This window comes from Kiloniella laminariae (assembly GCF_027214005.1).
Taxonomy (GTDB): Bacteria; Pseudomonadota; Alphaproteobacteria; order Kiloniellales; family Kiloniellaceae; genus Kiloniella; species Kiloniella laminariae_A.
In genome coordinates, this window is the sequence record NZ_JAPWGY010000003.1 from 228,001 (window position 1) to 458,686 (window position 230,686).

219 protein-coding genes, 1 tRNA gene, 1 pseudogene and 1 riboswitch (1 of these 222 cut by a window edge) are annotated in these 230,686 nt (G+C 51.2%); of the genes and pseudogenes, 122 read left to right on the top strand and 99 right to left on the bottom strand.

The genetic code is table 11. The annotated features are described in order from the left end of the window. The first annotated feature begins 156 nt into the window (after positions 1-156). The 4 genes from amt (at position 157) to O4H49_RS10130 (ending at position 6,417) form a co-directional block, all read left to right on the top strand. Entirely contained in the window at positions 157-1,542 is a 1,386-nt protein-coding gene (gene amt / locus O4H49_RS10115) for an ammonium transporter (RefSeq protein ID WP_269423314.1), read from the top strand. A 325-nt stretch (positions 1,543-1,867) separates the two neighbouring features. Then, complete coding sequence (locus O4H49_RS10120) at positions 1,868-3,190, top strand: aminotransferase class I/II-fold pyridoxal phosphate-dependent enzyme (protein ID WP_269423315.1); 1,323 nt, start codon at positions 1,868-1,870, stop codon at positions 3,188-3,190. Then, entirely contained in the window at positions 3,190-5,571 is a 2,382-nt protein-coding gene (locus O4H49_RS10125; RefSeq protein WP_269423316.1) for a DNA translocase FtsK, read from the top strand. The genes O4H49_RS10120 and O4H49_RS10125 overlap by 1 nt, the downstream gene beginning before the upstream one ends. Before the next feature lie 102 nt (positions 5,572-5,673). Next, the gene (locus tag O4H49_RS10130) at positions 5,674-6,417 is read left to right on the top strand and encodes a LolA family protein (protein ID WP_269423317.1); all 744 of its coding nucleotides are present in this window, start codon (positions 5,674-5,676) and stop codon (positions 6,415-6,417) included. Between the two features lie 48 nt (positions 6,418-6,465). Here the strand turns inward: O4H49_RS10130 and O4H49_RS10135 are convergent, their stop codons facing one another. After that, entirely contained in the window at positions 6,466-7,293 is an 828-nt protein-coding gene (locus O4H49_RS10135) for a sterol desaturase family protein (RefSeq protein ID WP_269423318.1), read from the bottom strand. A 166-nt stretch (positions 7,294-7,459) separates the two neighbouring features. Between O4H49_RS10135 and O4H49_RS10140 the strand changes: the two genes are divergently transcribed. Together O4H49_RS10140 and xth are read left to right on the top strand one after the other, a co-directional pair. After that, positions 7,460-8,236: a gamma-glutamyl-gamma-aminobutyrate hydrolase family protein gene (locus tag O4H49_RS10140; RefSeq protein ID WP_269423319.1), complete on the top strand. Its 777-nt coding sequence runs from the start codon at positions 7,460-7,462 to the stop codon at positions 8,234-8,236. 482 nt (positions 8,237-8,718) lie between these two features. Beyond that, positions 8,719-9,516: an exodeoxyribonuclease III gene (xth, locus tag O4H49_RS10145; RefSeq protein ID WP_269423320.1), complete on the top strand. Its 798-nt coding sequence runs from the start codon at positions 8,719-8,721 to the stop codon at positions 9,514-9,516. A gap of 47 nt (positions 9,517-9,563) precedes the next feature. On the opposite strand, the gene O4H49_RS10150 is transcribed toward xth, so the two are convergent. Next, entirely contained in the window at positions 9,564-10,031 is a 468-nt protein-coding gene (locus O4H49_RS10150) for a cyclic nucleotide-binding domain-containing protein (protein ID WP_269423321.1), read from the bottom strand. 21 nt (positions 10,032-10,052) lie between these two features. Continuing rightward, positions 10,053-12,770, bottom strand: a complete 2,718-nt coding sequence (locus tag O4H49_RS10155) for an ATP-binding cassette domain-containing protein (protein WP_269423322.1) — start codon at positions 12,768-12,770, stop codon at positions 10,053-10,055. Between the two features lie 626 nt (positions 12,771-13,396). Between O4H49_RS10155 and O4H49_RS10160 the strand changes: the two genes are divergently transcribed. The 10 genes from O4H49_RS10160 (at position 13,397) to O4H49_RS10205 (ending at position 24,827) form a co-directional block, all read left to right on the top strand. Next, positions 13,397-14,524, top strand: coding sequence for a glycosyltransferase family protein (locus O4H49_RS10160; protein ID WP_269423323.1), 1,128 nt, complete (start codon positions 13,397-13,399; stop codon positions 14,522-14,524). A 117-nt stretch (positions 14,525-14,641) separates the two neighbouring features. Beyond that, a complete protein-coding gene (locus O4H49_RS10165; RefSeq protein ID WP_269423324.1) occupies positions 14,642-15,868 on the top strand; it encodes a glycosyltransferase family 4 protein in 1,227 nt (408 codons plus the stop codon). Positions 15,869-15,880: 12 nt separating this feature from the next. Then, a complete protein-coding gene (locus tag O4H49_RS10170) occupies positions 15,881-17,089 on the top strand; it encodes a glycosyltransferase family 4 protein (protein ID WP_269423325.1) in 1,209 nt (402 codons plus the stop codon). After that, positions 17,086-18,252: a glycosyltransferase family protein gene (locus tag O4H49_RS10175; protein ID WP_269423326.1), complete on the top strand. Its 1,167-nt coding sequence runs from the start codon at positions 17,086-17,088 to the stop codon at positions 18,250-18,252. Before O4H49_RS10170 ends, O4H49_RS10175 begins: the two co-directional genes overlap by 4 nt. 15 nt (positions 18,253-18,267) lie before the next feature. Next, a complete protein-coding gene (locus O4H49_RS10180) occupies positions 18,268-18,906 on the top strand; it encodes a histidine phosphatase family protein (RefSeq protein ID WP_269423327.1) in 639 nt (212 codons plus the stop codon). A 6-nt stretch (positions 18,907-18,912) separates the two neighbouring features. Then, positions 18,913-20,076: a glycosyltransferase family protein gene (locus O4H49_RS10185; protein WP_269423328.1), complete on the top strand. Its 1,164-nt coding sequence runs from the start codon at positions 18,913-18,915 to the stop codon at positions 20,074-20,076. A gap of 2 nt (positions 20,077-20,078) precedes the next feature. Then, positions 20,079-20,684, top strand: coding sequence for a hypothetical protein (locus tag O4H49_RS10190; protein WP_269423329.1), 606 nt, complete (start codon positions 20,079-20,081; stop codon positions 20,682-20,684). A gap of 65 nt (positions 20,685-20,749) precedes the next feature. Continuing rightward, positions 20,750-22,663: an ABC transporter ATP-binding protein gene (locus tag O4H49_RS10195; protein ID WP_269423330.1), complete on the top strand. Its 1,914-nt coding sequence runs from the start codon at positions 20,750-20,752 to the stop codon at positions 22,661-22,663. Continuing rightward, positions 22,663-23,661: an ABC transporter permease gene (locus tag O4H49_RS10200; protein ID WP_269423331.1), complete on the top strand. Its 999-nt coding sequence runs from the start codon at positions 22,663-22,665 to the stop codon at positions 23,659-23,661. Before O4H49_RS10195 ends, O4H49_RS10200 begins: the two co-directional genes overlap by 1 nt. Further along, on the top strand, positions 23,658-24,827 hold the full coding sequence (locus O4H49_RS10205; protein WP_269423332.1) for an ABC transporter permease: 1,170 nt from the start codon (positions 23,658-23,660) through the stop codon (positions 24,825-24,827). Before O4H49_RS10200 ends, O4H49_RS10205 begins: the two co-directional genes overlap by 4 nt. A gap of 19 nt (positions 24,828-24,846) precedes the next feature. On the opposite strand, the gene O4H49_RS10210 is transcribed toward O4H49_RS10205, so the two are convergent. The 4 genes from O4H49_RS10210 to O4H49_RS10225 form a co-directional block, all read right to left on the bottom strand. Further along, positions 24,847-26,169, bottom strand: a complete 1,323-nt coding sequence (locus O4H49_RS10210; RefSeq protein WP_269423333.1) for an adenylate/guanylate cyclase domain-containing protein — start codon at positions 26,167-26,169, stop codon at positions 24,847-24,849. A gap of 151 nt (positions 26,170-26,320) precedes the next feature. Then, entirely contained in the window at positions 26,321-27,160 is an 840-nt protein-coding gene (locus O4H49_RS10215) for an MBL fold metallo-hydrolase (RefSeq protein ID WP_269423334.1), read from the bottom strand. Positions 27,161-27,250: 90 nt separating this feature from the next. Continuing rightward, complete coding sequence (locus O4H49_RS10220; protein WP_269423335.1) at positions 27,251-27,946, bottom strand: response regulator transcription factor; 696 nt, start codon at positions 27,944-27,946, stop codon at positions 27,251-27,253. Positions 27,947-28,095: 149 nt separating this feature from the next. After that, entirely contained in the window at positions 28,096-28,911 is an 816-nt protein-coding gene (locus O4H49_RS10225) for an alpha/beta hydrolase (RefSeq protein ID WP_269423336.1), read from the bottom strand. A gap of 383 nt (positions 28,912-29,294) precedes the next feature. Between O4H49_RS10225 and ribA the strand changes: the two genes are divergently transcribed. The 4 genes from ribA (at position 29,295) to O4H49_RS10245 (ending at position 33,040) form a co-directional block, all read left to right on the top strand. Further along, positions 29,295-30,428, top strand: a complete 1,134-nt coding sequence (gene ribA, locus O4H49_RS10230) for a GTP cyclohydrolase II (protein ID WP_269423337.1) — start codon at positions 29,295-29,297, stop codon at positions 30,426-30,428. 277 nt (positions 30,429-30,705) lie between these two features. After that, positions 30,706-31,782 (top strand): hypothetical protein, encoded by a 1,077-nt coding sequence (locus O4H49_RS10235; RefSeq protein WP_269423338.1) that lies wholly within the window; start codon positions 30,706-30,708, stop codon positions 31,780-31,782. A 117-nt stretch (positions 31,783-31,899) separates the two neighbouring features. Then, positions 31,900-32,448, top strand: a complete 549-nt coding sequence (locus O4H49_RS10240; RefSeq protein WP_269423339.1) for a L,D-transpeptidase family protein — start codon at positions 31,900-31,902, stop codon at positions 32,446-32,448. A 4-nt stretch (positions 32,449-32,452) separates the two neighbouring features. Next, entirely contained in the window at positions 32,453-33,040 is a 588-nt protein-coding gene (locus O4H49_RS10245) for a hypothetical protein (RefSeq protein ID WP_269423340.1), read from the top strand. A gap of 70 nt (positions 33,041-33,110) precedes the next feature. Here O4H49_RS10245 and O4H49_RS10250 read toward each other — a convergent pair whose 3' ends face one another. After that, a complete protein-coding gene (locus O4H49_RS10250) occupies positions 33,111-33,788 on the bottom strand; it encodes a YggS family pyridoxal phosphate-dependent enzyme (protein ID WP_269423341.1) in 678 nt (225 codons plus the stop codon). Between the two features lie 42 nt (positions 33,789-33,830). Beyond that, the gene (locus tag O4H49_RS10255; protein WP_269423342.1) at positions 33,831-34,646 is read right to left on the bottom strand and encodes a sulfotransferase domain-containing protein; all 816 of its coding nucleotides are present in this window, start codon (positions 34,644-34,646) and stop codon (positions 33,831-33,833) included. Between the two features lie 310 nt (positions 34,647-34,956). Here O4H49_RS10255 and O4H49_RS10260 point away from each other — a divergent pair, with 310 nt between their 5' ends. The 5 genes from O4H49_RS10260 (at position 34,957) to holA (ending at position 41,005) form a co-directional block, all read left to right on the top strand. After that, positions 34,957-36,015, top strand: a complete 1,059-nt coding sequence (locus O4H49_RS10260) for a porin (RefSeq protein ID WP_269423343.1) — start codon at positions 34,957-34,959, stop codon at positions 36,013-36,015. A 129-nt stretch (positions 36,016-36,144) separates the two neighbouring features. Beyond that, on the top strand, positions 36,145-36,675 hold the full coding sequence (locus O4H49_RS10265) for a DUF3576 domain-containing protein (protein WP_269423344.1): 531 nt from the start codon (positions 36,145-36,147) through the stop codon (positions 36,673-36,675). A gap of 140 nt (positions 36,676-36,815) precedes the next feature. Beyond that, positions 36,816-39,383 (top strand): leucine--tRNA ligase, encoded by a 2,568-nt coding sequence (gene leuS, locus O4H49_RS10270; protein ID WP_269423725.1) that lies wholly within the window; start codon positions 36,816-36,818, stop codon positions 39,381-39,383. Positions 39,384-39,531: 148 nt separating this feature from the next. Then, positions 39,532-39,924 carry an LPS assembly lipoprotein LptE gene (lptE, locus tag O4H49_RS10275; protein ID WP_269423345.1) on the top strand — a complete coding sequence of 131 codons (393 nt, stop codon included), beginning with the start codon at positions 39,532-39,534 and terminating at the stop codon, positions 39,922-39,924. 55 nt (positions 39,925-39,979) lie between these two features. Beyond that, positions 39,980-41,005 carry a DNA polymerase III subunit delta gene (holA, locus tag O4H49_RS10280; RefSeq protein WP_269423726.1) on the top strand — a complete coding sequence of 342 codons (1,026 nt, stop codon included), beginning with the start codon at positions 39,980-39,982 and terminating at the stop codon, positions 41,003-41,005. 267 nt (positions 41,006-41,272) lie between these two features. Here holA and O4H49_RS10285 read toward each other — a convergent pair whose 3' ends face one another. From O4H49_RS10285 to O4H49_RS10315, 7 genes are all read right to left on the bottom strand, one after another. Further along, a complete protein-coding gene (locus O4H49_RS10285) occupies positions 41,273-42,208 on the bottom strand; it encodes a ParB/RepB/Spo0J family partition protein (RefSeq protein WP_269423346.1) in 936 nt (311 codons plus the stop codon). 89 nt (positions 42,209-42,297) lie between these two features. Beyond that, the gene (locus tag O4H49_RS10290) at positions 42,298-43,113 is read right to left on the bottom strand and encodes a ParA family protein (RefSeq protein WP_269423727.1); all 816 of its coding nucleotides are present in this window, start codon (positions 43,111-43,113) and stop codon (positions 42,298-42,300) included. A gap of 31 nt (positions 43,114-43,144) precedes the next feature. Next, on the bottom strand, positions 43,145-43,792 hold the full coding sequence (gene rsmG / locus O4H49_RS10295) for a 16S rRNA (guanine(527)-N(7))-methyltransferase RsmG (protein WP_269423347.1): 648 nt from the start codon (positions 43,790-43,792) through the stop codon (positions 43,145-43,147). Continuing rightward, the gene (mnmG, locus tag O4H49_RS10300) at positions 43,782-45,650 is read right to left on the bottom strand and encodes a tRNA uridine-5-carboxymethylaminomethyl(34) synthesis enzyme MnmG (protein WP_269423348.1); all 1,869 of its coding nucleotides are present in this window, start codon (positions 45,648-45,650) and stop codon (positions 43,782-43,784) included. Before mnmG ends, rsmG begins: the two co-directional genes overlap by 11 nt. A gap of 207 nt (positions 45,651-45,857) precedes the next feature. After that, on the bottom strand, positions 45,858-47,216 hold the full coding sequence (gene mnmE, locus O4H49_RS10305; protein ID WP_269423349.1) for a tRNA uridine-5-carboxymethylaminomethyl(34) synthesis GTPase MnmE: 1,359 nt from the start codon (positions 47,214-47,216) through the stop codon (positions 45,858-45,860). A gap of 153 nt (positions 47,217-47,369) precedes the next feature. Next, on the bottom strand, positions 47,370-47,663 hold the full coding sequence (locus O4H49_RS10310) for a DUF6489 family protein (protein ID WP_269423350.1): 294 nt from the start codon (positions 47,661-47,663) through the stop codon (positions 47,370-47,372). Between the two features lie 192 nt (positions 47,664-47,855). After that, the gene (locus O4H49_RS10315; RefSeq protein ID WP_269423351.1) at positions 47,856-48,602 is read right to left on the bottom strand and encodes a phosphatase PAP2 family protein; all 747 of its coding nucleotides are present in this window, start codon (positions 48,600-48,602) and stop codon (positions 47,856-47,858) included. A 155-nt stretch (positions 48,603-48,757) separates the two neighbouring features. Between O4H49_RS10315 and O4H49_RS10320 the strand changes: the two genes are divergently transcribed. Then, the gene (locus O4H49_RS10320) at positions 48,758-49,252 is read left to right on the top strand and encodes a methylated-DNA--[protein]-cysteine S-methyltransferase (RefSeq protein ID WP_269423352.1); all 495 of its coding nucleotides are present in this window, start codon (positions 48,758-48,760) and stop codon (positions 49,250-49,252) included. Positions 49,253-49,311: 59 nt separating this feature from the next. Next, positions 49,312-50,295 (top strand): quinone oxidoreductase family protein, encoded by a 984-nt coding sequence (locus O4H49_RS10325; RefSeq protein ID WP_269423353.1) that lies wholly within the window; start codon positions 49,312-49,314, stop codon positions 50,293-50,295. A 98-nt stretch (positions 50,296-50,393) separates the two neighbouring features. Here O4H49_RS10325 and rho read toward each other — a convergent pair whose 3' ends face one another. The 3 genes from rho to hemE form a co-directional block, all read right to left on the bottom strand. Then, complete coding sequence (rho, locus tag O4H49_RS10330; RefSeq protein WP_020590424.1) at positions 50,394-51,650, bottom strand: transcription termination factor Rho; 1,257 nt, start codon at positions 51,648-51,650, stop codon at positions 50,394-50,396. Between the two features lie 378 nt (positions 51,651-52,028). Continuing rightward, on the bottom strand, positions 52,029-52,472 hold the full coding sequence (hemJ, locus tag O4H49_RS10335; protein ID WP_269423354.1) for a protoporphyrinogen oxidase HemJ: 444 nt from the start codon (positions 52,470-52,472) through the stop codon (positions 52,029-52,031). A 28-nt stretch (positions 52,473-52,500) separates the two neighbouring features. Continuing rightward, entirely contained in the window at positions 52,501-53,532 is a 1,032-nt protein-coding gene (hemE, locus tag O4H49_RS10340; RefSeq protein WP_269423355.1) for a uroporphyrinogen decarboxylase, read from the bottom strand. 600 nt (positions 53,533-54,132) lie between these two features. On the opposite strand from hemE, the gene O4H49_RS10345 reads away from it, so the two are divergent. The 5 genes from O4H49_RS10345 to dnaQ all read left to right on the top strand — a co-directional run bounded on the left by O4H49_RS10345 (position 54,133) and on the right by dnaQ (position 58,084). Then, positions 54,133-54,954, top strand: a complete 822-nt coding sequence (locus O4H49_RS10345; RefSeq protein WP_033405471.1) for a pyruvate, water dikinase regulatory protein — start codon at positions 54,133-54,135, stop codon at positions 54,952-54,954. Further along, positions 54,947-55,744 (top strand): Maf family protein, encoded by a 798-nt coding sequence (locus O4H49_RS10350; RefSeq protein WP_331283755.1) that lies wholly within the window; start codon positions 54,947-54,949, stop codon positions 55,742-55,744. Before O4H49_RS10345 ends, O4H49_RS10350 begins: the two co-directional genes overlap by 8 nt. Further along, complete coding sequence (locus tag O4H49_RS10355; protein ID WP_269423356.1) at positions 55,744-56,628, top strand: shikimate dehydrogenase; 885 nt, start codon at positions 55,744-55,746, stop codon at positions 56,626-56,628. The genes O4H49_RS10350 and O4H49_RS10355 overlap by 1 nt, the downstream gene beginning before the upstream one ends. 61 nt (positions 56,629-56,689) lie before the next feature. Beyond that, entirely contained in the window at positions 56,690-57,373 is a 684-nt protein-coding gene (gene coaE / locus O4H49_RS10360) for a dephospho-CoA kinase (protein ID WP_269423357.1), read from the top strand. 15 nt (positions 57,374-57,388) lie between these two features. Beyond that, positions 57,389-58,084, top strand: coding sequence for a DNA polymerase III subunit epsilon (dnaQ, locus tag O4H49_RS10365; RefSeq protein WP_269423358.1), 696 nt, complete (start codon positions 57,389-57,391; stop codon positions 58,082-58,084). 25 nt (positions 58,085-58,109) lie between these two features. On the opposite strand, the gene O4H49_RS10370 is transcribed toward dnaQ, so the two are convergent. From O4H49_RS10370 to O4H49_RS10395, 6 genes and pseudogenes are all read right to left on the bottom strand, one after another. Further along, positions 58,110-58,439, bottom strand: a complete 330-nt coding sequence (locus O4H49_RS10370) for a hypothetical protein (protein ID WP_269423359.1) — start codon at positions 58,437-58,439, stop codon at positions 58,110-58,112. 106 nt (positions 58,440-58,545) lie between these two features. Then, positions 58,546-59,079, bottom strand: coding sequence for a type II toxin-antitoxin system VapC family toxin (locus tag O4H49_RS10375; protein ID WP_269423360.1), 534 nt, complete (start codon positions 59,077-59,079; stop codon positions 58,546-58,548). Further along, positions 59,072-59,932: a hypothetical protein gene (locus O4H49_RS10380; RefSeq protein ID WP_269423361.1), complete on the bottom strand. Its 861-nt coding sequence runs from the start codon at positions 59,930-59,932 to the stop codon at positions 59,072-59,074. The genes O4H49_RS10375 and O4H49_RS10380 overlap by 8 nt, the downstream gene beginning before the upstream one ends. Positions 59,933-60,074: 142 nt before the next feature. Then, positions 60,075-60,438 (bottom strand): annotated as a pseudogene (locus O4H49_RS10385) (transposase); the annotation flags it as partial. Positions 60,439-60,587: 149 nt separating this feature from the next. Next, the gene (gene secB, locus O4H49_RS10390) at positions 60,588-61,088 is read right to left on the bottom strand and encodes a protein-export chaperone SecB (RefSeq protein WP_269423362.1); all 501 of its coding nucleotides are present in this window, start codon (positions 61,086-61,088) and stop codon (positions 60,588-60,590) included. A 129-nt stretch (positions 61,089-61,217) separates the two neighbouring features. Then, positions 61,218-61,766 carry a histidine phosphatase family protein gene (locus O4H49_RS10395; protein ID WP_269423363.1) on the bottom strand — a complete coding sequence of 183 codons (549 nt, stop codon included), beginning with the start codon at positions 61,764-61,766 and terminating at the stop codon, positions 61,218-61,220. A gap of 197 nt (positions 61,767-61,963) precedes the next feature. On the opposite strand from O4H49_RS10395, the gene O4H49_RS10400 reads away from it, so the two are divergent. Then, complete coding sequence (locus O4H49_RS10400; RefSeq protein WP_331283756.1) at positions 61,964-62,512, top strand: thioredoxin family protein; 549 nt, start codon at positions 61,964-61,966, stop codon at positions 62,510-62,512. A gap of 28 nt (positions 62,513-62,540) precedes the next feature. Here the strand turns inward: O4H49_RS10400 and O4H49_RS10405 are convergent, their stop codons facing one another. The 4 genes from O4H49_RS10405 to O4H49_RS10420 all read right to left on the bottom strand — a co-directional run bounded on the left by O4H49_RS10405 (position 62,541) and on the right by O4H49_RS10420 (position 66,986). Continuing rightward, on the bottom strand, positions 62,541-63,428 hold the full coding sequence (locus O4H49_RS10405; protein WP_269423364.1) for an endonuclease/exonuclease/phosphatase family protein: 888 nt from the start codon (positions 63,426-63,428) through the stop codon (positions 62,541-62,543). Between the two features lie 94 nt (positions 63,429-63,522). Continuing rightward, positions 63,523-65,088, bottom strand: coding sequence for an ABC transporter substrate-binding protein (locus O4H49_RS10410; protein ID WP_269423365.1), 1,566 nt, complete (start codon positions 65,086-65,088; stop codon positions 63,523-63,525). 310 nt (positions 65,089-65,398) lie between these two features. Continuing rightward, positions 65,399-66,241, bottom strand: a complete 843-nt coding sequence (locus O4H49_RS10415) for a hypothetical protein (RefSeq protein ID WP_269423366.1) — start codon at positions 66,239-66,241, stop codon at positions 65,399-65,401. Positions 66,242-66,464: 223 nt separating this feature from the next. Then, positions 66,465-66,986, bottom strand: a complete 522-nt coding sequence (locus tag O4H49_RS10420) for an FxsA family protein (protein ID WP_269423367.1) — start codon at positions 66,984-66,986, stop codon at positions 66,465-66,467. A gap of 115 nt (positions 66,987-67,101) precedes the next feature. Between O4H49_RS10420 and O4H49_RS10425 the strand changes: the two genes are divergently transcribed. The 4 genes from O4H49_RS10425 to O4H49_RS10440 all read left to right on the top strand — a co-directional run bounded on the left by O4H49_RS10425 (position 67,102) and on the right by O4H49_RS10440 (position 70,601). Next, positions 67,102-67,854, top strand: coding sequence for a Tim44/TimA family putative adaptor protein (locus O4H49_RS10425; protein WP_269423368.1), 753 nt, complete (start codon positions 67,102-67,104; stop codon positions 67,852-67,854). A gap of 51 nt (positions 67,855-67,905) precedes the next feature. Further along, a complete protein-coding gene (locus O4H49_RS10430) occupies positions 67,906-69,180 on the top strand; it encodes a murein transglycosylase A (protein WP_269423369.1) in 1,275 nt (424 codons plus the stop codon). A 256-nt stretch (positions 69,181-69,436) separates the two neighbouring features. After that, positions 69,437-70,159, top strand: a complete 723-nt coding sequence (locus O4H49_RS10435; RefSeq protein WP_269423370.1) for a Smr/MutS family protein — start codon at positions 69,437-69,439, stop codon at positions 70,157-70,159. 58 nt (positions 70,160-70,217) lie between these two features. Then, complete coding sequence (locus tag O4H49_RS10440) at positions 70,218-70,601, top strand: helix-turn-helix domain-containing protein (RefSeq protein WP_269423371.1); 384 nt, start codon at positions 70,218-70,220, stop codon at positions 70,599-70,601. Between the two features lie 52 nt (positions 70,602-70,653). On the opposite strand, the gene O4H49_RS10445 is transcribed toward O4H49_RS10440, so the two are convergent. Further along, the gene (locus O4H49_RS10445) at positions 70,654-71,547 is read right to left on the bottom strand and encodes a LysR family transcriptional regulator (RefSeq protein ID WP_269423372.1); all 894 of its coding nucleotides are present in this window, start codon (positions 71,545-71,547) and stop codon (positions 70,654-70,656) included. A gap of 121 nt (positions 71,548-71,668) precedes the next feature. On the opposite strand from O4H49_RS10445, the gene O4H49_RS10450 reads away from it, so the two are divergent. Then, positions 71,669-72,532, top strand: coding sequence for a phytanoyl-CoA dioxygenase family protein (locus O4H49_RS10450; protein ID WP_269423373.1), 864 nt, complete (start codon positions 71,669-71,671; stop codon positions 72,530-72,532). 142 nt (positions 72,533-72,674) lie between these two features. Here O4H49_RS10450 and O4H49_RS10455 read toward each other — a convergent pair whose 3' ends face one another. The 3 genes from O4H49_RS10455 to hslV are packed head-to-tail and all read right to left on the bottom strand — an operon-like array spanning position 72,675 to position 74,825. Continuing rightward, the gene (locus O4H49_RS10455; RefSeq protein ID WP_269423374.1) at positions 72,675-72,866 is read right to left on the bottom strand and encodes a DUF1737 domain-containing protein; all 192 of its coding nucleotides are present in this window, start codon (positions 72,864-72,866) and stop codon (positions 72,675-72,677) included. Between the two features lie 17 nt (positions 72,867-72,883). Next, positions 72,884-74,218 carry an ATP-dependent protease ATPase subunit HslU gene (gene hslU, locus O4H49_RS10460; protein ID WP_269423375.1) on the bottom strand — a complete coding sequence of 445 codons (1,335 nt, stop codon included), beginning with the start codon at positions 74,216-74,218 and terminating at the stop codon, positions 72,884-72,886. A gap of 43 nt (positions 74,219-74,261) precedes the next feature. Beyond that, positions 74,262-74,825 carry an ATP-dependent protease subunit HslV gene (gene hslV, locus O4H49_RS10465; RefSeq protein ID WP_269423730.1) on the bottom strand — a complete coding sequence of 188 codons (564 nt, stop codon included), beginning with the start codon at positions 74,823-74,825 and terminating at the stop codon, positions 74,262-74,264. A 372-nt stretch (positions 74,826-75,197) separates the two neighbouring features. Between hslV and hisB the strand changes: the two genes are divergently transcribed. From hisB to O4H49_RS10500, 7 genes are all read left to right on the top strand, one after another. Further along, positions 75,198-75,785 (top strand): imidazoleglycerol-phosphate dehydratase HisB, encoded by a 588-nt coding sequence (gene hisB / locus O4H49_RS10470; RefSeq protein ID WP_020590450.1) that lies wholly within the window; start codon positions 75,198-75,200, stop codon positions 75,783-75,785. Positions 75,786-75,857: 72 nt separating this feature from the next. Continuing rightward, entirely contained in the window at positions 75,858-76,499 is a 642-nt protein-coding gene (gene hisH / locus O4H49_RS10475; RefSeq protein WP_269423376.1) for an imidazole glycerol phosphate synthase subunit HisH, read from the top strand. Positions 76,500-76,501: 2 nt separating this feature from the next. Further along, positions 76,502-77,050, top strand: coding sequence for a GNAT family N-acetyltransferase (locus tag O4H49_RS10480; RefSeq protein WP_211212083.1), 549 nt, complete (start codon positions 76,502-76,504; stop codon positions 77,048-77,050). A gap of 12 nt (positions 77,051-77,062) precedes the next feature. Next, complete coding sequence (hisA, locus tag O4H49_RS10485) at positions 77,063-77,812, top strand: 1-(5-phosphoribosyl)-5-[(5-phosphoribosylamino)methylideneamino]imidazole-4-carboxamide isomerase (protein WP_269423377.1); 750 nt, start codon at positions 77,063-77,065, stop codon at positions 77,810-77,812. 15 nt (positions 77,813-77,827) lie between these two features. Continuing rightward, a complete protein-coding gene (gene hisF / locus O4H49_RS10490; RefSeq protein WP_269423378.1) occupies positions 77,828-78,607 on the top strand; it encodes an imidazole glycerol phosphate synthase subunit HisF in 780 nt (259 codons plus the stop codon). Further along, complete coding sequence (locus tag O4H49_RS10495) at positions 78,600-78,947, top strand: phosphoribosyl-ATP diphosphatase (RefSeq protein ID WP_269423379.1); 348 nt, start codon at positions 78,600-78,602, stop codon at positions 78,945-78,947. Before hisF ends, O4H49_RS10495 begins: the two co-directional genes overlap by 8 nt. A gap of 113 nt (positions 78,948-79,060) precedes the next feature. Further along, the gene (locus O4H49_RS10500; protein ID WP_269423380.1) at positions 79,061-79,414 is read left to right on the top strand and encodes a histidine triad nucleotide-binding protein; all 354 of its coding nucleotides are present in this window, start codon (positions 79,061-79,063) and stop codon (positions 79,412-79,414) included. A gap of 42 nt (positions 79,415-79,456) precedes the next feature. On the opposite strand, the gene O4H49_RS10505 is transcribed toward O4H49_RS10500, so the two are convergent. The 4 genes from O4H49_RS10505 to O4H49_RS10520 all read right to left on the bottom strand — a co-directional run bounded on the left by O4H49_RS10505 (position 79,457) and on the right by O4H49_RS10520 (position 83,884). Continuing rightward, complete coding sequence (locus tag O4H49_RS10505; protein ID WP_269423381.1) at positions 79,457-81,025, bottom strand: PAS domain-containing sensor histidine kinase; 1,569 nt, start codon at positions 81,023-81,025, stop codon at positions 79,457-79,459. 222 nt (positions 81,026-81,247) lie between these two features. Continuing rightward, on the bottom strand, positions 81,248-82,774 hold the full coding sequence (locus O4H49_RS10510; RefSeq protein ID WP_269423382.1) for a YifB family Mg chelatase-like AAA ATPase: 1,527 nt from the start codon (positions 82,772-82,774) through the stop codon (positions 81,248-81,250). Between the two features lie 153 nt (positions 82,775-82,927). Further along, complete coding sequence (locus O4H49_RS10515; RefSeq protein ID WP_269423383.1) at positions 82,928-83,419, bottom strand: DUF523 domain-containing protein; 492 nt, start codon at positions 83,417-83,419, stop codon at positions 82,928-82,930. A gap of 27 nt (positions 83,420-83,446) precedes the next feature. After that, positions 83,447-83,884 (bottom strand): GNAT family N-acetyltransferase, encoded by a 438-nt coding sequence (locus tag O4H49_RS10520; RefSeq protein WP_269423384.1) that lies wholly within the window; start codon positions 83,882-83,884, stop codon positions 83,447-83,449. Between the two features lie 216 nt (positions 83,885-84,100). On the opposite strand from O4H49_RS10520, the gene O4H49_RS10525 reads away from it, so the two are divergent. After that, the gene (locus tag O4H49_RS10525; protein WP_269423386.1) at positions 84,101-84,514 is read left to right on the top strand and encodes a hypothetical protein; all 414 of its coding nucleotides are present in this window, start codon (positions 84,101-84,103) and stop codon (positions 84,512-84,514) included. Beyond that, entirely contained in the window at positions 84,511-85,059 is a 549-nt protein-coding gene (locus O4H49_RS10530; protein WP_269423387.1) for a hypothetical protein, read from the top strand. The genes O4H49_RS10525 and O4H49_RS10530 overlap by 4 nt, the downstream gene beginning before the upstream one ends. Positions 85,060-85,115: 56 nt before the next feature. Here O4H49_RS10530 and O4H49_RS10535 read toward each other — a convergent pair whose 3' ends face one another. The 3 genes from O4H49_RS10535 to O4H49_RS10545 form a co-directional block, all read right to left on the bottom strand. Next, entirely contained in the window at positions 85,116-85,541 is a 426-nt protein-coding gene (locus O4H49_RS10535; RefSeq protein WP_269423388.1) for a GFA family protein, read from the bottom strand. Positions 85,542-85,781: 240 nt separating this feature from the next. Then, positions 85,782-87,362, bottom strand: coding sequence for a SulP family inorganic anion transporter (locus O4H49_RS10540; RefSeq protein ID WP_269423389.1), 1,581 nt, complete (start codon positions 87,360-87,362; stop codon positions 85,782-85,784). A gap of 266 nt (positions 87,363-87,628) precedes the next feature. Continuing rightward, positions 87,629-88,570, bottom strand: a complete 942-nt coding sequence (locus O4H49_RS10545) for a nitrilase-related carbon-nitrogen hydrolase (protein ID WP_269423390.1) — start codon at positions 88,568-88,570, stop codon at positions 87,629-87,631. A gap of 176 nt (positions 88,571-88,746) precedes the next feature. On the opposite strand from O4H49_RS10545, the gene O4H49_RS10550 reads away from it, so the two are divergent. Continuing rightward, complete coding sequence (locus O4H49_RS10550) at positions 88,747-88,953, top strand: glycosyltransferase (protein ID WP_269423391.1); 207 nt, start codon at positions 88,747-88,749, stop codon at positions 88,951-88,953. 35 nt (positions 88,954-88,988) lie between these two features. Next, positions 88,989-89,987, top strand: coding sequence for a glycosyltransferase family 9 protein (locus O4H49_RS10555; RefSeq protein WP_269423392.1), 999 nt, complete (start codon positions 88,989-88,991; stop codon positions 89,985-89,987). Between the two features lie 63 nt (positions 89,988-90,050). On the opposite strand, the gene gshB is transcribed toward O4H49_RS10555, so the two are convergent. From gshB to rsmI, 5 genes are all read right to left on the bottom strand, one after another. Beyond that, the gene (gshB, locus tag O4H49_RS10560; RefSeq protein ID WP_269423393.1) at positions 90,051-90,995 is read right to left on the bottom strand and encodes a glutathione synthase; all 945 of its coding nucleotides are present in this window, start codon (positions 90,993-90,995) and stop codon (positions 90,051-90,053) included. A 22-nt stretch (positions 90,996-91,017) separates the two neighbouring features. Further along, complete coding sequence (locus O4H49_RS10565; RefSeq protein WP_269423394.1) at positions 91,018-91,881, bottom strand: SirB1 family protein; 864 nt, start codon at positions 91,879-91,881, stop codon at positions 91,018-91,020. Positions 91,882-91,972: 91 nt separating this feature from the next. Next, positions 91,973-92,626 (bottom strand): BON domain-containing protein, encoded by a 654-nt coding sequence (locus tag O4H49_RS10570; protein WP_269423395.1) that lies wholly within the window; start codon positions 92,624-92,626, stop codon positions 91,973-91,975. Positions 92,627-92,676: 50 nt separating this feature from the next. After that, on the bottom strand, positions 92,677-93,051 hold the full coding sequence (locus tag O4H49_RS10575; RefSeq protein WP_269423396.1) for a YraN family protein: 375 nt from the start codon (positions 93,049-93,051) through the stop codon (positions 92,677-92,679). 10 nt (positions 93,052-93,061) lie between these two features. After that, positions 93,062-94,030, bottom strand: a complete 969-nt coding sequence (gene rsmI / locus O4H49_RS10580; RefSeq protein WP_269423397.1) for a 16S rRNA (cytidine(1402)-2'-O)-methyltransferase — start codon at positions 94,028-94,030, stop codon at positions 93,062-93,064. Here rsmI and O4H49_RS10585 point away from each other — a divergent pair. The 5 genes from O4H49_RS10585 (at position 94,021) to O4H49_RS10605 (ending at position 101,124) form a co-directional block, all read left to right on the top strand. Beyond that, complete coding sequence (locus O4H49_RS10585; protein WP_269423398.1) at positions 94,021-95,457, top strand: penicillin-binding protein activator; 1,437 nt, start codon at positions 94,021-94,023, stop codon at positions 95,455-95,457. The genes rsmI and O4H49_RS10585 overlap by 10 nt on opposite strands. A gap of 9 nt (positions 95,458-95,466) precedes the next feature. After that, positions 95,467-95,850, top strand: a complete 384-nt coding sequence (locus tag O4H49_RS10590) for an ArsR/SmtB family transcription factor (RefSeq protein ID WP_269423399.1) — start codon at positions 95,467-95,469, stop codon at positions 95,848-95,850. Positions 95,851-96,006: 156 nt separating this feature from the next. Beyond that, positions 96,007-96,579 carry a LemA family protein gene (locus tag O4H49_RS10595; RefSeq protein WP_269423400.1) on the top strand — a complete coding sequence of 191 codons (573 nt, stop codon included), beginning with the start codon at positions 96,007-96,009 and terminating at the stop codon, positions 96,577-96,579. After that, on the top strand, positions 96,576-98,600 hold the full coding sequence (locus O4H49_RS10600; protein WP_269423401.1) for a DUF2207 domain-containing protein: 2,025 nt from the start codon (positions 96,576-96,578) through the stop codon (positions 98,598-98,600). Before O4H49_RS10595 ends, O4H49_RS10600 begins: the two co-directional genes overlap by 4 nt. A 70-nt stretch (positions 98,601-98,670) precedes the next feature. Next, positions 98,671-101,124 (top strand): heavy metal translocating P-type ATPase, encoded by a 2,454-nt coding sequence (locus O4H49_RS10605; RefSeq protein ID WP_269423402.1) that lies wholly within the window; start codon positions 98,671-98,673, stop codon positions 101,122-101,124. 5 nt (positions 101,125-101,129) lie between these two features. Here O4H49_RS10605 and O4H49_RS10610 read toward each other — a convergent pair whose 3' ends face one another. From O4H49_RS10610 to O4H49_RS10645, 8 genes are all read right to left on the bottom strand, one after another. Then, positions 101,130-102,068: a glycerophosphodiester phosphodiesterase family protein gene (locus O4H49_RS10610; protein WP_269423403.1), complete on the bottom strand. Its 939-nt coding sequence runs from the start codon at positions 102,066-102,068 to the stop codon at positions 101,130-101,132. 96 nt (positions 102,069-102,164) lie between these two features. Further along, on the bottom strand, positions 102,165-102,995 hold the full coding sequence (locus O4H49_RS10615; RefSeq protein ID WP_269423404.1) for a phytanoyl-CoA dioxygenase family protein: 831 nt from the start codon (positions 102,993-102,995) through the stop codon (positions 102,165-102,167). Between the two features lie 12 nt (positions 102,996-103,007). Then, complete coding sequence (locus O4H49_RS10620) at positions 103,008-103,364, bottom strand: hypothetical protein (RefSeq protein ID WP_269423405.1); 357 nt, start codon at positions 103,362-103,364, stop codon at positions 103,008-103,010. A 126-nt stretch (positions 103,365-103,490) separates the two neighbouring features. Beyond that, a complete protein-coding gene (locus O4H49_RS10625) occupies positions 103,491-104,015 on the bottom strand; it encodes a PAS domain-containing protein (RefSeq protein ID WP_269423406.1) in 525 nt (174 codons plus the stop codon). A 181-nt stretch (positions 104,016-104,196) separates the two neighbouring features. Further along, the gene (gene hemW / locus O4H49_RS10630) at positions 104,197-105,432 is read right to left on the bottom strand and encodes a radical SAM family heme chaperone HemW (RefSeq protein WP_269423407.1); all 1,236 of its coding nucleotides are present in this window, start codon (positions 105,430-105,432) and stop codon (positions 104,197-104,199) included. Between the two features lie 292 nt (positions 105,433-105,724). Further along, the gene (rdgB, locus tag O4H49_RS10635; RefSeq protein ID WP_269423408.1) at positions 105,725-106,348 is read right to left on the bottom strand and encodes an RdgB/HAM1 family non-canonical purine NTP pyrophosphatase; all 624 of its coding nucleotides are present in this window, start codon (positions 106,346-106,348) and stop codon (positions 105,725-105,727) included. A 71-nt stretch (positions 106,349-106,419) separates the two neighbouring features. Continuing rightward, positions 106,420-107,139, bottom strand: coding sequence for a ribonuclease PH (gene rph, locus O4H49_RS10640; protein WP_269423409.1), 720 nt, complete (start codon positions 107,137-107,139; stop codon positions 106,420-106,422). Between the two features lie 104 nt (positions 107,140-107,243). Then, positions 107,244-108,794, bottom strand: coding sequence for an MFS transporter (locus tag O4H49_RS10645; RefSeq protein ID WP_269423410.1), 1,551 nt, complete (start codon positions 108,792-108,794; stop codon positions 107,244-107,246). Between the two features lie 112 nt (positions 108,795-108,906). Between O4H49_RS10645 and O4H49_RS10650 the strand changes: the two genes are divergently transcribed. Continuing rightward, the gene (locus tag O4H49_RS10650) at positions 108,907-109,632 is read left to right on the top strand and encodes a helix-turn-helix transcriptional regulator (protein ID WP_269423411.1); all 726 of its coding nucleotides are present in this window, start codon (positions 108,907-108,909) and stop codon (positions 109,630-109,632) included. 77 nt (positions 109,633-109,709) lie between these two features. Here the strand turns inward: O4H49_RS10650 and O4H49_RS10655 are convergent, their stop codons facing one another. Continuing rightward, complete coding sequence (locus O4H49_RS10655; RefSeq protein WP_419715225.1) at positions 109,710-110,846, bottom strand: type III PLP-dependent enzyme; 1,137 nt, start codon at positions 110,844-110,846, stop codon at positions 109,710-109,712. Between the two features lie 798 nt (positions 110,847-111,644). Here O4H49_RS10655 and hrcA point away from each other — a divergent pair. Then, complete coding sequence (hrcA, locus tag O4H49_RS10660) at positions 111,645-112,676, top strand: heat-inducible transcriptional repressor HrcA (protein ID WP_269423731.1); 1,032 nt, start codon at positions 111,645-111,647, stop codon at positions 112,674-112,676. 124 nt (positions 112,677-112,800) lie between these two features. Next, positions 112,801-113,448, top strand: coding sequence for a nucleotide exchange factor GrpE (grpE, locus tag O4H49_RS10665; RefSeq protein WP_269423413.1), 648 nt, complete (start codon positions 112,801-112,803; stop codon positions 113,446-113,448). A gap of 104 nt (positions 113,449-113,552) precedes the next feature. Here grpE and O4H49_RS10670 read toward each other — a convergent pair whose 3' ends face one another. Continuing rightward, entirely contained in the window at positions 113,553-114,197 is a 645-nt protein-coding gene (locus O4H49_RS10670; RefSeq protein WP_269423414.1) for an alpha-ketoglutarate-dependent dioxygenase AlkB family protein, read from the bottom strand. Between the two features lie 51 nt (positions 114,198-114,248). Then, positions 114,249-114,452, bottom strand: coding sequence for a hypothetical protein (locus O4H49_RS10675; protein ID WP_269423415.1), 204 nt, complete (start codon positions 114,450-114,452; stop codon positions 114,249-114,251). Positions 114,453-114,771: 319 nt separating this feature from the next. On the opposite strand from O4H49_RS10675, the gene dnaK reads away from it, so the two are divergent. From dnaK to dapB, 3 genes are all read left to right on the top strand, one after another. Beyond that, positions 114,772-116,691 carry a molecular chaperone DnaK gene (dnaK, locus tag O4H49_RS10680; protein ID WP_269423416.1) on the top strand — a complete coding sequence of 640 codons (1,920 nt, stop codon included), beginning with the start codon at positions 114,772-114,774 and terminating at the stop codon, positions 116,689-116,691. A 73-nt stretch (positions 116,692-116,764) separates the two neighbouring features. Continuing rightward, positions 116,765-117,892 (top strand): molecular chaperone DnaJ, encoded by a 1,128-nt coding sequence (gene dnaJ, locus O4H49_RS10685; protein ID WP_269423417.1) that lies wholly within the window; start codon positions 116,765-116,767, stop codon positions 117,890-117,892. Positions 117,893-118,061: 169 nt separating this feature from the next. Further along, the gene (dapB, locus tag O4H49_RS10690; RefSeq protein ID WP_269423418.1) at positions 118,062-118,871 is read left to right on the top strand and encodes a 4-hydroxy-tetrahydrodipicolinate reductase; all 810 of its coding nucleotides are present in this window, start codon (positions 118,062-118,064) and stop codon (positions 118,869-118,871) included. A 79-nt stretch (positions 118,872-118,950) separates the two neighbouring features. On the opposite strand, the gene O4H49_RS10695 is transcribed toward dapB, so the two are convergent. The 3 genes from O4H49_RS10695 to O4H49_RS10705 form a co-directional block, all read right to left on the bottom strand. Then, entirely contained in the window at positions 118,951-120,873 is a 1,923-nt protein-coding gene (locus O4H49_RS10695; RefSeq protein WP_269423419.1) for a methyl-accepting chemotaxis protein, read from the bottom strand. 294 nt (positions 120,874-121,167) lie between these two features. Further along, entirely contained in the window at positions 121,168-122,073 is a 906-nt protein-coding gene (locus tag O4H49_RS10700; RefSeq protein WP_269423420.1) for a DMT family transporter, read from the bottom strand. Positions 122,074-122,171: 98 nt separating this feature from the next. Beyond that, positions 122,172-123,128, bottom strand: coding sequence for a DMT family transporter (locus O4H49_RS10705; protein WP_269423421.1), 957 nt, complete (start codon positions 123,126-123,128; stop codon positions 122,172-122,174). 132 nt (positions 123,129-123,260) lie between these two features. Between O4H49_RS10705 and O4H49_RS10710 the strand changes: the two genes are divergently transcribed. Then, positions 123,261-124,274, top strand: coding sequence for an adenosine kinase (locus O4H49_RS10710; RefSeq protein ID WP_269423422.1), 1,014 nt, complete (start codon positions 123,261-123,263; stop codon positions 124,272-124,274). A 167-nt stretch (positions 124,275-124,441) separates the two neighbouring features. Continuing rightward, the gene (typA, locus tag O4H49_RS10715) at positions 124,442-126,271 is read left to right on the top strand and encodes a translational GTPase TypA (RefSeq protein ID WP_269423423.1); all 1,830 of its coding nucleotides are present in this window, start codon (positions 124,442-124,444) and stop codon (positions 126,269-126,271) included. Positions 126,272-126,342: 71 nt separating this feature from the next. Here the strand turns inward: typA and O4H49_RS10720 are convergent, their stop codons facing one another. From O4H49_RS10720 to O4H49_RS10730, 3 genes are all read right to left on the bottom strand, one after another. Beyond that, a complete protein-coding gene (locus tag O4H49_RS10720) occupies positions 126,343-129,216 on the bottom strand; it encodes a DUF2339 domain-containing protein (RefSeq protein ID WP_269423424.1) in 2,874 nt (957 codons plus the stop codon). A 113-nt stretch (positions 129,217-129,329) separates the two neighbouring features. Continuing rightward, on the bottom strand, positions 129,330-129,863 hold the full coding sequence (locus O4H49_RS10725) for a DUF4269 domain-containing protein (protein ID WP_269423425.1): 534 nt from the start codon (positions 129,861-129,863) through the stop codon (positions 129,330-129,332). After that, a complete protein-coding gene (locus O4H49_RS10730) occupies positions 129,841-130,773 on the bottom strand; it encodes a phytanoyl-CoA dioxygenase family protein (protein ID WP_269423426.1) in 933 nt (310 codons plus the stop codon). The genes O4H49_RS10725 and O4H49_RS10730 overlap by 23 nt, the downstream gene beginning before the upstream one ends. 130 nt (positions 130,774-130,903) lie before the next feature. Between O4H49_RS10730 and O4H49_RS10735 the strand changes: the two genes are divergently transcribed. Next, positions 130,904-132,433, top strand: coding sequence for an AmpG family muropeptide MFS transporter (locus O4H49_RS10735; RefSeq protein ID WP_269423427.1), 1,530 nt, complete (start codon positions 130,904-130,906; stop codon positions 132,431-132,433). A 33-nt stretch (positions 132,434-132,466) separates the two neighbouring features. Here O4H49_RS10735 and O4H49_RS10740 read toward each other — a convergent pair whose 3' ends face one another. The 10 genes from O4H49_RS10740 to O4H49_RS10785 form a co-directional block, all read right to left on the bottom strand. Next, the gene (locus O4H49_RS10740; protein ID WP_269423428.1) at positions 132,467-133,444 is read right to left on the bottom strand and encodes a tRNA dihydrouridine synthase; all 978 of its coding nucleotides are present in this window, start codon (positions 133,442-133,444) and stop codon (positions 132,467-132,469) included. 178 nt (positions 133,445-133,622) lie between these two features. After that, on the bottom strand, positions 133,623-134,633 hold the full coding sequence (locus tag O4H49_RS10745) for a trypsin-like serine peptidase (protein ID WP_269423429.1): 1,011 nt from the start codon (positions 134,631-134,633) through the stop codon (positions 133,623-133,625). A 211-nt stretch (positions 134,634-134,844) separates the two neighbouring features. Continuing rightward, positions 134,845-135,543, bottom strand: coding sequence for a phosphate regulon transcriptional regulator PhoB (phoB, locus tag O4H49_RS10750; protein WP_033405503.1), 699 nt, complete (start codon positions 135,541-135,543; stop codon positions 134,845-134,847). A 25-nt stretch (positions 135,544-135,568) separates the two neighbouring features. Next, positions 135,569-136,309 carry a phosphate signaling complex protein PhoU gene (gene phoU, locus O4H49_RS10755; protein ID WP_269423430.1) on the bottom strand — a complete coding sequence of 247 codons (741 nt, stop codon included), beginning with the start codon at positions 136,307-136,309 and terminating at the stop codon, positions 135,569-135,571. 10 nt (positions 136,310-136,319) lie between these two features. Then, positions 136,320-137,081: a phosphate ABC transporter ATP-binding protein PstB gene (gene pstB / locus O4H49_RS10760; protein WP_269423431.1), complete on the bottom strand. Its 762-nt coding sequence runs from the start codon at positions 137,079-137,081 to the stop codon at positions 136,320-136,322. Positions 137,082-137,143: 62 nt separating this feature from the next. Next, positions 137,144-138,448: a phosphate ABC transporter permease PstA gene (pstA, locus tag O4H49_RS10765; RefSeq protein ID WP_269423432.1), complete on the bottom strand. Its 1,305-nt coding sequence runs from the start codon at positions 138,446-138,448 to the stop codon at positions 137,144-137,146. Beyond that, positions 138,441-139,823, bottom strand: coding sequence for a phosphate ABC transporter permease subunit PstC (pstC, locus tag O4H49_RS10770; RefSeq protein WP_269423433.1), 1,383 nt, complete (start codon positions 139,821-139,823; stop codon positions 138,441-138,443). The genes pstA and pstC overlap by 8 nt, the downstream gene beginning before the upstream one ends. Before the next feature lie 115 nt (positions 139,824-139,938). Beyond that, positions 139,939-140,976 (bottom strand): PstS family phosphate ABC transporter substrate-binding protein, encoded by a 1,038-nt coding sequence (locus tag O4H49_RS10775; protein WP_269423434.1) that lies wholly within the window; start codon positions 140,974-140,976, stop codon positions 139,939-139,941. A 439-nt stretch (positions 140,977-141,415) separates the two neighbouring features. Next, positions 141,416-142,879 carry an ATP-binding protein gene (locus O4H49_RS10780; protein WP_269423435.1) on the bottom strand — a complete coding sequence of 488 codons (1,464 nt, stop codon included), beginning with the start codon at positions 142,877-142,879 and terminating at the stop codon, positions 141,416-141,418. Between the two features lie 196 nt (positions 142,880-143,075). Continuing rightward, on the bottom strand, positions 143,076-145,367 hold the full coding sequence (locus O4H49_RS10785) for an NADP-dependent malic enzyme (protein WP_269423436.1): 2,292 nt from the start codon (positions 145,365-145,367) through the stop codon (positions 143,076-143,078). 511 nt (positions 145,368-145,878) lie between these two features. Between O4H49_RS10785 and O4H49_RS10790 the strand changes: the two genes are divergently transcribed. From O4H49_RS10790 to O4H49_RS10805, 4 genes are all read left to right on the top strand, one after another. Then, on the top strand, positions 145,879-147,303 hold the full coding sequence (locus O4H49_RS10790) for a sensor histidine kinase (RefSeq protein ID WP_269423437.1): 1,425 nt from the start codon (positions 145,879-145,881) through the stop codon (positions 147,301-147,303). A gap of 313 nt (positions 147,304-147,616) precedes the next feature. Continuing rightward, complete coding sequence (mutS, locus tag O4H49_RS10795; RefSeq protein WP_269423732.1) at positions 147,617-150,265, top strand: DNA mismatch repair protein MutS; 2,649 nt, start codon at positions 147,617-147,619, stop codon at positions 150,263-150,265. A gap of 116 nt (positions 150,266-150,381) precedes the next feature. Then, positions 150,382-153,150: a [protein-PII] uridylyltransferase gene (locus tag O4H49_RS10800; RefSeq protein WP_269423438.1), complete on the top strand. Its 2,769-nt coding sequence runs from the start codon at positions 150,382-150,384 to the stop codon at positions 153,148-153,150. A 206-nt stretch (positions 153,151-153,356) separates the two neighbouring features. Next, positions 153,357-153,917, top strand: a complete 561-nt coding sequence (locus tag O4H49_RS10805; RefSeq protein WP_269423439.1) for a PAS domain-containing protein — start codon at positions 153,357-153,359, stop codon at positions 153,915-153,917. A gap of 9 nt (positions 153,918-153,926) precedes the next feature. On the opposite strand, the gene O4H49_RS10810 is transcribed toward O4H49_RS10805, so the two are convergent. Then, on the bottom strand, positions 153,927-154,559 hold the full coding sequence (locus tag O4H49_RS10810) for a LysE family translocator (protein ID WP_269423440.1): 633 nt from the start codon (positions 154,557-154,559) through the stop codon (positions 153,927-153,929). Between the two features lie 383 nt (positions 154,560-154,942). On the opposite strand from O4H49_RS10810, the gene murJ reads away from it, so the two are divergent. Next, complete coding sequence (gene murJ, locus O4H49_RS10815; RefSeq protein ID WP_269423441.1) at positions 154,943-156,574, top strand: murein biosynthesis integral membrane protein MurJ; 1,632 nt, start codon at positions 154,943-154,945, stop codon at positions 156,572-156,574. Between the two features lie 99 nt (positions 156,575-156,673). Here murJ and O4H49_RS10820 read toward each other — a convergent pair whose 3' ends face one another. Beyond that, a complete protein-coding gene (locus tag O4H49_RS10820; RefSeq protein WP_269423442.1) occupies positions 156,674-157,282 on the bottom strand; it encodes a 2-hydroxychromene-2-carboxylate isomerase in 609 nt (202 codons plus the stop codon). 317 nt (positions 157,283-157,599) lie between these two features. Here O4H49_RS10820 and O4H49_RS10825 point away from each other — a divergent pair, with 317 nt between their 5' ends. The 8 genes from O4H49_RS10825 to O4H49_RS10860 all read left to right on the top strand — a co-directional run bounded on the left by O4H49_RS10825 (position 157,600) and on the right by O4H49_RS10860 (position 166,028). Beyond that, positions 157,600-158,370, top strand: a complete 771-nt coding sequence (locus O4H49_RS10825) for a DeoR/GlpR family DNA-binding transcription regulator (RefSeq protein WP_269423443.1) — start codon at positions 157,600-157,602, stop codon at positions 158,368-158,370. 156 nt (positions 158,371-158,526) lie between these two features. Further along, complete coding sequence (glpD, locus tag O4H49_RS10830; RefSeq protein WP_269423444.1) at positions 158,527-160,035, top strand: glycerol-3-phosphate dehydrogenase; 1,509 nt, start codon at positions 158,527-158,529, stop codon at positions 160,033-160,035. Positions 160,036-160,106: 71 nt separating this feature from the next. After that, positions 160,107-161,198 (top strand): ABC transporter ATP-binding protein, encoded by a 1,092-nt coding sequence (locus tag O4H49_RS10835; RefSeq protein WP_269423445.1) that lies wholly within the window; start codon positions 160,107-160,109, stop codon positions 161,196-161,198. 1 nt (position 161,199) lies between these two features. Continuing rightward, positions 161,200-162,279 (top strand): ABC transporter ATP-binding protein, encoded by a 1,080-nt coding sequence (locus O4H49_RS10840; protein ID WP_269423446.1) that lies wholly within the window; start codon positions 161,200-161,202, stop codon positions 162,277-162,279. A gap of 2 nt (positions 162,280-162,281) precedes the next feature. Continuing rightward, the gene (locus tag O4H49_RS10845; protein ID WP_269423447.1) at positions 162,282-163,151 is read left to right on the top strand and encodes a carbohydrate ABC transporter permease; all 870 of its coding nucleotides are present in this window, start codon (positions 162,282-162,284) and stop codon (positions 163,149-163,151) included. 3 nt (positions 163,152-163,154) lie between these two features. Beyond that, complete coding sequence (locus O4H49_RS10850; RefSeq protein WP_269423448.1) at positions 163,155-163,952, top strand: carbohydrate ABC transporter permease; 798 nt, start codon at positions 163,155-163,157, stop codon at positions 163,950-163,952. 17 nt (positions 163,953-163,969) lie between these two features. Continuing rightward, positions 163,970-164,248, top strand: a complete 279-nt coding sequence (locus tag O4H49_RS10855; RefSeq protein WP_020590527.1) for a DUF2160 domain-containing protein — start codon at positions 163,970-163,972, stop codon at positions 164,246-164,248. Positions 164,249-164,318: 70 nt separating this feature from the next. Next, positions 164,319-166,028 (top strand): ABC transporter substrate-binding protein, encoded by a 1,710-nt coding sequence (locus O4H49_RS10860; protein ID WP_269423449.1) that lies wholly within the window; start codon positions 164,319-164,321, stop codon positions 166,026-166,028. 86 nt (positions 166,029-166,114) lie between these two features. Here O4H49_RS10860 and O4H49_RS10865 read toward each other — a convergent pair whose 3' ends face one another. Then, positions 166,115-168,052, bottom strand: coding sequence for a bifunctional alpha/beta hydrolase/class I SAM-dependent methyltransferase (locus O4H49_RS10865; protein WP_269423450.1), 1,938 nt, complete (start codon positions 168,050-168,052; stop codon positions 166,115-166,117). Positions 168,053-168,224: 172 nt separating this feature from the next. Here O4H49_RS10865 and O4H49_RS10870 point away from each other — a divergent pair, with 172 nt between their 5' ends. Continuing rightward, positions 168,225-169,637: a dual specificity protein phosphatase family protein gene (locus O4H49_RS10870; protein WP_269423451.1), complete on the top strand. Its 1,413-nt coding sequence runs from the start codon at positions 168,225-168,227 to the stop codon at positions 169,635-169,637. A 68-nt stretch (positions 169,638-169,705) separates the two neighbouring features. Here O4H49_RS10870 and O4H49_RS10875 read toward each other — a convergent pair whose 3' ends face one another. After that, positions 169,706-170,014 carry a hypothetical protein gene (locus tag O4H49_RS10875; protein WP_269423452.1) on the bottom strand — a complete coding sequence of 103 codons (309 nt, stop codon included), beginning with the start codon at positions 170,012-170,014 and terminating at the stop codon, positions 169,706-169,708. A 226-nt stretch (positions 170,015-170,240) separates the two neighbouring features. Between O4H49_RS10875 and O4H49_RS10880 the strand changes: the two genes are divergently transcribed. The 9 genes from O4H49_RS10880 to O4H49_RS10920 all read left to right on the top strand — a co-directional run bounded on the left by O4H49_RS10880 (position 170,241) and on the right by O4H49_RS10920 (position 178,434). Next, entirely contained in the window at positions 170,241-170,765 is a 525-nt protein-coding gene (locus O4H49_RS10880; RefSeq protein WP_269423453.1) for a GbsR/MarR family transcriptional regulator, read from the top strand. 83 nt (positions 170,766-170,848) lie between these two features. After that, positions 170,849-171,622: a DUF4166 domain-containing protein gene (locus O4H49_RS10885; protein WP_269423454.1), complete on the top strand. Its 774-nt coding sequence runs from the start codon at positions 170,849-170,851 to the stop codon at positions 171,620-171,622. Next, positions 171,570-173,078, top strand: coding sequence for a TIGR01777 family oxidoreductase (locus tag O4H49_RS10890; RefSeq protein ID WP_269423455.1), 1,509 nt, complete (start codon positions 171,570-171,572; stop codon positions 173,076-173,078). The genes O4H49_RS10885 and O4H49_RS10890 overlap by 53 nt, the downstream gene beginning before the upstream one ends. Before the next feature lie 72 nt (positions 173,079-173,150). After that, positions 173,151-174,179, top strand: coding sequence for a tryptophan--tRNA ligase (gene trpS, locus O4H49_RS10895; RefSeq protein WP_269423456.1), 1,029 nt, complete (start codon positions 173,151-173,153; stop codon positions 174,177-174,179). Positions 174,180-174,466: 287 nt separating this feature from the next. Next, the gene (locus O4H49_RS10900) at positions 174,467-175,384 is read left to right on the top strand and encodes a sulfite exporter TauE/SafE family protein (protein ID WP_269423457.1); all 918 of its coding nucleotides are present in this window, start codon (positions 174,467-174,469) and stop codon (positions 175,382-175,384) included. Further along, the gene (locus O4H49_RS10905) at positions 175,381-176,148 is read left to right on the top strand and encodes a TIGR02186 family protein (protein ID WP_269423458.1); all 768 of its coding nucleotides are present in this window, start codon (positions 175,381-175,383) and stop codon (positions 176,146-176,148) included. Before O4H49_RS10900 ends, O4H49_RS10905 begins: the two co-directional genes overlap by 4 nt. Before the next feature lie 3 nt (positions 176,149-176,151). Next, complete coding sequence (locus O4H49_RS10910; RefSeq protein ID WP_269423459.1) at positions 176,152-176,676, top strand: universal stress protein; 525 nt, start codon at positions 176,152-176,154, stop codon at positions 176,674-176,676. Between the two features lie 131 nt (positions 176,677-176,807). Further along, the gene (locus tag O4H49_RS10915) at positions 176,808-177,371 is read left to right on the top strand and encodes a NifU family protein (protein WP_269423460.1); all 564 of its coding nucleotides are present in this window, start codon (positions 176,808-176,810) and stop codon (positions 177,369-177,371) included. A gap of 49 nt (positions 177,372-177,420) precedes the next feature. Continuing rightward, positions 177,421-178,434: a glucosaminidase domain-containing protein gene (locus O4H49_RS10920; protein WP_269423461.1), complete on the top strand. Its 1,014-nt coding sequence runs from the start codon at positions 177,421-177,423 to the stop codon at positions 178,432-178,434. Positions 178,435-178,526: 92 nt separating this feature from the next. On the opposite strand, the gene O4H49_RS10925 is transcribed toward O4H49_RS10920, so the two are convergent. Beyond that, a complete protein-coding gene (locus O4H49_RS10925) occupies positions 178,527-179,594 on the bottom strand; it encodes a polysaccharide deacetylase family protein (protein WP_269423462.1) in 1,068 nt (355 codons plus the stop codon). Between the two features lie 214 nt (positions 179,595-179,808). Here O4H49_RS10925 and tsaB point away from each other — a divergent pair, with 214 nt between their 5' ends. From tsaB to O4H49_RS11055, 26 genes are all read left to right on the top strand, one after another. Beyond that, the gene (tsaB, locus tag O4H49_RS10930; protein ID WP_269423463.1) at positions 179,809-180,513 is read left to right on the top strand and encodes a tRNA (adenosine(37)-N6)-threonylcarbamoyltransferase complex dimerization subunit type 1 TsaB; all 705 of its coding nucleotides are present in this window, start codon (positions 179,809-179,811) and stop codon (positions 180,511-180,513) included. Between the two features lie 2 nt (positions 180,514-180,515). Continuing rightward, positions 180,516-181,007, top strand: a complete 492-nt coding sequence (locus tag O4H49_RS10935; RefSeq protein ID WP_269423464.1) for a GNAT family N-acetyltransferase — start codon at positions 180,516-180,518, stop codon at positions 181,005-181,007. Between the two features lie 167 nt (positions 181,008-181,174). Further along, complete coding sequence (locus tag O4H49_RS10940; protein ID WP_020590544.1) at positions 181,175-181,594, top strand: MucR family transcriptional regulator; 420 nt, start codon at positions 181,175-181,177, stop codon at positions 181,592-181,594. 108 nt (positions 181,595-181,702) lie between these two features. Continuing rightward, positions 181,703-182,125 (top strand): Fur family transcriptional regulator, encoded by a 423-nt coding sequence (locus tag O4H49_RS10945; protein ID WP_020590545.1) that lies wholly within the window; start codon positions 181,703-181,705, stop codon positions 182,123-182,125. A gap of 59 nt (positions 182,126-182,184) precedes the next feature. Further along, entirely contained in the window at positions 182,185-183,003 is an 819-nt protein-coding gene (locus O4H49_RS10950) for a GNAT family N-acetyltransferase (RefSeq protein WP_269423465.1), read from the top strand. A 1-nt stretch (position 183,004) separates the two neighbouring features. Then, the gene (locus O4H49_RS10955; protein WP_269423466.1) at positions 183,005-183,841 is read left to right on the top strand and encodes a lysophospholipid acyltransferase family protein; all 837 of its coding nucleotides are present in this window, start codon (positions 183,005-183,007) and stop codon (positions 183,839-183,841) included. 58 nt (positions 183,842-183,899) lie between these two features. After that, a complete protein-coding gene (gene miaB / locus O4H49_RS10960; RefSeq protein ID WP_269423467.1) occupies positions 183,900-185,318 on the top strand; it encodes a tRNA (N6-isopentenyl adenosine(37)-C2)-methylthiotransferase MiaB in 1,419 nt (472 codons plus the stop codon). Next, positions 185,315-186,358, top strand: a complete 1,044-nt coding sequence (locus O4H49_RS10965) for a PhoH family protein (protein ID WP_419715221.1) — start codon at positions 185,315-185,317, stop codon at positions 186,356-186,358. The genes miaB and O4H49_RS10965 overlap by 4 nt, the downstream gene beginning before the upstream one ends. A gap of 38 nt (positions 186,359-186,396) precedes the next feature. Next, positions 186,397-187,008: an rRNA maturation RNase YbeY gene (ybeY, locus tag O4H49_RS10970; RefSeq protein WP_331283757.1), complete on the top strand. Its 612-nt coding sequence runs from the start codon at positions 186,397-186,399 to the stop codon at positions 187,006-187,008. Further along, positions 187,001-187,942, top strand: a complete 942-nt coding sequence (locus O4H49_RS10975) for a hemolysin family protein (protein ID WP_269423468.1) — start codon at positions 187,001-187,003, stop codon at positions 187,940-187,942. The genes ybeY and O4H49_RS10975 overlap by 8 nt, the downstream gene beginning before the upstream one ends. Positions 187,943-187,949: 7 nt before the next feature. Further along, positions 187,950-189,566 (top strand): apolipoprotein N-acyltransferase, encoded by a 1,617-nt coding sequence (gene lnt, locus O4H49_RS10980; protein WP_269423469.1) that lies wholly within the window; start codon positions 187,950-187,952, stop codon positions 189,564-189,566. Between the two features lie 102 nt (positions 189,567-189,668). Next, complete coding sequence (locus O4H49_RS10985; protein ID WP_020590553.1) at positions 189,669-190,151, top strand: helix-turn-helix domain-containing protein; 483 nt, start codon at positions 189,669-189,671, stop codon at positions 190,149-190,151. A 187-nt stretch (positions 190,152-190,338) separates the two neighbouring features. Next, a complete protein-coding gene (metK, locus tag O4H49_RS10990) occupies positions 190,339-191,511 on the top strand; it encodes a methionine adenosyltransferase (RefSeq protein ID WP_269423470.1) in 1,173 nt (390 codons plus the stop codon). 22 nt (positions 191,512-191,533) lie between these two features. Then, complete coding sequence (trmB, locus tag O4H49_RS10995) at positions 191,534-192,241, top strand: tRNA (guanosine(46)-N7)-methyltransferase TrmB (protein WP_269423471.1); 708 nt, start codon at positions 191,534-191,536, stop codon at positions 192,239-192,241. A gap of 284 nt (positions 192,242-192,525) precedes the next feature. Continuing rightward, on the top strand, positions 192,526-193,047 hold the full coding sequence (gene rimP / locus O4H49_RS11000; RefSeq protein WP_269423472.1) for a ribosome maturation factor RimP: 522 nt from the start codon (positions 192,526-192,528) through the stop codon (positions 193,045-193,047). Between the two features lie 105 nt (positions 193,048-193,152). Then, a complete protein-coding gene (gene nusA, locus O4H49_RS11005; protein WP_269423473.1) occupies positions 193,153-194,700 on the top strand; it encodes a transcription termination factor NusA in 1,548 nt (515 codons plus the stop codon). Between the two features lie 17 nt (positions 194,701-194,717). Continuing rightward, positions 194,718-195,371, top strand: coding sequence for an RNA-binding protein (locus O4H49_RS11010; protein ID WP_269423474.1), 654 nt, complete (start codon positions 194,718-194,720; stop codon positions 195,369-195,371). A gap of 17 nt (positions 195,372-195,388) precedes the next feature. After that, positions 195,389-198,058 carry a translation initiation factor IF-2 gene (gene infB / locus O4H49_RS11015; protein WP_269423475.1) on the top strand — a complete coding sequence of 890 codons (2,670 nt, stop codon included), beginning with the start codon at positions 195,389-195,391 and terminating at the stop codon, positions 198,056-198,058. Between the two features lie 36 nt (positions 198,059-198,094). Then, on the top strand, positions 198,095-198,547 hold the full coding sequence (gene rbfA / locus O4H49_RS11020) for a 30S ribosome-binding factor RbfA (RefSeq protein WP_269423476.1): 453 nt from the start codon (positions 198,095-198,097) through the stop codon (positions 198,545-198,547). Further along, positions 198,547-199,476: a tRNA pseudouridine(55) synthase TruB gene (truB, locus tag O4H49_RS11025; RefSeq protein ID WP_269423477.1), complete on the top strand. Its 930-nt coding sequence runs from the start codon at positions 198,547-198,549 to the stop codon at positions 199,474-199,476. Before rbfA ends, truB begins: the two co-directional genes overlap by 1 nt. 36 nt (positions 199,477-199,512) lie before the next feature. Continuing rightward, positions 199,513-199,782, top strand: coding sequence for a 30S ribosomal protein S15 (gene rpsO, locus O4H49_RS11030; RefSeq protein ID WP_269423478.1), 270 nt, complete (start codon positions 199,513-199,515; stop codon positions 199,780-199,782). Positions 199,783-200,018: 236 nt separating this feature from the next. Next, positions 200,019-202,139: a polyribonucleotide nucleotidyltransferase gene (gene pnp / locus O4H49_RS11035; protein WP_269423479.1), complete on the top strand. Its 2,121-nt coding sequence runs from the start codon at positions 200,019-200,021 to the stop codon at positions 202,137-202,139. A 189-nt stretch (positions 202,140-202,328) separates the two neighbouring features. After that, positions 202,329-203,081, top strand: coding sequence for a glycerophosphodiester phosphodiesterase family protein (locus O4H49_RS11040; protein ID WP_269423480.1), 753 nt, complete (start codon positions 202,329-202,331; stop codon positions 203,079-203,081). A gap of 139 nt (positions 203,082-203,220) precedes the next feature. Further along, on the top strand, positions 203,221-203,574 hold the full coding sequence (locus tag O4H49_RS11045; RefSeq protein WP_269423481.1) for a DUF1272 domain-containing protein: 354 nt from the start codon (positions 203,221-203,223) through the stop codon (positions 203,572-203,574). 158 nt (positions 203,575-203,732) lie between these two features. Next, a complete protein-coding gene (locus tag O4H49_RS11050) occupies positions 203,733-204,350 on the top strand; it encodes a pyridoxamine 5'-phosphate oxidase family protein (RefSeq protein ID WP_269423482.1) in 618 nt (205 codons plus the stop codon). A 31-nt stretch (positions 204,351-204,381) separates the two neighbouring features. Beyond that, entirely contained in the window at positions 204,382-204,792 is a 411-nt protein-coding gene (locus tag O4H49_RS11055) for a GFA family protein (RefSeq protein ID WP_269423483.1), read from the top strand. Positions 204,793-204,887: 95 nt separating this feature from the next. Here the strand turns inward: O4H49_RS11055 and O4H49_RS11060 are convergent, their stop codons facing one another. The 3 genes from O4H49_RS11060 to fabA all read right to left on the bottom strand — a co-directional run bounded on the left by O4H49_RS11060 (position 204,888) and on the right by fabA (position 207,566). Further along, entirely contained in the window at positions 204,888-205,670 is a 783-nt protein-coding gene (locus O4H49_RS11060; RefSeq protein ID WP_269423735.1) for an enoyl-ACP reductase FabI, read from the bottom strand. A gap of 84 nt (positions 205,671-205,754) precedes the next feature. After that, complete coding sequence (fabB, locus tag O4H49_RS11065) at positions 205,755-206,978, bottom strand: beta-ketoacyl-ACP synthase I (protein WP_269423484.1); 1,224 nt, start codon at positions 206,976-206,978, stop codon at positions 205,755-205,757. A gap of 75 nt (positions 206,979-207,053) precedes the next feature. Continuing rightward, complete coding sequence (fabA, locus tag O4H49_RS11070; protein WP_269423485.1) at positions 207,054-207,566, bottom strand: 3-hydroxyacyl-[acyl-carrier-protein] dehydratase FabA; 513 nt, start codon at positions 207,564-207,566, stop codon at positions 207,054-207,056. A gap of 459 nt (positions 207,567-208,025) precedes the next feature. Here fabA and irrA point away from each other — a divergent pair, with 459 nt between their 5' ends. Continuing rightward, the gene (gene irrA / locus O4H49_RS11075; protein WP_269423486.1) at positions 208,026-208,472 is read left to right on the top strand and encodes an iron response transcriptional regulator IrrA; all 447 of its coding nucleotides are present in this window, start codon (positions 208,026-208,028) and stop codon (positions 208,470-208,472) included. A gap of 292 nt (positions 208,473-208,764) precedes the next feature. Here irrA and O4H49_RS11080 read toward each other — a convergent pair whose 3' ends face one another. Further along, positions 208,765-209,307 carry an SH3 domain-containing protein gene (locus tag O4H49_RS11080; RefSeq protein WP_269423487.1) on the bottom strand — a complete coding sequence of 181 codons (543 nt, stop codon included), beginning with the start codon at positions 209,305-209,307 and terminating at the stop codon, positions 208,765-208,767. Positions 209,308-209,640: 333 nt separating this feature from the next. On the opposite strand from O4H49_RS11080, the gene O4H49_RS11085 reads away from it, so the two are divergent. Beyond that, positions 209,641-210,627 carry a 2-hydroxyacid dehydrogenase gene (locus O4H49_RS11085; RefSeq protein WP_269423488.1) on the top strand — a complete coding sequence of 329 codons (987 nt, stop codon included), beginning with the start codon at positions 209,641-209,643 and terminating at the stop codon, positions 210,625-210,627. A 505-nt stretch (positions 210,628-211,132) separates the two neighbouring features. On the opposite strand, the gene O4H49_RS11090 is transcribed toward O4H49_RS11085, so the two are convergent. From O4H49_RS11090 to nhaA, 6 genes are all read right to left on the bottom strand, one after another. Next, positions 211,133-211,780, bottom strand: coding sequence for a glutathione S-transferase family protein (locus O4H49_RS11090; protein WP_269423489.1), 648 nt, complete (start codon positions 211,778-211,780; stop codon positions 211,133-211,135). A gap of 117 nt (positions 211,781-211,897) precedes the next feature. Then, on the bottom strand, positions 211,898-212,686 hold the full coding sequence (locus O4H49_RS11095; RefSeq protein WP_269423490.1) for a transporter substrate-binding domain-containing protein: 789 nt from the start codon (positions 212,684-212,686) through the stop codon (positions 211,898-211,900). A gap of 170 nt (positions 212,687-212,856) precedes the next feature. After that, complete coding sequence (gene thiQ / locus O4H49_RS11100) at positions 212,857-213,522, bottom strand: thiamine ABC transporter ATP-binding protein (RefSeq protein WP_269423491.1); 666 nt, start codon at positions 213,520-213,522, stop codon at positions 212,857-212,859. Next, positions 213,512-215,209, bottom strand: a complete 1,698-nt coding sequence (thiP, locus tag O4H49_RS11105; protein WP_269423492.1) for a thiamine/thiamine pyrophosphate ABC transporter permease — start codon at positions 215,207-215,209, stop codon at positions 213,512-213,514. Before thiP ends, thiQ begins: the two co-directional genes overlap by 11 nt. A 15-nt stretch (positions 215,210-215,224) precedes the next feature. Continuing rightward, complete coding sequence (gene thiB, locus O4H49_RS11110) at positions 215,225-216,241, bottom strand: thiamine ABC transporter substrate binding subunit (RefSeq protein ID WP_269423493.1); 1,017 nt, start codon at positions 216,239-216,241, stop codon at positions 215,225-215,227. Positions 216,242-216,323: 82 nt separating this feature from the next. After that, positions 216,324-216,436, bottom strand: a riboswitch (TPP riboswitch). A 286-nt stretch (positions 216,437-216,722) separates the two neighbouring features. Continuing rightward, positions 216,723-217,904, bottom strand: a complete 1,182-nt coding sequence (gene nhaA / locus O4H49_RS11115; RefSeq protein ID WP_269423494.1) for a Na+/H+ antiporter NhaA — start codon at positions 217,902-217,904, stop codon at positions 216,723-216,725. 135 nt (positions 217,905-218,039) lie between these two features. On the opposite strand from nhaA, the gene O4H49_RS11120 reads away from it, so the two are divergent. From O4H49_RS11120 to O4H49_RS11130, 3 genes are all read left to right on the top strand, one after another. Further along, positions 218,040-218,966, top strand: coding sequence for a hydrogen peroxide-inducible genes activator (locus O4H49_RS11120; protein ID WP_269423495.1), 927 nt, complete (start codon positions 218,040-218,042; stop codon positions 218,964-218,966). Between the two features lie 411 nt (positions 218,967-219,377). After that, complete coding sequence (locus tag O4H49_RS11125; protein WP_269423496.1) at positions 219,378-219,983, top strand: carboxymuconolactone decarboxylase family protein; 606 nt, start codon at positions 219,378-219,380, stop codon at positions 219,981-219,983. Between the two features lie 212 nt (positions 219,984-220,195). Then, complete coding sequence (locus O4H49_RS11130) at positions 220,196-221,374, top strand: cupin domain-containing protein (protein WP_269423497.1); 1,179 nt, start codon at positions 220,196-220,198, stop codon at positions 221,372-221,374. A gap of 89 nt (positions 221,375-221,463) precedes the next feature. On the opposite strand, the gene O4H49_RS11135 is transcribed toward O4H49_RS11130, so the two are convergent. Further along, complete coding sequence (locus O4H49_RS11135) at positions 221,464-222,315, bottom strand: ABC transporter six-transmembrane domain-containing protein (RefSeq protein WP_269423498.1); 852 nt, start codon at positions 222,313-222,315, stop codon at positions 221,464-221,466. Positions 222,316-222,551: 236 nt separating this feature from the next. Between O4H49_RS11135 and O4H49_RS11140 the strand changes: the two genes are divergently transcribed. Continuing rightward, on the top strand, positions 222,552-222,860 hold the full coding sequence (locus tag O4H49_RS11140; RefSeq protein ID WP_269423499.1) for an EthD family reductase: 309 nt from the start codon (positions 222,552-222,554) through the stop codon (positions 222,858-222,860). A gap of 95 nt (positions 222,861-222,955) precedes the next feature. On the opposite strand, the gene O4H49_RS11145 is transcribed toward O4H49_RS11140, so the two are convergent. Next, a complete protein-coding gene (locus O4H49_RS11145) occupies positions 222,956-223,351 on the bottom strand; it encodes a MarR family winged helix-turn-helix transcriptional regulator (RefSeq protein WP_269423500.1) in 396 nt (131 codons plus the stop codon). Positions 223,352-223,355: 4 nt separating this feature from the next. Here O4H49_RS11145 and O4H49_RS11150 point away from each other — a divergent pair, with 4 nt between their 5' ends. Next, positions 223,356-223,952 (top strand): hypothetical protein, encoded by a 597-nt coding sequence (locus tag O4H49_RS11150; protein ID WP_269423501.1) that lies wholly within the window; start codon positions 223,356-223,358, stop codon positions 223,950-223,952. An 18-nt stretch (positions 223,953-223,970) separates the two neighbouring features. On the opposite strand, the gene O4H49_RS11155 is transcribed toward O4H49_RS11150, so the two are convergent. The 6 genes from O4H49_RS11155 to O4H49_RS11175 form a co-directional block, all read right to left on the bottom strand. Further along, positions 223,971-224,639: an adenylate/guanylate cyclase domain-containing protein gene (locus tag O4H49_RS11155; RefSeq protein ID WP_269423502.1), complete on the bottom strand. Its 669-nt coding sequence runs from the start codon at positions 224,637-224,639 to the stop codon at positions 223,971-223,973. Between the two features lie 108 nt (positions 224,640-224,747). Further along, entirely contained in the window at positions 224,748-225,116 is a 369-nt protein-coding gene (locus O4H49_RS11160; protein ID WP_269423503.1) for a DUF1428 domain-containing protein, read from the bottom strand. Between the two features lie 71 nt (positions 225,117-225,187). Continuing rightward, on the bottom strand, positions 225,188-225,673 hold the full coding sequence (locus O4H49_RS11165; RefSeq protein WP_269423504.1) for an SRPBCC family protein: 486 nt from the start codon (positions 225,671-225,673) through the stop codon (positions 225,188-225,190). 21 nt (positions 225,674-225,694) lie between these two features. Next, on the bottom strand, positions 225,695-225,877 hold the full coding sequence (locus O4H49_RS20615; protein WP_331283758.1) for a hypothetical protein: 183 nt from the start codon (positions 225,875-225,877) through the stop codon (positions 225,695-225,697). 12 nt (positions 225,878-225,889) lie between these two features. After that, the gene (locus O4H49_RS11170; RefSeq protein ID WP_269423505.1) at positions 225,890-226,105 is read right to left on the bottom strand and encodes a VOC family protein; all 216 of its coding nucleotides are present in this window, start codon (positions 226,103-226,105) and stop codon (positions 225,890-225,892) included. Positions 226,106-226,121: 16 nt separating this feature from the next. After that, complete coding sequence (locus O4H49_RS11175) at positions 226,122-226,742, bottom strand: TetR/AcrR family transcriptional regulator (protein ID WP_269423506.1); 621 nt, start codon at positions 226,740-226,742, stop codon at positions 226,122-226,124. A 143-nt stretch (positions 226,743-226,885) separates the two neighbouring features. Here O4H49_RS11175 and O4H49_RS11180 point away from each other — a divergent pair, with 143 nt between their 5' ends. Beyond that, positions 226,886-227,800: an HNH endonuclease gene (locus O4H49_RS11180; RefSeq protein WP_269423507.1), complete on the top strand. Its 915-nt coding sequence runs from the start codon at positions 226,886-226,888 to the stop codon at positions 227,798-227,800. Between the two features lie 24 nt (positions 227,801-227,824). Here O4H49_RS11180 and O4H49_RS11185 read toward each other — a convergent pair. Further along, positions 227,825-227,901, bottom strand: a tRNA-Arg gene (locus O4H49_RS11185). 74 nt (positions 227,902-227,975) lie between these two features. On the opposite strand from O4H49_RS11185, the gene O4H49_RS11190 reads away from it, so the two are divergent. Both O4H49_RS11190 and O4H49_RS11195 read left to right on the top strand, forming a co-directional pair. Then, positions 227,976-228,110 carry a hypothetical protein gene (locus O4H49_RS11190; protein WP_269423508.1) on the top strand — a complete coding sequence of 45 codons (135 nt, stop codon included), beginning with the start codon at positions 227,976-227,978 and terminating at the stop codon, positions 228,108-228,110. A 181-nt stretch (positions 228,111-228,291) separates the two neighbouring features. Beyond that, positions 228,292-228,903, top strand: coding sequence for a septation protein A (locus tag O4H49_RS11195; protein ID WP_269423509.1), 612 nt, complete (start codon positions 228,292-228,294; stop codon positions 228,901-228,903). A gap of 124 nt (positions 228,904-229,027) precedes the next feature. On the opposite strand, the gene msrA is transcribed toward O4H49_RS11195, so the two are convergent. The 3 genes from msrA to O4H49_RS11210 all read right to left on the bottom strand — a co-directional run. Beyond that, the gene (gene msrA, locus O4H49_RS11200) at positions 229,028-229,534 is read right to left on the bottom strand and encodes a peptide-methionine (S)-S-oxide reductase MsrA (RefSeq protein WP_269423510.1); all 507 of its coding nucleotides are present in this window, start codon (positions 229,532-229,534) and stop codon (positions 229,028-229,030) included. A gap of 1 nt (position 229,535) precedes the next feature. After that, positions 229,536-230,000 (bottom strand): peptide-methionine (R)-S-oxide reductase MsrB, encoded by a 465-nt coding sequence (gene msrB, locus O4H49_RS11205; RefSeq protein ID WP_269423511.1) that lies wholly within the window; start codon positions 229,998-230,000, stop codon positions 229,536-229,538. 104 nt (positions 230,001-230,104) lie between these two features. Continuing rightward, a protein-coding gene (locus O4H49_RS11210; RefSeq protein WP_269423512.1) for an alpha/beta hydrolase crosses the window boundary here: on the bottom strand, positions 230,105-230,686 show its 3' portion. Its footprint extends 552 nt past the window's final position; the window shows 582 of its 1,134 coding nt (coding positions 553-1,134); the start codon falls outside the window, past its right edge; the stop codon is at positions 230,105-230,107.

Consider the following 230,686-nt stretch of genomic DNA (forward strand, 5'->3'; position numbering starts at 1 on the left):
GGCATTTTGTGCAACGCACAAAACCGATGCAGAGGCCAAGAAGGATAAATTCAACTAACATACTGATATATAACAATTATAATCGATTATAAAAAGTTGGCACGTTTCTTGGTTATAGAGTCTCAAAGCCCAGAACGCTTAAGGATGAAAAAACCAATGACCAGCAAAATAAATCCCTGCAAAAAAAACTGTAAAAAAATGGCCGCTTACACGCTCCCCCTGGCGGCATTCCTGTTGACCAGCATGCCCGCCCAGGCTGCCATAAGCGAAGAAACTTCCTTTGTATTCAACACTTTCTCCTTTTTGGTAAACGGCGCTCTCGTCATGTGGATGGCTGCCGGTTTCGCCATGCTGGAAGCCGGGCTGGTCCGCAGTAAAAACACGGCGGCAATCTGCCTTAAGAATATTGCCCTCTATTCCGTTGCCGGGCTGATGTTTTATCTTATCGGCTACAATCTGCTTTATGTCGGTGTCGGAGAAAATGGTCTTCTCGGAACCTTCTCGTTTTTCTATGATTCCAGTGCCGAAGAATTCGCCCTGCTTTCAGCCGAGGAAACAACAGAGGAAATGATCGCAGCCGTAACTACCAACGGCTACTCGGTCATGTCTGACTGGTTTTTCCAGATGGTATTTGTAGCCGCAACCGCCTCGATCGTTTCCGGCACCCTGGCAGAGCGCATCAAATTCTGGCCCTTCATGACATTTATCGCCCTGCTCACTGCGGTTATCTATCCGATCCAGGCTTCCTGGAGCTGGGGGGGCGGCTGGTTATCCGCGCTTGGTTTCAGTGATTTTGCCGGTTCTAGCATTGTTCACTCCGTTGGTGGCTGGGCAGCACTCACAGGGGCGGTTATCCTGGGCGCCCGTACAGGAAAATTCTCTCTCGAAGGTCGCGTCAAACCAATCCCTGGTTCAAACCTGCCCCTTGCAACACTGGGTACCTTTATCCTCTGGATGGGCTGGTTCGGCTTTAACGGTGGTTCACAACTGGCCCTTGGATCAGCAAGTGATGCCGTTGCCATGGCCATTGTATTCGTCAACACCAATATGGCGGCGGCCGCTGGTGTGGTGGTTGCCATGGCCCTGACTCAGCTGCTTTATAAAAAAATTGACCTGACCATGGCCCTCAACGGCGCTCTCGCCGGATTGGTATCGATCACTGCCGGCCCCGACGTTGCCCATGCCTATACCGCAATCATCATCGGTGGTGTCGGTGGCGCGATTGTTGTCTTTACCGTACCACTGCTAGACGCCCTGAAAATTGATGACGTTGTCGGAGCCATCCCCGTTCATCTCTTTGGCGGCATCTGGGGCACACTTGCAGTCGGCATCTTTGGGTCAGGCACCGTTATCGCCCAGATCACCGGTATTATTGCCATTGGCGGCTTCACAATTGTCTGCAGCTCAGCCGTATGGCTCATCCTGAAACACACCGTCGGTATTCGTGTCACCGAAGAAGAAGAATACAACGGTCTTGATCTAAGCGAACTCGGACTGGAAGCCTATCCCGAGTTTGGCCGCGGGTCACAGAAGTTACTCTAGATATTTACTTCTTTGGTGGCGGCTCCGCTTGCGGAAAGGCCACCAGAGACACCGGTCAGTTATTTCCATCGGGTTTCTTGCCCCGGATTTAACCCAAGGTGTTTCTCCCCACAGGCCCTGCTGACCGCAATCCGAAGCTCTTTCCCCGCAGGGTCTTTACTTGCCGCCTGTTGCTCTGTGCAACAGGCGGTCTTTTTATGCGCGATCTGTTTGTAGATTATTTCTGTTCAATCAGCAGAAAGATTTCTTTTCACTAGCCACGTTCCAGCCCGAATTGTTATCTAGATAGACCACAAGGCTGCTGCCCTCCGCTTCAGCCGGCCAAATGACAAGAATCCACCAGCCAGAGGTTACTGCTGCCGTGATTACCCAGCACTTTGTTGATCGCCAGAAACTCCAGGAATTTCATCCCTTCACCCGGTTGCGCGCACTTCTTGATAAATACCCCGCGGGGCAATCCCCTTTGGCAAACGGCAAGCCGATCAACCTCTCAATTGGCGAACCCCAGACACAGCCCCCGGCTTTTGTCGCTGAAGAAATCGCCAAGGCTTCTGCTGGCTGGTCGCGCTATCCACTGTCAAAAGGCAGCGAGGATTATCTTGGTGCTTCAAAGAAATGGCTCGAAAAACGGTACCACTTGCCTGAGACTATGATCGACTCTGCGCGTCACCTGTTGGCGGTTCCAGGAACCCGCGAAGGGTTGTTCTTTACAGCCTTGACCGTTCTCCCAATGGCTGAACCCGGCAAGCCTGCCCCGGTGTTTCTCATGCCCAACCCCTGTTACCATGTCTATACTGGTGCCGCCGCAGCCGCGGGCGCAGAGGTAGTAACCTCTGTTGCAACAAAGGCCAGCGGTTATCTGCCGGACTACACCAGCCTCCCGGCAGAAATCCTTGCACGCACAGCACTTTGTGTTCTGTGCAGTCCGTCAAATCCTGAGGGAGCGGTTGCCAGCCCCGAAAAAATCAAAGAACTGATTCTTCTCGCCCGTAAATATGACTTTGTCGTCGCCTTTGATGAGTGTTACGCCGAAATCTACAGTGAGACCCCTCCCCCTTCAGCGCTTGAAATCCTCGCAGAAATGGGTGGCGATCTATCCAATGTTCTGGTCTTCCACTCCCTGTCCAAACGCTCCAGCGCTGCTGGCTTGCGTTGCGGGTTTATCGCTGGTGATGAGAAATGGATCTCCATGATTAATACCACCTGCCAGGTGGGGGGAGCCGGTGTTCCCCTCCCTGTCCAGGCTGCAGGAACCAGACTCTGGCAAGACGAAGAGCATGTGGAGAAAAACCGCGCGCTCTACCAGAAAAACTTCAGCCTGGCCCAGAAAATACTGGGACCGGTTTTTCCGGTTGAGATTCCGTCTGGCGGCTTTTGCCTGTGGCTGGACGTTGGCAATGGCGTAGCTGCTGCGGAAACGCTCTGGCGTGAAGCGGGTATCCGGGTTCTGCCCGGAGCTTTTATGGGTCATCGGGGCGAAAACGGCTTCAATCCCGGTGACCGTTATATCCGATTGGCTCTGGTATATGACCCTGAATTGACAGCAGTGGCATTAGAGACAATCCGGAATGTGCTCGCACCAGATCAGACGGCAACAAAAGAAAAGACTGAAAAGGCCCCAACAGACAAGATAGCGGGGGCTCTTTAATGAACCGCTCCAGCAAAACCGGCCGAGTACAACTGTTACCGGATGGCACAGGGCTGTTTTTCCGCCATCGTCTGATTGAACTGACAGGCTTGGCTTTTCTGCTTCTCGCAATTTCCCTGACACTTGCCTTTCTATCCTATGATGCAAACGATCCCGGTTTTAACCGGGCCTCTGATGGGCCCGTTTCCAACCTGCTTGGATTAGCCGGAGCAAATACTGCCAGTTTTCTGCTGCCCTTTCTCGGCCTTTCGGTCTATGTCTTGCCTCTGATTCTGGCCGCATGGTGCTGGCGCTGCTTCAAGGATCACAGCCTGAAAAAAGTCTGGTTGCGTATTCTGCTCATCCCCCTGTTGCTGGCCTGCCTCTCTCTCAGTTGTGCAGCCTTGCCCGGTGCAGTTGGTTGGCTGGGCCAAGGCCAGACGAGCAGTCTCGGCGGAACACTTGGTGTCATTATCCTGAAAGAGATTACCGCCTTTAGCAAACTTCCCTCAGGAATCATTGCCCTTATCGCACTTGCTCCCGCCTTGCCCTGTTTTGCCTATGCTGCCGCCTTGAAAGGTGGTGAGTGGAAACAGATTTTCCGCAGTTTCGGCCGGGGACTGCTCTCTCTTGTCAAAATCCGGGATCTGGTACAACGCCAGGACGAAGATGACTCTGCCACCGAAAATGACCAGCAGCTGACCATCCGCAGGAAACGGGACAAGGCGATCAGAAAGCGTGCACAGCAAGACCGGCTTGAACCTGTTCTTGAAGGGAAAACCCCGACACCCTCACGGGTGGAGACCCCGCTGAAAACGCCGCAACCCAGCAAACGTGTTAAGGCTGAAGAACAGGGCCGCCTTAATCTTGGAAAAAATGACGGCGAATATGAACTCCCGCCAATCTCGATGCTCAACCTGCCCCCCGAGAACATCGGTAAAGACCGTCTGGGCAAGGATGCTCTGGAAAAAAACGCCCGCCTCCTGGAAACAGTGCTTGAGGATTTTGGCGTGCGCGGCGAGATCGTCACCATCCGGCCCGGTCCTGTCGTCACGCTTTATGAACTTGAACCAGCACCGGGAACCAAAACCAGCCGCGTTGTCGGCCTGGCCGATGACATCGCCAGATCAATGTCAGCTCTGTCAGTCAGGGTCGCTGTTGTTCCCGGCTCCAGCACAATTGGAATCGAGCTGCCCAACAGCAAAAGGGAAACCGTGTACCTGCAAGAGTTGATGGGCTCTAAGGATTTTGAACAGGACAAGAGCAAACTGCCGATTATTCTCGGCAAGGATATTGGCGGAAATCCCTCGATTGTTGATCTGGCCCGCATGCCCCATCTGCTGATCGCCGGAACCACAGGATCGGGTAAATCTGTGGCTGTGAACGCCATGATTTTGTCCCTGCTCTATCGGTTTACGCCCGATGAATGCAAGTTCATCATGATTGATCCGAAAATGCTGGAACTGTCAGTCTACGACAACATTCCCCACCTGCTGGCGCCCGTTGTAACAGAACCCAAAAAAGCAGTTGTTGCCTTGAAATGGACAGTTCGGGAAATGGAGGATCGCTATCGTGCCATGTCCCGCCTCGGGGTCAGGAACATTGATGGATACAATGCCCGTATGGCAGAGGCCCGTAAGAACGGCGAGGTTCTGACCCGGAAAGTCCAGACCGGATTTGATCCGGAAACCGGGCAGCCGATTCACGAAGAGCAACCCTTTGATATGAACCCCCTACCCTATATCGTTGTTGTTGTTGACGAAATGGCAGACCTCATGCTGGTCGCGGGTAAGGATATCGAAGGGGCTATTCAGCGATTGGCCCAGATGGCCCGTGCCGCTGGCATTCATATCATGATGGCAACACAACGGCCTTCGGTTGACGTTATCACGGGGACAATCAAGGCCAACTTCCCGACCCGGGTGAGTTTCCATGTGACCTCTAAAATTGACAGCCGTACCATTCTTGGCGAACAGGGTGCGGAACAGCTGCTTGGCCAGGGTGATATGCTCTATATGGGCCAAGGTGGCAGGATCCAGCGTGTCCACGGCCCTCTGGTCACAGACGAAGAAGTCGAAGAGGTCGTCGGCTGGCTTAAAAAACAGGCCCGCCCAAGCTATATTGAATCCGTCACCGCAGAAGAAGGAGAAGCCGGTGATTTCGATGGAGATACCGGATCCTATAGCGGGGGGAACGGCAACAAGGGTGACGAACTTTATGACAGCGCAGTTGCCGTGGTGATAAAAAGCCGCAAAGCCTCAACCAGTTTTGTCCAGCGACAACTTCAGATCGGTTACAACCGTGCTGCGACCATTATAGAACGCATGGAAGACGAGGGACTGATTTCCTCGGCTAACCATGTCGGAAAGCGTGAAGTTCTTGTCCCTGACCGCGATGAGTAGTATTGCAAACCACCAGACAATAGCAGAAACACTGTTGTCTGCCTTTATCATGCCCCAAAGGGCCGTATGATGAAAAAGTCGACAAAAATTAAGGAAGAGACTTTGTTTACTTCACCAGAAGGCTTGGCCTCGCGAGCCGAATTAATGTCACCGCAAGGTTTCCTTGGAAGTACGCTTCGCAAGGGCTTGGCCATTCTATCCCTGGCATTACCACTGGTGCTGTTCAACGGGGCCAATGTCCAGGCAGAGACAACAGACACTCCCCAGGAGGAAAAGACCAACCTGAGCGGATTGTCTCCGGATGAGGTTGCCATTGTCCGTCGGGTTGAAGCCTATCTGAACGAACTTAAATCGGTTTCCTCCCGCTTCCTCCAGGTTTCCAGCACGGGAAGCCTTGCTGAAGGACAGCTGTTTCTGGAGCGTCCGGGACGCATGCGGTTTGAATATGATGATCCCGTGCCGATTGTGATGATAGCCAATGGCGTGACTCTTCTTTACTTTGATAAAAAGCTGAAGCAGGCAACCTACCTGCCACTTTGGAAAACGCCCCTGTGGTTTCTCATCCGGGAAAAAGTTGAACTTCACAAGGATATCCAGATTCTCCGGGCACAGGAATCCAGCAGTACCGTTCAGCTGGAACTGCGCGCAGAAGGCGAGTCTGACGGAGCACAGATGACTCTGCTATTCAGCGACAATCCTCTGTCTCTGCGCAAATGGGAAGTTGTTGACGCCCAAGGCATCACAACGCAGGTTTCCTTGATTGACCCGCTCTATGACAACCCGATTGACGAAACCGTCTTCAAAACTGACGACCTTGATATGAAGCGTAAAAATACTGCGAAATAAACAGGTTACCCTGTTCCTTTTTCCTCTCAAGATACCAAAGGCGGATAATTATTTATCCGCCTTTTCTTTCATCCGGAAGGGACGAATTAACAACGCAGGCAGGTTTTTATCGTTTGCTCCCTCGACACCAATTGGCATGTCAGGAAAGCGTGGTTGTGCGCTTCTGGAATTGAAGACCCTGTCCCAGATACTCAATACAGTGCTGTAATTACTGTCCGTATCTGACCTGAGGGCATGGTGGTGAACCCAGTGGATCGAGGGCGTGACAACAATCGACGAAAGAATTCGCTCAAAAGTCGCGGGAATCTGCAAGTTTGAATGATGAAAAATTGTCCCAAACAAAAGCAGGATTTCAAACACAAAAACTGAAAAGAGCGGGATATCCAACAAGACGATAAAACCAACCCGCATCAGCGCCGAGAGCAGGACCTCGCCAAAATGAAAGCGAAGTGCCGAGGTGCTATCGAGGTGATTATCAAGATGATGGATTTCGTGAAAACGCCACAAAAACGGCAACTCATGATTAAGGCGATGCCACCAGTAAATCAGGAAATCCAGAAACACCAGATCAAAGATCAAACCACCTGCCCCACCAAAGACACCTTCGCGCCAGCTCCAAGGTAAAGCTGTTGCCCAGTAGGTAAGAGGCAAAACGATCAGTGGAGAAAGAAGTGTATTACAAAGCCACAAACCCAGATTTCGCCTAATCCTCGGGGTTAATATCTGTTCCCACAGAGCTTTCCCGACAGACCGGACAGCTTGTATCCTCTTTCTTGAGGCATAGGGCCACCGGCGTTCTGCCCAAAAAATCAGAAACAACCAGCCAAAGACAAGTCCCGCCCTGATAAAGAGCTCTGATTCTGTTATGTTTTCCATTTCTTGCCTAACTGTGGGGTTCATCCGAGATTAACGCGAAGTGTCAGAAAACAGGCAAGTAAATTTCATTAAATTATCTGTGTCTATCAAGAAGGCTTGCGTCCAGAAAAAGAAGCTCTAACATCCTTCTCCAGTTTATTCAGTAATCGATACTCACAAGGCAAACATGTCGCGACGCTCCCTCCCTCTGGCCCTTCCTCTGGTTGGTGTTTCTTCCTGTGTACATAAAAGTGACACTCCCAAACCATTCCATGCCGTGGACGACAAGTATCTGAGGGCCGTTTCCCTGTCCGTTGAAGCAATGCCCCTGGTCATTCCCGCGCTGGGAGAGCTTCTCGACATACCAGGCCTGGTTTCCACGCTTGATGGCATTATGCTGACGGGCAGCGCCAGTAACGTTTTCCCCAAGCGTTATAACAAAGCCCCAAGCAAAGACGCTGAACCTTACGATCTGCAGAGGGATGAAACCACACTGCTTCTAATCCAGGAAGCCCTGCGCCAGGAAGTTCCCCTTCTGGCGATCTGTCGCGGCTTTCAGGAGCTTAATGTCGCTCTGGGCGGAAGCCTGCATCCACAAATCAATAAGATTGAGGGACGGATGGACCACAGCAGTCCAAACACCAACGAAATGGAAGTGGACTACGGCCCGAGCCATCCTATCGATATCCAGGATGGCTGCCTGTTAAGTGATATTCTCAAGGCGAGTGAAGCCCAGGTCAATTCCTTGCACTATCAGGCAATTGATCAGTTGGGAGATGGCCTTGTGGTTGATGCACAGGCGGCTGATGGAACCGTCGAAGCGATTTCTCTTCCACGGCAGCGTTCTTTCGTCCTGGGTGTCCAGTGGCATCCAGAATATAAATCGGTTGAAAATGCTGTCTCTGCCAAAATCTTCAAAGCCTTTGGCGATGCAGTAAGAGCCCGTGCTGGCCAACGTGGTTAGACTTGATATAAAACTGCTTTTCTGGAAAAGCCATATTTTCTCTGGAGTCTCGAAGAATTTATGACAAAAAACAAGGTAATGATGTAATTACCAACACCATTATTTCCTATTTTACATACAATTATGAGATAATAATCCTAACACGTAAATTTTATCCACAGCTCCGTTGAAATCCCCACTAGATAGCTTATCTTAGAATAACGTCGCCTCCTACCTCACTCTTGGCGACGTATTCGGGAACTGGAATCCCCCCTCTGGTTCCTTGAAACTCTGCGAAGAAGCGGGAACACCTGGTTACCCCCCCAATCAGGTGTTCCTTTCTTTGCATTCGGGTCAGTTTTTGGTATATTTGATTATCAAACTGATTCACGATAGTAAATTGACGTGATCTGTCATAAAAACCCAGTCATTTCCCATCCGAAACGAATAATTCAAAACCATTTCGAATATGGAATGATATAATTTCGCATCCGGAACATTTTATGCCCACACGTATTGCCACATGGAATGTCAACTCTCTCCGCCAGCGACTTGAGCATCTCAAAGCCTTTACTGACAGCCATCAACCCGATGTACTCTGTCTGCAGGAAACCAAGGTTCAAGACAGCGAATTCCCGGAAGATGATATTAAATCAATGGGATATGAGACTGTTCTCTTTCACGGACAGAAAAGCTACAACGGTGTTGCAATTCTCTGCCGGAACAGCATTTCCTCGAGCAACCGTAAAGTCTGGTGCGACAAGGATGACCGACGACACCTCATGGTAACCCTGCCCAATGGCATACAGGTTCACAATTTTTATGTTCCTTCCGGTGGACCCGTTCCGGATCCGGAACAAAATGACAAATTCGCACACAAGCTTTCTTTTCTTGAGGAAATGATTGCCTGGGCTGCAGAACCTTCAATCCGCAAGGAAAAAGTCATTCTGGTTGGCGACCTGAATGTTGCACCTCTGGAAACAGATGTCTGGAATCACAAGAAACTTTTGAAATCCGTCGGGCACACGCCACAAGAGAGTGGGCTGATGGCCCGCTTAAAGGCTGCTGGTGACTTTACCGATGTCGGACGGCATTTCGTTCCTCCCGAACAGCCTCTCTACAGCTGGTGGGGTTACCGATACAAGCTTTCCTTTGCCAAGGACTATGGCTGGCGACTGGATCATATTCTTGCGACCGAAGCTCTCCGTCCTCACCTCAAGCACTTTGAAGTTGTCAAGGATACCCGGAGCTGGGAGAAACCATCTGACCATGTGCCCAATCTGGTCGATCTCGACCTTTAGGTACAGAAAGGCTGTTTCCTCCGATCAGGATCCCGCAAACAGGCTCATCAGGCAGAGCCTTTCTCACGCAAGGCATTCCGGGCTTCGGTCAGACGGCTGGTCGTATGTTCCAGTCGCTGCGCCAGAACACGCATGACCTCGACTCCCATCTCGGGAAAGTCCATCACCATATTGAAAAACAGTTCTTTGGTAATCTTGAGGGTAATCAGCTCTGACTTGGCTGTAATAGTGGCTGTACGAGGCACATCACAGAGGATCGCGATCTCGCCGACAAAATCGTTTTTCCCAAAACTGGCAACAACCAGCGCACCGGCATCCGTATCAACACTGACATCAGCATCGCCGTCAATCAGGATATAGGCGGCATCCCCGGCATCTCCCTGATGGAACAGCTCCTGTCCCTGCTTGAATACCAGACGCTCGCTGGCAAAGGCCATCAGCTTGAGACGCGAAGGCTCTATGTTGGCAAAAAGCGGGATACTCTTGAGTGCTTCGACTTCTTGTTCAATCGACATCTGAAAACAATCTTTCCTTTATCATTCCGCAGCTATGAGGCTTTTCAGCACTTTGCCCTTGGTGCTCAATTCGCTGTAGGCGCCACTTTCGACAATTCTGCCATTCTGCATCACAAAGACCTGATCGAAATGCACCGCAAGTTCGGCCCGTTGCAGGGTCCAGACCAGGCCACGATCTCCCTGTGACTGGATAATGGCTGGTATCAACTTGTTCTGGCTTTGAGAATCCAGCACAGCAGCAGCTTCGTTGAGAATCAACAAATCGGGATTCTTGATCAGGCTTCGGGCCATGGCCAGTTTCTGGCGCTGTACACCGCTTAATCTTTTGCCCCCGACACCGACATTGTAATCCAGCCCCACCTCAATGACATCGGAACGCAGTCCCAGTTCATCCAGCAGTTCTGTAATCACCCTCCCGATCGTCTCTGCAGCTTCCGCTCGCCCATAGGCCAGGCGGCCAAAGAGGATATTATCCTGCAAGCTGGCAGCAGAGTTAAAGCGATCGGGGTCATAGAACTCGACGGCATCCGGATCTTTAGCCGCCAGTTTCTCTGCAAGAATGGCCCGCGCAGCCAGGGTTTTTCTCTCGACTTCTTCCGTCACAAGTCCAAGACGATGACGGGCCTCGACATAGTCAAAAGGCAGATACATCAAAGACTGTCTGTCCGCTTCTGTCAGATCGGAAAGTCCTGATTTATCAACACGCTTCACGATCTTGTCGAAATCAGGAAGATCATCTGCAGAAATAAAGCTGAATTGTTCAAAAAATGGATGTGTCGGTGGAAGCCCGGTAAAAAGTTCGACCATGGTTCGGGCGATCGAGACACCCATATTGAGAATAGGTTCGCGTAATTCCGCCTTTTGTACGGCTTCTCTCAGAATCGGCATGGAGAGAAGGCTATCCCCGGCATAATCACTTTTGCGCGGCGTTCCAAAAAGCAGATTTTCCCGAAGGGTGGCGTTCTTATTGTAGCTTTCGGGATCAAAGGCAATAACCAGATCTTCTGCCCCGATCACCTTGAGGTGTTCTTTCAAGGCGACCCGCGCCCCCAGGATACTTTCGGCAATTTCCGGCCTAAACTCAGCGTCCACTGTCCCACTCAGGCCAAACCGATAAACATCTTCCTCCAGGTCAACCTTCTGGAGCACATCAACCACACGGTTTATCAATTTGGTCTGGTCTTCGATCCCGGCAATCTTGTAGTCAATCCATTCTCCATCTGGTGTGAGAATGGTATTTCCTGTCCGAAGTGCTTCTGCCCGCTCACGTTCAACTTCTTTGGGATCCAATGGCTCTGTGATGTTGTCATTCAACATCCAGTTGCGCAGACCATAAAAAAGGTTATCCCGAACCGAAAGCGGGAAAAGATAGGCATCCTGGCCGACATAGGAAAGACGCCGTCCCGTAATCGCAGATGGTAAATTCACCAGGGGCTTACCACCAATCTTGATCGACCCGTTACTTGGCTGGACCAGATTGGCCAGCATAAGTCCCAGATATTCCTTGCCACTGCCGGCATTACCAACAATGGCAACATTCTGACCGACCCCGAACGAAACATTGATTGTGTCAAGGAGTCGGTTTTCGTTTTCATCAACCAGCCCCAGATTACTGATTTCAACCTTGCCCGTCAGGGGTTCACCCCGCTCTTTTTCTGCCTGTTGCATCTCGGAAAGTATCAAACCATGGGGCTGGAACTGTTCGGCCACCTGTTCATATTTGATCTGGACATCATTGCGTTGCTGATCCCAGTTGATCAGGTCTTTCACAGGAGGAGGCAGATCCTTGTAAGCAGCCAGAACGGCCACAAGGGTACCAATTTCAAACTGCCCGGTAATGACCAGATATCCGCCACCGAGATAAAAGATAAAGGGCGTTATCTGGGCCAGAAGGTTGTTTAGAAACTTCACAAAAAACTTGCGCTGATAGATCTCGTACCGGATCGAGAAAATCTTGCCCAAGCGGCTGGAAATTTCGGCCCGCTCGTAGTTGGTCGTATCGTGGGACTGAATCTCTATCGCCCCTTCAACCAGTTCTGCAACCCGCCCGGCCAGAGCCCGCGCTGTCATCTGGCGCTGACGACCCAGAGTAAGAATACGTTTACGCAAACGGGGAATCAGAAAAGCCTGTACCAGCACAATCGACATGGCCACCAGACCGAGCCACCAGCTTTGCACCATAATAAAGATCATTGCTGTCAGAGCCTGACCGCCCAGAAAAACCGGGGTAACAAAAGCATCGCCGATAAACCCGCCAAGCGGTTCGACTTCGTCCTTGATCATCGTCGCGATCTCGGCCTGCTTTATTTTTCGGCTGTGCAGAACGGGAAAGCGAAGAATGCGATCCGTCAACTCATAGCGCAAACGGCGTAACATCCGTTCACCCAGACGGCCTTTAAGCGTATTGATGACAAATTTGAAGACGCCATTGATCAGAACAAGAGACAGAAAGGACAGGCATAGAGCAAGCAACAGGGGAAGTTGCGTCAGCATAAAGCCTTCGAAGAGTGTAACCGGATGACCGAAAAGTGCTTCCCCATAAGGCAGCTCAAATTGCATAAACGGCAAGGTCGCGGATGGGTCCGAGAAAACTTCAGAACTGACCGCCTTGTTGATAATGCTTTTAGGCAGATCCAGGGACAGGAAATAAAATGGCATGGAAACCAGTACAAGAACCAGGATACTGATCTGGTCTTTCCGGCTGTGTTTCCAGATATATTTAAAAAGTTCCGGTTCCATTAAAGCTCAATATCCCCCAGCTAAGCCTTTATTAACACTAAAATATAGTACGTTTGATATTATAGTATCCGAGTACAGGTTTATGTTCTTTCTGGTCCAGATCGCTTGTTTTTTGACCGCTCCTGTCAAGCTTAATGGATGTCACTATACAGGTAAACCAAAGTCGATAAACTCTTTGTCAGCACTTGTGTAAAGCCTTAGGCCTTGCCCCATGTTAGCTTGAAGACAGACATGACAATAGTTCATCAGGCCGTTTACAAGCCGACAGTCGAACAGGTTGCCCAGAATCGAATTCCCTGGCAACAACCTATTATCAGCAGGCAATGTTATATTTCTCCCAAGAGCAGAGCAGATAAAAATGGCGGCAGGAAAGCATCCGGAAAAACACCCTGAAAAGAAATGTTCACAGCATTCTTTCTTGGGTCTTTCAGATAATTTGTGGCATAGTCGCCACGATTACCTGGGGGAGTAGAGCAATCCTAAAAGACCGCGAACAGATAACCGATTGCCGGAACAACAAAGGCAAACGTGTTCTTATCTACAGTCACGACAGCTTCGGCCTTGGCCACCTGAGGCGCTGTCGCGAGATCGCACATACGCTGGTTGAGGAAAACAGCAACCTCTCGGTGCTGATCCTTTCGGGTTCTCCAATCATTGGGTCTTTCGGATTCAGGTCCAGAGTCGATTTTGTCCGTATCCCCGGCGTTATCAAGCTGCGTAATGGCGACTACACCTCTCTTAATCTCCATATTGATATTGAGCAGACCTTGAGCATCCGCTCTTCGATCATCATGCATACAGCAGAGTTTTACGACCCGGATCTCTTTATCGTCGACAAAGAACCTCTCGGGTTGCGGGGCGAAGTCGAAGACACCCTGCGCCTGCTGAAAGAGCGCGGCACGCCCTGCGTTCTCGGCCTGCGGGATGTCATGGATGATCCGGCCCTGCTTGCTTCAGAATGGAAAAGAAAGAACACAGCTCCCGCTCTGGCAGAATATTACGATGATATCTGGGTTTACGGTCTGCCACAGATCTGTGACCCGCTCGCAGGCATAGATATCAGCCCATCAGTTCGTCGCAAGATGACCTACACTGGTTATCTCCGTCGCTCTGGTGAAACCGGTATTCCTCTGCCCGTCCTGGAAAAAATTGATGAGAACACCCCCTATTTGCTGGTCACCGTAGGCGGCGGAGGCGATGGCGAGGAAATCATTGACTGGGTCCTCTCTGCTTACGAAGCCGATCCGGACATGCCTCACCCGGCGTTGATCGTGCTGGGCCCCTTTATGAATAGTGATCTGCAACACGATTTTCAGCTGCGCGCCAGCAAACTGGATAACGTCGAGGCAATCACCTTCAACGCCCAGCTGGAAAGCCTGGTCAACGGTGCCATTGGTATTGTTGGTATGGGCGGATACAACACCTTCTGCGAGATTCTCTCGTTCAACAAACGTGCCCTGATCATTCCCCGGACCATCCCTCGCATGGAGCAGTACATTCGTGCTAGCCGTGCCCAGGAGCTCGGTTTTGTGCAGATGTTGGAAAACGATGGACAACGGGATCCGGTCAAGATGGCGACTGCCCTGCGTAATCTCCCTCAACAAAAACTGCCTGCTGATGTCATCGTCCCAGGCCTTCTGGATGGGCAGCAGAATGTTATCAAGCTTGCAGACAAGTGGTTCCGCAGCAAGCTTGATCATATCAAAACCGTTGAAACACTAGATAAAAAACGGGTAAACGAAACTCCCTCCTGAACTCCAGGAGAGCCTCAGAGAAACAACAACAGAGCCACAACAACGTACTGATTGTTTCAGTCTCTCAAGCGTTTCCTGATGAAGTACATACCTGTTTCTACTGGATAATAAGGCGGAATGAGTAAAAAAGTAACTGTCATCCTCAAAGGATACCCCCGACTTTCCGAAACTTTCATTGCCCAGGAACTTCTGGCTCTGGAACAAAGAGGGCTTGAGCTTTCTCTCGTGTCTCTACGTCATCCAACTGATAAATCCATTCATCCCATTCATCGGGAGATAAAGGCCCCTGTCCGTTATTTGCCCGAATATGTCTATCAGGAACCTCTAAGGGTTCTGAAATCATGGTGGAAGGCTCGCAAACTTCCTGGCTATGAAACGGCAAGGGCAACTTTTTTTAGAGACCTGAAACGGGATATTTCACCCAACAGAGTCCGGCGATTTGCCCAGGCCTGTGTCCTGGCAGCAGAATTACCTGATCAGGTTGACTGGCTTTATGCTCACTTTCTTCACACACCTTCCTCTGTGACACGCTATACGGCCTTTATGCGCCAGCTGCCCTGGTGTGGATCGGCCCATGCCAAGGACATCTGGACCTCACCCGAATGGGAATTGCGTGAAAAACTTTCTGATATCAAATGGTTAGCCACATGTACCAATGTGAACGCCGACTACCTCCGGAGCCTTTCTCCCGATAATGACCGGGTGGATCTGGTCTACCACGGGCTCGATTTTACCCGCTTTAACACCAAAGATCACCAGAGCCAGCTCAGAGACGGTACCCGGTCAGACCAACCCGTAATGCTTGTTTCAGTTGGCAGAGCGGTTGCCAAAAAGGGTTATGATGATCTGCTCACAGCTCTGTCTCTCTTGCCTGAAGAACTGAACTGGCGTTTCATCCACATTGGTGGCGGCAACCTGAGCAAGGACCTGAAGTCTCTTGCACAGAAGCTGGGCATCGCAGAGAATATCAACTGGATGGGCGCACAACCGCAGGAAGTTGTTCTGGAACAGTATCGCCAGGCGGATCTTTTTGTTCTTGCCAGCCGGATTACCGAGGATGGAGATCGTGATGGCATGCCAAACGTTCTGATGGAAGCACAAAGCCAGTCCCTCGCCTGTCTCTCGACCCGCGTTTCCGCCATACCTGAGCTGATTATCGACCAGGAAACCGGCCTTTTGGTTCCCCCGCAGGCACCTAAAGAACTCAGTCAGGCCTTGCAACACCTGATTTCCAACCCACAATTGCGACAGCAACTTGGCAAGGCTGGCGAAAAACGGGTTCGGGAGAAATTCTCAATGAAACGGGGGATTGACCAGCTCATGACCCGCTTTATGGCTGGTTAAGGAACCACCGGGATGAGGGTTGCTTTCTACGCTCCATTAAAATCGCCCCGGCATCCCACCCCGTCCGGTGATCGTCATATTGCAAGACTATTGATCAAGGCTCTTGAATCCCGGGGATGTGACGTCGAGATCGCCTCTCATCTGCGCAGTCGTGATGGTCTGGGCGATCCCGAGCGGCAGCGACGTCTGCAACAGGTCGGGGACAAACTCGCTCAAAGATATATCCGTAAAACCCTGGCCCTTCCCCCAGCACAAAGGCCTGACCTCTGGTTAACCTATCATCTCTATTACAAGGCGGCAGACTGGATCGGACCAAAAGTCTGTAAAGCCCTCAAAATCCCCTATGTCGTTGTTGAGGCTTCTGTCGCCAACAAGCGGGCAGGCGGACCCTGGGATCTGGGACACCGTGCTGTTTTATCCGCCCTTTCCCAGGCAGAATGTGTAATCAGCCTGAATCCTCACGACACCCACTGTTTGCCCCAGTCCATCAGAAGCTGGAGCTTGCCTCCCTTTATTGAAAGTGACCAGATCAGTGCGGCTTTGACAAACAAAACTGCCTGTCGCCAGGAGCTGGCAAAACAGTACGCTCTGGATCCCGGCAAACAGTGGCTGTTATCTATCGCCATGATGCGCCCCGGGGACAAGCTGACATCCTATCAGGTTCTTGCCCGTGCTCTGCGTGGTTTGCCTGATCTCTCCTGGCAGTTACTGATTGTCGGAGACGGCCGGGCCCGTGAACAGGTACAGGCCGCCTTTAGCTGGGCAGCAGAACAGAAGGTTATCTTTGCTGGTGAATTGACCGGTGAACAGCTGGGCCGAGTGATTCCCGGCTGTGACATCTATGTCTGGCCAGCCGTGAATGAGGCTTTCGGTCTATCCCTGCTTGAAGCCCAGGCTGGTGGACTGCCCGTGATTGCAGGAAACACCGGCGGCGTCCCTGCCGTGGTCGCCAATGGCGAAACGGGTATCCTGACCACCCCAGGTGATCCTGTTGCCTTTGCTGCAGCGCTCAGATGCCTGATGACCGCCCCGGTTCGTCGACGATCCATGGGACAGGCGGCTGCTGAAAAAGTTGAAGGAATGCATAGTCTTGCCATTGCTGGAGAACGGCTTGAAGCGATCCTCAAAACCTGTCAGAAAGGCTATATCCAGCCAGGCTTGCCCTTGTTTGACTTCTGTCATGAACAAAAAAGTGAAACAGGAAACACCGAAGAATCATGAGCGACAATAAACGCATTGATATCCTGTTTTATGTTCAACATCTGCTTGGAATCGGACACCAGCGTCGGGCAGCAACGCTTACACGTGCCCTTGAACGGGCGGGCTTGACTGTCGCCTTTGTCTCCGGTGGTATGGAGGTGCCGGGACTGGATACTGGCACAGCCGATTTTTATCAGCTTGATCCGGTCAAGGCTGACGGTATTTACTTCACAGAGTTACAGGACCAGCAAGGCAAGGCCATTACCGCCGACTTCAGAAAGCAACGCTGTGAACAGCTTCTTGGTATACTCGACAAAACCTGTCCTCGGCTGATTCTTCTGGAAATGTTCCCCTTTGGACGGCGACAGATGCGCTTTGAGCTCCTTCCCCTGCTCAAAGCTGCAACAGCGATGACCGGGCAGCCCAAAATTGTGTCTTCCGTTCGTGATATTCTGGTCAAGGCTCCAAAAAAAGAGCGTATCAGCGAGATGCTTGATTGGGTAAAGCTGTACTTTGATCAGGTGATTATTCACGGCGACCCCGCTCTTATCCCTTTTGACAGAACCTTTGCCCCCGCCAGATCAATCATCGACAAGATTCGATACAGCGGCTATGTGGTTGATGAGCAGGTTGATGGCCCGCCACACCCTGTGGATGGCAAAGACGAGATTCTTGTCTCTACCGGCGGCGGGGCAGTCAGTGAGCGTCTGCTTGATGCTGCTCTTGCCGCAAGGGCACTCAGCCCCTTGAAAAACAAGGTCTGGCGCCTCTTGATCGGGCACAGCCTGCCGGAAGAAAAATTCGCCCGTTATTCCGCACAGGCTGAAGACAAGCTGATTATCCAGCGCTCCCGACCTGACTTTACTTCCCTGCTGCCCAACTGCATGCTTTCCATAAGTCAGGGGGGCTACAATACTGTGATGGAGGTCCTCCGTGCCGGTTGCCCCCGGGTCATCGTTCCCTATTCAGGGGGGTTGGAGACCGAACAGACACTCCGGGCCCAGCTTCTGTCAGAGAAAAATGCCCTGACCGTTGTCGATGAAACAAACCTGACAGGAGAAATCCTTGCCCGGGCCATGGAAAGCACTCTCAGACAAAAACAGTTATCCCCCTCTCAACTGAATACGGCCGGGGCAGAAAATACCGTGAATCTGTTGAAAAACCTGCTTGAGAAAACACCCTGATGCTGGCCTTCTTGCATGAGTGAAATTCTGGTTCTGCGCCATGGCCCCACCCACTGGAATAGTGAGAAACGTCTCCAGGGACGATCGGATATTGTCCTTTCACCAACTGGCAGGGATCTCGTATCCAGCTGGCGGCTGCCCGCTGACTGGCTGACCGCCAACTGGCTGGTCAGCCCGCTCAAGCGTGCCCAAGAAACTGCCGAACTGCTCGGGCAACAGAAAATCATCACCGATCCCCTGCTGATTGAAATGTCCTGGGGAGACTGGGAAGGCAAGCGCCTGCCTGACCTCAGAGCTGATCCCGATAGCCAGATTTTCGAGCAGGAACAAAGAGGACTCGACCTTCTGCCCCCGGGCGGAGAGAGTCCGCGACAGGTCCAGAACCGCCTTAAACCGTTATTGCAAAGACTGGCCAGCCAGAATAACCCCCATGTCTGCGTGGCACATAAGGGGGTATTGCGGGCTCTTTATGCCATGGCCAGCGGCTGGAATATGATTGACAAGCCCGAGATAAAACTTCGAGACAGCTGTGCGCACCTTTTTCATTTATCCGAAACCGGTATTCCCTGCATTGTCGCCATGAATCTCTCCCTATTGGATCCCGATCCGGCTTTCCCGCTCCCCCAGCACATCTCAAACCAGAGAAAGGGCTGATTCTCCATGAGCTGTGATGTTTTCCTCTATGTTCAGCACCTGCTGGGTATCGGGCATCTGCGGAGAGCATCAGTTCTCGCCCGAAGTTTTCACCAGGCGGGGCTGGAGGTTACGTTTGTTTCCGGCGGGCGCCCTGTACCGCACCTGAATGTGACAGGCGCCAGATTCATTCAGCTACCCTCCCTTCACGCCGCTGATAACAGTTTCAAAATTCTGGAAGATGAATCCGGGCAAATTGTTGATGAGAAATGGAAAAGTGCCCGATCAGAAATACTATTAAGAGCATTTCGTGAGGCAAAGCCCAAGGTCCTGCTGTTGGAAATGTTTCCTTTTGGCCGGCGACAGATGCGTTTTGAACTTGATCCACTTATCGCTCTTGCCAAGGAAATGTCTGTCCCCGTCCTTACGTCCGTCCGGGATATCCTGACGACCCACAAAACCCCGGGGAAAAGCGAATGGATAATTAAACGCGTAAAAACCGATATTGACCACGTACTGGTGCATGGTGACCCCCGGTTTATTCCGCTAGAAGACAGCTTCCCCTTGGCAAACCAGATCACAGATAAAATTATCTACACAGGCTATGTTCTTGATTCTCTTTCTGTCAGTACCCCGAAAAGCAAAAGAAATTCAGATAACAGCAGCCATCGGAAAGGCGTGCTGGTTTCTGCAGGCGGCGGTGCTGTCGCCCTGCCACTGGCAGAAACTGTCCTGGCTGCAAAAGCTCTCTGTAGCCTGAACAACGTTCCCTGGTTGCTGCTCCTTGGTGACAACCTGCCGGAAAGCGATTTTCACGACCTGGTCAGTCGCGCACCAAAGGGACTGATTATCGAGCGGAACCGCCCGGATTTCCCAACCCTTCTGACCCAGGCCCAGCTATCAATCAGCCAGGCTGGCTATAACACCATCCTCGAGACCCTTGCCGCGGAAACTCCGGCTATTGTTGTTCCTTTTGCTGCCGAAGGACAAAGCGAGCAGACCACCCGTGCCGAATTACTCGCCGCACGCGGTGTCTTGCAGATATTGATGGAGCGCGATTTGACTCCTTCAGCACTGGCCACCGCTATTGACCAGTGTCTCGCCGGTATCAGAGGGGACATCGCTCTGGATATGAAGGGTGCGGAAAAATCCACTTCCTTCATCAAAGAACTGATTCAGAAACAAGGCTGATTATGGAAACCGTTACCCCACAGACCCTCCGCTATCCTCTTTTTGATATTATCTGGGATTATCTGAAAGCCCTTACAGGTGTGCTGATCGGTATAACGGGCCTGTTTTATGGAGCGGAAAACCTGTTTTCCCAAATTCTTTTTGGCAGTATTTTTCTGCTGTTCGGATTTTACGGGATTCAGAACTACAAACAACAGATCACCAGAATCCTGATCGATCAAGAGGGTGTGGAAATACGCGCTTTCTCTCGCCACAAGCTTCGCTGGAATGACATTGAAGAAATTGATCTGCGGTATTATGGACGCCCTTCAAAGAAAACGGAAGCAACCGCAGAAACAGAGCGGGAAAAGCATCTAAGTTCATCCCGGAAAGAAAAAGGAATACTCCGCCTTGTTTTAAAAGGGAAAAATGGGAAAATTTCCTGTGACTCAGGGCTTTATGGATTTCGATATCTGGTTTGGTGCAGTACTCAGATTGTGAAACATCACAAACCCCTGCTTGACCCCCACACCGTTGGTAATATGCTAGATATGGGATTTGATCCGGAAGGACAGAGCCGAAAACCGGATACGCTTGAATCCGGCTTTTTAAAACCCGGGCAAAAATGAAATAAACCAAAAGCAGATAAAGCTCGGGGATACGGGGAATTAACAGTGGGGCCAGGTTTCAAACCGTGAATGATTTGCTGAGAATCAAGAACCTTCGGGTTTCTTTCAGGTTGCCCGAAGGCGAACTGAATGCTGTCAGGGGGGTGTCCTTTCGCATCCCAAAGGGAAAAACTGTAGCACTGGTAGGTGAATCGGGTTCTGGTAAATCTGTTGTCAGCCAGGCCATCATGGGGATTCTCCCCCGGGCAGCGCGAATCTCAGACGGCGAAATCCTTTTTGCCGACCCACAAACGCCAGGCACAATCATCGACCTTGCCAAACTTGATCCTGACGGTACCCAGATGCGACAAATCCGGGGGGGGCGGATATCCATGGTTTTCCAGGAACCCATGACTTCGCTTTCCCCTGTCCATACTGTTGGTAACCAGATCTGTGAAGCTCTGGAACTTCACCGTGCCGTCAACAGAACCCAAGGGATGGCACTTACTACTGATATCTTAAAACTGGTAGGTTTTCCCAATCCCGAACGGGCTGCCAAAACCTTTCCCTTTGAACTTTCTGGTGGCCTGCGACAGCGTGCTGTCATCGCGATGGCTCTCGTTTGCCATCCGGTTCTCTTGATTGCCGATGAACCGACCACTGCCCTGGATGTCACAATACAGGCACAGATACTAAAGCTGATCAAGGACCTGCAGATTGAGCTTGAAATGTCTGTCCTGATGATCACGCACGATCTGGGTGTCGTTGCCAATATGGCTGATGAAGTTGTGGTGATGTATCACGGCGAGATCATGGAAAGCGGTACTGCAGAAGATATCTTCCGAAACCCGAAACACCCCTATCTCAAAGCATTACTGGAAGCTGTCCCCCGTTTTGATATGAAACCGGATGAGCGACTGAAACCCATCCGCGAAATTAAACACCATCCGGATAACCCGATTCTCACGGCAAAGCGGGACCGGAGAGTAATCTGTGATGACGATCCGCCGCTGCTTGAGGTGAAAAATATCAGCAAGGCTTTTTCGATTAAAAAGGGAGGCATGTTTTCCCGAAGTACAGAAGAAAAAGTTCTTGCTGTTGATGATATCAGTTTTTTTGTCCGTCGCGGCGAATGTCTGGGACTGGTTGGGGAAAGTGGTTGTGGCAAAACGACCTTGTCAAAAATCATCATGCGGGCACTTAAACCTGATACAGGGTCGATCACCTTCAGGGAACAGGATAACAGTCTGACCGATGTTTTGGCGCTCGAAAAAGATGCGCTTTTCAAATTCCGGGAACGGGTCCAATTCATGTTTCAGGACCCTTACAGCTCGCTCAACCCCAGAATGACAGTTCAGGAACTTATTGGCGAACCTCTCTTTATCCACGGCATGAAAGACAAGGCTCAACGCCGGGACATGGTAGAAAAATTGATGGATGTCGTCGGCTTGGCTCCGATGCACATCAACAGATACCCCCATTCCTTCTCTGGCGGGCAACGACAGAGAATTGGTATTGCGCGGGCCTTGGCGCTGCAGCCTGACCTGCTGATCTGCGACGAGCCCGTATCCGCACTCGACGTTTCAATTCAGGCCCAGGTCCTCAATCTTCTCAAGGATTTGAAGGAAGCCCTGGGCCTGACCTACATCTTTATCAGCCATAATCTGGCTGTGATTGATTATGTGGCCGACCGGATCATGGTCATGTGTCAGGGCAGACTGGTTGAAACTGCTCCCAAGCAACTGCTGTTTAAAAATCCTGTCCATCCCTATACCCGCGCCCTGCTGTCTGCAGTACCCGAGCCCGACCTTGATCATCCCCTGGATCTGCGGGATCTGATGGAGGGCAAAGCTTCCAACCCCGCAGACTGGCCTGAACCCTATACCGAAAATCGCGATAACCAGATGGCGATGATCCATCTCGGTCAGGGGCACTATGTCAGGGCGTTCAAAGGGGCTGAAACCCTGCTGCAATCCCATAAAGAAACGGAGATGGTGTAATGCTAGGTTATATCATCAATCGTCTTCTCGCGATGATTCCGACCCTGCTTGTGATCTCTGTGATTATCTTTACTCTGATCCAGCTTCCTCCTGGGGATTTTCTGGAAACCCAGATTGCTGAAATGCAGGCACAGGGAGAGAATGTCGATCAGGCAAAAATCGAATATCTGCGTCAGGAATATGGACTGGATAAGCCAGTATACCTCCAGTATCTGAGCTGGGTTACCGGGTTATTACAAGGCGATCTGGGGTACTCTTTCGAGCATGAATTACCCGTAACCGAAGTCATCGGGGACCGGATAACCCTGACCATTATTCTCGCCTTTGCCGCAACCCTCTTTACCTACGTCATGTCTTTTCCGATAGGGATCTATACCGCCGTAAAACAGTACTCTCTCGGTGACTATGTATTCAGTTTTGTCGGCTTTATCGGCCTTGCCACTCCAAACTTTCTTCTGGCTTTGATTCTGCTCTATTTCGCCAACGTCTGGTTCGGCACCTCTATCGGGGGATTGATGGATCCCCAGTACATAGGTCAGCCCTGGAGTCTCGACAAACTCCTCTCAGTATTGGAACACCTCTGGGTACCGGTTGTGGTCATTGGAACTTCGGGGACGGCCGGAATGATCCGCCGGCTTAGAGCCAACATGCTTGATGAGCTCCAGAAGCAATATGTTATTACTGCCAAAGCCAAAGGGCTTTCTCCCTTGAAAATCCTGATTAAGTATCCGCTCAGACTGGCAATAAATCCCTTTATTGCTGATATCGGCTCCATTCTGCCGGATCTGTTATCCGGCTCGGTTCTCGTTGCAGTCGTTATGGGGCTGGAGACAACAGGACCTATGTTGGTCAATGCCCTGCTCAGTCAGGATATGTATCTTGCTGGATCTTTTCTGATCATAGAATCCAGCCTGGTCGTTCTTGGTGTCTTCCTGTCTGATCTGATACTCGCCGCCATTGATCCCAGGATCAGACTTGGAGGAGGAGCTGTAAAATGACCAGTAATCCAAACAAATCCCTGGAGCATTTTGTCAGCTCGGCAGATTTTGATCCGCAGACAGTGAGCAAGCTCACTCCACAGCAAGAGCGTTATTACACAGCATCACAGTGGCAAATCATGTGGTGGAAATTCCGCAAACATAAACTGGCGCTCTATTCCGGTATCATTCTGGTCTGCATGTATATCGTGGCTCTTCTGGCTGAGCTGGTTGCCCCCTATAGCTTGCATAACAGGGAAATTGATCACATCTATGCTCCGCCACAGGTGGTTCACCTGTTTCACGAAGGCGATTTTATTGGACCCTTTGTCTACGGCTTCGATTACCAGCTCAATATGGAAAATCTGAAGCGGGAGTACACACCCAACCCGGCTAAAATCCAAAAATTACAGTTCTTTTGCCAGAGCGAGCAGGATTATGAATTCTGGGGTCTGATTGAGGGAAATTTCCATTTTATTTGTCCAGATGAAGGCGGCACTCTGTTTCTCTGGGGCACGGATCGGCTGGGACGCGATGTTTTCAGCCGGATTATTTATGGCTCAAGAATTTCCCTGACCATCGGTTTGATCGGTGTGACGATTTCTTTTGTACTTGGTACTTTTTTTGGTGGTCTGGCCGGTTATTTCGGCGGGATAGTGGACAATCTTGTTTTGCGGGCTGTCGAAATCCTGAAATCCTTCCCCAGTCTGCCCCTCTTCATGACGCTTTCGGCTTTACTGCCAGTGACCTGGAGCCCACTGGGTGTTTTCTTTGGTATCTCGATCATTCAGGGGTTCCTTGACTGGCCCGGATTGGCGCGTGCAGTTCGCTCAAAACTCCTCAGCCTCCGTGAAGAGGACTTCACTACTGCTGCACAGCTGATGGGAGCCTCTCATGCGCGGGTAATCGGTCGCCACCTTCTTCCCTCGTTCAGCAGTCACCTGATTGCCTCGGCCACACTCGCGGTTCCCATGATGATCCTGGGCGAAACCAGTCTTTCCTTCCTTGGGCTGGGACTGCGAGCGCCAATTACCTCCTGGGGTGTTCTGCTAAACGAAGCCCAGAACATTAACTCGGTCGTTCTCTATCCCTGGCTGTTACTTCCGGTTCAACCCGTCATACTGGTCGTACTTTGTTATAACTTTCTGGGGGATGGTCTGCGCGACGCTGCGGATCCGTATAAATAAGACAGTTCAGGACAAGAATTTAATCAGCAAGCACAACGAGAGACAGGTTTTGTGAAAGGCCTTCAACCTCGTTGTGCCTGATCTGCCGTCGCTGCAGAGGAGGCTGATATCCCTGTGCCAAGGCACGGTCAAAAGCCCCTTGATCTGCCAGCGCCCTGACACCTATCTCCTTGTTGTGCTTTTCAAGCTTCGCAGAAATATTCACAGCATCACCAATCACAGTGTATTCAAGCCGGGTATCGTCGCCGACAGCGCCAAAAAGAACAGTGCCAACCGCAACAGAACCATTGACCAGCGGAACGTCCTTTTTTCCGGACTGACGCCATTGCAAAGTCGTCTCCATCACTTCATCCATCGCTCTCAGGGCATCGGCAGCATATGTTTCTGAAACTTCAGAAGCACCGAAAGTCGCCATAATGCCGTCTCCCATGAACTTGTCGATACTGCCGCCATGTTTTTGAATAATCGGTACACAAAGTTGTTGGTATTCCGCCAGGGTACTCATAACAACTTCCGGGGTTTCTTTCCCGGCAAGGCGGGTAAAGCCCCGCATATCCAGATTCAGAATTGCTGCTTCACGACGTTCGGCACTTCCAACCACGATCTTGTCAGCCGAGTGGGTAATCCGGGCAGCAACTTCGGGAGAAAAAAACCGTGAAAGCTCAGCTGCGGCCTGTTTTTCAGCAACAGAGTTTATCAACAGACGACGGGCTCTCGTTAACGCCAGAGCAAGAATAAAAGTCACAATCAAGATGGAAATGATTTTGTCAAACTCTGCCCCCAGCAAGATGGAATTCGACGTCATGTAGTGAACGTAATCCCGTGTGATCATTGAATCCATAGAATCAATCATGGTGACATAGAGGATCATGATCCCCCAGCCAACAGCCGCCAGAATCCCGGCAATAATTACAAATTTCGCCTCAAACCGTAACGCCCGGATCGCAATAAAAATAAAGACATAAAGCAGGGTCGGTGCCTTGAGATAGAAACTTGGGGGTTGAGCATACTGGATGTGAAAACTCCAGATCAGCACCATCAGCAATGTCATGTCAAAAAAAGCTGAAATAGTCAGAGACCAGTCAGGAAGATGATACTTATAGGCCCAGACAATACGGATAAGCGTCAATCCAAGGTATATTCCCAGAGCCCAGGGTACTGGCGCAAAAGTAACATCTGCATTAAAGGTTTTCGGAGAAACCAGATAAAGACTGCCAAAAATCGATACAATCACCAGCTGGATCCAGCCGATCAGTCGTTCGGTCTGATCTTCCTGCTCATGAATTGCCGCAAGGACACGTTCTGGCAAGGCTGTTTCATTGACGGAACTGAACCATTTCATCTATTCGGAACCTCTGACACCATTCTCTGTACCTCAGCTAGAGGTTTTGCCAGTTCAAGTCTATACCTCTGACGCGTAAGGGACTGTCAGTTTTCCGTGATCAGGATTTGAACGGGGTAAAATAACAAACCCGCCCCAGCAATGGGAGCAGTCAAAGATTTAGGACCAGTCCCTCATGCGCAAATACAGTTCCTGGGCGCATTGACTCGGCTTTTTCTGCCTGCGCATCCAGAAAAGAATCGTCATGGCAAGGATCATGATGGAAGGCAACCAGCTGTTTCACCCCGGCCAGGTCACATAAACGAACACCTTCCTGCCAGGTCGAATGTCCCCAGTCCTTGAAGCGGGGGAATTCCTCATCGGTGTAGCTGCTGTCGTAAATCATGCAATCGGCCCCGGCAATCAGCTCCAGTATCTGGCGATCCGGCCGCCCCGGAACATGTTCAGTATCCGTCACATAACAAAGTGAACGACCATCATAATCCAGGCGATAGGCGGTGGCGCCATTAGGGTGATTCAAAGGAGTCGTTCTGATCTTCAACCCGGGATAAGGTTCAAGTATTTCCCCTGCATGGAAATCATGGAACGTCACATTTGCCGAAAATATCTTGGGTGGAACAGGAAATAACGGCTCCGCCATATAGCGACAGAGGATTTCATGAAGATTACTTCCCTGATCCAGCAAATGCCCGGCCCAGAGCCTCACTTTGTTTTTGGGAAAAAAATTCGGTCCAAAAAACGGCATCCCCATAATGTGATCGTGGTGTGTATGGGAAAAGAACACATCTACCTGCTGATGGTCCCCGCCGCAGCAGATATTATGCCCCAGTGAACGGATGCCTGTACCTGCATCAAAGATAAAGTGGCGGTCTCCGCATTTTACCTCAACGCAGGAAGTATTACCTCCATACCGGCTATGGCTGCTCTCGGGGCAGGGTATAGATCCTCTGACACCCCAGAAGCGCACTGAAAAATCGTTCTTTTCACTCAAGCCGTGTCATCTCCTGCCCCACAACTCTATTCCCAGGGTCACCGGATCCAAAGCATCTGGCTGTTTCCAGAAGGCTTAGCATCAGATGAGCTAGGGAACCAACCGATAGCCACCTGTTTCGGTTACTAATAATTGAGCATTCGATGGATCAATTTCAATCTTTTGCCGCAATCTATAGACATGAGTCTCAAGTGTATGGGTGGTAACGCCAGCATTATAGCCCCAAACTTCATTTAAAAGCATATCTCTGCCAACAACTTGAGATCCTTTTCTATAGAGGAACTTTAGAATCGAGGTTTCTTTTTCTGTAAGACGAATCTTTTTCTGACTCTCGCCCTCGATCAGGACCTTTCCACTCGGCTGAAAGGTATAAGGCCCGATAGTGAAGACCGCGTCTTCGCTCTGTTCGTGTTGACGCAGTTGTGCCCGCAGACGGGCCAGCAGGACACCTAGACGAAAAGGCTTGGTAATGTAATCGTTGGCTCCAGCATCAAGCCCAAGGATCGTATCCGCATCGGATTCAGCCGCGGTCAACATGATGATGGGGCTTTTTACCGCGGCACGGCGCATAAGGCGACACACTTCCCGGCCATCCATGTCCGGCAGCCCGACATCAAGCAAGATGGCATCATAGTAGTCATCCTTGGCTTTCTGAAGGCCTTCCATACCATTGATCGCTTCTGTCGTTTCAAACTCTTCATGCAAACGCAGCTGTTCACTCAACGATGAGCGAAGCGCATCATCATCATCCACAAGCAGAATTTTACGACCTGTTACTGCTGTCATCCGATAGGCCCCTTGATTGTTCTTCTGGTAGATCATCACCAATAACAGTAGCTTTTCCAGCTTTGCGCATTTCCGGCGTCTTCTCTTTTAAATAACATTCGATATGCCCTCATTCAAGATAAGCTGCCTCAAGTCTTGACGAAGTTAAATTATAACTGCGAGATCAAGCCCTGTAACTGGGGTGAAGACAGTTCCTTGAACAAATCAAGAATGGTGAAATGGTTATGGCCCTCGACCTGCTGAAACACACCGCTGTTGCCCAGACCAGCCCAGGCTGCAGCCAGTTCTTGCTGCTGAAGTTTGAACTCTTGAGGCTCTCCTTCTCCAACCAAACAAAACAGGGGTGTCGCATTAGGTTGAAGTTGTCGGAGCGGACTGCAGCTCTCAACTATTTCAGCCGTAATACAGAGAATATCCCGATGCAGACAAAGACGCGCTGCTTCCAGATCATAAAGGCCGGATAGGGACAAAACCGATTTAAAAGGTATCGCGGAATATCCATGCGAAGACCAGTCGTGCAACAGGGTCATCAAAGCCAGGTGTCCACCCGCAGAATGTCCTGATAGCAACAGCCTGTCTGGATCAAGTTGCCAGTTTTTTGCATGATCAAGAAAACAGGCCAGTGCCTTACGTACCTGCGCAACAATCACATCAATCGACACATTCGGTGCCAGATCATAATCAATTGAAACAAAGGCAATTCCCTGTTTCAGGAATGCTTCCGCCAAAAAGGAAAAATCTGCTTTCTCAAAAGACTTCCAGTAGCCTCCATGAATAAAAACAACCGCAGGAAACGCTTCGCCTCGCTTTTGTTTCTTCGGGAGATAAAGATCAAAGGACTGACGTTCACTGGAACCATAACTGAAAGAAATAGATGGGGGGTTTTGGGAAGAATACTCCTTTCCTTTTACAATCCACCCTTCAGTAATAATCATGCTGTCAGGCGTATAACTTCGCAGATCCATCTGAAAATCCAAACTCTCCTGATCCAGATGACGGTATATTATTTTCGATGTTTCTGGTTCTGACTGTGGATTTTTCAAAAAACTTCCAATCCTTCAAGACTCTTCGGGCTGTCGACAAGACATGATAAAGTGATTTGAAGAGTACTGGATTACAATAAATATCCTTAGCCCAAAAAGCAGGCTGCCATCGTCGCAAAATCAGGCTCTTGCTTCGCAATTTCACTCTTTCCAACCCAAAGGCTTTGCTATAAGGACCAGAAAGTATTTAGATATCTGACCAGTTCCGACTGGAATGTTCGAGAGATCTTACCTAAATACATCAGGCGATATCCATATTGATACCTGCAAACCGGAATAAACGAGCCCGACAAGAGAGTAAGGCAGTGCCAGCATTAGAAACCAATGCCGCAAGGATACTACCCGCTGTTGAGCGTGCAATTGCAGAGTTGCGCCGGGGAGCAGCTGTTATTATCCAGCGTGGTGGAGGTCATGCCGCTTTGATACAGGCTTCAGAGACTGCCTCTCCGCAAGCTCTTGGCAATCTGCGGCTCATCGGCAATGCAGAACCCTGTTTGCTCCTGACTGCCAGACGGGCTGCCGCAATCGGAATCAAGGAAGCTACGCCTCTTATTGATACAACCGAAGTAATTGCTTTTGCACTTGATGACATGTCTCCGGATGCTGTGAGCTATCTGGCTGACCCTGTCCACGATCCCTTGGGCATAAATCTGCGCCACGACAATTTCCTCACAACAGATGTTCCAGAGGTTCTTGCCAGAAATGCGGTGGCTTTGACCAAGCTTTCCAGCCTTCTTCCTGCAGCACTTTTTGTGAACCTGCCTGACGACAGCTGTGATCAAATAGCAAAAGAGCACAATCTTCTGATCGTTTCTGCCGAAGATATTGCCAGCTATCGCAGTACAGCAGCCTATAGCCTGAAAAAAGTTGCCTCGGCCCGGATCCCGCTTGAAGTTGCAGAAAAAACCACTGTTGTCGCCTTTCGACCCCGCGAAGGGGGCGTCGAGCATCTCGCGCTTGTCATCGGTGATCCGGAAGCAGGAAAGCCCGTGCTGGTCCGCCTGCATTCAGAATGTTTTACCGGGGATTTATTGGGAAGCCTGCGCTGTGATTGTGGAGACCAGTTACGAGGCGCGATCAAACTCATGGACGAAACGGGTGGCGGCATTCTTCTGTACCTGTCACAGGAAGGTCGCGGTATCGGACTTATGAACAAGCTGCGGGCCTATGAACTGCAGGACAGGGGTGCAGATACTTCCGACGCCAACGAACTGGTTGGATTTGATCCGGACGAGCGGATCTATACCCCTGCGGCAGAAATGTTGCGCCAGCTCGGGTTTGGTGAAGTCAGGCTTCTTACAAATAACCCGGAAAAGGTAACTGCTTTGATCGAAAGTGGCATTGAAGTTATAGAAACAGTGCCACACCATTTTCCATCAAATGGTCATAACGATTTTTATCTGAAAACCAAGGCCCGGCGCTTTGGTCACACTCTTTAGGCCCCAGCAATCACATTTTCCAGGAACTCTGGTCAGTAACTTTGATCTAAGGCAATTGGTCGGTCGACAAGATTGATAGGCAGAGAGTTTCTCCCTGATACCAAACTCCGGCAATTATTGCCTTCTTTTTACTGTGACTAATTACAAAAACAGAAAACATATACTTAACACATTGAAATATATTAATTTTAATCACGAAAGAGTAAAAACAATTTCTGGCCTGAATATTGCTTAATTAACAACGCTTCCGTTTGTTGTTCATGAAAGTGCCAGTACCATGATGGATCAGCTCTATGCCCAGCAGGGGATAAAATCAGTTCGGGAAATCCCGACTGCTGCGCAAGCTGTTACCGCATCAACGAACAGAAACCCTCTTCCGGACAAATTCACACAAAATCCAGCTTCCGATCATAACTTCGCAAACCAGCTCTCAGCTTTCAGTTCCCCCCAGGAAGATGCCTTGCTCCCGCTCAATGAGCAGCAGGCTATCGAAGGTGTTACAGAAGAAAAACCCGAGTTCGGGTTTCTAGATTTCCTGGATATCATAAACCCGCTACAACATATTCCTGTGATTTCAAGCATATACCGCGAAATTACAGGCGACGAAATTCAGGCTCCTGCCCGTATATTTGGTGGCATGATGTATGGCGGTCCCCTGGGATTTGTCTCGGCCATCGCCAATGTCATGACGGAAGAGACAACAGGCAAAGACATTGGAGAGAATATCATCGCCTCCCTGATCGGCGATGATACTCAAACACCTTCCCCCCAAGTCGCTTCTGCCCAAACAACGTCGCTTGCAGCTGATCCCTCTCTTCCTGAAACCAGACTCACAGGTGCTGAAGCCCTGATATTCACTCAACTGGCCGCGGTTGTCCCTCCGCCACCGGTTCCTCTGACAGGTACAAACCCCGCAAACCCGAAAATACCTGGATCAAACAACAGCGAGAAACTGGAAGGGAAAGCAGCGCTTTCTGCACTCTTCCATGATCTCAGCGGACAGTCTCCTTCACCAGAAACAGAAGATTCAGTCGCGCCGCAAATTGCCCTCAACACAACACCTCCTCTCCAAAATTCTGTCGGAAAACCCGGAAAATGGTTTTCACTGACTTCTGGTAATGTCGTCGTCGCCCCACAGATCCAGCCCTATTCCTGGAAATCCTCAGGCGCGGGAAGTGCACCACCTCCTCCGACCAAACCTGTTGCGAATGAAACGGACATGACACAATTCCTGCCGCAGCCAAAGAAGCCTACTGTTGCGGAAACAGCCAGGATCAGTACAGAAGCACAGTCCGATATAGCCCAATCCATCCTGCAGGGGCTGGATAAATATCAGGAAATGAAATCCCAATAGAGACTCTGCAAAGAGATCCTCATGAAATCCTGCTCGACAAGTTCACCTGGATCTGTATCTTTCCGCAATATTCCTCGGAATAATTCTGGACGATAACCAGGTTCTTAAAGAGTAAAAATGGACATCACTGTAAAACAGACCGCCAAGTCGTGGTCTCTTCATTGCGGCAACCGTTCCTGGCCTTGTGCTATTGGTAAAAATGGCACTGTTCATCCCGACCAAAAAGTTGAGGGTGATGGAAAAACACCTGTCGGAAGCTGGAAAGTCAGATCTCTGCTCTTTCGTGCCGATCGTATCACCCAGGAAGAACGCAGCAGTTTTATTGATAATCTCGTCTGTTCCCCCTTAAATCAGCGAGATGGCTGGTGTGATGACCCACAAGACGCCTATTATAACAGACCCGTCATTATTCCCTACGATGCCGGTCATGAATTACTCTGGCGGGACCAGGAAAACGTTTATGATCTCATCATCATTCTTGGATATAATGATGACCCCGTGGTCAAGGGCAAAGGTTCGGCAATCTTTCTTCATATAGCAAAGCCGGGGCTTACCCCGACCGAAGGCTGTATTGCCCTGGCCCGCGATCATCTGCTTGAGCTATTGCCCCTGATCACTGACAATTCATCCCTTCACGTTGTTATTGACGGGGTACAACAGGATTAAAGGCATGATTATCCGATTAAATATCGCGCTTGTTCTTTTATTGATGGTGTCATCCTGCAGTTCTGTTGCCGGTTTCACCCATATAAGAACCGCAGAATATGCCGCTTATATGCCCGGTGACGCCCTTCTTGCTGCCAATAATTCACCAATAAAAATCGTCGTGTTGCCGCAGGCATCATCAGGGGGAGATACAGATCAGCAGGTAGCGGCCTCTGCTGCCGCAATTGTCGCCGGACTCGAGCAATATGGTCCGCGGTGGTTTGTTGCCCGCTACAGTGCAGCACCTGATTTTGTCGCAAACGAGGATTATGAGCTTCGTTGGGTACTCAACGCGCCGGAAAACAAAAACGAAGACAGACTCTGTGATCAAGATTACGCCCGGGAAATAACTTTGGCAGAACAGCACACAGGTGTCGTTATCGCCGCTTTCTGCAGAGGAAATACCCGGCTTTCCAGTATTCGGGCCCGTATATGGGAAAAGCCTGACAGTGAAAAATTCAGGGAAACAGTCGGCCTGATGGGGCGTTACCTGATGCCTGTTCGCAACCCGAACAGGATTGAAAATTGCCGTAACCTGGAAGACTGCCTTTAGGAGAAAGAAGAGCGGAGTAATGATAATTTCCGCTCTATTCTTAACCGGTCAGAGAAAAATCATCAGAAATTCAGGCCTGTTCCGAGTAATCCCGTTCGCCAAAGATTCCGGATCCGACCCGGACATCCGTCGCCCCGAAACGAATTGCCGTTTCAAAATCCCCAGTCATGCCCATAGACAACCGGGGCAAGCCATATTCTTCAGCCAGTTTATAGAGAAAAGAAAAGTGCAGGGCAGCTTCCTGATCGACTGGCGGAATACACATCAATCCGATAACCGGAAGCTTCACAGATCGGCAATGATCCAGCAATGCCTTTAAATCAGCAGGCATTACCCCGGCTTTCTGACTCTCCTCACCTGTATTGACCTGGATATAACAGGGGATAAACCGATCCTGCTTTGACATCTCCTTGACCAGAGAATCCGCAAGCTTGATCCGGTCTACTGTTTGAATCACATCAAAGAGACCAACAGCCTCGCTGCATTTGTTCGTTTGCAGCGGGCCGATAAGGTGCAAGACAATATCAGGCTTCTCTACTTTCAAGGGCTTGAATTTAGCCAGAGCTTCCTGAACCCTGTTCTCTCCAAAAACCCTCTGTCCAGCCTCATAGGCCTCCAGCACGGCTTCGGCAGGGTTGGCCTTGCTCACAGCAACAAGAGAAACAGGCCCCTTATTCATCAGGGATACCTCTTGAGCTGCTTTAACCTGTTTTCCAATCTTATCCAGGTTTTCTTTGATAGACACCATGACCTGCTCACTATCCCGATTTAATAATCATGTCGATTGCCCTTAGAGGTAACCGAATTTCTTCATCTGATGTCCATGGTCTTTTTCAATCTGCTTGACCTGTTTATCTGTCAGAACCGATTGCCATTGACCTGATTTTCCGGCACGGAAAAATCGCTCACTGTTTTTAGATTTTTCCGTAAAACCTTCTTCTTCTTCAATTGTTTGTAGAACTTTAAAAGACGAATGAGTAATCGCGCGCTGGATTCGTGCCTCATCCTTAGTAATACCAAGCTTGCGAGAAATCGCCCCGAAGGTTTCTTCCGGTTTCTCCAGCATATCTTCATAGCGATAAACCATCAGCGTTTTATGGGGAATCTGCGTCCAGGATTTCACATGATTGGACCAGCTGTTATAGACCTCGTAGATTGGGCGGTCTGATTTCGTTGATTCTTTGGCCAGGATCTTGATTGCTTTGTCAATTGTCACACCAAAATGGTCAGCAGCAGAAATGGCAACGTCTCTTGGATCTCTTACTATATAGACTGCGGCACCGGTTGCATCCATCGCAACCAAAGGCTTACCCAGATATTCACCCAGAAAATTATGGGTCTTCAAAATAAGGACGTTTTTACTTAATCGGGATATCGCCCTTTGTACATCAACCCGAATATCAGCAATTTCCTGTCTACTGAGTTCTTCCAATGGCTTGTTAAAGACACCATTATACCATCGTGTGTTCGCTTCACCTGAACAGATTTCACTGACTTTATTGACAGGCAAGGGTTCTTTGGAATCCGCGATAAGATTGGCCAAAAATGTCCTCATCCAGGTGTTACCTGATTTTGGATAAGACGCTAACCACAAGATTCCAGGCATAAGGGATATAACTCCGCAAGGTTATTTTCGTATTTTCAAGGTAAAGCAACCCGGCAGATTTATACGGGTTTCCAAACCAAATTCTGTTATGAAGCATTCTTATCAGTTTATCCTCTGTTGAGGCAACAGCTGAACTTTCCGCAGGAATCCAGTATTTCACAATAAAATTGTTGCATAAGTGACACAGTGATACTCCAAAACAACAAACCTTGATCAAGAGCGCTTGAAATAGATAAAAAAAGGGTGTTATCTGGGCACACTAAATTTGAGGGGGGAATTCCTCTCCTTAGTTAATCTTTTGGAGATCGAAATGAAAAAAATTCTACTCGCTAGCTCTGCCATCGTTGCAGCTGCTGCAGTATCCGCTCCAGCTTTTGCTGAAGACGGCGCAATCAACTTCAACGTGTTCACGCAGTTCCATGCTTCTTCTACAGATAGCGATAATAATTCTGTAGCCACGAACAACGGTCACGATTTCAACACAAACTCTGAAATCAAGGTTTCTGCTTCCAATACCGCAGATAACGGCCTGAAGTATGGTCTGGTTATCGAACTGGAAACAGACCAGAGTGCTACAAACAATGTTGATGAAAACTACATCTGGCTCGAAAGCGATTTTGGTCGCGTAGAACTTGGTGACCAGGATGGTGCAGCAAACAACCTTTTCGTAGGTGGTGCTGATGTTGGCCTGACTTACGGCATGATCGATAACCCGACTGGTTCTTCTGTAACCGGCGCTGGTGCTGATACTGCAGCTGATGTTTCTGATACAGGTGATTCAACAAAAATCACTTATTACACACCATCTTTCAACGGCTTCAAAGCTGCAGTTTCTTACGCTCCTGATTCCTCAGAAGGTAACGGTGTAGCTGTTTCCGTTACAGATCTTCGTATGGAACAGGCTGTTGAAGCAGGTTTGAACTATTCTGGTACCTTCAACGACTTCACTCTTGACGTTGGTGCTGCTGGTGTATTTGCAGACTCCAATGGATCTGCTCTCGGCGCTGGTGTTGACAGTGACGACAACCAATTCTGGGGTGCTGGCGTTGGTTTCAATGTTGGTTATGCTGGCTTTAAAGTTGGTGCTGGTTACACTTACGAAGACGGTGACAAAGTATTCGACAACCAGAATTCTGTAGATGCAGGTATCAGCTACACAACTGGCCCATGGTTGTTCGCAGTTGCTGGTGTTTGGTCTGAAACAGAATTGAATGGTTCAAGCGAAATTGAAAACCAGGCTATCTCTGCTGGTGTTCAGTACGAAGTTGCTCCTGGTCTTGCTGTATACGGTTCTGCGATCACTGGTGACTACGAAGGTGGTTCTGGCGATTTCACATCCGCACAGACTGGTGTTCTCGTAAGCTTCTAATTTTTAGAAACTCTACAAGAATATTTAAAAAGATGCTGCCGGAGCTAATTTTAGCTTCGGCAGTATTTTTTTGCCTGTTTTTTTGTGTTAGCTATAGTGCCTGTTGAAATCGCTTCGGAAGAAACGTTCATGTCATCCAAGAGTTTTGCTTCTCGATATCTTGCCATTTTTCCTGTACTTTTTGCTATTTCCGCCTGTGGCTTACAGGGGCAGGATAAAAAAATTGAACATGAATCAGACAAATATTATAAACAGACAGGGGGGTCGCTCCTTGGTGGTGAAGGTGGCCTGAATATTCTTGGAGGTGATGATAGTAAACCTCAAGACAGCGGTGCCGGAATCGGGGTGAACTCGTTCCTCTGGCGCGCATCCCTTGATACTATTGCTTTTATGCCCCTGGCCTCCGCAGATCCTTTTGGAGGTGTGATCATCACAGACTGGTATAGCCCCGATGAATCCCAGATAGAACGATTCAAAGTCAATGTTTTCATCCTTGGCCAGGAACTGCGCGCTGATGGCGTTCGTGCCTCTGTGTTCAAACAGCGCCGGGATGTTACAGGTGGCTGGATTGATGCCAAGGTTGACCCCAAAACCGGTAGCGAACTCGAAGATGCTATTCTGACCAGAGCTCGACAGCTGCGTATCGCTTCTAGCGAATAAATTAGTCCTGCCTTCCTGCAAGGCCCAGAGGCTCCAAGCTTGAAAGGCCACAGTACTGGTTTGATCGTTATCACCAACTGTGGCCTTCTTTAATTCACGATTCCCTTTTACAGGGCTCTTTAAAGAAATATTTGAGAATGATGACCCGTTACAACGCCAAGGAAACCGAAACGAAGTGGCAAAAAATCTGGACCGACAAAAACTGTTTTGCCGTACAGGCGGATAAAAAAAAGCCAAAGTACTACGTACTTGAAATGTTTCCCTATCCTTCTGGGCGAATCCACATGGGACACGTCCGGAACTATACAATTGGTGACGTCATCGCCCGCTATAAAAGAGCAAAGGGTTTCAACGTTCTCCACCCTATGGGCTGGGATGCTTTTGGTCTGCCGGCAGAAAATGCGGCCATGGCCCGAGGTGTCCATCCGGGAAAGTGGACCTACGAAAATATCGCGGTGATGCGTGAACAGTTGAAATCCATGGGCCTGTCTATCGATTGGGACCGTGAAATTGCGACCTGCCATCCGCAATACTACAAACATGAACAGAAGATGTTTCTCGATTTTCTCAAGGCTGGTCTGGTTGAACGCAAGGAATCCTGGGTCAACTGGGACCCCGTTGACCAGACGGTTCTCGCCAATGAACAGGTTATTGACGGTAAAGGCTGGCGTTCAGGTGCAGAGGTTGAAAAACGCAAACTAAGTCAGTGGTTCTTCAAGATTACCGACTTTGCTGACGATCTGCTGGAGGGACTTGAAACCCTTGATCGCTGGCCGGAAAAAGTCCGGACAATGCAGCATAACTGGATTGGTCGTTCCGAAGGGGCCAGAGTTTTTTTCAAGCTTAAAGATAATACTCCAGCAGAGTCTATCGAGGTTTATACAACCCGCCCGGATACCCTTTTTGGTGCTTCTTTCTGTGCGCTGTCGCCAAACCATCCCCTTGCCGATCAGCTGACCGCAACAAATCCTGAACTGAAACAGTTTATTGCCGAGTGCAATAAGATGGGAACCAGTGAAGAAGCTGTTGAGAAGGCTGAAAAGAAAGGTTTTGATAGTGGCCTGAGGGTCCTTCACCCCTTCGATTCAACAATCGAACTTCCTGTTTATATCGCAAACTTCGTCTTGATGGACTATGGCACCGGGGCAATCTTTGGCTGTCCAGCTCACGATCAACGAGATCTTGATTTCGCTCACAAATACAACCTGTCCGTCACACCGGTTGTCTTGCCTGACAACCAGTTAATCGACCAATTCAAAATTGTTGATGAAGCCTATACTGGCAATGGCACGATCATCAATTCCCGTTTTCTTGATGGCAAAGACATTGATTCTGCCAAAAAATCAGCCATCCAGGAGCTAGAGAAAACTGAACAGGGTAAAGGTACCGTTCAATTCCGACTCAGGGACTGGGGTGTATCAAGACAGCGCTATTGGGGCTGTCCGATCCCGATCATCTACTGTCAGGACTGTGGTGCGGTTCCAGTACCCGAGGAAAGCCTCCCGATCGAGCTGCCAGAGGATGTCTCTTTTGATAAACCCGGCAACCCCATCGCCCATCACCCAACTTGGAAACACACCACTTGTCCTTCCTGTGGAAAAGCAGCAGAGCGGGAAACCGATACCTTTGATACCTTCATGGAATCTTCGTGGTATTTCGCCCGTTTCTGTTCCCCCCGTGACGAAGATGCTTTTACCCGGGAAGAAGTGGATTACTGGCTACCTGTAGACCAGTATATTGGCGGAATTGAACATGCCGTTCTTCACCTGCTTTACTCCCGTTTTTTCACCCGTGGCCTGAACAAATGCGGTTACCTTGGTGTCAAAGAACCCTTCAAGGGCCTCTTTACCCAAGGAATGATTTGTCATGAAACCTATCAGAATTCTGAAGGGAAATGGCTGTCACCAGAAGAAATAGAAAAAAACGATCAGGGTGAATTTGAAACACTTGATGGAAAACCTGTAATCGTCGGGCCATCGATCAAAATGAGTAAATCCAAGAAAAACACGATTGATCCTGCAGATATACTAAGCAGTTATGGCTCAGATACCGCAAGATTTTTCATGCTTTCTGACAGTCCACCTGACCGGGATATGGAATGGACAGAATCTGGAATTGAGGGATCCTGGCGCTTCACCCAAAGGTTATGGCGTCTGGTTATCGGACAGATAGAACAGCTCCCCACGGTAGGTTCCCCCCAGCCAGAGAAGTTTTCAGATACTGCTCTAGAGTTACATCGGACGTTACATAAAGCTATCGCTGCGATCAGTGAAAATATCGAATCTTTCCGCTTTAACGCAGCTGTTGCAAAGATCTATGAACTTACCAATACCATCAGTCAGTTCAAAACAGCGGATCTGTCTGACAAATGGGTGATGCGGGATGCCCTGGAGACTCTGGTAAGCCTGGTTTCACCAATGATGCCACATCTGGCAGAAGAACTGTGGCAACAGTTAGGGCACACAGGAATGATCGTTGACAAAGCCTGGCCTGAATTTGATCCGGCCTTGATCCAGGACCAGAGCATCAAACTTCCGGTACAGGTGAACGGCAAGCTCAGGGCAACGATTAACATTGCAACTGATGCCAATGATGACACAATAAAAGAAATTGCACTGGCTGAAGACGCCGTCATCAGATCAATTGGTGACAAGCAGGTTCGCAAGGTCATTATTGTAAAAAATCGGATTGTTAATATTGTCGTATAAACAGATATTTTCCAACAGCCAAAGGTCATTCTGGCGAAGAGGCCTGATCTCTTTCGGGCTGATAAATCTTCTGCTCTGGTTATCCGCCTGCGGTTTTCAGCCAATATATCGCAAGGATAATACAACAGGCGATTCTGCTTATCAGCAGTTGCAGACTGTTCGTATTGATCCCCTGCCGGACCGGCCCGGACAAATCCTACATAACCTGCTGCGGGATCGTATGAACCCGCTAGGACAACCAAGAGAGCCACTGTACAGCCTTAAGGCAATAATTACTGAATCAGAGAAAGATCTAGCTGTACGGCTGGATAATACCGCTTCCAGAACAAATCTCGCGATTACCGTCCAGTACTATCTGGTTGAAATCTCCAGCGGCAAGACTGTTCTCAGTGCAAAAGCCCGATCAACCGGAAGCTATGACAAACTCAATGACCCCTATGCGACACTGGTTGCTGAAGATACAACACGCAAGCGTGTCTTGCGGCAGATCTCGAATGATATGGCCTTGCAGATCGGTGCCTATTTAAACAAGGCACAATAAACCCCGCAGTTTCATAACAACTTCCACCACGCGAAGCAGGACAAAAAGATTGAAGGTGACGGCAAACAGGGCTGATGCTTTTTCCAGATCTCCGGACCCTGTCTGCCAGGCAGTTCTGGTCTATGGTCCGGATGAAGGACTAGTTCAGGAACGCTGCCTCAATCTTCTCAAAAGTGTCGTGGAAGATCCAAGAGATCCCTTTCGGGTTGTTGATCTGGAAAATGACCAGCTCAAAAAAGATCCGGCTCTGCTAAGCGATGAAGCTGCAGCGCTCTCGATGATGGGCGGCAGGAAAGTGATCCGAGTAAAATCCGCCGGCGACCTCTTGGCCAATCTTTTCAAGGACTATTTTCAGAACCCGGTGGGCGATGCGTTAATTGTTGTGGAGGGCGGGGATTTGCCTGGCCGCTCCAGGCTCCGGAAAGTTTTTGAGGACAGCAAACAGGGAGCTGCCCTGCCCTGCTACAAGGACGATGAAAAAAGCCTGCCTGGACTGATTCGTCAAATCATTGAAAAAGAAGGATTATTTATTGAAAATGACGCTCTCGCCTTCCTCGTGGGAAATCTTGGTACTGATCGACGTTTAACGCGACGAGAAGTCGAAAAATTATGCCTCTATAAAGGAATAAATTCCGGGAAAATTTCACTGCAAGATGTTGTTGTTTGTGTGGGGGATACTGCCAGTCTTACACTGGATGATCTTGCCGCGGCAGTTGCAGCGGGAAAAACAGACGAGCTTGAAAAACAGCTGTTGCGTGCCCAGCAGGAACATCAGAACCCAATCACGATTCTCAGAGCGGTCTCAAGATATTTTCAACGACTTCATCTCGTCTCCGGCCTGACCGCGCAATCTGTTCCCCTGGATAAGGCCCTTGGCACCCTCCGCCCGCCTCTCTTCTGGAAAGCGGCCGACGCATTTAAACTGCAGGTCCGGAAATGGTCTCCCCTGGCCCTGACAAAAGCCTTGTCCCAGCTGATGGAAACAGAAGCTGCCTGTAAAAAAACCGGGGCTCCCTCGGAAACACTCTGCGCCCGCACCCTGCTGGAACTTACTGCCAAATCACCAGCCCGCGCCCGTTAAACGAACGCCCTTGGACCAAAATGATGACTTGATGTCATCAACATTCCAACACCAGTTCCAAAAAAGAACGCGCTAAAAAACAAAAGCACCCACTTTTTAAATCCAGCGAGTACCAGATTTAATCAGGGCCTCTTTACAATCTGACAGGCAAAACCGGATTCGACGTTCCGGCAAAAATTCCACCCAGCCCCTGATTTTTATAATCTGGGCAAGAAAGCCAAGCGCTTAAAAAGACACAAAAAAGCAGATCCGCACAAAACCGGAGAATTATTTCCCAGCAGAAGCCTGGGTCAGGCGGTGCAGGACATCATCAAGCTGTTCCAAGGTGTCATAGGCGATCTTGAGAGACCCACCCTGCCCGTGGAAATCAATCGAGACTGTCAGCCCCAGCATATTGGAGAGATCCCTCTCCAGAGCCAGCGTATCAGCATCCTTGTCGCTTCCCGAACTTGTCCTTGGCTTCAGGGAACCAGCAATGCTTTTCTGCGCCGGGGCAGCTGTGGGACCGGAAAGCTCTTTTTTCATAGCCTTGGCCAGGCGCTCGGTTTCACGGACAGAAAGCTCGCGCGAGGTGATCTGTTCTGCAAGATGAGTTGGATCTTCAGCGCCAACAAGAGCTCTGGCATGGCCCGCGCTCAAATCCCCCTTCTCGAGCAAGTCCTGTACATCCTCGGGAAGCGTGAGCAAACGAAGCATATTGGCTATATGGCTCCGGCTTTTACCAATGATCTTGGCCACATCATCCTGTTTGTGACCAAATTCATCCATAAGACGGCGGTAACTGGTCGCCTCTTCTATGGGGGTAAGATCCTGACGCTGAACGTTCTCGATAATCGCAACCTGGAGAACTTCCGCATCGTTGAAGTCCCGGATAACCACCGGCACTTCATGCAGTTTGGCCTGTTGAGAAGCCCGCCAGCGGCGTTCACCGGCAACAATCTCATATTCGGCATTATGAACAGGATGGCGACGCACCAGAATCGGCTGCAACAAACCGGATTGGGAAATGGAGTCAGCCAGAGACGTCAGTGCCTCCGCGTCAAAATGTCGGCGCGGCTGCTTGGTGTTGGGGTGAATATGCTCGATCGGCACCTGTTTAGTTGAACGAACCTTATCCAAAGATGCGTAATCTTCTGTCTCATCACCAAAAAGAGCAGCAAGTCCGCGGCCAAGATTAGTCCGTTTTTCCTGTTGATCAACCAAGACTCTACCCTCTCATAACCACCGTCATTTTTACCTGTTTCCAGGCCCCTGATAAAAAGGGAAACAACGGCTGAATACCATAAAATTTATCAGGCAACAGCAGCTTCAGCTGCCCGTTCCTTTTTGAGAATTTCACCAGCCAGCTTGATATAGGCCTGAGAACCTGCACAGGCAACATCATACAACAAGACCGGTTTGCCATGTGATGGAGCTTCGGAAACCCGGACGTTCCGGGGAATCACTGTTGTAAAAACCTTTTCACCAAGAAAAGCCCGAACGTCAGCAGCAACCATTTCACACAAGTTGTTGCGGCGATCATACATTGTCAATACAACCCCTTGAATTTCCAAACGACGATTCAAGCCCCGCTTCACCCGGTCAATTGTCCGGAGAAGATGGGAAAGTCCTTCAAGCGCATAGAACTCGGTCTGCAAAGGCACCAATACCGCATCAGAAGCCACCAGAGCATTCAGGGTCAACAACCCGAGAGCTGGGGGACAGTCGATCAGAATATAGTCGAATATATCCAGTAGCGGGCCAATCGCGTTGGCCAAGCGGAATTCCCGTTCAGAAGCATTGACCAGTTCCAGCTCGGCACCTGACAGTTCTACGCCAGAGGTAATCACATGCATCCGCGGTACATCCGTTGAATGTATCGCTTGTTGAATCGGCAAACCTTCAATCATGACCTGGTAGATGCTCTGTTTCCTGGCATCAACCTTTACACCAAGTCCTGTGCTGGCATTTCCCTGTGGATCGAGATCAATGATCAAGACCTTCTTCTTGCAGGCAGCCAAAGCCGTAGCAAGATTGACAGTCGTCGTGGTTTTCCCGACACCACCCTTCTGGTTTGCAATGGCCCAAATTTTGGCTTTGGTATTTTTCTGTACTGAAATTGAGTCCATATCTAGTACTGACACGGTCAATCCCCCCAATTTATAGAAGTTTGAGGCGTAATATCGTTGCTTCTGAATCAGACAAAGATGTGTACCTCGACAAATTCATACTCCACTTTTTCTCCGCTTCGGTCAATTCCTGATCCACTGACCGGCCCTTCAAAAGCAGGAACTCTGGGGGGGTGTCCCGCGAAGAAACTTCGATAAAGGGTTGAGCAAATTCGATAATCTTATCAAGGGATGCAAAAGCCCGAGCTGTAAAATAATTTGCTGCAAATGGGGTGATTTTTTCTATTCGCTGATTATGGACTGTTAAAGGCGTATTTGTTTCACGTGAAACTTCACGGAGGAAGGTAGATTTTTTGATATCAGATTCCATCGCATGAACCTCACCCACCCCAAGAATTGCCAATATTATTGCAGGAAATCCAGCACCACTGCCGAAATCAATAATAACTGGTTTTGAGTTATTCTGTTCTCCCGAGAATTCCGGGATGTATTTTACTAATTGAGCTGAATCTAAAAAATGGCGTCGCCAAAGATCTGGTATCGTATCACGGCCAACCAGATTTATCGCCTTGTTCCACTTTACCAACAGCTCGGCATAACATTTCAACTTGTCCTCTGTTTCACGTGAAACAGGAATAAACTTTTTAAAATCTTCAAAATCAAATTTTTCACGCGACATCTGAATTATCCATACGTCTCACATATTTCAGGAGGGCAACAATTGCAGCTGGAGTGACACCCGAAATTCTTGCCGCCGCCCCTAATGTCTCAGGACGAGACTGGGTCAGCTTCTGAATAATTTCTGTCGAGAGGCTTGGAACCGAGGCATAATTAAAATCACGGGGCAGTTTCAAAGCTTCATCTTTGCGAAAAGCCCTGATGTCAGCATCCTGTCTTTCAATATAGCCGGCATAACTGGCATCAATTTCCAATTGCTCGATCACAGCCGGGTCGTACCCAGAAAGTTCAGGCCAAATCACTGACAAGCGAGCAAGTGTCACATCGGGATAGCGAAGCAGATCAAAAACGCTGCGACGTTGACCATCCATATTTACTGTAATGCCATAAGACTTGAGTTCATTTGGCGTAGCCGCATGTGTCTCGGCAAAAAGGCGAGCCTCCATCAATTTCTTGTTCTTTTCAGCGAAAGCTTCCTGTCTTTCCGGACCAATACAACCGATAGAGTTACCAATATCTGTCAAACGTTGATCTGCATTATCCGCCCGGAGTTTCAGACGATATTCTGCCCTGCTGGTAAACATACGGTAAGGCTCTGTCACTCCCAGACTAACCAGATCGTCAATCATCACTCCCATATAGGCGTCAGCACGATCAAGAACAAATTCCCGTTCTGATCCAGATGATCTAAGAGCAGCGTTAATCCCGGCAAGTAGTCCCTGTGCCCCCGCCTCTTCATAACCAGTGGTTCCATTAATCTGTCCGGCAAAAAACAGACCCGGAATTTTCAGGGTTTCCAAAGTGGGCCTCAGTTCACGGGGATCAACATAATCATATTCGATGGCATAACCTGGCTGAAGAATAACCGCCTTCTCCAGACCTGGAATGGTTTTTAGAAAAGCCGCCTGTACATCCTCGGGCAGAGAGGTCGAGATCCCGTTTGGATAAACATTGATATCATCCAGACCTTCGGGTTCGAGGAAAATTTGATGCCGCTCTCGTTCCTCAAATCGTACCACCTTGTCTTCGATGGAAGGACAATAGCGTGGACCCTTGCTTGCAATCTGCCCGGAATACATTGGAGACTGAAGTATATTTTCTTTGATCACCGCATGAGTTTGCGGATTTGTATAGGTGATATGGCAGGGTATTTGTGACTGGCTGATTGACTTGGTCAAATAGGAAAAAGGTTCTGGCGGCGTATCCCCTGCCTGTATTTCCAAAGATGAATAATCAATTGTTCTGGTATCAAGTCTGGCTGGTGTGCCTGTTTTCAAACGTCCCAGCGTAAAACCGAACCTTTCCAGCGTAGCTGAAAGACCAAGAGCAGGTTCATCCCCTACCCGTCCTGCTGGAATCTGTTTCTTCCCGAGATGAATAAGACCACGTAAAAAAGTGCCTGTTGTCAGAACAACTGAGCCAGAGTGATAAACTGTTCCATCCGCTGTAATCACACCACAGCAGTGGTTATTCTTATCCAATTGCAGATCTTCAACTGCAGCCTCGATAATCGTTAAACCGGATTGTTCGGCGAGAAGATCCTGTATCGCAAGTTTATAGAGCTTTCTGTCAGCCTGCGCTCTTGGCCCGCGAACAGCAGGACCTTTACTGCGATTCAAAACCCTAAACTGGATTCCGCCCCGATCAATTGCCTTCCCCATCAATCCGTCCAGAGCATCAATCTCGCGAACAAGATGCCCTTTGCCCAATCCACCAATGGCAGGGTTACAAGACATAACACCGATTGTCGATTTTTTATGAGTGAGGAGCAGTGTTCTTGCACCAGTCCGTGCCGCAGAGGCTGCGGCCTCTGTACCGGCATGACCACCACCAACAACAATCACATCGTAGTTCTGCATAACAGATCACTTTTCATAGGGCAGTTATTACGGGGTAAACCATATAAAGAGATAAGGTTATCATCGGAACTGATCGACAATTCCAGATTAACTTCAGGTCTATCTCTTAAGTGCCTGACTCGCCGAATATTTATTTCGTTGCTCATGTTTCACGTGAAACATAGAAGGCCGAGTCAGATAATACCCCAGCTTTTAAGCCATTCTGACTTATTTTCCAATACAAAAATCACGGAAAATGACATCAAGAAGATCCTCAACATCAACTTTTCCTGTAATTCTTCCGAGATATCGGGTTGCCAGTCTTAAATCCTCAGCAGCCAATTCCGGTAAAGGGGCAAGAAGACTGCGTGAAAGAGCATCCAGCGTATCTATTAATGCCTTGCGATGACGCTCTCTCGTTATTCCCACAGAAGAGCCCGTCGTTCCAAGTTTTGAGACTACTTCATCGGTTAGACGCTTAATCAGAGCATCAATACCAGTTCCTGTTTTGGCAGATATTTTCTGAATTTCAAATTCAGATAACTCCGATGCCAAAGTTGATATGGCTTGATCTGATTTGTCGGCCTTGTTCAACACTACCAGGCTGTCTCCCCGTTTCAGGAGATCGAGTGTTTCCAAATCTGGTTTTTGACTAGCGGCAAGATCAAAAACAGCCAGTTTGAAATCAGCTGCCTCGGCCTTTGTTCTTGCCCGGCGCATTCCTTCCAGCTCAACATTATTATCATTGGCCTCCTCAAGTTCCCTTAGCCCTGCTGTATCTGCCAAGGTAACCGGATAGCCCGCAAGATCGAGATGCACCTCTATGATGTCTCTGGTGGTCCCAGCAATATCAGAAACAATGGCAACTTCCCGACGGGCCAGAGCATTTAACAATGAAGATTTTCCGGCATTTGGTGGGCCAATAATAGCTATAGAAAATCCATCTCGTAATCGTTCAAAACGATGACCATCATCCAAATGTTGATTTATTTCTGACTGTAATACCAAAATATTGTTTTTAACCTGATCAGAAATGCCTTCATCCAGTTCCTCATCCGGAAAGTCTATTTCAGCTTCCAGATAAGCAAGTGTCCGGATCAACTTCTCTCGCCAGTTTCCTATCAAACGGGAAAGTTCACCATCCATCTGCCGGATGGCCTGTTTTCGCTGGGCTTCAGTTTCTGCAGCAATAAGATCAGAAAGTCCTTCGACCTCGGTAAGATCAAGTTTATCATTGGCAAAGGCACGCCGGGTAAATTCTCCAGCTTCTGCCGGGCGAAATTCTGGAAGTTTCGCTAGCGCAGAAATGGCACCATTGACCACTGCCCTGCCCCCATGAAGATGAAGTTCCACGACATCCTCACCTGTAAAACTGGCAGGGGCTGGAAACCATAAAGCGAGACAGCGATCAATTTCAGAACCATCTGTTGGATCTGACAGCTTTAACAAAGTGGCAATGCGCGGTTCCGGCTGTCGGGCGGTCATTTTTCCCCAAAGGGTTCCTGCATTCCTGCCTGAAATCCTGATAACAGCAACCCCAGCCTGGCCCGGTGCTGTTGAAAGGGCATAAATCGTATCTGATGCCATAATGATTAGAATTCCCATAATCCTGAGGGGGCAACATAGGCAAAGAGATTTAAGCCGTCAAAGCCCTTTCCCAGTTATAGACCAGGTATCGAGAAGTCTTAACCAGCCAATCCATGCTGGCATAGGATTCAATAACTTTCCCTCACTGTAAGGTTATGTTTTGTCCTTGGAAGTCTTGCTATCCTTAGCCTGGGTAAACTGGGACCAGAACATTTTCTGCATCTGGTCAAGACCCGGAATCGTTCCTGTTGCATCTGATATCGAGCCAGGCATCGTCAGAGGCATCCAGGCTTTCATGAGACTTTCCGGATCGGATTTTTGGATTGCATCAAGCATACGTTTGCGAATTTCGTTTATCGCTTCTTCCTGGAGTGCGGTCACATCCGGCAGTCCCAAAAATCTGCGTGCTTCTTCCGGAGTACAGTCAACATCTACTGTGAATTTCACCAGAATTCTCCCCGTTTTATTCAGACAAAATCCAGATGGAAATAACCAGATGGATTGTTCACTGGAATGATACATGAGCAGTCCCGGAACAACGACCTAAAAGCTTCAACAAGGATAAAATTCATTACAAGATCTGTTCAGAATAAGAAAATTGTTTCCCGTGAAACATCAAGTTCTCTTATAAAAAAGCTGTCATTGCCAGTTTTGCGTCAGCCGCAAGAATATTTTCAACTTTAGCAGTCGTGATACTAATCTGCGGATAGCAGCCAACAAAGGCGTGTAAACAGCCCATGAATAAACCATGAGAGATAACAAAACCCCGCCAATCCAGACATCTCCGAACCAGTGACCACCGCCAACCATCCGCGGCGTGGCATTTACAAGACAGAACAGCAACAGCACCAATCCATAGCGGCGACCAAAGAGATGTCCCATCAATAAAAAACAGATAAAAGAAACAGCTGCATGATCACTGGGAAAAGACTTTCTTGTACCGGTTTTCACTTCAATCCAGCTTACGAGCTCGTTTATATTAATAAAGGGTTCCACGAGTTGTGAGGGACTGGGATGATGATAATCATTAAATCCCCGGGCAATAACCAGCATGACCAAAGCGACAGAGATAACGATCAGAATGACTCTGGATAGCCTTTCTTCGAAGCTGTTTTTCCGGTTTTTAACAAGGTAAAACAAGCAACACCCACCGAGAAAAACAGCGCTGAGGCTATCAAATATCCGGCTATTGGTAAAAGCCCAGTAATTATTCCATATGACCCTTCCCTCTTGAAGCGAGCCATTCAGAAGCAGAAAAGCTGCTTCATCCCATGGTGTTTTAAAATCATGATTTACCAGAAGAAAAAACGCTGTAACAACCACAAGATTACAGAACAGAAACCAGCCAGGATTCCACCCGGTAATATTACAGTCTTTTTTTCTCACAGAAATATTCCTTCACGGAAAAGCACGTTCTCACCAGAGAAACAATAATGGGCCCATCTAAATTGTGATACCTTCAGGTTCTGCTTGATTCAACGGCTAAGCGTGCAAAACTGTAAGAAAAGTGGAAATCGGATTAATTCAGTCGGGATGTGCCTATGCATCAATTGTCGTTTTCTTCACCTCAGGGCTATCTGGATATTGCAGAAGAAGACGGGAAGATTGTCTCTCTTACCTGGTTGAACGAGTCAGATGAGCTGCACAGAGATGAAACAGCATTATTGCTTGAATGTGAAAAACAAATTCTCGAATACTTTCACGGTAAAAGGCAGGGTTTTGACGATATTCCTCTCAATCCAAAAGGAACATCTTTTCAAAAAAATGTCTGGGATGCCCTTTACCGTATCCCTTATGCGAGCCTCAAAACCTATGGTGACATTGCCAGGGAAGTAGGTTCTGTTGCCAGAGCAGTCGGGGGCGCCTGTGGAGCAAACCCCATTCCCATCATAATTCCCTGCCACCGGATTATTGCCGGAAACAAAGGTTTGGGAGGTTTTTCTGGTGGTAAAGGAACCAGCTCAAAACTGGAACTTCTTGCTCTGGAGGGCGTCAAGATTTTCGAGGAAAACCAGCCGGCCCTTCCCGGATTATGATAAAGTAAATCAGATCAGAATCATCAATTTAGCCAGAGAAATTAAGGAACAGTCAGAAAATGACGAAGGCAATTCGCTTCCACGAATACGGTGGACCAGAAGTTCTTAAATACGAAACTGTTGAAGTTGGCCAGCCAGGTCCAGGAGAAATCCGGCTGAAGCAAACCGCCATTGGCCTTAACTTTATTGATGTCTATCACCGGACAGGTCTTTATCCACAGGCCAATCTTCCATCCGGTATTGGCCTTGAAGCGGCAGGGGTCATTGAAGCAGTTGGGGCTGGTGTAAAGGATCTTCATGTTGGAGACCGGGTTGCCTACGGCACCGGGCCAATAGGATCCTATGCTGAACACCGGTTAATTCCTGCAAGCAAAGTTATCCTTATTCCGGAAAGGATTAGTGATAACCAGGCCGCATCCATGATGTTACAGGGCATGACGACAGAGTATCTTATCCGCCGGACCTACTGTGTACAGCCAGGAGATACAGTGCTGTTACACGCTGCAGCTGGAGGGGTGGGATCCATTGCCAGTCAGTGGTTAAACCATTTGGGAGCAACGGTTATAGGTACTGTTGGTTCTGAAGAAAAAGCCGAAATTGCCCGTTCTAAAGGATGTCATCATACAATCAATTACAAGACTGAAAATTTTGTTGAAAGAGTAAAAGAGCTTACTGATGGCAAGGGCGTAAACGTTGTCTATGATTCCGTTGGTAAGGATACCTTCATGGGATCCCTCGATTGTCTGAAAGTCCGTGGTACCATGGTAACCTTTGGCAATGCTTCCGGTCCTGTTCCACCAATAGAGCCGCTCCTTCTCAATCAGAAAGGCGGGCTGTATCTGACCAGACCAAGCCTGGCACATTATACAGGAACCCACAGTGATCTGGTCGCTTCTGCCAAGTCACTTTTTTCGGTTGTATCATCCGGAGTAGTCAAGATTGATATCAACCAGAGCTATCCGCTATCCGAAGCAAGCAAGGCTCATCAGGATCTTGAAGCCAGAAAGACGACAGGCTCAACAATTATGATCCCTCACCACTAAAAGAATTCCGGGGTTGAAATAAAAAAGGGGACCGTAAAGCACTTTTACGGTCCCCTTTTTTAACATAGCCAGAAACTTACGGGAACGCCCCGGTGATCCTACTGGTTCATTGCATCAAAGAAATCAGCATTATTTTTTGAAGTCTTGAGCTTGTCGACCAGGAATTCAACTGAATCAGTAACACCCATTGGCATGAGAATACGGCGCAGAACCCACATTTTGGAAAGGGTTCCCTTGTCCACAAGCAGTTCTTCCTTACGCGTACCGGATTTACCGATATCAATCGCAGGGAATGTCCGTTTGTCAGCCAGTTTACGATCGAGAACGATTTCCGAGTTCCCAGTACCTTTGAACTCTTCAAAGATAACCTCGTCCATACGGCTTCCTGTATCGATCAGAGCCGTAGAGATGATCGTCAGGCTGCCACCTTCTTCGATGTTACGTGCAGCCCCAAAGAAGCGCTTTGGACGCTGTAGCGCGTTCGCATCCACACCACCGGTCAGAACCTTGCCAGAGCTTGGAACAACGGTGTTGTAGGCACGCGCGAGACGGGTAATGGAATCAAGAAGGATAACAACATCCTTTTTGTGTTCCACAAGACGTTTTGCTTTTTCAAGCACCATCTCGGTGACCTGGACATGGCGGTGTGCCGGTTCATCAAAGGTCGAGCTGACAACCTCTCCCTTTACCGAGCGGGCCATATCCGTAACTTCCTCTGGACGCTCGTCAATCAGAAGAACAATCAGGAATACTTCAGGATGATTTGTAGCAATCGAATGGGCAATATTCTGCATGAGAACCGTTTTACCGGTCCGTGGAGGCGCAACAATAAGTGCGCGCTGACCTTTGCCCAAAGGTGCAACCAGGTCAATAACCCGGGTTGTCATGTCTTTTTTGGTGGGATCATCAATTTCCAGATTGATTTTTTCATCTGGGTAGAGCGGGGTCAGGTTATCAAAGTTGATCCGGTGACGGGAGCTTTCCGGCTGGTCAAAGTTGATCTGGTTAACTTTCAAAAGAGCAAAATAACGCTCTCCGTCCTTAGGTGCCCGTATCTGGCCTTCAACCGTATCTCCTGTGCGCAATCCGAAACGTCTGACCTGGCTGGGGCTGACATAAATATCATCCGGGCCTGGTAAATAATTTGATTCCGGTGCGCGGAGGAAACCAAAACCGTCCTGCAAGATTTCAAGAACACCTGAGCCAAAGATAGGCACATCGTTCTCGGCCATTTGCTTGAGGATAGCGAACATCATGTCCTGCTTGCGCAGGGTACTGGCGTTCTCGATTTCAAGTTCTTCTGCGAGTTTCAATAGCTCGGCAGGACTTTTAATTTTGAGATCTTGTAGGTTCATGTGACAGAAAAGGTTGGTTCAGTCGTAAAAAAGAACGGGATGATGGGACGTAACAAACAAGTTGAATAGCGTAAGGAAACCGCCGCATTTGCAGGGGACCTCAACGATCTAATACCATGTCACGTGTAAGGACGGGATAGCGGGCCAAAGAACTTGCCCGTATTCGTTATGCGGCGTGGATTATAGTACCTCAAAAAAGAAGTCAAGTAAAAGAATTCCAGTTATTTTCCGTTTTTCACTTTGCTTCTGGGACTTTTTCTCGGGAATTAAACCTGGAACATCAAAAAACTTGTGAATTCATCTGGAAAAATATTTCCAAGAGAAAACTATAAGTTCCTTTGATAAAGGACATTATGGAAAACAACCATTATTTATTACTTAAAACGGTTTTACCACAGCAAGTATGACAATGGCAATCATCAAGAGAGTCGGGACTTCGTTGGCTAGCCTGAAAAACTTCTCGCTTTTAACGTTTATATCAGACTGGAAATTTTTCATCCATTTAGATGACATGCCATGAAATGCCTGCATGCCAAGCAGACAAACCAGCTTGCCGTGGAACCAGCCTTCCCGATAGGCCTCTATATTCAGAACCAGTAAAATACCGAAGATCCAGGTTGCTGCCATGGCGGGCGTCATGATGAAACGAAAGAGTTTCCGTTCCATCACTTTGAAGATCTCTGAACGTTCTGATCCTGTGGGCACCTGTGTATGGTAGACAAACAGTCTGGGAAGATAGAACAGGCCTGCCATCCAGGAGATGACAGCCATAATATGTATTGCTTTGACCCAGAGATAGAAATCTCCCAAAAAGCCGCCCATTTCGATCTTGCCCTGACGTGATTGTTGATTATCCGCGAATACGTTTGAGCATCTGTTCAACATGCCCGATTGGTGTTTGAGGCAAGATGCCATGCCCAAGGTTGAAAATAAAGGGACCATCAGAGAATGTTGCAAGAATACTGTCGATCGATTGGTCAAGCATGCTGCCGCCTGCAACAAGCAAAAGCGGATCGAGATTTCCCTGAACTGTGACATGTGACTGGATGTTGTCTCTGGCCCAGACAGGTGACAGCGTCGTATCGAGACCCAAAGCATCTGCTCCGCTTTCTTTGGCGAAAAGCGGATAGCTGTCGCCTACGCCCCTTGGAAAGAGAATGACGGGAACTTCGGGGTGAACGGCTTTAATCCCGGCAATAATCTTTTTACAAGGTTCAAGACACCAGCGCTTGAGAGCAAATTCCGGCCATACACCAGCCCAGGAATCAAAGATCTGTACTGTTTCGGCACCACTTTCGATCTGCCGGATCAGATAGCGCGTTGTTGCTTCTGCAACAAGATCAATAATGCGATCGAACTCTTCCGGTTTTGAATAGGCCCAGGTCTTTGCCCTGGCATAATCCTTGGAGGATCCACCTTCGATCATATAGCTGACCACTGTCCAGGGGGCACCGGCAAAGCCGATCAATGTGGTCTCTTTTGGCAGATCTTCGCGCAAGCGACCGATGGTTTCATATACCGGGGAAAGATGGCTGTGCAGTTTGTCAAAATTCAGATTTTCGAGATCAGCTATGGACTGTAGCGGTTCAAGCTTTGGCCCAACACCTTCCTCAAACCAGACTTTCTGGCCCAGGGCATGGGGGATGACCAGGATATCACTGAAAACAATCGAGGCATCGAAGCCGAAACGGCGGATGGGCTGCAGAGTTACTTCAACCGCAAGGTCGGGGCTGTAACAGAGATCCAGAAAACCGTCAGCGCTGGCGCGTGTCTTGCGATATTCGGGAAGAAACCGTCCTGCCTGACGCATAAGCCATACGGGTGTGCGTTCGGTTTTCTCGCCTTTCAGGGCACGGATCATGAGCTTGTTTTCGGTTTTCACGGTCTTATTGAACCTCGTGTCTTGGGTTATCTCATAACTATACTTAGTAATAGTAATTATTTGTTGTTGTTGTAGATCCCTGTGAGTCGTGGGGATTAGTCACTTATTCATAACTTGTCCGCAAGCTTCAAGACATCGTTTGATCAATTTCATTTTTCTGTGAGTCTCTTTCGGGATGTTTTCGAGCGACTCGTCAGGACTCACCGAGTCATATTCATCCACAAGATTGGGTGAATCATGGGGATAACTTTTTTCCTGCCGGAGTCCTTTTACAGGTTTTGCACAGCTGTGGGTATTGCTGCGAATTGTCGCATAAAGCAAGGTATCATCAGGGGCACAGCGTGTGTAGAAAAGACGGCCGGGGATAAATCGGGATAGTTATCCACAAAGTTTTCACCTTCGTCCGCAGCTTTATGCACATAAGATATTGATCCTCCTGCGGATCCGGCTGTTGTTTCGACAGTTCAGGCCAGAGTTCAGGCCAGAGAACACTCCCAGTGAACACCCCTGCCCGAGCTTCTTGGGTTTCCCGATTCCGTCAGAATGTGTATGTATGATCCTGAGACGCGAAACCTTCAGGTAAACAGCCGGGACCGGATAATGACACAGACCCACCTGCACCTTGTTTCTGATTCGACAGGTGAAACCATCAACTCTGTCGCGCGTGCCTGTATGGTACAGTTCAAGGTCGAGGAACCGGTCGAACATGTCTGGAGCCTGATCCGGACCAAGGGACAGATGGAAAAGGTGCTGGTCCAGATTCGCGAGAAACCAGGTCCGGTTCTGTTTACCGTTATAAATCAGGAACTTCGCGATATTCTGATCCGCGAGTGCCGCCGCCTTGGCCTGCCGTCGATCCCGGTACTCGACCCGGTGATTCATGCGCTGGCGAGTTATTTCAATCTGGAAATGTCGGGCAAACCCGGGCTGCAGCACGCGCTCGATTCCGAATATTTCAACCGGATCGAGGCGATGAACTTTGCCCTGAACCACGACGACGGACAGCTGCCGCAGAACCTCAACGAGGCCGAGATTGTTATTCTCGGGGTGTCGCGCACCTCGAAAACCCCGACCTGTATCTATCTGGCCAATCGCGGTTTCAAGGCGGCCAACGTGCCGGTGGTGCCGGGCTGCCCGCTGCCGGTTGAGCTTAACAGCCTGACCAAACCCTTTGTCGTCGGTCTGACCAAGGACCCGGCCAGCCTGGTGCAGATCCGCCGCACCCGTCTGAAGATGATCTCGAACGAGGAAGAAACCGACTATGTCCACCTTGAATCGATCAAGGAAGAGGTCAAGATCGCGCGCAAACTCTGTAACGAAAACCGCTGGCCGATCATCGATGTGACCCGGCGGTCGATCGAGGAAACCGCCGCGACCATTATCAAATATTACCACCGCCATATCGGGATCGGCGATGAGTAAAAGCATACCTGAAACCGATAGTTCGCCCCGTATTTTATCCAAAACCCTGTCTGGAACCCCAGGGGGGCGTGCTGACGGCCCCGCTGCTGGAACTTTGCCGGAAAATCCAGGGGAAAATCCAGGGGAAAATCTAAGGCGTAGCCCACAGGAAAACCCACAGAAAAAACCGGGGCAAAGCCTGCAGGGGAAAACCCGGACCGGAGTGATTCTGGCCTCGGCCAGCAAGGCGCGACAACAGCTGCTGGAAAATGCGGGTGTCCCGCTGGCCGGGCTGCTGCCTGCCTTCATCGATGAGGAAGCGGTCAAGGACTCGCTCAGACACGAAGGCGCAAGCGCGCTTCAGGTTGCGGAAACCCTGGCGGAACTGAAGGCGCGCAAGGTCTCGCTGTCCCATCCCGGCTGTTTTGTCATCGGGGCTGATCAGATGCTGGACTGTAATGGCATCTGGTTCGACAAACCGGTGGACCGGGATCACGCCGCCGCCCATCTTCAGGCGCTGGCGGGCAAGACCCATCAGCTGCAGTGTTCGGTTTGTGTGGTGAAGGACGGCGAACGGCTGTGGCATCACAATGAAACCGCTGCTCTGACAATGCGCGACCTCGACCCCGATTTTATCGCGCGTTATCTTGATGCTGCAGGGGATGAGGTGCTGGCTTCGGTCGGGGCCTATCAGCTGGAAGGGCTCGGGGCTCAGCTTTTCCACAAGGTCCAGGGCGACTATTTCACCATTCTGGGTCTGCCGCTGCTGCCGCTTCTGACTTTCCTGCGACATAACGAGGTACTGGCCTGATGATTCTTTCTGGTAAAGCCCGGCTGGCCGGGGTGGTTGGCTGGCCGATATCCCATTCAAAATCCCCGCGGCTGCATGGCTATTGGCTGGAACAGCTTGCCATCGACGGGGCCTACCTGCCGCTGGCGATTGCGCCGGAATCTTTTGATCTGGCGCTCAGGGGCCTGATGGCGGCAGGATTTCAGGGCGTGAATGTCACCGTGCCGCACAAGGAAGCGGCGCTACGGTTCTGCGATGAAATCGATCCCCTCGCCCGGCGCATTGGTGCGGTCAATACCCTTGTCTTTAAAGACGACAAGGCCTGGGGCAGCAATACGGATGCCTTCGGTTTTATTGAAAACCTGCGCCAGAATACCGAAAAGCTCGACTTCAGCCGTTCAAGCTGTGTGGTTCTCGGCGCTGGCGGGGCCGCACGCGGCGTGATCGCCGCGTTGCAGGATGCGGGAGTGCCGGAAATTTTCCTGCTGAACCGCACCCGGAGCCGGGCCGAAGCGCTGGCTGAAGATCTTTCCCCGGATAACAGCAAAGATGTCACAGGAAAGATCACAGATAATATCACGGGGAAAATAACTGTGCTCCCCTGGGAGGAGCGCAGCCGATCCCTTGACCGCGCTGATCTTCTGGTCAATACCACCAGCCTTGGCATGGCCGGACAGGCCCCGCTGGAACTGGATCTGGCCGCCCTGCCCCGCGACGCTGTGGTCACGGACATCGTCTATGCCCCCTTGATCACGCCCCTGCTGGCGCTGGCCGAAAAAAACGGCAACCCTATTGTTGACGGTCTGGGCATGCTGCTGCATCAGGCGCGCCCCGGATTTGAGGCCTGGTTTGGCCAAAGGCCCGCTGTCACAGAAGAATTGAGGAAATTTGTCCTTGCCAGCTAGACTCTCTTTTTCTGATTTGGACCACCGGATTTTCTCTCTTGCCCGGCAAAGGGAAAGCTGAATGTTTATCCTGGGGCTGACCGGATCCATCGGCATGGGCAAAAGCACCGCAGCGGCGATGTTTCGCCGCCTCGGCGTGCCGCTGCACGACGCAGATGCAGCCGTTCACAGACTGATGGATCATAACGGTGCAGCGGTTGCGGCCATTGCCGCCCTTTTCCCCAAGGCTGTCCAGTCGGGCCGGGTCAACCGCAAAGAGCTGGGTGACGAGGTGCTGGGCAAGCCGGAAAAACTCAGACAGCTGGAACAGATCCTTCACCCGCTGGTCCGGCGCGAGATGCAGGCTTTTCTGGCCCGACAGGCACTTTTGCGGCGCAAACTGGTGGTGCTGGATATTCCGCTGCTTTATGAAACCGGCGGAGATGGATTTTGTGATGCCGTTCTGGTGGTCAGTTGTCCCGGCTTTTTGCAACAGCAGCGGGTTCTGAAGCGACCGGGAATGACCCGGGAAAAGTTCAACTCTATCCGCAATAAACAGATTTCCGATCTGGAAAAACGGGCAAGGGCTGATTTTGTTGTGCCGACCGGCCTGGGCAAAAGGCTGACACTGCGTTCTATCCGCAATCTGGTTGCTCTGTCGTATAACGGGGCACAGACCGGGTCCAAAATTCCCGAAGGATTACCGGAACAAAAACAACGTAAGTTCCTGCCCTATCTGTCAAAATCCATTCGTCTGCAGCGTTAAAACGGAAGTTGAGTCATGCGTGAAATTATTCTCGATACCGAAACCACCGGATTCAAACCCGAAGAAGGCCACCGGATTGTCGAGATCGGCTGTCTGGAAGTTTATCAGAACCTGCCGACGGGAAAATCCCTGCAGCTTTATATCAATCCCGAGCGCGACATGCCGGAAGGCGCCTTCAAGGTCCACGGGATCAGCAGCGAGTTTCTGGCCGACAAGCCGCTGTTTGCCGATGTGGTGGATGAGTTTCTCGAATTTATCGGTGAAGACCCGCTGGTGATCCACAACGCGCCTTTTGATATGAAGTTCCTCAACAGCGAACTGCGCTGGGCTGGCAAACCCGCCCTGAAAAACAAGCCGATTGATACGGTTGTAATCGCCCGCGAACTTTTCCCGGGTTCTCCGGTCAACCTCGATGCACTCTGCCGCCGTTTCGAGATTGATAACTCCAGCCGTACCTACCACGGGGCCTTGCTGGACTGTGAACTGCTGGCAGAAGTCTATCTGGAACTGCGCGGCGGACGCCAACACGGGTTTGATCTCGGCGCAAAAAGCCGCAAGGGCCAAAACGTCGGGGCGGGGGGCAGTGCGTCCCTCACCCTGCCCTCAGGCAAAAAAATCCGCGAAGCCCGCCCGCACCCGATCTCCGAAGAAGAACTGGCAGCCCATGCCGCGATGCTGGAAAAACTGAGCGATCCCCTATGGAAAAAATAAGGCGATTGTATATTTGAAAAACCGCTTATTCGGTGGGCTGCACGTCATTTGACCAAGGCGCGCGCGACAGCAGCGCCCACATAAGCGGATTTTGAAGTGACGCTCTTGCATCAATCTCAATCAGAAGTTCCATCGTTGCTGATTCACTTGCCCCGACTGATGCAGAGAGTTGGCTTAGGCTTCTCCACTTGAATTTTCCGTCGCTTAACATCCGGAGAAGTCGCGTCTTTCGCTTTTTGGCGAGCAACCGCGCTCGATGGCCAGACACCCAATCAATCCCTGCACTACCAGCCACGGTAATCAGAGAGCCAACGGCTGCCCCAATGATCGCAGCCCAAGCAGCATCAAGTACCATCTTTTTCGCCTTTCGGTTTGTCTTTCACCGGCTTATGCAGCCTTTTCATTGAATCGTTCTTCATCCTCGACCGCCTTGATCTCGCGGGCGGCTTCTTTAGAAGCGGTCAATCTGGGCGTTCTTCTGTGTCATCTTCTTCTCCGTCAAACAATGGTCCTAACGGCAGCCCTTCGGATGGTTTGCAAATCTTGAGTGGCTTTCCGTCAAACCCCGGCACCACTCCGTCAAGCTTAAGGATACCACTATCAAATGTGTGCAACTCTGTCACCTTGGCTCTTATGGCCGATGCAAGATGAATTGAATCGGCAGGCTTCAACGAAACTAGTCCGCTAGCTTGCATATGTTGTGCCCTTCGCCCAATCGACATATCTACTGGAACAATGACGATGTAGGATTTTTCAAAGAAACCCGTTAGATTCTCTAACGGGCTGTCTCGTATCTCAGGCTTTTTACATACCTCGGCCAAAGTGAACGCAGACGTAACGATTTCAAGCTTCTTGTTGTTAGCTCGGTCTAAGACTTCCAGGCATTTTGAGAAGCGATTTTCAACCGTGCCGTCTTTCAACGCGATCTCTTTTTCCTGATTAATGTACGCAATCCAGGTGCATGCATCCCAATAAACCCAAGGCAGTTTAGCCATCGCTATGCAGCCTTCTCAAATACTCGCTGGCCTCAACGCCATCAGTAAAGTTGGGAGCTATGATTTCATCGTGATTGGGGAGCTTATTATCGGGTTCAAATACATGAACACCCTCCACTTCTATAGATGCGATCTGCTCTAGGTCTTTGTAGTGTAGCAAGCCGTGTACACGAACACGTAATCCCTTGAGGACTTCGGAAACCTCAAAGTGGCCAATTCTATCCAGGCCTTTCGCGTCGGAAATACATTTCACCAATTGACCGTCCATTCTGGATTTTAACCATACAAGTGGACGCCCAAAACCATCTAGCTCCACTTTGGATATGAAGCCTTCTAAAGAACCTAACTCCCGGTGCGCTATCGCTGCTGGGCGCTTAGCTACATCCAGTTTACGTGCTACTTCACGAGCCTTGTCAGGACTGGCCTCAAAGATTGGCGCATCGTCGTAGCCGCAAAAGTCGACAATAGTTGTTGACAGCCCGTTCGTGACTCTCTCGTAAACCTTTGCAGCACGATCCACTACTTGATCAGTGAAATATGCAGGGCGCTCCCCTGTCTCATAGAGTTGCCGAAATCCCTTGGCAGTGGCCTGCACAACCTTTTCGGCCCGCCGATCTACGTTCATCGCATGTTTTCTTGGAGTAGGTGTAACTTCAAACGTAAGCGGAGAATTCTTGGTTGCATTGGTCACACGCCAAACAATTTCATTGGGTTCCCCGTCAGAAACTGCGTCTTCAACCCCATGCAAGACAAATACGAAATCTTGAATTTGCGCCAAAAGGTCTTCGACCGTCGGTGCGTCTCCGCCACGGTGGTCTGTCCCGCTAACTGTGATCTTTATCGGTTTGCTCATTTTCTGCGCCTCTTGCTAAGATTCTACGCGCCGAATGAGTCCCGGTAAAGGACTCGTTTTCCTTCAGCTTTGCACAGTGCCAGAGAAGCCCTTTCCGAAATGCCAACTTAACGTACCGTCACGCATACGCTCGTGGATGTGGGCGGATGTGGTGGGTCAGGAACCATGCGCTTTTGTAGGTGATACCAGAACACGGTGAAGCTGGTGACTGCTAATGTCCTTCTTGGTGGACACCATCAGGTGAATGGCTTGCAACCATAAGTGCATTAGCAGGTGGCTTTCCTCAAAAAGCGGACAGTGAACTACTTGCGGCATTTGCGACACTTCCACAAACCATGGCGCTCTTTTCCTTCTGGGTTTTTTGGTACGGATGCCTTCCGGTTTGTACGAGTTATCGACCACACCACAATGCGGGCAGACCGGGCCATTAGCCTAAAACATCGCTTCGACATATGGGTGAAGGCTGCTGCTTCGTCGGGCATGTATGGGGCGGAAAGAACGGACATGGCGAAAATCTCTAACTTGTTGAATTAGAGATTAGCTTTTCCCGTGGATTTATTAAGTCTCCAATATGTAAACTTATTTCAGGACGGGACAGATTAATGAAAAAGGGCGACCCGCAGGACCGCCCTTATACTATAAGTAAACAGTGACTTTATGCAGTTTCAGTTGTTTTGTCTGCTGCCATGGCTCCGTTAGCCTGCTGCGCGGCTTCTTCGTTGCGGCGCTGCAGGAACATCTGGTGAAAGTCGATCGGATTCATGATCAATGGCGGGAAGCCACCATCCCGGGTAATGTCAGCAACGATGTTTCTGGCGAAGGGGAAGAGATAGCGCGGTGTTTCGACCATCAGCAACAGATCGACGATCTGTGGTTCCAGACCTTCGGCCAGGGTAACAATCCCGCCGTAATCAAGCTCAACCATAAAGGCCGTCTTGTCTTCGACCTTGGCCGAACCGCGCACATTGAGAACAACCTCATAGGCGGTATCTGAAAGCTGGGTCGGGCTGACATCGACCTGGATATCAAGCTGGGGTGCCTTGCCGGACATCATCGGATAGATCATTGGCGCGTTCGGGTTCTCGAAGGACATGTCCTTGATGAACTGCATTTTAATCGCCAAAGGCTGCTGCTGGGCTGTCGTTTCTTCAGCCATAAAGTAATTCTCCCTATATGTTTGCCTGTTTGGCTAGCATGGATTTAGCGCCTAAACAACCGCAGAATCCAGCGTTTTCCGGTTCTTTTTGTGAAGCTCTTGCTGGTCTGCCGCCTGTCCGGGCTGCTGTCAGGCATCAACAGGAATAACAAGACCAGGCAAATCGATGGCAATCAGACCGCCGTTTTCGATTTCATGACCCGTCAAGCCCCGGATAAAGGCCCAATGGCTGACAACAAGCGTCTTTGACCAGTCTTCAAGCTCGATCATCTTCTGTTGAAAGAGGTGGCAGCGTTGTTTGACCTGTTGTTCGGTTTCGTCCAGATCAGGCCACCAGCGTTCATTCAGGTGGGCAAAGTCAAGCTGGGGCCACTGTTGCGAGAGCTTCGAGGCAGGTGAGCCAATATCACAGGAGAAAAAGGCGTGTTCACGCACCAGGGGTTCGACTTCTATGGGCAAGCTCAGCATATCGGCGACGATCTGCGCTGTTTGCAAGGCCCTGGTATAGGGGCTGGCAATGATTCTGGTGATGATCTGCTTCCCGGCAAGTTCCTGGCCAGCGATCCGGGCCTGTTCCCTGCCCTCATCCGTTAATTCCGGATCCGGAATGTTTGGGTCGATCCTGGTTGTGCTATAGCTGGCATTAAACTGGGACTGCCCATGTCTGAGAAGATACATACGGGTTCCTTGGTTCTTACGGCAATAATGATCCGGTTGACCCGTCGTCTTCTGGGCAGTGATATCACCGGTTTGTCTTAAGTCAGAATAAGAATATACTTTTGTCTTTCCGGGGAAAACAATCACTTCGATAATATTTTTGGTCCATAATATTTTTGGTCGTTACGATTTCCGGATATGACGGATACAAAGGCGGGATGATGCTGTTACAAACACCGATTTGCGATTTTGGCTGGAAAGCGCCTGATTTTGTTCTCAAGGACCCGGATGGTCAGGTGATGAGCCTTGAACAGATCAGGGGAGACAAGGGCACCCTGATTGCCTTTATCTGTAATCACTGTCCCTATGTAAAAGCCGTGATTGCCCAACTGGTCGGGGATGTGAAAATACTTCAGGAAGCCGGAATTGGTGTGGCAGCTGTCATGTCCAATGATTTCCACAGCTATCCGGAAGATTCGCCGCAAAATATGAAGATTTTTGCTGCAGAAAACGGGTTTACCTTTCCCTATCTTCTGGACGAAGACCAGTCCGTTGCCCGGCAATATGATGCTGTTTGTACCCCGGATTTTTTCGGTTTTGATGCCGAACTGGGATTGCAATACCGCGGCCGGCTGGATGCTTCCACTGCCAGAGTGGTCCCCGGCGCCCGTCGAGAACTGCGTGAAGCCATGCTGGCTGTTGCCAAAACCGGCAAGGGTCCTGAAGCACAAACGGCGTCTATGGGCTGTTCAATCAAGTGGAAATAGGCCAAGTGGAAATAGGCCGTAAAATTTTCTATAGATCCATGGTCACAAAAAGCGGCTGGTGATCAGAAGCGATCGCCTGGAGGTCGACAAAGGTATCTCTTACCCTTTGTCCAAGATTGCTGGTGACAAAGCAGTAATCCAGTCGCATGTCCCGGTCGCATTCAGCATTTTTGGGGTAGGTCGTGCCAGCGTTGTCACGTCCGTGAATCAGTTCCCAGCAGTCAATCAGGCTGTCTTCGTAGACAACCCGGCCATAAAAAGGGTCTAGCGGCCCTGCCAGCATTTCGTATTCAGGGCCAGCAGGTTCAAGGTTGAAATCACCCAAATATACTGCGGCAGTGCTTTGCCCCATCGGGATCTCTCCATTGGACCAGTCGGTTGTGTTGCGGACCATGGGCGGACCGGTCCAGACGCTGCCGTGCTGGTGTCGGCGTTGGTGAAAATCGAGCAAGGAGCGAATTTGCAGCAGCCGTTCTCTGGTCGAGAGGGAACTCAGTTGCAGGGAACAGAAGGCGACTGGACCGATATCTGTTTCAACCAGAACCTCAAGTATACCAGTTTCGCTGTTGTAATGGCTAAGCGAGGCGATCTTGGGCAGCAGATGCATTCTGCTCGACAGGATCGGACGTTTGGAGAGGATCATGCAGCCGAACTGCCTGCGGTTATGGTGCAGTATTCCGTTCTGATCTCCATAGTTTGCGCCGACATCAAAGGCAGGATGATAGCTCCAGTAATAGCCTGGCAGCAGTCTTGAAATCTCTTCCGGTTGATTGACCAGTCCGCTGCGTTTCCAGTTTACCTCGACTTCCTGAAGCGCAATCAGATCCATGTCCCTGATCTGGTCGACGACACGGGAGAGATCAAAAGCTCCATCCCGGCCTTTTCCGTATTGAATATTGTAACTTACCAGCTGCATGGAAATCCCGGTTTATCAATAAAATCAATTGTTTTTAAAAAATGTCCCCACGGTAAAACCCCGTGGGGACCAGGCTTGCTGAGGGAGCTGGAGGTTAGCTGTCCAGCCATACGCGTTCCCCTGCACGGTCACCACTGAGATGACCATCGGGAGAGCCGGCGTAACCTTTGACATGATCGCGTCCTGCATCAAGGAAATCGGCAAATACCGGAATGATAGCCCCGCCATCGTCATGAATCATTTTTTGCAGATCGTGGTACATTTCGCGCCGCCGCTGTGTGTCCAGCTCGGCTCGGGCATCGATCAGCAGCTGGTCAAAATCGGCTCTTTTCCAGAAGGTGTCATTCCAGGCAGCATCGGATTTGTAAGCGACAGACAGCATACTGTCGGCAGTCGGCCGGCCTGACCAGTAAGAGGTACAGAAGGGTTTTTGCATCCAGACACTGGACCAGTAGCCATCAGCAGGCTCGCGCTGGACATTGACACTGATCCCTGCTCTTGAGGCGCTTTCCTTGAACAGAACAGCAGAATCAATGGCGCCTTCAAAGGCCGCATCAGAGGTGTGAATGGTGATTTCCTGACCCTCCATTCCGGCTTTCTTGAAGTGAAAGGCCGCTTTATCCGGATCGTATGAACGCTGCGGCAGGTCCCCGGCGTGGAAGGGGTCCGTGATCGGGATCGGGTGGTCATTGCCAATCTGTCCATAGCCACGAAGGATCGTCTGGAGCATCTGTTCGCGGTCAATGGCGTACTTTAAGGCCAGGCGCAGGTCGTTGTTTGTATAGGGATCGGTATCGGTACGCATCAGAAACGGCAGGTGGCGCCCGCCCTTGGCGGCAAGAATCCTGACTCCTTTGGCTCTTTTCAACAGGCCAAGAGTTTTGGGATCAACCTTGTTGATCAGATCAACCTGGCCGGTTTGCAAAGCGGAAGTTCTGGCCGCAACATCTGCGATTCCCAGCGTTTCAATTGCCTCGACATGGGCGCGACCCTCTTTCCAGTAATTCGGATTTCGGGTGGTCAAGCCGCGAACACCGGGCTCAAATGATTGAAGCTGATAGCCGCCTGTGCCCTGCCCGTCACTGAAATCAGTGGTGCCGGCCGGGACGATCTGCAGGTGATAGTCGGACAGCAGCGAGGGAAGGTCCGCATTGCCACTTTCCAGTTCGATCACAACCTGGTTTGTGCCGTCGGCCTTGATATCCACAATCGAGGTCACCAGTCCCTTGGCCCCGGAGCTGGAGTTTTCCCCCCGATGGTAGTTCAGGGAGTAGACAACGTCTTCAGCAACAAGCGATTTGCCATTGTGAAATTCTACGCCCTTGCGAAGGTTGAACACCCAGGTCCGGGCCCCGGCTTTGGCATCCCAGCTTTCAGCCAGTTCCGGAACAGCTTCGCCATCGGGGCTGATTTCGACCAGATTGTTGCGCAGTTGCCAGGTGATATTTGTCGGCATGTGCGAGGTCAGGGTTGCAGGGTCCAGTGAATCCGTCGTGGCACCTCCTGCCATCCCCAGGCGCAAGGTACCGCCCTTTTTGGGCGCTTCTGCCCGAACCTGTTTTGAGCCCAGTGTGGAGAGAGCCAGGCCTGCTGCGGCTGTGACAGCACCGGATACGAGCAGATCGCGCCGGGATAGAGTATCATTTCTGTTATCTGACATGTGCATTTCCCATTTATCCCTTGATGCCCCGGGTAGCGAACGCAACGGGGCGATAGCCGTGGGGTCTTTTCCGAGTGGTGACCGGTATAATCAATGAACCGTCACGTCTTTATTTCTTATGGGATTATCATCGCTGGAAGTCGGTAAAGTTCTCAATGTTCGAAAATCGAAACAGGAAATTCAATGTTCGAAACTCGAAAGAGAGACAGGTTTTTTTCTCAAACTGCCCCGGTGTAGCAATTGGTGAACCAATTATGGAACATCTACGGAACAAGGCCGGAACGAAGATCAAATTCGAAGAAGCTCAAATTCAGAGGGTCGGTAACAGGATAAGGTCCGGAGAAATGAGTTTTGCCAGCTTTCGGCTGGTCTGTATTGCATGATCGGGATCGGCCACCATGACAGCGCCACAGGATTGCAGGGCCTTGATCAATTCTGGTTCTGTGGCATCTGGATCAAGGACATAAAGTAGGTTCAGAGTGGATTTTTGCAGTTCAAGCAGGGCGATGTCTGCGAGATTTCCTCGCCCGACCAGAAGAATTTTCCCCCATTTTTTTGCTTCGGCCTGTTTGACCAGTTCTGCGTACTCCAACCTGATTTCATCAAAGAGGGAAAGACCATTCTGGAGCAGTGCCTGGATCAACTGGTCCATGTGGCGAGACCCGGTTTCGGTGAGAAAATAGATATAGCCAAAAGTCTTGTGTTGATGCGAGGTCACTTTTTTGATCCAGCCGCTTTCTGTGGCCAGGGTGAAGTAGCTGTTGATCACACCAATGGAAACCTGGAGCTGGTCTGATATGGCGCGTTGGGAGATGGCATGGTTGCTGTCGATCAGTTGCAGGACTCTCAGCATGATTTCCTGCTGCACCTTGTGTTTTGCGTTCCTGATCCGGGGTTTGAATTTCTGTATCAACAGCTGTTTTTCGGCCAGGTCAGCCTGTATCTGACGCTCACGGTCTCCGACAATGACGGGGTAGACCTTCAAGGCCCAGATTTTGGCGGCTTCGAGATCATGTTGCCGGGTGCTTTTGACAATTGGTCGGCTGCGCCAGGGAATTTTGAACTCGGCCTGCCAGAAGGCCGAAGTCCGGTCCTGTCGCTTGAAAAGCCTGATTTCCCGATTTTCCAAAAAACAGCTGTTTGTTGATGCCATGATGTGTGTGTAGTGTGTGTGAAAAAGAAGATGTCAGCAACATCCTATCACAAAAAAACGAAGTGTGTGTGTAAAGTGTGTGTGATAGCTGGTGAATCAGTTTGAAGATGTGATCCGGCTTCAGGTCGGTAAGCGTTTTGAGGGCAAAGCAAAACGCGGTATCAAAAATATTGACACCGCGTGACCTGTTTTGACTATTCCGGGTTGCTGGGCTGAAGGCCTGTTATTTAAGGCGATCAAGATCCTGTTTTGTATCGTCTTCAGTCACGTCCTGGAAGTCACCGTCAATCACGGTGTCATCATTCTTGTTCCAGCTGCCGGCCGGATGGCCTGGTTGCGGACCTGGTCGCGGGCCTTGTCCCTGACGGTAAAAGCTCTGCTGTTGAATACCGGCAAAAATTCTTTGCCCCAGGGTGTTGCGCAGCAGTTCCCGTACCGGAGGAAGCAACAGGCTGAAACCAATGCTGTCGGTAACAAATCCGGGGGTGAGCAGCAGGGCACCCGCAGCGAGCAGGCACAGCCCGTCAAACAGTTCCTGTGCAGGTATAGCGCCCTGATTCAATTGTGTTTGCGCCCGTGCAAGTGTGGCAAGTCCCTGTCGTTTCAGCATCCAGGTCCCGATAACAGCCGTCAGAATGATGAGTCCGATCGTACTCCAGAGACCGATCTGGTCCCCGACCTGGATCAGGACGGCAATTTCCAACAGCGGAATCCCGATAAAAAGAAAAAGGAAAACAATTCCCATACTTGCTCTTTCTTAAGCAGTTGCTTATTTAAAGTAGGTAAGATGACTGTGAATATAGGGGCTGTACGGGCCTCTAGCCAGTAGTTGGTCAATATTTATTGGAACATAATCACCTATGGGTAACGGTTTCCCGGTTCTTGAAATAATTCTCCTCGCAGCTGTCGCCGTTTTTCTGGCTTTGCGTCTTCGCAGTACCCTGGGAAAACGCACAGGATTTGAAAAGAGACCTGGTCAGGACTCTTTTGTCGATGACAAGTCATCCAAAGACAACGTGGTCAACCTGCCTCCCCGTGACCGTCACCAGGGCAAAGACAGTCCGTTTGCAGATGATTCCCGAGCAGAACCGGTGAAAGAAGTCCACGCCAGCTCTTTGCATGCGGGCAAAATGGCAGACGATATCCTGCCTGCAGACTCTGCCCTGGCTGCCGGTTTGTCGGAAATAGAAAAACAGGATCGTGATTTTGATTCAAAAGAGTTCGTCCAGGGCGCGGGTATCGCTTTTGAAATGATCGTCGCGGCCTATGCATCGGGTGACAAGAATACCCTTCGGGATCTGCTGGCTGATGAGGTCTATCGGGACTTTCAGACGGCGATTGATGACCGGGAAGCGGCAAACCAGACCCATGAGACCGTGCTGGTGGGTGTTTCAGATGTGGATATTGTCGATGCCGAAATGCGCGGGCGCTATGCGGTTGTTACCGTGAAGTTTGTATCCCAGCAGGTCAACGTGACCCGGGATGCCGAAGGCCAGGTTGTTGACGGGGATTCCAATCACACAGCAAAGGTCACAGATATCTGGAGCTTCGCCCGGGATACCCGAAGCAAAAACCCAAATTGGCTACTGGTGGAAACCCGCAGCCCCAACTAGACTTCCCTGAACTGCTTTTCCAATCGAAACACGAGCACCGGGGGATTTCTGTTGTCGGCTACTGATCATTCTTCTTTGTCACAATCTGCTATTTCAAAGAAATCCGTCTCCTTGTCCAGCCGTGGATGGCGGATCGGTATGTTGTGTCTTGTTCTGGGCCTTGCTGCCTGCGAGGGGAAAGACCAGGCAACGCCGCCCCCTTCAGGAACGGCACAGGAAGACAGCCTCTCTCTTTTCCGGGTTGACTATGCCGCCCTGCCCGGTTGGCAGAGCGATCAGATGCAAGAAGCCTATCCGGCCCTTGTTCGAAGCTGTGGCAGGTTTCAGAGCTGGCCAGATAGCAAGACTGTTGGGCCAGATGCCGTAGCAGGCACCGCCGCAGACTGGAAGCCGCTTTGCCATTCCCTGAATGACTTTATGTCCACGGCTGAAAGCCCCCGGGATATTTCGCTCTGGATGGAAGAAAATCTTGTTCCCTATCAGGTTTATAATAACGACAGCAGAGAAGGTACCTTCACCGGGTATTACGAAGCCGAGCTGAAAGGGTCGCTGGTTCAGGACGCTACTTATAAATACCCGCTTTATGGCGTGCCCCAGGATCTGGTTTCGATCAAGCTGAGCGATTTTGATGAAGAACTCAAAGGAACCGTTCTGGCCGGGCGCGTCGAAGGCAACCGGTTGATCCCTTATCATGACCGGAACGAGATTGAGAAAGGTGTCCTGGATAACAAGGCCGTAGAAGTTCTCTGGGCGGATGATCCGGTTGATGTCTTCTTTCTGCACATTCAGGGGTCGGGTATGGTGACCCTGCCCGATGGGCAGATCATCCGGGTCGGGTATGCGGGCAATAACGGGCACAAGTTTTATGCGATTGGACGGGCTCTGATTGATGAAAAAGTGCTGCCTAAAGATCAGGTTTCGATGCAGTCGATCCGGGACTGGCTGAGGGCCAACCCGGACAAGGCCCGCGAGATTATGAACCGGAACAAACGCTTTATCTTTTTCCGCAAGATCGAGGGGGATGGACCGATTGGTGCCATGGGTGTTCCCCTGACCCCTGCCCGTTCTCTGGCGGTGGATCCGCGGTTTATGCCGCTTGGCGTGCCCCTGTGGCTCGATACGACCTGGCCCGGCTCTGACAGGCCGTTGCAACGGCTGATGGTCGCACAGGATACCGGCAGCGCCATTCGCGGACCGATCCGGGGTGATTTCTTCTGGGGGCCGGGCGAAGCTGCCCTGGCACAAGCTGGTGGCATGAAGCAAAAAGGCAGCTATTACCTGTTGTTGCCAAAATCCGTTGCCGCAAAAAGAGATGCAAGCAGCTAAGAACGCGCACAAGAGTTTAAGGGGCTTGCCAGCTTTGTGATGATGCGTTGCCGATAAGTTTCTTGCCAAAACAGGTCAAGTTCAGTACCTCGACAACCAAGATAGAGCGCCGTGTCTGTGGATTTGTTTGAAGAGACGAGTTTCAGGATCGGCCTTTTGTTATGACGATGGAGTGGGAAAAGGCTCTCGGTGCGTAGAGGATTGGTTCGGTAACGAACAACGATGTTCTTGCTGAGAAAGCCTTTCGGTAGAACTTGTGGCGAGAAAACAGAAATCCAGATCCATAAAGGCAAAGAGCAGCCAGGGGGAATCCCCGGCCTGGGCGAAGCCTTCTTCGGAACCGGATGGTTTTGTAAAAGTGCCGACAAAAAAACCAGTAAAAAATTCTGTAAAAATTTCAGGGAAACCAGCTGAGGAAACCAGCCTTTGGCGCATGGTGTCAAAAACAGTCAAGCCTTTGGAGCAGAGGGATTATTTTGTTTTTGGTCGCACGTTGCCCCAGCCGTGGGTTGATCCGGATACAGGTGATGACGATCCGGAAAACAAGGCTGAAGGTATTCCTTTCAAGGCCTATCGTTCTGCGCCAAATCAGACACGACCCAGCAAATTTCCCAAACAGGCATCGGCTCTGTCACATGGTCAGGTTCATGATATGGACCGCCGACAGGCCGAACGTTTTACCAAGGGGAAACTGCCGCTGGAGGCCGTGCTGGATCTCCATGGACAGACCCAGGCGCAGGCGCAGGCTTCGCTCCAGCGCTTTGTTGCCAGCTGTCGGGCACGTGATCTGCGTAATGTTCTGGTGATTACAGGCAAGGGATCCGGCCCGCATTCCGAGGGAGTCCTGAAAGCCATGGTGCCGCGCTGGCTGAACGAAGAACCCAACCGCAGCGCGATTCTTGCCTTCAGTCATGCCAAACATCACCATGGCGGCAGCGGGGCTTTATATGTTCTCTTGAAAAGAACGCGAGAAAGTTAGAGACTGTCCCTCACCCAAGCTATGGCCTAGCTCGCTGATAATATTATGTAATGTTGATATGACACCCTTTGGACAGAAACTTCGCGAGATTCGTGCACAACGCCAGCTCACCATGAAGGAAATGGCGAAGGGCCTGGGTGTGTCTTCGGCCTATCTGTCATCGGTCGAGCATGGACATCGCGGGCAACCAAGCAGACGTTTTGTCCACCGGGTTTGCCAGTACCTCAATATTATCTGGGATGATGCCGAAGAACTGGAAGAGCTGGCGATACGCTCAGACCCCAAGGTTTCGGTCAATACAGCTGGTTTGACCCCCAAGGCGACTTATCTGGCCAATTGTCTTGCCGAAAAAATAGCCGGGCTTTCGGATGAACAGATCGAAGCCATGATGAAGATCATGGGGGTAGACGATGACTTTTTACCGGAAGATAACGGGAAGTGAGTCTGGTTATGGTCGGATCATCTTTTGATCATTTTCTTCTTAAGTAATTGTCCTACTTATCATTTTGTTCTATCCGGATGCGATTTTTCAACCACTGTCGAAATATGCGTCCCGTTTCACTTTGTATGGCGGCAGGCTGTAACAGCAGATGAAATCGTTCCGGGCCCGGAATTTTGATATCAAAAGGGGAAACAAGCCCGAATTGGGTCAAGGCGAGGTCGGTCAGGGGAGCGCGGGCCAATGCTATGCCACAGCCCGCAGCAGCCATGGAAAAACCCAGAACTGTGTTATCGGCGACAATACGTTCGATATCGATACTGTCCTCAACCCCAGTTGCACTGAGATAGTGGCTCCAGCCAACCTTGTGCCCTGAAATCTCGATCAAAGGAAAGGTACCAAGGTCTCTCGGGTCCTGCAGGCATCCGGCAATGGCGGGAGTGCAGACAGGAAAGATGACCTCGCCAAAGAGTTCTTCGGTACGTTCCGGCGGGTGACTGCCACCAAAGATGATCCGAATGTCCGAGCGCTCTTCTACCGAAATTTCGGTGGTATCACTGCACAGCAGCTGGAGTTGAATTTCAGGATAAAGTTCCCGAAAGTCAGACAGTCTGGGGGAAAGCCAGAAGCAGGCAAAAGCCAAAGAGCAGCGGATTACTAGAGGTTTTTGTCTGTTCTTGCCAAAGACTGCTCCGGTCCCGGCATTGAGGATCTGCAAGGCTTGCTGCACCACAGGCAAATAATCCCGCCCACTTTTATTGAGTTGGACACCGTGGGCACTGCGGGTAAAGAGTTGCCAGCCCAGGCGGGATTCGAGCGCCTTGATTTGCTGGCTGATTGCTGAAGGTGTCATGGCCAGCTCGCGGGCCGCCCCGGCAAAGTTCTGCTGCCGGGCTGCTGCTTCAAAAACACGTAGCCACTGTAGTGGAGGAAGATGGTCAAACTGCATTTTTATCCAGCAATAGTTAAACTTGCTCTGAGGCTATAATAATATCATTTTGCTAATGCTTGGAACAGGCCAATGCTATTCCCTGGACACAGTGTTCATGGGGAATGAAATGAAACATCAGATGGCAGACAAAGATCTGCGCGAGAACTTTGAACGGGACGGTTATGTTTTTCCGCTGGAAATCATGACTGCAGAAGAGGCAAGGGCCTGTCGAAAACGGCTGGAAGATCTGGAAGCGGGGGCACATCCTCCGCTGAAGCGCCCTCTGAATGAGTATCTTCGGGGCACTGCACATTATCTCAGTATGCTGGCGGCAGACTTGTCACAAGATTCAAGAATATTGGGCGCTGTGGAACAGCTGCTTGGACCAGATCTTCTGGTCTGGAGTTGCGAGTTTTTTATCAAGGAAGCGGGATCGACCCGGATGATTTCCTGGCATCAGGATCTGACCTACTGGGGTCTTGGGGAGGAAGCGGAAGAAGTCACAGCGTGGCTGGCTCTTTCCCGTTCAGACCAGGCCAGCGGCTGTATGAAATTTGTTCCGGGCTCTCACCAAAACATGATCGTGCCACACAGGGATACGTTCAATGCCAACAATCTGCTTTCACGTGGGCAGGAAATTGCGGTTGAGGTTCATGAGGAAGAAGCTGTTGCCGTGGAGCTGGAGCCCGGGCAGCTGTCGCTCCATCACGGGCGGATCTTTCATGGATCAGGTGCGAATGCTTCTGGTGACAGACGCATTGGGGTGGCTATCCGTTATATCACGCCAAGGGTTCGCCAGCAGGTCGGCGAAAAGGATTATGCGATGCTGGTACGCGGGGTTGATGAATATGGTCATTTTCACCTGATCGCCCCTCCGGCTCGTGACTTTGGTGTCTATGAGCAAGAACTGTTCGAGCGGGTTTATGCTTCGCAGCTCAATGTTTTTGCCCAAGGGGTTGATCCGAAAATCCCGCTTTATGCGAGCAATCGTGCCGATAGCTGAACCGGTAATCAGATGCAGGTAAAGAACAGCGTTAGTTCTGTAAAAACAGGCGGGTCGAAATGATCCCGCCTGTTTACGCTGTTGGTGCCGACTCGTTGCACAGAGTGTCAGATCCCTGGACGATGAGCCTTGATGAACAAGACTATGCTGTTTTGGTATCCGAATTCTTGTCACCAGTGGGCCAGACGACGGCCTGACCACAGATAACCTCTGTTCCGTTGAAGGTCAGCGAAGGCGAACCATAGAGATGATATCCGTCGTTCAGGGCCTGTGATACCCTTTTGCAAAACTGGTCATCATCCTTGCCGGTGATAAAGCGATAGCGTTGCTTCATGTATTGCCCCTCCGGACCTAGAGAATGAATTTTGACAGATCGGTATCCTTGGCCAGGCCAGAGACCCGTTCAGCAACCAGATCTGCGGTAATGACCACAGTTTCTCCCCCTCTGTCCGTCGCGGTGAAGGAGATTTCCTCGAGCAGTTTTTCCAGGACAGTATGAAGACGACGGGCGCCGATATTCTCTACCGAGCTGTTGATCTCGGCGGCAAGATCCGCCAGGGCATCGATCGATGCGTCCTCGAAGGAAAGTGTCAGATCTTCTGTACCCATCAGGGCAACATATTGTTTGATCAGACTGTTTTCCGGCTCGGTCAGAATCCGTTTCATGTCATCGCGCGTCAGGGCATTGAGTTCAACCCGGATGGGCAGACGTCCCTGCAGTTCAGGCAGCATGTCCGAGGGCTTGGAGAGATGGAAAGCGCCAGAGGCAATGAAGAGAATATGGTCGGTTTTGACCGCGCCATGTTTGGTGCTGACCGTGGTGCCTTCGATCAAAGGCAAGAGGTCGCGTTGAACCCCTTCCCGGCTGACATCGCCGCCACTGCGTTCCGAGCGAATGGTGATCTTGTCGATCTCGTCGAGGAAGACAATACCGTTCTGTTCAACATTGCGAATGGCTTCGCCAACAATACTTTCTTCATCGAGCAGCTTGTCGCTTTCTTCGGCCATGAGCAGATCGTAAGATTCCTCGACCTTGACCCGGCGTTTTTTGGTTTTTTGGCCAAAGCTCTTGCCAAAAATATCACCAAGATTGAGCATGCCCATGCTTGCTCCGGGCATACCCGGTATATCCATGGTCGGCATCTGCATGCCGCTGTGATCGATGACCTCGATCTCGATTTCCTTGTCTTTCAGCTGGCCTTCACGCAGCATCTTGCGGAATTTCTGGCGGGTTTCCTCGCTAGCTCCTTCACCAACCAGGGCATCCAGAACACGATTTTCTGCGTTCAGTTCGGCCTTGGCCACAACAGACTTGCGCTGGTTTTCCCGCGCGAGCAGGATCGAGGTATCTACCAGGTCCCGGATGATCTGTTCAACATCGCGTCCGACATAGCCGACTTCAGTGAATTTGGTGGCTTCTACCTTGAGGAAAGGTGCGTTCGCCAACTTGGCAAGACGGCGGGCGATTTCAGTTTTCCCCACGCCAGTGGGGCCGATCATCAGGATGTTTTTTGGCAGAACTTCCTCGCGCATTTCTTCGGGAAGTTGCTGACGGCGCCAGCGGTTGCGCAGGGCAATTGCCACGGCGCGTTTGGCCTCATTCTGGCCGACAATATAACGATCCAGCTCCGAAACGATTTCGCGTGGGCTGAAGGCACTGGCGTGCTGTGGGGCGAGTTCTGTCATAATTTACCGCTCGAATTCTTTGAGGTCGTGGCTTTTAATGGGTTTATTTTTCTTTGGTGTCGATGCTTTCAACCGTCAGGTTGCTGTTGGTATAGACACAGATATCAGCTGCAATACCCAAGGATTTTCTGGCAATTTCTTCGGCTTCAAGGCCATCAATATCAATCAGGGCTCGTGCGGCAGAGAGGGCGAAAGAGCCGCCGGATCCGATACCCATCAGCCCGTCTTCCGGCTCCAGCACATCGCCGTTACCAGTCAGAATCAACGAGGTATCGGCATCAGCAACGACCATCATGGCTTCGAGGCGACGAAGATAGCGATCGGTACGCCAATCCTTGGCCAGTTCAACACAGGCCCGGGTCAGTTGGCCCGGATAGGTTTCAAGCTTGGCTTCGAGGCGTTCGAAAAGGGTGAAAGCATCAGCTGTAGCACCAGCAAAACCAGCGATGACATCGCCTTTTCCCAGTCGTCGGACCTTGCGGGCATTTGCCTTGATAACGGTGTTGCCAAGGCTTACCTGGCCGTCACCGGCAATAACCACCTTGTTACCTTTGCGGACGGAGAGAATTGTCGTGCCGCGCCATTTGATTGGATCGTGTTCAGACATGGTTTTGAAATGGTCCGTTCGTTGTGTCACTTCAAGAGAGGATGCCTTAAAATAGGAATTCTTTTCCGGATTGCGATGAAGTTTTTTTCCTTCTCGCTTTCCCTCCTCTGGCATGCTCTTCAATTTCAGTTTCATGTCATACAGATTTGCCCAAGGGATGACAACGGGCGGAAGGAAGGCTGCTGTTGGGGAAGCATCGGCAAGTTAGTGTGTTCAGGATCAGTATTATTGAATCATCTCTGGAATCGGGGCCGCTGACCTGCTACAAAAGCCGCGGCTTTTCTGACAAAACAGAAGGTCAGTCGTCTATACAATTCCCGTTTGCGCCCCGGAAAGTGGTGCTTTCGGTCCAGTTATTGGGAAGGACAGCCCGTGCGGCAGGCAAGCATAGAGCGCAACACCAACGAAACGCAGATTACAGCGACCATTAACCTGGATGGCAGCGGCAAGTACGATGTCGAAACCGGTGTTGGATTCCTCGATCATATGATCGAGCAGCTTTCCCGTCATTCCCTGATGGATATTACCCTGCGGGCCAAGGGTGACCTGCACATCGACTTTCATCACACAACAGAAGATTCAGGGATTGCGCTGGGTCAGGCCTTCAAACAGGCTCTGGGCGACAGAAAAGGCATCAAGCGGTATGGTTCTTGCCTGCTTCCAATGGACGAAGCACTGAGCCGGGTGGCGCTGGATCTGTCCAACCGCCCCTATCTGGTCTGGAATGTCGAGTTTGACCGCGATAAGATTGGTGACATGGACACCGAGCTGTTCCGTGAATGGTTCCAGGCCTTTGCTTTTAACGCCGGTATGACCTTGCATGTCGATCAGCTGCATGGGTTCAACAACCACCATATCATTGAATCCTGCTTCAAGGCCCTGGCCCGGTCGATCCGTGAAGCGATCGAGATCGATCCGCGTAAAGCTGACGAAGTCCCATCTACCAAAGGTGTGCTCTGATTCTGGTCCGGAAGGTCTCCGGGCAGAAAAACAGGGCACAAACGAGAGAAAAAACGTGATGAGGTGCATTCCATGACGCTTGCGATCATTGATTATGGATCAGGCAACCTGCGTTCCGCTGCGAAGGCGTTCGAACGCTCTGCCCGGGAAGCCGGACTGACAACAGCTGTTCAGGTCACAGCTGACCCTGAGAAAGTGCGCCAGGCTGATCATATTGTTTTGCCGGGGGTTGGCGCTTTTGCTGACTGCTGGCAGGGCCTTAATGCGGCAGAAGGTATGGTTGAAGTCCTGCGCGAGTCAGTTTTGCAACAGGGTAAACCCTTTATGGGTGTCTGTGTCGGGATGCAACTGATGGCTTCGGTTGGTCGCGAGTATCGTGATTGTGAGGGTCTGGGCTGGATTCCTGGTGAAGTGGTGAAAATGGACCCTGAAGACCAGAGCCTGAAGATACCGCATATGGGTTGGAACGAGCTGAATATCCGGCGTCCGCATCCGGTACTGGATGGTCTGGATAACGGGACACATGTTTACTTTGTCCACAGCTACCACTATATCCCTGAGAACAATGACCATATCCTGGCCCAGGTTGACTATGGTGATGCGCTCACCGCTGTTATTGGCCGCGATAATATGATCGGGACACAGTTTCATCCTGAAAAAAGTCAGTCTGCCGGGCTGAACCTATTTAGCAACTTCCTGAAGTGGAACCCCTGAACGTGACTCCCCAGATGCCGGATCTTGCCCCGACAACCGAGGTAAACGAACTTACTGAATTCCGCGGACCGGATCTTTATGATCTTTGCGATGCGACGGAATCTGCAATTGAAGCTGGCGGAGGCTTTGGCTGGTTGCGGGTTCCTGAACGTGAAATCATGGAAAATCACTGGCGCGGAACCCTGCTGGTTCCAGGACGGCAGATTTTTGTCGCCCGACTTGACGGCACGATCTGCGGATCGGCCCAGTTACATTGTCAGCCGCGCAACAATGAGGCCCAGGCTCATTCAGGTCAGCTTTCCTCGTTCTTTCTCGCACCTTGGGCACGAGGCCACGGACTGGCAGCCCAGATGGTCAAGGCCGTGGAAAAGGCCGCAATTGACCGGGGCCTGAGCGTGTTGAATCTTGATGTGCGCGAAACCCAGAAACAGGCGATCCGGGTTTATGAACAGGTTGGCTTTACCCGCTGGGGGACCCAGCACACCTATGCCCGTGTCAATGATCAGTGGGTTGCCGGGCATTTCTACAGTAAAATTTTGAATGCTTCCTGAGGGAGATAAGTTGTGATTGTGTTTCCGGCAATTGACCTGAAGGACGGGGAAGCTGTTCGGCTTCTCAAGGGAGAGATGAATACCGCGACGGTGTTCAATTCCAATCCCGCTGCCCAGGCGAAGGAATTTGAGGACGCTGGTTTTCAGTTTCTGCATATGGTTGATCTGAATGGCGCTTTTGAGGGCCGTCCGGTCAATCGTGCGGCAGTAGAAAAAATTGTGGCTACGGTTTCCATGCCAACCCAGTTGGGCGGCGGGATTCGTGACCTGAAAACGATTGAGCAATGGCTTGAAGCGGGTGTGTCCCGGGTTATTCTCGGTACTGTTGCGGTAAAAAATCCGGCGCTGGTAATCGAGGCCTGCAAGACCTTTCCCGGCAAAATCGTGGTTGGTATTGATGCCCGCGGTGGGATGGTGGCGACAGAAGGCTGGGCCGAAACCAGTGATCTGGAGGCGACCGAGCTGGCACGGAAGTTTGAAAATGCCGGCGTCAGTGCCATTGTCTATACGGATATTGACCGGGATGGCCTGTTACAGGGCTGTAACGTAGAGGCAACAGCCAACCTGGCCCGCGCGATATCCATTCCTGTGATTGCTTCGGGCGGGGTCGCCTCGGTCGAGGATATTCGTCAACTCAAGGCGGTTGAAGATACCGGGATCGAAGGTGTGATCTGTGGTCGTTCCATCTATGACGGCCGGATTGATCCAAAAGAAGCCTTGTTAATCGCGAATGGATCAACTCCTGCCGGATCTGCGGCTTAGTTTCTGGAGAATAACATGCTGAAAGCACGGATTATTCCCTGTCTTGATGTCAAGGATGGGCGCGTCGTCAAGGGGGTCAATTTTGTTGGCCTGCGCGATGCGGGAGATCCTGTTGAACAGGCGCGTCTCTATGACAAGGCCGGAGCGGACGAGCTTTGTTTTCTGGATATCACCGCCAGCCATGAAAAACGCGATATTATGCTGGATGTGGTCTCCCAGACGGCCGAGGAGTGTTTCATGCCCCTGACCGTTGGGGGCGGAATCAGAACGCTTGAGGATATCCGGGCCCTGTTGCTGGCGGGGGCTGACAAGGTTTCGATTAACACAACAGCCGTGACAAATCCTGAATTTGTGCGTCAAGCCAGCGAAAAATTTGGCAGCCAATGCATTGTTGTGGCGATTGATGCCAAGGAAGTTGCCCCGGGAAAGTATGAAATCTTTACCCATGGTGGACGCAAGGAAACCGGGCTGGATGCGGTTGAATGGGCCCGGAAAATGGAAAGCCTGGGTGCGGGAGAGCTGTTGCTGACCTCGATGGATCGCGATGGCACCAAGCAGGGCTACAATCTGTCTCTAACCCGGGCCATTGCCGATGCGGTGAGGATACCTGTCATTGCATCAGGCGGTGTTGGCAATCTTGATCATCTGGTTGATGGCGTTCGCGAAGGTCATGCGACAGCGGTTCTGGCTGCGTCAATTTTTCATTTTGGAACGCACAGCATTGCCGAGGCCAAAGAACACATGGCCAAGGCCGGGGTTGCCGTGCGCCTGACGACGGAGGCTCCCCATGTCTGAAGAGCTTGATGAAGATATCTCTGCAGCACTTCTGGATGAACTTTACAAGGTTGTTCTCAGCCGCAAGGGGGATGATCCCGCGCAGTCCCATACAGCCAATCTTTTTGCCAAGGGGATTCACAAGATCTCGCAGAAGGTGGGGGAAGAGGCCGTCGAGGTGGTGATTGAGGCTGTTTCCGGCCCGCGCGAAGGAGTCATTTCTGAATCCGCAGATCTGTTGTATCACCTAATGGTTCTCTGGGCTGAACGAGGCATAAAACCAGCAGAAGTCTGGACGGCGCTTGAAGGGCGCAAGGGGATCTCGGGAATCGCCGAGAAAGCCTCACGGAAAGTGAAATGATTCTGGTTCTTGACCAGAAAGGTATTGATCTGGTTAAGTTATTTTTCTGAGTAGTTCCTGCCCCGTTTCAGACACTGACAGGCAGATATCCTTACATTAGGGGAAAGCAGACAATGGCATATGATTCGAACAATATTTTTGCAAAGATCCTGCGCGGCGAAATTCCCTGCACCAAGGTTTTTGAAAACGATCATGTTCTTGCTTTCAACGATATTGCCCCAAAAGCACCGGTACATGTTCTGATCATTCCCAAGGGAGCCTATGTTTCTTTTGCGGATTTTTCTGCCAATGCCACGGATGAGGAAATTGTTGCTCTTAACCGGGCAGTCGGTGAAATCGCACGGGAAAAGGGGATTGACGCAACCGGGTACCGCCTGCTTGCCAATCATGCAGAACACGGCAGACAGGATGTGCCGCATTATCATGTACACCTGCTTGGAGGTGCTGATCTGGGGCCTTGTTTTTAATATCTGACGATCCCCGGTCTGCCGAAGAAATCATTCAGGATGTCATCTTAGATATTTCTGCAGCTTTCGATCATTTGGATTGACGGCAAGGTTTTCCGGAAATCGCAGCACCACGTTGGTACCTTGTCCCGGATTGCTTTTCAGTTGCAATGCGCCTCCACTGATTTCGACCAAAGATTTGGACAACGGTAAGCCCAAGCCAATACCGCCGTATTTCCGACCAAGGGAATCATCTATCTGGGCGAAGGGACGGAACGCCTGTTCGATTTCGGCTTTGTTCATGCCAATGCCATTGTCTTCTATCCGGATGGTGTAGCCGTTTTTTTCAGAATAATTCACTGCAACCCGGACATTGCCACTGTATTCCGTAAACTTGAAGGCGTTTGAAATCAGGTTTGCCAGAATTTGCTTCAGGCTATTGGGATCGATTCTGATTGGCGGGCAGTCAGGCTGAATTTGGGTACTCAAGGTGACTTTGTGGTTGGTGTTTTTGCTTTGAACAAGCCGAAGAGTGTGTTCGATGGTTGAAATCAAATCTACATTTTCGGGTGTTTGATAATATTCTCCTGCTTCGATCATCGTCAGATCAAGAATGTCATTGATAACTCTCAGGAGGTGATTGCCACTGGCGTGGATATCATTGACATATTCCTGATAGCGGGCATGGCCGAGGGCGCCGTAAATTTTTTGGGTCATCGCTTCGGAAAAGCCGATGATGGCATTGAGGGGGGTGCGTAACTCGTGGCTCATGGTTGCCAGAAAAGCTGTTTTTGCCCTGCTGGCTCTTTCTGCATGATTTTTTGCTTTCCGCAGGGCCCGTTCTACTTTTTTTACCTCGGTCAGGTTGACGTCAATACAGTACATTTCCTGTTCATTCTGGCCATTGGTCAAGAGAACATGGTTGGAATAGACCGGCACAAGTTTGCCGTCCTTGCGTTTCAGATTGATTTCGCCAGAAGGAATAGGAGGACCGCCCTTGAGCCAGTGGTTGTGGGCTTTTATTACACTTCGGCGCAGGGTGTCGGGGATTATCAAATCCTCGAGTTTCTGACCAAGGGCTTCATCGGTGGTGTAACCGTACAGGTTGCTACTGGCATTGTTCCAGTAGATCACCTTGCGATTTTGATCATATCCCTGAACAGCTAGGTTCTGCACCTGATCAAAGATGGAACGAAAGCGTCTTTCAGGTACCAGTTCGCTGCCTTCGTGTATGGGAGCACAGGCCAGTGCCTCGATATAGCCTTCAATCGCTATTGTTTTCCCTCTTGAATCACGAAGGGTAATACAGCTCTCGTTGATCCACTGCACTGAACCGTCAATTTTGTATATCTGGCAGGGTTTTGACCTGGCCTCTCCTTCTTGTTCAAGCTGTCGCAAGAAATTTTTCCGAGTTTCGGGATCCACAAAAATACTGTGTCCCTGTTTTATCACTCGTTCATAAAAAATGTCAGAATCATCTGTCCCGAAAATGCGCATCAGGGCTGGATTGGCGGCCTGAAAAATCCCCTCTGCATCGGCTGAGTACATACCCAGAGGGCTGTGATGAACCAGCCGTTCACAGTTGGCCAAAATTGTCTGGTGTTTAAGGTTACCGTCGCTTGAGACGCTCATACCGGGTCCTGTTTACTATTGGGACAGCCGTTTGATTGACCTAGTATACACACATTCTGGTTGTATTATTAATTAAAAACATAAATTAAACATTACTGTTATGGTTGTTAGTTATTGTAATCATTTGTTATATAGATAAATGCCTGAAACCATAGATCGTATTGTGATGTTTCAGTTGATGTCTTCCTGACGTAACCGGGCAGAGCAGGAATGAGGGCTATCTTACAAAGCCTTGTTTCGGCGATATCTTAAGGCTTCGGCAATGTGGGGCGTGGCAATTTTTTCGCTGTTCGCGAGATCAGCGATCGTCCGCGATACTTTCAAGACCCGGTGGTATGCCCGGGCTGAAAGCCGGAATTTTTCTGCGGCGTTCTGCAGCAGACTGGTTTCCTCAGGACCAAGTACCGTGACTTCTTCGAGAATTTTCCCCTCTGCTTCGGCGTTACAATAGGGGCGTAGGTCTTTAGGGAAATGAGCATAGCGTTTGATCTGGAGATTCCTGGCAGCCTGGACTCTGGCGGCGATTTCCCGGCTGCCTTCACTTGGAGGTGGCAGCGACAGGTCCTGCGCTTTCACAGCAGGAACATCATAATAGAGATCTATCCGGTCATAGAGTGGGGCCGAGATACGGGCCTGATATTGCTGGCTACAGCGCTGACCTCTGGCACAGATCTGGGTGATCGGGTCTACCTCGCCGCAACGGCAGGGGTTCATGGCTGCAACCATCTGTATCCGGGCGGGATAGGTGATGTGGGCTTCGGCTCGGGCGATGGATATATGGCCGCTTTCCAGGGGTTGTCGAAGTGTTTCCAGAACGGATCTATGAAATTCGGGCAGCTCATCAAGAAAAAGAACTCCCCGATGGGCCAGCGAGATTTCTCCCGGCCTTGCTTTTTGTCCTCCACCAACAATTGCCGGAGCAGAAGCTGAGTGATGTGGATCGCGGAAGGGGCGCTGATTTTTAAGGGTACCGTTCTTCAGCAATCCGGCGATGGAGTGAATCATACTGACTTCAAGAATCTCTTCGGGAGTCATTTCCGGCAGTATCGAGGGGAGCCGGGAGGCCAGCATGGATTTTCCGGCTCCGGGCGGGCCGTTGAACAGCAGGTTATGTCCGCCAGCCGCGGCGATCTCCAGTACTCTTTTGGCTGTTTCCTGCCCCTTGACGTCTTTCAGATCCGGCAGATGCGGACGGTCCGTGTTGAGCGATGGCATGTCGGCTTTTGGCGGGCTGAGAATTTGTCTGCCATTGATGTGATTGATCAGCGCCAGGAGGCTCGCGGGTGCCAGAATATCAAGCTTGTCGATCCAGGCAGCTTCCCTGCCCTGGGCTTGCGGGCAAATCAGGCCGCGCTCCTGTTCCAGGGCATGAAGTGCGGCCGGTAATACGCCACTGACAGCACGGATGCTGGCATCCAGTGCCAGTTCGCCAAGGATTGTATAGCCTTGTAATTCCGCTTCCGGAATGATTTCCATGGCGCAGAGAATGCCCAGAGCAATCGGCAGATCAAAATGACTGCCCTCTTTCTGCAGGTCGGCAGGAGCGAGGTTGACCGTTATTCTTTTGGGAGGAAGGGCCAGGCCAATGGCCGTCAGGGCTGCGCGTACTCTTTCCCGGCTTTCTGCCACGGCTTTATCCGGCAGACCAACAAGTGTGAAGGTGGGTAATCCGCTGGAAAACTGGACCTGAACATCAATTGCCCGTACCTCAATGCCTTGAAAAGATACCGTCTTGAGCTGCACTGTCATGTGATTTTATGCCATTTAATATTATACCTGGGGAACAAAAAAGGAACATAACTGTAACATCAAGTGTTGTAAGGCAGAAGGTTTTTCAACCGTTGTGAACCGAGATTTTCCTGAGGGGCGAGTTGTCGAACAGGTTGGTTTGGCGGTTGCGGTTTAATTTATCGTCTCGAAATAATGACAGGCTTCTTCGATCTGATCTTCGCTGAACACAGTTATCCCATGGGTGCGAAGCAGGTCGGTAACCTTGCCTGCCCCCCTGATTTTGTTACCTTTGAACTGTCCATCATAGATAAAACTGCTGCCGCAGGAAGGGCTGTTTTCCTTGAGAATGGCCATTGTAATTTTTTTGTTCTGACAAAGCTTCAGCGCGATTTCCGCGCCTCTGTCAAAAGTATCTGTCAGGTTCTCGCCCTGGTCTGAGAGAACCTGGCCCCGATATATTTCTGCGGGCGGGCGGGGAACAGGCAACCCGGCGGCCATCTCGGGACAGAGCGTAACGATCAAACCTGCAGCCTGTAAATCAAGCAACCGCTTGTGGCCCCTGCTTGCGTAACGTCCATCATAGCGTACTGCCTGACCCAACAAGCAGGCACTGACGAGTATCTGATGCTTTTGTTTTATTTCCTGTTCTGAATTTTGAGGCAATCGTCTTCTCCCGAATATGCTGCCCTGCTATAGGAATTTTGACATCAGAACCCGGGGGTGTGCTTCAAAACCAAGCTTTTGGTAGAGATCCTGCGCTTTATCATTTTTTGTTTCCACCTCAAGAAAAACCCGGGCTGCCCCAAGCTTGCGGGATTCCTGTTCGGCAAAAGCGATTGCCTTGCGTCCTATACCCTGACCTCTATAGGCTGGAAGAACGTAGATTTCATCAATGCAAAATTCACGACCTCCGGCTTCCAGGGCAAACCCCAGACAGACGCAAAGATAACCTATCGTGGCCTGGTTGCTTTCAATAACCCAGAGGCGTACCAATGGGTCCCCGCCCAGTACGGCATCAATAGCGGCTGTGATTCTTGGCTGACCGTAGTGATTGTTATCTTCCCGATAGTAGGCAGATGCCAGGCTAATTACGTTTTTCCGGTCTGATTCTTTTATTAAACGAAACATTAAGCCGGGACTCTCCAGTGATGCCATGATTGTTGGATTTTTGATATCAAATTTTCTACCGCATTTGAAGGCCTGCTCAGTAAATTGGCTCGAGTTTTCTATTTTGGGATAAAGGGTATGGTTGTACAAAGTACATAAAATAAAGTTGTGTATGGAATATATTCTTCTACTATTCAGTTATAGGTTTATCGTTAAAGCTTTTAAGGCAGTAGTGTTGTGAAGAAGATTTTATGTTTGGTGACGTGTTCTGTGCTCATGCTAATGCATTTTTATGTGGCGCAGGCTGATCAGGTAAAATTCCCAGTTGATTGGGCAAAACAAATTGATGGTACATATCGTGGGCATCTACTCAGTAGTGGTCAGAAAAGCGAAGTGTCGACGACTTTCAAACATACTTATGGAGGCGGCATCACTGGTTTATATGAATTTAACGATAACGGTCATAAAGAAGAAGGAACATTCACAGATTGCAAACCTGGTGAAGCTGGGGAGTTATTTTGTGATTGGAAAGACAAGTATGGAGTGGGTGTTCTGGAGGTAAATTTTGCTCTGTCACTTGATGAATTTAATGGTGCCTGGGGAGAGAAAAAAGTTGATCCTGAAGCATACTGGAATGGTAAAAAACAATGATGCTAAGAAAACGGGCTTTACTCGGTGCTACTTTTTTATTGATTTCCGCATGCCAGACTATGACGCCAGTACCTTCTGGTATGTATCATGATCAGCAAAAATATCTAACCTACCGTGATGACAAGGCAATGGTTGGAGCTATTGATGTCGCTGGCGGCTATACTTATGGCTGGGCTTGGGGGCATAGCAATATTGACTCGGCGATCAAACAAGCAACAGAAGGATGTGAGAAAAATCGAAATACCTATGAGATCAGAGCTGCATGCAAGGTACATTTCATCGGTAATCAAAATGTAAGATCGCTCTCTGATGCTGACTTGAAAAACGCTATTTCGAACTACAAAGTAACTGGCAAAGCCATTCCTTCTGACCAGTCCAGTGAAAAAAATGTGATAGAGAAAGCTCTTACTGACAAGGAATTGTGTAAGCTTATTCTTTCTGAAACTGGTGAAAGATGGGATCCCTTACCTGCTCTATCCCATAAAATAGAGATAGCAATGACGCGGGGTCTCACACCAGCTTCATGTACTAATATTTTAGGTTGATTATTATTGTACCCGAGGTATTTGTAAAATCTAAAAAGGTGCCCCGTTGTCAAATATCAGGTTTCCGTACTCTCCTGTGGCAAGCCGTCTGACAGATCGTAATAATCGCCTTTGAACTGACAGAAGATATGCTTTTCGGCCCTGAGGTTTGTTGGCTCGTCCAGACTTCCGGCCGAAACGGCAATATGGTCTTTCCAGGTTTCATGCCGATCTGCTTGCCAGAAAAGCGCAGAACCACAGGCTTTACAAAATCCGCGCCGGGCAAAATCTGATGAAACATACCAGCTTAATAGATCTGCCCCGCGGGTTATCCTGAATTTATCGATCGGACATTCTGCCGAGGCCCAATAATGCCCGGACCAGCGACGGCACTGCTTGCAATGGCAGGCACCTACCGCCTTCAGCGGTGCCTTGACCTCATATCGCAAGTTGCCGCAAAGACAACCACCGGTATGTCTGTTTGTATCATCCTGAGTATCCATGCCATTATCTCTTTCATGTTTCAGAACAAAGAATGAACATCTCAGATGCGGGAGAATCTGTCAAACAGGTTGCTCAATCGGCAATTTACCGACTTGATTCTTAATCTGATCTCTATCCGGTTCAGGACTGTTTCATTTTTTTAAACAGCACAGCAGGAAAATAAAGGCAAAAAACTAAACCCTGCTTCTTTTGGCAGGGTTTAGTTTATGTTGTTTCAAGATGGACGTGAAATCTGCTGGTCAGCTTTTGACGCCGTCTTTGAGAGGAATCTCCACGTCTTCGTGATACATCCGGTCATAGTCGACCAGAACGCCGTAATGCGGATCGCCTTCCCTGTCTTCCTCGACCATGCTGACAGATTTTTCCAGCAGGTGACGACAGTCGGGGCTGAGGTGGCGCAGATGCAGGGTTTTACCGTATTTGGTATAGCGATCTGCGAGGGCATCAATTGCTTCAAGTCCAGAGTGATCCCAGACCCGCGCATTGCGAAAATCTACCACGACATCATCGGCATCGTTCTGTGGGTCAAACAAATCACGGAAGGAGCTGATGGAGCCAAAAAACAGGGGACCGGTAATTTCATAAACTGTGGTTTTGCCGTCTTCACTGGTGCCAACCCGGGCGTACATGTGTTTGGCCGAATTCCAGGCAAAAACCAGAGAGGAAACCAGCACGCCAACGATCACGGCAATGGCCAGATCTGTTGCTACTGTGACACCGGAAACCAGTATCAGGACAAAGGCATCTGATTTGGGAATCCGGTGCAGTATCCGGAAGCTGGACCATTCAAAAGTGCCGATGACGACCATGAACATAACACCAACCAGGGCCGCCAGCGGAATCAGCTCGATCAGTTCGGAAGCAAAGAGAATAAAGATCAGGAGGAAAACCGCCCCGGTTACGCCGGAAAGCCGGGCCTTGCCGCCTGATTTGATGTTGATCATGCTCTGGCCGATCATGGCACAGCCGCCCATGCCTCCGAAGAATCCTGTCACGAGATTGGCAAGTCCCTGTCCCATGCATTCCTGGGATGTCCGGCCTTTGGTTTCGGTCAGTTCATCAATCAGGGTCAGGGTCAGAAGCGATTCAATCAATCCAATAGCTGCGAGAATGAGGGAATAAGGCAGGATGATATAAAGTGTTTCCAGATTGAACGGGACCAGAGGAATGTGGAATTCCGGCAAGCCACCGGCAATGGAAGCCATATCACCAACCGTTGGTATCTCTAGTTGAAAGCCGATAACCAGGGCGGATACGACGACAATGGCAACCAGCGGGGCCGGGATAAGAGTGGTGACGCGTGGAAGAAGGAAGCTGATCGCCATGGTAACGGCAACAAGGCCAAGCATGATGTAGAGCGTGGAGCCGCTGAGCCAGTTACTGGAAGGATCGGTCGGGATTTCCTTGAACTGGGACAGCTGAGCCAGAAAGATCACAATCGCCAGGCCGTTGACAAAACCGAGCATGACCGGATGTGGTACAAGACGGATAAATTTCCCGAGCCGGAAGACACCAGCCAGAATCTGGAAGATCCCCATCAGCACTACTGCAGCAAAAAGATATTCAACGCCGTGTGTAACCACAAGAGACACCATAACCACGGCCAAAGCCCCGGTAGCCCCTGAAATCATCCCTGGCCGGCCACCAACAAGAGCTGTGATGAGGCCGACAATAAAAGCTGCGTAGAGTCCAACAAGAGGCTCAACCTGAGCGACAAAGGCAAAGGCGACGGCTTCGGGAACAAGGGCGAGTGCAACAGTCAGGCCTGAGAGAACCTCGGCTTTTATGTTGCGGGGGTCACAAAAATTATAGGCTTTCATCTAGTGTCCGATCAGATCCATCCGGAGATCGCCATAAAGTGGTCAAGGCGGTCAAATTAAAGGGCAGCCGTATTCCCAATCTCTCTTTAACTGGTAAGGAAATGGAGGCTGCCGCTTCTCTGTCTGGCGCGCTTGTAGCAAATTAATCAGCTGGAGAAAATAACTAATCGTGCTGGTCGGATATATCCGGAAAACAGAGGAATTCTGCCTCATTTTTCCAAGATGAAACGGTTCCAGAAATGTCGGTTTTTCTGGAAGGTGGGAAGTCAGAGTTCTTCTATTGCGACATGGTCCGCTGACCAGTTGCCAGGCCAGACTTCTGCAGAACCTTTTCTGAGCTTGCGGATTTCTTTCAGCGGCAGATCGTGGGCGATGATCAAGGGGCCCAGCCCGACAGTTGTGTCGTCAGGTTCAATCTCTGTGGCAATGCCGGTGTGTCCCAGGCTTTCCTCGCAGGGAAGATAAACCGCTGCGGCTGAAGTGTAATTTTTACGCTTCCCGCCGAGAAAAGGAGTTTCTCCAATCGGTCCCACTACGGCAACCGCACTCAATAACTCCACGGCGCGTGCTTTGGCACAACCGAATACCCGATGATAACCAGCAAGTTTTGAAGTCATGGATGGCACAAGAATAAGGTCGACATTCTGATCGGCAAGCAGCAACGACAAGGCTGGCATTTCGATATCAAGACAGGTGAGGATCGTCATGCGCAGTCCTCTCCAGGAGAAGACTTTCAGTTCCTGTCCGGGGGTCAGGCACCAGGCGTCCTGATTGCTTTCGTTGGGGGTCAGGCTGAGCTTGTCCTGGGTAATCAGGCGGCCATCAGGTAAAAACAGGTGGGCCCGGTTATAGTGGCCGACATTGTCGTTAACCGGGTGTTCGCCAATTTCGTCTTCACCCTGGACTGTTACCGGGAAGGTTCCGGCGAGCAGGGCCATGTCATAGGTATTCGCCAGATCCTTGAGACGTTCGATTGCCTCTCTGGCTTGCATGGCCATCCAGGGGATCTCCTCATCAGGCTGCAAACCGGCCGGGGCAAAAGACATCCACTGTTCAGACACGTATTCAGGCATGATCAAAAAATCAGCCCCGGCATTTTTTGCTTTTTCCATCTGAAGGTTCACATGTCCGGCCCAATCTGCAAGTGATTTGATCGGTGACTCCAGATTAACGGCCCATAAAGCCAGATTTAGCGAAGATACGTTCACAATACTCAACTCCTGTCCTATTGCTAAAATATGGCACAGGCGGTGGCAGGTGAAGAACAATTTCTTTTCTATCGTGTTACTTTGGTTTGGCAGAGAGAGAGAAAAGCTCTAAAAAGGCGCTTGGATATACCCCCGAACACCCGTTCAGTTTTATTTATTCAGGTACCGGAATAATCATGGCGACCGATAAAAAGATCAGTCTGATCATAACGACCTATAACTGGCCGCAAGCGCTTGACCTTGTGCTTCGTTCGCTTGAAAAACAGCAGGACGAAAACTTTGAGGTGATTATTGCTGATGATGGCTCTAAGGCGGACACGGCCTGGAAAAGTAGAGCTTTATCTTTCTGTGCAGGGGATATCCGGACGTGTGTCTTGATTTGAAATATTGTAAATATTGGTAAGGATCATAAGAGCTTATGGCCAATTTTGGTAATACGCTGGTTGTAACAGGGGGGGGGTTGGGGGATACGCTGTTTCATCTTCCTTTTATCCGCTCGATACAGCAACAAGCTAAAGGCAAGTCTGTGGTTCTTGCTTGCAAAAAAGGGCGGGAAATCAGTGAGCTCTTTTCCGAGGTCGATATGGTGCGGTCAGTCTTGCCGATTGCCAAAGACCAGGATGTTTCAGGACAGCCTGATCTGTTGCGTCTCATAGGCCTGATCCGTGCTGAACAAATCGAAACGGTGTTTGTTTTTCATAAATCCAAAGGGATTTCCTTTGCCACGTGGGTGGCGGGGGTCAGAAATCGCTATGGCTATTATTTTAAAGGCGGGATCAACCGTTTCTTTTTGAACAAGGGCATCTGTGTTGCCAAAGATGTGCCCCTGCCTGCCTTTATGAGTCATGCGGCGCTGGTGATGGATGCAGCTGACATTGGCTATGATTGTAGTGATGTCAATTTTCGTCAGCCTGAACATGTCGTGGAGCAAGCATTCAAGCAGCTAGAACTTGATTCTTCAGCTCCGATGGTTGCTTTGGGGATAAATTCCAGCGCTGAATACAAGCAATGGGGTGGCGAGGGCTACTCAGCCATTGCTGAACGGTTATTGACGGCTTTTCCTGGGAAGGTGCTCCTTTTTGGCGCAGGGGATGTGAAAGCTGTTGCCGAAAAAATCCTGTCAGAGACTGCCAGTCCGGAACGTTTTGTCGATTTGACAACCCGCAAGGTTGCTCTCAATCACAGCCATGCTTTACTACAGCAGTGTGATTTTTATGTGGGGAATGATAGCTTTGGGCTCAATCTTGCAGCCATGTCGAGCCTGCCAGCAGTCGGGATATTTATCAAAAGCTATCACTTTGCCTATTCAGACTGGATCAGACCTGTGATTTCGAGCAGCGATAATATCCATGATATTTCTGTCGAGATGGTCTGGGGGGAAGTGGAAAAGCTGCTCAAAGCAGAAAAGAGCCGATAAAGCAGCAGGCCTTCCGTCAGTAGTCAGGAGGCAGTCCTGTAACTGCCTCCTGATCGGTCGTTTTTAACGAACCAGCTTTTCTTCGATGGCATCCCAGACATCGGCCTCGAGGGTAACACCGTTGAATCGGTTGATTTCCTGAATGCCGGTGGGTGAGGTGACGTTTATTTCGGTCATGTAATCGCCGATAACATCAATCCCAACAAAAATCAGACCACGTTCTTTAAGTGTTGGTCCAATGGCAGCACAGATTTCGTGATCTCGCTCGGTCAGGCCAATGGGGTCAGGACGACCGCCGACATGCATGTTGGAGCGGGCTTCCCCATCCGCAGGGACGCGGTTGATTGCCCCGGCAGGCTTGCCATCAATCAGAATGATCCGTTTGTCGCCCTTGCGCACATCGGGCAGATAGAGCTGGGCAATGATCGGTTCGCGGTAGTGTTTGTCGAACAGCTCATAGACCGAGTTGAGGTTTTCATCTCCGGGTTTGATATGGAACACGCCGGCCCCGCCATTGCCGTACAGTGGTTTGACAATGATGTCTTTGTGCTCTTCGCGGAAGGCCTTGATTTCCTGGAGATCATTGGTGATCAGCGTGGGCGGCATCAGATCAGGAAATTCTGCTATGAACAGCTTTTCCGGGCAGTTGCGCACCCAGGTGGGATCATTGACCACCAGGGTTTCCGGGTGAACATGATCAAGAAGATGGGTGGCGGTGATATAGGACATGTCAAAAGGGGGGTCCTGTCGCATCAGGATCACATCAATGTCGGCCAGATCCATTAAGCGTGCTTCACCCAGGGTCGCATGATTTCCCTGTTCCCGACGAAAGGTAACGGGACGACAGCGGGCATAGACCTTTGTCCCCTTCATTGACAGATCTCGGGCGAGATAGTGATACAGCGTATAGCCGCGTTTCTGTGCTTCCAGCCCGAGGATAAAGGAGCTGTCACCGTCGATATTAATGGTGGATACAGGATCCATCTGAATGGCAACGGAAAGGGTCATGGTCTGTCGGGTCCGTATCTGGTCAGTTTAGTTGTGTTTTAAGCTTTTGCAATAGCCGGGCTGCTTCGGGATGACCACGGGGATCTTCCTCAATCATTAGATAGTGCTCAAGTGAGTGAATTGCAGCCACCATATTGTTTAAATAGGCCTGCATCATCCCTGCTTCGCGCCAGATAGAGGCTTCTTTCGGCGCGATAAGCAGCATCTGGTCAAGAACGGCGAGAGCTTTTTCCGGATCTTCGGCTTCGATCAGACGGATTTTTACATTGTTCTGCAAGCGCAAAAGAATACTTCTGTTACTGACCTTGCGGCAATATTCTGTTTTGAGTTCACTGCCCTCGCCCAGATATTCCTTCAGAGTGTCCCTGAGCCAGAAGCTGTTGCGAATTGTTCCCTTGTCAAAGGGGTCAATAATTTCGCGGTCTTTGCCATGGTTAAAGCGCAACAGGAAATGCCCCGGAAAGTTGAGACCATCGATATTCCAGCCCAGGGAGCGGGCAATATGGATATAGAGGATGCCCAGAACAATCGGAAGACCTTTGCGCCGATCTATAACATTCAGAAAATTGGCATTTTCCAGATTGTTGTAGTTGTCCTTGTCCCCGCTATAGCCATGCAGATCGTATAAGACTGTCCCGATAGCCTGCAAACAGTCTGTCAGGCGAGGTGGGCCATCACGGGTCGGGAGCTGTTCGATCAGGCGACGGGTATCAGCAACGAGACATTCAAGGTGGTCGCGATAACGATCCAGGGAGATTTCTTCCTGATCGCCAACCGCCAGAAGCAGGGCGGATTCAGCCAGATCAATATCAGCGTCCTCAGCCTTGCCGATAGCCTGAAGATAGCTTTCGAGATCATCCCGATACAAAGGGCGTCGATCCATCATAGATTTACTGGTCCAGCCTTGCTGCTGAGGAGGCAAGAGAGGAATAACCCTTTTCGGCTATTCCTCCCCGGTTATTTCTCCAGGGTTTGCGTTATTCTGATCGCGAGGGGTCATCTTTGAGGACGACATAACTGACAACCCGTTTCACATAGTCAATGTCCTTGGCATGTGCAATGGCCCGGTTAAGTTCGACCTGATCCTGGGCGATGCCCATAAGATAGATGTTCTGGTTGACTGTTTCGACGTTGTAGTTGATCGAAGTTATCTGTTTGTCGAACAGAAGCTTTGATTTTAGCTGAGTCGCAATCCAGACGTCCTGGGTGTAGTCAGTGAAGCCGGCATCATTATTGACTTCGATCTCGTTGACGACTTCACGCACGCCATTGGCTTTCCAAGCTTCACGGACAGCAATAACCCGGTGATCCGGTTCCTGGACATTGCCTGTCAGCAAGACCTTCCCTTCGGTTACAGCGACATTGACATGGCGAAAGATATTCAGGTTTTCCTGAAAGAGATTGTCATTGATCGCGATCTTGATCTGGGCGTCACTGACGGTTTTTGTGAAAGGGCGTTCTTCCAGTGCTGTTGTTGTTGCAACAGCACCAGCACCAACCGCAGCCCCCAGAGGTGTACAGGCGTTCAGGGTTGATAACCCCAGTAAAACAAAAGCGATGGGGGTTATGATTTTTCTGTTCAAGCCAACACGTTGATCTGTGGCGGGTTGACTGGTCCCCTTAACGGTCATTGTAATCTCACTCCTGAAGGACAATTCTTAACGTTTTAAGCAAGACAGGCTCAATGGATCTGCCATGCATCGGTGATATGTTGGGGCCAAACTGTGGCGCCAATAAGGATAGCGTCAAATCTGGCATCAAAAGCTGCAAAGGTCTGGTTTTGTGCCAAAAAATAGCTGGCAGTCCGAAAAATCCGGGCTTGTTGGCGGGCTGTGATCGCAGCTGCGGCCTCTGAGTTACTTGGCCGTTTCTTGACCTCGACAAAGCAGACAGTATTTCGTTTTACAGCGATAAGATCGATTTCTCCAAGAGCTGTTTTATAGTTCTTCTCAACTATTTTATAGCCTTTAAGGCAGAGATACCACGCAGCGATCCTTTCGGCTCTGATACCGCTGTTTCTGGCTGCTTTTTTTGCCTTCTTCGAAGAGGTATCCATGGATCTCAGGTCAATCGTCAGTCTTTGTGGCGAGACCTAATGCCCGTTGATAGACTTTTTTCTTGGGAAGGCCTGTTGCTGTTGCAACAATTTCAGCCGCATCGCGCAGGGAATTCTGTCCGAGGGCATCCCTGATCTGTTCGTCAAGGCTGGCGTCTGTAATCATGGCTGCTGCTTTTCCGGGGGGACCGACAACGACAACAATCTCGCCCTTGGGGCCGCCGGCTTCGGTGTAATGTGCTGCGAGATCCTGCAGGGAACCCCGGCGGACTTCCTCGAATTTTTTGGTCAATTCTCTGGCCACAGCGGCAGGGCGGTTGCCGAGGACTGCCGCCATGTCTATCAGGCTCTTGGCCAAGCGGTTGGCTGATTCGAAAAAAATCAGCGTCGAGGGAATGGTTTCAAGCTCTTTCAGGCTTTTGCAGCGTGCACCTGTCTTGCTTGGCAAAAAGCCGTTGAAGAAGAATCTGTCCGAGGGCAATCCTGACAGCAGCAAAGCTGTCAAGGGTGCTGAAGCCCCCGGAATAGAGATCAGGCCGATTCCTTCGTCAATGGCGGAGGCGGCAAGTTTATAGCCCGGATCGGAAATCAGCGGTGTTCCGGCATCGGAGACCAGAGCCACAACGTTGCCATTTTTTACCTTTTCAATAAGTTTTGGCCGAACCTTTTCTGCATTGTGTTCGTGATAGGCAATCAAAGGTGCGGTAAAACCAAAGGCCTGTGCCAGTTTTTTGGTTACCCGGGTGTCTTCACAGGCAATCAGGTCTGCGGCGGCCAGAATTTTTTTTGCGCGATCGGACATATCGCCTAGGTTGCCGATGGGGGTTGCAACAAGGTAAAGTGCTGCATCCAGTATTTCGGCTGGTTTTTCGGCTTCAGGTGCAGATATCCTGTTGGCTTGATCCTCCGGGAGTGCTTTATTAGCCCGAGATGCATGACTGGCGGGACGATTTCGAGAGGATGAGGGTTTTGAACTCAACGTTGGCAACTTTCCTGGTTGGATTTTTTGCGCGGTTTGGCCGCAAGGCAGTATCCCTGCCCTTGATTCTGGCAACTCTACTGACAGTTTCCGCCTGTCAAACAACCATGAAAACAGGGCCTGACGCAACGGTTGAAGAAGCGCCTGTTACAGAATCGACCACTTCTGCTGAAACAGAGCAATCCGAACAGGATGCTTTTGAAGCACTTGAAGCAGAAGGCGAGACAGAACAGGAACCTTTTGCCGATTTACAGAACCAGCCGCTGATCATCGGTGACTATAAAACCAAGGTCGGAGTTCTACTGCCTCTCAGCGGTCGGCATCAAGAGGTCGGGCAGGCGCTGATGAATGCTGCGCAGCTGGCCCTGTTTGATCTGGCGGGTGAAAAGTTTGAACTCGTCGTCCGCGATACAGCCGGTACACCGGATGGCGCGCGTCGGGCCATGGAAGGCGTATTGCAGGAAAACGTCGATCTTGTGATCGGGCCGCTGTTTGCAACGTCGGTTTCGGCGATTACGCCTCTGGCCCGGGCGGCAGGTGTCAGTGTTCTGTCCTTTTCCAATGATCAGGCCGTTGCCGGTAATGGTGTCTATGTCCTGGGTTTGACGCCGGAAGAACAGATTCGCCGGGTTATTGATTATGCCGCTTCGCAAGGCGTGCGCCGGGTGGCGGTCTTTGCGCCGGATGATGACTATGGCCGACGGGTTGTCAGCGCTTTGCAGATTCAGTCTTACGGATCTGGTGTCGAGCTGGCAAAGCTGAATTTTTTCAACCCCAATGACCCGGATCTCAATGATGAGGTCAAGGCTATCGCAAGCTATGACCAGCGTCACCAGGCCCTGATTTCCCATCGTGCCCAGCTTCGGGCCAAGGGGGACGCGGCTTCACTCAAAGCCCTGCGACGCCTGAACGGGCGGGATACACTAAATCCGCCAGGGTATGATGCGATTATTGTTCCGACAGGCGGCAAACAGTTACTTACGATTGCCCCCTTGATGAACTATTACGATATTGACCCTACCCAGGTTAAATATATCGGCACAGCCCTGTGGAACAATCCCAAGCTGGGACGGGAACCTGCGCTGGTAGGCAGCTGGTACGCTTCTCCATCTCCGGACCACTGGGATGGCTTCAGTAGCCGCTATCACACTCTTTACGGTAAAGAGCCTCCCCGTCTCGTTACATTGGCCTATGATTCGGTGGCGCTTGCTGCTGTTGTGGCAAGGCAGGCGGAAAGCCAGTCCATCAAGACTAACTATTCACAGCAGGTCCTGACCAATCCACAGGGATTTTCCGGGCTGGACGGTGTGTTCCGGCTGCATCCGGATGGTCGCAGCGAACGCGGTCTTGCCGTATTGACTCTGAAAAGAGACCTGATCGAAGTGGTTGATCCGGCACCAGCCAGCTTTGCGCCTCTGGTCAACTAGGTCAGGCTGATGAGTACAGAAGGCAGGCATGAGGATCGCTCATCAGGGGAAGGCGAAGCCACCCGTGAACCAGATTGTTGTGATGGTTTGCCCTATCTTGATCGTTCAGGGCTGGAAAGCCTGAGTAACATTTTTCATACTCTCGGGGATGAAGGTCGTCTCAGGCTTTGCCTTTGTTGTTTTGCCCAGGCCTGTTCCGTTTCAGAGCTTTCACTGGCAACAGGACAGTCCCAGTCCCTCACCAGCCACAATCTGAGACAGTTACGGGATGCCAGAATACTGGTCGCCCGTAAAGATGGCCGACGCGTTCTCTATGAACTGGCCGATCAGCACATCAGGCATGTTATTGCCGATATGGCCCATCATGTCCTGGAAGAGCATCCTCCTCAGTGAGGTGTGACATCTATACCGGATTGCTTTTCCTGCTAATTTTCAATCTGGTTTCAGCTTAGCTGTCAGAGCCCATCTGCGGAATTTCCAGTTTGCGAATGGCAGAGATTCCTCTGCTGTGTATAGTGAGACAGGTTTATCTTCTCTCAAGGGATGAAAATGTTGTCACTGAGTACACTCGCATTGATGTCTGCCGGGGTATTGCTTGTCCTGTTCCTCTGGGCGATCGCCATCTACAACAAGCTGGTTCGGTACCGCCAACAGGCGGCAGAGGGCTGGAGCGGTATTGATGTCCAGCTCAAACGCCGGGCTAACCTTATTCCCAATCTGGTTGAAACGGTCAAAGGTTATGCGAGCCATGAAAAATCAACCCTTGAGGCGGTAACAGAATCCCGGGCGCGTTGCGCAGATGCTGTGCGGGGTCCTGTCCCGGAACGGGGAGCGGCAGAAGGGCTCTTGTCACAAGCACTGGTTGGACTCTTTGCTGTGGTGGAAGACTATCCTGATCTCAAAGCTGACGAGAGTTTTCTCGGGCTGCAAAAATCCCTTTCGGAAATAGAGGACAATATCCAGATGGCACGCCGCTATTATAATGGCACGGTCAGAATTCTGAATATTGCGGTAGAATCTTTCCCGGATGTGTTGGTTGCACGGCAGTTCCATTTTGAAAGGGCTGATTATTTTCAGATTGAAGATTCACAAGACAGGTTGGTTCCGGGGGTATCGTTATGAATAAGAATCTGATCAGACTATCCGGGGTTTCTGGATTACTTACAGCTTTTTCCACGGCACTTTTCACAGTGTTTTGCACGGTTCTTTTCTTGGCCTTGAACAGTGGGGAAGCATCGGCTTCAGCCGGGGAAAAGATCCAGGATTTTACCGCGAATATCGTGATTCAGCGGGACGGCAGTCTTCTGGTGACAGAGACCATTAAGGTTTATGCCGAGGGGGATCAGATCAAACGCGGTATCTATAGGGAGTTCCCAACAAAATACACAGTAAAGGGATCGAAGTATCACATTGGTTTCGAGCTGTTGTCTGTACGGCGAGATGGCCGGAGGGAATCTTATTTTACCGAGGACCAGCGCAACGGGATAAGGGTTTATATCGGGGATAGAAACTATTTTCTCCCCGAAGGTGAGTACAGCTATGAGATTCAATACCGGACAACCCGGCAGCTGACCTATCTGGATGGGTTTGATGAGTTATACTGGAATGTGACCGGGAATGGCTGGGAACTGCCGATCGAAAAGGTAACAGCCAATGTGTTCCTGCCTGAAGGGGCAGATATCCTCAATCATACAGGTTATACAGGATATTCTGGCGATAGCGGCAGCGCGTATCACAGCTTTGTCTCCAGGGGACTTGTGACTTTCCAGACCACGGAACGGCTCTACAGGAATCAGGGATTAACGGTTGCCGTTTCCTGGCCCAAGGGCTTTGTCGAGGCCCCCAGCCCAGAAGAGCTGGCTAAATATTTTTACAAGGAGAATACGGGTCTTCTGTTCGGGGGACTGGGGCTGGTGATCACCCTTGGTTATTTTCTCCTGACATGGATTGCTTTTGGTCGAGATCCCAAAGGGGGTGTCGTCATCCCGCTTTTCTCGGCGCCAAAGGATCTGTCCCCTGCAGCCGTCGGTTTTCTGGCGCATGGCGGCTTCCGCAGCGGGTTTGATCGCAAAAAAGCCTTTTCGGTTGCCCTGATCAGTCTGGCTGCGAAAGGCTATCTCAGCCTCTCGAAAGAACTGGATGGCTATCTCATCAAACGCCTGCTTGTAAAAGGCAAAGATGGTCCGGATCGTTATCTTTCTCCCGGGGAAGAAAAGATTCTCAACGGACTGATCCCCAGAGTAGGTGACCAGCACCTGATCGAACAGGTCTATCGCTCCTCTTTTTCTAAAGTCTATGACGCCTTTACCGATATTCTGAGCAAAGGATATGAAAAAGGGTTCTTCTCGCGAAATTTCGGCACCTGGCTGTTTGGTGCTATTCTGGGCGGCCTGTCCATTGCTATTGCGGTTGTGTTTGAAGACATGGATAACAGCCTTCCCCTGTTGTTCATGTTGTTCTTCATGACAATGTTTCTCGGGATTTTTCTTTCCGGGATAAAGCACTGGCTGGGCCGCGAGATGTTGCAAGGCGGCGTCCCCAAGGACCAGGCGGAGATACTTTCGCTGGCCGTGTTTTTAATCATTCCCGTTGCCGCCTGCTTTGTTGCCGCCCAGATCACGGATTCCCTGCTTTCTGACAAGCTCTATATTCTGATTGTGGTGATTTATGCTGTGGTGCTGCTGTTTCATTATCTTATGGAGGCTCCGACGGTTCGGGGGCGAAAGATGATGGATGAGATCGAGGGGTATAAACATTATCTTACGGTGGCTGAAAAGGATCGCCTTGCCCTGATCGGAGAGGAGCCGGAGCTGACCAAAGGAGAGTTCGAACGTCATCTGCCTTTTGCCATGGCACTGGGGGTGGAAAAACAGTGGTGCGAGCGTCTGGAATCGGTTGTCTGGGAAGGTAGCGAAGATCAAGGTCAAGCTTATCAGCCTGGCTGGTATGAGGATCATTCGTCAGATTTTCGTTATAACAGTGGAATAGGCGGACTTGTTTCTGGGATTGAAAGCGGTCTCAGTCACACGGTTTCTTCGGCTTCAACACCTCCGAGCAGCAGTTCTTCTTCTTCCGGAGGTTTCTCAAGTGGTGGCGGATCCTCAGGCGGTGGCGGTGGCGGCGGTGGTGGCGGTGGCTGGTAAAAATCCGGGCTTGACGAACACAATATATGAAAATATATTCATATGAATAATTATTCATATTAGGTGCCTCATGCAACAAAGCCTGTCCTTGTCCGATTATATGCCCGAAGCTGCAAACTGTGGTGATTGCCGGGAAAAAATAAGCAAAGGAATGTCCGCAATCCCTGGTGTTTCGGGCATTGAGGTGACGCGCAACAGTGTCAGCTGGCAAGGCAGTGACAGACCAAAAGCAGCTGTTCTAAAGTTGTTGGAGGAGATGAAAGACCGGCATCACCACCGGATCTGGTCGGTGCAGGGGATGGATTGTCCCAGCTGTGCCAAAGGCATTGAAAAGGCAATCGAACGTCAGTCAGGTGTCCATTCGGGGCGCATTACCTTTGCCAGAGAAAGACTCTCGGTTGATTTTGATCCGGCTGAAATTTCTCAGGAACAGATCAAAGACGTTGTTACCGGACTTGGCTACAGCCTTGGCGAGATATCGGCAAGGGGAGATCAGCCGTCTGCCGCTGTTTCCAACAGTTGCTGTGCCTCTTCAGTGGCGGCGACAGGTTGTTCCGGAGCAAAGCAAAGTGGAGCCGATCAACACAGTCACGGTCAGGCAGATGAAGCGACAGACAAAACCGGTTCAATCATACCTGGACTTTTAAGCGATCCCGCCTGGCGCAAGGTTGTCTCTACCGGGCTGGTTTTACTGATTGCAGCTGTCATGGCTGAACTGTTGCCCGTGTACTTTGAGGGACAGGAGCGACTTTTCTATAGTGTGGCAGCCCTGTTCGGCTTGTTGCCGATCCTGAAAAATACCTTCCGCTCGGTTCGCTTTGGCCAGTACTTCGGAATTCAGACCCTGATGTCTGTTGCCGCAATCGGGGCGCTGGTTATTGGTGAGGCTCTGGAAGCCTCAATGGTGCTGTTTCTGTTCCTGATTGGTGAGGCCTTGGAAAAACAGGCCGCAAGCAAGGCCCGGGAAGGTATCTCTTTGTTGCTCAACCTGCAGCCCCGCAAGGCTCGTCTGGTGCACCAGGGTAAAGGGGGTGTTACCGAAGGTCACAGTCACGAAGTCTCGGCTGAAAGTCTGTTGGTTGGGGATGTCATCGAGGTTCGGCCCGGCGAAAGGTTACCGGCGGATGGTGAAATTCTGGGTGAATTGGCGATTCTGGATGAATCTGCCCTGACCGGAGAGTCGATGCCGCGTAACCGGGAGAGCGGAGAAACGGCCTTTGCTGGCGCGCTGGTGCTGGAACGGCTGGCTCGTTTCCGCGTTACTTCTGAAGCGGGGGATAACACGCTTGACCGTATTGTGCGGATGATCGAGGAATCCGAGGCACACAAGGCTCCGGTGGCACGGTTTATTGATCGTTTTTCCAATGTCTATACGCCTGCGATGATGTTGATTTCATTGCTGGTTGCGGTCGTCCCACCCCTGTTGTTTGGTGGAGACTGGATCAGTTGGATCTATAAGTCTCTGACATTGCTGATTATATCTTGTCCCTGTGCATTGGTCATTTCGGTCCCTGCAGCTGTGACCTCTTCGCTGGCTGCAGCAGCGCGAAGCGGGTTGCTGATCAAGGGCGGAGCCGCACTGGAAGCTTTGTCCCGGGCGAAAACCATTGCTTTTGACAAAACAGGGACACTGACTGAAGGGCGTCCCCAGATTACCGATCTGGTTGTTACGCGGGGTGATGAAACAGAGCTTCTGGCGCTGGTTGCTTCGGTTGAACGAGGATCAAGCCATCCTCTGGCCAAGGCGCTGGTCAGTTATGTGGAAGGCCGGAAGATTACCATTCCAACGGTAGAAGATGCACAGACAATTGCTGGAAAAGCGGCCACGGGACGGGTCGGTCAAAGAAATGTTGTCGTGGGATCCCCCAAATATTCTGCCTCTGTTCTGGCTGCCTCGCCCGAGGTGGTGCATCAACTGGCTGAACTGGAAGAAGCTGGCAAGACTGTGGTTGTGGTTACTGTGGATGAACAGCTTTGTGGCCTGATTGCTCTGCGGGATGAACCGCGCGCCGCGGCGTTGCCGGTAATCGGGGAACTTTCGGCTCTTGGCTTGAAAACCGTGATGTTGACCGGTGATAACGCGAGGACGGCGAAGGCGCTTGGCCTGGAGCTGGGTTTAACCGTTCGGGCAGAGCTGTTGCCACAGGATAAACTGACTGAGATTCAGCAGCTATCTCTGGATGGTTCTGTTGTGATGGTCGGTGATGGTATCAACGATGCCCCGGCACTGAAGATTGCCGAGGTTGGTATCGCTATGGGAGGGGGAACGGATGTGGCCCTGGAGGCCGCGGATATTGCCTTGATGGAAAACCGGCTTGAAGCGCTTCCGGCTCTGTTGCGCCGGGCCAGGGCGACCATGGCAAACATTCACCAGAATGTAGCTCTGGCGCTGGGCCTCAAGGGGCTGTTCCTGGTGACGACCCTGCTGGGTATGACAGGCTTGTGGATGGCCGTGGTCGCAGATACTGGTGCAACCGTTCTGGTAACCCTCAATGCCCTGCGGCTGCTGAACCACAGGGCATAAGCGGATCAGGCCCAGCTTTTTATTGAAAGTATTTTCTGTACCGTCTGGTAATGATCGGTGTTGAGCAGGGGGAAACCTTGCTGTACTGCCGTTTTATAGAGCCTCGGATCGAGCTGGTCCGGGGCAAGACGGCGATCACCACGCCCCAGATCAAGCAATGCCGGGATATTGTGTTCCGCAAGGGCAAGTGATGCCCGGATATCTGGCAGATAAAGCCCGGCAAAGCCGATCAGCTGGTCCGGTTTTGCCCCGCTGTCGAGCACGGATTCCAGATCGGGAAGATCAAGTTCAGGAACAAAGGGGACAAAATAGACCAGATCTGGCGCAAGTTTGAGGAACTTCAAAAGGTTCTTTCGTCCGTAGGCACTGACTATCACCCGTGCTTCAGCCTTGTGTTCCCGGATCTTGGCGATCACTTTTTTGGGAGACGCCTCTTTGATATCCAGCCAGAGCAAGGCGCCACGGGATGACCAGACGAGGAAATTGTCAAGAGACGGTACACGGCATTTGGTCTGGACCCCTTTGGCATCAAGAAGGTGAAGCCTGTGGATGACTTCGGCAGGGGTTTCCCGTACCGGGCCTGTTCCGGTCGTGCCGTTGTTGAGGGTTTTATCATGAATACAGAACAGTTCGCCGTCCGAGGAAGTTCTGATATCAATTTCGATGAGTGCGGGGCCGTTTCTCAGGACTTCATCTGCGCTTTCAAGGGCACATTCCGGCCAGATTCCAGCCGGGGAGTAGCCCGCGCGATGGGCAATGATCAGGGGCTGCTTCAGGGCAGAAAGCCGGGTATAGCGCGATAGTTCCTTGGGTGAGGAAAACCGGCGGGCAAAGGTCGGAGACAGAACCGAGGCTTCAACCAGATTGAGGATATGGGGCTTGTCCTCAGCGGGAGAGGAAAAAAGCGTGGTAAGAGAGGTCTTTAAAGAAGAGTTGCGGGACATGGTGCTGATCTCTCGTGTGATCGGTCGCTGATGCCCGCGCTGATAACTGATGTTTGTGACAGTTCTGTCACGATCACTATGACGAAACAGTGAAACTCAGCTTTTTTCCATATGGAGGTATTTGTCCAGTTGCTCGAAGACCAGTTGTAATCTGGCTTCGGGGGATGGAGGGTTTTGGGGATCAATCAGCGGTTCGCAGAGAGGATCGAGAGCTGCATTCTGGAATTCTAGTGAAAGGCTCAGGCGCGGGCCCTGTGCTGCACGATGGCTCCGTCCGCCCCAATGATAGAGGTCCTGTCGCCATCCAAGCAGTGAGCCTGCTTTTGCCGGGAGGGCGAGAGCATCCTGAAGCCGGATCTGGCTAGAATCAGTCAGAGGCGGTTTATAAGTGCTTTCACAGCCTTTGGGCAAAATCGACATACAGCCGTTTTGCAAGGTCGCATCGGTCAAAGGAAGCCACAGGCTGAGAGAGACCAGCATTTCCTGTCCATAGAGCTTGATGACCGATTGGTCGGCGCTGTCGCGATGCGGGGGCCAGCCGGCTCCTTTTCCGGCTTCGATATACCAGGCCCAGAAATGCGGGAGTATCCGGTAGTTATCACCCAGATAATTGGAGAGAAGAGGCTTTGCCCGGTGAAAAAGTTCCCAGACTTCGTCATAGAGATAGATAAATGCCTGGGGCAGGTTCTTGTGCTGAAGGCGTGTCATCGCCTGACGCAGGGGGGCAAGCTCAATTTCCGGGTAAAGTTCGGGGCAAGAAAGATAACCGTCTTGCCAGAGTGTGTCAGAAGTCTGTTCCAGGCAGAGAGCATCAATTCCCGGCAAAGAGGGGTTTTTCTTTGGGGTCGCCGTAATCGAAAGTTCTGGATTTAGCCTGCGCCAGAACCCCAGATCCTTACATTCGGGTGGGAGAGAGCCGGAGGACATGGAAAGAGTGGCTCAGTTGGAGTGAAAAGTTTTGAGGTTACGGGCCAGACTGGCGTCAAGAATGGCACCAGCCATGGCTCTGGCTGTATCGGTCAGGAACTTTCCGTCATCAGCCTTGGGACCCTTGAGCTTTTCAAGAACATAGTCCTCTGGCAGATCAGGAATTTTCGCGGCGATAACATCCGGGTGACTTTTGAGTTCCTCGATCAGCGCGATACAGCCAAGCCATTTGCGCACCAGGGTCTCGATCACCCGGTTTCTGTCTTCGGCGATAAAGTTGAGTTTATCCCGATCCGAAAGTTCGGAAAAGCCTGCTTTCTTGGCGGCTTGTGACAGGATGATTTCAGCAGCTTTTTCCAGATTGATCATGATTTCCCTCTTTTATGGTCTTTTCACAGAAAGCCTGCGCCAAAGCAATCTCAATAAAACGGGTTCGCGAAAGTTAATGCCAAACACAAAGTTAATGCCAGACACAATGGTTTCTTCTGTGGCTGGTCAGCTATGGGTAGAAAGGTGCCGAAAAGTAGGAAAGGAGCCATCGCTGGAACTGAGAGAATAGCAGTAGGTCATGAAAAAATCCGGCACAGCTGCAGCCGTTTTGTCGGTACGGGTAAAGGGGAGCATGAGGCGCAGGTATTCGAAGGTTTGCGGGTCCTGAGAATATCTGACATGCCAGAGATGGGGTTCTGCTGCCTCGAGGGTGATTTTGAATTCCTGGAAATGGTTCTGGTAAACTTCTGCGGGGGTGCCGTCGAGGATGCTCAGGCTGTGCAGATCTTCATTGGAGGTTGCAGAAATTTCCGTGCCATCAAGCCGATAGATAAAATCCAGTGGCTCCCGCAGGACTTCTATAACGCAGATACGCCCGAGGTGCGTTTTAAAATCAACCGGGTCCATTTTACTTTTTAACGGCAGTCTGTCTCCGGCCCGGTAGCGGTTCCATAGCTCCAGCAACGTCTGGATCTCCTGGGGACCACGATCCAGATCGGCCAAGGCTGCATGGTAGTTGTAATCTGTCATTGAACGTTTTAAATGTACTGATTGTCAGGTGAAACAAACTTGTTGTCGATTTTCCCGATTAGAAAAAGCGATTCGATCAATCATCAACAGCAAGTATAGAGAAAAGCCCTTACTGATTTCTGAACAGTTCCGGTATTCGTTGCCAAAAATATCATGCGCTTGCAGGTAAGACCCCGTTTGATCAGCCAAGCAGATAAGACAAAAGTGTGTTCAGTCTTATTCTTCCGGCGGAAGTTGCCCGGATATGGCTATCCGTTTTGACAAGCAAACCTTCCTCACCGAGGGCGGCCAAACGGGAAGCAGGGAGCAGTTGTTCCAGATTCTGCCCTGTTTCCAGCCGGATTTCAGCAAGAGAAATTCCTTCTTTCAGGCGCAGGCCCATCATGATCATTTCTTCAAATCGTTCCTGATCCGAAACTATATCGAAGTTCCGGGTGGCATGAGCAGCCTGTTCCACTGTCTCCAGCCAGATTTCCGGCGCACGGTGTTGACGGGTGGCCAGCTTCTCTGTCGGGTTGCCGGATCCGGAGGATGCCTCTCCGGGGTTGAGCGTCAGGCGGCCATGAGCACCGGGGCCGATCCCGATATAGTCGCCATATCGCCAATAAGTCAGGTTGTGACGGCTTTCTTCTCCGGGGCGGGCATAGTTTGACACCTCGTACCCGGGCAGGCCCTTTTCCGCCATGATTTCATTGGTCAATTCATACAGTTCTGCAGCTTTATCCTGATCAAGCTCTTTCAACTCACCCCGTCGCCTTGCGGCGTGAAAGACAGTGTTTTCCTCTATCGTCAGCTGGTAGAGCGACAGATGGCCTGTGCCTTCACCAAGGGCGCGTTCAAGCTCTCGCTTCCAGGTATTGCGATCCTGTTCGGGACGCGCATAGATCAGATCAAAAGAAAAGCGTTCAAAGTTTTTGCGGGCAACATCAATCGCAGCCAGGGCTTCACTGGCAGAGTGTTCCCGACCGAGAAACTTTAAATCTTCGTCATTGAGGGACTGGATGCCCAGAGAAACACGATTGACACCGGCCTGGCTGAAGGCGGCAAATTTACCGGCTTCGACCGAGGTCGGATTGGCTTCAAGGGTGATTTCGAGATCATTTCTCGTGGGCCAGAGCTGACGGATACGGTTGATCAGTGCAGCGACGGTTTCTGGTGCCATAAGGGAAGGTGTGCCGCCGCCAAAAAAAACAGAACTGACGATCCGGCCTTCGCCGCCACGCTGCTTCAGCAGTTCGGCATAGTGATTGAGTTCCTGCAGGAGCGCTGCCCGCCAGCGGCTTTGTGAGACATCCTCGCGGACATGGCTGTTAAAGTCGCAATAGGGGCATTTTTTGAGACAGAAGGGCCAATGGATATAGATCCCGAAACCACGTTTTGCTGCTGCAGGGACTGTGCCTGAGTTTGTTTGTTGCATCTATCACTTCATCCGGTGAAGTCACTCGTGGTTCGATTCCAACATTTGTATCCCCCACTGGCAAGTTCAGGTGCAAATGTTGGAATCAAAGAACCACTAGCTAACTATTTGTTTCTAGTGGAGCTTCTGAATTTGATATTTGAAAACGAACCCGGCCGCGGAATGGATTCAAATGTCAAATTCGCTCTACTAGACCTAATGGCGGACACCCTCTTGGGTGACTTCAGTTTAGCACAGACTTGTATAACAGGTTTATCGAGCAGAACTCTTCTGCTTGTCAGGCTATGAATTGTCAGGCCTTGAATTTTTGTTCGACGAGCAGGGCAAAGGCCCGGGCCCGATGGCTCATGGAGTGTTTGCGAGCCGGGTCCATTTCGCCAAATGTAATGCTTTCCCCTTCAGCCTGAAAGATCGGGTCATAGCCAAAGCCCTGATTGCCGCGCGCGGGATGCACGATGGTGCCATCTACACGCCCCTCAAAGACTTCGGTTGATCCATCTGGCCAGGCGAGGCAAAGCGCACAGATGAAGTAGGCCGCCCGATTGCTGTCACCCTTTGCTGCAGCAGCGGCAAGAGCCTGCTCTACCGAGGTCATGGCCAGAGAAAAATCCTTGGTCGGACCAGCCCAGCGGGCGGAGTAAATTCCGGGGTCACCGTTCAGGGCGACGACGGCGAGTCCACTGTCGTCAGAAAGAGCGGGATAGCCAGATCCTTTTGCTGCTGCCAAGGCCTTGATCCGGGCATTGGCAGCAAAGCTGTCACCATCTTCGACAGGTTCTGGCAGACCAAGATCGCCCGCCGAGACAACATCAATGCCATAAGGCGCGAGTAATTCGGCAATTTCGCGCAGTTTTCCGGCGTTATGGGTCGCAAGAACCAGTTTATCGCTGTTCAGAGGCCGGTTATGTGTTGGCATGTTGTTTCCCCTTTGTAAGCAGGACACTGATCAAGACGGCTGGTCTAGATCAGTGTCCTGTTTTATGAGAACTATCCTTGGCTGATCGCCTGTTTTTGAAGGATCACCAGTTCAGCAATGCCTTTTTCGGCCAGATCCAGCAGGCTGTTGAATTCATTGCGAGAGAAGGGTTTTTCTTCGGCTGTTCCCTGGATCTCGACAACGCCGAGGTTTCCGGTCAGGACAAAGTTTGCGTCGGCCTGGGCATTGGAGTCTTCAGGATAGTCCAGATCCAGCACCGGTGTGCCTTCGAAGATGCCACAGGAAATGGCAGCAACGTGATCAGTAAGGGGGATTGAGTCGATCATGCCGATTTTCTGCATGTGCTGGAAAGCCAGATGCAGGGCGATAAAGCCGCCGGTGATAGAAGCTGTACGGGTACCACCGTCTGCCTGTAGTACATCGCAATCAACCTTGATCTGACGCTCGCCAAAACCACCCATATCGGCCACTGCCCGAAGGGAACGTCCGATCAATCGCTGGATTTCCTGGGTTCTACCCGATTGTTTGCCCTTGGCAGCTTCGCGGGGGGAACGGCTGTGGGTCGCACGGGGGAGCATGCCGTATTCAGCTGTGATCCAACCTTTGCCGGTATTACGCAACCAGGGGGGCGTGCCGTCTTCGACAGAAGCTGTACAGAGAACATGTGTGTCCCCGAATTTGATCAGACAGGAGCCTTCAGCATGTTTGCTGAAGTTGGTTTCGATGGAGACCTGACGCATCTGGTCTGGGTTCCGGCCTGATGGACGCATAGCGATGCCCTCAATTGGTGATTGGTAAGATTGAGCGGAAGCTACCCCATGCAACCCTCTGCGTCCAGTCCCGGTGCGTTTACCCGGATTATCCCCTGACAGGGTCAACTGTCAGGGGGTGTCGGAAGCACAGGTTTTTGTGCCACGAAGGCATTGTTGTCTCGGCGGGTATCCTGCTCAGAGACGGGATCAGAACCCGGATGAAAGCCTGGGCGAATGACCCTGAAAGAGAGGAAAAGAGACAGCAAGACCAGAGGTACAAAAGCGATATGAACCCAATAGGCGGTTGCTTCCAGGACGGCCAGTGTGGCGTTGTCGCTGAAACCTGCCATCTGGGCGGGGATACCCGCAAGTGCCGGGCCAAAAGCCCCGCCGCACATGAGAACTGTTGGAATGGCTCCGGATCGGTGATCGCGCTCTTCTGACGGGCCCGATTCAATTATCCGGGATGACAGGTCAGCCCAGAAAATGCCAAATCCGGCTCCGGCGAAGAAAATGGCTATTGTCAGGAGCCAGAGAGGACCGGAAAAGAGAGAGAGGCCAATACCATAGAGGCCAATGGCGGAGGTGGCGATTCCAACAGGGATTAACAAGGGGCGCCAGCGTACAGTCTGGGAAATCCGGGCGCAGACCATCGCGGCGATAGACCAGGACATGGATTCCCAGGCAACCAGATAACCGGCATTTAGCGGGCTAAGACCATGTACGGTCTGAAGCAGATAGGGGCCGTAGACGACAAAGGAATAGGTCGAGACGGATGCCAGAAAAATCACCAGTAACCCTGTGCCTGCCGGTGTGGTGAAGTTGATACCCTCCCGGGGCAGGAGCGGTGACTTCGCACGCTTGTCCCGCTGTAAGAGCAAAAGCAGCAGGAGGAAGGCTGCCCCGAGCAGCGGGAGCGACCAATCCGGTTCCAGCCCGGCAATCGCAATAGAACCTATGGCCAGAACCAGAATTATCAGTCGGAATACAGGCAGGGCAGCGAGCTTATCTTTTCTGGAGGTGGCGATGGCTTTTTGTTCCAACTGGACTTTGGCGGGAAAACACAGGCGCACGGCCACAATAAAAAGCAGGGCAGCAGCAGCGATGAGGTAAAAGGCCAGGCGCCAGCCCACGGTCTGGGCAAAGAAGCCTCCTGCGAGAGGGCCTGTGAGGGAAGCAACAGCCCAGACGGCAGATTCCCAGGCAAAGACCTTGGGCCAGTGGTGTCGGGCGAAGAGGTCACCGATCACCGTATAACAGGTTGCGAGAATCAGGCCGCCGCCTGCCCCCTGAATTGCCCGGGCACAGAGGAAAAATATCATATCCGAAGATTGGGCAACCAGAAAGGCTCCGGCTGTAAAGACGAGGCCAGCGATAATCATGGTTTTGCGCCCGCCCAGACTGGTTTTGAGAGAGCCGCCTGTGAGGGAGAAAATGATGGCGGCTGTACTGTAGACCAGGGCCGACCAGTTGATAAAATTAATGCCCTGCAGGTCGCTGACCGCAGAAGGTAACAGAGTTGAGGTAATCAGGTTGTTCAGGGCATAAAGCGTAATCCCGCAACAGACAATGACCAGATGCAGGATATTCTGCGGAGTCATTTTCTGCTCGTCCTGGGTTTGTTTGTCTTGTGTTTTCTTGTCTGTGCTCTCAGCGTGCGAAGAGTCCGACATACGCGCGATCCTTGTTAATTAAAAAGTAATTTCTTTTCTTATTATCCATGGCATGAAATAAATTATAAAAGCAATCACTTTTTAATTTATTCGTTTCGTGTATAGTAGTGTTATGCAGAATATCAGTAAAACAGAAGACGCAATTCTATCGCTCTTGAAGGCGCGTGGTTCCTTGTCGGCCAAGGATCTGGCGCGTCAGCTGGAAATGACAGCCATTGGCATGCGTCAGCACCTCAAACGTATGCATGAACAGGGGATGATCCAGCCTCAGAGTGAAGGAAAGCAACCAAAATCTGCTGGCAGGCCAGCTTTGATCTGGGAACTCAGTCGTGAATCGCATAATCGTTTCGGTGATGCTCATGCTGTTCTGACCAAAGAACTGATTGAGGGAGCACGCATGATTTTCGGCAACGAAGGAGTCGAAAAGCTTGTGTCTTACCGCGAGCAACAGACCCTGTCTCACTACCGTGCGGAAATGATCGGGGCTGAAACATTGGCGGATCGGGTGAACAGGCTGGTCGCACTCCGTCAGGCTGAGGGTTATATGGCCGAGGCGAAAGAAACAGAAGATGGGGCGGGGTATCTGTTTATCGAGAACCACTGTCCAATCTGTGCTGCAGCCACCATTTGCCAGGGTTTCTGCAGGGCAGAGCTGGATGTTTTTCGCAGTATTCTGGGAGAAGACGTTGTTGTGGAGCGGGCAGAGTATCTGCTGGAGGGTGGCAGGCGCTGTAGTTACAGCATTCTGCCAAAAGAAAAAACAGACTCATCTGTTCAGAATGAAGAACAGGCGGTCGATAAAAAGCGGGTTTCTCCCCGCTATCTGGTCGTTTCGTGAAGGCAAAAAATATCCCGCCTCTGATCTTTCATCTTTGGAAAAGAAGATCAGAGGCGGGGAACAATCATTGAATTTAACTAGATGCAGACACAGGCAAGCGGTGGAAAGCCGTTAAACCCTACAGACGAATAGGTCGTGGTGTAGGCCCCTGTTGAGTGCAGGAGAACCTTGTCACCTGCTTTCAAGTCCAGCGGCATCATATAGGCCGTGTTCTGGTACAGGATATCCAGACTGTCACAGCTTGGTCCGGCCAGAACCACAGGTCCTGTTTCAGTACTGTGTTCCTTGCCGGGAACAGAAATGGGGTAACGGATTGCTTCCCCAATACATTCTGCCAGTCCGGAAAACAGGCCGATATCCAGATAAACCCAGCGTTTCTTGTCTTTGTCTTCCTTGCGGGAAACCAGAACAACCTCGGCTTCGATAACGCCTGCATCCCCAACAATATAACGGCCCGGCTCTACGATCATCCGCAGTTTGTTGTTGCCGAAATGTCCATCCATGGCTTTGGTGATTGCCTGTCCATAGGCCTGGGCATCGGGGATGTCTGTTGTGTAATGGGCCGGGAAACCACCGCCCATATTGACGAGAGTTAGCTTGATACCGACGCGGGCCAGGTCATTGAACAGCTTCTCAACCTGACTGAGGGCACTGTCCCACTGATCAAGGTTGGTTTGCTGTGACCCGACATGAAAAGAGAAACCAACCGGATTGAGTCCGGCTTCCTTTGCCTTGACGATCAGACCATAGGCCATCTCTGTCGAGCAGCCGAATTTTTTACTCAGGGGCCATTCAGCGCCGTCACAATTGACTAGAACCCGGCAGAAAACGTCGGAACCGGGCGCGTGTTCCGCCAGCTTTCCAAGTTCTTCGTCACTGTCGAATGCGTAGAGGCGGATACCCTTTTTATAAGCCGCGGTAATATCGCGTACTTTTTTGATGGTATTGCCAAAAGACACTCGGTCCGGGCTGATGCCAAGATTCAGACAGAGGTCAATCTCGTTCAGGCTGGCGGTATCAAAGCAGGACCCAAGAGAGGCAAGGCGTTTGATAACCTGCTCGTGCGGGTTTGCTTTGACGGCGTAGAAGATGTCTGCCTGAGGCAAAGCCTTGTCCAGGGCGCGATAGTTTTCTTCAACCCGATCCAGGTCTACGACCAGGTGCGGAATAGCAAAATCCTGTTCGGCCAAAAAAGAGGACATGCGGTTATTCAAGCGCCCACTGGTCATGGGGATTCTTGGTTCTGTTGGCAAATCAGGATTCGCTTCTTCTTCTTCCAATTGGATCGTGTGAATGTACTGTGTGGTAGGATCTGCAACCATTGAGTAAGCTCCCTCTCGGTGTCGGGCTCCGCCGACAAGGCCAAAAAGGACGCGTACGTCGTAGCGTAACCTGCTGGGGTCATAGGACCTTGGGCCAGTGGCACGTGCGTGTGCGTCGTGATCTAAGCGCGGTTCTTTAAGACCAATAGTTTTTCATTGCAAGAACTTTTTGGCGGCGAAAAAAAAATCTTAATATATTGTTTAACATCAAATGGTTAATGAATCATTTTCCCATGAATTTTTCTGCGTTAAAAGCTGAGAATACGAAGCCAAAGCTGTCAAAAAAAAGTGACAAAAAATGCAACAGAGATCCCATGGGGAATCCGGTCGGAAATCCAGTAGAAGAATCCGGTCGGAAATCCAGTAGAAAATGTAGTGGAAAACCCAGTGAAAACTTGATGAAAAACCCGGCCCAGACCAGTCCAGATTGGCAGCCTGGAACCCGTTTTTTGTCCAGCAGATGATTCTGTTGGAGGTCTTGGTCGTCGACCCGTTGACCGAACACTGGCGCGTCACTACATTTAAAGGGGCCGTGAAGAATAAAGTCTCCAGGAGAGATTTAATCTGACGGAATGGAAGTGGCAGCAAATCCTGCTGGGTAATATCCACCTGGATATGGTGGTAGATAAAGGTTTGGACAACTTGGTAAAACTGAACAGTTCTTCTTTGATTACCAGTGTTGTTTCCGGGATGAATGACCGTTCGCGGGAGATATTCCGGCTGGTGGTTGATGCCTATGTCGAAACCGGTGAGCCTGTCGGATCCAGGACCCTGTCGCGCCGTCTTGGTATGGACCTTTCACCGGCAACAATCCGTAATGTTATGGCAGATCTGGAAGATATGGGCCTGCTTTTTGCCCGTCATACCTCTGCCGGACGCTTGCCCACAGATATGGGCTTACGGCTCTATGTAAACGGTTTGCTGGAACATGGGAACCTGAGTAAGGATGAACAGGCCCGGATCAAACTGCAGTGCGCTGCGGGGGGCAGATCCCTGCCTCAGTTGCTGGAAGAGACCACGGGTATGCTTTCCGGCCTGTCCCAGTGCGCTGGTCTGGTTTTTGCTCCAAAGCTTTCGGAACCTCTCAAGCATATCGAGTTTGTTTCGCTTGGACCGGGACGGGCGCTGGTGGTGCTGATCTCTGATTCCGGCGCTGTTGAGAACCGGGTGGTTGATCTGCCGCTTGGTTTGCCCCCCTCGGCTTTGGTTGAGGCATCAAACTATCTCTCGGCCCGTCTGATCGGTCGAACGCTGGAAGAGGCGATTGTCGAAATCGGGATTGAGTTGAAGGAACACCAGCTTCTTCTGGATGAACTCTCGCGCAAGGTTGTTGAGCTCGGTCTGGCTTCCTGGGCCCAGGATATGAACGGGAATCCTGGTGGTGCCCTGATTGTGCGTGGACAGGCGCAGTTGCTCGAAGACATAAATGCCCTTGAAGATCTGGAACGGGTTCGCCATCTGTTTTCTGCATTGGAGAAAAAGGAATCGCTGGTTCGTCTGCTGGAGCTGACTAAAACAGCGGAAGGGGTCCAGATCTTCATCGGCGCTGAAAACGAATTATTTGCCCAGGCGGGGTGTTCTGTAGTAATGGCACCCTACAAAAACAGTCGGCAGCAGGTCGTTGGGGCCATCGGTGTGATCGGCCCTACCCGGATCGACTATGCGCGGATTATTCCCATGGTTGATTATACGGCCAAGATCCTTGGCCGCATGATTGGCTAGGAGATCCTGTGTTAATGTTGGGTGCTGATACGGGCCTGATCTCCGTCAGGATAACAGTTGAAATTTAAGAGTGGTTTGCAGAGAAATGCCTAAAACGGAAAAGCAGAATTCTGAAGAGAACATCGTGAGCGAAGAGCAGATTCCCCATGATTTGGCGGGGGATCTGGCTGAAGAGCTCGCTGAGAATCTTGCGGCTGCAGAAGCAGAACAAGCTGCGGATAGCGAACTGGAAACCGAAGAGTTGTCCAAGTCTTCTGTAGCGGCTGATGCTGCCAGGGTTGCCGAGCTGGAGCTGGAGGTTGTCAAGCTGAAGGATCAGTTGCTGCGGACGATGGCCGAGATGGAAAACCTGCGCAATCGCACCCGTCGCGAAAAGGAAGACGCGATCAAATTTGCACCACAAAAGCTGGTTACCGAACTGATCGGTGTCATGGATAACCTGCACCGTGCGCTTTCTGCCGTGCCAGAAGCTGCTGCTGAAGAAAATGATCAGCTTAAAACCCTGCGCGATGGGGTCGAGATGACCAATCGGGAAATGCTTAAGGTATTTGAACGCCATAACATTACCGAGATCGAAGCTTTGGGGAGCCGTATGGATCCGCATAGTCATGAGGCCTTGTTTGAAATTCCGGATCCATCCCAGCCGGAAGGGACAATCCTGCAGGTTATCGAGCGTGGCTTCCGCCTGCATGACCGTCTGTTGCGTCCAGCCCGTGTTGGGGTTGCCAAAGGTGGTCCTGCTGGTCCGGCCAAGGTTGATACAACCGTTTGATCACAGGCCTGTAACCCGGCTTGTTGACCCGGCATATTGATCCGGAGTGTTGACGGTGATGCATCGCAAAGCTGTCACAGCAGTCACGTAAACTTATCAGATGTCTACCCTGACGATGACGGGCCCTTGCGGCTGTCTTCGCCGGGGTAGGTGACCCGGCGCAGGGTCAGGTTGATCCGGCCCCCGTTTTTCAGCAACTGGCTTGAGCCATAGAGGATGCGGTCAATACCATGATAGGCATTCCTGGCTTCTCCAGCCAGAATAATGACATCCCCTGATACCAGCTTTAGCGAACTTGTCGGGTCTTTTCTGTTGGTCCCGCCCAGGCGGAATACGGCAGTGTCGCCCAGAGATACCGAGAGAACAGGTGCGGAAAAGTCCTGTTCATTCTCATCCCGGTGCAGTCCCATTTTGGCTTTTTCATTGTGATAGTGGTTTAACAGGCAGCATTCCGGCGGGGCCGGATAGCGGGCATGCTGTTTCCAGATCTGGAGAAGTTTATCCGGGATTGGCATCCAGGGGTTATGGGTCACAGGATGGTTGGCCTGATACCGATAGCCATGGTCTTTGTCTGACACCCAGCCCAAGGGGCCAAAGTTGGTCATCTGTACTGAAAAAGGCCGTCCGCTACCGGGCATTTTCGGTTGAAAAAGCGGAGATTTTCTTATTTTTACCCGTAATTCCGCGAGGAGCTGCTCCTGTTCGTCCCGGTTCAAGAGTTCCGGAAGATATCTGAAGCCTTCAATCATTCCCTCAATCATTCCGGGGCGTATTTGTTTTGCGGAAAACGAGAGGCTGCTTCACGATTTTGGAATATTTCTGGAATGGGACAACCCCTTGTCCCCGCGTTTTTCCAGGGTACGGATGGCCAGAAACAACAATCCGCCGATCAGAGTGACAGCAAACCCAAAGTACTCCACGGCTTCTCCCAGAGAATTGTAATATCCGTATAGCAGGACAGTACTGCCAAAAAGAATGTCTCCAAGAGCGATCCACTTGATCATTTGGCGCATCTTTGAGTTTGTTTTTGGTTTGTTTTGTTCCTGCAAGGGACGAATTCTCTCGGTTGTTAGAGTATCTTAAGGGTAATTCATGATCAAAATCAGCAAGCTAATATAGCATTACCAGATATTACATCCAGATAACGTTTTTCTTAAAAACCTTATTTTTTTAGGTATTTTGCGTCTTGCAGTCAAAGCCCGGGCTGCATATATAGACCGTGAGCCCGAGTTATTGGACTTCACCCCTTAATAGGGACCAGCCGGCAGTGCTTGCCAACAAGGCTGCCAAATCGGTTTGCTAAATTTAAGTGTGAGGAAACAGATGAGCAAAGTTATTGGTATTGATCTTGGAACAACGAACTCCTGTGTTGCCGTTATGGACGGCAAGGATGTGCGTGTTATCGAGAACGCTGAAGGTGCCCGTACCACACCTTCCATGGTTGGATTTACAGCTGAAGAGCGCCTTGTCGGGCTGCCTGCAAAACGCCAGTCTGTAACCAACCCTTCTAACACTCTTTTTGCGATCAAGCGTCTGATCGGTCGTCGTTTTAACGATCCGCTGACCAAAAAGGATATGGGGTTGGTTCCCTATAACATCGTCAAGGCTGACAATGGCGATGCATGGGTTGAAGCCAACAACGAAAAATACAGCCCGTCACAGATTTCTGCTTTTATCCTGCAGAAAATGAAAGAAACGGCTGAAAGCTATCTCGGTGAGCCCGTAACCAAAGCGGTTATCACAGTTCCCGCTTACTTTAACGATTCCCAGCGTCAGGCTACTAAAGACGCCGGTAAAATTGCCGGTCTGGAAGTTCTGCGTATCATCAACGAACCAACAGCGGCAGCTCTGGCCTATGGCCTGGAGAAAAAAGGTACCGGTACGATCGTGGTTTATGACCTTGGTGGTGGTACTTTTGACGTGTCGGTTCTGGAAATCGGCGACGGTGTGTTTGAAGTCAAGTCAACCAACGGCGATACCTTCCTTGGTGGTGAAGACTTTGATGGCCGGATTATTTCCTATCTGGCGGATGAGTTCCAGAAGGAACAGGGCATTAACCTGCGGGATGACAAGCTGGCACTGCAGCGTCTGAAAGAAGCAGCAGAGAAAGCCAAGATCGAGCTGTCTTCCTCTAGCCAGACAGAAGTAAATCTGCCGTTTATCACTGCTGATGCTTCTGGTCCAAAGCACCTGAACATCAAATTGACCCGGGCGAAACTTGAAGCGCTTGTTGACGATCTGATCCAGCGCACGATGGGCCCGGTTAAAGCGGCTCTGAAAGACGCAGGCGTTACCCCAGCCGAGATCGACGAGATCATTATGGTTGGTGGTATGATCCGTATGCCTAAAGTACATGAAACGGTTAAAAACTTCTTTGGCAAAGAACCACACCGTGGTGTGAACCCTGATGAAGTTGTGGCTATCGGTGCTGCGATTCAGGCGGGTGTTCTGCAGGGTGAAGTCAAAGACGTTCTGCTGCTGGATGTGACACCACTTTCCCTGGGTATCGAAACCCTTGGTGGTGTAATGACCAAGCTGATCGACCGCAACACGACGATCCCGACGAAGAAAAGCCAAGTCTTTTCAACTGCCGAAGACAACCAGAATGCTGTAACCATCCGGGTTTTCCAGGGTGAGCGTGAAATGGCTTCTGACAACAAGATCCTTGGCCAGTTCAACCTTGAAGGCATTCCAAGCGCACCGCGCGGGATCCCGCAGATCGAGGTGACCTTCGATATTGATGCCAACGGTATTGTCAACGTTGGTGCCAAAGACAAGGCGACAGGTAAGGAACAGCAGATCAAAATCACGGCTTCGGGTGGCCTGAGCGATGCTGACATTGAACAGATGGTCCGCGATGCGGAAGAAAACGCCGAGTCTGACAAGGCGCGTCGTGAATCTGTCGAGGTCCGCAACCAGGCAGAAGGTCTGATCCACCAGACTGAAAAGACACTTGCTGAAGTCGGTGACAAGATCTCTGATGCGGACAAGGGTGAAGTCGAAGCCGGTATTGCCGCATTGAAAACGGCACTTGAAGGCGATGACACCGAGGAAATCAAAGCCAAGACAGAAGCACTTGGCCAGGCCTCGATGAAGCTGGGTGAAGCGCTTTATGCTGATGCCGCCGGTGGTGCAGAAGACGGTGCCGAAGCCGATACCAAGTCATCTTCTTCTGAAGATGACGGTGTGGTTGATGCCGACTTCGAAGAAGTTGACGACGACAAGAACAGCAAAAGCGCGTAACGCGGTTTTGGATTTCAGGGGGCTGGCGCATTGCCAGCCCCTTTTCACCTTCTGATCGAGGGAAAAAGTACTGATGTCCAAAAGGGACTTTTACGAAACCCTGGGGGTTTCACGCACGGCGGATGCAAAAGAGCTCAAGGCAGCCTACCGCAAGCTGGCGATGAAATATCATCCCGATCAAAACCCGGATAATGCCGAAGCCGAACAGAAGTTCAAGGAACTGAACGAAGCTTACGGTATCCTCAAGGACGACCAGCAGCGCGCGGCCTATGATAACTATGGTCATGCCGCTTTTGAAAACGGTGGCGGCGGTGGAGCCGGCGGTTTCGATTTTGGTGGTGGTGGCGGTTTTGCCGACATCTTTGAAGAAATGTTTGGCGGTTTTGGCGGTGGCGGACGACGCTCGGGCGGTTCGCAACGCGGCGGTGATTTGCGCTATAACATGGAGATTTCCCTGGAGGATGCCTTTAACGGCAAACAGGCTGAAATCCGCATCCCGAGTTCGGTTTCCTGTGATTCCTGTAATGGCAGTGGTGCTGAAAAAGGTTCCAGCCCGATTACCTGCGGTACCTGTAAAGGGAATGGTCGGGTGCGGATGCAGCAGGGCTTCTTTACGGTCGAGCGCACCTGTCACAGTTGCCAGGGCGTGGGCAAGGTGATCGAGAAGCCTTGTAAAAGCTGCCATGGTAGCGGGCATATTGAAAAAGAGAAGACGCTGCAGGTTACTATTCCTGCAGGCGTTGAAGAAGGTAACCGGATTCGTCTCAGCGGCGAGGGTGAGCACGGCAGATTGGGCGGAACGCCTGGCGATCTCTATATTTTTCTGTCGATTGCGCCTCACCGGATCTTCCAGCGCGATGGAACGGATATCCACTGCCGGGTGCCGATTTCCATGACCCAGGCTGCTTTGGGCGGGTCGGTTGAGGTGCCAACTGTTGATGGTGGTCGTGCCAAGGTCGCTATTCCTGAAGGCACGCAGAACCGGCAGCAATTCCGTCTGCGGGGCAAGGGAATGTCTGTGCTGCGGTCTGCATCACGTGGGGATATGTATGTTGAGGTTTCAGTCGAAACCCCTGTGAACCTGACCAGCCGCCAGCGTGAACTGTTGCAAGAGTTTGAAAAAGAGGCGACGGACAACTCGCCACAGAGTTCCGGATTTTTCAAACGGGTCAAAGAATTCTGGGAAGATCTTACCGATTAAGTTTCCCGGATCAATGGGATCGTTGATATCAAAGCCTGCCTGGACAACTGTTCTGGCAGGCTTTTTTTTATCGAGAACTTCAGGAGGGTTCTATCGGGGGACTTGGATCTATCCGGATTAGCTGTTAGTCCTTCTGCTCTGATCAAAACAGGTTTCAGGATTTAAAGGGATGAGTAGCAGGATTGGGATCGTTGGCTGTGCTGGCCGTATGGGCCGTATGTTAACCGAGGTGATTAACCGGACCGAAGGCTGTTCGGTTTCAGGGGGAACTGAGTTGCCGGGTAGTCCCAACCTTGGCAAGGATCTTGGTGAGCTTGCCGGGATTGGCGCTTTGGGTGTTAAGGTTGGCGATTCTGCGAAAAAGCTTTTTGAGTCGTCTGATGTGGTGATTGATTTTACCGTTCCCGTAGCCACCCTTTCCCATGCCAAGCTTGCGGCGGAAACCGGTTGTGCACTTGTAGTCGGGACAACAGGCATGACTGTGGAACAGGTTTCCGAACTGGAGCAGTGTGCGGCAAAAGCGCCGATTGTATTTGCGCGTAACATGAGTCTGGGCGTCAATTTGCTGATGACACTGGTGCAGCAGGTTGCTGCTGCTCTTGATGAAGACTATGACATCGAGATTGTCGAGATGCATCATCGTCACAAGGTTGACGCACCTTCCGGTACCGCCCTTGTTTTGGGCGAGGCGGCTGCGGCAGGCCGGGGCGTTGCGCTTGACCAGGTTGCGGACAAGGTGCGTGATGGAATTGTCGGCGCACGTAAACGCGGCGACATTGGTTTTGCAACACTGCGCGGTGGCGATGTTGTTGGTGATCACAGTGTGATTTTTGCCGCAGATGGCGAACGGATTGAACTGGGGCACCGGGCCAGTAACCGGGAAGTTTTTGCCAGAGGAGCTGTCAGGGCAGCGCGCTGGCTTAAGGATAAACCAGCCGGATTTTATGATATGCAGGATGTGCTGGGCCTGAAATCATAGAGAAAATCTGGTTATAGATTCAAAAAAAGAGGAGCCATAACAGCTCCTCTTTTTTGTTGGAAACGGGTCTTTAAAACTCCTAGAGGGTCTTGACCCCCTCGAGGAAAGTTTCGATCTCTCCACGCAACACGTTTGATTCGCCCGAAAGGTTGGTGGTGGCATCAATGACCGAATGTGCTGCATTCTCGGCTTCGTTCGCCGCAGCGGTTACATTGTTGATGCTGTTGCTAACCTGTTCGGTCCGTTGGGATGCCTGGACCATGTTACTGGCAATTTCCTGGGTTGCTTCCCGCTGTTGCCCGATAGATTCGGCAATGGTTCGTCCGATTTCATCAATGTCCCCAATGGTCAGGCCAATGGATTCAATGGCTTTGGCTACCTCGCCAGTGATTGCCTGCATCTGGTTGATCTGACTTGAAATCTCGTCAGTTGCCTTGCCTGTTTGCGTCGCGAGGTTCTTGACTTCGTTGGCAACAACGGCAAAACCCTTGCCTGCTTCCCCGGCCCGGGCTGCTTCGATCGTTGCGTTCAGGGCCAGGAGGTTGGTTTGCTCGGCGATGTCCGTGATCAGCTGAATAACCGCGCCAATCTTCTCGGCATTTTCAGCCATGCGTTTGACCGTTCCGTTGATAGACTGGGATTCTCCGACAGCCTTTTCTGTGACCGAGGAAGAACGATCCATCTGTTCCGAGATACTCGCGATAGTTGCGGAGAGCTCTTCTGCCGCGGCGGAAACTGTCTGGACGTTTTGTGATGTTTCAATCGAAGCTTCAGAGCCGGCATGGGCCTGTTCTCGCGTTCTGACCGCAGTATCGCTCATGGAGCGGGCGGTTTCACCCATCAGGGCTGTCGAGTTGGTGAACTTGCTGATAATCGTCGTTACATTTGCCCCGAAAGACTGGGTCATTTCGTGGAGCTTTTGTGCCCGTTCTGCTCTTTCTGCCTCAGCAGCCCGACGGGCCACACGCATCTGTTCGTTTTCAACCAGTTTGGTTTGCAGCAATTCTACTGAACGGGTCAATTCGCCAATCTCGTCACGGGTATGTTCGGCAGGGACATCGATCTCGATGTTGCCGTTGGCCAGCTCCTGGATGTTCTCGATTGCAAAATTAAGGGGCTTCATCGAGCGGTTCATGTACCAGAACAACAGGAGGCCCGAGAGGATCAGGAGAATTACACAACCGGCATAGACGAGGATCTGAACGGTTTGCCGTTGTGTCAGTGTTGCGGTTTCGTCCAGCAGGTTCACCAGGTTCCCTGCAATCTGCCCATCGGGTGTGGTGACGGGAGTCAGGGTGATGGTATAGCGCAGATCACCAATGGTCTCAGCATGAAGACCGGTATTGCCGATACGAAGGTTCTCCTGTGGCAGGAGCTCCTGCAGTTCGGCGTTGGTGCCGTGCACGATTTCCCCTGTCTGATTAAAAAGATATACTTCGGTCCCGTCACTGGCTTTCATACTCTCAAGCAATGAATTGGGGCTCAGCCTGACCAGAGCGATGCCTTCTACACCTGTGAGGGATCTCAGGGGAGCTGCAAGGGTTAACATCAGCTTGCTGTCTTCTGCAAGCTCAAAGCCCCATTTGTAATCCTCGGATTCCAGTGCGGGCTTAACCAGGGCAGAAGTCACCTTGGAGGGATCGCTTTCATAGCTGTAGAGAGCTTTGCCTGATTTATCGAAGAGTGCAATTCGATCAAAGTTTCCATCGCCGATCAGGATCTGGGCCAGAATACTCAGACTGCTGGCGATGGAGGAGGGGTCGCTTTTTTCCAGTCCTCCCATTGCCAGAGGATCATTCTCAATTTCAAAGAGGCTGGATTTGATCTGTTCAACCCGGCTTTGAGCCAAGCTGTTCCACAGATTGGAACGAGCATCCAGTGTTGTCGAGATGTAGCGTTCATTGTTTAGTTTTTCAATAAAACCGGTACCAATAAACACAAAGAGCCCAACCGCCAGCAGGCCGGTAATGGAACCCAGGGTGATGCGTGTTTTCAAAAGCATTTCAGTTGCGGCCCCTTGCCATCAATGTAAATCGATACGAAGGAGATCCCTGCCTGACCCCGCTTCACTATCTGTCCGAAAATTATATGGACTTTTGTTTAGAATTTTTTCGCAGTTTAGGGGCTGAGGGGTGAAGAAAATATTAAACTGATCTATCTGGTTTTGTTAAAAAGGTTGGTGTTCACAAGGCCGGACCATAAAAATATTCCGGCAGAGAAATGATTTGGCTGATCCTCGGGACTGGTGAGTATTTTTCATCCAGGCACCGGGGACAATAAATTGCTTCGGGGATGATTATGCGCGCCTGATTCTCTCGCGGTAAATCGTGTAAAGTCCGCTTGCAACCACAACCAATGCGCCGACGATGGTCCAGGAATCCGGCAGATCATCATAGAACAGCCAGCCAAAAAGCGTCGCCCAGACCAGCAAGGTATAATTAAAGGGTTGAATTGCAGAGGGAGTGGCGTACTGGAAGGCAAAAATCAGGAAGAGATGACCCAGACTGATAAAGATGCCGCCGCCGATCAGCGCGATCCAGCCGTTCAGGTCCGGCTGTACCCAGAAAAAGGGAACCATGAAGCTGGTGATGAACAGGGGTACAATACCGGTATAAAACTGGGAAATCTGCCCGTCATCATAACGGCTGCTGATTCTGAGGAGAATCTGGTAAATGGCAAAGGCAGAAGCCGCGACCAGGGGTAAAAACAGCAGGGGATCAAAGGCATCAAAGCCGGGGCGCAGAATCACCATGATCCCGGCAAATCCCACAAGAACAGCCATCCACCGTCGCAAGCCAACGGTTTCTTTCAGCCAGAGGGCAGAAAGCGCCGTGACGCAGATTGGTGCCACGGCGACGATGGCATGGACATCTGCAATGGGCAGAAGTTTGAAACTGAGGGTAAAAAGGAAAGCTTCTCCGACAAGAAAGGCTGACCGGAAGAGCTGCAGGGGGAGATTCTTGCTGCGGGATATCCGGACGACATCACCCAGGCCACCACGTTTGATTGCCATGCCGATAACCAGAAAAGACAGGATCATATAACGGACCCACAGAAGCTGCGGCAGAGAATAGCTCTGGGAGACGTGTTTGACCACTGCATCGCCTGAGGAAAAGAAGGCCATGGCCAATATAGCAAGGAGGATACCTTTACCCGTGGTATCGAGCAGAGATGCTTCCTGCAGGTGGTTTTTATCGGTCATGGTAATCCTGGCAGCCGGGTGGGGGAACGGGTTGGCAAATGGAAAGAAAAACGGGTGAGCGTCGTTCTTGAATCTCGGAAGACCATGAGGACAAAAAATCAGGTCGGCAAGGGCAGATTTTTACTTTTCCTTGCAAGACCACGCGCCCGCTCCCGATAAAAGGTGTAGAGGCCGCTGCTGACAACGATCGTCGCCCCAACAATAGTCAAACTGTCCGGCAGATCGCCAAAGACCAGCCAGCCCAGCAGTGTGGCCCAGATCAGAATGGAATAGTTAAAAGGTTGAAGGGTTGCAGCGGTTGCCTTCTGGAAAGCCATGATCATCAGGCAATGCCCACTGGCGTGGAGAAAGCCTGCGCCAAGCAGCCCTGCCAGAGCCCCCGGGCCTGATGGAACAGACCAATAGAAGGGCAAGAGTAGGCTGGTGAGCAACAACGGCACCAGCCCGGTAAAGAGCTGGACGACCCGATAATTGTCGCTTTGGCTGCAAAATCGCAGCAAAATTTGATAAATGGCGAACTGGGCAGCGGCTCCAAGCGGGAGCAAGAGCAGAGGATCAAAACTGTCGGCGCCTGGCCGCAGGATGATCATAACGCCGATAAAACCGACAAACACTGCGGCCCAGCGTCGTGCACCGACGTATTCTCGCAGCCATATGGCTGAAAGAGCGGTGACGATAATGGGGGCAACGGCCCCCACAGCATGAACCGAGGCAATCGGCAGCAGGGTAAAACAGAAGGCAAAACCGAAATCCTGCCATAAAAGAAAAGCGGAACGGAAAATCTGCAGGCCGGGCTTGTTCGGGCGAAAGGTCTTTTTGAGTTCTGTTGCCCCTTCGCGCAGAAGAGTCATCAGAACCACGATCAGGAATACAAAACTGTAGCGGACCCAGAGTATCTGAACCAGAGACTGTTCATCGGCGATATTCTTTAAAACGGCATCTCCGGAAGCAAAGAGCATGGTTGCCGTCACAAGAAAGATGATACCACTCAGAGGAACTGCTGTTGGCTGATTTTGCGATGCCAAGTCAGCCATTACGGGGTGTGGGTCGCGCATAGTCGGAAACTCTCGAAAAGGGACCTGCCCCGGATGCATAGGAGGTCTGCGGCTTTGGACTTGCCCAGAAAACGGAAGTGTCTATACTCCGCGCAAATTCTAGTCCAGCAGAAAGCCTAACGGAAGCCAGTAATGAGCGTGAACGTAAATCAGTCAGAGACTGCCTCTCTCGATGTCGTGGGTATCGGCAATGCCATCGTTGATATTGTTGCCACTGCTGAAGACAACCTGTTGCAAGAGCAGGGAATTATCAAGGGAGCCATGAACCTGATTGATCAGGATCGTGCTGATGCGCTTTATGATGTCATGGGGCCTGCGATCGAACGTTCAGGCGGTTCTGCGGGCAATACCATGGCCGGGATTGCGTCTCTTGGTGGACGTGGCGGTTATATCGGCAAGGTGCGCGATGACCAGTTCGGTCAGGTATTTCGTCATGATATCCGCGCAGCAGGGGTAAAGTATGATACACTTCCTGCCACGGAAGGACCGTCAACGGCCCGCTGCCTGATTTTCGTCACGCCCGATGCAGAGCGTTCGATGAACACCTATCTGGGGGCCTGTGTGAACCTGACAGTGGCTGATATCGATGAAAAGATGATCGCCTCAGCGCAGGTTACCTATATGGAAGGTTATCTCTGGGACCCGGAAGAAGCCAAGAAAGCTTTTATCCTCGCGGCCGAGATTGCGCACGCTGCCGGACGGAAAGTGGCTTTGACCTTGTCAGATTCCTTTTGTGTGGCACGGCATCGTGAATCTTTTCTCGATCTGGTAAAAAACCACGTTGATATCCTTTTTGCCAACGAAGAAGAGACCATGGCGCTGTTCGAAGTGGATAACTTTGATACGGCACTTCAGAAGGTTAGGGCCTGTTGTTCGGTTGCTGCCCTGACCCGCAGCGAGAAGGGTTCTGTCATCTGTTGTGGTGATGAAGTTCACGTGATTGATGCCGAACCGGTTGATCATGTGGTTGACACGACGGGGGCAGGCGACCTATATGCTGCAGGCTTCCTTTTTGGTTACACGAATGGTTACAGTCTTTATGACAGTGGCCGCATCGGCTCCATTGCTGCAGCCGAGGTGATTTCACATTTTGGTGCGCGCCCGGAAAAGTCCCTGGCGACACTGATAGGGGAAAAATTTAAGTAGGTCATTGCACTGTCACAAGACTGCGCTAGAGACCTTGTGGGAATGGTGGTTCTTTGCTCAAGGGCAAGAAGACATTCCTGACCGGAGTTCCGGTCTGACAAGACCAGTGACTGAAGGATAACGCGGGGCGCGGTAGCCCCTCTTTAAAATACATGAGAGAGACAGGCATGAGCACAGCGCTTCGCAATGTGGCGATTATCGCGCACGTTGACCACGGCAAAACCACTCTGGTGGATGAGCTTCTTAAACAGTCCGGATCCTACAGCGCACACCAGCAGGTGTCCGAGCGGGCAATGGACAGCAACGATCTTGAAAAAGAGCGTGGCATTACCATTCTTGCAAAGTGTACATCGGTGACCCGGGGCAATACCCGGATCAACATCGTTGATACACCGGGCCACGCCGATTTCGGTGGTGAAGTCGAGCGTATCCTCTCCATGGTGGATGGGGTTGTTCTGCTGGTTGACGCTGCTGAAGGCCCGATGCCTCAGACCAAGTTCGTGACCTCAAAGGCGCTGGGTTGTGGCCTGAAGCCGATCGTGGTTGTGAACAAGGCGGATAAAGCCGATGCCCGTGCTGAATGGGTTGTCGATCAGGTGTTCGATCTTTTCGTTAACCTGGATGCGACAGAAGACCAGCTGGATTTCCCGGTTCTCTATGCTTCTGCAAAACAGGGCTGGGCCGTAACCGATCTGGCCGACCCACGCGAGAACATGGATTCACTGTTCCAGCTGATCATCGATACCCTGCCCGCACCAAAAGAAATAGCTGATGCGCCTTTCTCCATGCTGGCGACAACCCTTGAAGCAGATAACTTTCTCGGTCGTATCCTGACCGGTCGTATCCACTCGGGTGTAGCCAAGATCAACATGCCTGTGAAAGTGATCACAGCCGCTGGCAAGGTTATTCCAAACTGCCGTCTGTCCAAATTGCTGGCTTTCGACGGTCTGAAGCGTGTGCCGGTTGAAGAAGCCCGCGCTGGTGACATCGTTGCGATTGCCGGTATTCCCGATGCGACGGTTGCAGACACCATCTGTGACGTGTCGATCACCAAGGGCATTGATGCCCAGCCGATTGATCCGCCGACCCTGGCGATGACTTTCTCGGTGAACGATTCTCCGCTGGCGGGTCGCGAAGGTGACAAGGTTACCAGCCGTATGATCCGCGATCGTCTGTTCCGCGAAGCTGAAGGCAACGTGGCCATTCGCATCAAGGAAAGTGAATCCAAGGATTCCTTTGAAGTCGCCGGTCGTGGCGAGCTGCAGCTGGGTGTTCTGATCGAGAACATGCGCCGTGAAGGGTACGAGCTTTCCATTTCCCGTCCCCGTGTGCTGATGCACAAGGACGAATCAGGTCAGCTGATGGAGCCTCTGGAAGAAGTCGTGATCGACGTTGACGAGGAATACTCCGGTGTTGTCGTTGAGAAGATGGCTGAGCGTAAAGGCGAAATGACGGACATGCGCCCCTCTGGCGCTGGCAAGACCCGTATTACCTTCCTGTCGCCGTCACGCGGCCTGATCGGCTATCATGGCGAGTTCCTGACTGATACACGCGGAACCGGCATCATGAACCGTCTGTTCCACAGCTTTGGGGCCTATCGTGGCGCGATTCAGGGCCGCCGTCAGGGTGTTCTGATCTCCAACGGGACAGGCGCTGCTGTTGCCTATGCCATGTGGAACCTCGAAGATCGTGGTGAAATGTTCATCAATCCGGGTGATGCCCTCTACGAAGGCATGATCATTGGTGAGCACAGCCGCAACAACGATCTTGAGGTCAACCCGCTGAAAGCCAAACAGCTGTCCAACGTGCGTGCTTCCGGTAAGGACGAGGCGATCAAGCTGACTCCGCCGCGTATCCGCTCGCTGGAACAGTCCCTGGCCTATATCCAGGATGACGAACTGGTCGAAGTGACGCCAAAATCCATCCGTCTGCGCAAGCAGTTCCTGGTCAGCCACGAGCGCAAGCGTAACTCCCGTAGCCAGGAAGCAATTGGCTAGGTTTCGACTGTAAGTTCAGACCAGTTGATATCGAATTGAAGAAGGGCTGCTCTCGGGCAGCCCTTCTTGCGTCAGGTGGTTTTTTTCGCGGCGGGAGGTTCTTCCTTGCCAATCGGGAAGACAAACCTCTGATAGAGGAAGCCGATGCCGATCAGGCAGAGGCCCAGACCGATGAAGGACGCGACCCGGTAGAGGCCGGAAAGTGCAGCCATATCCCAGAGGAAAACCTTAGCGATGACCAGAAGCACCATGGCGAGGGAGGCATGTCGTACCCTCACAATATCCCGCAGAATACCGATGGCAAGCAACAGTCCGGCATAGACCAGCCAGGCGAGGGAATAGCTGTAACCCTCGGCATTGAGGATATCCGCGGTTGCCATACTGTCGGGATGAAAAGCCCGCCGGACCTCTAGCGTGATATCAAGCAGGACCAACAGCAAGGCGGTACCGCCGAGCCAGGGCATCAAGGGCAGGTGATTCTGGTTCCGGGCCTCACGATAGAGCACGACCGCCAGCAAGCCGGGCAGCAGATAGGCGAGACTGAGCAGGTTGAACAGGGGCCAGTTGCCGACAAATTCGTTGGAGAAGAGCGGGTTATTCGCCAAGACCTGAAACAGCAGGATATTGGCCGCGGCCAGAACCAACAGGATCTTTGATCCCCAGTTGCTGATAAAACGGGGCGTAATGCGGTTGCGGTAATAGAGGAAACAGCCGGTGATCAGCCAGGCAAGGCTCTGCAGGCTCTGTTCAAGCAGGCTGTTGTAAGACGCCAGGATCGAGCCGTCATTGGTTAAATAGCGGATTTCAAGACTGACCAGTGCGACGGTAATGGCCAAAGCTCCTGATTCGAGCAGGGTAATCAGCTGGTCATCCTTTTCGGCCTTGAACAGCCAGGCTGCGGCAGCAAAAGCCAGTGCCGGAATACCAAAGCTGTAGAGCAACCAGAAGGCGTCAACAGCTTCCAGCGGCGTATCCGGTGAGAAGTGATTGAGGGCGGTCAGTCTGATGGCGACGACCAGCGCGATGTAGAAGGCAGCAGGCCGGATATAGGGCAGGCGAATCTGTCCATGAACCCAGGCAGCCGACGGCAAGAGCAGCGCCAGAGCAATGGTCAGGCCGGTTTTTTCCAGGGTAATGGCAAAAGCCATGCCGATGGCGGCGAGCACGGCCAGGGCATAGACTCCGAGGGCGATTTCTGTCGCGGCATTGTCACGGTAAGGCAGCAGTTTTTTAACAGCCAGGGATGCAGCCAGAGCAAGCAGGATCGACAACCCGCTCCAGGCCAAATCAGCGCCCAGGGCGTGCAAGCGAAGATAGACAATCAACAGGGCAAGAAAGGGAACCGCGGCGGAAAGGGCGGCGAAATAGGCGGGTGTTTGCGCGCGCATGACTTTCCAGAAGCCGAGGCCAGCAGCAAGGAGTGCAATGACACCGGACAGGAACAGATAAAACCCCAGCTCGGGTGGAATAAGGGGGCCGATTTCTGTGCCTGCAGCCTGTCCGGCGACAAAGAAGGTTTCGGGTAAATCGATGCTGTCCGGGAAGGGGTGAAAGCCAATGATAGAAAGGGCAACCAGCGCAAGCGGGAGCAACAGGATTTCACAGTGGCGCAATCTGAAAGCCATAAAGCCGATTACGCCGCCAATCAGGAAAAAGGCACTCAGCGCCGGACCGGAATATCCATCCCTGTCAAGCACGAGCAACTGCAGGAACAGGACGGCGCAGGTGGCCACCAGCCCGAGAGTTTTTTCCGGGCTCAGAATGCCTTCGAGATGGAAGGGATGTTTCATACCTGCCGGTGGCTGAAGGAAGTCTTCGTAACGCGGGGCAATGAAGAGGGCGAGCATAAGCAGCTGACTGAGGACCAGTGGATAAAGGTCACCGTTTTCCCAGATGCCAAGTATCCAGGCGGTCTGCCAGAAAGACAGCCCGGCAAGGGTCGACCAGCCCAGCCACCACCAGTTCTGAAAGCGCACAACCGCAAGGGCAGAGGCACTGATGAAGGTGAGGTAACTGAAGAGTGACCAGGCGGAAGCATTGCCTGTCGAGACCAGCAGGGGCAGAACAAAGGCACCCAGCATGCCCATGGCGGCAATAAAAGGCCCCTGCAGCAAGGAAAGCCCGAGACCGGCCAAAGCAACAAGTGTCAGCAGGATAAAGGCGAGAAGCGGCGGAAGAAGGTCATAGAGGCCATAGGCGGCATAGATGCTGCCATAGGTAATGGCCAGCCCAGCGGCGGTCAGGGCGGGTGGCACATGGTTGGGTTGAAGTGCGGCAATGGCCCGCTCAATCGGACGGCGCCTGAGCCATTCACCCCCGAACATCAGGCCGATACCGAGCAGGGTGCTGACAGTCAGGCGGAACCCGGGTGACAACAGCTGGTTCTCAATCGAATACTTGATCAGGAATATTCCGCCGATGATGACGGTGAGGCTGCCGAGCCAGACCAGCCATTGCCGGGTGAAAGCTTCTTCGAAAGATTTCCACGGACTGGTGGGACTGCTCTGGCCTTGGCTTTTGGATGCAGGCGCGGTTTTGGCGGCAAGACTGTGATCAGGGAGAGCGGGATCTCCAGCTGTGGTCTCACCTGTTTCTGATGGGGGCGCAGCAACGTCGGGGTGGATATTTTTGGCAGCGGCCTTTTCAGATACTTCTGGTTCAGATACTTCTGGCTTGTCGGAGGCGGTCTGATCTGGCGGTGGTGTTTTCCCCTTGGTTTTGCTCAAAGTCTGGTTGGATAAACCGGGGTCGGGGATTTTTTCGGTTTTGACAGCTGTTGAAGTGCTTGTCAGTGGCTGAGCAGGCCCTGTTGCGGTTTTTAACTCTCTTTTCAGCCCGGCAACTTCGCGCCGTAACCCCCCGATTTTCACCAGGGCAATGATTCCCAGCAGCGGTCCGCCAAAGACCACTGCAAGACCGAGTAACACCAACAGAATTTCTTCCAAGATTCCCCCCGTAACCGACCCGTGAAAACACGTAAGGCTGGTTAATAAAACGATAAAAGCACGCAATCATAGCCTTTGCAGGAACTGCTCGACAACTATTACATATGACCTGGTTATTTTGGGTAAGAATAAATGCCCCAGAGTTGGCTATCGGAGTAATTTTCCAATTCCAACAGATTGATATAGGGATCACCCTTTATTCCGAGCAGCTGTGCAAAGGCAGGTTCGGTTTTGATGCCGCGCTTTTTTAGGGCGATGACAGATTGCCTGAACGCTGGGCCAAAGAGCGCAAGCAATCGTTTTTCTATGTGAAAATGGCGAACGCCATATTGTTGGTTCAAAGGCTGGTTCTGGATAAAAAACTCCACTTCCCACCCCTGCGCTACAAAGTTGAGGACATGGGTAGTGTAAGGGGGAGAGTGGAAATTTTTCACATGGTAGCCCTGATATTTACCATATTCTGCACAAAGAAGTTGCGACAAGTCGTCGGGATCGTTGGCAAAACAGGCAATATCAATATCACTGTTGTCGATAGCGATACCCAGGGGTGGTGTCCCAATAACGGCATATTCATGAGCTGAAAGAACAGACGAAAGCTCAAGATTATCGAGAACCTGTAGGTAATTAGTCGGCATTATCCGTTTCAAACCCTCTAAAGGGCATATCGGGGCTGCGGGTGAGCCAGTTGTTGTCCGGGTAATGACAGTGCCCGTCGATCAGATGCAGTGTATAGGCTTGCCGGGATTTATCGGACCTGTTGGGACCGCTGAGATGGGGGAGCTGGCCGTGCAGAACTATCAAAGAACCCTGTTTGACATCCAGCGGCACACGGTCTTCTTCAGGCCAGGGACTGTCATCCAGCTTCTTTGTCACCAGCTTGCCTTCCTCATTGCGGTAGTGGCGCTTTTTCAAAGGAGCCTTGTGATGACCGGGGAGCCCCCACATACAGCCGTTTTCAATAGTGGCATCCTCCAGTGCGAACCACAATCCGATACAGGAGTGGGGTTCGGTATAGAGAAAGGTGCTGTCCTGATGGCAGATAACCTCGCCACCGATCCGGGGCTGTTTGAAGATGTACATGGACTGCGACAGCAACGGCCGCACCATGCCGAGGTCACGGGCAATCTGTGCCAGATCCGGATTGCGGGAAAAGGCTGAAAACACCGGGTCAAGATCGTGTTGTCCATGGCCGATCTTGTTGATCGAAAGGGCTTTTGCCTGTTTCAGCTTGCCCTGTTCGTCAAAGGCTTCTTCTTCGAAAAAACACCGGATCTTGTCGCCGGACTGTTCAAAATAGCTGTTGCCTTCGTGACTTTTCTGCGTTGTCGAAAATACGGCACGAAATTCATCAGGATCGAAGGCTTCCACGATTTCTCCGGCGCGCTGCATCAGTTTTTCGCAAGCTTCCCTGCTGACAAAATTCTCCAGCACCAGCACACCTGCATCGGTAAATGCCTGTTGCATCTCTTCGCTAAGCTGCCCCCGTGCAGGAGCAGGAAAGCGGGGTGCTGTGCCAGAGGTTTTGAGGGGGGTGTTTCCGGTTCTGGTTGCGGTCATGGGGAAGCGATCCTGTACAGTAAATTTTATCGTTTGATCAAAATTATACCATCGGTTGATTCCCGGCAAGTGCGCGTGTCCGGACCAAAGGTTTGCTGGTTCCCGTAACTGTAAGCCTGGGGTACAAGGGGTGATTATTTCTGAATTATCACGCAGACATTTTACTGATTGTCCCTTATGCTCAGCGGCTTATGACTGGGCAGGTTACAGAATAAAATTTCTGCCACGTTCTGGCCCTTTTGGTCGGTTGGAATTGATCGGAGTATCAGGGGGGAAAATGAAGTCATCCGAAGAAAAAGCAACGCATAGCTGGAAAGAATCACTGGCGATATACCTGCATCCAAAAGTAATTGGGATGTTGTTCCTCGGCTTTTCAGCTGGGCTACCATTTTTGCTTATTTTCTCTACCCTCAATATATGGCTACGTGAAGCGGAAGTTTCGAGAACCGAGATCGGTTTTTTTGCCTGGGTTGGTATTGCCTTTTCTATCAAGGTGCTCTGGGCACCTTTTGCAGATCACCTTCGGCTTCCGATTCTGGGACGCCTTGGGCGGCGGCGCTCCTGGATGCTGTTGGGGCAAATCGGTGTGATTATTGGTCTTATCGGCATGTCTCTTACTGATCCCGTCATCGATCTTGGGCAGATGGCAATTTTTGCACTTGTTGTGGCGTTTTCCTCTGCAACACAGGATATTGGACTGGATGCTTACCGGATCGAAGCGATTGATCTGGATTATCAGGGAGGGATGGCGGCGAACTATCAACTGGGTTGGCGTATCGGGGCTCTGGTGGCGGGGGCGGGTGCCCTTTACATGGCAGATGAAACCTCTTGGGTACTGACCTATCAGGCGATGGCAATGTTCATGGGGGTTGGTATCCTGACCGTACTTGTTGTCAAAGAGCCGATTGTAGAGACAACAAATAACGGGGCGTATTTGGAATGGGAAGGTAATATTGAAACACGATTTGCCCATCTGAGGGGAGTTCACCTTAAAATTGCTGAAAAGCTTTATGAAACAGTTGGTCGAGCGTTTCTGGAGTTTTTTGCCCGCAATGGCTCATCTGCAATTTTTATACTTATTTTTATCTGTATCTATCGGATCAGTGACATCATTATGGGGAATATGGCCGGGCCTCTTTATGTGGATTTAGGCTATAGCAAAGTCGAAATCGCTGATGTCACGAAAATATTCGGCTTTTTCGCGACGATGGCCGGCGCATACATTGGTGGGATACTCGTGATGCGTATGGGTGTTCTTCGATTGCTGCTTCTTGGTGCAGTTCTTGTCGTAATTACCAACCTGTTTTATGCCTTCCTTGCTCAAGTTGGTTATAATATCACAGTACTGTCTTTTACAGTTGGCACGGATAATTTTACAGCGGGCTTGGCAGGGACCGGGTTTATTGCCTACCTCTCCAGTCTGGTGAACAAGAGTTTTACGGCGACACAATATGGGCTTTTTAGCTCTATTATGACATTGCCGGGTAAGTTTCTTTCTGGATTTTCCGGAGCGCTTGTTGATGAGATTGAATATACAAACTTTTTCATTTATGCCTCGGTGATGGGCATCCCGGCAATTTTGATGGTGTTGTATCTGATGAGGCTGGAGGCCAAAGAAAAAGTAAAACAAACCGATCCTGCCGCCGAGGTGTTTGAATAGATTTACCTTGGCTTGAACTCGGAGCTTCCCGCTTTAGCCCGCTTTTTTCATCGGGGGTGGCGACAGAACAGCCTGAATCAGATCAGGATCAGCCATACTTCTGATCTGATCAAAAAGCTCCTGTGCTTCGGGGTAGTGCTGCTTGAGGAAGACCAGCCACTGTTTCAGGCGTCCGGGGCTGTGTTTGGCGGGGAGCCGTTTGCGAACCTCTTCATAAAAGACCTGAAGGATCGGGAAAAGCTGGTCCCATGTCATGGGGCTGTAGGCCGTGGCACTGTTATGACTGGCAATGACCAGGGCAAGATCTGGCCAGGCGATCAGGCCTCGCCCGATCATGACATCATCACATCCGCTTACTGAACGGCATTTTCGGTAATCTTCGAGCGAACAGATATCGCCATTGGCGATCACCTTGATCTTTACCGCTTCGCGAATGCGCGCGATCCATTCCCAATGGGCCGGGCGGCGATAGCCTTCGAGTTTGGTGCGGGCGTGCACACACACCTCGTTTGCTCCGGCGCTTTCGATGGCGTGGGCATTTTCGAGAGCCAGGGATTTGTCTTCGTAGCCCAGGCGCATTTTTGCTGTCACCGGGATATGCGATGGGACGCTTTCGCGGACAGCTTTGACGACCTTGTGAATGATGTCAGGTTCTTTCAGCAGAACCGACCCGCCCTTGTTTTTGTTTACAGTTTTGGAAGGACAACCAAAATTAAGATCAATGGCCGGTGCGCCAAGTTCAACCGCCAGGAGCGCGGCTTCTGACAGGGTCTCGGGATTGCTGCCGAGCAGCTGGATCGATACCGGAACACCGGAAGCCGTCCGACCCTGATTATGAAGTTCGGGAGCCAGGCGGTGGAGCATCTTGGCAGGCAAGGTCTGATCATTAACCCGTATAAATTCGGTAACACAGCGGTCAATACCGCCGATGGCCGTCAGCAGTTTGCGCATCTGGGGGTCTACGAGCCCTTCCATCGGAGCCAGGATCAATGTCACAGTGGCAGTCTCCATCAACTAAGGTCCGGCAATTGCAGCAGGACGAAACATCGTACGGGCAGATGAGGCCGAGAGGTTTTGTACAGTGGGTTTTGTACAGGCAGACGACGGGAAGAGTCAAAACACGCTTTTGCCAGTCTGCCCTGCAATAAATGCTGGTTATGCCCGATCCTGTAGATCGTCAGGTGAGGGATCAGGACAGGGGGACAGCCTTACGGGTTCTGTTGAGTTCCTGTAGAAGTAAATAGAGCGTTTCCATATCAGCTTCGCCTGTTGTACTGGCCCCCAGAGTGCGCTGCGCACGGGTGAGGGCTTGCGGGTAATCAGCTGAATCACTTTGCAGGTACCCAAGCTCAACCAGAAGTCTCTGTACCGAATTTTCGGGGAGAGGGTTTACATAGAACGCTGTTTTGGGCCGCCAGGGGGCGGCAGGCAGGTTCCAGCTTGCCCGGGTTTGTGGGTCAAGCCCGCTGCCCGGTGTAAGGAAAAGTCCGTTCCTGTCCAGCACCAGCTGGTTTAATCGTCCATCCGTTTGTTTCGGACAGTATGTCTTTGAAGCAGGCGTCTGATTGCAGAGCGGATAGAGGGCCTGTAGATGTTCCCAACCCCGGCGGTATCCGGCCATCATGGTTAGGTCATTGGCAGCAAGATTGTCCTTTACCCCGAGCCAGCCTGTATGATCGCCCAAAGGAGCTTCCAGCCTGATCAGGGCCCAGTTGTTAAGCAGGGAGACCAGGTCATTGCCGGTGGGTACAAAGCCACGGGCAACCTGATAACTGGCTGCAGCGGAGAAAATGGTTGAATCATCGCGTTGATAACCGGCAACGAAGGCCATTTCACGGGGTTGAAACCATCTTCCTTCCACCGCGCTGTACAGGCAGGAAGCTGGTGCAAGAATTTCTGCCTTTCCAACCATAACAGCATTACAAAAATGTCGCCCGGCGACATTCAGACGCCCCAGGGTACTCCAGGGATATTCGCGTGCTTCAAGCTCGGCCCTTGAGCCGTCAGCCAGAAAGCCGGTCGATCTGACACCGGGTGATTCTACAGCTGTTTCTGCTGGTGGCGCTGGTGAGGGAGGCAGGGCCGTTTCTGGTTGTTGATTACTGGCACAAGCGGTGAGGAACAAGGCGATAAGGAAACAAAGTCCCGGCAAAATCAGTTCAGTCAGGCCTGAAGGTATACAGGATTTTTGTTTCTTCATCCTTTTGAGCCTTCCTTTGTCGCAGGGGCTGTGGTGTTGAAAACTGCCGGATCAACAGAATGTCAGGAAGCATGATCACCTGACAAGGCTTTCTCCATTATCTGTTGTGGCTCATTACCTCCTCGTCAAGAAGGGTTTGCCTGCCCAAAAAGCAAACTGGCCGCAGAATATGCGGCCAGAGAACGACGGAAGAAAAAAACATAATGCGAAGTCAGGCGGCCTTGGCTGCCCGATCCAGTGAATAACCAGCAGAGCGCACGGTGCGAATCAGGTCCTGTTCGGTACCCTCGTTCAAAACCTTTCTCAGGCGCCGGATGTGAACATCAACTGTGCGGGGTTCGACATAGACATCATGTCCCCAGACAGAATCGAGCAGCTGTTCGCGACTGAAGACCCGGCCAGGATTCTGCATCAGATGCCGCAACAGCTTGAATTCGGTCGGACCCAGATGGACTTCGCGTTCACCACGGTGAACCTTGTAAGCTGCCAGATCCATATTGATGTCTTCAAAGATCAGGGCTTCGGTTACTGTTTCCGGCTTGCTCCGGCGCATGATGGCCCGAATACGGGCGACCAGTTCGGCAGGGGAAAAAGGTTTGGTCATGTAGTCATCTGCCCCGGAATCCAGACCCCGGATCTTGTCGGTTTCCTCCCCGCGGGCGGTGAGCATGATGATCGGTACATCGCGGGTTTCCTGCAGACGCCGTAACTGGCGGCAGACTTCAATGCCAGAGAGCAGGGGCAGCATCCAGTCGAGCAGAATCAGATCAGGGGTTTCTTCCTTGGCACGGAGAAGGGCTTCTTCACCATCATGGGCTTCGTTGACCCGGAAACCTTCTTTTTCAAGGTTATAACGCAGAAGGGTTGTCAGGGCGACTTCATCTTCGATGATTAAGGCCAGGGGTTTCATGGAAAGATCCTTTGTTTCCATCACGTTAAATTTCTACTTCGCCGTTATCCTCTTCGGCCGAGAGAATCTGGAATGGTGTCCGGTCCCCTTTGGGACGTTTGCCTTCCAGTTTATGCCCGGTCGAGAGATAATAGATCGTTTCGGCGATATTTGTGGCGTGATCGCCCATACGCTCGATATTTTTGGCAATAAACAGCATATGGGTACAGGCTCCGATATTCCGGGGATCTTCCATCATATAGGTGAGAAGTTCCCGGAAAAGAGAGGTGTACATTTCATCGACTTCTTCATCGCGGTGCCAGACATCAATGGCCCGGTCCTTGTCGCTGTGCGAGAAGGCATCGAGGGTGTCTTTGACGATTTCCTGAACCAGTCTGGACATGCGCATGATGCTGGTAACAGACTTTTGCGGCGGCATCTGGTTAATCGCGATACTGCGTTTGGCGATATTCTTGGCATAGTCGCCAATCCGTTCCAGATCCGAGGAGATCTTGAGGGCGGATATAACCGCACGCAGGTCATTGGCCACGGGCTGGCGCAGGGCAATCAGCTGGACAACGGCGGCTTCCAGCTCTTCTTCCAGCGCATCGATCTTGGCGTCTTCAGCGCGGACCATTTCGGCCTTGGCACTGTCCCGCTGAACCAGAGCATCTACGGCTTCGGCCAGCTGGTTTTCCGCCATGCCGCCCATACGGATAATGATTTCGTGAATGGTCCGCAATTCCTTGTCAAAGGAGCGAACGATATGGTCATTCGAGTTCTGCATGATTTTATCCTTACCCGAAACGTCCGGTGATGTAACCCTGGGTGCGCTGGTCTTCCGGGCTGGTGAACAATTTGTCGGTTTCGCCGACTTCGACCAGTTCTCCGAGATGGAAGAAAGCTGTTTTCTGAGAGACTCTTGCGGCCTGCTGCATGGAGTGTGTCACGATTACAATTGTGAAGTTCTCGCGCAACTCGTCAATAAGCTCTTCGATCTTGGCTGTTGCGATCGGATCAAGGGCCGAGCAAGGCTCGTCCATGAGGATGACTTCCGGATTGACAGCGATGGCACGGGCGATGCAAAGGCGCTGTTGCTGCCCGCCAGACAGGCCGGTTCCAGGTGAATCCAGCCGGTCTTTGACCTCTTCCCACAGCCCTGCACGTCGCAGACTTGACTCGACTGTTGCTTCCAGTTCGTCCTTGCCGCTGGCAATACCGTGCAAACGGGGACCATAGGCGATGTTATCATAGATTGATTTTGGAAAGGGGTTGGGTTTTTGGAAAACCATGCCGACCCTGGCCCTGAGCAGAACCGGATCAAGCCCGGAGTTATAGATATCGATCCCTTCCAGAGTGATCCGGCCTTCAACCCGGCAGCTCTCGATCACATCGTTCATACGATTGATACAGCGAAGAAAAGTGGACTTTCCGCAGCCGGACGGACCAATCAGAGCTGTTACCTCGTTTGCGGCGATATCCAGCTCAATTGATTTGAGGGCCTGACTCTGTCCGTAGTAGACATTGACATCACGGGCGATAATCTTGGGCTCAGCCATAGCGGCTTTCTCCCGTGTTTTGAAGTTTTGCATATCCATTGCGTCGGGCATCCTGTTTTCTCTTACCAGCGTCGTTCAAAACGTTTGCGTAACAGTACAGCAATCGCATTCATCACAACCAGAAAGGCCAGCAAAACCATGATGGCTGCTGAGGTTTTTTCTACAAAGCCGCGCTCTGGACTGTCTGCCCAGAGAAAAATCTGTACCGGCAATACTGTGGCAGCGTCATTAATACTGCCGGGAATGTCAGCGATAAAGGCGACCATGCCGATCATCAGCAGCGGGGCTGTCTCTCCCAGAGCCTGGGCCATGCCAAGAATGGTTCCGGTCAGTATACCGGGCATGGCAAGGGGAAAGACATGATGAAAGACGGTCTGCATGCGCGACGCGCCCATCCCGAGGGCGGCTTCGCGGATGGAAGGCGGGACCGCCTTCAATGCCGCACGGGAAGCAATGATGATTGTCGGTAAAGTCATCAGAGCCAGTACCATGCCACCAACTAGTGGGGCAGAACGGGGCAAACCGAAGAAATTCAGGAAAATCGCCAGACCAAGCAAGCCGAAAACAATTGAAGGTACGGCTGCCAGATTGTTGATGTTTACCTCAATAATATCTGTCCAGCGGTTGCGCGGGGCGAATTCCTCGAGGTAAATCGCGGTCAGCACACCTATGGGAAAGCAGAGCGCAAGAGTGATGGCCAGTGTGTAGAGCGATCCGATAACGGCCCCGAGAATGCCGGCTTCTTCGGGTTCACGGGAATCTGCGTGAGTGAAGAAATCGATATTGAATTTTTTAATGACCCGGTCATCGGCCTCGAGGGTATCAAGCCAGCCCAGTTCCTGATCCTTGATCTTGCGATCAGACTGGGGAACGTCCCGGGGAATAAAACCCTTGATGTAGCTGTCTACATCGTCAGATGCCTTGACGGCAATCGTCGCGGTCGTGCCGACCAGCTTTGGGTTTTCGAGTACGGCATTCCGTAAATCGTATTCGGCAGCACTGCCAACCAGCCCGTAGAGGGATCGTTTTTCGTTGCGGCTTTCTGCTTCTGGAAACTGTTCTTTCAAAGCATCGCGCAGGATCCCGCGATAGCTGGCAGCGGCAAGATCTTCCTGCCGACCGGTTCCCTTCGGATCAATCGTGGCCTGATCAAGCCGGACATCAAGCAGGATATAGGTTTGTTCAAAGGCAGTGTAGCCCTTGGAAACAATCGAGGTAAGTAACAAACCTAGGACCAGCACAGCAGTCAGAACAGCTGCCAGTCCATACAGCTTGAATCGGGTTTCCGCAGCGTTACGCTTTTTGAGTAACGCCTTGTCAATTTCCAGGGGAGGGTTCAATTCCATTGGTACAGGGCTATCAGTCATATTTTTCACGATATTTACGCACCACTTTCAAAGCCACGATGTTCATGGCGAGGGTAACGATGAAGAGCAGGAGACCCAGAGCAAAGGCCGCGAGCGTTTTGGCACTGTCAAATTCCTGATCTCCGACCAGCAGGGTGACAATCTGTACCGTCACGGTTGTAACAGCTTCCAGTGGATTGGCGGTCAGGTTGGCTGCCAGACCGGCAGCCATAACCACAATCATCGTTTCGCCAATAGCCCGGCTCATGGCCAGCAAGACAGCGCCGACGATACCAGGCAAGGCAGCGGGAAGAATAACCTTGGTAATGGTTTCCGACTTTGTTGCCCCCATGGCGTAAGAGGCGTCACGCAGAGACTGCGGTACCGAATTCATGACATCATCAGACAGGGAAGAGATAAAGGGAATGATCATGATTCCCATAACCATTCCGGCAGCGAGTGCAGATTCGGAGGAAACATCGAGACCGAAAAATTCCCCACTATTGCGGAAAAAAGGGGCAACTGTCAGGGCGGCAAAGAAGCCATAGACCACAGTTGGAATCCCGGCGAGAATTTCGAGCAGGGGTTTGGCAAAGGCCCGGAATTTTTTACCGGCATATTCAGACATATAGATTGCAGACATCAGGCCAACGGGAACTGCTACGACCATGGAGATAAAGGTGATCAGCATTGTCCCGGCGAAAAGAGGTACAGCGCCGAAAGAGCCTGAACCGCCGACTTGGTCAGTTCTAAGAGCCGTTTGAGGGCTCCAGTGCAAACCAAAGAGAAATTCGGTAAGCGGGACCTTGTTGAAAAAACGCAGGGTTTCAAAAATCAGGGAGAAAACAATACCGACTGTCGTCAGGATGGCGATTGTCGAGCAGGCCATCATCACAACCGAAATGATTTTCTCGACCTTGTTCCGCGCCCGTAAATCAGGGCTGATGGATTTCAGACTGCTGAAAAGCCCGCCAAGAGACAGGCTGATGGCCACCACTGCCATTGCGAAATAGCTGATCTGGCGGAAGAAGATATAGCTGTCAGTTGCGGCTTGCAGGTCATTATTGACTTCACGACTGATAATACCACCAGAAGCCAGATTGATGACGTCATTTACATAGAGAGTGATCTGGTCAGATGTGAGATTCTGGTTTGATGCACTCAGCTTTGAGGAGACAATGGCTTCTGCGATCGCGGGTTCAAAAGCCATCCATCCCGCCATCAACAGCAAACTGGGCAGCCCACACCAGATCGCGGTGTAGAGCCCGTAATAGGGGAGGCGGGAATGTAAGGGGTGGTAGGCGTGACCAGAAAGAGCAACCGCCCGGCCCTTTCCCAGAATGTATCCGAGAATGATCAGGAATATCAGCGCGAAGAAGAGAGCTAGCTGTTCCATACTATTTTTTTACCCGTCTTCATCCCCGTCAGGGAAATCATAGAATCAGTTTATTCTATCAGAAACTGGCGGTCTGTTACCAAACCGCCAGTTCTTCAAGATAGCTTCCGTGTGATTACATACTCAGCTGCTCAAGCCCCTGAGCGGCGTTGCCGATAATGTCACGTTCTTTGGCAGGCAAGGGGATCAAACCCTTGTCAGCCAGGTAACCTTCATCACCCCATGCATCTTCGCTTGTGAAGGCTTTCACAAATTCAGCGATGCCAGGTACGGAACCAACATGCTCTTTCTTTACGTAAAAGTAGAGGGAGCGGGAAACGCCGTAATCGCCTGAGGCAATGTTATCAAAGGTCGGTTCGGTCTGTTCGATGATTGAACCCTGGATCTTGTCGGCATTCTGGTCAAGAAAGCTGAAACCGAAGATGCCGAGGGCTTTCGGGTTTGCTTCCAGCTTCTGGATGATCAGATTGTCATTTTCGCCAGCTTCGATGTACGCGCCGTCTTCACGAATGGTGTGTGCAACTGCGGCAAAGGCTTTCTTGTCGCTTTTGCGCAGGTCAGCAAGGCTGTCAAATTTCTTGGCGCCGCCTTCCATGGCCAGCTCGACAAATGCGTCACGGGTACCGGATGTTGGCGGTGGGCCGAGAACCTCAATTTTTGAATCTGGCAGGCTTGGATCGATGTCGCTCCATTTCTGATAGGGATTATCGACCAGTTTGCCATCAACAGGAACCTGCTTGGCCAGCGCCATGAAGACCTGCTGCAGAGTCAGCTCAAAACGCTCACTCGCTTTAGAGTTGGCCAGAACAATACCATCAAAACCGATTTTTACTTCTGTGATCGAAACACCGTTCTTGGTGCAATCTTCATATTCGGAAGATTTGATACGGCGGGAGGCGTTGGTGATATCGGGATGTTCAACACCAACACCGGCACAGAAAAGCTTCATGCCGCCACCGGAACCGGTGCTTTCAACAACAGGTGTCTTGAAGCCAGTTGTCTTGCCGAAGGTTTCAGCAACGGTTGTTGAAAATGGGAAAACAGTAGAAGAGCCGACAATGCGGATCTGGTCGCGTGCCTGGGCCGCGCCAGCGATTGCTACCATCATGCCAGCCAGGGCTGTCGCAGTGAGAACTTTTTTGATCACGTTCATATCTCCGCTTTATAGCGTTTGTATAATCTCTACTACGCACTTTCCCGGTTTTCCGGGGTCCTCATGCCGCAACACTTTTTCGTTTTGCGAGGTCATGCGCTGTCGATCATTCGACGAGGCAAACATAGCTTCCTCAGACGATAGTTCTGTGACTCATCCGTGACACTTTTGTTACCCTGATTTTGGTTGATATGGTGTGCTCAGGCAAGAAAAATAAATCACAAGCTATTGATATATAATAGTATCGTGAAGAATCAAACGGATGATGAACAAGGGAAAGTTCATCGGGCTTCATATGAAGCTTTTGTGAAGCCGACGCAATGTTGCCTTTTCTTTAAGAAAGCCTTCACCCTTGAGTTGGTCCGGCAAACCCTTGATCAAAGGGTGGGGGAACTGTGCCGTATCTTACAGGGAAACCCGTAAGATATCCCGTAAGTTATCAGGCGAGGTTCGAACTTTCCCATGCTGGCAGGTTCATTTCGCTCACTGCGGCTTTGGGAAGGTAGACTGTAAAGGTTGATCCCCGGCCCACTTCGCTGTCGATGGTGAGCACCCCCCGATGTCGATTGACAATATGTTTCACGATCGCCAGCCCCAGACCGGTCCCGCCAAGTTCACGGGAACGCGCGGCATCTACCCGATAGAAGCGTTCGGTCAGGCGGGGGATATGTTCGCGCGGAATGCCATCTCCCTGATCAATGATTGCGATGGCAACAGAGGGGCGACCCAGTCTTCGCATGCCCTGGCTTCCAGGCCCGTAAGCTTTGCAGCGGATGGTGACAGTCGTGCCCTTGTGACCGTATTTTATGGCATTTTCGAGGAGGTTCTGGAACAGCTGAGTCAAGGATTCTGCGTCTCCCAGAACCGGAATACTGTCCTGCAAGTCGGGACTCAGATCCTTTCTTATGGTGATCTGCTTGTTTTGAATCTGGGTATGCAGGCCTTCGGTAATCTTGGTTATAATAATGTTCAGGTCCGTGACCCCGGTAGGGGGCGTATGTTCGAGCAGTTCAATACGCGAGAGAGATAACAGATCCGAAACAAGATGGGACATGCGTTCGGATTGATCCTGCATGATGTTGAGGAATCTTTGTTGGGCTTCGGGATCATCTTTTGCAGGCCCCTTAAGGGTTTCAATGAAGCCCATGAGACTGGCGAGAGGCGTTTTGAGTTCGTGGCTGGCGTTGGCGATAAAGTCGCCGCGCATCTGGTCAACCTTTTTGGCCGCTGTCTGGTCGTGCAGGCTGATGATCACACGGGTGCCGTCCCAGGTCTGTTCGCTCATACGGGCGATACGGGCCAGCATATAACGTTCCACGCGTCCATGGATTTTGAATTCGACAAAACGCGAGATGTCTTCATTACTGTTTTCCACAGTATCGACTGCGTTGAGTATACTTGGATTGCGCAGAATCGTCGACAGCTCCCGCCCGGTAATATTGTTCCCAAAAATGGTCTGGGCAGCGGGATTCCCCCGGATAATCTGTCGTTTTTTTCCGAGCATGATCAGGGGATCCGGCAGGGAGGAAAGGATGGCCTCGTTACCCTCGGTCACGGCTTCGAGCTGACGTCTGTATTGCTGGCGTTCCTGGGCCATGCGAGAGAGTGAGAGGTTCAGTTCGGGATAGAGGAAACTCCCGGCTGCGGAAGGAATACCTGGCAGAGGGTCTTTGCCCTTGAGCTGGCGAAGAGCTGTTATGTACTCTTTGAGTTTTTCAACATGGCTATAGTGGCTGCTCAGAATATACCCTGTGCCAAGCAGGATGATTACACCAGCCCCCAGCGCGGCCTGCCACACGATAAGGTGCAGGATAACCAGCAGAAATAACACGGCAATTCCGGGGGAGGTCAGAATCAGCGATGAAGTGAAAAGTCTGCTGTATTTTTCCTGTCGTTGTGGCATGGCGACCCAATAGTTTTCAGGTGTTGCAGGAAGGGTACCTCCCTGATGGTGCCCTATACTTAACCTGCCTTCATGACAGTTTGAAGAAGGTTTTGAAGTTTATTATATTTCAATGGCTTCCGGCGTTGAAACCGGAAGCCATTGTGATGGTCGCATGTCGTGTTACAGAAATAATTATCCCTGTTTTTGATCTGCCCTAGAGGAAAGGCTCATCCATTTCATTGGTCGAGGCCTCATAGGCACCAAGAGCGGCCATTGTCACCAGATCTGTTACCGTCGCCCCCATCGGGACGATCTGTACGGGTTTTTCAAGTCCCACCAGAATGGGGCCGATCACAGCGGTACCCCCGCCTGCTTTCTGTATCAGCTTGGTCGTGATGTTGGCTGAATGCAGGGCGGGCATAATGAGAATATTCGCCGGGCCTGTCAGGCGAGAGAAGGGAAATAGCCTTTTCTGCAAGTCAAAATCCAAAGCCAGGTTTGCCTGCATCTCGCCTTCGTATTCAAAGCTCACGTTCATGGTATCAAGCACGGAAACAGCCCGTCTGATCCGGGTTGTGGTATCCCGGGTCGGATTGCCAAAATTGGAGAAACTCAGAAAAGCAACACGGGGTTCATATCCCATAGACTGGACATGAGAGGCCGCCTGAACCGCTATGTCCGCCAGCTGTTCAGAGGTTGGAACCTCATTGACGGAGGTGTCGGCAACAAAAATAGCCCGCCCGTCAATAATCATCATCGACATGCCCATGGCGCGTTTGCCCGGCTTGCAATTGATGGCCTGCATCGCATCTTCCAGCGAGACGGCAAAGCTACGGGTCAGACCTGTGACCATGGCATCGGCGACACCATGGGTCAGCAGACAGGCGGCGAAGATGTTCCGGTTCTGGTTAACCATACGCTGACAGTCGCGATAGAGCATTCCCCGGCGCTGCATACGTTCATAGACATAGTCAGTATAACGTTCACGCTGTTCGGAATTTGTCGCGTTGTGGATCTCGATAAAGTCACCATTGATGCCAAGGTTTTTCATGGTGCTTTTGATCAGCTTTTCCCGACCAACCAACAGAGGCGTTCCGTATCCTGCATTGTAAAAGGACACGGCGGCACGGATGGCGGATTCTTCCTCGCCCTCGGCAAAAACGACACGTTTCGGGTGGCTTTTGACCTTCTGGGCTATCCGCATGAACGTTGTTGCGGCGGGATCGAGCCGGGCCGAAAGCTCACGTTCGTAAGCTTCAAAATCTTCGATGTCCTTGCGCGCAACGCCACTTTCCATTGCCGCTTTGGCAACAGCGCAGGGGATCACGGTAATCAGGCGCGGGTCAAAAGGGGCCGGAATGATATAGTCGCGACCATAGCGCATCTGGCGTCCGGCATAGGCTTTTCCAACCTCGTCGGGAACATCTTCCCGGGCCAGTTCTGCCAGGGCCATAGCCGCAGCCACCTTCATGCTCATGTTGATGCTTGAAGCACGCACATCAAGGGCACCCCGGAAGATATAGGGGAAGCCCAAGACGTTGTTTACCTGGTTGGGGTAATCCGAGCGCCCGGTTGCAACGATGGCATCGTCCCGCACGGAGGCAACCTCTTCCGGTGTAATCTCGGGATCCGGGTTGGCCATGGCAAAGATAATCGGGTTGGGGGCCATGCTCTTGACCATTTCGGATGTCAGTGCCCCTTTGATCGAAAGTCCAAAAACCACATCGGCATTTTTCATCGCATCTTCGAGGCTGCGGTCATCAGTTGGAACCGCATGGGCAGACTTCCACTGGTTCATGCCATCCTGTCGGCCCTGGTAGATAACACCGCGAGTATCGCAAAGCAGAATATTTTCGTGGGGAACACCAAGTGCTTTTACCAGCTCGGTACAGGCGATTCCGGCAGAACCCGCGCCGTTAACGACCATCTTGATTTTCTTGATATCCTTACCCGTCAGGTCGAGGGCATTGATCAGGCCAGCTGCGGCGATGATGGCCGTCCCGTGCTGATCATCGTGGAAAACCGGGATGTCGAGCAGTTCCTGCAGGCGCTGTTCAATAATAAAACATTCAGGGGCCTTGATATCTTCAAGATTGATGCCGCCGAATGTCTTGCCGAGGAAGCGTACACAATTGACAAATTCATCCACGTTTTCTGTATCGACTTCAAGGTCTATCCCGTCAACATCGGCAAAACGTTTGAAGAGAACCGCCTTTCCTTCCATCACGGGTTTAGAACCCAGCGCCCCAAGGTTACCCAGTCCCAGAACAGCGGTACCATTTGAGATAACGGCAACGAGGTTGCCTTTGGCGGTGTAGTCGTAAGCGGCAGCAGGGTCTTCCGCAATCCTGAGACAGGGGACGGCCACGCCGGGCGAATAGGCCAGGGCGAGATCCCGTTGTGTTGTCAGAGGTTTTGTGGCTCGTATTTCCAGTTTACCCGGTCGGCCTGAGGAATGAAGTTCCAGCGCTTCTGCGTCGGTAATCCGGGAATTGTGCTTGGGCACGGGTAGGTCTCCGCTTTTTTATATCTGAGGGTCGGTGTCTTAGGGTTAAGGTCTAGGTGAGGCGAACCTTATGGTGGCTCTTGGCTGTATATTGCATTGCGACAAAGTTCTTGGGAAGGAAAATTGTACAATAATGTCGGAAAGTGCGTTGGATGGACTAATATAATTAGGCAGTTATCCGTCAGTCAGAGGATGGCAGGGGAAAGCGCGTCACCTGTTTTAAGGTACTCTTCGCGCGGCACTGCAAGCCTCGGCCAGCAGGATTTTGCTGGAAAGAATAATCAAGTCGCGGAATTTTCCCGCTATATTCACTTCCTGACTGCGGGGTGTCCTTGAATAATTTAAAAATCCTCAATCGTTATTTCCTCTGTATCATGCGCGGTTATTATCAATTTCTTTGTTTTTTCCGATGCAAAATACCCAGAGCTGACGCATTATGACTTAATTCTTGATGCAAAATATATCCTAATTTCCAGAGACAGATCGGTTCGTTCATCCGTGAAATATACATATGCTGAAACCCGTTAAGACCATTAACGCCAAGCTGTTGTTTCTGATTGTGCCGGCCGTCTTACTGGTTTCGCTATTTCAGAACATGGTGGACAGTTATCTTGATTATCAAGATGATCAGGAGATGATTGCCACTCAGTGGCAAAATCTGGCGACGACACAGGCCAATGTGGTTTCGGGGTATCTCTGGAATTTTGATATTGAAGCGATCCAGTCTCATCTTGATAGTCTGGTTGAATTCAACGAGGTCTATAGCGCGGAAGTTTATGACGAAAAGCAGAGTCTGGTTTCAGGCTCGGGCGAAATGGAGATCGATGGTCCGGCGTACAGGGTTATCACCTTGGACATCGTCTACAAGGATCCGTTTGTAAACCGGAAGATTGGGCAGTTTGTTCTGGTAATTGCCCACACGGATATTCCGACCCTTCTGCTGAATAATCTGCTGCAAGAGCTTCCGGAAACCATTCTGATGGTTCTTGCTCTGACGGGCATTATTGTTCTGGCGAATCACAAATTTGTTTTCAAGCCATTGCGAGAGCTAAATCAGGGTTTCTCGACTTTTGATCAACTGTTGTTACGCCACAAGATACCGATCAGCTCTGAAGACGAGGTGGGGGAGTTGATTGATGGCTATAACCGGATGATCGAGAAGCTGGAACAGCATGAGAAGCAGCAGTTGCTCTATGTTCAGGGGCTGGAGGCAGCTAATCGGGCCAAAACCGATTTTCTGGCAAATATGAGTCACGAACTAAGGACGCCTCTCAACGCGATTATCGGCTTCTCCGAGATGATCAAATTTGAGATGCTTGGGAAGCTGGATGAACCCAAATACCGTGATTACGCCGAAGATATCTATAGCAGTGGTACTTTGTTGCTGGAGATCATCAATGATATCCTCGACATGTCCAAAATCGAGGCTGGGGAAGTTCATCTGAATGAAGAGATTATTGATCTGCGCGAAGTGATTCAATCTTGTTGCCGCATCATCAATGGTCGCGCAGAGCGCAACAAGATTACGATCGGGACCAGATTCCAGCCAGATTGCCCTTATCTCTATTGCGACAATACCCGTGTACGGCAGGTACTGCTTAACCTTTTGAGCAACGCAATCAAATTTACCCCTTCTGATGGCAAGATAGAGATTCAGGTGGGTGTATCGCCCGAGCAACAGCTGGAAATTGTGGTTGCAGATAACGGCATCGGAATCCCGGAAGAAAAGATTACCGAAGTTCTCAAACCCTTTATACAGGTGGACAGTCACCTGACCCGTCAGCATGAGGGAACCGGCCTTGGACTGCCTCTGTCAAAAACGCTTATGGAACTTCATGGCGGCAGCCTCTTGCTTGAAAGCAAGTTAGATGAAGGAACCCGGGTCATCATGGTTTTTCCAACTGAACGGATAAGAAAGACTGTGATTATCGAATAATAAAGGAAGCGGTGGGTTTCCAGCTGTGAGCCAGCCCAAACCCGGACAGGCTTTCTGCTAAAGATTCCCTTTTTCACGGACTTTGCTCGACCAGATGACTGTGCTAACTTCCAGCACCAGTTTCCCTATAGTTTTAGAGTTGATTTATTCTGTGACCGAAACGATTTCTTCTGTAGTCCCCCCTCTGCACGATTCCACGACTGATTCCTTGAAACAGGATGACCCGGGAGCAGCCAAGAGTCCGACCTTGCCAGGAAAAACAGCAGGAGCGGCGGGCTCGGCGGGGAGCGACAAAGCAGAAAAGATTACTCCGATGATGGCTCAATACCTCGAGATCAAGGAGGCACATCCCGGTTCCTTGCTGTTTTATCGTATGGGAGATTTCTACGAGCTGTTTTTTCAGGATGCGGTTGAGGCCTCGGCGGCGCTGGATATCACCCTGACCAAACGGGGGCATCACAAGGGGGCAGATATTCCCATGTGTGGCGTGCCCGTTCATGCCGCAGACGGTTATCTTTCCCGCTTGATCAGAAAAGGTTTCAAGGTCGCCATTTGTGAACAGATGGAAGATCCTGCGGAGGCCAAGAAGCGCGGGGCAAAATCGGTTGTAAAGCGGGGGGTTGTCCGCCTGGTAACGCCAGGAACGATCACAGAGGATGAGCTGCTTGATGTGCGCAGTCACAACTTTCTCGCTGCCATCACGGATGCTGCTGGCGGCTATGGACTGGCCTGGCTGGATATGTCGACCGGAGATTTCTTTGCCCAGCCTGTTCAGGTGACCGGAGAGGGGCAACTGGGGCCCCTGTTGGCAGCCCTGGCCCGCTTGAGTCCTGGTGAACTTCTGTTGCCGGAGCGGCTGTATCAACGACAGGAATTTTTTGAAATCATCAATGAATGGCGTGAGGCTATTTCACCTCTGCCCTCCTCCCGCTTTGACAGTGAAAATGCCCGGCGTCGCCTTGAGGACGTCTTCTCCGTCCGGGCACTCGATGCTTTTGGTGAGTTCTCCCGGGCAGAAACCGCCGCGGCCGGAGCACTTCTGGATTATGTCGAGCTGACCCAGAAGGGGAAGCTTCCCCGGCTTTCAGCACCGAAACAGGTGCGTTCTGGCGCTGTAATGGAAATAGATGCTGCAACCCGCCGCAACCTGGAACTGACACAGGCTCTGACTGGAGGACGCAAAGGCAGCCTTCTGGCAACGATTGACCGCACCGTCACCGGGGCAGGTGCCCGGTTGCTGGGGGCCTGGATGTCTTCGCCTCTGACTGATTCAACAGCGGTTATCAACCGGCTGGACATGGTTTCCTGGGCCACAGAACAGGAAAACCTACGGCAGGATCTGCGTTGCAGTTTACGTCAATGTCCTGACATCGAACGCGGCCTCTCCCGCCTGACGATCGGACGAGGGGGCCCCCGGGATCTTGCAGGTATCAGAGATGCCTTGCAGGAAGCTGCCCGGTTAAAAGACCTTTTGTCGTCTATGGCAGGAGGCGCGCTTCCTGAAGGACTGCAACGGCTGGCTGTCCAGCTGGGAGATCATCGGGAACTCTGTGCCAAATTGCAAAAAGCCCTGCTGGAAGATCTTCCGCTTCAGGCTCGGGACGGTGGCTTTATTGCACGGGGCTTTGCTCCGGCCCTGGACGAGTTTAAGCAGCTGCGCGATGACAGTCGAAAATTGATTGCAGGCCTGCAGTCCAAATATGTCGAGATGACGGGCGTTAACAGTCTGAAGGTCAAGCACAACAATGTTCTGGGCTATTTTATCGAAGTCAGTCCGACAAATGCTTCCCGGGTGGATACCGGACCGGATTCCGAGTTCATTCATCGACAGACCCTGGCCTCGGCAATGCGGTTTACCACAGTGGAACTCTCTGAACTGGAGCAGAAAATTGCGGGTGCCGCGGGCAAGGCGTTGGCGATTGAACTCGAACTTTATGAGGAGCTGGTGACAAGCGTGGTTGAGACAGCAGACACGATTGCTTCTGCTGCCCGGGCCCTGGCAACGCTGGATGTGGTTTCAGCCCTTGCCGAGTTGGCGGTAACAGAGCGTTGGAGCCGCCCCAAAGTCGATCAGTCTCTTGCTTTTGATATCGTCAGGGGACGACATCCTGTGGTGGAAGCTGCACTGGCAAAAACCCAGGATGGTCCCTTTGTCGCCAATAACTGCGTCCTGGAGGGGCAGGAAAGGCTGTGGCTGGTGACGGGGCCGAATATGGCGGGTAAGTCGACTTTCCTGCGCCAGAATGCCCTGATCGCGGTTCTGGCTCAGATGGGATCCTATGTACCGGCTGAATCAGCGCATATCGGGGCGATCGACCGGCTGTTCAGCCGGGTTGGCGCGGCGGATGATCTGGCGCGTGGTCGCTCGACCTTTATGGTTGAAATGGTTGAGACCGCGGTGATTCTCAATCAGGCGACGGAGCGATCTCTGGTGATCCTGGACGAGATCGGTCGGGGGACGGCTACGTATGATGGCCTGTCTATTGCCTGGGCCTGTGTCGAGCATCTGCATGAAGCAAATAAATCCCGGGCGCTTTTTGCCACGCACTATCACGAGCTGACGAGTCTGACAGCCAAGCTGGAGTCACTTTCCTGCCACTCCATGCGGGTCAAGGAATGGCAAGGAGAAGTCGTATTCCTGCATGAGGTAACGTCAGGAGCTGCAGATCGGTCCTATGGCATCCATGTGGCCAGGCTTGCGGGGCTGCCTGCCGTCGCCATTGCCCGGGCTGAACAGGTGCTTGAGACTCTGGAGAAAGATGGACAGGCTGGTAATCTGGCACACCTGGCCGAGGATCTGCCTCTTTTTGCCAACCTGCAACGGGCCGAAGCGGAAGCCCAGTCATCAACCGGGGGCAAGTCTGTGCTTGAGTTGCGGCTGGATGCAGTTGCGCTCGACGATCTGACACCGCGAGAGGCTCTGGATTTGCTCTATGAACTGAAAGGGCTTGGGCGGAGTTGATTGTCCCTGCTATGCTCGTGTTCCCAAGTGATTGTTTCGTTTGAACAGTCAGCCAAAGTGCTTTGTTTCCGAGCGCCTTGTTCCCTGAAGACAATGTTTTGGTTAAGCAGGTGTAGATGCCAATTACTTCTCTAGATTATGCCTATGATCAGGATGTCAAAAATAAAGCCGCTATTTTTCCTGCTACAGAGCTGAATAAAAAAATCGCCGGGATTCGGGCACAAAAAGAACCTGCCCTGACCAAACGAAATCAGGTCCTTGCCCTGTTACGGGATGCCTTGAGCGAGGGGCGGGCGGAAGTTCGCAAGCGTTTTGACGAAAAAGCCTCTGGCACAATGGTTGTCCGCGCCAACTGTTTTCTGGTCGATCAGATCGTTAAACTTGTCTATCACTTTGTAAATGAAGAACTTTATCCGGTGGGAGTGCCTTCCAAGGGAGAAAGCCTTTCGGTTGCGGCAGTGGGGGGATATGGCCGTGGAGAACTGGCGCCGCAGTCAGACGTGGATATCCTGTTTTTACTTCCCTACAAGAAAACGCCCAGAACCGAGCAGGTTGTGGAAGCGATGCTTTATTTCCTTTGGGATCTGAACTTTAAAATCGGCCATTCCGTACGCACCCTGAAAGAATGTATCCGCAGTTCACAAGCCGATCTTACAATCAACACCTCTATTCTGGAATCCAGGTTCCTTTGCGGCGATCTCAAGCTTTTTACCCAACTGCGGAAAACCTATGACAGGGTGGTCAGATCGGGGCGAGGGGCGACTTTCATCGAGGAAAAACTCGCCGAACGTAGCGAACGCCACAAGAAAGTCGGGGGGTCCAGGTATACCCTCGAGCCGAATATCAAAGAAGGCAAGGGCGGCTTGAGGGATCTGCAGACCCTTTTCTGGATCGCCAAGTTTATCTATCAGGTTGATGATGTCTCCAGCCTGGTTGAAAGAGGGGTTTTTACCCGGCAGGAAGTGCGCCAGTTTGAAAAAGCCCAGGCCTTTCTTTGGTCGGTGCGCTGTGCCCTGCATTACCTGACCAACCGTCCGGAAGAACGGTTAAGTTTTGATGTTCAGCGCGAGCTGGCAGACTGGATGCAGTATACGGATCATGCCGGGACCAAGGGTGTTGAGCGCATGATGAAACACTATTTCATCGTGGCCAAGGCAGTCGGTGGGCTAACCCGTATTTTCTGTGCTGCCCTGGAAGCCGAACACAATCGCCGATCAGGCTTCCGCTTGCCTTTACCCTTTCTTCAACGCAAGCGAACAGTGGAAAAATTTCGACTTGAAGGAGATCGTCTGACATTCCGGCAAGAAGATACGCTGGATAAAGATCCGCTGGAAATGTTGCGAATTTTTCATGTGGCGCAAAAACATGATCTTGATATCCACCCGGCGGCCTTGCGCAAAATTACGCAGAACCTGCGGCTGATAAAACATCATCTGCGGGATAATGAAGCAGCCAGCAGACTCTTTCTGGATATTCTGGCCTCGCCAAAAGATCCGGAAAAAACCTTGCGGCGTCTGAACGAATCAGGCGTTTTGGGCCGTTTTGTTCCCGACTTTGGCCGGGTAGAAGCCTTGATGCAGTTCAACATGTATCATCACTATACCGTGGATGAGCACACGCTTTTTGCTGTGGGGATTTTGCATCAGATTGAAAAGGGGCTGTTGCAGAAGGAGGCCCCGATTGCCAGTGAGGTTGTACACAAGGTTCTGTCACGCAAGGTTCTCTATGTGGCTGTTTTCTTACACGACATAGCCAAGGGGCGATCGGGGGACCATTCGATTGAAGGGGCCAAGATTGCTTTGCGGATCTGTCCGCGTATGGGGCTGACGGCAGAAGAAACAGAAACGGTTTCCTGGCTGGTGCGTTATCACCTGACCATGAGTGAAACCGCCTTTTCAAGAGACATTGACGATCCAAAAACCATTCAGGACTTTGCCGAGATTGTGCAATCACCCGAACGCCTGCGTCTTTTGCTGATTCTGACTGTTGCAGATATCCGCGCTGTTGGGCCAAATGTCTGGAATGCCTGGAAGGCCGCCTTGTTGAGGGAGCTCTATTGGCGCACAGAAGAGCTTCTTTCCGGGGGGCTTGCTGCTGAAGGGCAAGAGCGCCGGGTGCAGGTGGCCTGGGAAAAACTTACTGCTGCGCTGTCGCACTGGCCCGCCCAGGAACTGGCTTTGCATCTGGAGCGGGGAACGGTTTCCTATTGGATCTCGAGTGATACAGAAACCCAGGCGCGGCATGCAGAGCTGATTCGTCAGGCAGAGGTTGATAAATCTCCTTTTACGGCAGAGGTCAGAGTGGATCACTACCGACAGGTGACCGAAGTGACAATCTATGCCGCTGACCATCCGGGACTTTTCAGCAGGGTTGCAGGCGCTTTGGCTGTTTCAGGGGCCTCTATTGAGGGTGCGACCATTCATACCCTGCGCAATGGTATGGCGCTGGACAGCTTTTACATTGCCGATTCCCACAGTAAGACCCTGATTGAAGATCCGGATCGGCTTCATCAGATTGAAACAGCTATAGAACAATCGCTTACCGGAGAGTTGAAAGCGGCAAAATTGTTGAAAAATCTGCCGACACGGCTGCCCAGTCGCGTGCTCAAGGCCATGCGGGTCAAGCCGCGGGTCCTGATCGATAACAAGGCGAGTGCCAGCTATACCGTGATCGAGGTCAATGGCCAGGATCGACCGGGATTGCTTTATCACCTGACGCAGGCGCTTACGAAACTGGGGCTGCTCGTTCACTCTGCCCGAATTGCGACTTACGGTGTGCGTGCTGTTGATGTGTTCTATGTCGAATCTGCGCTGGGAGACAAAATTTCAAGCCAGCAAAAACTGAACACGATCCAGAAAAAACTGCTGGAAATCCTCGAGTCATGAGAAGGAAACGGGGCAGGCTCTGGGGAACAAGCTTCTGACTGTGGCCTGTCCTGAGGGTGTTTTGTTGCCTGTTGACGCTTGCCAGCTGTTTCCTTCTCTTTCGTTCAGATGCCTGAGATATTTGTGTTAATGTAGCGGAATACTTCGTGGGGACAGAATGACAGCGCTGTCTCTCTCTGTGATAACTCTCTTCGCGGGAACTGACAGTGTCTTCCTCTCTGGCCTTTGATTTCCTGAGTCCGCGCTGCCAGTTGTTTCATGACTACTGGTGGAGGCTGAAAGAGTCTTCGGAACAGATTGTGCCCCATAAATCGGACTTTAATCCGGCGGCAATCAAACCGGTTTTACCCTATGTTTTGCTACATGATCTGACGATTCCGGGGAAATCCCTTTTGCGGCTGGTGGGGACGGCGATTGTTGACCGGATGGGGATTGACGCAACGGGACGAGACTATCTGGACTTTGTTTCACCAGAGCGCAGAGACAAGGCGTATCATCATTTGCAGACGACTTCTTCCCTTCCCTGCGGCATGCGGGTTGTGATCGAAGGAAGATATCAGTCAGGCCGGGTCAATGTTTCCGAGACTGTCGGCTATCCACTTGAAGCGACGGGAGAGGCTCCAAGATTTATGATTTTTGTCGACGATATTGTCGAGACCATGGAATATCAGGATGTGAGTGACAAGCAACTCGAATATTATCGGGTTCGACGTCGGGATTACATCGATATTGGTGCTGGAATCCCGACAGTCAAACCGTCTGAATAAATCAAGAAATTACCTGCTTGCGAGCAAGGCGCTTGCCCCGATTAACGCGCCGCCGCTGATCCGGTTAACCATCTGGACCTTGCCTGACCGTTTCAGAAGAGGAACGAGTTGATTCCCGCCCAAGGCGTAGCTCATCAGCCAAAAGAACTCGATCACAACGAAGGTTCCGGCAAGAATTGCCAGCTGTGGTCCTTGTGGAAGTTCCAGGTTGATGAATTGAGGCAAAAAGGCTGCAAAGAAAATCATGGCCTTGGGGTTACTGGCGCCAACAAAAAACGCCTGGCGGTAAAGCGAGAAGAAATCTTTTTTGCGGCTTGTCGAGATGGTGTTGCACGATGCCGGATTATCCAGCGCCATCGCTGGGCTACGCCAGGCTTTGATCCCGAGATAAAGCAGGTAGACGACCCCCCCCCACTTGATCACGGTAAAGGCGCTTGCGGATGTTGAAAGTATGGCACTTAAACCTGCTGCAGAGGCAAAAAGCATGATCAACATGGCTGACACACCACCAAGGGAGCTGGCAAAGGCGGCCCGTTTTCCGCGAGTCATGCCAACGGTCATCGAAAGCAGCATGTTCGGTCCTGGAGTCATTGAGGCGATACAGGTGGTAACAACGTAAATCAGCCAGGTTTCAAGTGACATTTGGTAGCTTTCAGGGCAGAAATTTGGGCAAAGGAAAAATCCCGAAGACTATAGGGAGATCTTCTGTCACTGAAAAGCCATGATTCTGGATGATGAAGACAGGATGGTAGGACCTGCAATGAGTTCACGACAGTACGGATTTGGGTCTGGAAGTCTGAAGTCGATAGACTCAACAGCGTTCAGCTATGTCGGCCAGTTACCTTTGTCACGGTTGTTGCTTTCTGGTCTTTTAATGGACACTGTGGAAACCCTTCCCAAGAGATGGGCCATCCATTAATAAAGAGCGTGTTATTATCTGAAGCTTATGTCTGGTTACCTGTGTTCTGAAGCTTGCTCCTTGCTTCAACAAGAACCGGGAAGGCATGTTGGGGGCGGAGTTCTATATGTCTTTGGGGAAAAATCTGACAACCGTCAGCGGGTTTACGGGCTTGAGCCGTATTCTTGGTTTTGTGCGCGATATCCTGATTGCTACTTCTCTGGGCACCGGACCTGTTGCGGATGCATTTTTTGTGGCCTTTCGCCTGCCTAATCTCTTCCGCCGGCTTTTTGCCGAGGGGGCGTTCAATGCCGCATTTGTTCCTCTATATGCCGGGAAGATAGAAGCCGAAGGACCTGAAGCTGCACAGACATTCGCTGAACAGGTGCATGCGGTAATGTTTACCTTCATGCTGGTTTTGACTCTGGCAGCTATGGTCGCCATGCCCTGGGTGACCTATTGGCTTGCACCCGGGTTTGAGGACTGGGCAATCAATATTGCAACAGGCGAGGGATTCCGGGTCAGGGCAGAAGGGAGTGATGTTCTGCTAACCGCTCCCGAGAACTTTATTCCCCTACTGGATTATGCCGAGGTTCTGAACAACATTGCTTTCCCCTATCTCTTCTTCATGGTGATTGTCGCTCTCTTCTCGGGCATGTTGAACAGTTTTGGCCGCTTTGCCGAGGCGGCGGCAGCACCGGTTTTGCTGAACATTTTTTTTATTATTTCTCTGATCGTGATTATTCCCAGAGTGGAAGACAGCGGGCAGGCTTTGGCCTGGACGGTAACCTCTGCCGGTTTTGGCCAGTTGCTTCTTGTCTATTTGGCTCTGAGGAAAGCCGGGCTGCACATGAAGTTGCGCCTTCCACGCCTGAATAGCGATGTGAAGACCCTGATGAGACGGATGGTGCCGGGGCTTTTTTCAGCAGGAGCCATGCAGATCAATGTGGTGATCGGCACGATGATATCAAGTTATCAGGAATCAGGCGTTTCCTTCCTCTATTTCGCTGATCGGGTTTATCAGCTTCCTCTCGGATTGATCGGGATCGCGTTTGGCGTGGTCTTGCTACCAGAACTTTCCCGTAAATTAAAAGCCAATGATCACGATGGGGCGATGCGCAGTATGAACCAGGGCATGGAAATGGCTCTGTTGTTGACCCTGCCTGCGACCATCGCGCTGGTTGTTATTCCCTGGCCGATTATCGTAACGCTGTTTGAACATGGCGAGTTTACCCGGGAATCAACCAATGCCACTGCTTTGGCTCTCATGGCTTACGCAGCAGGCTTGCCAGCCTATGTTCTGGTCAAGATTCTTCAACCGGCGTTTTATGCCCGCGAAGATACAGTGACCCCTTTCCATCTGGCCATAGTTTCAATCGTGATCAATATTGTTCTCAGTCTGGCCCTGTTCCAGGTGATGCAGCATGTCGGTATTGCCTTGGCGACGGCGATTTCTTCCTGGGTGAACGTTCTGATGCTCTGGATTGTGCTGGTAAGGCGAGGTCACCTGAAACTCAATGCGCGTTTCGTGTCTCGGCTGCCAAAAATTCTTGCAGCCTCTTTTGTGATGGGGGGGGGCCTCTGGGCAGGAATGCGTTGGCTGAATCCCTGGTTTGAGGGGATTCATTACGAGAAAATAGTCGCGCTTTCCATTTTGATCGGCGGTGGTTTCTTGCTTTATGCTCTGCTGACGGTGTTATTCGGTATTGTCCGACCAGCGGATATAGCGCGCTTGTTTCGTCGCAAGAAGAAGGCATAGCCTGAGTTAGAGACAGGACAGAGAGAAAAATCCGGGAATTAGCCGAGGATTAAAGAGACCTGCCTCAGGCCTGCAGGTCTCTCTTTTTCTTGTATTGGTTCAGGACTTTTCCAGGGCACGGTCAAGAAAGTCAATGCGGTCCTGTCCCCAAAAAATCTCGTCCCTGTAGATGTAGGTTGGAGAGCCGAAAACATCCCGGGCATGAGCTTCGGCTGTGGTCGCCTTGTAGCGGGCGCTGATGGCATCATTTTTTGCCAGATCGACAAGAGTATCTGATTCAAAGCCGCAGCTCGTTGCAATTTCTGCAAGAGTTGTTTCATCAGCAATATTTCGCTCTTCGGCCCAGACGGCGGTCAGAATGGCATCGCTCAGCTTTCCGGAACCCTGTTGTACCGTTTCCAGCTCTGCTGCTGCCAGAACCATACGTGCTGCCAGGCTTTGATCTGCGGGCCAGAAGGCAGGTTGGAAATTCATGGGAACATTAAGATAGTCTGACCAGCGTTTCAGTTCATCCATACGAAAGCGTTGCCGTGCCGGATGACGTTTTGCCGGGGGTGTTCCCCCCATGTTTTCAAAAGTTTCCATCACATCAATCGGTTTGTAATTAACCTGGGCACCATGTTTGGCGACCACCTGGTTAAAGTGTTTTATGCCCAGGTAGCTCCAGGGTGACAGTAGAAAATGATAGTAATCGATGACTTTGCTCATGTATTTTTCCTCTGAAGCAAACCGACTCAATTGGGCAGGTATCTCTGAAGATAAACGCTCTGGTCGGCTGTGATGTCCGGGACAGAGAGAATCAACAGATATGGGCTATTGGTCCAGTATGTTTTGATCATCTTTACGTGAAAGTGGTCATTGTATCTTTTTTACAAATGAATTCTCCTAGGATTCGCTGGAAAAAATTGCGATTAAAAGTTTCGTGTTCCGAAAAACGAAACTTTTGCTCTTTCGATTTTTTTGGGCACTACGTAAACTGGATCAGTGAGGCAGGTAGCGACCCAATGGCAGCAGGAGATAATCTCATGGAAACACTCAATACCAGACAGCGGGAAATTGTTGGTATAGCCCGGCTGGAAGGACGTGTTCTTGTTGAGGAATTGGCCAGTCGCTTCGATGTTTCTCTGCAAACAATCCGGAAAGATCTTAATGAAATCTGTGCCAAGGCGATTCTGAAAAGAATTCATGGCGGTGCCGTTTTTGCGGCTGGTGTGGAGAATCTTCGTTATGACGCGCGAAGGTTGATCGCTCAAAATGAAAAACGCGGCATTGGTATGGCTGCTGCTGACCTTATTCCGGACAACTGCTCGCTATTTATCAATATCGGAACGACCACAGAAGAAGTGGCGCACTGCCTGCTCCGCAAGAAAGATCTTCTGGTTATTACGAACAATATAAATGTTGCCAATATCTTGCGACCCTCTCCGGCCACCGATGTTATCATCGCAGGGGGCATGGTCCGTCGTTCCGATGGCGGTGTCGTCGGGGAAACAGCAGTGGATTTTATCAAGCAGTTCAAGGTTGATTTTGCCATTATCGGCACATCGGCGGTTGATGAAGATGGCTCGTTACTCGATTTCGATTTGCGAGAAGCGAAAGTTGCTCAAGCCATTATCGCAAATGCGCATCATGTCATTCTTTGTGCCGATCAGACCAAACTGAAACGAACTGCCCCGGTTCGTGTTGCGCACTTCGGTCAGATAAATACCTTTGTTACTGACCGTTTAGAGTCCGAAAGCCTGCGTAAAGTCTGTTTGGATCACGGGGTTAGATTGATCGAGTCCGATCTGTCATAAAACTGTCACAAAAGTTTTCGCTTGCGGTCATAAAAATCTTCGAATAGCTTTCAAAACGAAACAAAAAGAAAGAAGTTCCGAAAGGGACGAAATTTTGGCATTAAAGCCTGGTTTTGGAACATCCGGTTTTAGGATGAGGCATTCGGGGAGAATTCGGTGAGCGGTCAGACGTATGACCTCGTCATTGTAGGCGGTGGCGTGAACGGATGTGGCATTGCACGTGATGCTGCAGGACGGGGACTGAAAGTTTGTGTTGTCGAGCAGGCAGATCTTGCCCGGGCAACCAGTTCTGCCAGTACCAAGTTGATTCATGGTGGCTTGCGCTATCTCGAACATTACGAATTCCGTTTGGTGCGTGAGGCCCTGATCGAACGTGAAACCCTGTGGGCCATGGCCCCACATATTATCTGGCCTTTGCGTTTTGTTCTGCCCCACAACAAGGCCCAGCGACCCGGTTGGATGATTCGGATCGGCCTGTTCCTTTATGACCATCTCGGCGGGCGCAAGAAACTTCCGGCCAGCACGGCGCTGAATCTGGACAAGGATCCTGCTGGCAGACCGTTACAGCCGGGGTTTTCCAAGGGTTTTGAATATTCGGACTGCTGGGTCGACGATGCCCGTCTTGTTGTTCTGAATGCGATTGATGCCCGGGAAAAAGGTGCTGATATTCATTGCCGGACCCGCTGTGTCAAAGCCAAGGTTGAGGACGGAATCTGGAAGCTTTCCTGCGAAAATGTCGATAGTGGAGAGAAGACCGAGATCAAGGGCAAGGTTATGGTCAATGCCTCTGGCCCCTGGGTTTCCAAGTTTCTTGAAGAGCGGCTGGAAAGTTCGTCACATCATGCAATCCGCATGGTCAAGGGCAGCCATATTGTTGTGCCCAAACTGTTTGATCATAACCGTTGCTATATTTTCCAGAACGATGACAAGCGTATTGTTTTTGCTATTCCCTATGAGCAGGACTTTACCCTGATCGGGACCACAGATGAGGATTTCCAAGGCGATCCTTCCGGTGTAAAGATTTCCGCTGACGAAGTTAAATATCTCTGTCGTTTGTCGAACAGCTATTTCAAAACGGGTATTACCCCGGAGGATGTGGTACACACCTATTCGGGAGTCCGGCCGCTTTATGATGACGGCGCCAGCCAGGCACAGGAAGCGACCCGGGACTATGTGCTCAAGGTCGATGAGCAGGATGGTGCTGCTGTTCTGAATATTTTTGGTGGCAAGATCACGACCTATCGCCGTCTGGCGGAGCATGCGCTGGAAAAACTGTCGGGCTATTTCACGGAACCCGGAGAAGCCTGGACCAAGGGTGCAACACTTCCGGGCGGGGACTTTCCCTGTGAAGAAGCCCCGGCCCAGGTCAACAAACTTCTGGGCAAATATCCCTTTATTAAGAAATCTCACGCGGAAAGATTGATCCGCAGCTATGGCACGCGCTACCTTGCGTTGCTGGGTGACTCAAGGAAAATTGAAGATCTTGGCCAGTGCTTTGGTGCGGATCTCTATGAAATCGAAGTGCAGTATCTGATTGATCACGAATGGGCTTACAAAGCAGATGACGTCCTGTGGCGGCGCAGCAAGCTGGGGCTCAGAATCAAGGATGACAAGGTGCAAGCGCTGGAAGAATGGATGGCGACAGCAACAAACAAAGCTGGCTGAAGTCAGAAAAATCAACGCCCTCTAAACAATTGCAAAAGAAACAAGTGCGGTTGAGTTTCGGTAGGAAATAAATGACGCTAACTCTTGAAAACGTCTGGAAGACGGTCGGGGACGAGGTGCATATCGCAGAGGCTAATCTTAGCCTGGAACGCGGGACGCTCAATACTCTTCTGGGATCGACACTGTCAGGCAAAACCAGTTTGATGCGCCTTATGGCTGGCTTGGATAAGCCGACCAGGGGGCGTGTCCTGTTTGATGGGCAGGATGTAACAGGGGTCCGGGTACAGGACCGTAATGTTGCCATGGTCTATCAGCAGTTCATCAATTACCCCGCTCTGAGCGTCTATGAGAACATTGCTTCTCCGTTGCGTATTGCGAAAGCGCCCGCTGACGAGATCGACCGCAAGGTCCGTGATGCTGCCGCGATGATGAAGCTCGAGCCGATGCTTGAGCGGACTCCCGCTGAACTGTCTGGTGGCCAGCAACAGCGTACCGCCTTGGCCCGTGCTCTGGTCAAGGGTGCTGATCTGGTGTTGCTGGATGAGCCCTTGGCAAACCTGGATTATAAGCTGCGCGAAGAACTGCGGGAAGAATTGCCAAAGGTTTTTGCTGAATCCGGTGCTGTTTTTGTCTATGCGACAACGGAACCAACAGAAGCCCTGTTGCTTGGCGGGAATACGGCAACCCTGCACGAAGGCCGGGTCACCCAGTTCGGACCAACCCTGGACATCTATCGCAATCCAGGGAATCTGCTTACGGCGGATGTTTTCTCTGACCCGCCAATGAATACGCTGCCTGTCAGTATTCGCGGTGGTGTTGTCAGTCATGGCGAGATTCTCTCGGCCCCTGCAACGGACGTGCTGTCGAAAGTTCCTGATGGCGATTATGTTATCGGCTTTCGCCCCAATCATCTGCATCTGCACAATCGGGATACCAGCTATATTGCGGTCAAAACCCGTGTTGCTGTTACTGAAATTACCGGTTCGGAATCTTTCGTTCATGTTGATTTTGGTGGTCAGCGCTGGGTGAGCCTGACTCACGGTGTGCGGGAAGTCGAGATCGACAGCAATATCGAAGTTTATCTGGAACCCTCCAAATGCTTCGTCTTTGATGCCGGTGGCAAGCTTGTCGCTGGCCCCTGGACTGCGGGTGGGGAGAACTGATATGGCAAGAATTGAACTAAATCGCTTGGCACATTCCTATATGCCGACGATCCAGAGCCCGGAAGAGTTTGCACTGAAAGAACTGAATCACGTCTGGGAAGATGGTGGTGCCTATGCGCTTCTCGGTCCTTCCGGTTGTGGCAAGACGACACTTCTGAACATTATTTCGGGTCTGTTGATTCCAACCCATGGTGAAATCCGCTTTGACGGCGAAGATGTCACAAGAAAAGCGACAGAAGCCCGGAATATCGCGCAGGTTTTCCAGTTTCCAGTGATCTATGACACCATGACCGTCTATGACAATCTGGCATTTCCACTGCGCAATCGCGGTGTTGCTGCCAATGATGTCGACCGGCGGGTTCGCGAGATCGCCGAACTGCTGGAGCTGGGCGATACGCTCAAGCACAAGGCCAGCGGACTGACTGCAGATGCGAAGCAGAAGATTTCTCTGGGGCGGGGGCTGGTGCGGGCCGATGTTTCCGCGATCCTGTTTGATGAACCCTTGACTGTCATTGACCCGCATCTGAAGTGGCAATTGCGGTCTCAGCTTAAACATCTGCACAAACGCTTTAACTACACCATGGTCTATGTGACCCATGACCAGACAGAGGCCCTGACCTTTGCCGACAAGGTTGTGGTGATGTATGACGGCGCTGTGGTTCAGATGGGGACACCCGAAGAACTCTTCGAACGACCCAAGCATACCTTTGTCGGATATTTTATCGGCTCCCCTGGAATGAACGTTGTGCCCTGCCATATCGATGGCGACAAAGCCATGGTTGCCGGGCATGCCTTTGCCATGGAGCAGGGTTTTTCAAAAATCCCGACCGGAGCTTCACTTGAAGTTGGTATCCGTCCCGAGTTTCTTTCGCTGTCGCGTGAAGGTTCTGGTCCGGAAGTCTCTATTCAGAAAGTCGAAGACCTTGGCCGTTTCAAGGTGGCCAGTGTGCGTCTGGAAGATCATGAATTCAAAGTCATGGTTGGCGAAGATCAGGAGGTTCCTGCAGATGGAGCCCGCCTCATCGTCGACCCGACCCATGTAAACCTTTATGCCAACAGTCATTTGGTAGAGGAGGCCTGATCATGAATAAATGGTCTGATAACCGCGCCTGGTGGCTCGTACTCCCTGTCGTCCTGATCGTTGCGTTTTCTGCTGTGATCCCTCTGATGACCGTAGTGAACTATTCCTTCCAGGATACTTTTGGAAACAACGAGTTTTTCTGGGAAGGGGTTGGCTGGTTCCAGGAAGTCCTGAGATCTGATCGCTTCCATGATGCCATGGGACGGCAGTTCCTGTTTTCCTTTATCATTCTGGCAATCGAGATTCCGCTGGGTATCGTTATTGCGCTGGCCATGCCGCGCAAGGGTTTCTGGGTTCCTTTCTGCCTGATTCTCATGGCGCTGCCGCTGCTTATCCCCTGGAACGTGGTCGGAACGATCTGGCAGATTTTCGGGCGTATCGATATTGGTCTGCTTGGGGCTTTCCTCGACAACATCGGAGTTGAGTATAACTACACGCAAAACACACTTGATGCCTGGGTGACCCTAGTTGTGATGGATGTGTGGCACTGGACTTCCCTGGTGGTTCTTCTGTGTTACGCAGGGTTGCAGTCTATTCCTGATGCCTATTATCAGGCAGCCCGGATTGATGGTGCCAGCAAATGGGCGACCTTCCGCTACATCCAGTTGCCAAAGATGAACCGGGTGCTGCTGATCGCTGTGTTGCTCCGTTTTATGGACAGTTTCATGATTTACACCGAGCCCTTTGTCGTCACAGGTGGGGGACCGGGTAATGATACGACTTTCCTTTCGATCGATCTGGTGCAGATGGCTATTGGACAGTTTGACCTCGGTCCAGCTGCAGCCATGTCCCTGATCTACTTCCTGATCATTCTGCTCTTCAGCTGGGTATTTTTCACGGTCATGAGCTATCTGGACAGAGTGGAGAACTAAGAGATGAAAACCAAAGCTTTTGTAACCGTTCTCTATATCCTCTTCCTGTTGCTGCCGATTTACTGGCTGCTCAACATGTCGCTCAAGACAAACGAAGAGATCCTGAGCACCTTTACGCTCTGGCCGCAGGACCTGACTTTTGCCAACTACATGGTGATTTTCACCGATGCCAGCTGGTACAATGGCTATATCAACTCGACGATCTACGTGGTGTTGAACACCATTATCACCCTGTTGGTGGCCCTTCCGGCGGCCTATGCTTTTTCCCGCTACAATTTTATGGGTGACAAGCATCTGTTCTTCTGGCTCCTGACCAACCGGATGGCGCCGCCTGCAGTTTTTGCCCTGCCGTTCTTCCAGCTCTACTCATCCGTAGGACTGTTTGATACGCATATAGCTGTGGCATTGGCACATTGTCTGTTCAACATTCCACTGGCGGTCTGGATCCTCGAGGGCTTTATGTCCGGGGTACCCCGCGAGATTGATGAAACCGCCTATATTGACGGCTATTCCTTCCCGCGTTTCTTTACCCGGATTTTTACACCGATGATTTCCTCCGGGATCGGTGTCGCGGCATTCTTCTGCTTTATGTTCTCGTGGGTCGAGCTGTTGTTGGCCAGAACCCTGACATCGGTGGATGCAAAATCGATCAGTGCGACGATGACCCGGACGGTTTCTGCCTCGGGCCTTGATTGGGGCGTGCTGGCAGCCGCCGGGATCCTGACCATTATCCCGGGAATACTCGTGATCTATTTCGTACGTAACTACATCGCCAAGGGCTTTGCCCTGGGTCGGGTATAACTCAAGGAGTCCGTATCATGGAATTGAACTGGATGGCCTGGACCTGGCCAACGGCTATTTTCTTTCTCGTTATCGCAAGCACGTTGGTTGTGATGACGGTATTGGCAGTCAAGTTTCCGGAAAGAGAAAAGGTTGGGATTCTCAAGATACCAACCACTAGGGGAGACCGACTGTTTATCACTTTGCTGGGTAGCGCTTTTATCCATCTCGGCTGGCTTCTGGTATCAGATATCCAGCTGTGGGGAGCCCTCGTCGTGAGCGCTGTCTATGCATTCATCGTGTTTCGGTGGGTGTAGGCAAAAGAGGGCATCGTGGGGAGTGAGGTTCGCCTCACTGACTTGAATGAAGCAACAGGGAGCAAAAATAATGAAATCCCGTTACATTGGTGGCGCGCTTACAGCCGTCGCTCTGGTTCTTTCAGCCGGAGCAGCTCATGCCGATGCAGAAGCTGCAAAAAGCTGGGTAGAAAATGAATTTCAGCCTTCAACCTTGTCTAAAGAAGACCAGATGAAGGAAATGGAATGGTTTGCCAAGGCTGCAGAGCCGTTCAAAGGCATGGAAATCAATGTGGTTTCCGAAACCATTACCACGCACGAATATGAGTCAAAAACCCTTGCCAAGGCTTTCTATGAAATCACCGGTATCAAGGTTAATCACGACCTGATCGGTGAGGGTGATGTTGTTGAAAAACTGCAGACACAGATGCAGTCCGGCAAAAACATCTATGATGCCTATATCAACGATTCCGACCTGATCGGTACACACTACCGCTATCAGCAGGTTGTTCCTTTGACCGATTGGGTTTCCGAAGAAGGTGCAGATGTCACCAACCCGGATCTCGACATCGGTGATTTTATCGGTACATCCTTTACAACCGGACCTGATGGCAAGCTTTATCAGCTTCCTGACCAGCAGTTCGCCAACCTTTACTGGTTCCGGTATGACTGGTTCACCAATCCTGATCTGAAAGCCAAATTCAAAGCCAAATATGGCTACGATCTGGGTGTTCCGGTTAACTGGTCTGCTTACGAAGACATCGCCGATTTCTTCACCAACGACGTGAAAGAAATTGATGGTGAAGCCGTATATGGTCACATGGATTACGGTAAAAAAGATCCATCTCTCGGCTGGCGCTTCACCGATGCATGGCTCTCCATGGCCGGTGCAGGTGATAAAGGCATTCCAAACGGTCTTCCTGTTGATGAATGGGGTATCCGTATGGAAGGTTGCCGTCCTGTTGGGTCTTCTGTTGCCCGTGGCGGCGCGACCAACGGACCAGCTGCGGTCTACTCTGTTACCAAGTATGTTGACTGGCTGAAAAAATACGCTCCTCCTTCTGCACCAGGCATGACCTTCGGTGAAGCTGGTCCGGTTCCTGCGCAGGGTGCTATTGCCCAGCAGATCTTCTGGTACACTGCTTTCACTGCTGACATGGTGAAAGAAGGCCTGCCGGTTGTGAATGCTGACGGGACACCAAAATGGCGTATGGCTCCTTCTCCGAAGGGTCCTTACTGGGAAGAAGGCCAGAAGCTCGGTTATCAGGATGCCGGTTCATGGACACTCATGAAATCGACACCGGTTGATCGTCGTAAAGCTGCCTGGCTCTATGCCCAGTTCACTGTTGCGAAAACCGTTTCTCTGAAGAAAAGCCACGTTGGCCTGACTTTCGTTCGCGAGAGCGATATCCAGCATGAATCCTTCACCGAGCGGGCTCCAAACCTTGGCGGTCTGGTCGAGTTCTATCGTTCCCCTGCACGTCTGCAGTGGACACCAACAGGTGTGAACGTTCCGGATTATCCGAAGCTGGCACAGCTCTGGTGGCAGAATATTGGTGATGCGAGCTCAGGCTCCAAAACCCCACAGGAAGCGATGAACTCTTTGGCTGAAGCACAGGACAAGGTTCTTTCCCGTCTCGAGAAAGCCGGCGTTCAGGGCGAGTGTGGTCCAAAGCTGAATGAAGAGCAGGACGAAAGCTATTGGCTGGAACAGCCTGGTTCTCCTAAAGCCAAACTGGCGAACGAGAAGCCACAGGGTGTCACAATTGACTATGATGAACTGATTGCCAGCTGGAACTAATCTTTCCTAAGGTATGATGAATAAAGACGGGGCCGGAAGTTATCTTCCGGCCCCGTCTTGTATTGAACAGCCAAAGGATTTTCTGGCTAGTTCTCGCTGGTCACTTTGTCTGTTGTTTTGGCCTTGGTCGGTCTTGTTTTGGGGGCGCGAGGTTTGGCTGCCACAGGCTTTTTTGTGGTCGTCCCGGGTTTGCGGCGGAGAGTTGCCTTTTTCGCTTTTGCCTTTGTCTCGACCTTGAGTGCAGCGGATTTTGTTTTGGCTGTATCAGGAGATACAGTCGCCGCCGTTACTTTTTGGGCGAGCGAGACGGTAAAGATGCCAAATTCGTCAACTTTCATATCGACCTTCTTGAAGCCGACGCTCTCAACCAACTGGTCCATTTCCTGCTGGCTGCGGCGGCGCATAACCCAGTCGCTATTGTTGCGATGGCTGGTCAGAACCCGGGCAATAAATTCAAGCTGGGGATGCCAGGGCTGGTTGGTATAGATCAGATAGCCCCCGGGCTGGATCTTTTCCGCCAGACCTTTCAGACTCTGGAGGACGGGTTGATTTTCCGGGAAGAGTTCATAGAGACCGGAAACAATGCCGATATTGGGCGTGTTATCAATTTCTGCCAGCGAGGCAGGATCAAAGGCATCCCCCTGTTTAAAGGTGACATTGTTCAGATTATAGGCTTTGGCTCTGTTCGAACCCTCTCTGACATTATCGTGGCTGAAATCACGCAGGAGAGCAGAAACATCCTGGTCTTTTCTGGCGCGGAGAACATCCAGGACGTACCGTCCCTGACCGGTGGCCAGTTCCGTAATCCTAACAGCTTCACCCTTTTCACGTAGGGTGGAAATGGTTTGATCAAGAAGCAGTTCGAGGTTTTCTTTCCTTTTACGGATGCCTTTCCAGCCGGGGCTGTCGAGAAAATTCCGATCGATGAGCTTTCCGATCGGGTTACTGCCACGGGCCTTGTTCTGGTAGACATAATCCAGCATCGCACCGGAATCAAATCCCTCGCGCCAGCCGAGCTCGATGCCATAACTCATTTTTCCGAGCGACTTCATCAAGGATCGGGTCAGCGAGAAACAGACCTTCTTCGGGGAGTACCATGGCAGTGGTTGCTTGAGCTGATCATATTCATCTTTGGTATAGCCGACCTTGTCTGCGTCGAGCAGGGCTGGAAGTGTTTCGTTTCGGGCATAGAGATCATCGATAAAAATTCGAGCCTTGTTGAGAGGCAGGTGGCTGTTCTTTTCGTTGAAAGTGTCGTGCAGGAAGCCGGGAAAGGTCTGCATTTCCTTCCGCGGGTTGCTCAGTCCGTTATAGAACTGGCGTTGTGCTGATTGTCTGACGACAAAATCAGCTCCGGACGAGAGGATCAACACCGGAACTGTGATCGCTCCGGCATCGGCCAGCAGACGACTTCCGGCGTCGTAGAGCCCGAGCAGGATGTTCACGGCGATTTTGGGCGTGATCAAGGGGTCGTTGTCATAGGATCGCTGTTTTTCCTGATCGTGCGTGAGCAAACGTCCTTTTACGTAGCTTGAGATAAAGGTCTTCCCCTTGATTTTTTGCAGCAAACGCAGGCCGGGGATGGCAAAGGGGGCATAAAGCCGGACCCGCAGGGCCGGGCTGCCGAGGATAAGACCCCGGATGGGGGGGCTGTAATCATGTACCCAGGTGCTGACCAGAACAGATCCAACGCTGTGTCCGAGGATAATCATGTCGTTATAGGCAATGCCGTATTCTGTGGAGATATGGCGTACGAAGCTGTCGACATCCTTTACCAGGGCATCAAAGCTCTTGGCATAGCCTCGTTCTCCTGGAGATTTTCCATGCCCACGGGCATCCCAGGCAAAGAAATTGAGGTCACCCTTGTCGAGATGATCAATGACGCCTTGCCAGCGACCTGAGTGTTCGTGACCACGATGAAAAAGGATAACCGCCTTTTTTGATTTCTTTTTCGGTTGCCATGCGCGGTAGAACAGTTCTGTCTGGTCCCAGCTTTTCATGGTGTGTTCGGTAAGATCAAGCATCTATAAACCCTGAGAAAGTTACGAAGCGGTGATAAGAATATATACCAGAAGTGGTGGTTGTGGTTAAAACAATCAAGCAGAGCGATTCGTCAGCAGTTGCTGTGTCATAGGTCGAACGTGTGGTGTTTGGGGCAACTCAGCAAAAACACATAGAGTGGGGGAGAAGCGGGTGATGGCATCAGGTAAACAGAACGCTGTGGCAGGAAGCCTGCTTTTTGATGCAAGGCCTGCGGCTGTACCACTGGTGAAAGAAAAACTTCTGTGGACGGTTAATCTCGGGCTGTTTTTCTTTCTGCTGTACGGATCGGTTAATTATATCAGTTTGTTGCGGGCGCCACATCCGGCGGTCTTTGCGGAATGGGAAAAATCCATCCCCTTTATTCCCGAGTTCATCCTGCCGTATATGTCTTCGGATCTGGTTTTTGTGGTTGCCTTCTTCCTCTGCCAAAGCCGTCGGGAAATTCAGGTTCTGGGTCTGCGGTATGGCACGGCGATTGTGCTTTCAGCTCTGTTCTTTCTGCTGCTGCCGCTTCAGTTTTCTTTTGTCCGACCTTCGGTTACAGGCTGGCCGGCAATTCTGTTTGACTTGTTGAGTCTGGATCAGCCCTTTAACCAGTTTCCTTCGTTGCATATCTCGCTCGGGTTTCTGGCATGGCAACAGATCAGTCGTCAGCTAAAAGGAATCGCCTTTGCTGCAATCACTCTGTGGTTTGTGTTGATCGGGGCTTCAACAGTCCTGGTTTTCCAGCACCATATGATTGATATCCTGGGTGGTGTGGCTGTAATCCCGGTTTTGCTGTGGCTGGTGCCGGACCGCGGCGAAAACCGGTTTTTCCCCCTGCGGTTTGTTACACCCCGGCACCTGCACATGGCCTTTCGGTATCTGGTGCTTTCCGTGGGTTTAACTCTCTTGGCATTTCAACTGGGGTGGTGGGGACTTGTACCGGGTAGTGCCGCCTTGTCATTTATTTATGTGTCGGTTTGTTATCTTCTGGGGTTCAACGGTTTTCTTTTCAAGAACAGTGAAGGGTATCCCCTGCTTATGTATCTGTTGCTCTGGCCCTATCTGATTGCTTGTTGGCTGAACTGGTGGTTTTGGCAAGGACGGGTTGCGCCCCTGAGTGAAATTCAGCCGGGGCTCTGGCTTGGAGGGCGGCCAGACAACGTGATTTGGCAGAAACTTGAGGGGCTTGGCGTGACATCGGTTGTAGATCTGGTGCCGGAACTGTCATCAGGTGCGCCGGGTTCTTTCCGGTTTGTACATATCCCGTTGCTTGATATCGCAATTCCTGCCCCCGAACAGCTGGACAGGATCGTGGCGCAGATTGCCGATGGCTTGAAGGGGGGAAGTATCTATGTCCATTGTGCGCTGGGTATGTCGCGCAGCGTTCTGGCGATCAGTGCCTATTTGATCCAGCAGGGATATAGCGTGGAGGAAGCTCTGTCTTTGATGGATGAAAAACGTCCCAACAGGGTAAGGCGTCCCTATATCAGGATCGCCCTGGAGCTTTATCGGGACTATCAGGCTAAAGGTAAATCGGGAACCCGGCCGGAAGAGCAGAAATCAGAAGAGATCTTCTCGTAAACGACAGAGGATGCCGGGGTTGTCCTCTGTCGTTTTACACTACCGTGTTTATTCAAGAAAAGGCTGAGCTAGCGATATCCTCTGCTGTCGTCGTGTTTGGACCACTTGGGATTGTTATGGCCATCATGCTTCTTGTGTTTTGAATGATGGTGATCATGCTTTTGAGGGCTGTATTTCTGTACAACAACATAGCGCGGCGCAGGGCGTTGGTAATGATGTGTATGGTGTTGCTGATAAACCGGGGCGGGTTTGACGATGACTATCTTGATGCCGGGCAGTGAAAAATTACTGTCAGCCTGCGCAACACGCGTTGTTGTGGTGCCGATCAGGGCAAGTGCAGCGAAGGTGTAGAGAGCTTTTTTATAAAGTTTCATCATGTTCTCCTTGGTATCGACATCCCCTGTCATGGTTAATAAACGTTCATTGAAGGAATATCCGTCGCAAGGTTCGAATGGCCCTTACCATTTAACGGGCTGTATTATTCGGGGTGCGAAGGGCCGAAGAACGTAGGAAGGGGAACAAGGGACATATAAAGAGAAAAGTCTTGACGTTAAGATTAAATTCTTTTAATTCTGTAATAACAGAAATTAGAGAAATTGTCTTATGCATCTTTCACCATCCATGGAGCGGTATGTCCTGCATTGGGGCGAGATGGGATCTCGCTGGGGAGTGAACCGCTCTGTCTCCCAGATCCATGCACTGCTGTATCTGTCAGCACGTCCCCTGCATGCAGAGGAAATTTCCGAAACCCTGAATATTGCCCGTTCGAATGTCAGTACCAGTTTGAAGGAGCTACAGGGATGGGATCTGGTGCATATGGTTCACGTTTTAGGAGACCGTAGAGATCACTTCGAAGCACCCCATGATCTTTGGCAAATGTTACTGACCATCGCAAATGCCCGAAAGCAACGGGAGATTGCGCCAACCCTCAGTACCTTGCGAAAATGTGTGCTGGATGGTTCAGAGGAAAGCGATATTCCGGCGGAAAGTTTGAAACGTATGGAAGATATGCTGGAGTTTATTGCCAACCTGACCAACTGGTATGAACAGGTTAGCAAGCTGCCCAAGGGAACTCTGGTCAAGATTATGAAACTTGGAGCGAAAGTTGCGAAACTGATTGGTAAGTAGATCAGGCGGGCTATTGTCCGCTTTTCTTTTGAGAAGTAATTTCTCTCATGACAGAAATTACAGAAACAAGGAATGTGGCGGTTATGAAAAAGGATATATTTGTCAGCACAGCAGTCCTTCAGGAGTCTCTGCCACTTCCGGGTTTTTTATCTCGTACCCGATTTGCAGACCAGCCTGCAAATCAACTTGCAGATCAACCTGTAGATCTCTGTGGTCTTATAGGCGATCGGGCATGGAGAAGACTACACCCAGCCATTCGTCAACGGTTTGGGACCAGCAACAAAGGTGGTGAAAAACATCTTTATCAAGGCAGAATGGACAAGGTTCAGGCGAGCTGGTTCGGGATTGTTATGGCCTGGGTTTCCCGCCTTTTTGGTACTCCTATGGCCTGGTCTCAGGGGGAGAATGTTGCCTGTGACGTCTATACCTATGAGGATAAAAAGCGACCGGGAGGGACCGTTTGGGAACGCCATTATTATTTTAGTGATCAAAATACCCAGATTGCCCGTACAACCAAAATAATTACTAACGACAAGGGGTTGCTTGAATGCTTTGGCGGGGGACTGGGGATGTCCCTGAAGCTGGAGGAGAAGGCGGGGGCACTATGTTTTATCTCGACGGCTTTTTTTATCGAAATAAATAAAACCCGAATACCTCTGCCTCGCTGGATCAGTCCGGGCACGCTAGAGGTGACGCACCGACACGCAGGGCCTGACCGATTTCAGTTTACCCTCGAAGTATTTCACCCGCTGTTTGGCCAGACGGTTTTTCAGGACGGGTATTTTTCAGAAAAGGAGATAACAGATGGAGCTGGTACTTGGCCTGCTTGTGATACAGGGACTCCTGGGCGCATTTGATAACCTCTGGCACCACGAAATTACTGAAGCCCTGCCTTCCAAACCGGGTGCACGCAAGGAGTTGATGCTGCATTCAGCCCGGGAGTTTATCTATGCTGCCCTTTTTGTGATGTTGGGTTGGGCAAGCTGGCATGGATTTCTGGCATTCTTTGTTATGTTTTTGCTGCTGGTGGAAGTCGGTATAACCCTTTGGGATTTTATCGAAGAAGACCTGACCCGCAAGTTGCCCCCGCTCGAACGTGTGTTGCATACGGTTTTGGCAATGAATTATGGAGCTGTTTTGATTCTACTGCTGCCCCAGCTCTGGCAGTGGGGATTGGAAAATTCCAAGATCGTGCCTGTCGATTATGGCTGGATTTCCTGGGTGATGAGTCTTTATGCCATCGGTGTGCTTCTTTGGGGGATACGAGACTTGATGGCCGTGATTCGCCTTGGCCCTCTCCAGACCCCTGAATTTTTACGCAAGCCGATCATGGTAAGTGAAAACACGACACCAAAAACAATTCTGATAACAGGGGCGACAGGCTTTATTGGCAAGGCCTTGACCCGCCAGCTCCTGTCCAGGGGAGAGAAGGTCCTGGTTTTGACCCGGGACAGGGAAAAAGCCAGAAATATCTTTGGACCACTGGTTGAAACCCTGGAGTCTTTGGCAGAGATACCCGCCAGCAAGAAAATAGATTCTGTGATTAATCTTGCTGGCGAAGCAATTATCGGGCTGCCCTGGACGAAGGCAAGACGCAAAAGCCTCTTTGCCAGCCGGATTAACACGACAGGGGAAATAGTTGAGCTGATTCGAAGGCTGGAGCATAAACCGGCCGTGCTGGTGAGTGCATCTGCTGTTGGGTATTACGGGGATGGTGGAGAGAGAGAACTGGATGAATCCGGACCTTGCCAGAAGGTGTTTGTATCCGAACTTTGTCAGCAATGGGAAGCGGAGGCCCGTAAAGTGGAGAGTCTGGGTGTCCGGCTGGGACTGTTGCGTTTCGGGATAGTCTTGGGAGAGGGCGGCGGAGCACTGCCAGGTTTTGCCACACCAGTTGCATTTGGTCTTGGCTGTATCTTCGGTAAGGGGCAGCAGTGGATGCCGTGGATTCATCTTGGCGATGCGATCCGTCTGATAGACTTTGTGCTTGATCGGAAGGATATCAAGGGTGTGGTCAATGCTGTCGCACCCGGTACCATCCGTCACCGGGTCTTCATGAAAACACTGGCCCGGAAGCTCGAACGGCCGCTTTTATTTCGACTGCCCGGGTTCCTGTTGAGGGCGGGGCTGGGAGAGATGTCCGTGCTTTTTCTGGAAGGACAGCGGGTGATCCCTGCCAAGGCCGAGAAATCAGGTTTCACCTACACATTTCCGACCTTAGACCAGGCATTGGCCGATCTTTATCCCGATAACCCAGTTGCTGCAGCGCTAACAAGTTCAAGAGAACCTGGTGACTCTCCCGGACTCTCTTGACCCACTGCTGTTGAACGGCGATAAAGCCAGCCTTGGTTTTTACAACAACCGCTATGGGAACGGATCTTCCACATGAAGCGTATTTTCTCGGGTGTTCAGCCCACCGGGAACCTGCATCTGGGCAACTATCTGGGTGCTATTCGCAACTTTGTACGTCTGCAGAATGACTATGAGTGTATTTTCTGTGTCGTCGATATGCATGCGATTACCGTCTGGCAGGATCCCAAACAGCTGGTTCTCAATACCCGGGAAGTTGCGGCTTCCTATCTGGCGGCAGGAGTTGATCCGAAACGCCACATTATCTTTAACCAATCCCAGGTTTCGGCTCATGCTGAACTGGGCTGGATTTTCAACTGTGTGTCGCGTATCGGCTGGCTCAACCGCATGACCCAGTTCAAGGACAAGGCAGGAAAGAACAAGGAGAAAGTTTCAACCGGCCTTTATGTTTATCCAAATCTTATGGCTGCGGATATCCTGGCTTACAAGGCAACACACGTGCCGGTGGGGGAAGATCAGAAACAGCATCTGGAGCTGACCCGGGACATTGCCCTCAAGTTCAACAATGACTTTAAAGTGGATCTTTTCCCGGTGCCCGAGCCCCTGATCATGGGAGCAGCAACCCGGGTGATGAGCTTGCGTGATGGCAGCAAAAAAATGAGCAAATCCGACCCGTCGGACTACAGCCGGATCACCATGATGGATGATGCAGATACCGTGGCTAAAAAAATCCGCAAGGCCACAAGTGATCCGCATTTGATTCCCGGGATCGAGGTGCTCGGAGAAAACGGTTCTCTGCCGGACGAGATCCGTAAAGAGAGGCCTGAAGCTTTTAATCTCTTGTCAATTTATGCAGCCTTGCAGGATCAGGAGCTCAAGGACGTTCTTGGAGAGTTTGAAGGCAAGGGTTTTGCTGAATTCAAGCAATCTCTGACCGATCTTGCGGTTGAGAAGCTGGGGCCGATGGGAGCCGAGATGAAGCGTCTGATGGATGACCAGTCCTATGTGGATGGCATCCTGAAAGAAGGTGCTGGACGGGCAGCAGCTTTGGCCGAACCTGTAATGCGCGAAGTCTATGATGCAGTCGGGTTTCTGCGTTCCTAGGCGTTTTGGCCCTGGTGCGGACAACATTTTGATTAAAAGGCTCCAGTGAAAACCGGAGCCTTTTTGCCGACAGGTCCTGAAATATTCTTTCAGGATGTAATATCTGTAGCTGAAAATATACAAAAAGTTGAAAGAACAAGGAAAAAGCAGGGCGTTCCCCCTTTTACTTTTCGAGCTGGCGGGATAGATTTTTATTAAAGTGAACGATTTGTAGATTCACGGGAGGCGAATTCCGCCAGGATGGGGTACGGCCATATGCTCACCACCAAGAAGAACGGCTGACGGCGATGCAAATATATCTACCTATCGCTGAAATTTCCGTAGATATCATTCTCTTGTTGGCAATGGGAGGGGGTGTCGGATTTCTTTCGGGGCTTTTTGGTGTTGGGGGTGGCTTCCTGATGACTCCCATTCTCATATTGGTCGGAGTACCGCCGGCGGTGGCGGTGGCAACCCAGGCAAATAATGTGATTGCCTCTTCCGTTTCGGGCGTTTTTGCCCATTGGAAACGGGGTAATGTTGATTTTCTGATGGGCTGGATACTGCTGGCGGGTGGTTTTATTGGCTCTACTGTCGGGGTTGGAATCTTTACGCTGTTGAAAAACCTCGGACAGATTGATCTGGTGATCAGCCTTTGTTACGTGATTTTTCTGGGCACGATCGGGCTGCTGATGATGCTGGAGGGGATCAAGGCTGTCTCGCACCGCAGAAAGACTGGTGGGGCCCGGCGTGGCAAACTGCATGAGCATAACTGGTTTCACGGTTTGCCCCTGAAAGTCCGGTTCCGGAAATCCCGGCTCTATATTTCGGCACTGCTGCCGCTGGGGATCGGTTTTTTTGTTGGTATTCTCTCGGCGATTATGGGGGTTGGCGGGGGATTCATTCTGGTGCCTGCCATGATCTACATGCTGGGGATGCCGACGGCGATGGTTATCGGTACCTCGCTGTTCCAGATTATTTTTGTTGCGGCCAACGTTACTTTTCTTCAGGCGGTACAAAATCAGACCGTTGATATCGTTCTCGCCCTGTTGCTGCTGGTCGGTTCGGTACTTGGTGCGCAGTTTGGCACCCGGATCGGGGCTAAAATGCAGGGGGACTGGTTGCGGTTGCTTTTGGGGGCTCTGGTCGTGATGGTCTGTGGAAAGCTTTTCCTTGATCTCTTGGTGACCCCCGCTGACTTCTATTCTCTGGAGATGGTGCGATGACTCCTCTCTGGCAGCGTCTCTCGCCCCTGGCGCGCGGTGTGTTCTTGCTGGCGGTTCTGGCTTTTGTTGCGCTTCCGAAACAGTCCCGGGCCATAGAGGTGGATTTATCCAGCCACCTCGTGGCAATTACGGCTGGTTTTTCCGGCGATAAAATCCTGCTTTTTGGCAGTATCAATTCGCCAGGCGAGGTTCTGGTGGTTGTGCGGGGACCTGATGCGGACTTCAAGATGCATCGCAAAGAACAGGTCGCAGGGATCTGGATGAATACGGCGACAATGCGGTTTGAAAAGATACCGAGTTTCTATGCCATCGCGGGTACCGGGCCTCTTGAAGAAATTGCCAGCCCGACGACACGAGCCCTGAATGGAATCGGATTTGACCATATTGGCCTTGAGTTACCTGTAACGAAGGCAGCCGGACGTATTGCCGAACAGTGGAAAGATTCTCTGCTGCGCAATCTTCTTCGTGCTGGAAATTATCAATTGGCCTCTGCCGAGATTGTTTTTCTGGGAGAACATCTGTTCAAGACAGAATTCGAGCTGCCGGCAAATGTCCCGACAGGCAGTTACAGTGTCAGCGTCTATCACCTGCGCGAAGGGCAGATTATTGACGCCAGGACAACGCCCCTGTCGGTTTCCAAGATCGGGGCAGAGGCAGAAATTTATGACTATGCACACCATCAGGGGACAATGTATGGTATCTTCGCAATTGTTATTGCGCTTGTATCCGGGTGGATGGGCCACCTCGCGTTCCGTAAGGGATAATGCATGAGTGAAACTGAATCGTCAGACCAGTCGGCAGCAAACAAACAGCGCCGGGATCATGGTTCCAAGGATCGGATTTTTCTGGTTGTTGTCGATGATAGTGACGAGATGCTGCAGGCGATGCGTTTTGCCTGTCGCCGCGCCTTGCATACGGGGGGGCGTGTTGCCTTGCTGTATGTCATCGAGCCAGCTGAATTCAATCACTGGATGGCAGTCGGTGATCTGATGCAGGAAGAAGCCAGGGAAGAGGCTGAACGGCGGTTGCAGGACATGGCCGAGGAAGTGCAGGAATATTCCGGCCAAATGCCGGTTCTCTACGTCCGTGAAGGCGATCGCCGTGACGAGTTGCTCAAGCTGGTAAATGAGGATGAACAGATTTCCATTCTGGTGCTGGGGGCGAGTTCAGGCTCGGGTGGGCCGGGACCTTTGTTGACAGCCCTTATGGGGAAACATATCGGCAAGCTGCGTGTCCCGATTACTGTTGTACCGGATAATCTGGAACCGGCAGCAATTGACGAGATCAGCTAAGCCTCTCTTTTCCTGTTCATTTATGTTTCTTGCTCTATGGGATCTGGGGCCAATGTGAGTTCCTGCTTGAATGTCCCCTGCAAGATTACATATAAGAACGAGAACCAACCGCGTTTCAGAAGAGTTTAAACATGTTTATTCAGACCGAGCAGACCCCAAATCCCGCAACCCTGAAATTTCTTCCAGGCTGTCCGGTGCTGTCAGAAGGGACCGCTTTTTTTGAATCCCGCGATGCGGCGGCATGTTCACCTCTGGCGCAGCGCCTGTTCGATGTTGAGGGTGTTACCGGCGTATTTTTTGGCGGCGATTTTATCACCATCACCAAATCAGAAGACAAGGAATGGTATATTCTCAAGCCATCTATCCTTGGTACGATTATGGAACACTTTACGGCTGGACGTCCGGTCATGACCGACGGGGCAGCCGGAATCACATCCCATGCCACAACGGAAAGCGGTGACGACGACGAGATCGTATCCCAGATCAAGGAACTGCTTGATACCCGTGTGCGTCCGGCTGTTGCCCAGGACGGTGGCGATATCGTATTTCACGAGTTTACCAACGGTGTTGTCTATCTTCACATGCAGGGAGCCTGTGCTGGTTGTCCGAGTTCAACGGCGACTCTGAAGATGGGAATTGAAAATATGCTGCGCCATTACATTCCGGAAGTAAGTGAAGTCCGGGCGATTTCCTGATCCCTGCCGGCTGATTCCCTTGCATAAATCTTCTGTGGACCAGACTCCTGTGAAGAAATATTCATCTTTGCACCGGATTGTATTCTGGCTGCTGACAGGGGGAGTCTGTTTTGTCGTTGCGGCTCTTTTGATACCGGAGCCAAGGCGGGCGCAGTTCTTTCCCTCGGGGATTTCTCTGGATAGCCGGGAAAGCATGCTGAGCCTGTTTCAGGCGCATGAATATCATCTGGTGGATGTGCGAAACCGGAAGCTTTCTGTTCCCCGATTGTTTATTGACCGTTTTCCAGATGATTTCGGGAACGAACCTGATGTCGAAGTTCGGAAAAGCCTTTTTATCCGAAGTTTGCTGCCTCTGGTTCTTCGGGTAAATGAAAAAGTTCTTCGGGAGAGAGACAAGCTCATTGCTTTTACCAACAGGCTGGAGCTGGTCGATAACAAATCAGAAACGACTGAATTTTCCACCGATGAAATCGCGTGGCTGAGCGGTCTGGCCGAACGCTATCGAGTAGCCAATGTGTTGCGAGACGGACATATTGATCCGGTCAAACTGGCACGTTTGACCAAACGTGTTGATGTCGTGCCTGTCAGTCTGATCCTGGCGCAGGCAATACAGGAAAGCGGTTGGGGAACTTCGCGGTTTGTCCGTGAGGGAAATGCCTTGTTTGGCCAGCGGATATGGGTGGAAAATGGTACCGGACTGGTTCCTCAGGACAGAGGAGAGGAAGAATCTTTCCGGGTACGGAGTTTTGATAGTTTGCTGGGTTCCGTCGAGGCCTATGTCCATAATCTGAATAGTCATGTTTCCTACAGCCAATTCAGATCTCGCCGGTGGCAGCTCAGGCGGGCTGGTGCGAATCTTGACGGTCGTCTTGATGGCCCCGGGCTGGCGATGAGCCTTACCGCCTATTCAGAAGAGGGCAGCAAGTATGTTGCGGCACTGCAGTCTGTCATGTCTTCAAACAAACTGCAGGATTTTGATCAGGCAAAACTTGTTTCTGATGACGTCATCTTGAGTGGTTCTGTTGATTTCAGCCCCCTTGCCTTCCTGTCCCCCAAAGGTTGATTCACCCGTAAAGCTGATTGCCTCTGGAAATCAAGAGTTCTGATTTTGGGCAGAAGGACAAACAGCGATTACCCAAACAGCGATTACTGGGATTATTCAGGTATATAATATTGCTGTCCGAACCAGCGCCAGCGTTTGTCTGGTCCGAGCATGGTGCAGTTGAGCCGGGCTCTGCCTGGTGTGAAGGGTGCTGAAAGCCGGACTTCGATCCTTCCACCTCCCAATTGCATGAGTGATACATCATTTTGCGAGCTGTAACAGTTCAATCCGGGATAGCTGCCATCTTCCCGTGTCCCGATCTCTGGCGAGATTGTGAAGCCGATGTTCGGGGGGTTGTTTGTTTTGTCCAGCATGGGATTTTCCGGGAGGACAGCAAGCACGGGGAGGGGAAGAGTGTTGATGGCCAGCTTGAATCTCTCGATTGCGCCAAAACGTTCATTGAAAGTGAAGCGCGGAAGTTGAAACAGATCGTCTGTGCGTGAAACAGTTCCGGAATGCTGGCCAAAGGCGGCTTTGAAACCCGATTCTTTGACGACCTGTACAAGAGATGAAGAAACCTCGCCATAGGGGTAGGAAAAAATATCGGGTTGTTTGCCCAGGGCGCGTCTGAAGAGCTCGTTTGCCTGATCAATCGAAGCTTTTTGCTCCTCGGGTGTCAGGTCTGCCATGTGCTGGTGCTGATGGGCATGGTTGCCGATACTGATGAGGGGGTCGGCAATAATTTCACGCAGCTCTGTCCAGGACATATAATCAGGCTGGTTTTGTTCAACTGGTTCTGTGGAAACAAAAACCGTTACAGGCAAGCCTGCTTTCTGAAACTCTTTCCAGCCTGTATTATAAAAAGAGGCAAAGGCATCATCGACAGTAATGCCGATGGTCCGGTCCGGAAGCTGTCGTCCTTCTTTCAGGGCATCTGTGATTTCGGACAGAGAGAGAACCGTATAGGGCCCGCTTTTGAGCAGCTGGATGTGGCTGCGTAATAATTCCAGCGGGATATTTGTGGTCGGATAAGCCGCCTGGTCGAAGCGATGATACATAATAATCACCGCACCGTTGAGCTGCTCTGTCTCGACAGCCTGTGCAGAAGCATTTTTGCCAGGGCTTATGAGAAAAAGGCTCATAAACAATGTAAGGCTTGCGAGAAAGTGGGAAGGGCGCATTTACTTCCATCCGGGTGTCAGTGTGCAGAGATTCAGGCTCTAAGATTTTTGTAAAATTACTTGTTACAGTAAAGATACTTGCTAAAAGGTTTTAAAAGTAATGGCATTTGTTCCAAATGCTGTTGATCTGCTTTCTCTGGCTGTGTTGTCCTTTAGAATACCTTACAGAGATCAGATGTCGGGTTTTAAACTAACAGAATGATGTTTACCAATCATGTGTGCAGATGATTCTATTTTCCTTGGACTGGATACAGCGGGTTCTTCCTGTTCTGTGGCCATTGTCAGGGCTGGAAAGATCCTGGCTTCCCGTCTGGAGGAGATGCGGCGCGGACAATCAGAGCGCTTGCTGCCCATGATTAATGAAGTTCTTTCTGTGACGGGTCTCGAGCTGTCGGACATGTCGGGCTTTGCCGTCACGACAGGGCCGGGCGGTTTTACGGGAGTCAGGATCGGACTGGCTGCGGCACAGGGATTTGCTCTTGCCTGTGACAAACCTCTGGTCGGGATAAACAATTTTGACGTTTTGGCGCGCGCGGTTCCATCTGAAGAAAAGGACTCGGTCGAGAGTCTGACCGTTTTGCTGGATGCAAAGAGGGCTGAATTGTTTGCCCAGTGTTTCACGTCGGAGCTGAAGCCCCTGACGGAGCCTTTTGCAGTAAGTCCGGATCAGCTGGCTCCGAGATTGCCCTCGGGAAAGAATCTCCTGGTTGGTGACGCTGTAGAACAGGCGGAGGAGTTCCTCGCAAAGGCGAAAATCGATTATACAGTCTCCCGCGCGATTCCCCGGGCGGATGCGTCTTGCCTTTTACTGCTGGCTTTGGAAAAAGGATTGTTCAAACAGAAAGCGCACCGTCTTCATCCGCTCTATCTGCGTGCACCGGATGTGTCGCTTCCCAAAAATCATCCAACAGGGAAATAGGGGTGAAGCGGGAACCTCCACTCTCCGCGTTTGACGCGACCCCTGGTGAAATTCTTTGGATAGAGACGGCGCATGCTGAAGTGTTGGCGTTGCTCCATCAAGGCAGTTTCGCGGAGGGGAGCTGGAGCAGAGATTCTTTTTCTCGAATACTTGAGTTACCGACAAGCAAGGGTCTGATTTATTGTGTCGAAAAAGTTCCTGCCGGCTTTGTTCTATGGCAGAGGTCGCTGGATGAGGCAGAGATATTGACGTTTTGTGTTGACCGCAAGTGGCGTCGAAAAGGTGTTTCTCGCTTGTTGATTGCTGCGATGTTGGAAGATGCAAGTCAATCAGAAGTATGCAAATTTTTTCTGGAAGTTGCTGCAGATAATTACCCGGCTATTTCACTTTATTTGAGCTCAGGATTTACGGAAATTGGTCGTCGTCCCAAATATTATCAGCGTGAGGGCGGAAAATCTGCAGATGCACTTGTCATGCAACTTGAAAATTTCTGATTTTTGTCACTTTTTTATATATATGATTTAAATCGCAATAAATAGTTGGATTTCTCCCTTGTAATTTTATGTAAATGACTTTAATTCGCTAGGTGACAAGTTATTCGACGCACAGTAATTGCGTAAAAAAACAAGACAACCTTAGATCTGGAAAGAACAGTCATACGATGTCTGAAGATAAATCCTCAATGGAACTTGTGGAGCTGACAACACGGCTTGTGGCTGCACATGTTACCAATAATTCTGTTGCTATGGCTGATTTACCGCAATTAATCCGCGAAGTTCACAGCACCCTTGTGTCATTGGGAGATGAAGAGCGGAAAGAGCCCGAGCGCCCGATGCCGGCGATTTCGATTAAAAAGTCGATTACCCCGGAATTTATTATTTGCCTCGAAGATGGCAAAAAACTCAAAATGTTGAAACGCCATCTGAAAACGGCTTACAACATGACACCGGAAGAATATCGGGAGCGCTGGGGCCTGCCACAGGACTATCCGATGGTCGCACCAAATTATGCCAAGCAGCGCAGTTCTCTGGCCAAGCAGATCGGGCTCGGTACCCGGTCCAATCGGTCCAGTGACAAATAAATCGTTTATGATGCATTTTTCTTGAAAAAAGCGCTGCTGGGTGTTTGCCGAGCAGCGCTTTTTTATGTAATTTAGAATTATTCAAAAATTACGACATCTTGGGTTCCCATGACATCAAAACTGGAAGTTCTTTGTGCTGAAAAAGGTTTGAAGATGACGGAGCAGCGTAAGGTTATTGCGCGAGTCTTGTCAGATTCTACAGATCACCCGGATGTGGAGCAGGTCTATCAGAGGGCATCGAATCTTGATTCTAAAATCTCGATCGCGACCGTTTATCGAACAGTAAAGCTGTTTGAAGAAGCCAATATTCTGGAGCGGCACGACTTCGGAGACGGGCGCGCCCGTTATGAAGAGGTCACCGAGCAAGATCATGATCACCTGATAGATGTCAATTCCGGCGAAGTTGTCGAATTTTCTGATGTGGAAATTCACGAACTTCTTAGTAAGATGGCGTCAAAGCTTGGTTATCGACTGGTCGATCACCGGTTGGAACTGTATGCTGTGCGTGAGGGCTGTCGCGAAATAAAATAGACACAATTATCTGTCATGGTCCTTTCGATGTATAATTTGAACCATGAAAGAAATGGGACATGCTCGAGGAATTAGTGCGACCCGTTGATGTGACTGCTGGGTCTCTGACCATTCGTTTGGCGGAAACCGAGCGAGAAATTCTGGCTGCCCAAAATCTGCGATACAATATTTTCTATAACGAGATGTCCGCGCGGCCGACGGATGAGATGCGTGTGGCCGAAAGGGACTTTGACAGTTTTGATCCCTTTTGTGATCACCTGCTTGTCTTTGATAATGAGTGCGGCTCAGGGCCTGATGCGGTTGTCGGGACCTATAGAGTGATGCGACGAACCGGTGCAGCGGCTCGCGGACAATTTTATTCCATAGACGAATTTGATATTGGCAAGCTGCTGGATTTTCCTGGCGAGGTCCTGGAACTTGGGCGGTCTTGTATCAGCATGGATTATCGTCGTGGTTCGACAATGCAGCTGTTGTGGCGTGGCATTGCCCAGTATGTCTTTGCCTATGATGTTAAATATATGTTTGGTTGCGCGAGTCTTGAGGGCACAGACCCAACAGACCTGAAACTGCCCCTAGCCTATCTGTACCACAACCATCTTGCTGATCCCGAGATTCGTCCCCGGGCCCTGCCTGATCGATATGTCTCGATGGATCTTTTACCTGCGCAGGATCTGGATCCCCGTCAGGCCCTGAGAACTTTGCCTCCGCTGATCAAGGGGTACCTCAGACTGGGGGGCGTCATTGGAGATGGTGCAGTCGTTGATGAACAGTTTGGTACAACAGATGTTTGCGTTATTGTTGAGACCAGCAATGTAACCGATAAATATTATAACCATTACCGTCGAGAAGCCGAAGGTGCAGCGGGCCAGGTGAACTGACATGCCCGATATTGCTGTTGCTTCTGGCTTGGGATCAGGGTTCAGGGCGATGCGGCGGCTGTTCGCCTATGTCGTTTTTACGTTCAGCCTGATTCCGTTGCAGGCGCTGTTGCTGCTGCTCCGCCTTCCCGGCCGCTACAAACTGCCCCTCTGGTATCACAAGGCAAGCTGTCATCTGACAGGGGTGCAGGTTATTGCCCGGGGACAGCCCAGCACGCGACGTCCGACCCTTTTTGTGTCCAATCACGTTTCGTATCTTGATATTTCGGTGTTGGGAAGTCTGATCGATGGACACTTTGTTGCAAAATCAGAAGTAAGTGGCTGGCCGCTCTTTGGGCTTCTGGCAAAGCTGTCCGGGACTGTCTTTATCCAGCGCCGTAGGCACAAGGCCGGAGAGAACCGTGACGACATGTTGCGCAAGCTCGGGGGCGGGAGAGATCTTATCCTTTTTCCCGAGGGAACCTCCAGCGATGGCCAGCGTGTACTCCCCTTTAAATCGGCGCTGTTTTCTGTTGCCCAGATCCTGGGGGACGATAGGCCCTTGCTGGTTCAGCCAATCTCCATTACATACACCCGTTTGGATGGTATGCCGATGGGCCGATTGTGGCGACCTTTCTATGCCTGGTATGGGGATATGGAGCTGCCCGGTCATTTATGGCATGCACTGGCTATGGGAAATCTGACTGTCGAGGTCGAGTTTCTCGAGCCGGTAGAGGTAAGTGCCTTTGCAAATCGAAAAGATCTGGCAATGCACTGTCATGCGGCTGTTTCGCGTGGTGTATCCAGCGCCTTGACAGGGCATCGGTTCCGCATAGCTTCTGATCCCAACAAGTGGTAATCTAAACGAAGTGTTGCGCGCTGCACCAGGTACCGACAGTCGTGTAACACCAGGCTGAATGGTAACATTGGTGGCAAAAAAACTTTATATCAAGACCTATGGCTGTCAGATGAACGTCTATGACACTGTTCGGATGACAGATGTGTTGACCCCTTTGGGATACAAAACCGTGGATAGCCCCGAGGGTGCTGACATGGTGATCCTCAATACCTGCCATATTCGCGAAAAGGCTTCGGAGAAGGTATTTTCCGAACTCGGGTTGCTCCGTCGGATGAAAGACAAGCGGGAAGCTGCAGGTGAGCGCATGCTGATCGGTGTGGCTGGCTGTGTCGCCCAGGCTGAAGGGGAGGAAATTCTTCGCCGGGTCAAGCAGGTTGATATGGTATTTGGCCCCCAGACCTATCATCGTTTGCCGGAAATGGTGACGCAAGCTCTGGGGAATACGAGCGGGCGTGGCATTTCGGATACAGATTTCCCGGTTGAATCGAAATTCGATTTTCTGCCGGAAGAGAGCAACCATCAAGGTCCTGCTGCTTTTCTGTCGGTACAGGAAGGCTGTGACAAATTCTGTACCTTCTGCGTTGTTCCCTATACCCGCGGTGCCGAGTTTTCCAGGCCCGTTGCCTCCATTCTTGAGGAGGCCCGGCGACTGGTTGCGAATGGAACCCGTGAGATTACCTTGCTGGGGCAGAATGTGAATGGTTTCCACGGGGAAGCGCCGGATGGCAGTAACTGGAAACTTGGCCGCTTGTTGAGAGAGCTTGCCGAGATCGACGGCCTGGGCAGGTTGCGCTATACCACATCGCACCCCAATGACATGGATGATGAACTGATTGCCACCCATGCTGATCTGGCCTCTTTGATGCCTTATATGCATTTGCCGATTCAGAGTGGTTCAGATCGCATACTGGAGATGATGAATCGCAAGCACACTGCGGATAAGTATCGAAAGATTATCGATAAACTCCGCACGGCTGTACCGGGACTGTCGCTTTCGTCTGATTTTATCGTGGGCTTCCCGGGAGAAACAGATCAGGATTTTGCCGACACCCTGCGTCTGGTGACCGATGTCAGTTATGCGCAGTCCTATTCCTTCAAATATAGTCCCCGTCCGGGAACTCCTGCGGCCGGTATCGAGGCTCAGGTTCCCGAGGATGTGAAATCAAGACGCCTTGCAATGTTGCAAGAGCTTCTGAGTGCACAGCATCTGGCATTCAATCAGGGAACTGTCGGGAAAACACTTTCAGTTCTCCTGGAGCGCAAAGGACGCGCAGAAAACCAGTTGGGAGGTCGCAGTCCTTACATGCAATCTGTGTTCGTCAAGGCTCCAGAGCGTCTTATGGGGCAAGTTGTTGATGTAAAAATTGAAACTGCCAATCCAAACTCATTGACCGGGACGGTTGTAACAGGTGACTATGAGAATGTGGGGGCGCAGGCCGCTAATTTGACAGGAACCGGAATGGAGGTACGCATTTGATTTCCAGAGCGCGCAACGGACAGTCTAACCGCGATGCCAGGCAGAATAAACATCTGGAATTCGCCGATAACAGTCTTCTTCCCATGCTTTACGGGGAGCATGACCAGCACCTGCTCCAGTTGGAACAGCAATTGGGAGTTAGTCTTGCCTCCAGAGGCAATCAGGTTTCGATTAGTGGTGACAAGGACTCCGTAGCGACAGCCCGTGTTGTCCTGAAGGCGCTTTATGAACGTTTGCAAAAAGGGCTTGAGGTGGGCGGTGGTGACGTTGATGCCGTGGTTCGTATGGCACAGATGACGCCTGATGTCGAAGAGACTGAAAAGGCCGTCGAGTCTACGCATGGTGACGAGCTGGCAATCATAACCCGCAAACGCCGGTTGAATCCCCGATCTCCAGGACAGGCGGCCTATATCAAGGCCATGCAGCGTCATGAACTGGTGTTTGGTATCGGTCCGGCGGGAACAGGCAAAACCTATATGGCTGTTGCCTATGGCGTTTCTTTGCTTCTCAGCGGAGAAGTCGAACGGATTATTCTCTCCCGTCCAGCGGTTGAAGCCGGGGAGCGACTAGGCTTTCTGCCTGGAGATATGAAGGACAAAGTCGATCCTTACCTCAGGCCGCTCTATGATGCCCTGCATGATATGCTGCCGTCGGATCAGGTGAGCAGTCGCCTGGAGCATGGTGAGATCGAGATTGCTCCTCTCGCTTTTATGCGCGGGCGCACCCTCTCCAATGCCTTTGTCATTCTGGACGAAGCCCAGAACACCACGCCCGTTCAGATGAAAATGTTTTTGACACGGCTTGGCGAAAACAGCCGGATGGTTGTTACCGGGGATCTCTCGCAGGTTGACTTGCCCAAAGGCCAGCCTTCAGGGTTACGGGATGCCTCTGAGACACTCGCCAACCTTGATGAGGTTACTTTTGTCCAGTTTTCTCATGCCGATATTGTCCGCCACAAGCTGGTGACAAAGATTGTCCGGGCTTATGACACAAGAGAAAAGGCCGGAGAGGCTAAAGAAAGAGATTTTTTTGATGGGTGATGTTCCCTCCCTGCAATTCGTATTGCGGAGATTTACAGGTGCGTGACCTTGAAAGCTGTGCTGATCAGGATGAGGATCTCGACAGTATTTTTACCGGAATTGATATCGGGATCAAACTGGAAGATCCATCCTGGGTCATTGATCTGCCACACTGCCGCCCGCTCGTCCATCGTGCTGTAATGGCCACTTACGTTTTGGGCGGTTTTTCCGAGGAAGCGAGCAGTGTTGCGACAAGTAAAATTGTCAGCGCAGAGTTGTCTGTTGTTTTGTCGGATGATGCTTCTGTCCAGGTTCTGAACCGCAATTATCGTGGGAAAGACAAGGCGACCAATGTACTTTCCTTTGCGGCTCTTGATGATCCGGATGAGGAAGCCCTGGCGTTGCAGCGCGGGGTATTGTCGCTTGGGGATATCGTTTTGTCCCGCGAGACCTTGATCCGGGAAGCAAGCGACCAATCTAAGAGGCTGGAAGATCACTTTACCCATTTGCTGGTGCATGGTGTTTTGCATTTGCTGGGGTATGATCATCTGTCTGAAGATGAAGCCATTGAAATGGAAGGGCTGGAGGTGGATATCCTGAGCAGGCTTGGCGTTGCTGATCCTTATATGTTCGAGACAAGATCCCCTCAGAGTAGAGCAATAGATGAGTGAGATATCAGGTAACGGAAAACCTGCGCGGGGCCAGGGGACAGAGACACCCTCAAATGGTGGTTTTCGCAGCTGGGTGAGCCGTACTTTCGGTTTCAAGAACGGCGATTCCTCTTTGCGGGAAACGATCGAGGAAATTATCGGCGAAATAGAAGAGAGCGAGGGAGAGACTGAATCTGCGACACCAATTGGTGCGGATGAGCGGATGATGCTTGGTAATATCCTCAAGCTCCGTCATCTTGCCTGTTCGGATGTTATGGTTCCGCGCGCTGATATTATTTCCGTAGATATTGAAACGCCGATCAATGCGCTGATCGATGTCATGAGTGCAGCAGGTCATTCGCGTCTTCCTGTGTATCGGGGAACCCTGGATGATGTGGTCGGGATGGTTCATATCAAGGACGTGCTTGAGTATTCAAAAGGAACACGAAACCCGAACCTTTCCAGTATTGTGCGTCGGGTTCTGATCATTGCCCCGTCCATGCGGGCGATTGATCTGTTGCTCGAGATGAGAATGTCCCGGCTTCATATGGCGCTGATTGTCGACGAATTCGGCGGGATTGATGGTCTTGTCACGATCGAGGATCTGGTCGAGGAAATCGTGGGCGAGATTGAAGACGAGCACGATACAAACGAGGGGCCAAGATTTTACCCCCGTCCCGACGGATCTATTATTGCCGATGCCCGTTGCGAGATCGTTGATCTTGAGGAGAAAATTGGAAATATCCTGACGGATCAAGAGCGGGAAGAAGATATTGATACGCTTGGCGGACTGGTCTTCTGGCTTGCAGATCGGATACCGGCGCGCGGTGAGTTGATTCTACATGAAGAAACCGGAATCAGTTTTGAGGTCATGGAAGCAGACCCCCGGCGGATCAAACGTTTGCGGATCTGGAAAAGCGGTCCGGTTTCAGCCGGAGAAACAGTAGAGGAATAGCCCTGATATGATTTTTGCCCGGGGGTTGGCAGGTCTGTATGGCCTGAGCGCAAGAATTCAGGCTTTGGCAGGGTGGTCACGCTATCTCTTTGCTTTGGCTCTGGGGGCCATATCGGCGACGGCTTTCGCACCGCTTTTTATGGTTCCATTCCTGCTCCCTGCTTTTTGTGGCCTGCTCTGGTTGCTCAAGGGAGCGGAGAGCCCCAGGAAAGCGGCTCTGGTTGGCTGGGCTTTTGGGGCCGGGTATTTTGCGGTGGGACTTTACTGGGTCGGGGCTGCTTTTCTGGTTAACAGTGCACGCCACGCATGGATCATGCCTTTTGCCATTGTTGCTTTGGCCGTCGGAATGGGATTGTTTCACGGGCTCGTAACGTATCTTTTGGCCAGAAGCAAAAGCAGAGGTGTGGAACAGGTTGTTGCCTTTGTAGCGATCTGGCTGTTGGTCGAGTGGCTCAGGTCCTGGATTTTCACCGGGTTTCCCTGGAATTTGCTTGGTGCTGTCTGGACTTTTTCGGATGGTATGTTGCAGCTGGCAAGTGTAACAGGGGTTTGGGGGTTGAGCGTCATTACCCTTTTGGCTGCTGCTGCTCCTGCGGTTCTTTTTGATGAAAAATCTTTAAATCTGGCCGAGCTTTCCCGCCGGGTTGCATTCGTTTTTATTGCGCTGCTCCTGCCGCTGGTGGTTTGGGGGGGCGGGGTTTTGCGTCTCTCTATGGCACCCGTTGGTCCGGAAGCTTTTGTTCCAGACGTTACCTTGCGGCTGGTGCAGCCCAATATCAAACAGGCAGATAAATGGAAGCCGGAGCAGCGAGGGGATCATATTGTCCAGCAAATGGGGCTTTCTGCCGGGGAGGGGTTCAAGGAGGTCACTCATGTGATCTGGCCTGAAACGGCGGTTCCCTTTCTGCTTTCTTCCGACAAGGATTTGCGCACGGTTATTTCACGGATTGTCCCGCCGGGCGGCTTTCTGTTGACGGGTGCGCCACGCGTTGAAGAAGTGATCTTGCCCGAGGGAGAGGGCGTGGAGCGCAATTTTAAAAACTCGATCCACGCGCTTGATCGGCGGGGAGAGATTGTTGCAACCTATGACAAGTTTCACTTGGTCCCCTTTGGTGAATACGTGCCGTTCAATTTCCTTTTTCGTTTTGCCAAGCTGACTGTCGGGCAATCTGATTTTACACCTGGCCCTGGTCCCCGGACGTTGATCCTGCCAGGGCTGCCGCCAGTAAGCCCGCTGGTGTGTTATGAAATTATTTTCCCAGGGGCTGTGGTTGATAACGAGAACAGACCTGACTGGATTCTAAATCTGACCAATGATGGCTGGTTTGGTATTACCAGCGGGCCATATCAGCATCTTGGAATGACGCAACTCAGGGCTGTTGAAGAAGGCTTGCCCGTAATTCGCGTTGCGAATACCGGTGTCTCGGCATCGATCGATGCATATGGAAGGATAGTTGAAAGTGTTGATTTGGGGGGCAGAGGCGTTGTCGACTCCGGGTTGCCTGTAAAAACCCCGGAACGTACTGTATTTTCCCGGGTTGGTAATTTTTCGATCTTTTTTTTGTTGGTGGCTTTGTTGCTACCATTGGTAATCGGACGCTGGAAATTGCAAAATCGTAACTAATTGCTCTTTTTTATCGAAAAACAGTTGACTGCATACGATGGTATGTATCATGATGCTCGTATAGATGGTCGCTTGTGTCTGCAAAAAAGAGAGAGTTGTATAATGGGTCTAGTTCAAGAAAAGGAACCGGTACGCGGCAAGGGAAAACCAAATCCCGTTGATGTTCACGTTGGAAGCCGCGTGCGTTTACGTCGTACACTCCTGGGCATGAGCCAGGAAAAATTGGGCGAAGCAATCGGCTTAACCTTTCAGCAGGTGCAAAAATACGAACGTGGTGCGAACCGTGTTGGTGCAAGTCGTCTATATGACCTTGCCCGTGTGCTGGAAGTGCCTGTGGGATATTTTTTCGCCGACATGCCTGACGAGGTTGCTTCGCAGTCTCCGGTTCGTCTGCGGGAGATGAGTGAAGAGAAAATCGAGACTTTTGTGCATGAAGCCGATCCGATGGCAAAGCGTGAAACGCTTGAGTTGGTTCGTGCCTATTACAAAATTATTGACCCCCAGGTCCGCAAACGTTTGTTCGAAATGACCAAAGCCCTGGGTACTGCTGCCGAAGCTTCTGCAAACGAGGCTGCCGGGGCCTGATTATCCCCTTTCTGGCAAAGATAGTTTGAAAAAACACCTCCGTTCTGTGTAATGGGGGTGTTTTTCCGTTGCGCTCTTGGACGCGATCAGGCATTTCTGATCGCGTTTTAGCGAATAGGACATGGGTCGCATTATCTAATCCGGTGTCCTGTTTTTGTATTTACATATATTTAGTGAGGGGGTTGTCGTGCGACTTGGCAGCTATCTTTTCACAAGCGAGTCCGTGTCTGAAGGACACCCGGACAAAGTCTGTGATCGTGTATCCGATTCTATTGTTGACCTGTATCTTGCCCATGATCCTGAATCCAGGATTGCGGTTGAAACGCTGGCAACAACCAACCGCATCGTTCTGGCAGGTGAAGTTCGTGGCCCTGCGGCTGTTACCCATGACGTCATTGAAGAGGTGGCGCGTCAGGCAGTACGTGACATCGGTTATGAGCAAGAAGGTTTCCACTGGCAGAATATGGCCGTGCAGAACTTCATTCATGAGCAGTCCGTTGATATTGCCCAGGGTGTAGACTCTGCGGGCAACAAGGATGAGGGCGCGGGTGACCAGGGCATTATGTTCGGTTACGCCTGCAGGGAAACCGAAGCCTTTATGCCGGCGCCGATTTTCTACTCTCACAATATTCTGCGTTCGCTTGCCGAAGTTCGTCATTCTGGAGAAGAGCCTGGGCTCGGTCCTGATGCAAAGAGCCAGGTAACGCTGGAATACGTTGACGGCAAGCCTGTTCGGGCGACGTCTATTGTGGTTTCAACCCAGCATGCTGAAGGTGTTTCACAAGAAGAGATCCGCGCTATTGTCCGACGTCATGTTGCCAAGGAAATGCCGGAAGGCTGGATGTGCCCCGAGGACGAGTTTTATGTCAATCCAACAGGTCGCTTTGTAATTGGTGGTCCCGATGGCGATGCTGGTTTGACGGGTCGTAAGATCATCGTTGATACCTATGGTGGGGCAGCGCCTCACGGCGGCGGTGCGTTCTCCGGTAAAGATCCGACCAAGGTTGATCGTTCAGCAGCTTATGCAGCGCGTTATCTGGCCAAAAACGTTGTCGGTGCCGGTTTGGCCGAACGTTGTACAATCCAGGTTTCCTATGCAATCGGGGTTTCCAAACCTCTGTCGCTTTACGTGAACACACATGGCACAGGCGAAGTTGACGAACAGAAACTCCCTGCTGTTCTGATGGATATTATGAATCTGTCTCCGCGGGGAATTCGCCAGCATCTTGGCCTGAACAAGCCAATTTATGCTCGTACAGCGGCTTATGGCCATTTTGGCCGTCGCCCGGAAGATGATGGTGGCTTCTCGTGGGAGCGCCTGAGTCTGGTTGACGACCTCAAGTCCGCCTTCAATCTTTAAGCGGTATTCGTAGAGACGTGAGATGAGCGATCCTGTTAAGCGTAGTACGTTCTATGGCCGACGACAGGGTCGCCCTCTGCGAAAGAAGGCGACCGAACTGGTCGAGACTGTTTTTCCAAAAATCCGTATCTCTCTGGAAGGGATGCAGGAGGGGGGAACGCTCGATCTTTCCCGAATTTTTGCCGGATCAGGTGGCCCGGTATGGCTTGAGATCGGGTTCGGTGGTGGCGAACATCTCGCCTGGCAGGCCGAAAACAATCCTGAGGCCAATATTATCGGCGCAGAATATTTCATTAATGGTGTTGCTTCGTTGCTGGGGCATCTGGATGAAAATGGCGCAGATAATGTGCGAATTTATCGCGGAGATGTCCGCGATCTTCTCCCCTTTCTGCCGGACAGTTGCCTGAGCAAGGCCTTCCTGCTTTTCCCTGATCCATGGCACAAGGCGCGCCATAACAAACGCCGTTTTATCCAAAAGGAAACCCTTGACCGGCTTGCCGAGCTGATGGTCGATGGGGGCGAATTCAGGATGGCCACAGATGATATGGGCTATTTGCAATGGATGCTCGAACGGACTGTGCCCCATCCGGATTTTACCTGGATAGCAGAAGGCCCCCTCGACTGGGACAGGCGGACAGATGACTGGCCGCAGACCAGGTATGAGGAGAAGGCTCTGAAAAAAGGATTGAAGCCGGGGTATTTGCGGTTTCGTCGCAACGCCAGGGGCTGATTCAGAGACTACGAGGCAATTGGCACCCCCTAGTGTCTTGTAATCGTGGATCTATTTGTGACAAACCTGGCTTGTCTAGAAAAGCGCTTGCACTGACTGGGGGCTGAAGGTAAAGTGCGCCCGGGATGCAGCTGGATGTAGCCCGCTACATAGAAGTTTTACGGCGGGCCTGAGGGCCCATTTTTTGTATCTGAAATCTGCAATCTGTGAGTGGAATATTCCTGAAACAGGTTTGTAGGACAGGCGGACGGAGACAGTTTTTGTCAATTGCTACCGGAGGTTCGATGCCTCTTCTTGCCAAGACAAGCGAAGGAAAAGCCGCCCAGGTCGAGCAACTTATTGCGCCGACTCTGGCCTCTATGGGTTTTGATATTGTTCGTGTTATGATTATGGGCGGTGAAGAGCAAAAGACTCTGCAGATTATGGCCGAGCATAGTGACCTCAAGCAGATCATGACTGTGGAAAACTGTTCGGACATAAGCCGGGCGGTAGAGGCTATTCTGGAAGTGGAAGACCCGATTGCGGGGGCGTTCCGTTTGGAAATCAGCTCGCCAGGCATTGATCGTCCCTTGACGAGGCTGTCCGACTTTGAGCGCTTTTCCGGTTTTCATGCGAAGATCGAGATGGCGGTAACGGTTGATGGACGTAAGCGCTTTACCGGGCGGTTACTTGGTGTTGAGGAAAATGCTGTTCACCTTGATCTTGAAGATGAAGAAGCTGAAGTTTATTTGAGCTTTCAGGATATGTCGCGAGCCAAGCTTGTGCTGACTGATGAACTGATTGCAGCCGCGCAGGCAGGTAGTTAACTGCTGCGTCGAAAGATTGAAGTGTAGCGCGTCTATATTCGCGCTATGTAATGACCTAATAAAACTGACGTCTGATGTCAGTACAGATTAAGGAATACAGGGCAGATGGAAACGAGTGCTCTTTACAGAACCGAACTCCTTCAGGTTGCAGAGGCGGTTGCACGTGAAAAAAGCATTGAGCGCGATGAGGTGCTCGATGCCATGGAGCAAGCTATTTCCAAGGCTGGGCGCGCCAAATACGGACACGAGCACGATATCCGTGCGGGTATCGATCGCAAGACCGGTGAAGTCAGGCTGCGCCGCTATATGGAAGTTGTCGAAGAGGTCGAGAACGAGTTGACCCAGACAACACTGCGTGATGCGCGGGTTCGTCAGCCGGATATCGAGATTGGCGAGTTCTTTTACGATGAGCTGCCCCCGATTGATCTCGGACGTATCGCAGCCCAGACTGCCAAGCAGGTCATTGTACAAAAGGTTCGCGATGCCGAACGGGCCCGTCAGTTCCGGGAATACCGTGATCGTGTTGGCGAGATCATCAATGGGGTGGTTAAGCGGAACGAGTTCGGAAATGTTACAGTTGACTTGGGCAAGGCCGAAGCCATCATGCGTCGTGACGAGACGCTGCCGCGTGAAAATTTCCGCAATGGTGATCGTGTGCGCGCTTACATCTATGATGTTCGCGAAGAGCCTCGTGGCCCGCAAATTTTTGTCTCTCGTTCACATCCGCAGTTCATGGCCAAGCTGTTTGCCCAGGAAGTGCCGGAAATCTATGACAGTGTCATCGAGATCAAGGCTGTGGCCCGTGACCCGGGAAGCCGGGCGAAGATTTCTGTTCTTTCGAACGATTCTTCCATTGATCCTGTCGGCGCCTGTGTCGGTCTGCGCGGAAGTCGTGTCCAGGCAATCGTTACAGAGCTGCAGGGCGAAAAAATTGATATTATTCCCTGGTCTCCGGATGTTGCGACCTTTGTTGTGAATGCTTTGGCTCCAGCTGAAGTTTCCAAAGTTGTGCTGGATGAAGACCAGAAGCGTATCGAAGTGGTTGTTCCGGATGAGCAACTTTCTCTGGCAATCGGCCGGCGCGGTCAGAACGTGCGTCTCGCCTCTATCCTGACAGGTTGGGATATTGATATCATGACCGACGAGGAGGAATCCCGTCGCCGTCAGGACGAGACAAAACAGCGTTCCCAGAATTTCATCGACGCGCTTGATGTTGACGATGTTATTGCCCATCTGTTGGTTGCCGAAGGTTTCGAAGATATTGAGCAGGTTGGATATGTTCCTGTTCACGAACTGGCGTCAATCGAAGGCTTTGATGAAGACGTTGCAGAAGAGTTGCGCAACCGGGCGCGGAATTATCTTGAGGCGCGTGATAACAAGCTGGAAGAATCCCGCAAAAGCCTGGGAATTAGCGATGAGCTAATGTCAGTCGAGGGCTTGTCAACCGAGCAGGTTGTCAAACTTGGCGAGCAGGGCGTTAAAACCCTTGATGATCTTGCGGATCTTGCCGGTGATGAACTTGTTGAGATGCTTGGATCTGAACTGGCCATGACAGAAGCTGCTGCCAATGAAATTATCATGGCTGCACGGGCGCACTGGTTTGAAGATGAAGCTGCAGAAGCGACAGAAGGCACAGAAGCTGAGGAAGCGTAACCCGGAGGATCGGGATTATGACAACATCAGATCGATTGCCTGACGTTGAAAGGCGGAAAAAGGACAAGGGACGCAGCGATCCAGAGAGACGCTGCATCGCCTCGGGTGAGCTTTTCCCCCAGTCAATGCTGCTGAAATTTGTCATTGGTCCGGACGGTTTTGTCGTGCCGGACCATACAGGAAAGTTGCCGGGACGCGGAATCTGGTTGTCTCCAAGCCGGGATATGCTAGAGAAGGCGTGTAAAAAGAATTTGTTTGCGCGGTCAGCCAAGGCGCAGGTCAAAGTACCTGAGGATCTGGTTGGTCAACTCGAGACGCAACTAACGAAACGTTGCCTTGATGCCCTTGGTCTGGCAAAACGAGCCGGACATTTGGTTGCAGGGTTTGAAAAAACCAGAGCATGGCTTTCTGAACAGAAAGTCGGGCTGTTGGTTCAGGCCGCAGATGCGGCAGAAGATGGGCGCGGGAAAGTTCGTGCATTGGCAAAAGCGGTAAACCCCGATTTGCCAATTGACGAAAGCTTCACCGCGCAGCAGCTGGGGCAAGCGCTGGGCCGGGAATCCTGGGTCCATATCGCGCTTAGACCCGGTGGAATCGCTGATACGTTTGTCGCAGATGCGGCACGGTTGTCGGCTGTACGAGGAATTGCGGGGCAACCCGCCAAAAAGTAAGTGGACGCCTGAAGGACATGACCTCGAGCAAGGACACCAAAAGTAGCTCAACGCCGTTGACACTAAAACGGCCAAATACTCTTGAGCTGAAGAAAACTGTTGAGACCGGGCAGGTCAAACAGAGCTTTAGCCATGGCCGGTCAAAGTCGGTGACAGTAGAAGTAAAACGCAGTCGCACATTTGAGCGCGGCGCCAGCGGCCGTATGGCTGAAGTCAGAACGCCTCTTGGTGATCAGGCTGGCCCTGCCGCGACGAGCAAGCCGACGAGCAAGCCTGCTGCGATCGCACCTGCCAGCAGTCATGATGATCTGACCAATGCAGAACGCGCGAAGCGTATGCAGGTTCTGGAAGCTGCGCGTGAAGCAGAGGAAAGAAAACGTCAGGAAGCTGAAATCGAGCGCGAACGTCGCGCGGAAGAAGAAGCTCGCCAGGCTGAAGAAAATGCCCGGTTGAAACTTGAGGAAGAGGCGCGTGCCAAACGCGAAGCTGCTGAAGAACGGGTAAGCGAAACCAAAGGGACTTTGAAAAAGGTCGAAGAGGAAGCTGTTATCGCGGCACGGGCCGCGACTGAAGCCCGGAAGAAACGCGAAGCTGCCGAGAATGGCGATGTTGAGGATACACGTCCCAACAAGCTTAAGGCTCGTCAGCGTCATGCGCAGACAGCTGTACCATCCAGCGTTGGCGAAGTCATTGCCAACGAGCTGGGCGGACGGGTCAAGCAGGCAAACAAGCCGGTCTTTGTTCCGAAAGATGTTACAGCAAAAGCCAAAGCCGGTGACGATCGCCGAAATAAAGGCAAGCTGACGATCACGCGGGCGCTTGAAGGCGGCGAAGGGGATGTGCGTCAGCGCTCTCTTGCGTCAATCAAACGTCGCCGTCAGAAAAAACTGCAACAGGAGCGTGGTAACCAGAACATACCTGTGAAAGTGGTGCGTGAAGTTACCCTGCCGGAAACCATCACGGTTCAGGAGCTTTCCAACCGTATGGCAGAACGGGCTACTGAAGTTATCAAACAGCTGATGAAGCTGGGCGTTATGGCCACAATTAACCAGACGATTGATGCTGATACAGCGGAAGTCGTCATTCAAGAACTGGGGCATACCATCAAACGTGTAACCGATGCGGACGTGGAAATGGGGATGCTTGGTCTTGAGGGCAATGATGAGGTCAATCTGATTCCTCGCCCGCCTGTTGTAACCATCATGGGGCATGTGGATCACGGTAAAACATCACTTCTTGACGCAATCCGTTCTACAGACGTGGTGCGTGGCGAAGCGGGGGGTATTACCCAGCACATTGGTGCCTATCAGGTGAATCTGGCTTCGGGCAACAAGATTACCTTCCTTGATACGCCGGGACACGCTGCCTTTACCGAAATGCGTCTGCGTGGCGCGACAGTTACTGACGTTGTTGTTCTTGTGGTTGCCGCTGATGACGGAATTATGGAACAGACAATCGAAGCGATCAACCATGCCAAGGCATCCCAGGTTCCGATTATTGTTGCAATCAACAAAGTTGATAAACCTGATTCCAACCCGGACCGGGTGAAACAGGAATTGCTGCAGCACGAACTGGTCGTTGAAGACATGGGTGGCGATATCCTCTGCATTGAGGTCTCTGCCAAAGCTCGTACCGGTCTCGACAAGCTCGAGGAAGCAATTCTGCTTCAGGCAGAATTGCTTGAACTCAAAGCAAACCCTGATCGCAGTGCTATTGGTACAGTCATTGAATCCAAGCTGGATAAGGGGCGTGGTTCTATTGCTACGGTTCTGGTCCAGAAGGGAACCCTGAAGGTTGGTGATATCTTTGTTACCGGGAATGAATCCGGGCGTGTTCGTGCATTGATGAACGAACGTGGGCAGCAGGTTGATTCTGCTGGGCCGTCGCTTCCGGTCGAGGTTCTGGGTCTGAACGGGACACCGAATGCCGGGGATGACTTCGTTGTGGTCGAATCCGAAGCGAAAGCACGCGAGATTGCTGCCTATCGTGGTCATCGTGACCGTGAACTGGCTGTTGCTGCTGCAGGTCGTGGTTCTCTGGAACAGATGCTGGCCAAGTTGAAAGAAGGCACAGCCGAAGAGCTGCCCGTGATTGTAAAGGCGGATGTCCATGGCTCCATGGAAGCCATTTCAACCAGCTTGCAGAAAATGAACACCGAAGAAGTGAAGGTCACTATCCTGCATTCCGGTGTTGGCGCGATCAATGAATCCGATATTACCCTGGCCCAGTCTACCGGGGCGATGGTTGTCGCGTTTAACGTTCGTGCAAACCCGCAGGCCCGTGAACTGGCCCGTCGTGAAAATATCGACATCCGTTACTATTCCATTATTTACAACGTTGTTGATGATGTGAAGTCGGCCATGAGCGGCTTGCTGGAGCCTGAACAGCGTGAGAAGTTCACTGGTTATGCCCAGATCCGCGAAGTGTTTAACGTTACCAAGGTTGGTAAAGTTGCGGGCTGTATGATTACCGAAGGTACGGTACAGCGGGGCTCCAAGGTACGTTTGCTGCGTGATAACGTTGTAATCCATGACGGTGCCCTGAAAACACTCCGTCGCTTCAAGGATGAAGTGAAGGAAGTGAAAGAAGGTTACGAATGTGGTATGGCCTTTGAAAACTATTCTGACATCCAGGTTGGGGATCAGATCGAGTGCTATATCATCGAGGAAATTGCACGAGAGCTCTAAGGAGCTCTCGCGGGCAATCATAGGAATGATTTCTACGTGACATCGAATACCAAAGGTCGAAGCGGGGCCCCCAGAAGCCAGCGTCAGCTGCGTGTGGGTGAGGAAATCCGGCATGCCATGTCGGAAGTTCTTCGACGGGCCAGCTTTAACGACCCGCATCTTGAAGGTGTGATTGTGACCATTTCAGAAGTTCGGGTGAGCCCGGATTTGAAAAATGCGACGGCTTTCATTGTTCCTTTGGGGGGCGGTGACATGACCGAAGTTGCACGTGCTTTTAACAAGGCCAACGGTTTCTTTCGTAAAGAACTTGGGCAGATGTTGCGTTTGCGCAGCTGCCCTCGCATCAGTTTTGAGCCGGATGTGTCCTTTGATGAAGCGGCAAAGATCAATTCCATTCTTCACCGGGAAACTGTTCAACAGGATCTGGGCCCCCGTGATGAACCCGAATCTGTCGAGTCGCCGAACGGACATAACGAAACGGGCGATTGATGGGCCGCAAGAAAAAAGGACTGGCAGTCCACGGCTGGCTGGTTCTTGACAAGCCGCTGGGCGTAACCTCGACCCAGATGGTGGGGCGCGCCCGCCGTATTCTCAATGCACAAAAAGTCGGACATGGGGGAACTTTGGACCCCCTGGCAACCGGTATTTTGCCGCTGGCTTTCGGTGAGGCGACCAAGACGGTTTCCTATGCCATGGATGGCCGGAAGAGTTATCGTTTTGCTGTAAAGTGGGGCGCTGCTACCTCGACGGATGATCTTGAAGGGGAGACGATTGAGGAGTCTGCCTGTCGCCCTTCTGCCAATGAGATCCGAGAAGCCCTGAAGGATTTTCAAGGTGTTATCGAACAGACTCCTCCCCGATATTCCGCCATCAAAATTGATGGTAAAAGAGCCTATGATCTCGCCCGGGGTGGGGATGAGACTTTTGAAATAAAATCGAGGCAGGTGCGGATTGACCGTTTCGAGCTGATAGATGCGCGCGACGGTGAAGAGGCGGAGTTTGAAGTTGATTGCGGCAAAGGCACCTATGTTCGGTCGCTTGGGCGGGACCTTGCCAAAGCTCTCGGCAGCTGCGCACATGTCATAGAGTTGCGCCGTACGCGGGTCGGACCCTTCACCCTTGAACATGCGATTTCACTGGAAACTCTTGAAGAGATCGGGCATAGTCCCGCTGCCGGAGAGCTCTTGCTCCCGGTAGAGACCGCGCTGGACGACATCTCGGCGTTGGCCTTATCAGAAACCGAAGCAACCCGCCTGCGTCAGGGTCAGACGATTGCGATGATATCGCGCGCTGATCAGGATCGCCTTGAAGGCATTGGTAACGGGGATATCCTTCTGGCAACAGAAAAGGGGAAACCGGTTGCGCTTGCCCGCTATGAAAAAGGTGTGGTCAGTTCGGTACGTGTTTTAAACCTCTAGGGACGTTCCCTGGACAAGCTTTAAGAAGGAAAAGCGATGTCGATTACGGCTGAGCGTAAACAGGAACTCATCAAGGAGTTCGCCACTGTTGAAGGTGATACTGGTTCACCAGAAGTACAGGTTGCTATTCTTACAGAACGTATCAACAACCTGACTGAGCACCTCAAAGGTCACAAAAAGGATTTCCATTCCCGTCGTGGTCTTCTGAGCATGGTTGGTCAGCGTCGTCGTCTGTTGGACTACGCAAAGAAAAAAGGTCAGGGCCGCTACGAAGCTCTGATCAGCCGTCTCGGCCTGCGCCGCTAAGGCATAGGTAGTTTCCAAGTGGCACCCGGTCAGAACGAAACAATGTTTCGGGATGGCCGGGTGCACGGCTATTCGAGGGTTGCGATTGTAATCCTGGAATAGTTTTCAGTGATATTGTTTCGGGGACCGGGGCAATATCAGGTCTGAGCCGGTCCTGCGCAAGCTGTTCGGTCAAGCGGACAGTTTACGTAGGTCCGGCACCCCTAAAGCCGGTCCAACATAATTAAGGAAGACTGATGTTTAACATCTATAGTAAAGAAATTGAATGGGGGGGCCGTACCCTCAAGTTTGAAACCGGCCAGATCGCCCGTCAGGCGGATGGTGCCGTAATGGTAACCTATGGTGACACGGTTGTTCTCTGTACTGCTGTTGGCGCACGTGACGTGAAGCCAGGCCAGGACTTTTTCCCCCTGACCGTGAACTATCAGGAAAAAACCTATGCTGCGGGTAAAATCCCCGGTGGTTTTTTCAAGCGTGAAGCCCGTCCTTCAGAAAAAGAAACTCTGGTTTCCCGTCTGATTGACCGGCCACTGCGCCCGTTGTTTGCTGATGGTTATCTGAACGAAACCCAGGTGATCTGTACTGTTGTCAGCCATGATCTGGAAAACGATCCTGATATTGTTGCCATGATCGGTGCCTCTGCTGCGCTGACAATTTCCGGATTGCCTTTCCTGGGGCCAATCGGTGGCTGTCGTGTCGGTTACAAAGACGGCGAATACATCCTGAACCCTTATATGCAGGACTACGCCGAACTGGATCTGGATCTGGTTCTTGCCGGAACACACGAGGGTGTGTTGATGGTTGAATCTGAAGCCAAACAGCTGTCAGAAGAAGTCATGCTGGGTGCTGTGGCCTATGGCCATGAGCAGATGCAGGCTGTGATCAATGCCATTATCGATCTGGCTGAACAGTGTGCAAAAGATCCACGTGAAATCGCACCGGTAAACCCTGCTGTTGCGGCTGTAAAAGAAAAGCTGCTGGCTGGCGGAATTATCGAAAAATTCACCGAAGCTTACCAGGAACAGAATAAACTGGCGCGCCAGAACAACATCTCTGCTGTAAAAGCGGCAGCTGTTGAAGGCATGGAAGCAGAGGAAGTTTCCATTGCCGGAAGCCTGTTCAAAAAGCTGGAAGCCCAGGTCGTTCGTGGTTCGATCATCAAAACCGGTATGCGGATTGATGGTCGTAACACAAAACAGATCCGCCCGATTGTTGCCCAGGTTGGCCTGTTGCCACTGACACATGGTTCTGCCCTCTTTACCCGTGGTGAGACCCAGGCTCTGGTAACCTCTACCTTGGGAACAGGTCAGGATGAGCAGATCATCGATCAGCTCGAAGGCAGCTATCGTGAGCATTTCATGCTGCATTATAACTTCCCGCCATACTCTGTTGGTGAAGCTGGATTCCTGCGCGGCCCTGGCCGTCGTGAAATTGGTCACGGAAAGCTTGCATGGCGGGCAATCCATCCTTTGCTGCCGGCAAAAGAAGATTTCCCTTATACCCTGCGTGTTGTGTCTGAAATCACAGAATCAAACGGTTCTTCTTCGATGGCTACTGTTTGTGGTACCTCGCTTGCGCTTATGGATGCCGGTGTGCCTCTCGGTGCACCTGTTGCCGGTATCGCAATGGGGCTGATCAAGGAAGACAAGGATTTCGCCGTTCTTTCCGACATTCTCGGTGATGAAGATCACCTTGGTGATATGGACTTCAAGGTTGCCGGTACAGAAAACGGCGTGACTGCCCTGCAGATGGATATCAAGATTACCTCCATCACACAGGAAATCATGAAGATTGCACTGGAACAGGCACGTGAAGGTCGTCTGCACATTCTCAACGAAATGGGCAAGGCACTGACATCGGGACGTGAAGGTGTATCTGATCACGCACCGCGTATCACTACCTTTACTATTCCAAAAGAAAAAATCCGTGAAGTCATCGGAACCGGCGGTAAGGTTATTCGTGAAATCACCGAAGAAACCGGTGCGAAGATTGACATCGATGATGACGGTACAATCAAGGTTGCTGCTGTAGACCAGGACCAGGCTGATGCGGCTGTAAACTGGATCAAATCCATTGTGGCAGAACCGGAAGTTGGTGTGATCTACGAAGGTAAAGTTGTCCGCTGTGTTGATTTCGGTGCGTTCGTGAACTTTATGGGGGCACGCGATGGTCTGGTTCATATTTCCGAACTGGAAAACCGTCGTGTGGCAACAGTGAACGAAGTGGTTAACGAAGGCGACATCGTCAAGGTCAAATGCATCGGGATCGAACGCGGTGGCAAGGTCAAGCTGTCCATGAAGCGTGTCAATCAGGAAACCGGTGAAGACCTTGAGGCTGGCGAACAGGCTGAAGGTTAACCGAGATACCAATTCTGGTTTAATTGGTCCTATTCGACAGGTTAAACTGGTAATTGACCTGAAATAAAAAGCAGGTATTAAGAAACGGACGCCTATACTGGGTGTCCGTTTTTTTTGTTGGCCTGTTTTCTGGCCTTTTTGTTTGGCCCCGTGCCTTTGTTCACGTGTTTTTATCCAGGGAGTAGGAGCATGGCAAACGCCACTCCAGTTGTTACATTGCCACGGGTTCAGGCCCATCGCGGGGCCTCGGGTGTACGCCCGGAAAATACCATGACCAGTTTTCGGGAAGCCCTGGCCCAGGGGGCAAGCTGGACCGAGTTTGATGTCAAGCTTTCAAAGGATGGCGTGCCACTGCTTTATCATGACAAGGATTTGAAACGGACCTCGGGCCGTGAGGGCCTGATCAAGGATTTCACCTTTGCCGAACTGCAGGATTTCGAGGCAGGGGCATGGTTTGGAGCTGAGTACGCCGGAGAGAAGATCCCTTCTTTTGAAGAGGTTATGCAGTTCCATATAGATAATGGCATGCAGGCAAATATCGAATTCAAGCCCTCGGATGGTGAAGAGGACGAGACGGTGAAAGCGGTGGTCGAGATGCTGGAGCGTATCTGGCCGAAGGATCGCCCCAAACCTCTGTTCAGCTCTTTCAAACACCGCTGTCTGGAGGTTGCGCGGGATATTGCCCCGGCTTATCCCCGCGGACTTTTGACCTATGATGAACTGGATAACTGGAAAGCGGATGCTGAACGGCTGGTCTGCGCCGCCATTCACCCCTGGCATAAAACCCTGACGCCTGACTTGGTCAAGGCTTTTAAACAGGCGGGTTATGGTATCGCGACCTACACAGTCAATGATCCGGTGCGCGCCCGGGAACTGGTTGCCATGGGGGTGGATTCCATTATTACGGATCATCCTGCAGTGATGATCGACGCCCTGTCATAAGCATTACAGAGTACAGATCCGTTATATGTCTCAAAGGCCTGCCAATTGTGCAGGCCTTTTTCTTTTTGAAAGGAAAATGTAAAGGTGATGCCCTGTTATCATTGCTGTAAAAAAACAGGGACCTTTGTGATCAGGTAATGTGCTTGGCATTGTCAGGGGATCACGGATCATTGAGGAGAAGCCGTTGCTGAAGCTGAAACCCAATTGCGAGTTTTGTGACAAGGATCTGCCTCCTGAGTCCGAAAATGCAATGATCTGTTCCTATGAATGCACTTTCTGCCGGGAATGCACTGAAAATCTGCTTGCCAATGTCTGTCCAAACTGTGGCGGCGGTTTTATGCCCCGACCGGTTCGCCCTGTAATCGCAAGGCGTGAGGGAACTGGTCTTGAGTATCACCCTGCCTCGAAAGAGCGGGTACACAGTTGTTACAGCAGGGCGGAAATAGAGAGTTTTTCCCAGGAAATAAAGAATGTTCCTCCATCGAAACGATAACGAAATTAAAACGAAATAGAGAACATTCATGTATCTGGGGCGCAACTCTCAGATGTTTTTCTTGACCAGGATACTTTTACATATTTTCCTGTTGCTCTTCAGGCTGGAGCCTTCTGCCAAAGCTATGCTGGAGCCAGCTTCAAACGGGAAAGATTGTCATGTCATACCTTATCAAGAATGAAACCGAGCTTCGCGCTTTATACGGCGAGAAGAGTCCTCGCGCCGATAAAAAGGTGTTGACCCGACTGGATAAACACTGCCGTAGCTTTATTGCGCACAGTCCTTTCCTTACCCTGGCGACGGCCAGTCCTGAGTTGGGCGCAGACTGTTCTCCCAAGGGGGATGCACCAGGTTTTGTCCGGGTGTTGAATGATCAGCAACTGGCCATTCCTGACCGCCCGGGAAACAACAGGATCGACAGCGCTGTCAATATTCTCGCAAATCCCCAGGTCGGTGTGCTGTTCATCATTCCCGGTGTCAAAGAAACACTGAGAGTTAATGGGGATGCTGTGATTTCTGTAGAGCCGGAGTTGCTGGAGACGATGGTCGTGAATGGCAAGAAACCCCGCTCTGCCATCGTGATCACGATCCGGGAGGCCTATATTCATTGCGCCAAGTCTCTGATGCGGTCCGACTTATGGAATCCAGAAAAACATCTGGATCGGAAAGAACTGGCTTCAATGGGACAAATACTGGCGGACCACATGAAGGATGGTCTGGATTCTGCGGCCTATGATGCAGAGATGGATAGCCGGTATCGGGCATCACTTTATTGATTATTCCGGTTTTGTATTAGAGGAGAGCAAAATGTCTGGTCTGACCAAGTTGGGGGGATGTTTATGCGGAGACGTGCGGTACGAAATCCGTGGCGTTTTGCGTGATTCCATTGCCTGTCACTGTAAGCAGTGCCGTAAAACCAGTGGGCATTACGTCTCTGCAACAGCTGTCGCAAAAGCTGATTTTCACATTCTCGAGGATCGTGGGCTGCGCTGGTATCAGTCTTCTGACACTGCGAGGAGGGGTTTTTGCCAGAACTGTGGCTCAAGCCTGTTCTGGGATCAGGATGGCCGTGACCAGATGGGAATAATGAGCGGGACAATTGACGGGGATACAGGGATCAAAACCCGTGAGCATATCTTTGTGGAAGACAAGGGGGACTACTATGAACTGGGAGATGGTCTGCCAACCTACATCAGTTATCCCGGGAAAGTAAAATAGCCGGGGTCATATAGCTCTCCTCATTATAGGCCAATAGCAAAAGGGCTGCCGAATTGGCAGCCCTTTTGTTTTACTCATACCACAGTAAGCACAGGCTATTCGGCTGAGCGTTTGGGGCTTGGAATACCGATGACATTGAAACCGGCGTCAACAAAGTGGACTTCGCCGGTAACACCCATCGACAGATCAGAGCAGAGATAAAGGCCAGCATTGCCAACTTCTTCCAACAGCACATTTCTGCCCAGAGGGGAGTTGTCACGGGTAAAACCGTAGGTGTACTTTGCATCGGCGATAGCCGAGCCTGCGAGGGTGCGCATGGGGCCTGCGGAGATCGCGTTGACCCGGGTGCCATCCGGTCCCATATCCATCGCCAGATATCGTACGGAAGCTTCCAGAGCCGCCTTGGCAACGCCCATAACGTTATAGTTTGGAGTTACACGTTCGGACCCGAGATACGTCAGGGTAATCAGGCTGCTGTTCTTGCTCAGGAAGGGGGCAGCCTTTTGAGCAACGGCAGTAAAAGAGTAGCAGGAGATTGACATGGTGTTGCGGAAGTTTTCCCGCGTCGTGTCAACGTAACGTCCCTTGAGTTCTTCCTTGTCGGAATAAGCGATGGCATGAACAACAAAGTCCAGGCTGCCCCACTGTTCCTTCAGGGTCGAGAAGACATTTTCCAACGCGTCACCATCTTCAACATCACAGGGCAGGACCAGATTGGATCCTACGGATGCGGCCAGAGGTTCTACACGCTTTTTAAAGGCGTCTCCCTGATAGGTGAAGGCCAATTCAGCCCCCTGGTTATGTAACGCTTGAGCAATCCCCCAGGCGATGGAATGGTTATTGGCGACGCCCATGATCAGGCCGCGTTTTCCGTCCATCAATGCCGTTGTCCTCGTCACGATCTTACCTTTCGTCTTTTACTGCTTTCATCGAAGCTTTAGCGGTTGTGCTGCGCAGACTGATTAATCGCGTACACGTTTGAAAACGACCGAGGCATTGGTGCCTCCGAAACCAAAACTGTTGGACATGACGCAGTCGATTACCTCATCGTCCTTGCGTTCGATAAGGATCGGCATGCCTGCAGCTTCGGGATCGAGCTCTTCGATGTTTGCAGATGCGCACAGGAAGTTATTTTCCATCATCAGGAGTGAGTAGATGATTTCCTGTACACCGGTGGCTCCCTGCGAGTGACCGGTAAGGGACTTGGTTGATGAAATCCACGGAATAGCCTGTCCCTCGAAAGCTTCCTTGATTGCTTTAAGCTCGGTGGTGTCGCCGACGGGTGTCGAGGTTCCATGAGCATTAATATAATTAACTTTGGTATTTCCGGCTTCGGCCAGAGCGAGCTTCATGCAGCGCACCGCACCTTCGCCAGAAGGGGCGACCATATCAGCACCATCCGAGGTCGCGCCATAACCGACAAGCTCACCATAAATTTTGGCGCCGCGGGCCTTGGCATGTTCGTATTCTTCAAGAACAACAACACCGGCACCGCCTGAAATGACAAAACCATCCCGGTTTGCATCATAGGCGCGGGAGGCCTTGGTCGGATTGTCATTATACTTGCTGGAAAGTGCCCCCATGGCGTCGAACAAGACGGTCAGGGTCCAGTGAAGCTCTTCGCCGCCACCAGCAAACACAATGTCCTGTTTTCCCATCTGAATCAGCTCTGCGCCATTGCCGACACAGTGAGCCGAAGTCGAGCAGGCAGAGGTGATGGAGTAACTGTGGCCTTTGATCTTGAAGGCAGTTCCCATGTTGGCTGAGTTGGTCGAGCCCATGCAACGAGGCACCATATAAGGACCAACACGTTTGGGGCCCTTTTCACGGGTGATATCCGCCGCAGCTACCTGGTTTGAAGTTGAAGATCCGCCGGATCCCATCACCAGACCGGTACGGATATTCGAAACCAGATCGTCACCGAGGCCCGCGTCCGCGATCGCCTCTTTCATCGCCACATAGTTATAAGCTGACCCATCGCCCATGAACCGGCGAAGTTTCCGGTCAACCAGGGCATCGAGATCAATGTTGATCGAACCATGTATGTGACTGCGAAAACCAAGTTCGGCATAGGTTTCGCAATATTCAATGCCTGAGCGACCTTCCTTGAGAGAAGAGATCACTTCTTCCTTGTTGTTGCCGATGCTGGAAACAATTCCAAGTCCGGTGACGACTACGCGACGCATCTACCGTGTCCTTATTACTAGTGGGGCTGCCGTCACAGGGTAACAGCAGCTGGTATCAGGTGTATTCCAGAGGAATCAGGATTCTGTCTGGAATAGACCTACTTTCATATCCTTGATCTCAAAAGCAACCTCATCATCAGCCATGATGGTTCCGTCGGAAACCCCCATAACCAGCTTGCGATTGATGACCCGCTTCATGTCGACCTTGTAGGTTACTTTTTTGATAGAAGGGGTGATCATGCTTTTGAGTTTAACTTCACCAACGCCCAGCGCGCGGCCCCGGCCCGGGGCGCCAATCCAGCCAAGAAAAAAGCCAGTCATCTGCCAAACGGCGTCCAGACCCAGACAGCCGGGCATAACTGGATCGCCCTGAAAGTGGCAGTCAAAGAACCAGAGATCTGGTTTAATGTCATACTCAGCGATTATCTGACCTTTGCCATGTTCGCCCCCATCTTCGGTGATGGAGGTGATGCGATCAAACATCAACATGGGAGGCAAGGGCAGCTGGGCATTCCCTGGACCAAAAAGTTCGCCACGCCCGCAAGAGAGAATGTCTTCGTAGGAATAGCTGTTCTGGCGTTCGCTCAAAGGTTTATCCACCGTCTTTTAAGTTGTTTTCCGAACTTCAGCTCTTAAAGGCCGAATCCGGCGTGACTATAACACAGGGACACCGGGCCATGGCAATGTTCTTAAGGCCGCAGCCAGGCGCAAGATCGTGAATTTTTTCACAAAGCTGATCTATTTTATCATCATGTGCCGTTATCTCACCAGTGATGTGTTGCCTCTTCTCGAAAAGATCAATCAAAAAGTGCAGAAAGGCATTTCTGGGGGGGTGAGGAGGGCTTCGGGGATTGTGTTGTTATCTCTGTCAGTCCGGAGCAAGTGATCTCTTTGTATCCTGCTGGTAGCTGTTGATTGGCAGGTATTTTGCTTTGCGATGCAAATTTACAGGAGAGAGGCCCCGAATAACCGGTAAATCAGCCTGAAAATACCAGAAATCCGCTTTTTTCTCTTTAACCCTACGTTTTCTGGCTTATATTGAGTCCTATGGAAAAGATACGCCCCTATACAGAGTTGATTGATACGCTTAAAACTGCCGGGCTCAGGCCAACGCGGCAGCGCTTGGCGTTGGCCAAGCTGCTCTATTCCCAGGGAGACAGGCATATCTCTGCTGAGCAGCTCCATGTCGAAGCCATGGATGCAAAGGTCAGTGTTTCTCTGGCGACGGTCTACAATACGCTGCATCAGTTTCACGATGCAGGGCTTCTGCGTGAAGTTCTTGTCGAGGCAGGGCGTTCTTATTTCGACACAAATGTGAGTGATCATCACCACCTCTTTTATGAAGATACGGGCGAGTTGATTGATATCTCCAAGGATGCGATCCAGTTCAAAAACCTGCCTAAACTTCCCGAAGGAAAAAGAATTTCCCGGGTAGAGGTCGTCGTACATGTCGTTGATGTCGAAGATAAAAAAGATCTTCTTGCGGCAGAATAACAACCGGAAAATCCGGGTTCAGTACCCGGCTTGTATCCAATGATATCCAATGAAATATAGCCAGGTTTTGCAGCGGTTTCTGTGAGGTCTACCTGCTCAAGGGTACTTGCAGGAAAGGTTCTCCGGGCGTAGGATTTTGACTGTAGGGTGCGAAAATCCTCGTTACGTCAAGGCTCGGAAAAAGAGCGAGAGATGAAAAGTCAGGCGCTGGCTTAATTTGCCGGAGCCTGACTTTGTTTATGTTCAGGGGTATAGGACGCAGAAAATCTCTACGGGTAGCAAAGAGAAAGGTTCAGTCAAACACCTCTTCGCTATAAGCCCCATAGAAAGATGAGCGTTCGATCCAGCCGCTGATATCCCTGATTTCAACCTGACACCAGTCATCACTATTACAGGATTCGAGTTCTCCGATAACGCCGGCCTCGGCCTGGGCTATCGGGCGACTATTACTGTCGGGGTCGTCATAGAGAGTGCGCAAGGTACCCGTGATCATGACACTGCGCTGACCCTTGAGCATGCTCTGATGGACCCAGCCCTGGGTTCCCTGCCAGTCCTTTATCTGCCGCCAGGTATCGAACTCGTCGATAATCTCAACCGGCAATCCCTTCCGATGATAGATCCAGCTGATGGGATAGCGAATGCCGGGACCAGCGCGCACGTTCACCTGTCCCGAACGAAAGCTGACAAACCGTGGCAGGGGAAGGCCGCTGGGCCCGACAGTCCGGGGAGCCTCTTCCTTACTGCTCTCGGCAAAAGCGGGGGGCATTGTCGGAGGTATGAAAAAAAACAGGCCAAAAAGAAGAGAGGCGATGATAGCCAGGGCAGGGAATTTCATAGGAAGTCTTTTCTGGGAGCGTAGAATTCGCGGGCTTTTTTTCATTTCTTTATATTCAACGCACTTAACAAAACAAAGATCTAACAGCAGCGAGCCTACAGTCAGCAGCCTTCGCTGGCTACTATTTATCGAATCACCTGCTTCTGGCTCTTGGCAAAGCCAATCTTCACAGCCTAAACTGAAATGGAATCAGTCGGTCAGTCATTAAATGCCTGAAGGTGTAGCGTAGATCCAGAAGAGAAAACGCTGGATATACAGGTTGAATGCCAAAAGGTGAAATACTGTCCATAAAGGCTGTCTGGCCAGTATCAGCAACGGGGAACCCTTGAATTCATGCCACAAAAAAAACCCCTTGTGATTGTCACACGCCGTCTTCCGGATGCAATCGAAACCCGGATGATGGAACTTTTTAACTGCCGATTGAATCTTGACGACAAGCCCTTTACCCAGAAAGAACTTATTGCAGCAGCCAAAGAGGCTGATGTTCTTGTTCCGACGGTAACAGACCGGGTTGATGCAGGGGTATTGGCCCAGGCGGGGCCGAATCTGCGTTTGATCGCGTCTTTTGGAACCGGAGTGGATCACATCGATCTGCCCACCTGTCGCCAGCGCGGTATTACGGTTACCAACACTCCAGGTGTCTTGACGGAAGATACCGCCGATATGACGATGGCCCTTATTCTGGCTGTGTCACGCCGTCTTACCGAAGGCGTAAAGCTGATCAAGTCGGGAGAGTGGACAGGCTGGAGTCCGACAGGGATGTTGGGACACCGTATCTGGGGCAAGCGCCTCGGGATTATCGGCATGGGAAGGATTGGACAGGCTGTTGCCCGTCGGGCAAGAGGTTTTGGCCTTTCAATTCACTATCACAATCGCCGCAAGGTGCATCCTGATATTGAGAACGAGCTGGAAGCGACCTACTGGGAAAGCCTGGACCAGATGCTCTCGCGTATGGATGTGATCTCGGTTAACTGTCCCCATACGCCTGCAACGTTCCATCTGCTGTCGAGCCGCAGGTTAAAGCTGCTGAGCGAACGGGCGATTATTGTCAATACCAGCCGTGGCGAAGTCATTGATGAGAACGCTTTGGCGCGTTTGATTGAGGGAGGAGAAATCGCCGGGGCTGGTCTGGATGTTTTTGAACAGGAGCCTGCGATCAATCCTAAACTGTTACGGCAGGATAATGTGGTGCTGTTGCCTCACATGGGGTCAGCGACGATAGAAGGTCGGCATGCCATGGGGGAGAAGGTCATTATCAATATCAAGACCTTTGCCGACGGGCATACGCCCCCTGACCGGGTTGTTGAGGCGATGTTCTAGTTGTATGGCTGGTATTCCCTCTTGAAAAAGAAGTGCTGTAAACAAAAAAAGGCCGGATTTCCGGCCTTTTTTTACGAGGTTTCTTCGGGCTCTTTTGAACACAATATCCTGTAGTTCAATATTCCGGCTTTCTGGTGGCATGACAAATTTGGCCTTTTCTGCCGGAAATACGGTGACTCTGCTGTATAGCTGGTTTTGGGTGATTCATATTGTCGATTCTCGGCGATTTTTATAAGATAAAAATAGAAAATGACGTCGGCACAAGATGTAGTATTGACGTAGTGTCAAAATTAGGGCATTCCAATCTCGTGATTATACCAATAACTGCTTTTGCGCTACAGAGGCCGCAATTGAAACGGGATTGGTCCAGGATAATCGATCATTGATTGATCAAAGTTATTTCGTTCGATCTCCAATCTGACGAACGCTGAACAAAAAGCGGTACTGATATCATCAGCACCGCTTTTTGTTTTTTTAACCCGCCTCATTGAAATCTGATCAGAATCTATTGGGTGAGCTTGAGTTTAACCCAATTTTCAACAGCTTCTGTGTAGGTTTCAAGAACCCTGCTGACAGCAACGTTTTTTTTGAGCGCTTCACACCAGATTTGGATAGGTTCGGGGAACGCGCAAGACTGCTCCAGGACATGGAACATTTTTGTGGCAAGCAGGAAAGTCGGGGCAAAACCGCAGTCAGCAAAGGTTATTTCCGAGCCGGCAATGTAGGGCTTGAAACTGCCGAGCCGAGTGAGCATTTCCGTGTGTTTTATAAATTCTGCGTGTTTCTCGGAAACAATCCCGGCGTCGCGGATTGAGGGTGCCATGTGCTTGAAGAGAACCCGCAGAGATGGTTCCAGTTTGAGATCGTGAAACCGGGATAACATTCTGACATTGGCTCTGGCTGCGATATCTTTCGGCATCAGAGCGGGGAGAGGGTAACGCTCTTCCAGGTATTCGAGGATTGTTTCTGATTCACTCAGGACCACATCACCATCAATGATGGCCGGCACGGTGCCTGTCGGGATGATCTGTTTATAACTCTCCGAGGCGTAGCCGTCAGGCGGAAGTTTCTGATCAGCTTCCAGTTTTTTAACTGCAAGGGCGATTTGGACTTTCGCGCCAAAATTACTGATAGGCACAGTGTAGAGAATCATATGCAGGATCTCATGTTGATGGATAAAGACCGTTGTACCTGTTAAAGTGAAGATGGAAAACGGGCTGAAATAAATCCAGCCCGTCTTATCAGAAAAATCCGGTAATGATCCCGAGAATCAGTCTGCGAGTTTCCACTTGCGGGCAAGATCGTTGAAAAATCCGCTGGATTTCTTCAATTCTATCCAGTGATTCAGATAGTTGATCCAGACCTGATCCTCTTGTGCCACCAGCATGGCAAGCGGCGTTGGCGAGCGAGGTTCAGCAACAGGGACGATTGCCATCTCGGCATATTTCTGGATCAGGGTTGCAGCCTCTACATTCGAGGTGATGTGAACCAGTGCACGCCCGGAAATAACTTCCTGAAAATCGCGGGCGGGGGCTTCAACAGATTTCAGGGTTGCCTGGGGAAAATATTCTTTTGCCTGTTGTTCCTGGACGGTTCCCAGTGTTGTTGCGACAGTAATGTCTGGTTGGTTGATGTCTTCCCAGCTGTTAAAGCGGGCGAGATTTTTTTTCAGTGTGAGGGGGACTGTGCCAACCTGATAGTAACTGTCGGTGTAACCAGCAACGGCCATGCGTTTGGGGTTGAGAGATGCACTGGTCGTAATGTCATATTTATCAGCAACAACGCCGTTGATCAGTGTTTTCCAGTCTGTAGGAACAAAAGTCACGTCAACGCCCATGTCTTTGGCCAGTTCCGTAACGACGTCGATATCAAAACCTTCGTAACTGTCATTGCTTGTATTTTTGATGGACATGGGGTTCCAGTCCCCTGTCGTGCCGACCCGGAGTTCACCAGAGCTGAGAATCTTATGCAGGCGGGACTGGTCAGCCGCCTGGGCCAGGGAAAAAGTTCCGGCAACCAGAAAGGTGATAAAGGGGAGGATGACGTGAAGTTTCATCATGGGTGTTCCGGGGTTACAGCTATTGAAGGGAGGGGTGAAGCAGAACGAGTGTAGAACATTTCGAGGCAGGGAGCCAGTTCGTCTCCAAAAAACAGCTGTTATTCTGGATCAAAGATTTGTGAAAGAAACAATCGTCGGGGCGCTGAAAGGCTCTTTTATTACCGATAGTGTTACAGCTGAATCACCCGATCGGCAATTTTCTCTGCATCGCTTGGCAGGTGGGTGACCATGAGGGTGAGAAGGCTGTTTTCCTTGTGCAGGGATCTGACCAGCGACAGCATTTCCTCTCGCAAGGCGGGGTCGAGAGCGCTGAAAGGTTCATCAAGCAAGAGGATCGGACGATGGCGAACCAGACAGCGGGCGAGAGCAACCCGCTGACGTTGGCCTCCGGAGAGCTCCGCAGGGAATCTTTTGTTCAGACCTTCCAGGCTGATACTTGCCAGAGCGGTTTGAATCTCCTTGTGATCTTTTGGACTTAAACGCAGGCCTGGATGTAATCCGAGGCCGATGTTCTGCTCAACAGTCAGATGGGCAAAGAGATTGTGCTCCTGAAACAGCGTGGTGACCGGGCGTCGGGCCGGGGGGAGCGAGAGGAGATCTTCGCCATTAAAACTCAGCTTACCTGCAAGTGGTGTCTCAAAGCCTGAAATCAGATTGAGCAGGGTCGATTTTCCCACACCGGAAGGGCCAGTAATTGCAACAAGCTCCCCGGGATTTATCGCAAGATTGAACGTGAGGGGGCTATTGCTGTTGTTATAGCTGAATCGGATCTGGTCAAGGATGAGGCCTGATCGGGAAACGGATTGAGAGGGAAGGGCTTTGTGTTCAGATCCCATGTGCTACGCTTTCTGGTTTCCGATGACGCGGTTTGACAAATGGCAGGGTCATTCCTCTGGCGACAAGTCGATCAATCACGATAAAAAGGGTAAGGCTTTGAAGACAAAGCAAGAAAGCTACTGCTGCGGCGTCTTCAAAACGATAGCTCCCCATTTTCTGATACATGTAAAGGGGCAAGGTGGTGAAATCCTGTGTGCCAAACAGGGCGATGACGCTGAGGTCCCCGGTTGAGAGGGCGACCGCAAGGCCCAACGCCAACCCGACCGATTGCCGGGTCTGGGGCCAATCGATCAGACGCAAACGATTCAGGCCGCGGATATCCAGACTGCTGCACAGGAGATCACTCTTCTGAGCCGCTGCCTCAAAAGCCGGAGAAACAAGGCGTAACACAAAAGGCAGGGCCATAAGGGCGTTAACCGCGATAACCAGAAGCGGGGCGAGCAATGACAGACCACTGCTGTTTTTCAGGGTAATGAACAATCCGGTTGCCAGGACAAAAGGAGGCAGCAGCAAGATCAGCGAACCGGAAAAGTCGATCACACCTGACAAGGTGCCAGCATAGGGAGTTTGGCCCAATCGGGAGGGTAGATGTAGACTTCGCAAAGCCAGTGCGAGGCCGATGGCAAGAAGTAATGACAGCAGTCCGGCCAACAGGGAAACCATCAGGCTGGTCAGTGCCGCATCCCATAATCTGCTTTCGCTGAGGGTAATAAAAAACCGCGGGTTTATGGCTTTCCAGATCGTTGCCAAGAGAGGGGGGAGAACCAGCAGTGCCATCAGGAAAAGCGCCAGCGTGTCGGTGATTTTTGCTCCGGGTTTATCTGCGTCAAACCGTTTGGTCTGACGGTCTTCCGTTTGGCTGAGGGGCATGCGCCGTATAAATTTTCGCCCCAGCAGCAAGATCGCGAAACAGAGTATAAGCTGAGTCATTGCCAGGGTGGCAGCCTTAGGAATATCAAAATCAAATCGCAAGGCCTGATAGATGGCAACTTCCAGTGTGTTGGTTGAGGGGCCACCTCCCAAAATTAACACGATGATGAAGGAGGTAAAACAGAGCAGGAAAACCAGACCGCAGGAGGCAGGCAGTATTTTACGCAAACCGGGCCATTCAATCAGGCGGAATATATCCCGATCCGACATGCCGAGCTGAGCAGTACTGCGCCAGTATTCCCGGGGCAAAGTCTCGAGAGTCTCTAGGAAAATCCTTGTCAGGAGGGGGGCGTTGAAAAATACGTGGGCAATGAGAATACCCGTCAGGCCATAGAGATAACTGCTGGTCTCGTAATTGAAAAAACCAAGAATTTGATTAACCCACCCCTGGCGACCATGGACGGCTATAATGCCAAAAACCCCGACGATGGTCGGAACAATCAGGGAAAGACTGGCCAACTGAAGGAACAGACGCCGTCCGGGAAGCTTCGGGCGTCGAGAGAGTGCGCGGGCAACCGGTATAGCCAAGAGTGTCGCCAGAGCTGTACTGACAAACGCCTGAAAAAAAGTGAAGGCTGTCAGGCGCCAGAGATAGCTGTTGTCCAAAAACCGAAGGGGATTCAGATCCGTGATCTGGCTGAGCAGTCCGGAAAAAGCCAGCCCCAGTACTGTGCCGATAAATACCAGACTGAACAGGCCGGGCCATAAAAGCTCGAAAGAACGTTTCTGTCTGGAAGGCGTGAAGTACCGGGGCATGGCTGAGATCCGTAATTAACGCTCGACAGCCGAGAGCCAGCTGTCAATCCAGATCTGACGATGGGTCTGTACGTCCTCTGGGCTGTACAGCAGGGATTTCGACGGCTTTGCGAGTTCGTTAAAGGTGCCTGGAAGTTTCTCGCCCAGGTCAATAACAGGATACATCCAGTTGCCTGTGGGGATCTGGCTCTGGAAAGATTCGCTGCTGATGAAAGAGAGGAACTCCTGGGCAAGCTCAGGCTCGGAAGCGTTTTTCAGTTGTCCGGCGACTTCGACCTGCATGTAGTGCCCCTCCTCAAAAATAGCAGCTTTATACTGGTGTTTTTCCTCGGCGATGATGTGGTAGGCCGGAGAGGTAGTGTAGCTGAGAACCATGTCGGCTTCCCCATCGAGAAACAGTCCATAAGCTTCCCCCCACCCTTTGGTGATGGTGACAATTTTGGGAGACAGTTTTTTCCAGGCATCAGCAGCCTTATCTCCATAGACCTTCTGGATCCAGAGCATCAGGCCAAGACCCGGTGTTGCGCTGCGGGGATCCTGGATGATGATTTTCAGGTCTGGATTGTCATTAATCAACTGATCGAGGCTGCCAGGAACTGTTGCCAGTTTCTCGCTATCATAAACAAAGGCAAAATAGCCGTAGTCGAAAGGGATAAAATGGCTGTCAGTCCAGGTGATCGGCAGGGAAAATTTCGCCTGATCCAGATTGCTGGGGGCGAACAGTCCGGTTGCTGTTGCTTCTGCCGTCAGGTTTGTGTCCAGTCCAAGGACGACATCAGCCGGGCTTTCGGCCCCTTCTAGTTTCAATCGGCTCAAGAGTCCAACGGAAGAATCAACCGCAACAAATTTGAGATCACAATTACAGACGCTTTCAAATGCCTCTTCAACCTTGGGGCCAGCACCCCATTCGGCGGCAAAAGAATCGTAGGTATAGACGGTCAGGACTTTTTTTTCATCGGCGCTGGCATTCAGGCTCAGGCCAAGAGTAAGTGCAGCAGCTGTAATAGCTGTCATTGTTGTGCGCAGGATCATGCGACGCTCCATAGTTTTGTGGGGCGGGCAAGGACCTGAAAAATCTGGAAGCATATATGAGGAATCTGCCCTTGTGGGAGATTCGTATCCAGTCTTCAATTCCCTCCGCCGGTATTAACCGGTTCAGGTTCGACGGGTTTATTTCCGCAGTAATGGAAATCTCTCAGCCCGATTTGGGCACCCCGTTGAGACCGTCGAGAGCTTAAACCTTTCGCTAACCCCCAGCAAGAGGGGAAAGCCGTTCGCCAAGGCAAGACAGCGAACAAGATTATATCTCTACGGCCTGGTGGCGAAGAGCTGGAGTTCGACTGGTATGAGGGGTTTGTTGATAAAGACGATGAGTGATCACAAGCAGGTGGTGGATTGCTCTCACCAGATATTTTTCGATATCTTGTATGGTATATTCTCTTATAAAACCACTGGGCCGGAAGCTGTAATATCAGCTCCGGCCCAGTGGTTATTCCCGATCTCAACTCGCGTGTCAGACTGCGGGAGATTTTTGATTTCTGAGAGTGAACTTGAGGAAGAAGTATCCGCTCAGAGCTGCCACCAGTGACCCGCTGAGAACGCCGATCCGTACCTGTCCGCCCATTGCTGGACCTTCAAAAGCCAGCCCGCCAATAAAGAGACTCATGGTAAAGCCGATTCCGGTCAGCAGCGACAGGGCGTAGATATGACGCCAGTTCAGATCTTCAGGCAGGCGACAGAACCTGGCTTTGACCGCCAGCCAGGTGAAACCGAAGACTCCGATCTGTTTGCCGAGGAACAGACCTGCGGCAATCCCCAAAGTAAGGGGGGTGACCGCAGACTCGAAAGTGATCCCGGCAAGGGAAACCCCGGCATTGGCAAAGGCAAATATGGGCAGGATCATATAGGCAACCCAGGGGTGAAGGCTGTGTTCCAGATCACAAAGCGGGCTTGGGCTGCCTTTGTTTTTACCTTTGAGGGGAATGGCAAAACCGATGGCGACGCCAGCCAAGGTGGCATGAACACCGGATTTCAGCACACAGACCCAAAGAACAATGCCGACAAGAATGTAGGGTGTCTTGGCTGTCACACCAACCCGGTTCAGAACGAAAAGGCCGATCAGGGCGACTGCTGCCAAGCCAAGGGAGACAACGGAGAGTTCTGCCGTGTAGAAGAGGGCGATAATAACGATGGCCCCGAGATCGTCGATAATGGCGATGGCCGTCAGGAGAATCTTGAGCGACAGGGGGACCCGGTTGCCGAGCAGAGCCATAATGCCGAGGGCAAAAGCAATATCTGTTGCAGAAGGTATCGCCCAGCCGTTGATATTATCGGCTTCCCCCCAGTTGAAACCGACAAAGATCAGCGCCGGAATTGCCATACCGCCAATTGCAGCCACGGTGGGCAGAGCGATCTGGTCTTTTGAGGAGAGCTGTCCTTCGAGGATCTCGCGCTTTAACTCAAGGCCGATCAACAGGAAGAAGACAGCCATGAAACCATCATTGATCCAGAGCAGAACAGGCTTTGACAGGGCCAGATCACCCAGGGCAATGGTGAAGGGAGTGGCGAGGGAGTCCGCATAGAGCGATGCCAGCGGAGAGTTGGAGAAAAGCAGCGCCAGAAGTGCTGCAAGAATAAGAATTATTCCCCCGGCGGATTCCAGCTGGAGAAAGTTTTTGATCATTCTGGCTGGCATGCAGCGATCTCCTGGATGTCGTTGAAGCGGGTGTCGTTAACCCTTGTGATCTGAACTATATGGGGCCTGTTGCCTGATTACTATAATCGTTTTATTGTTAATTTGTAATAGTTTTAAACTATCAATGATGAACTCATGGCAAAACCGACCATCCGGCAACTCGAATATTTCCTGGCGATCGCCGAAGATCTGCACTTCCGCAAGGCGGCGGAACGGCTTCATGTCAGCCAACCGACCCTGAGCGACCAGATCCGCGAACTGGAATATCGTTTGGGGGTTGTTTTGCTGGAACGCAGCCGTCAGTCCGTGGCCCTGACACCGGTAGGGGAGGATCTGGTCGAGCGCGCCCGCTATCTGTTGCGTGATCTGGATGATTTCTGTGATGCTGCCAAATCTGCCAGCGGGATGCTTGGGGGTAAAATCCGGTTGGGTATTGCGCCCACCATCGGTCCTTATCTGATGCCCAAGGTCATCCCCCAGCTGCACAAACGCTATCCGGATCTCAAGCTCTATATCCGCGAGGATCGCTCGAGGGTACTGGAGCAGTCGTTGCGCGACGGTGTACATGATCTGGTGATGACGGCTTTGCCGGTTCGGGATGATAATCTGGAAAATTTCCTGCTGTTCAAGGAGCCGCTTTTGCTCGGGATGCCCAGAGATCACCCTCTGGCACACCGAACAGAGATCGAACCACAGGATCTGGCGGGTGAATCTGTTTTGTCGCTGGGGGCGGGGCACCGCCTGTTTGAGCAGGTGCAGCGGCTTTGTGAGGAACTGGGGGCGTCTGTCCAGACGGACTATGAGGGTACCAGTCTGGATGCCTTGCGCCAGATGGTCGGGATGGGCATGGGGGTTTCTTTTTTCCCAAGCCTTTACGTCCTGTCGGAGATCACGAACGATGATCAGGTGGTTGTCCGCCCGCTGAAATCAGTGGTTGCGCAACGCCAGATCGGGTTGGTCTGGCGCCACAAATCCCCCCGTTCCAAAGATTGTCGGGCATTCGGGGAGGATATCCTCTCTGCTATTCGACAGGGGCCGTTTCAGGATTTTCTGACTTCCTGAACCGCGATAGAGTGTTTCCTTTTTGGCTTTCAATACCTTACTCCAGAGCGCAATATATCAAGGAACAATCCAGTTGCTTCTCCAGCTATAAAGCCTTCTTTGTCTAGTGCTGAAGCCGGGGATAACTCCCGGGTCTCGATCATAATTGCCTGCAGGTGAATTTTTCAAAAAAATATAGGGAATGAAGCGTTGGGAAGGCTTGATTTCGAGATTGTAACCAGACAGTAACCACAAGGCTTGGCCGCGATCTTCAAGATGTCTATACAAGTTACTTTTTTCTTCCTATCATGCAGGAAGCTGGCAAGGACAAGACCCTCAAAAAAACGGTCAAACCGGGGTCGGACTTGAAGTGACAAGAATAAAAGGCCGGCTAGAAGCCGGGGAATATCAACAGGAAGGCACAAGAAAACAATGACCTGGATTAATACGGTTGCCTATGAAGATGCAACAGGACGCCTCAAGACGCTTTATGATCGCGTAAAGGGGCCGGATAACAATGTCGACAACATCATGATGGCCCACAGCCTGCGCCCGCACAGCATGGAAGGGCACATGACCATCTACAAGTATGTGCTGCACCACAGCGGGAACAAGGTGCCGAAGTGGCTGCTGGAGGCCTGTGGGGTCTATACCAGCCACCTCAATGGCTGTGATTATTGTTTTGAACATCATTTTTCCGGGATGAAGCGCTTGCTGGGCGACGATGATCGCAGCGCGAAAATCCGGGCGGCTTTTCTGCGTGATGATCCGGCACAGGCTTTTGTTGGGGATGAGCTGCAGATCATGCACTATACTCGCAAACTGACGCTAACCCCGGCCAAGATGGTTGAGGCAGACGTGGCGATCTTGCGCGAAAGCGGACTTGATGATGGCAAGATCCTGGAGATAAACCAGGTGGTCAGCTATTTCAACTATGCCAACCGGACCGTTCTGGGGCTCGGCGTCAATACCAGCGGAGATATTCTGGGATTGTCGCCAAACCAGTCGGATGATCCGGACAACTGGAACCACAGCTAAGGGTAGTCCACCCTTGTTGTAAAACGGCATAAAAGCCGGGTCCGCAATCGGGCCCGGCTTTTATGCTGCTTGTGCCCGGGTTCTCTGTTGCGTTCCAGATCCTTTTGATGTGGAATTTGACGGGGCTTTTATCGCGGGGCAATCGATGTCATAAGCGGGAAGAGATTACACCTATCAGCCCGGTAATCCGGGCCACTGCCGGAATCAAACTTATGACAGATCACCTTGTTGTTCTTGACCAGCTGCCGACTGCGACCGAATTTTATCGGTCCTACTGGAACCGTCGCCCTTTTGTTGTGCGGGGTGCCATAGCCGCCGATGTGATGGGCGAGCTGATTTCCGGGGAAGAGCTGGCCGGTCTTGCCATGGAAGAAGCCCCACAGTCGCGCATGGTCCGCACCGCGGGGGCAAAACAGAACTGGTCCTGTGATTTTGGCCCCTTTGCCGAGAAAGACTTCACCAAAGCTGGAGAAAAAAACTGGAGCCTGCTGGTCCAGCATGTGGAGCAGTTCCATCCGGAAACGTCCGTGCTTTTACGCGCGTTCAGTTTTGCCCCGCGCTGGCTGATGGATGACATTATGGTCAGCTTCTCGGCGCCCGGTGGTTCGGTTGGCGGGCACATTGACAGCTACCACGTCTTTCTGGTGCAGGGGGAAGGCAAGCGGCGCTGGAAAATTGGCCGTGAAGCCATCGAACAAGAACACTATATCGAAGATATCCCGCTGAAAGTCCTGAGCGAAGAGTTTATTGGGGACGACGTTGAGGTGACCTCCGGGGATGTGATCTATGTGCCGCCGCGTTTTGCCCATGAAGGCACAACGCTGGAAAGCGCACTGACCTATTCTGTCGGGTTCCTCGGGCCAAAACTCTCGGAACTCTTTTCCGGCTACGCACAGTACCTTGCCGAGTTCGAGGATCTGGACCAGCGCTATGTCGGTGCCGGGCTGGACGAGGGTAGTGCTGGCTTTATGCTGGATCGTTCCGCTGTTGACAGCCTGCGCCAAAGCTTTGCCGCGCCATTGGCTTCTGAAGATTTCACCCAGTGGCTGGTCGAGTTTTTCACCGCTTCGTCGCATGAGGATTTCGGGGACTATAGCGAGCGCGAGGAAATGCTCTATGACGATGAATTCGAAGGGGAGCTGAAAGACGGAGCCAGTCTGATCAAGCCGGAATATGTCAAGTTTGCCATCACAGCGGCAGCCGAAGGCGGTTTCGCTCTGGGGTTTGACAGCCAGAGCTTCTCGCTGGATGAAAAGCTGTTCCCGCTGGTGCAGATGTTTATGAAAGAAGAGCTGGTCAATTCGAAGAGCTATCCAGACCTTTTTGAACATCCGGCCTATCTGGAATTCCTGCTGGAGCTGTATAACCATCAGGCGCTGGAATTCGCCTGATGGGGGCACTTGGCTTCCAATGAAGCCGCTGGGCTCTTATGCCGTCAGCTTTCTCGTCCGGGCAGAAAATATTTGCCCGGCTTTAGGGTTTAATCCTGCTTGTTTATACGTTGGATGATTTCGGAAATCCGTGACCAGTTTTGTAGAGCCATTGGTATAACCAGAGCTGCTTCGACGAATTCCCATGAATAGTTGATGATTGAGAATATCGTTCCAACAGTTGTTTCCATACCCGTTGCAGCAACCCAGAGATTAAAAGCAATAAAGCCGAAAAATACGGCAAATATCAGGCCATAGAGACAGGCTTCTGTGTCAGACAGACTGATTTCGATCCTCCGTAACTTGTCGAGGTGCTCCAGGACGGCATGTTTCGACTTTTGTTCCAGTATATTGACCTGTTGTTCGGACTGCTGATTGTGGTCAGCATTCAATCGATAAAACCTGCGATGACAAAAGGCATAGAGGGTTATGACCAGGGCAGTTGCTATAAGAGCGGCATTACAAAGAACCGGGTTAAACACATACAGGACGATAAGTGAGACGGCGATCTGGACGAAAGAATTCATTATCGTGGGTATTTCCTGTTCCAGAAAATCAACCAGTTCCCGCGCCATCCCCAACCGTGCATTCAGGGTTGAAACCGGTACCTTGTCTGAGCGGAAAATCTGGGTTTTCCCAACTTCCACACGAATTGCCCCGTAAACACGGGTGTCATAAATTCGGCGGAGTACGGCAATGATCATAAGGAGTGCAAGGACAATACCCAGGTGCTGATATGCATCCATGCTGTCTTTTAAAAGCCCGTCGATGGCAAATCCGATAAACAGGGGGACGATCGCGACGAGCCCGGTTTCGCAAAGCGTCAGCAACCATGTCAAAAGGACGGGACGGAAAAATGCAGTGAGTAACGAGGCAATTGTCAGTGTTCTGTTTTCCAGCATCTGATTTGTTCCTGTCCGGCAACCATTTTAATAAACTGTATTTTATTAAATAAACGAACGTTCGTTCATATGTAATCGAATAATATGGAACTGGAACGTTATGTTTCAAGTATTGTTTGTTGGCCTGTGTCTGGGCTTGCTGCCCTTATCTGATTTCTTTTGGGTTGATATAACCGCAGAAAAGAGTTTTTTTGATTCCGGACAGGGGCCAAACCCCGATCGGGAAGGATACAGAGATGTTCAAGGCAATGATCCTGCTCAAGCGCAGGGAAGACGCGACACACGAAGAGTTTGCCCAATGGTGGTTACAGGGACACCGCCCCCTGGCAGAACAGCTTCCCGGTTTAAAACGTGCCGTGTTCAATCTGGCACAGAAAGATCCGGCAAGTGATTATGATGGTGTGTCAGAGCTGTGGTTTGAAAGTAAAGCAGATTTCGATGCGGCCTATGCATCGGATATCGGCAAGGCCGTTGCCCGGGATTCGCTTGATAATGTGGCATCGCGCACCCGTCTGTTTGTTGACGAGCATATCATAAAATCCTGATGGCGCGCCTTGGCAGTTTGATCATCCTTATATACAGTCGCTCAAATCCAGAGGCGCTGAAAGGCCGAGCTTAAACAGCGACCAGTCTGCATCCGTTACGAAGCATTGTTCTGGCGTAAGGTTCCGATAATTTTTTGTATTGTAGAGAGGAACCGGGCGCGCTCTTCTTCTGACAAGTTCACCAATGCAGCGGCATTCTGCTGCCGTGCGGCTTCGTAGGCCTGATCGCGGACCAGCCGGGCTTTTTCTGTCAGCCAGATCTGTTGTGCGCGGGCATCTGACGGGTGCCGGGTTCTTTTAATCAGCAGGTCACGCTCCATGCGCGTGAGTGTATTGGCAAGGGTGGCCTGCTCGATGTCGAGTTTTGCCAGCAGCTCCTTTTGTGTAATACCATCCTCTTCCCAAAGTTCGAGTAACACAGGAAACTGGCCTGTAACGATCCCGAGGGGCGCGATTTTTTCCTGCAACCCTTTTGCGAAGAGGCGAGCCATATGATTGACCAGGAAGCCTGCCGATTTTTCTTTGTCGAATGTCATGCTGCATTTATGGACTTGCATAGCTTGCTATGCAATATTATATAGCATGCTATTCAATATTGGTTTGATAGAAATCTGCGTTCAGGAGTCAAAGATGAAAAGAAATATTCATGCCTTTGCGGGGGCCGTTGCTTTTTTAACAATTCTGGGTTTTTGGGGAATGACGGTTGTAAGTGAGTTGTTTGGCAGCGATCAAACAATTGCCACGGTTAAGGGCGGCATTCTGCAGGGGATGTTTGTTTTGATTCCGGCAATGGTGATTGTCGGTGGCTCAGGCATGTCGATGGGGCGCAAACGGCGTGATGCCCCTGCGGTGGCCAAGGAAAAGCGTATGCCTTTGATTGCCGCAAACGGGCTTTTGATTTTATTACCTGCGGCTTTTTATCTGGCGTCCAAATCAGCGGCAGGAGAATTTGATGCGGGGTTTTATACCGTGCAGGGTCTGGAGCTGATTTTCGGGGCGCTCAATATCGGCATGATGAGCTTGAATATTCGCGATGGTCTGGTGATGACGGGACGTCTGAAACGCCGGAAACAAGCTGAAAAACCACTGTAAGATTCATAACCGGAGTGTTTAGTCAGAAGGAGGTGTCCAACGGAAGGCCTGGACACGACCAACGTTTTTCAGCTTCAGGCCCGGTAGACCATCCTCATCGGATAGATTTTCACAGCTTTTCTGAATTTCGGTGGGGAGCAGGTTTTCAAAGCGGTTGGTCATGAAAACCGTGCCGGGGTCGGCACGGGCTTCCAGACGGGCGGCGAGATTGACGATTTCGCTCAGCAGGCTGAACCCGGGATAGGCGGTGGGCAGGGACAGCAGGGTCACCGGACCATAGGACAAACCGATGCGCGCGCCCTGGGTTTCGATCACCCGGTCGATACTGTCCTGCCAGACACTGGCGGTGTTCTGGGCCAGAGTATGAATACGGGCGGCAACCTGCAGGATTTTGGGTGCATTGACCTTGTGATGCACACCCCAGACCGCGAGCAGACCATCGCCCTGTACCCGATCAACCAGTGCACCGCTTTCAATCAGGATATCGCGCGCGCCATCACAAAAGGCACTGAGCATCTTGTGTGCCAGGGCGATGTCGCTGGTTTCGCGGACAAAAGCGCTGTAAGAGCAAAAATCCATCGCCATGACGCAGCAGTCGTCAATCGGCTGATCGAGCTTTTCATCAAATGTTTCCCAACCGTTTAACGAGCCAAAATGAAACTCGTACAGTTCCTTGTCGACAGCCATTACTCTTCCACCCAATCAACGCGAATCATCGCTTTTCTTTGCACGCGGCAATAGAGAGGAAGAGATCGGGCTTCACAAGGAAAATTGCTGTGATAAAGCAAATTTGATCTATTCGTTTACGATCATGTCAAAGCCGCCATAGATGACGCGTTTTCCATCAAAGGGCATGGAATTGCTATCCATGTTCATTTCCGGGTCACTCATGACCTTTGCCATGCCAGCATTGCGGGTTTTGCTGTCTGGCCAGATAATCCAGGAAAAGATAACGGTTTCATCTTCCTGGCACTGTACCGCCATGGGGAAAGAGGTGATCTTGCCTTCGGGAACATCATCACCCCAGCATTCAACAAGCTGTAATGCCCCGTATTTTTTAAAAATCCGGGCCGCGGTTTTGGCAAAATCAATATACTTCTGTTTGTTGGCGGTCGGAACCGCGGCAACGAAACCATCTACATAAGATCCACTGGTTTGAGACATTGTTTTATCCTTTCAGAGTGAAGGGGAATTTTCTAATCTGGCAGTGAAAACAAAACTGTAATATCTGGTTTTTAGATTTCTTTATTCGCGATCAGGGACTGCGCGAGTTCATTCAATTGATCGGCAGCGGCATTCCAGCCTTGTTCAAATCCCATTTCCAGGTGCTTTTGTCTGGCATCTTCCGAACTGTGGCGGGCGCTCCAGACCATGCGCGTGCCTGTTGATCCTTCGTCTGAAAGCTCGACAACGCCAGTCATGAATGACTCGGCTCGGGGCATGAAGCCTTCGCTATAGGAGTCACTGAAGATGAGGCGTTCTTGCGGGATGACCTCAAGGAAGCTGCCGATGGTATCGATCCGTTCGCCATTCGGGCCAGCCATGACCAGATTCATCCGGCCACCGGGCCTTGCATCCAGATCGGCTTCCGGTACTGTCCAGGGTTTGGGGCAGAACCATTGTTTGATCAGCTTTGTCTCTGTCCAGCACCGCCAGACAGTCTCTCGCGGTCCGTTAATGACCCGGGTGATGCTAAGGGTATAATCTGGGGAAGTGCTCATGGGCTTGTTCCTTTGGGCCGACTAGGCGTTGGCGGGCATCTGTGTCGTGTCAAACCAGAAAGGCTCCCAGATATGGCCGTCGGGATCGGCAAAGGCCCGCCCGTACATAAAGCCGAGATCCTGTGTATCGCGCACCACGCTGCCACCCTGGTCCAGGGCGGTGTCCACCATCTGGTCGACCTCTGCCCGGCTATTGAGCGACAAGGCAACGAGGGCTTAGCTGGATGTGTGTGCGTCTGCAATCTTGCGGGGGGTGAAGCCCTGGAACTTTTCATGGGTGAGCAACATGGCGTAATTGTGCTCGCTGATAGCCATGCAAAGCGCGGTATCATCTGAAAAACCCGGGTTAAAGGAAAACCCCAGTTTCTCAAAAAATATTTTGGAGTGTTCGAGATTGGCAACGGGAAGATTGATAAAGAGTTTTCTGCTCATGATCGGCTCTCAAGTTTCAGGAACGGTTGAATAACAGACAGATATAACGTTTCAGGTGGTCGATACTTTCCCCGGCGATTTCAGCGCCGCCATTGGCCTTGGCCAGAATAAAGGCGCCTTGCAGAACCGCCTGGCTGTGCAGGGCCAGGCTTTTGGCACTCCAGTCCGGCTTCATCCCGGCGCGGGCGAGAGCCTCGGCAATATCGGCCTCGATTTTGGCGGCGTGGCCGCTGATGGAGGCTTCACAGGCCGCACGGATTGCCGGGGCTGTGTCGTAGGTCTCCTGGACCATGGTGCCAACCAGACAGGTGAATTCCCTGACCTCGCCCTGAAGGATAGCCCGGCGAAAATCGAGATAGCCGAGCACCCGTTCCAGCGGGTCCTGATGGTCGTGGTAGGGGGCAGTGGCAAAAAATATCCCTGTCATTTCAGACCAGTGGTTTGCCGCGGCAACCCCGAGCTCTTCCTTGCTTTTGAAGTGATGGAAAAACGCGCCCTTGGTTACCCCGGCCTCGCGGCAAAGGTCATCGACACTGGTCGCGCAGTAACCTTTGGCCCGGATCAAACTGAAAGCAGCATCCAGTAACTTTGCACGGGCATCCGGTTTATTCGGTTTTGATCGGGTTGTGTTGCTCATAACAAATTAAGTACCGACCAGTTGGTATGTTGTCAAGGATGAATAATTATCCTTGAGTAGTGATGGGTTGATGATTCGGGAAGAATGTTTGAATTATTCGTGCTATGGGTGTGTTGTGTGATGGATTAAGGCTGAGGTTATTGATGGCAAAGGGTGTGTTCGTTCATCGTGCTGATTCGATCTATGATGATTTTCCAGAAGAGCAGTACCAATTTCCGAAGCGTTATTTGAAGCGTGCTCAGAAGTTTGAAAAAGATTGGATTGTTTACTATGAACCTCGTGGGGGTGGTGGACGCTTAGGGTATACGGCGATTGCAAAAATAGACCGGATCGAGCCAGACCAGCAGAAGGAAGATATGTTCGTTGCCCATATTGCACCGGGTACATTTCTTTCTTTTGAAAAATTTGTCCCTTTTCGAACGGAAGATGGTTTTCGAGAATCTGACCTGAAGAAGCCTGATGGAGCTTTAAATGGCGGGTTGATTCAATGGGCCATCCGCCCAATTTCAGATCGGGATTTCAACGATATCGTCCTAGAGGGTTTTCCAGAGGAAACAGCCTTTCTACCGCGTGCAAATGAATACCAACAAGAATCAAATCTCCCACCCGGGCTCTCAGATGAAGCTTCAGAGTTTACCTTTGACGATGAGCGTTCCCGGGTTGAGCAAACGATCTCACGTATTCCAAGGGATCGGGTGTTCCGGCGGCATGTTTTAGACGCTTATGATCGCCGTTGTGCAATCACTGGGTTGCAGTTGATTAATGGGGGCGGCAGGGCAGAAGTCGAGGCTGCACATATAAAACCCGTTGCCGCGAATGGCCCAGATACGGTTAGAAATGGAATTGCTTTATCCGGCACAGTTCACTGGATGTTTGACCGTGGCTTGATCTCTTTGAGCGATGATTTGGATATATTAGTTTCCCGCCAAGTGAATGATCCAACACAAATTCACCGACTGATTAATACGAGCGGTAAAGCGAACGTCCCTGAAAATCCAGCGCTGCGTCCTCACCCTAAATACTTGGGCTGGCACAGAGAAAAATGTTTTAAAGCCTGATTGTGATAATGATTTGGGGTAGTTTGGCGCACCCGACAGGATTCGAACCTGTGACCTCTGCCTTCGGAGGGCAGCACTCTATCCAGCTGAGCTACGGGTGCCTGTGATATCCCTTGGGATGTCAAGCCGATGGGGCGGACATTACTGCAAGCATCGGAGGAGGTAAAGAGGCAAAATGGCTGTGGGCTTGATTCTGTGCCGGGATTTCCTTCCGAATTGTCTGGCATTGTTCTCTGGCTCATTTCAGGGATCGCTGTCGGGGTTTGTCGCTGTTGATGCTGGCGGTATTGTCGGCTGCTGGCCCCTGTAGTGTGTTCTGGGTCTTCATCTGCTGTCCACGATCAAGACAGGGGTGGATTTTTTCTTGTCTTGTCCGGCGGCTTTGTGGCTTTCTGTGCTTCAGGTTCTTCAGCAAGTTGGCATGATATCGGTCGTGCCAGCTTCGGGAAGTCAGTTCTTCGCCCGATTTGCGGGCACAGAGGGAGTAAAGTATGTCACGTCAGAAACCCGGTTGGATGGGTCCCGCGATTGAATATGGTCCTATCGCTGTTTTTTTCGCGATTTACTATGGCTTTGACCGGTTTATGGACGCTTACCCGATCGAAGCTCTGGTTGGGACCAAAGCTTTTATCGCCGCGACGGCCGGCTTGATGGTGACGACGGCAATCGGTATCGGCTTTTCGCTGTATTACGATAAAAAAATCCCCAAGGTACCGCTGTTCACCGCCATCATTGTGATGATTTTTGGAGGCCTGACGGTCTATTTTGACGATGAAAGTTTCTACAAGATGAAACCGACCATCGTGCAGGCGATCTTTGCCATTGTGCTGTTGGGTGGGCTGTTTATTTTCAAACGTCCGTTGATCAAGCCCCTGATGCAGAAATCCTGGAACATGACCGATGAAGGCTGGCACATCCTGACCTTCCGTTTTGGTCTATATTTTATTGCCATGGCGGTACTGAACGAGATTGTCTGGCGCACCCAGTCGGAAAGTTTCTGGGTGAATTTCAAGATTTTCGGCTCGATGGTCCTGATGGTGGCCTTTATCTTCAGCCAGTACCCGGTGATCCGGCGCTATCACCTGCCCGATCCCGACGAATAGGGGCTGCGGGCGAATAAAGGCGATTGCCTGTTATGCGGATTAAACCCAAAGGGCCTGTCTTTATAGACAGGCCCTTTGGGTTTTTTGACTTCAAGCGATGGTTTAATTCAACGGCTGCCTGTGGTTATTCCGCCACAGCGCGTTTCGGTAACGTCCACTGTGGCCGCGGGAAGTGGCAGGTGTAGCCGTTGGGGACGCGTTCCAGATAATCCTGGTGTTCCGTTTCAGCTTCCCAGAAGTCACTGACAGGCTCGACCTCGGTCACGACCTTGCCGGGCCAGAGACCGCTGGCGTTGACATCCGCGATGGTATCAAGTGCGACCTGCTGCTGTTGATCACTGGTGTAGTAGATTGCCGAGCGGTAGGAAGGGCCACGGTCATTACCCTGACGATTCGGGGTGGTCGGATCATGAATCTGAAAGAAGAATTCCAGCAACTGCCGGAAAGACGTCTTTGCCGGATCAAACAGGATCTCGATGCCTTCGGCATGGGTGCCGTGATTGCGATAGGTGGCGTTTTTTACATCACCCCCGGTATAACCAACCCGGGTTTGTTTCACCCCGGGGAGCTTCCGGATCAGATCCTGCATGCCCCAGAAGCATCCTCCGGCAAGTACAGCGCGTTCTGTCATGTTATCTATCCTCCAGCTGATCGAGATAATCTCCGTAACCTTCTGCTTCCATCTGGTCTTTTGCAATGAACCTCAGCGAAGCCGAGTTGATACAGTAGCGCAGCCCGCCACGGTCCTGTGGGCCATCAGTGAAGACATGGCCGAGATGGCTGTCGCCGTGTTTTGAGCGAACTTCGGTTCTTTCCATGCCGTGGGTACTGTCGCGCAGTTCGGCCACATTGGCTTTGACGATCGGTTTGGTAAAGCTGGGCCAGCCGCAGAAGCTGTCGAACTTGTCTGAAGAGGCAAAGAGGGGTTCGCCGGAGACAATATCGACGTAAATTCCGGCTTCGTTATTTTTATAGTATTCGCCAGTATAGGGGCGCTCGGTTCCGCTTTCCTGTGTGACCCGGTACTGTTCCGGGGTGAGCTTCGCGATTGCTTCCTTGGTTTTGGTATAGGTTTTCTGGGTCACGAGATTCTCCATCTCCTTAGCGCTATCTGAAAACAGGATATGGGGCAGGATTGGCAAAGACCAAGAGCCAGCGGTGTCAAATCTCTGTGAACAAAGAGGGGGCTTGTTGTCAGTCCCTATTCTGCTTTCGGAATTTCGCCTGTCTGAAGCTGTTCGGTATTATTAATCAAAGCCTGCCGGGCATTGGCATCAGCGGCAGACGGTAGCGGTGCTGTGGGATTGATTATCCAGTGGGCAATGTCATTGAGCACGGTTTCGGCCTGCAGGTCACGTAAAAGCATGTGCCAGCCTTCTTCATAGAGGGCGGCACGCTGTTCCTTCCCGATACCGTTGGGCAGGCTTTGCCAGACATCGCGGGTGGGTTTCCAGGGCACCACCTCGTCTTTTTCGCCATAGAGCAACAAAGCTGGCAGGGTGAGGTTGCCCGGAGCTTCATAAGCAGCATCCATCAGGTCTGTCAGGCCATAGACCGCGTCGATGCGGGTTGACTTGATCACGAGGGGGTCTTTGCCCAGACCGATCAGCATCGGGATATTATCCGAGGCCTGGATCTTCAGGCCGCTGCCGGTAAAGCTGGCCCAGGGGGTGGTATGGGCAACCAGCCAGAGAGAGGCACGCTGGTACCAGGGCATGGTCTGTCGGGCCCAGACAGCAGGTGCCGAAAGGACTATGCCATCGACATCAAGCGGAGGGTTTTC

Bases quoted from the DNA above. Each gene is read 5' to 3' on its own strand.
- trmB (WP_269423471.1), top strand. From the start codon at position 191,534: ATGAGCGATCCTGTTAAGCGTAGTACGTTCTATGGCCGACGACAGGGT.
- O4H49_RS10780 (WP_269423435.1), bottom strand. From the start codon at position 142,879: ATGCCACAACGACAGGAAAAATACAGCAGACTTTTCACTTCATCGCTG.
- O4H49_RS11130 (WP_269423497.1), top strand. From the start codon at position 220,196: ATGACAGATCACCTTGTTGTTCTTGACCAGCTGCCGACTGCGACCGAA.
- O4H49_RS10345 (WP_033405471.1), top strand. From the start codon at position 54,133: ATGACACAGACCCACCTGCACCTTGTTTCTGATTCGACAGGTGAAACC.
- rimP (WP_269423472.1), top strand. From the start codon at position 192,526: ATGCCTCTTCTTGCCAAGACAAGCGAAGGAAAAGCCGCCCAGGTCGAG.
- O4H49_RS10265 (WP_269423344.1), top strand. From the start codon at position 36,145: ATGTCATCCAAGAGTTTTGCTTCTCGATATCTTGCCATTTTTCCTGTA.
- msrB (WP_269423511.1), bottom strand. From the start codon at position 230,000: ATGGAGAATCTCGTGACCCAGAAAACCTATACCAAAACCAAGGAAGCA.
- O4H49_RS11180 (WP_269423507.1), top strand. From the start codon at position 226,886: ATGGCAAAGGGTGTGTTCGTTCATCGTGCTGATTCGATCTATGATGAT.
- O4H49_RS10395 (WP_269423363.1), bottom strand. From the start codon at position 61,766: ATGTATCTTCTCAGACATGGGCAGTCCCAGTTTAATGCCAGCTATAGC.
- phoU (WP_269423430.1), bottom strand. From the start codon at position 136,309: ATGCAGAACTCGAATGACCATATCGTTCGCTCCTTTGACAAGGAATTG.
- O4H49_RS11175 (WP_269423506.1), bottom strand. From the start codon at position 226,742: ATGAGCAACACAACCCGATCAAAACCGAATAAACCGGATGCCCGTGCA.
- O4H49_RS10730 (WP_269423426.1), bottom strand. From the start codon at position 130,773: ATGACCGCAACCAGAACCGGAAACACCCCCCTCAAAACCTCTGGCACA.
- fabB (WP_269423484.1), bottom strand. From the start codon at position 206,978: ATGCGTCGCGTAGTCGTCACCGGACTTGGAATTGTTTCCAGCATCGGC.
- truB (WP_269423477.1), top strand. From the start codon at position 198,547: ATGGGCCGCAAGAAAAAAGGACTGGCAGTCCACGGCTGGCTGGTTCTT.
- O4H49_RS11090 (WP_269423489.1), bottom strand. From the start codon at position 211,780: ATGATTCTCTACACTGTGCCTATCAGTAATTTTGGCGCGAAAGTCCAA.
- O4H49_RS10290 (WP_269423727.1), bottom strand. From the start codon at position 43,113: ATGGACTCAATTTCAGTACAGAAAAATACCAAAGCCAAAATTTGGGCC.
- O4H49_RS10555 (WP_269423392.1), top strand. From the start codon at position 88,989: ATGGCCAATTTTGGTAATACGCTGGTTGTAACAGGGGGGGGGTTGGGG.
- O4H49_RS11050 (WP_269423482.1), top strand. From the start codon at position 203,733: ATGTCATACCTTATCAAGAATGAAACCGAGCTTCGCGCTTTATACGGC.
- thiQ (WP_269423491.1), bottom strand. From the start codon at position 213,522: ATGGGATCTGAACACAAAGCCCTTCCCTCTCAATCCGTTTCCCGATCA.
- O4H49_RS10575 (WP_269423396.1), bottom strand. From the start codon at position 93,051: ATGGATACCTCTTCGAAGAAGGCAAAAAAAGCAGCCAGAAACAGCGGT.
- O4H49_RS10405 (WP_269423364.1), bottom strand. From the start codon at position 63,428: ATGCAGCTGGTAAGTTACAATATTCAATACGGAAAAGGCCGGGATGGA.
- O4H49_RS10840 (WP_269423446.1), top strand. From the start codon at position 161,200: ATGGCAAGAATTGAACTAAATCGCTTGGCACATTCCTATATGCCGACG.
- O4H49_RS10915 (WP_269423460.1), top strand. From the start codon at position 176,808: ATGTTTATTCAGACCGAGCAGACCCCAAATCCCGCAACCCTGAAATTT.
- O4H49_RS10650 (WP_269423411.1), top strand. From the start codon at position 108,907: ATGCAGAATATCAGTAAAACAGAAGACGCAATTCTATCGCTCTTGAAG.
- pstB (WP_269423431.1), bottom strand. From the start codon at position 137,081: ATGGCTGAGCCCAAGATTATCGCCCGTGATGTCAATGTCTACTACGGA.
- O4H49_RS10180 (WP_269423327.1), top strand. From the start codon at position 18,268: ATGAGTGAAATTCTGGTTCTGCGCCATGGCCCCACCCACTGGAATAGT.
- O4H49_RS10325 (WP_269423353.1), top strand. From the start codon at position 49,312: ATGACGAAGGCAATTCGCTTCCACGAATACGGTGGACCAGAAGTTCTT.
- O4H49_RS10210 (WP_269423333.1), bottom strand. From the start codon at position 26,169: ATGAAATGGTTCAGTTCCGTCAATGAAACAGCCTTGCCAGAACGTGTC.
- O4H49_RS10945 (WP_020590545.1), top strand. From the start codon at position 181,703: ATGACATCAAAACTGGAAGTTCTTTGTGCTGAAAAAGGTTTGAAGATG.
- O4H49_RS11080 (WP_269423487.1), bottom strand. From the start codon at position 209,307: ATGAAATTCCCTGCCCTGGCTATCATCGCCTCTCTTCTTTTTGGCCTG.
- O4H49_RS11190 (WP_269423508.1), top strand. From the start codon at position 227,976: ATGGCTGTGGGCTTGATTCTGTGCCGGGATTTCCTTCCGAATTGTCTG.
- rho (WP_020590424.1), bottom strand. From the start codon at position 51,650: ATGAACCTACAAGATCTCAAAATTAAAAGTCCTGCCGAGCTATTGAAA.
- hslU (WP_269423375.1), bottom strand. From the start codon at position 74,218: ATGACAGAACTCGCCCCACAGCACGCCAGTGCCTTCAGCCCACGCGAA.
- pnp (WP_269423479.1), top strand. From the start codon at position 200,019: ATGTTTAACATCTATAGTAAAGAAATTGAATGGGGGGGCCGTACCCTC.
- hisF (WP_269423378.1), top strand. From the start codon at position 77,828: ATGCTGAAAGCACGGATTATTCCCTGTCTTGATGTCAAGGATGGGCGC.
- mnmE (WP_269423349.1), bottom strand. From the start codon at position 47,216: ATGGCATCAGATACGATTTATGCCCTTTCAACAGCACCGGGCCAGGCT.
- amt (WP_269423314.1), top strand. From the start codon at position 157: ATGACCAGCAAAATAAATCCCTGCAAAAAAAACTGTAAAAAAATGGCC.
- trpS (WP_269423456.1), top strand. From the start codon at position 173,151: ATGAAGCGTATTTTCTCGGGTGTTCAGCCCACCGGGAACCTGCATCTG.
- O4H49_RS11165 (WP_269423504.1), bottom strand. From the start codon at position 225,673: ATGAGCACTTCCCCAGATTATACCCTTAGCATCACCCGGGTCATTAAC.
- O4H49_RS10925 (WP_269423462.1), bottom strand. From the start codon at position 179,594: ATGCGCCCTTCCCACTTTCTCGCAAGCCTTACATTGTTTATGAGCCTT.
- O4H49_RS10855 (WP_020590527.1), top strand. From the start codon at position 163,970: ATGGAATTGAACTGGATGGCCTGGACCTGGCCAACGGCTATTTTCTTT.
- miaB (WP_269423467.1), top strand. From the start codon at position 183,900: ATGGTAACATTGGTGGCAAAAAAACTTTATATCAAGACCTATGGCTGT.
- O4H49_RS10610 (WP_269423403.1), bottom strand. From the start codon at position 102,068: ATGTCCCGCAACTCTTCTTTAAAGACCTCTCTTACCACGCTTTTTTCC.
- O4H49_RS10355 (WP_269423356.1), top strand. From the start codon at position 55,744: ATGATTCTTTCTGGTAAAGCCCGGCTGGCCGGGGTGGTTGGCTGGCCG.
- mutS (WP_269423732.1), top strand. From the start codon at position 147,617: ATGATGGCTCAATACCTCGAGATCAAGGAGGCACATCCCGGTTCCTTG.
- coaE (WP_269423357.1), top strand. From the start codon at position 56,690: ATGTTTATCCTGGGGCTGACCGGATCCATCGGCATGGGCAAAAGCACC.
- nhaA (WP_269423494.1), bottom strand. From the start codon at position 217,904: ATGCCAGCCAGAATGATCAAAAACTTTCTCCAGCTGGAATCCGCCGGG.
- pstA (WP_269423432.1), bottom strand. From the start codon at position 138,448: ATGACTGATAGCCCTGTACCAATGGAATTGAACCCTCCCCTGGAAATT.
- O4H49_RS10710 (WP_269423422.1), top strand. From the start codon at position 123,261: ATGAGCGTGAACGTAAATCAGTCAGAGACTGCCTCTCTCGATGTCGTG.
- O4H49_RS10415 (WP_269423366.1), bottom strand. From the start codon at position 66,241: ATGGCATCAACAAACAGCTGTTTTTTGGAAAATCGGGAAATCAGGCTT.
- dnaK (WP_269423416.1), top strand. From the start codon at position 114,772: ATGAGCAAAGTTATTGGTATTGATCTTGGAACAACGAACTCCTGTGTT.
- O4H49_RS11140 (WP_269423499.1), top strand. From the start codon at position 222,552: ATGTTCAAGGCAATGATCCTGCTCAAGCGCAGGGAAGACGCGACACAC.
- O4H49_RS10865 (WP_269423450.1), bottom strand. From the start codon at position 168,052: ATGCTTGATCTTACCGAACACACCATGAAAAGCTGGGACCAGACAGAA.
- O4H49_RS10450 (WP_269423373.1), top strand. From the start codon at position 71,669: ATGGCAGACAAAGATCTGCGCGAGAACTTTGAACGGGACGGTTATGTT.
- murJ (WP_269423441.1), top strand. From the start codon at position 154,943: ATGTCTTTGGGGAAAAATCTGACAACCGTCAGCGGGTTTACGGGCTTG.
- O4H49_RS10185 (WP_269423328.1), top strand. From the start codon at position 18,913: ATGAGCTGTGATGTTTTCCTCTATGTTCAGCACCTGCTGGGTATCGGG.
- rpsO (WP_269423478.1), top strand. From the start codon at position 199,513: ATGTCGATTACGGCTGAGCGTAAACAGGAACTCATCAAGGAGTTCGCC.
- O4H49_RS10825 (WP_269423443.1), top strand. From the start codon at position 157,600: ATGGAAACACTCAATACCAGACAGCGGGAAATTGTTGGTATAGCCCGG.
- dnaJ (WP_269423417.1), top strand. From the start codon at position 116,765: ATGTCCAAAAGGGACTTTTACGAAACCCTGGGGGTTTCACGCACGGCG.
- O4H49_RS10235 (WP_269423338.1), top strand. From the start codon at position 30,706: ATGATGGATCAGCTCTATGCCCAGCAGGGGATAAAATCAGTTCGGGAA.
- hrcA (WP_269423731.1), top strand. From the start codon at position 111,645: ATGAATGACCGTTCGCGGGAGATATTCCGGCTGGTGGTTGATGCCTAT.
- O4H49_RS10845 (WP_269423447.1), top strand. From the start codon at position 162,282: ATGAATAAATGGTCTGATAACCGCGCCTGGTGGCTCGTACTCCCTGTC.
- O4H49_RS10165 (WP_269423324.1), top strand. From the start codon at position 14,642: ATGAGTAAAAAAGTAACTGTCATCCTCAAAGGATACCCCCGACTTTCC.
- hemJ (WP_269423354.1), bottom strand. From the start codon at position 52,472: ATGGGCGGCTTTTTGGGAGATTTCTATCTCTGGGTCAAAGCAATACAT.
- O4H49_RS10890 (WP_269423455.1), top strand. From the start codon at position 171,570: ATGGAGCTGGTACTTGGCCTGCTTGTGATACAGGGACTCCTGGGCGCA.
- O4H49_RS10205 (WP_269423332.1), top strand. From the start codon at position 23,658: ATGACCAGTAATCCAAACAAATCCCTGGAGCATTTTGTCAGCTCGGCA.
- O4H49_RS10670 (WP_269423414.1), bottom strand. From the start codon at position 114,197: ATGATTGAAGGCTTCAGATATCTTCCGGAACTCTTGAACCGGGACGAA.
- O4H49_RS10400 (WP_331283756.1), top strand. From the start codon at position 61,964: ATGATGCTGTTACAAACACCGATTTGCGATTTTGGCTGGAAAGCGCCT.
- hemW (WP_269423407.1), bottom strand. From the start codon at position 105,432: ATGCAACAAACAAACTCAGGCACAGTCCCTGCAGCAGCAAAACGTGGT.
- O4H49_RS10445 (WP_269423372.1), bottom strand. From the start codon at position 71,547: ATGCAGTTTGACCATCTTCCTCCACTACAGTGGCTACGTGTTTTTGAA.
- O4H49_RS10590 (WP_269423399.1), top strand. From the start codon at position 95,467: ATGAGTACAGAAGGCAGGCATGAGGATCGCTCATCAGGGGAAGGCGAA.
- O4H49_RS10940 (WP_020590544.1), top strand. From the start codon at position 181,175: ATGTCTGAAGATAAATCCTCAATGGAACTTGTGGAGCTGACAACACGG.
- O4H49_RS10410 (WP_269423365.1), bottom strand. From the start codon at position 65,088: ATGTCAGATAACAGAAATGATACTCTATCCCGGCGCGATCTGCTCGTA.
- O4H49_RS11010 (WP_269423474.1), top strand. From the start codon at position 194,718: ATGACAACATCAGATCGATTGCCTGACGTTGAAAGGCGGAAAAAGGAC.
- O4H49_RS10535 (WP_269423388.1), bottom strand. From the start codon at position 85,541: ATGGATACTCAGGATGATACAAACAGACATACCGGTGGTTGTCTTTGC.
- O4H49_RS10860 (WP_269423449.1), top strand. From the start codon at position 164,319: ATGAAATCCCGTTACATTGGTGGCGCGCTTACAGCCGTCGCTCTGGTT.
- pstC (WP_269423433.1), bottom strand. From the start codon at position 139,823: ATGGAACAGCTAGCTCTCTTCTTCGCGCTGATATTCCTGATCATTCTC.
- O4H49_RS10370 (WP_269423359.1), bottom strand. From the start codon at position 58,439: ATGGTACTTGATGCTGCTTGGGCTGCGATCATTGGGGCAGCCGTTGGC.
- O4H49_RS10350 (WP_331283755.1), top strand. From the start codon at position 54,947: ATGAGTAAAAGCATACCTGAAACCGATAGTTCGCCCCGTATTTTATCC.
- xth (WP_269423320.1), top strand. From the start codon at position 8,719: ATGCCCACACGTATTGCCACATGGAATGTCAACTCTCTCCGCCAGCGA.
- infB (WP_269423475.1), top strand. From the start codon at position 195,389: ATGACCTCGAGCAAGGACACCAAAAGTAGCTCAACGCCGTTGACACTA.
- rph (WP_269423409.1), bottom strand. From the start codon at position 107,139: ATGCGTCCATCAGGCCGGAACCCAGACCAGATGCGTCAGGTCTCCATC.
- O4H49_RS10625 (WP_269423406.1), bottom strand. From the start codon at position 104,015: ATGACAGATTACAACTACCATGCAGCCTTGGCCGATCTGGATCGTGGT.
- O4H49_RS10905 (WP_269423458.1), top strand. From the start codon at position 175,381: ATGACTCCTCTCTGGCAGCGTCTCTCGCCCCTGGCGCGCGGTGTGTTC.
- O4H49_RS10570 (WP_269423395.1), bottom strand. From the start codon at position 92,626: ATGACCGTTAAGGGGACCAGTCAACCCGCCACAGATCAACGTGTTGGC.
- gshB (WP_269423393.1), bottom strand. From the start codon at position 90,995: ATGACCCTTTCCGTTGCCATTCAGATGGATCCTGTATCCACCATTAAT.
- O4H49_RS11095 (WP_269423490.1), bottom strand. From the start codon at position 212,686: ATGATGAAACTTCACGTCATCCTCCCCTTTATCACCTTTCTGGTTGCC.
- O4H49_RS10440 (WP_269423371.1), top strand. From the start codon at position 70,218: ATGACACCCTTTGGACAGAAACTTCGCGAGATTCGTGCACAACGCCAG.
- O4H49_RS10455 (WP_269423374.1), bottom strand. From the start codon at position 72,866: ATGAAGCAACGCTATCGCTTTATCACCGGCAAGGATGATGACCAGTTT.
- O4H49_RS10320 (WP_269423352.1), top strand. From the start codon at position 48,758: ATGCATCAATTGTCGTTTTCTTCACCTCAGGGCTATCTGGATATTGCA.
- O4H49_RS10155 (WP_269423322.1), bottom strand. From the start codon at position 12,770: ATGGAACCGGAACTTTTTAAATATATCTGGAAACACAGCCGGAAAGAC.
- O4H49_RS10950 (WP_269423465.1), top strand. From the start codon at position 182,185: ATGCTCGAGGAATTAGTGCGACCCGTTGATGTGACTGCTGGGTCTCTG.
- O4H49_RS11195 (WP_269423509.1), top strand. From the start codon at position 228,292: ATGTCACGTCAGAAACCCGGTTGGATGGGTCCCGCGATTGAATATGGT.
- O4H49_RS10225 (WP_269423336.1), bottom strand. From the start codon at position 28,911: ATGGATCTGCGAAGTTATACGCCTGACAGCATGATTATTACTGAAGGG.
- O4H49_RS11085 (WP_269423488.1), top strand. From the start codon at position 209,641: ATGCCACAAAAAAAACCCCTTGTGATTGTCACACGCCGTCTTCCGGAT.
- O4H49_RS10250 (WP_269423341.1), bottom strand. From the start codon at position 33,788: ATGGTGTCTATCAAAGAAAACCTGGATAAGATTGGAAAACAGGTTAAA.
- leuS (WP_269423725.1), top strand. From the start codon at position 36,816: ATGACCCGTTACAACGCCAAGGAAACCGAAACGAAGTGGCAAAAAATC.
- O4H49_RS10620 (WP_269423405.1), bottom strand. From the start codon at position 103,364: ATGATCAATCTGGAAAAAGCTGCTGAAATCATCCTGTCACAAGCCGCC.
- secB (WP_269423362.1), bottom strand. From the start codon at position 61,088: ATGGCTGAAGAAACGACAGCCCAGCAGCAGCCTTTGGCGATTAAAATG.
- O4H49_RS10425 (WP_269423368.1), top strand. From the start codon at position 67,102: ATGGGTAACGGTTTCCCGGTTCTTGAAATAATTCTCCTCGCAGCTGTC.
- O4H49_RS10835 (WP_269423445.1), top strand. From the start codon at position 160,107: ATGACGCTAACTCTTGAAAACGTCTGGAAGACGGTCGGGGACGAGGTG.
- O4H49_RS10505 (WP_269423381.1), bottom strand. From the start codon at position 81,025: ATGAGCGTCTCAAGCGACGGTAACCTTAAACACCAGACAATTTTGGCC.
- O4H49_RS10565 (WP_269423394.1), bottom strand. From the start codon at position 91,881: ATGATGGATCGACGCCCTTTGTATCGGGATGATCTCGAAAGCTATCTT.
- O4H49_RS10125 (WP_269423316.1), top strand. From the start codon at position 3,190: ATGAACCGCTCCAGCAAAACCGGCCGAGTACAACTGTTACCGGATGGC.
- phoB (WP_033405503.1), bottom strand. From the start codon at position 135,543: ATGAAACCCCTGGCCTTAATCATCGAAGATGAAGTCGCCCTGACAACC.
- thiP (WP_269423492.1), bottom strand. From the start codon at position 215,209: ATGCCCCGGTACTTCACGCCTTCCAGACAGAAACGTTCTTTCGAGCTT.
- O4H49_RS10375 (WP_269423360.1), bottom strand. From the start codon at position 59,079: ATGGCTAAACTGCCTTGGGTTTATTGGGATGCATGCACCTGGATTGCG.
- O4H49_RS10200 (WP_269423331.1), top strand. From the start codon at position 22,663: ATGCTAGGTTATATCATCAATCGTCTTCTCGCGATGATTCCGACCCTG.
- O4H49_RS10530 (WP_269423387.1), top strand. From the start codon at position 84,511: ATGATGCTAAGAAAACGGGCTTTACTCGGTGCTACTTTTTTATTGATT.
- O4H49_RS11155 (WP_269423502.1), bottom strand. From the start codon at position 224,639: ATGGCTGTCGACAAGGAACTGTACGAGTTTCATTTTGGCTCGTTAAAC.
- O4H49_RS10495 (WP_269423379.1), top strand. From the start codon at position 78,600: ATGTCTGAAGAGCTTGATGAAGATATCTCTGCAGCACTTCTGGATGAA.
- O4H49_RS10220 (WP_269423335.1), bottom strand. From the start codon at position 27,946: ATGACAGCAGTAACAGGTCGTAAAATTCTGCTTGTGGATGATGATGAT.
- thiB (WP_269423493.1), bottom strand. From the start codon at position 216,241: ATGATCCTGCGCACAACAATGACAGCTATTACAGCTGCTGCACTTACT.
- O4H49_RS10985 (WP_020590553.1), top strand. From the start codon at position 189,669: ATGGGTCTAGTTCAAGAAAAGGAACCGGTACGCGGCAAGGGAAAACCA.
- O4H49_RS10540 (WP_269423389.1), bottom strand. From the start codon at position 87,362: ATGAAAGCCTATAATTTTTGTGACCCCCGCAACATAAAAGCCGAGGTT.
- O4H49_RS10245 (WP_269423340.1), top strand. From the start codon at position 32,453: ATGATTATCCGATTAAATATCGCGCTTGTTCTTTTATTGATGGTGTCA.
- O4H49_RS10175 (WP_269423326.1), top strand. From the start codon at position 17,086: ATGAGCGACAATAAACGCATTGATATCCTGTTTTATGTTCAACATCTG.
- O4H49_RS11170 (WP_269423505.1), bottom strand. From the start codon at position 226,105: ATGAGCAGAAAACTCTTTATCAATCTTCCCGTTGCCAATCTCGAACAC.
- O4H49_RS10510 (WP_269423382.1), bottom strand. From the start codon at position 82,774: ATGACAGTGCAGCTCAAGACGGTATCTTTTCAAGGCATTGAGGTACGG.
- O4H49_RS10135 (WP_269423318.1), bottom strand. From the start codon at position 7,293: ATGGAAAACATAACAGAATCAGAGCTCTTTATCAGGGCGGGACTTGTC.
- typA (WP_269423423.1), top strand. From the start codon at position 124,442: ATGAGCACAGCGCTTCGCAATGTGGCGATTATCGCGCACGTTGACCAC.
- O4H49_RS10550 (WP_269423391.1), top strand. From the start codon at position 88,747: ATGGCGACCGATAAAAAGATCAGTCTGATCATAACGACCTATAACTGG.
- O4H49_RS11040 (WP_269423480.1), top strand. From the start codon at position 202,329: ATGGCAAACGCCACTCCAGTTGTTACATTGCCACGGGTTCAGGCCCAT.
- O4H49_RS10190 (WP_269423329.1), top strand. From the start codon at position 20,079: ATGGAAACCGTTACCCCACAGACCCTCCGCTATCCTCTTTTTGATATT.
- dnaQ (WP_269423358.1), top strand. From the start codon at position 57,389: ATGCGTGAAATTATTCTCGATACCGAAACCACCGGATTCAAACCCGAA.
- lnt (WP_269423469.1), top strand. From the start codon at position 187,950: ATGATTTTTGCCCGGGGGTTGGCAGGTCTGTATGGCCTGAGCGCAAGA.
- O4H49_RS11125 (WP_269423496.1), top strand. From the start codon at position 219,378: ATGACCTGGATTAATACGGTTGCCTATGAAGATGCAACAGGACGCCTC.
- msrA (WP_269423510.1), bottom strand. From the start codon at position 229,534: ATGACAGAACGCGCTGTACTTGCCGGAGGATGCTTCTGGGGCATGCAG.
- O4H49_RS10790 (WP_269423437.1), top strand. From the start codon at position 145,879: ATGCTGAAACCCGTTAAGACCATTAACGCCAAGCTGTTGTTTCTGATT.
- O4H49_RS10605 (WP_269423402.1), top strand. From the start codon at position 98,671: ATGCAACAAAGCCTGTCCTTGTCCGATTATATGCCCGAAGCTGCAAAC.
- rdgB (WP_269423408.1), bottom strand. From the start codon at position 106,348: ATGCCAACACATAACCGGCCTCTGAACAGCGATAAACTGGTTCTTGCG.
- O4H49_RS11055 (WP_269423483.1), top strand. From the start codon at position 204,382: ATGTCTGGTCTGACCAAGTTGGGGGGATGTTTATGCGGAGACGTGCGG.
- nusA (WP_269423473.1), top strand. From the start codon at position 193,153: ATGGAAACGAGTGCTCTTTACAGAACCGAACTCCTTCAGGTTGCAGAG.
- O4H49_RS10740 (WP_269423428.1), bottom strand. From the start codon at position 133,444: ATGGAGACTGCCACTGTGACATTGATCCTGGCTCCGATGGAAGGGCTC.
- O4H49_RS10820 (WP_269423442.1), bottom strand. From the start codon at position 157,282: ATGAGCAAAGTCATCGATTACTATCATTTTCTACTGTCACCCTGGAGC.
- hslV (WP_269423730.1), bottom strand. From the start codon at position 74,825: ATGTCTGAACACGATCCAATCAAATGGCGCGGCACGACAATTCTCTCC.
- O4H49_RS10140 (WP_269423319.1), top strand. From the start codon at position 7,460: ATGTCGCGACGCTCCCTCCCTCTGGCCCTTCCTCTGGTTGGTGTTTCT.
- O4H49_RS11120 (WP_269423495.1), top strand. From the start codon at position 218,040: ATGGCAAAACCGACCATCCGGCAACTCGAATATTTCCTGGCGATCGCC.
- O4H49_RS10240 (WP_269423339.1), top strand. From the start codon at position 31,900: ATGGACATCACTGTAAAACAGACCGCCAAGTCGTGGTCTCTTCATTGC.
- O4H49_RS11145 (WP_269423500.1), bottom strand. From the start codon at position 223,351: ATGGCTCGCCTCTTCGCAAAAGGGTTGCAGGAAAAAATCGCGCCCCTC.
- O4H49_RS10775 (WP_269423434.1), bottom strand. From the start codon at position 140,976: ATGAACGTGATCAAAAAAGTTCTCACTGCGACAGCCCTGGCTGGCATG.
- O4H49_RS10700 (WP_269423420.1), bottom strand. From the start codon at position 122,073: ATGACCGATAAAAACCACCTGCAGGAAGCATCTCTGCTCGATACCACG.
- O4H49_RS10615 (WP_269423404.1), bottom strand. From the start codon at position 102,995: ATGTCCTCCGGCTCTCTCCCACCCGAATGTAAGGATCTGGGGTTCTGG.
- O4H49_RS10260 (WP_269423343.1), top strand. From the start codon at position 34,957: ATGAAAAAAATTCTACTCGCTAGCTCTGCCATCGTTGCAGCTGCTGCA.
- irrA (WP_269423486.1), top strand. From the start codon at position 208,026: ATGGAAAAGATACGCCCCTATACAGAGTTGATTGATACGCTTAAAACT.
- rsmG (WP_269423347.1), bottom strand. From the start codon at position 43,792: ATGTCGCGTGAAAAATTTGATTTTGAAGATTTTAAAAAGTTTATTCCT.
- O4H49_RS11060 (WP_269423735.1), bottom strand. From the start codon at position 205,670: ATGGACGGAAAACGCGGCCTGATCATGGGCGTCGCCAATAACCATTCC.
- O4H49_RS10900 (WP_269423457.1), top strand. From the start codon at position 174,467: ATGCAAATATATCTACCTATCGCTGAAATTTCCGTAGATATCATTCTC.
- O4H49_RS10520 (WP_269423384.1), bottom strand. From the start codon at position 83,884: ATGTTTCGTTTAATAAAAGAATCAGACCGGAAAAACGTAATTAGCCTG.
- O4H49_RS10885 (WP_269423454.1), top strand. From the start codon at position 170,849: ATGAAAAAGGATATATTTGTCAGCACAGCAGTCCTTCAGGAGTCTCTG.
- O4H49_RS11135 (WP_269423498.1), bottom strand. From the start codon at position 222,315: ATGCTGGAAAACAGAACACTGACAATTGCCTCGTTACTCACTGCATTT.
- O4H49_RS10910 (WP_269423459.1), top strand. From the start codon at position 176,152: ATGAGTGAAACTGAATCGTCAGACCAGTCGGCAGCAAACAAACAGCGC.
- O4H49_RS10975 (WP_269423468.1), top strand. From the start codon at position 187,001: ATGAGTGAGATATCAGGTAACGGAAAACCTGCGCGGGGCCAGGGGACA.
- O4H49_RS10705 (WP_269423421.1), bottom strand. From the start codon at position 123,128: ATGCGCGACCCACACCCCGTAATGGCTGACTTGGCATCGCAAAATCAG.
- O4H49_RS10955 (WP_269423466.1), top strand. From the start codon at position 183,005: ATGCCCGATATTGCTGTTGCTTCTGGCTTGGGATCAGGGTTCAGGGCG.
- O4H49_RS10745 (WP_269423429.1), bottom strand. From the start codon at position 134,633: ATGAAGAAACAAAAATCCTGTATACCTTCAGGCCTGACTGAACTGATT.
- O4H49_RS10120 (WP_269423315.1), top strand. From the start codon at position 1,868: ATGACAAGAATCCACCAGCCAGAGGTTACTGCTGCCGTGATTACCCAG.
- O4H49_RS11160 (WP_269423503.1), bottom strand. From the start codon at position 225,116: ATGTCTCAAACCAGTGGATCTTATGTAGATGGTTTCGTTGCCGCGGTT.
- hisH (WP_269423376.1), top strand. From the start codon at position 75,858: ATGACGCTTGCGATCATTGATTATGGATCAGGCAACCTGCGTTCCGCT.
- O4H49_RS10800 (WP_269423438.1), top strand. From the start codon at position 150,382: ATGCCAATTACTTCTCTAGATTATGCCTATGATCAGGATGTCAAAAAT.
- O4H49_RS10695 (WP_269423419.1), bottom strand. From the start codon at position 120,873: ATGCTTTTGAAAACACGCATCACCCTGGGTTCCATTACCGGCCTGCTG.
- O4H49_RS10675 (WP_269423415.1), bottom strand. From the start codon at position 114,452: ATGATCAAGTGGATCGCTCTTGGAGACATTCTTTTTGGCAGTACTGTC.
- O4H49_RS10150 (WP_269423321.1), bottom strand. From the start codon at position 10,031: ATGTCGATTGAACAAGAAGTCGAAGCACTCAAGAGTATCCCGCTTTTT.
- O4H49_RS10595 (WP_269423400.1), top strand. From the start codon at position 96,007: ATGTTGTCACTGAGTACACTCGCATTGATGTCTGCCGGGGTATTGCTT.
- O4H49_RS10875 (WP_269423452.1), bottom strand. From the start codon at position 170,014: ATGATGAAACTTTATAAAAAAGCTCTCTACACCTTCGCTGCACTTGCC.
- O4H49_RS10600 (WP_269423401.1), top strand. From the start codon at position 96,576: ATGAATAAGAATCTGATCAGACTATCCGGGGTTTCTGGATTACTTACA.
- O4H49_RS10420 (WP_269423367.1), bottom strand. From the start codon at position 66,986: ATGGGAATTGTTTTCCTTTTTCTTTTTATCGGGATTCCGCTGTTGGAA.
- dapB (WP_269423418.1), top strand. From the start codon at position 118,062: ATGAGTAGCAGGATTGGGATCGTTGGCTGTGCTGGCCGTATGGGCCGT.
- tsaB (WP_269423463.1), top strand. From the start codon at position 179,809: ATGTGTGCAGATGATTCTATTTTCCTTGGACTGGATACAGCGGGTTCT.
- mnmG (WP_269423348.1), bottom strand. From the start codon at position 45,650: ATGCAGAACTACGATGTGATTGTTGTTGGTGGTGGTCATGCCGGTACA.
- O4H49_RS10645 (WP_269423410.1), bottom strand. From the start codon at position 108,794: ATGTCGGACTCTTCGCACGCTGAGAGCACAGACAAGAAAACACAAGAC.
- O4H49_RS10880 (WP_269423453.1), top strand. From the start codon at position 170,241: ATGCATCTTTCACCATCCATGGAGCGGTATGTCCTGCATTGGGGCGAG.
- O4H49_RS10500 (WP_269423380.1), top strand. From the start codon at position 79,061: ATGGCATATGATTCGAACAATATTTTTGCAAAGATCCTGCGCGGCGAA.
- O4H49_RS10810 (WP_269423440.1), bottom strand. From the start codon at position 154,559: ATGTCACTTGAAACCTGGCTGATTTACGTTGTTACCACCTGTATCGCC.
- O4H49_RS10850 (WP_269423448.1), top strand. From the start codon at position 163,155: ATGAAAACCAAAGCTTTTGTAACCGTTCTCTATATCCTCTTCCTGTTG.
- O4H49_RS10170 (WP_269423325.1), top strand. From the start codon at position 15,881: ATGAGGGTTGCTTTCTACGCTCCATTAAAATCGCCCCGGCATCCCACC.
- O4H49_RS10255 (WP_269423342.1), bottom strand. From the start codon at position 34,646: ATGCCTGGAATCTTGTGGTTAGCGTCTTATCCAAAATCAGGTAACACC.
- O4H49_RS10380 (WP_269423361.1), bottom strand. From the start codon at position 59,932: ATGAGCAAACCGATAAAGATCACAGTTAGCGGGACAGACCACCGTGGC.
- O4H49_RS10870 (WP_269423451.1), top strand. From the start codon at position 168,225: ATGGCATCAGGTAAACAGAACGCTGTGGCAGGAAGCCTGCTTTTTGAT.